The organism is Micromonospora sp. WMMD1102, from assembly GCF_029626265.1.
Classification (GTDB): Bacteria; Actinomycetota; Actinomycetes; order Mycobacteriales; family Micromonosporaceae; genus Plantactinospora.
This window is the reverse complement of sequence record NZ_JARUBN010000001.1, coordinates 4,863,355-5,094,040: the sequence shown is the minus strand read 5'-3', so window position 1 is coordinate 5,094,040 and position 230,686 is coordinate 4,863,355. Positions and strand designations below refer to the sequence as shown.

Here is a 230,686-nt window from a genome sequence, read left to right as displayed (position 1 = left end):
GGCGGCCGCGCCCGGGCCGGCGCCGAGCGGTCCCGCCCGGCCCTCGGCCCTCGCCCCGGCGATCGCCGCCCGGCTGCGCCGCACCCCCGACGGACTCTTCACCGCCGTGGTCCGGGCGCACGACAGCGGCGACGTGCTGATGGTCGCCTGGATGGACGACGAGGCGCTGCACCGCACCCTGACCACCGGCCGGGCCACCTACTGGTCGCGCAGCCGCCGGGAATACTGGGTCAAGGGCGAGACCTCCGGCCACCACCAGTACGTCCGGTCGGTGGCGCTGGACTGCGACGGCGACGCCGTACTGGTGAGCGTCGAGCAGGTCGGCGCGGCCTGCCACACCGGAAACTGGACCTGCTTCTCCGACGAACTGCCGGTCAGCGGTACGACCTCCGCCGAGCCGACGGCATGACCCTCCTTCAGGCGGTGACCCGATGACCACCGGAGCGGTGAGCCCGGACGATGCGACCTTCCGCGAGCTGGCCCGGACCCGGCGGGTGGTGCCGGTGGTCCGGCGACTCCTCGCCGACGGGGAGACCCCGGTCGGGGTCTACCGCAAGCTGGCCGGCGGGCCGGGGACCTTCCTGCTGGAGTCGGCGGAACAGGGGGCCGGAGCGGCCGGGATCGCCTGGTCGCGGTACTCCTTCGTCGGGGTACGCAGCGCAGCCACCCTGGTCGAGCGGGACGGCCGGGCGCACTGGCTCGGTACGCCCCCGGCCGGGCTGCCGACCGGCGGTGACCCGATGGCGGCGTTGCGGGCCACCGTGGCGGCGCTGACCGGTCCGGCCGCCGTCGGTCCGGTCGGCGCCGAGCGTGGCCCCCTGCCACCGCTGCTTGGCGGCATGGTCGGCTATCTCGGCTACGACGTGGTACGCCGCTTCGAGCGGCTGCCGTCGCTGACCGAGGACGACCTGAAGCTGCCCGAACTGGGCATGATGCTCGCCACCGACCTGGTCGTGCTGGACCACTTCGACGGCTCCGCGATCCTGGTGGCCAACGCCCTGCTGCCGGCACCGGAGCCGATCGGTCCGGGCGCCGGGGACCGGGCGGCGCAGGTGACGGCGGCATACCACCAGGCGGTCGGCCGGCTGGACGCAATGACGAGCGCGCTGTCCCGACCGATCCCGCCGATGATCGCCACGGTCGACCGGCCCGCGCCGGGCGAGGTGCTCAGCCGGACCGTCGAGGGGGAGTACCCGAAGGCGGTCGAGGTGGCCAAGGAGGCGATCCGGGCCGGCGAGTGTTTCCAGATCGTGCTGGCCCAGCGCTTCGAGCGGGAGACCCGGGCCGACCCGCTGGACGTCTACCGGGTGCTCCGGGCCACGAACCCGAGCCCGTACATGTACCTGCTCCGGTTCGACGACTTCGACATCGTCGGGTCGTCCCCGGAGGCGCACCTGAAGGTCACCGCCGGGGCCGACGGGCAGCGGCGGGCGATGCTGCACCCGATCGCCGGCACCCGGCCCCGGGGGAGCAGCCCGGCCGACGACGGCCGGCTGGCAACCGAGCTGATCACCGACCCCAAGGAGCGGGCCGAGCACGTCATGCTCGTCGACCTGGGCCGCAACGACCTCGGCCGGGTCTGTCGACCGGGTACGGTCGAGGTGCCGGAGTTCGCCACCATCGAGCGGTACAGCCACGTGATGCACATCGTCTCGACCGTGGTGGGGACGCTGCGGGAGGACCGGACCGCCTTCGACGCGCTGGCCGCGACCTTCCCGGCCGGCACCCTCTCCGGCGCACCGAAGGTACGCGCGATGGAGATCATCGAGGAGCTGGAGCCGACCCGACGCGGCCTGTACGGCGGCACGGTCGGCTATTTCGGCTTCGGCGGCGACCTGGACATGGCGATCGCGATCCGGACCGCGCTGATCCGGGGCGGCCGGGCGTACGTGCAGGCCGGTGCCGGGATCGTCGCCGACTCCGATCCGGCCGCCGAGGACCGGGAGACCCGGAGCAAGGCGGCTGCCGTACTCGCCGCGATCGCGGCTGCCGAGACACTGCGGCCGGCCCGGTGACGGTCGGCGGCGCACCGGCGGCCGGCACGTCGACCGACCCCTCGACCGGCACGTCGACCGTCGACCGGGCCCGGTCGGCCGGGCGGCGCGAGTTGGCGTACGCGGTGCTGCTCTGCCTGCTCGGCGCCGGCCTGGCGGTCCTCGCGGCGACCCGGACCTGGTCGGTGGAGCTGACCGCCCGCCCGGCGCCGCTGCCGCCCGACCGGACCGCCCGGACCGGTGGTGACCTGCTGCCCTGGCTGCCGGCGCTGGCCCTGGTCGGGCTGGCCGGCGCCGGGGCGCTGCTCGGTACCCGGGGGATCGGGCGCCGGCTGGTCGGCGGGCTGCTGGCGCTGCTCGGCGCCGGGCTGGTGGCCGGTGCCGGCTACGCCGGGTTCGGCACCGGTGGTGAGGTCGCCGCCGGCTGGCCGCTGCTCTGTGCGCTCGGCGGCCTGCTGGCCGGCGCGGCCGGGGTGCTCGCCGTGCTGCGCGGCGCCGGGTGGCCGGTGATGGGTGCCCGCTACGACCGGGCCCGGCCGGCCGGGGCAGGCCGGGTGGCGACCGCCCCGGACGGGCGGGTCGACGCCGGGCGGACCACGGCCGCCTGGGACGCGCTGGACCGGGGCGAGGACCCGACGGCCGAGGACACCACGGCTGGCGACCCGACGGCTGGCGACCCGAGGGCCGGCTGAGGCTGGCCGGGGGTCGGGCGGCCGGCGGCCGGGCGGCCGGGGGTCGGCAGGGTCGCGGGTACCGCCGGTGGGGCGGAGGCCAGCGCCGCCACCAGGGCGCGGATCTCGTCGCGCCGCAGCGCCCGGTCCCGGTCGGCGCAGATCGCCTCCCAGGCGTTGCCCCGGGCGGTCCGCATCCGGGCGTCACCGATCACCGCCCGCTCCACGGTGTGCACCACGCCGACGGCGGCCGAGAGTACGGCCCGGGGGATGCTGGTCAGGTCGATGCCGGAGTCAGGCTTCATGCCGGAGTCAGGCGACATGCTGGAGTCAGGCTTCATGCCGGAGTCAGGCTTCGCAACGCTCATGGTCTTCCCCGCACGGAAATCGATCCGACTGGTCGGCGGCGGCCCCGCGACCAGTGTGCCCGACTAGATGGTGCCGAGCCGGTGTTTCCGGCCGGTCACCCCCGGCTTAACGGTTCGTGGGTGTTGCGGGCCCACCATCCGGGAGAACAGCCGGGCCGCCGTCCGGCTTCCTTGACTTCCGTCACAGCCGTCCCGCCGGCCACCCCTGTCGCGGTGCCAGCCCCCGCTCACCGGCCGGCTCGGCGCGCACTTCCGATGGCGCAGCGTGATAATCCGCTCACAAGGTCGGCCATTATGCCCCAGCCCATCTCGTGAAGCACGCCATACCCCGGGAGGCGTCCGTCCCGTGGCGACGCCTAGCATCGGCCCATGACACCCGGAGAGGGGAGTCCGTTGGTGACTGCTGAGCAACCGCACGCGGCGGGAGACGAAGCCGGATCGGCGACGTCCGCCAACGTGCTCGACGAGATCCTCGCCGGAGTCCGCGAGGACGTCGCACGGCGGCAGGAACAGGTGCCGCTGGAGCAGATCAAGCAACTGGCGGCGGCCGCCGCACCACCCCGGGACGCGTACGCGGCGCTGCGCCGGCCCGGCGTCGGGGTGATCGCCGAGGTGAAGCGCTCCTCGCCGTCCAAGGGGCAGCTCGCCGAGATCGCCGACCCGGCCGACCTGGCCGGTGACTACGCCGCGGGTGGGGCGCGCTGCATCAGCGTACTCACCGAGGGGCGCTGGTTCGGCGGGTCGCTGGAGGACCTGGCGGCGGTCCGGGACGCGGTGGACATCCCGGTGCTCCGCAAGGACTTCGTGGTCTCCAGTTACCAGGTGCACGAGGCGCGGGCGCACGGCGCCGACCTGGTGCTGCTGATCGTCGCCGCGCTGGAACAGAACGTGCTGGTCGGCCTCCTGGAGCGGATCGAGTCGCTGGGCATGACCCCGCTGGTCGAGGTGCACGACGAGGAGGAGGCGGACCGCGCCATGGAGGCCGGTGCCCGGGTGATCGGCGTGAACGCCCGCAACCTGCGCACCCTGGAGGTCGACCGGTCGGTCTTCGAGCGGATCGCCCCGGGCCTGCCGAACAACGTCGTCAAGATCGCCGAGTCCGGGGTACGCGGCCCGCACGACCTGATCCGGTACGCCTCGGCCGGTGCCGACGCCGTACTGGTCGGCGAGGGCCTGGTCACCCAGAAGAGCCCCCGGGAGGCGGTGGCCGAACTGGTCAACGCCGGCAACCACCCGGCGACCCCCCGCCCGGTCCGATGAGCACGGGCACCGGACCGGCCGGCGGGACGGAGCTGCCGGACCTGGCCGGGCACTTCGGCCCGTACGGCGGTCGGTTCGTTCCCGAGGCGCTGGTCGCCGCGCTCGACGAGCTCGACAACGCCTACCAGAAGGCGCTTGCCGACGAGTCCTTCAGCACCGAGTTCAGCCGGCTGCTGCGGGAGTACGCCAACATCCCGTCGCCGCTCTACTCGGCCCAGCGGCTCTCCGAGCGGATCGGTGCGCGGGTGCTGCTCAAACGCGAGGACCTCAACCACACCGGCGCGCACAAGGTGCGCAACGTGCTCGGCCAGGCGCTGCTCACCAAGCGGATGGGCAAGCCCCGGGTGATCGCCGAGACCGGCGCCGGCCAGCACGGGGTGGCGAGCGCGACCGCTGCCGCGTACCTCGATCTCGAGTGCGTCGTCTACATGGGCGAGCTGGACACCCAGCGGCAGGCCCTGAACGTCGCCCGGATGCGGATGCTCGGCGCCACCGTCGTCCCGGTGACCGCCGGCTCGCGCACCCTCAAGGACGCGATGAACGAGGCGATGCGGGACTGGGTGGCGAACGTCGACCGGACGCACTACCTGATCGGCACCACCGCCGGCCCGCACCCGTTCCCGGCGATGGTCCGGCAGTTCGTCCGGGGCATCGGGGTGGAGGCCCGGCAGCAGTGCCTGGAGCTGACCGGCGGGCTGCCGGACGCGGTGACCGCCTGCGTCGGCGGCGGCTCCAACGCACTCGGCATCTTCCACGCCTTCGTGCCCGACGCCGACGTCCGGCTCTACGGCTTCGAGGCCGGCGGCGACGGGATCGAGACCGGGCGGCACGCGTCGAGCATCACCGGCGGCTCGTCCGGGGTGCTGCACGGCGCCCGCACCTACGTGTTGCAGGACGCCGACGGGCAGACGGTCGAGTCACACTCGATCTCGGCCGGGCTGGACTACCCGGGGGTCGGCCCCGAGCACGCCTGGCTGAACGACGCCGGGCGGGCCCGGTACGCGCCGGTCACCGACGCGGAGGCGATGGACGCGTTCCAGCTCCTCTGCCGGACCGAGGGGATCATCCCGGCGATCGAGAGCGCGCACGCGCTGGCCGGCACACTCAAGATCATCCCTGGTCTCGCCGCCGAACTGGGTCGCGAGCCGACGATCGTGGTCAACCTCTCCGGCCGGGGCGACAAGGACGTGCACACCGCCGGGGAGTACTTCGGCATCCTCGACGGAAACCAGGGGTGACCGGGATGACCGCTGATCCGGACCGGAGCATCGGGGTCGCCTTCGAGAAGGCTCGGGCCGAGGGGCGGGCCCTGCTGGTCGGCTGCATGCCGGCCGGCTTCCCGACCGTGGACGGCAGCATCGCCGCGATGCGCGCCATGGTCGACGCCGGGGTCGACGTGATCGAACTGGAGATCCCGTACTCCGACCCGGTGATGGACGGGCCGGTCATCCAGCGGGCCAGCGACATCGCCCTGGCCGGCGGGGTACGCACCCGGGACGCGCTGCGGATCGTCGAGACGGTCGCCGCGACCGGCGCCCCGGTGGTGATCATGACCTACTGGAACCCGATCGAGCGCTACGGAGTCGACGCCTTCGCCCGGGACCTCGCCGCCGCCGGTGGCACCGGCCTGATCACCCCGGACCTGATCCCGGAGGAGGCCGGCGAGTGGCTGGCCGCCTCCGACGCGTACGGGCTGGACCGGACGTTCCTGGTCGCGCCGTCGTCGACCGACCGGCGGCTGGCGATGACCGTCGAGCACTGCCGGGGCTTCGTCTACGCCACCGCCCTGATGGGGGTGACCGGGGCCCGGGAGCGGACCTCGGACGACGCACCGACCCTGGTCGGCCGGGTCCGGGCGGTCAGCTCGCTGCCGGTCGGGGTGGGCCTCGGCGTCGGCACCGGTGCCCAGGCCGCCGAGGTCGGCCGGTACGCCGACGGCGTCATCGTGGGCAGCGCCCTGATCCGCTGCCTGCTGGACGCCCCGGACGAGGCGGCCGGGCTCGCCAGGCTGGGCAGTCTCAGCGCCGAACTCGCCGAGGGCGTCCGAACCGTCCGGCGCTGATCCGAACCGTCCGGGCGCTGATCCGAACGTCCGGCGCTGGCCGGACACCGCCCGCCTGCCCGTCCCCGCCCCCGTTTCCGCGCGCTCGCCGGCTGGCTGCGAGCAGCTCAAACAGGCGACGGGGGGAGAGTGTGGGCCGTATCGGGACGAAACAGGCGGGCTTCGCCGGAAGGTAGCAACCGGACCGGGGTGCCGCGGGCAGGGGTTGCGACGGTAGCCTGTGCACCCGTGACCCTCGCCTCGCTCTCTCCTCAGGCGGCCCTGCCGAGTCCCGCCAACGCCGTGTGGCAGCTCGGGCCGGTGCCGGTTCGGGCCTACGCGCTCTGCATCGTGCTCGGAATCGTGGTCGCCTGCGCGGTGACCGAGCTGCGGCTGCGCCGCCGGGGCGCCGCGCCCTGGGCGGTGCTGGACATCGCCGTCTGGGCGGTGCCGTTCGGCATCGTCGGCGCCCGGATCTACCACGTGATCACCTCGCCCGGCTCCTACTTCGGCGAGGGTGGTGAGCCGCTCCGCGCCCTCTACATCTGGGAGGGCGGGCTCGGGATCTGGGGCGCCGTCGCGGGCGGCGCGGTCGGCGCCTGGCTGGCCGCCCGGCAGCTCGGCCTGCCGCTGACCATGGTGGCCGACGCGCTCGCTCCGGGAATGCCGCTGGCCCAGGCCGTCGGCCGGATCGGCAACTGGTTCAACAACGAGCTGTTCGGCGGGCAGACGACGCTGCCGTGGGGCCTGGAGATCCACCGGATGGACCAGGCCAACCCGGGGAAGGCCCTCCTCGACGACAGCGGCAACCCGGTCCTCGAACCCGGGCTCTTCCACCCGACCTTCCTCTACGAGGCGCTCTGGAACGTCGGCGTCGCCGGTCTGGTCCTCTTCCTCGACCGCCGGCTCAAGCTCGGCCGGGGCCGGGCGTTCGCGCTCTACGTGATGGGCTACACCGTCGGCCGGTTCTGGATCGAGATGATGCGTACCGACGAGGCGACCGAGATCCTCGGCGCCCGGCTGAACGTCTGGACCGCGGTCCTGGTCTTCCTCGGCGCGCTCGTCTACTTCGTCCGGGTCCGGGGCCCGCAGGAGTTCCTGGTCCCGGTCGGTGGCGCGCCCGCACCGCTGGCCGCGGGCGACACCGCCGCCAGCGACGTCTCCCAGGTCGACGTCTCCCGCGAGCCGGCCGCGGTCGGCGCGCCGATCGCGTACCAGGTGGTGACCGAGGAGCAGTTCCGGCGCTTCCAGGAGACCGGCGAGGTGCCGCCGGCCGAGGACCCGAGCGCACCGGCCCGAGCCGAGCGTGCCGACGCCGACGCCGACGCCGCCTACGACGACGACAGCGGCGAAGGTGACGACGACGGCCGGGACGGCAACGACGACGGTCGCGACGGCGACGGCGACGGCCGGGAAGGCGGCGAACTCGCCGAGGGCGGCGTGCGGGCCGGGAAGCCGACCGCCGCCGGGACACCGGCCGAGACCCGGGACGGCGAGCCGGCCGACGCCGGGGCCGCGCCGGGGACCGCCGACCGGGACCGTTGAGCGGGGGAGCCGGCCCGATGCGTACGGCCGTGGTGGTGGGCGCCGGGATCGGCGGACTGGCGACGGCCGGTGCGCTGGCCCGGTCCGGATGGCAGGTGACCCTGCTGGAACAGGCCGACCGGGTACGCGCCGAGCGCACCGCCCTGGTCCTCTGGCCCAACGGGATACACGCACTGCGCGCGCTCGGCCTCGGCGAAGGGCTGGCCGCGATCGCCACCCGGCTGCCCGACGTCGGGGTCCGGCGCCCCGACGGGCACTGGCTGGTGCAGCCCCGCCCCGGGCTGGGCGAGCGCGCGCCGGTGGTCGTACACCGGGAGGACCTGCACGACGCGCTTGTCGCCGGCCTCGGCGACCGGGTGGAGATCCGGACCGGGGTCGAGGTCCGGACCGTCCGGGTCGGCGAGGCCGACGGAGCCCGGCCGGCGGTCGGCGACGGGCGCGGCAGCTTCGAGGCCGACCTCGTCGTCGCCGCCGACGGGATCGACAGCGCGGTACGCCGCCGGCTCGCCCCGGAGGCCACCGTGGTCAGCTCCGGCTGCGCGGCGTGGCGGGCGGTGATTCCCTGGTACCGGGCGCCACAGCTCCCGCCCGACCGCCCGGTGGACGGCGAGACGCTCGGCGCCGGTTACCGGTTCGTCGCCGCCTCGCTCGGCGACCGGGGCGCCTCCGGCGGCTCCACCCGGGGTGGCATCTACTGGGTGGCGACCGCGGCCGGCGCCTCCCGCCCCGAGTCGCCGGCCACCCAGCTCGCCCTGCTCCGGCGCTGGTTCGCGAACTGGCCGGCGCCGATCGGCGAGCTGCTCGCCGCCACCGAGCCGGAGGACCTGGTGCAGCAGGAGGTGCGCGAGCTGCGTCCGCTGCCCCGGGCGTACGGCTTCCCGTCCGGCACCGGCGGGGTGGTGCTGCTCGGTGATGCCGCGCACGCGATGCCACACCACCTGGGTCAGGGTGCCTGTCTCGCCCTGGAGGACGCCGCGACGCTGCGTTCGGTGGTCCGGGAGGCGATCCCCGGCCCGGCGCTGCGCGAGGCGGTCGAGTCGTACCACCGGCTGCGTCGTCCCCGGACCGTCACCGTGGTCCGGCAGACCCGGCGGATGTCGGCGGTCCTGCAAACCCGGGGACGGCTGGCCCTGCGGGCCCGGGACGCGGCACTCGGCACGATCACGCCCCGGCTGCTGGGCAGCGCGGCGACCGTCGCGGCCCAGTGGCGGCCACCGGAGTAGTCGGAACCGCCCACCGTCGGCGCAGCCAAACCGCCGGGCCGGAGCAGCCAAGCCGCCGGCGCCGGAGTAGCCGGGCCGTCGGCCGCTGGAGTAGCCGGGCCGTCGGCCACCGGATGACCGGTCGGTATCCGAATCGAAGCAGACTGCTGCCCGAGCGGATCCCGCCGGACCCACCGGTTTGTCGGCCAACCGACCGGTCGGGGGGATGCCCCGCACCCGCACGGGTCACGCACACTACCCGGGAGCGAAGGTGAGGGCTCCCAGTTGCGGCACAGCGTGCCTGACCAACAGGCCAGTTCGGAGCGGCGGCACGCCACCCCGGGCGGGGTACGGCTGCTCGGGCCGGTACGCCTGATCGGGCCCCGGGGGCCGGTCGCGCTGCCGGACGGCGCCGGAGCGCTCCTCGGGCTGCTGGCGCTGCGTCCCAACGAGCCCGTCCCGGAGGCGGAACTGCTCGCCGCCCTGGCCGGCCGGGAAACGCTGGCCCGGACCGGTGCCCGTCCGCTGCGCCGGGCGGCGACCCTGCTGGCGGCCGCGCTGACCGGCTGCGGATCGCCCGGCACCCTGGAGGTCCGGCCGACCGGCTACCTGCTCCGGATGCCGAGGGACCGGATCGACGCGAGCCGGTTCACCCGGCTGTCCGACCGGGCCCGGCGCCGGATGGCCGCCGGTGAGCTGCGGGCCGCCGCCCGGCTGTTCCGGGCCGCCCTGGCCGTCTGGACCGAGCCGCTGCCGGACCGGTCCGCCGGGCCGGACCGGTCCGCCGGGGCGGCACCGGCCGGCGGCGAGGCCGGCGACCCGTACCGGCTCTGTCCGTCCGGGTGGGCCGCCGCCGAACTGGCGCGGCTGCGCCAGGCCCGGGTCGACGCCTTCGCGCAGCGCTGGGAGTGTGCGCTGCGGCTCGCCGTGGCGGCACACACCGCCGCCGGCGGGCCGGTCGCCGACCGCGCCGTGGTGGCCGCCGGGGCGACCGCCGCCCAGGTGGCCCGGGTGGCCGTCGCCGAACTGACCCGCGCGGTGGCGACCCATCCGCTGCGGGCGCGGCTGTGGGAACTGCTGCTCGTCGCGGCGTACCTGCACCGGGGGCGGCGGGCCGCCGCAGAGGTGCACCAGCGGGCCCAGCACGTCTTCCGGGAACAGCTCGGCGTCGAGCCGGCCGGGCGGGTCTGCGTACTGGCGGCGGCGGTGCGCGCCGGTGAGCTGCCCGAGGACTGGGCGACGGGGCCGGCGGCGGTGTCCGGCCCGGAGGCTGCCGTCGACCCGCCGACATACCGGGAACGTCCGGCCGCCCGGCTGCCGGTCCCGCTTACCGCCCTGCTCGGCCGGGACGAACTCCTGCACGTCGTCGCCGAGCGGCTGGACCGGCACCGCCTGGTCACCCTCACCGGAACGGGCGGGGCCGGCAAGACCCGGCTGGCGGTCGCGGCGGCCGGGGCGGTCACCGACCGGCCGGTCTGGTTCGTCGACCTGACCGCGGTGGAGAGCCCGGTACGGGTGCCGCAGGCGGTCGCCGCCGCGCTCGGCGTACCGGACGTGGGGCGGGACGTGGTCGAGGCGCTCGCCGCCGACCTCGGGCCGGACCGGGCACTGCTGGTGCTGGACAACTGCGAACACCTGGTCACCGGCTGCGCGGAGCTGGTCGACCGGCTGCTGTCCCGCTGCCCGGGGCTGCGGGTGCTGGCGACCAGCCGGATCGCGCTGCGGCTGGCCGTCGAGTCGCGGATCCGGGTGCCGGCGCTCGGCGTACCCGAGGTGGGTGCCGGGCACAGCCTCGCGGCGCTGGCCGCCCATCCGGCCACCCTGCTCTTCCTCGAACGGGCCCGGGACTGCGCCGGCCGACCCGTTCCGGAGACCAGCGCCGAGGCGGTCGTCCGACTCTGTGCCGAACTGGACGGGCTGCCGCTGGCGATCGAGCTGGCCGCGGCGCGTACCCCGATGTTGACGGTGCCCGAGATCGTCGGGCGGCTGCGGACCGGCGTACGGCTGCTGCGCAGCCCGGATCCGAGACCGGCCGACCGGCACCGGAGCGTCGCCGCCGCGGTGGAGTCCAGCCTCTGCCTGCTGGACGCCGACGCCTGCCGACTCTTCGACCGGCTGGCGATCTTCACGGGTGGGTTCGACGCCGAGGCGGCCCGGTCGATCGGCGGCCCGGCCGCGCCGGCCGCCCTGGCCGCGCTGGTCGAGGCGTCCCTGGTGGAACCGCTGCCGTCCGGCCCCGCACCACACGCCGGGGCGTCCGGGCCGGGGCAGAGCGGGCACGCCGGAGCGTCCGGGTCGGGCGACGCAACGCACCCCCGGGCAGCCGGCCCCGGGGAGGGCGGGGACGCCGGGGCAGCCGTCCCGGGGGAGGGCGGGCAGCCGCGCTACCGGATGCTGGAGCCGGTCCGGCGGCACGCACTGGACCGGCTGGTCGGCTCCGGCGCCGAGGTGGCCGCCCGGCAGGCGCTCGCCAGGTACTGCCTGGAGCTGGCCCAGCAGGCCGACGCCCGGCTGCGCGGCGCCGCCCGGGACCGGTGGCTGGCCCGGCTGCGCGCCGAGGAGCCGAACCTGCGGTCCGCGATGACCTGGCTGGCCGAGGCGGGCGCGGCCGGCCCGGCACACGGCGACCTGCGGCTGGCCGCCGCCCTCGCGATGTACTGCCGGCTGGCGGGCAACTACCGGGAGGGCCACGCCTGGCTCTCCACGGCGTTGGCCCGGCATCCGGACGCCCCGGCCGCGCTGCGCTCCCGGGCCGGGATCGGCGCCGCCATGCTGGCGATGCTGGCCTGCGACTATCCGGCCGCGACCCGGCACGCCGAGCTGGCCCGGGCCGCCTGTCGGGTCACCGGAGACCGCCGGGCCGAGGCGCAGCTGGCGCAGATCCTCGGCTCGGTCGCCCGGGAACAGGCCCGGTACGCCGAGTCCGCCGACCAGCTGGCCACCGCCGGAGCCATCTTCGCCGACTACGCCGACGAGTGGGCCGAGGCGCAGATCACCGAGCTGCGCGGCTTCACCGCCTGGCTCGCCGGCGACCTGGACCGGGCCGACTCTCGGCTGTGGGCGAGCCTGCGCCGGCACGAGCGGCTGGGCGACCGGCTGGCGGCGGCGAGCGCGCTGATGAACCTCGGCGCGGTCGCGCTGTACCGGGGCGACATCGACCGGGCGTCGGCCCTGCTGGACGTGGCACTGCGGCGGTACTCCGCGACCGGCTTCCCGGAGGGCGTCGGCTGGGCACACAACCTCTGCGGGCTGGTCGAGCTGCGCGGCGGGCGTACCCGGCGGGCCGCCCGGCACCTGCGGCTCAGCCTGGCCGCGCACCGGCAGGTCGGCGACCGGTGGCGTACCGCCAGTGTGCTGGAGGCGCTCGCCGAGGTGGCCCGGCAGGACGGCGACCCGGTACGCGGGGCCCGGCTGCTCGGCGCCGCGGACCGGATCCGGGCGGAGATCGGTGCACCGGTGCCGGCCTGTGAACGGGCTGACACCGAGGCGACCGAGCGGGCCCTGCGCGCCCAACTCGACGTCCCGGCACACCTACCCGGGCCCGGCGGAGGGTTCACCCCGGCGTACCGGTACGGGCGGGAGGCGTCGCTGGACGCCGTACTGGCCGGGGATTCCCGGGCGGGCCGGCGGCGGGCGGGTCAGTGGCCGGAGTCGGCGTTCGGGTCGTAGGTGGTGGGCAGCTTGCCGAGTACGCCGTCGACGATGTGGATCCGGCCGCCCGCGACCCGGTAGTCGGCGCAGACGCATCGCACCTGCTCGCCGATCCGGGCCATCGACCCGGCCGCACCGACCGGCAGCGTGCTGCCGTCGAGGGTGCGCAGCGTGCCGGCGGCGACCAGGTCGGCCAGCGGGTGCGCGCCGGCCACCAGGTGCGCCCGGACGAGATCCCGCAGTTCGTCCCGGCGGTGGATCATCAGGTCGTCGAGGTTCTCCTCGGAGAACTTCCTCGCGAACGCGTCGTCGGTGGGGGCCAGCACGGTCACCCCGCCCGGAGCGCGCAACTCGGCCGAGAGGCCGGCGGCGCGTACCGCCGCCTCGAACCGGGTCAGCACCGGGATCCACTGCAACGCCACGTCGCCCGGCTGGTCGGCCAGGGCGGCCGGGTTCCCCGGATCGGTGCCGGCCGGCAGCGCGGTGCAGAGCGGGCCGGTCACCCCGGAACCGGCCGTACCGCCGGCCGCCGACGTACCGGGCCGGTCCGCCGCGTCGCCGGTGCAGCCGGCAACGGCCGCCGCCAGCAGCGCGGTCGCGGCCAGCAGCGCGGCCCGGAACCGGAGCCGGCCGCCCCGGGTACGCCCGGCGGGCCCGCTCGACGGCCGGGACGACGAGACGGACGCCACGAAGCGCGCGCACGCCGCCTCGGACGCCTCGGACGTCCCGAAGGGCACGGACGTCTGGGATGGCTCGGACACGACGACCTCCACGACGACGAGGAACGTGCGACGGAAGCGACGGACGGCTGTGCCGTACCGGTGGGACGGGCGTCGGCGGCCCGGCCCACCGGTACGGCGGTCGGTGCGCGGTTATCCGTTACCCGGGCGGGTCACAGCGCCGCGCACTGGCCCGACCTCGGGCCGCGCACCGAGTTCGGCACCTCGATGTTCGTCGGTGCCGGGCTGTTGACCGCGCAGCTCAGCGGGCCGTGCACCGAGTTGCCGGCGATCAGCGCCGAGCCGCTGCCGGTGTTGTTCACCGCCACCGAGACCGGGCCGGAGACGGTGTTGCCGATCAGCGAGATCGCCCCGGTGGTGCCGGCGACCGAGACCGGACCCCGGACGGTGCTGTCGCCGAGGAAGATCCCGGCGGCGCCGGCCGCGTTGACCGGACCGCTGATCGTCGTACCGGTGGCGACCAGGATGGCGCCGGGCGCGACGGTGACCGGACCGTTCACCGTCGCGTCTTCCAGGCAGGCGAAGCCGGAGACGGTGAGCGGCCCGTTGTGCCGGCCGGTACGGGTCGGGTAGACCCGGGTGCCGGCCACCCACTCCTCGGCGCCCTGCTCGTCCAGGAGCAGCGGGATCAGGCCCCGCTCCGGCTGGGCGAGCGGCACGTAGTACCCGTCGGTGCCCTTGACGACCTTCCAGCCGTGCGCGGCGATTCGCTGCGCCACGGTGGCGCCGACGGAGTCCGGGCCGTCGGTGCGTGCCCCGTTGTACTGCTCCTCGGTCAGCCGGTACGCGCACGGCGCGTCGTCGAGGATCATCTCCGGTACCGGAAGGTCGTCCCGCGGGCCGGCCTCGCCCGGGTGCGGTGCCGGGTGCAGCGGGATCGGCCGGGAGCCCCGGAAGACGAGCCGGCCGGTGTTGGCCGCCTGGAACTCGATCGCCTCGCCGCGCGCCTTGGTGATCGCCGGCAGGTTGGCCCGGTGGTAGTCGAGGAACTGGCTGAACGTCCAGAGCGCCGAGTACGTCTTGCGGCGCCGGTTGTTCGCCGAGTTTCCCTCGTCGGGTCGGGTCTGCCCGCCGGAGCTGCGCAGTTCCAGCAGCGAGTTGACGGTGTTCTTCAGCCCGAGCGTGTTGCGCAGGATGGTCTCCTCGCTCAGCCCGACGCCGCTGCCGCCCTGGCAGCCGTACGGGCAGGCCCACCAGCCGTCCCGGGCGCCCTGGACGTACATGTGACCCTCGATCATGTCCAGTGACCCGTCGAAGATCTGCTGCGCCACGTTCTGGTGCCGGGGCGGCAGCATCGGCAGGTCACCGGCTTGCGCGTTGCCGTACTCGTGCCCGTCGTAGCCGGCCACCGGCCGGTAGTCGCGGAGCATCTCCACGTACGCCGTGGTCTCCGGCTGGCGGATCAGCGAGTAGTCGCGGTTGAGGTCCTGCCCGGTGGAGTTGCCCCGGGTGTTGGCGGCCCGACCGTCGCCGTTGATCGTCGGCACGATCAGCACGGTGGTGTGGCTGAGCAGGTCGACCGTCCGGGCGTCGGTGCCGAAGGCGAGCTTGCGGGCGAGCACCAGGCAGGCTTCCCGGTCACCGGGTTCGTTGCCGTGCACGTTGCAGTTGATCGCCAGTGGTGAGGTCGCGGCGACCGCCGCCGGGGTGGCCGGCGGTGCGGGGTGGCCGATCACGAACATGTTGATCGGCCGGTCCTGCACGGTACGACCGATCTCCACCACCCGGACCCGGTCACTGAGCCGGTCGATCTCGGCCGTGTAGGCGTACTCGTCGACGTCGCTGGTGTACTGCGCGGCCTTCGTGGTCTCCCACTGGGTGCGCAGGTTCTGCCCGGGTACCGTCGGGTCGCCCCAGGGCGCCGGGGTGCTGCCGGTGACCGGTGCCGAGTACGGCTGTTCGGCGGTGTCGATCCGGGCCCGTACCCGCCACCGGAAGCGCTGGCCGGGGTCGAAGCCGGCGTCGGCGAAGGTGGGTGAGGTGTTGTCGACCTGGCGGTTGGGTCGCCAGACGCCGACCACGACGGCCGGGCCGGTGGCGGTGTCGGAGGCGTCGACCGGGGTGCGTTCGATCTGGTAGTCGGTGGCGTCGGGTACGGGGGTCCAGGCGAGTGTGGCGTACCCGTCGGCCTGGCTGACGCGCAGCCCGGTGACCTGGTTGGGCTCCGCCGCCAGGCTGCCCGGCACCGTCGCCGCCGGCTGGCCGAGCGCCACCGAGGGGGCGGTGCCGGCGCCGAGGGTGGCCGCGAGCAATGTGGACAGTACGACCGCCGTCGGTTTCGTTGTTCGCATGTGAACTCCGAGGGGGAGGAGTCGGGGGACAGCACTGCGGGTCATCATGATCCTGCGACGTGCGACGATGCAATGATCTTGAGGATGTCTTGAGCATCCCCAGCCCAGGTGTAAGGAAGGGCCCCTTCCTATCGCTTTTTGTATAGGAAGGGGCCCTTCCTTACACCTCAGCCGACCGGGGCGGGTTCGGCGATACAGGCGGTGCCGATCCGGCGGAAGCCGACCCGCAGGTAGACCCGGGCGATCTCCTCGCTGCCGGCGGAGAGGAAGACCAGGGTCGTACCCTCGTCGAGCAGCCGGCGGGCGAGCGCGGCGGTGACGGCGGCGCCCAGCCCCCGGCGGCGCGCGGCGGGCAGCGTGGCGATGCCGGCGATCTCGGCGACGTCCTCGACCCGCAGCGCCATGCCGCTGGCCACCGCGCCCTGGCCGGGCTGTTCGACGAGCGCGGAGAGCCGGCGGCCGGCGGCCGTCCGGGTGCGCTCCTCGTCAAGCGAGTCCAGCGGCAGCTCGACCAGGGCGGTGTCCCGGGCGGCCGGTCCGGCGGTGCCGACCTCGGTGCCGGGGGTGGCGAAGCCGACGGCGGCGACCGCGCGCCGGGCCGCCACGTCCTCGGCGAAGGTCGACGCGGCCGGGTCGAGGATCCGGACCGGCGTGCCGGCGAACCGCTCGGGTGGGGGCAGCTCGGCCGGGTCGAGGACCATCAGCGGTGCCTCCAGCACCGCCAACCCCGCCGACCGGGCCACCGCGAGCAGTTCCGGGTGGTTCTCGTGTACCCACTCGAACGCCTCGGGCAGCCCGAGATCACGTTGCCGCTGGCGGACGGCTGTCACGTCGGCGGCCGACGGCGGCTCCGTGGCGTCCAGCCTCGGTCGGGCGTAGAATGGCCATCCCGCGCCATCGCGGACGAACAGCACCAGCCCCCCGAAATCCTCCGTGTGTGCCCCGTCACGCGGCACCGCATCGTAAAAGCGTTCCAACCGGTCAAACGGCTCGTCTCGTACAGATGCCACCGGGGGAGCGTACACGTACGGGATCTGGGCCATGTGATCAATTCCGCTGCCCGTGATCGGTTCGCCCCTGGTGGACCCCGCCGGCCCCTAACGTAGACTCGAGAGACCCAGCAGGGCCGACGTCGTCCCGACCTAATGATTGAACGTGAGTGACGACAGGAGCCCCGGTGGCCTTTCCGTACCCCCAGGAACCGCACCTCTCCTCGTCGGCGGGTGCCGACTCCGCGTCGACCGGGCCGGGACACCTCCCCGGCCGGGTCCCCGAGCGCGCCGCCGCCGCGGCCGTCCGGACGCCGGAGCCGCAGGGGCTCTACGACCCGGCCGCGGAGCGGGACGCCTGCGGGGTGGCCTTCGTCGCGGACCTGCACGGCCGGCGCTCCCACGGCGTCGTCGCGAACGGCCTCGCCGCGCTGTGCCGGCTCGACCACCGGGGTGCCCGGGGCGCCGAGCAGAACACCGGCGACGGCGCCGGGATCATGCTCCAGGTGCCGGACGCCTTCCTCCGCGAGGTCGTCGACTTCCCGCTCCCGCCCGCCGGGCAGTACGCCACCGGCCTGGTCTTCCTGCCCACCGACCCGGCCGACGAGGCGCGCGCCCGGACGGTGCTGGAGAAGTACGCGCTGGTCGAGGGGGCCGAGATCCTCGGCTGGCGGGACGTACCCGTCCGTGCCGACGACCTCGGCGAGACCGCGCTGGCGGCCCGGCCGGTGATCCGGCAGCTCTTCCTGGCCGCGCACCGGCTGACCGACTCGCCGGCCGGCCGGGCCGGCACCCCGCTGACCGGCCTCGACCTGGACCGGGTGGCGTTCTGCGTCCGCAAGCAGGCCGAGCGGGAGACCGCCGAGCGGGGGGTGCCGGCCTACTTCCCGTCGCTCTCGGCCCGGACCATGGTCTACAAGGGGATGCTCACCCCGGACCAGCTGCCCGAGTTCTTCCCGGACCTGACCGACCCCCGGGTGAGCAGCGCGATCGCCCTGGTGCACTCGCGCTTCTCCACCAACACCTTCCCGTCCTGGCCGCTGGCCCACCCCTACCGGTTCATCGCGCACAACGGCGAGATCAACACGATCCGCGGCAACAAGAACTGGATGCAGGCCCGGGAGGCGCTGCTGGGCAGCCCGGAGATCCCGGGGAACATCAAGCGGCTCTTCCCGATCTGCACCCCGGCCGCCTCCGACTCGGCCAACTTCGACGAGGTGCTCGAACTGCTGCACCTGGCCGGGCGGAGCCTGCCGCACGCGGTGCTGATGATGATCCCGGAAGCCTGGGAGAACGACCCGGACATGGACCCGGGCCGGAAATCGTTCTACCGCTTCCACGCCAGCCTGATGGAGCCGTGGGACGGTCCCGCCTCGGTGGCCTTCACCGACGGAACGCTCGTCGGCGCGGTGCTGGACCGCAACGGGCTGCGGCCCGGCCGCTGGTGGCTCACCGCGGACGGCCTGGTGGTGCTCGGCAGCGAGGCCGGGGTGCTCGACCTCGACCCGGCGACGGTGGTCGCCAAGGGGCGGCTCCAGCCCGGCCGGATGTTCCTGGTCGACACCGCCGCCGGCCGGATCGTGCTGGACGACGAGATCAAGTCCGAGCTGGCCGCCGAGCAGCCGTACGACGACTGGCTGCACGCCGGCCTGATCGACCTGGCCGACCTGCCGCCGCGCCGGCACATCGTCTACGCCCACCACTCGGTGCGGCGCCGACAGCAGACCTTCGGCTACACCGAGGAGGAGCTGAAGATCCTGCTCGGCCCGATGGCCCGGACCGGTGCCGAGCCGGTCGGCTCGATGGGCACCGACACGCCGATCTCGCCGCTGTCGACCCGGCCCCGGCTGCTCTACGACTACTTCCACCAGCTCTTCGCCCAGGTCACCAACCCGCCGCTGGACGCCATCCGGGAGGAGCTGGTGACCAGCCTCCAGGCGACCATCGGGCCGGAGGGGAACCTGCTGGAGCCGACCGCGGCGAGCTGCCGGCAGGTCGTGCTCCCCTACCCGGTGATCGACAACGACGAGCTGGCCAAGATCCTCTCCATCGACGAGGACGGCGACCTGCCCGGCTTCAAGGCGGTCCGGGTCTCCGGGCTCTACCGGATCCGGGACGGCGCGACCGGGCTGAAGGCCCGGCTGACCGAGATCTGCCGGCACGTCTCCGAGGCGATCGAGGACGGGGTGCGCATCCTGGTCCTCTCCGACCGGGACTCCACCGCCGACCTGGCGCCGATCCCGTCGCTGCTGCTCACCGCCGCCGTGCACCAGCACCTGGTGCGGGAGCAGACCCGGACCCAGGTGGCGCTGATCGTGGAGTCCGGGGACTGCCGGGAGGTGCACCACACCGCCCTGCTGATCGGGTACGGCGCGGCGGCGGTCAACCCCTACCTGGCCTTCGAGTCGGTCGAGGACCTGATCAACACCGGTGCGCTGACCGGGGTGGAGCCGGCCAAGGCGATCCGGAACTACGTCAAGGCGCTCGGCAAGGGCGTACTCAAGATCATGTCGAAGATGGGCATCTCGACCGTCTCGTCGTACTGCGGTGCCCAGGTCTTCGAGGCGGTCGGCCTGGACAACCGGCTCGTACAGCGGTATTTCGCCGGCACGCCCGGCAAGATCGGCGGGATCGGGCTCACCGAGATCCACGCCGAGGTCGCCGCCCGGCACTCGCGGGCGTACGCCGAGAACACCGGCCAGCTCGCCCACCGCCCGCTGGAGGTCGGCGGCGAGTACCAGTGGCGTCGCGAGGGTGAACTGCACCTGTTCAACCCCGAGACGGTCTTTCTGCTCCAGCACGCCACCCGGAGCCGGCAGTACGACGTGTTCCGGGAGTACACCGCCAAGGTCGACGCGCTGGCCGAGCAGGCCGGCTCGCTGCGCGGACTGTTCCGGCTCCGCACCGGCGTACGCGAGCCGGTGCCGATCGACGAGGTCGAGCCGGCCAGCGAGATCGTCAAGCGGTTCGCCACCGGCGCCATGTCCTACGGCTCCATCTCGGCCGAGGCGCACGAAACCCTCGCGGTCGCGATGAACGCCCTCGGCGGCAAGTCCAACACCGGCGAGGGCGGCGAGGACGTCGAACGGCTCTACGACCCGACCCGGCGCTCCGCCGTCAAGCAGGTGGCCAGCGGTCGATTCGGCGTCACGAGTGAATATCTGGTCAACGCCGACGACATCCAGATCAAGATGGCCCAGGGCGCCAAGCCCGGCGAGGGCGGGCAGCTGCCCGGCAACAAGGTCTGGCCGTGGATCGCCCGCACCCGGCACGCCACCCCGGGCGTCGGACTGATCTCCCCGCCGCCGCACCACGACATCTACTCGATCGAGGACCTGGCCCAGCTCGTGCACGACCTGAAGAGCGTGAACCCGGCGGCCCGGGTGCACGTCAAGCTGGTCAGCGAGGTCGGGGTCGGCACCGTCGCGGCCGGTGTCGCCAAGCTCAAGGCCGACGTCATCCTGATCTCCGGGCACGACGGCGGCACCGGCGCCTCCCCGATGAACTCGCTCAAGCACGCCGGCACCCCGTGGGAGCTGGGCCTGGCCGAGGCGCAGCAGACGCTGCTGCTCAACAAGCTCCGCGACCGGGTCACCGTGCAGGTCGACGGCCAGCTCAAGACCGGCCGGGACATCGTCGTCGCGGCCCTGCTCGGCGCCGAGGAGTACGGCTTCGCCACCGCACCGCTGATCGTCGCCGGCTGCGTGATGATGCGGGTCTGCCACCTGGACACCTGCCCGGTCGGCATCGCCACCCAGAACCCGGTGCTCCGGGAGCGCTACACCGGCCGCCCCGAGTTCGTGGAGAACTTCTTCCTCTTCCTCGCCGAGGAGGTCCGGGGCTACCTGGCCGAGCTGGGCTTCCGCAGCCTGGAGGAGGCGATCGGCGCAAGTGAACTGCTCGACTTCGCGCCGGCACTGGACCACTGGAAGGCGCACGGGCTCGACCTGCGGCCGGTGCTGCACGTACCCGAGCTGCCGGCCGGTGCCGTCCGGCGTGGCGTACGGGCCCAGGACCACGGGCTCGACAGGTCGCTCGACAACGAACTGCTCGCCCTGGCCGAGCCGGCGCTGGCCAACGGCACCCCGATCCGGGCCCAGGTGGCGGTACGCAACGAGCACCGCAGCGTCGGCGCGATGCTCGGCGGCGCGGTCACCCGGCGGTTCGGCGGGGCCGGCCTGCCCGCCGACACCGTCGAGTTCGACCTCACCGGCACCGCCGGCCAGTCGTTCGGCGCCTTCCTGCCCAGCGGCGTGACGCTGCGGCTGGCCGGCGACGCCAACGACTACGTCGGCAAGGGACTCTCCGGCGGCCGGATCGTGGTCCGCCCCGACCCGAGCGCACCCTTCGCCGCCAGCCTCGACGCGCCGCCGGGCCCGAACGGCCGGGCCGAGGACCAGATCATCGCCGGCAACACCATCCTGTACGGCGCCACCGGCGGTGAACTGTTCCTGCGCGGCCGGGTCGGCGAGCGGTTCGCGGTCCGCAACTCCGGCGCCGTCGCCGTGGTCGAGGGGGTGGGCGACCACGGCTGCGAGTACATGACCGGCGGCACCGTGGTGGTGCTCGGCGGCACCGGCCGGAACTTCGCCGCCGGCATGTCCGGCGGTACGGCCTTCGTCTGGCAGCTCGACACCCGGCGGGTCAACCCCGAACTGGTCGACCTGGCCCCGCTGACCGACGACGAGCGGGTCACCCTCTACGACCTGGTGCAGCGGCACTTCGCCGAGACCGACTCGTCGGTGGCGGAGGGGCTGCTCAAGCGCTGGCCGGAGGCGGTGCGGGAGTTCACCGCCGTGGTGCCCCGGGACTACAAGCGGGTCATGGAGATCATGCGGGCGGCCCGGGCCGAGGGCCGGGACGTGGACGAGGCGGTGATGGGCGGACTGTCGAGCCCGGCCGTACCCGCCCAGCCGGCCGGCACCGGCACGCCGGCCGGTTCGTCGCCGGCCCCGCCCGCGTCCCCGGCCCGACCGGTCGCCCCCGGCTCGCGCCCGTCCCAGGAGGTGGCCCGTGCCTGACCCGAGTGGATTCCTCAAGCACGACCGGAAGCTGCCGGCCCGCCGTCCGGTGCCGGTGCGGATCTCCGACTGGCGCGAGGTGTACCCCTCCGCCGACGAGGGACTGATCCGCGACCAGGCAACCCGGTGCATGGACTGCGGCATCCCGTTCTGCCACGACGGCTGCCCGCTCGGCAACCGCATCCCGGACTGGAACGACCTGGTCCGGACCGGCAACTGGGCGGCCGCCATCGAGTCGCTGCACGCCACCAACAACTTCCCGGAGTTCACCGGGCGGCTCTGCCCGGCGCCCTGCGAGGCGGCCTGCGTACTCGGGATCGGCGGCGGGGCGCCGGTGACCATCAAGCAGGTCGAGGTCGAGATCGTCAACCGGGCCTTCGACCTGGACCTGGTCGCCCCGCAGCAGGTGCCGGCACCGTCCGGCCGCTCGGTCGCGGTGGTCGGCTCCGGCCCGGCCGGACTCGCCGCCGCCCAGCAGCTCGTCCGGGCCGGGCACGCGGTGACGGTCTACGAGCGGGACGACGCGATCGGCGGCCTGCTCCGCTACGGCATCCCGGACTTCAAGCTGGAGAAGGAGCACATCGACCGGCGGGTGGCCCAGCTCACCGCCGAGGGGGTGGTGTTCCGCACCGGCGTCGACGTCGGGGCCGACGTCACCGCCGAGCAGCTCCGGGCCGAACACGACGCTGTGCTGCTCGCCTGCGGTGCACTCGCCGGCCGGGACACCCCGGCGACGCCGGGCCGGGCGCTGCGCGGCGTACACCAGGCGATGCAGCACCTGGTGGCCGCCAACCGCGCGGTCGCCTCGGCGGCCGACGGTCAGTCCAGTGTGAACGGCCGGGAGCCGGCGACGCCGATCGACGCCGCAGGCAAGCACGTGGTGATCATCGGCGGTGGCGACACCGCCGCCGACTGCCTCGGCGTGGCGCACCGGCAGGGCGCGGCCGGCGTACACCAGCTCGACCTCTACCCGCAGCCGCCGCGCGAGCGGGACGAGGCCCGCGACCCGTGGCCGACCTGGCCGTGGATCCTCCGCGAGTACCCGGCGCACGAGGAGGGCGGCGAGCGGGTCTTCGCGGTCGCGGTCCAGGAGTTCGTCGACGACGGCACCGGCCAGGTACGCGCGGTCCGGATCGCCGAGGTAACCGTCGAGAAGCGGGACGGCCAGCGGTTCCTCACCACAGTGCCGGGCACCGAACGTGAGTTGCCGGCCGACCTGGTGCTGCTGGCGATCGGCTTCGAGGGCACCGAGGAGCAGCCGCTGCTCGACCAGCTCGGCGTGGCCCGCAACCGGCGCGGTGCGATCGACTCGGACTCCGAGTGGCAGGCCGCCGGTACGCCGGGGGTCTTCGTCGCCGGTGACATGCACCGGGGTGCCTCGCTGATCGTCTGGGCGATCGCCGAGGGCCGGGCCGCCGCCGCCGCGATCCACCGCTACCTGGGTGGCGCCGGCCAGCTTCCCGCCCCGGTGGCGCCGTCCGCGCAACCCCTGGCGGTGCCGAGCCGCTGACCGGCCGCCGCCGGCCGGGTCCGGTCAGCCGGCGGGGGCCGCTCAGCCGTCCGGCTCTGGTCCGGGCCGGCTCTGGTCAGCGGGCCGGGCCGAAGAGCAGGTCGAGGTGGTGGTCGACCACGGAGAGGGCCTCGGCGGGGGTGCGGTAGCCGACCAGAACCTGCGGGACGAGGCCGTCGATGACGGTTTGCAGGGTGGCGGCCAGTCCGGCCGGGTCCAGTCGACCGTCCAACTCGCCCACCTGCTGCGCCGCGCGCAGCTCGTCGCTGATCAGGGCATGCGTGCCGGCCCACGCGTCCGCGATCAGAGCGGCGAGTTCCGGCGCGGTGACGGCGCGGGTGACGAAGGCGTACCAGACTGCGGCCCCGGCCCGGCGTTCGGGTGTCGCCGGTACCGTCTGCTCGGCCACGGCCCGGATGGTGGCGCGTGGGGACGGCGGCTCCGGGCGGGCCGCGAGACTTCGCCGCAGCTCCTCGCCGGCCAGCTCGACGAGGCGCTGGCCGGCGTACCGGAGGACCTGGTCCTTGGTCTTGAAGTAGTGCTGCACCTGGCCGAGTGAGACGCCCGCTTCGGCGGCGACGTCGCGCAGGCTCACCGCCTCCAGACCGCGTAGCGCGACGATGGCCCAGACCGCCTGCGCGATGCGGCGACGACGCTGCTCGTGATCGACCTTCCTCGGCATGTGTCGATTCTCTGCGCAATACAGTTGACTTGCAAACCCCCGGCGCCGCTGCCATGCTTGGCCATACATTTGTATTGCTACTGGGGAGGTGCGCGATGCGAGGCTTCTTCCGCCGACATCGCCGGAAACTGCTTGTGGTGCTGGCCGTGCTGGCGCTCCTGGCGGCCACACCGCCGCTCGCGGCCAAGATCTACGCCTGGCGGGACGACCGGAAGGCCCGGATGACCACCGACGGGCCGTACCAGGCGACGCGGGAATCCCTGAACGCCCATCCCGTGCCCGACTGGTTCTCCGACGCGAAGTTCGGCATCTTCATCCACTGGGGACTGTTCTCGGTGCCGGGCTTCGCCCCGACCGGCAACTTCGCCGACGTGCTGCGCACCGACTACGACCGGGCGATGCTCGTGCATCCGTACGCGGAGGACTATCACAACGCGATGCGGGTCCCGGGGACTCCGACGGCAGATCATCACCGGGCCACCTACGGAGACCTGCCGTACGAGGACTTCAAAGCCGCCTTCGACGAGGGACTGAAGCGGTGGGACCCGCAGACCTGGGCCAGGACGTTCCGCGACTCCGGCGCCCGGTACGTCGTACTTGTCGCCAAGTACCACGACGGCTACCCGCTCTGGCCGACCGAGGTCACCAACCCGCACCGCCCCGGCTGGCACAGCGAGCGTGACATCGTCGGGGAACTCGCCGCCGCCGTACGCACCCACGGCATGCGCTTCGGGCTCTACTACTCCGGCGGCGTGGACTGGACCTTCCAACGCGACGTCGTACGCACCCTCGGCGACTACACCTACGCCGGCTACGGCGACGGCTACGCCGACTACGCGGACGCCCAGGTCCGGGAACTTGTCAGCAGATACCGGCCCGACCTGCTCTGGAACGACATCTCCTGGCCGACCGGGCAGCGACGGCTGTTCAGCCTCTTCGCCGACTACTACAACACCGTGCCGGACGGCGTGCTCAACGACCGCTGGCAGACCGACTCGCTGTGGCGCTGGCTGATGGGAACCCGACTCGGCCGGGCCGGCTTCGACCAGGTGATGAAGTGGGCGATCGCCGACGATCCCGAGTTCGTCGACAACGTCAAGCCGCCGGCCGTGCCGCACAGCGACTTCACCACCCCGGAATACACCAGCTACGACACCGTGCAGGCGAAGAAGTGGGAGATGACAAGAGGCATCGGCAACTCGTACGGCTTCAACCGCAACGAGACGGACGGCGACTACGCCTCCTTCACCGGCACCCTGCTGCCGGATTTCGTCGACGCGCTGGCCAAGAACGGAAACCTGCTGCTCAACGTCGGCCCGGCCGGCGGCGAGGGCACTATACCGCCGGAACAGCTCAGCCGGCTGGACGGCTTCGGCCGGTGGCTGGACCGCAACGGCGCGGCGGTCTACGACACCCGGCCCTGGACCCGGGCCGAGACCGACGGCGCACACTTCACCGCCGCCCCGGACGGAAGCGTCAACGTCATCCTCGACGAACCGGTCCGCACCGACCGGGTCCGGCTCACCGGAGTCCAACTCTCCGGGGCCGGCCGGCTGCTCGCCGACGGCAGCACCGTCACGCTCACCGCCGAGGGCGCGGACACGGTGCTCGGCTTCACCCGGCCGCCCGGTCCGGACGATCCCTTCCCAGCGGTCCAGGTCAGCCCCACCTGACCGGCCGAGGGGCGCTCAGCGGTCGACGAAGGTGAACATCCGGCCGCCCCGGTCCAGCGGTCGGGGCGTACCCGTGAACCGGTGCGTGCCCACCCCGAAGCCGGCCTCCGGCGGGGAGAGCCAGCCCGGTTCGAAGCCCTCGGCAGCGAACCACTCGCAGACCCGGGGCACCAGGTCCGGCTCCCGACGGTGCCGGGTCCAGACCACCGTGCCGCCGGTCGCGCAGAGCTGGGCGCAGTACCCGACCGTGCGCCGGACGTCCTCGTCGGTGACGTTGCCGAAGACGCCGCAGACCAGCACGAGATCGGCCGGCACCAGCCCGGCGTACCGGTCGACGACGGCGGCGTCCCCGACCACCACCTCGACGCCGTCCAGGCCCGCCGCTCGGGCCGCGTCGGCGGCGGCCCGGGCGTTGCGCGGGTCCAGTTCGACAAGTCGCGCGGTCACGTCCGCCCGCCGGGGATGCGCGGCCAGCACGTCCAGCAGGTCCCGGCCCTGCCCCGCGCAGACGCTCACCACCCGGACCGGGCCGGGGGCGGCGGCGTCGAGAAACTCCCGGATCCGCGCCTGGACTGTCGCCAGCCGCCGACTCAGCGGCGAGGTCGGGTCGGTGTAGTCGTCGTGCCAGCGGTGCCAGTCGCGCTCGTTCGTCCCCTCAACAGCCATGCCGGCAGGGTAACGACCTGACGGCCCGGAAGGGTATGTGGCGATGTCGACCACCGGTAGCCGCCCGCCGAGGGACGGTCCGGTGTGGAGGCTGTCGAGCTGCCCCGTTCGTGCGCCCAGCTCGACAGTCTGCGCATCAGACACCGCCCCCCGGCCCCGAGAGGGCCAGGGCGCGCCGATCCGACGCCCCGACCATTCCACCGGCACAGGTCGTCGCCGCCGCCGCGTGGCACAGCACCGTTCAGGCGGCGAGGACCGTTCAGGCGGCGAGGACTGCCTGGACCTCGTGGCGGCGGCCGTCGGCCAGCTCGGTCAGCAGCGCGGGCGCCTGCTCGAACGGGACCACCGCCGAGACGAGGTGCTTGCGTACCAGGTCGCCGTACTCGCGGAGCAGGACGATCGTCTCCGCCGACAGGCGGTCGCGGTCCCAGGTGGGGGCCAGCCCGCGCGGCACCCGGCCGATCTGCGCGCAGCGCAGCGACAGCCCGTTGTGGTGGAACTCCTCACCGAGCCGCACCAGGTCGGCGCCGCCCTGGTAGAAGGCGAGGTCGACGACGGTGCCCTGCGGGCGGAGCAGCCGCAGCGCCAGATGCAGCGCCGACGCCTGCCCACGACACTGGAAGACGACGTCGGCACCCCGGTCGTCGGCCGTGTGCCGCCAGCGCGTCTTCAACACCACGGCCGGATCGTCCGCGGTCGGGTCGAGCGTCTCCAGGCCGAGCGCCTCGGCCACCGCCCGCCGCTGCGGCGTCGGATCGAGTACGACCACCGAGGCGGCACCGGCCCGCCGGGCGAAGAGGGCGGTCAGCAGCGCCACCACACCCGCCCCGGTCACCGCCACCCGGCGCCCCCGTACCCCGTCGCCGAGGTCCCGCACGCCGTTGCCGTACAGGTCGGCGGCGGCGTGCAGCAGACCGTTGGCGCAGATCGGCCCCATGTGCGCCGCGTAGATCCCGAGCAGCGGATCCAGCTCCTCCGGCACCGGCACCACCCGGTCGCGCAGCGGGTCGCCCCGGTACGCCGAACGGTGCCCGTACGTCATCGCCACGAGTCCGCCCTCGGGGACCGCCGGGGTGCGGCTCCGGACCACCCGGCCGACCTCCATGTAACCGAGCCGGGTCACCGGGTACGGCGTACCCGGTGCGCCCTCGACGAAGAGCCCGAGCGTGCCGTCCCAGCCGGCCGAGAGGTACGGGTTGGTGCCCTTGACGTAGCTCAGCTCGGTGCCGGCGGAGATCCCGCTGAACAGTGTCTCGACCCGGAACGTGCCGTCGGTCAGCGGCTCCGGCTCCTCCTCCCGGAACGCCACCTCGTGCGGGCCGGTGACCACCAGGTTGCGCTCCCGCTCAGCCACGCGCCGGCTCCGGCTCCGACTCCTGGCTCGGTTCCGGCGCCGGCGCTGGTTCCGGCTCCGGCGACGGCACCCGGACCGGCTGGCCGGTCGCGGCGGACTCGGCGACCGCCAGCGCCAGCAGGTGGGTCCGGAGCGCCTCCGGATAGGGCCCCCGGACGTCGTCGCCGATGCCCCGGACCGCGTCGACGAAGGCGCGGTCCACCGCCGTCCGGCCCTGCTCCAGGTCGCCGGGGATCCGGTGTTCGCCGTCGGTGTCCCGGACCAGCAGGCCGTCCTCGCCGACCGACAGGGCCAGGCCGTCGGCGTACACCTCCAGACCGGCCCGGTGCTTCCAGCCCAGCGTGCAGGTGGTGGTGAGCGTGCCCACCGCGCCGGTCGCGAACCGCAGCGTGGCGGCGGTCGCGCCGTCCACGTCCGCGCCGGCCACCTCCGGCGGCGTGCCGTTGCCGACCGCCCAGACCTCGGACACCTCACCGACGAGATGACGGGCCAGGTCGAGGACGTGGCTGGCCTGCTCCACGACCGGGCCGCCGGACCGGTCCCGCCGCGGCCACCAGCCGACCGGCGGCACCTTGTCCAGCCAGGCACCGGCGACCAGCCGGACCGGCCGGTCGGCGAGCAGGTGCCGGGCCTGTTCGACCGCCGCGAGGTAGCGCCAGAAGTGCCCGACCGCGGTCACGACGCCCCGCTGCCCGGCGAGCCGGTTGATCCGGGACGCGGTCTCCCGGTCGAGCGCGAGCGGCTTCTCCACGAAGAGGGCCAGCCCGGCGTCGAGTACCGCCTCCTCGGCGGCGCCGTGCGCGAACGGCGGCACGCAGACGTAGACCGCGTCCAGGTCCGCCGAGAGCAGCGCCGCGACGTCGGGAAAGACCCGAGCCCCGGTCGAGTCGGCCAGCCGGGTCGCCGCCTCCGGCAGCACGTCGGTGACCCCGACGAGCTGCACGTCGTCGAAGCCCGACAGCACCCGTGCGTGCCGCTGCGCGACACCGCCCGCACCGACCAACCCCATCCGGCAGATCCGCATCGTCCGGTCCCTCCCTCGATTCGAACCTACGCCTTCTCCGGCCGGCGCCGGCCGGAAACATCGCAGGGCAGGAACGCTGCTGCACAGCCCTGCGAACGACGCCCGAAACGAACCGTTCACCGCGACGGTGCACGTAGGCCGCCAATTGGAGATCAAGCTGTTAGCCGGCCTCGGGTTTGCCCGGACCGCCGGAGGAAAAGGTTCGGCCGGCGCTGCGGATCACGAAATTGGGGGGTGCCCGTGCGACGGCAAACAGAACCGACCGTTCCACCGGTCGTAGAAGCCTGGACTACGTACCGTACCGGAGACTCGGCCGGCTGGACGCCGCGCCGGCTGCTGAAGGTCAAGGGGGAGCAGCGGGTCAGCGTGGTGTTGCCGGCCCGCAACGAGGAGGCCACGGTCGGTGCGATCGTCGGCACGCTGCGTCGGCACCTGATGGAGAAGGCCCCGGTGATCGACGAGCTGATCGTCGTCGACTCCCGCTCCACCGACGCGACCGCGGCGCTGGCCACCGCCGCCGGGGCCCGGGTGGTGAGCCAGGACGAGATGACCCGCGGGCTGCCCCGGCTGGACGGCAAGGGCGACGCGCTCTGGTCCGGCCTGGCCGCCGCCACCGGCGACGTCGTCGCGTTCGTCGACGCCGACCTGCGCCGCTTCTCGCCCCGGTTCGTCACCGGGCTGGTCGGGCCGCTGCTCGCCGACCCGACCGTCGCGTTCGTCAAGGGCTTCTACCACCGGCCGCTGGTCGGGCCCGGGGGCGTCGAACCGGACGGCGGCGGGCGGGTGACCGAGCTGATGGCCCGGCCGCTGATCAGCATGTTCTGGCCGGAACTGGCCGGCTTCGTCCAGCCGCTCGCCGGGGAGTACGCCGGCCGCCGCGAGATCCTCGAACAGATCCCGTTCGTCTCCGGGTACGGCGTCGAGATCGCCATGCTCGTCGACCTACTGGACCTGGTCGGGCTGGACGCGCTGGCCCAGGTCGACCTCGGCGAGCGGTTCCACCGGCACCAGGACACCGAGGCGCTGGGCCGGATGTCGGCGCAGATCCTCTACACCGTCTGGTCCCGGCTGCACCGGCGCGGGCTGGTCGCCGAACCGGTGCCGCCGGCCGCCGCGCTCACCCAGTTCCGCCGGGGTGGCGACGACGCACTGCCGAACCTGGACCGGGAGATCGTCGTCACCGACGTGTCGGTCGCCGAACGGCCACCGCTGGCCAGCCTCTCCCCGCGTACCAGGATGGCCCGGAACCGGGCCCGTCGGCTGGCGCTGGCCGGTGCCGTCCCGAGCGGGGCGGTGGCCGCCGGATGAGCCTCACCGTGCTGGTGAACGCCGGCCCCTGGCTGCCGGTGCCGCCGAACGGGTACGGCGGGATCGAGAACGTGATCGCCACCCTCGTACCCGAGCTGCGCCGGCTCGGCGTACGGGTGGTGCTGGCCACCGTCGGCAGCAGTGAACTGCCGGTCGACGAGCGGCTGGCGGTCTTCGCCGACGGACAGTTCGGCAGCCTGCAACGGCCGTACAACCAGGCGTGCGGGGTGGTGCAGAGCCACCTGCACGCGGTGGTACGCACGCTGCGGCAGCGCGACGACATCGACCTGGTGCACGACCACGTCGAGGCGGCCGGCCTGGCCACCCTGGCCGCGCTCGGCCGGGACGCCCCGCCGGTGCTGCACACCCTGCACTGGGACCTGGCCAAGCATCCCGAGTTGTACGGCAGCTTCGACGGCGCCGACCGGGTCCGCGTGAACGGCGTCTCCGCCTCGCAGCTGGCCCGCGCTCCGGAGGCGCTGCGCGCACACTCGGTCGGGCACGTGCACCTGGCCACCCCGCTGGCCGTCGGCGTGGACCGGTGCCGCCCCGCCGACAAGGGCCGGCACGTCGTGGTGCTCGGCCGGATCAACCCGGGCAAGGGGCAGGATCTCGCCGCCCGGCTGGCGCACCGGGCCGGTTTCGACCTGGTCCTCGCCGGTCCGGTCGGCCCGTACCGGCAGCCGGCCGACCTGGCCGCCGCCGAGCACGATCCGGTGGCGGCGGCCAACCCGGACGTCCAGTTCTGGCGGGAGCGGGTCGCCCCGCACGTCGACGGGGTACGGGTGCGCTGGATCGGCACCGTCGCCGGCCGGGAACGCGACGACCTGGTCGCCACCGCCCGCGCCTCGCTCTTCCCGCTGCGCTGGGCCGAGCCCGGCGGTACGGCGGTGGTCGAGTCACTCGCCCTCGGCACCCCGGTCGTCGGGCTGGCCAAGGGCTGCCTGCCGGAGCTGGTCCAGCATGGTGGGACGGGTCTGCTCACCGACGACGAGGAGGAACTGGCCGGGCTCGTCCTGGACGCGGACCGGATCGACCCGCGCCGCTGCCAGACCGAGGCCGCCCGGCGGTTCACCCCGGAGGTGATGGCCCGGTCCTATCTGGCCCTCTACGACCGGGTCCGGGCACTGTCCGAGGTGGCCGTGCCGGCCTGACCGGTATGGCCGTGCCGGCCTGACCGGTGTGCCGTGAAGTGCGATTGTCCTGTCGACATTTTTTCGTGACCGGCAGCCGATCGGACGGAAAGCGGTCGCGGCGTTTGCCCCGCCAGCCCGGTTCTGCAATATTCTCTGCGACGACGTAGGGGCACGTATCAATTGCCTGCGGCAGAGGCAGGGGACACCGCCGTGGACGAGGGACAATATCAAGATCGGTTGACGCCGCCGAAGCAGCTCCTGGACGACCTCCTGTCGATCAATCGCAACCTTCCGCCCGAGGAGGTTGTCCGGGATTTGCTCGGCGTGCCCCTCGATCCGGAGAATATCTGGGAGTTGATGGCCAGAGCGGCCGTCGAGCACGATGCGTTCGAGGGTGCGTTCCGGCGGAGCCGGCAGGACGCGATCGAAACACTCCGGAGTATCTATTCCGGACTCCCTGGCCGGTCCGAGGAGAGCGTCGGGCTGATCGGTCTGCTGCTGAGTGCCCTGATCATCGCGCACGAATTCGATCGGCGCCGGGGCGGCGGTCCGGAAGCGGCGGTCGACGGCACCGCGGCAGCGGTCGAGGCCGAGGTCGCCGCATTGTTCGAGGACGCCCGGATACTCCGCGCGCTGGCGATCGTCTACGGTCTCGCGAACCGCGGCCACCGGGCCGGCGTACCCGACCCGGCCGAGGTGTGGGCAGAGATCGATTTCTCGCGGATGCGGCTGCTCCGGTTCGGCACCACCTCGTTCATCCTGCGGGGCCCGTGGAAGGACCGGCAGGGGCGCCGGGCCAGGATCGCGCTCAAGTGCGTGCTGCCGCCGTACACCCAGATCGCGGCGATCGCCGCCGCCACCGAGACGTACGTCGAGCGCTACGGATTCCGGGGCTCGGCTGACGACGCCGGGGACGAGGCGCCGGCCTCCGGGCCGGGGCCTTCCGCGCACCTGCCGGAGATCTACGCCAGCACCCGGGCCTGGGTGGCGATGGAGCTGGTCGAGGGCCGCACCCTGGAGGAGGAGATGACGGCCCGCCTCGGCCGCACCGTGCCGCAGGCGCGGTTCAACCCGCGGACCGGGAAGCGCAGACCCGCGGTGCTGCGCCTCGACGCCCTCTGCGACCTCGCGCCGCCACTGTTCCGGGCGCTCGCCGAGATCCAGAAACTGGGCCTCACCCACCAGGACCTGACCCCGTCGAACATCATCATCACCAGGGACCAGGGCTACGGCAGCGGGCTCAAGGCCGTGCTCATCGACCTCGGCCGCAACCATCTCTACAGTCGGACGATCGGCGCGCTGGAGGGCCGGGAAGCGGGTTACGTCGCCCCGGAGATGAAGCAGCGCACCGCGGTTGTCGATCCCGCTCGGGCCGACCTCTACTCGCTGGGTCGGCTGCTGATCGCCATCGGTGGAGCGGACGCGACGCACGGGTCGGCGGTGCCGGACGCCTTCTACGTCCGCACGCCGCTGCTGGCGAGGTTCGTCGAGGACCTCGTCGAGCGGGACCCCGCCCGGCGACTGCTGCTCTACGGCGACACCACCTGGACGTACGCCGAACTCGGCACCGCGTTCGCGATGGAACTCCAGGCGGTGACGGTCGCGGACCGGGCGGGGCTGCTCGGCGAGGAGCGGGTCACCCTGCGGGGGCTCTTCGACCTGGCGTCGCCGACCGCCCGGACGACCGCGCGGCAGCGGCGGATCCGCCGGGTACGGATGCAGCAGCGGCAGCTGCTCCGGCAGTGGTGCGAGGCGGAGGCGGCGGCCCGGCCGGACGGCACCGGCGAAACCGGCGCCGCGGACCCGTCGCTCGGCACCGGCGAAACCCGCGCCGGGGACCCGCCGGTCAGCACCGATCCGTCCGATCCCGGGTTCATCCGGGTCGGGCGGCTTCCGGCGTCGGCGCTCCGGCGACTGTCGCGGCGGGCGGGCCGGAACAACCGCCGGGCCGCGATGCTGCTCTACTGGTCGGCGCTGTGCGGGGCCTGCTGGGCGCTCGTCTTCCTGGTGCTGTTGGTGCAGGTCAGCCGCGACTTCGGGGTCGATCCCACTCCGGGGGTCGTCGAGCTGGCCCGGCGCGGCACCGAACTCCTCGGCTGGACCGCCGGCACCGAACTGTTGGCGGGTGGCCAGCGGTGGCTACTGGACACCCTCGGCCCGCCCGGGGTGCGCAACCTGGACGCCCGGATCGTCGCCGGAACGTTCGCCCTGGTGAACGTGCGGCACTACCAGAACATCTTCGCCGGACTCAGCGCGGCGTACGGCAGCAGCCGGCTTCCGCCGCTTCGTCGGCTGCACGCCTGGGCCGCCGAGTTCTGGATCAGGCTCTTCGCCTTCTGGTGGATCCTGGTGGTGCTGCCGCCGAACCTCGGGCACCCGCTGTGGTGGCCGATCTGCACGGCGATCGGGCTCACCATGCAACTGGGGCTCAACGCGACCGTGTCGTCGTTCGCGAACCGGACGGTGCGGGACGCCCGGGAGAGCGGCTCCTCGTCCGTCGTCCCGCCCGACTTCCGGGACATCACGGGGCTCAAGATGTTCAGCAGGTGGACCCCGTCGATGTTCGTCTTCCTGCTGATGGTCTGGCCGCTGGCCTACTTCATCTTCCAGGGCGACCTCGACGGCCGGCCGTACGCGCTGATGCTCGGGGTGTCCAACATCGGGATCTTTTACGTCGTGAAGTGCGGCATCGATGCCCCGGCGATCCGCAGCGGTCTGGCCAGGGCCTTCCTCGCCTCCGAGCGGGCGGCGGCGGGCACTGCTGGGAATGTCACTGGGACAGCCCGCTCGACGGGCCCAGCGGCACCACGTGCTCGACAGCCGTCAGCCTGGGGATGATCCGCAGCGTGTTGTCCCGGATCCGGTCCGGCGAGACGCCGTTCAGGGCGCAGTACATCACGCCGTAGGCGGTGCGGGCACCGGCGAGCAGCTTCGCGAGGTCGAGTTCGTGCCGCTGCACCTGCCGCATCCAGGGCAGCGGCGCGAGGTCCAGGATGGCCGGGTCGTCCTCCGGGTGGGTCATCTGGTGCTGTAGGTCCCGGCGGTCCTGCCAGCCCTCCCGTACGGCGCGCAGATATCCGTCGCCCAGCCCGGACCGCAGCCGGTTGATCCGAGACGCGGCGAACCGTTGGGTGATCGAGTGCCGCCGCTGCGGCAGGCTCATCGGTCGGGTGCTCAGCGAGAGGACGTGCGTGCAGCCGTCCCGGACCGCCAGCCGGAACGGGAAGGCGGTCAGCACACCGCCGTCGACCGCGCGCTGCCCGCGCCAGATCGCGGTGCCGGGCACCGCCACCGGAAGCCAGGCACTGGCCCGCAGCGCCGCCTTCAGGTCGGCACGGCTCTCGAAGTCGCTGACGTCGAGGGTGCGCAGTTCGTCGACGAGAGTCACCGAGACGTGGAAACGGATCGGTGCGGCGAGGACCGCGGAGAAGTCCAGCGGTTTGATCACCTCGACGACGTTCTCGAACGCGTACTCCATGTCGAGGATCGGTCGACCGGTGAAGACCCGGCGGAAATCGACGAACTTGCGACAGGCGAGGTCGTCGTAGTAGATGGAGAGCGGATACCACGTATTGGTCGCCAAAAAATAGGCGGAGTTGATGGCTCCAGACGACGCCGCGTAGACGTCGTCGAAAGCGTAGTGGAAGCCGAGATCCTCGATGGCGGTGAGCATCGCGGCGGAGACGATGCCGCGCATACCGCCGCCCTCGACGGCGAGCCCGATCTTCCACGGGTCTTTCCGGTCACCGGGTCTGGAGTCGGTGGCGCGGCGCTGGCGGAGCGCCTCCAGCACGGGATGATTTTCGACCCAACGCCCGGCAGGAGCCTGGTCGATCATCTGCCCGGTCGCCAATTCGTGCTCCAGGAAACTCGGAGGAGGCATTGACGTAGTCACGGTTCCACAGTCATCTTGACCCGTCAATGGACGTTCGGCAGCGTCCGCCTGTCCGTGCGGACCAGAACAGATCATGATCCCTTTCGGATCTCCATCCGGCTGCCCGGCGCCGGGGCTGTCCCGTCGGGCCGCCGGTCAGCCCCGCCTGGTACGTTCCCGCGCCCGCTTCGGTTAGTGTTCCGGTGAATACGCGTACCCGAGCGGTTGGGGGCAGGGCAGGGTGGGACTCGCAGCCACATTCGGGCGGGCGGTGGCCGCCCACCGGCAGGCCCGGGCACACCTGGACGCGGCCCGGCACGGGCTGGCCCGACTACAGCCGCCGCCGGACAGCGGCGAGACCGCCGACATCGTGGCCCGGCTGCACCGGGTCGGCGGGGCGATAAGCGCCGAACCCGAGCCGGCCCGGTTCTTCGCCGGCCCGCTGCCGATGCGGCTCGGCGTGGCGAGCACTGTGCACGGTGACTTCCCGGCCGTGGTACCACTCAGCGGCGGCACCCACCTGGCGGTCGACACCGACGCCCGGGACGGCCGGGTCGCGGCGCTGCTGCGTACCCTGGTGGTCCGGCTGCTCGCCGCCGCGCCACCCGGCTCGGTCCGGGTAGCCGGATTGGACAGTGCCGCGCTCGGCGCCACCTTCCTGCCGCTGGGGGTGCTCGTCGAGGCCGGCGCGATGCCGCCGCCGGCCACTACCGAGGCAGAGATCTCCGCCGTGCTCGACGCCGCCGAACGACACGCCCGGGCCGCCCAGCAGGCCGCCACCTCGGGTACGCCGGAACTCCTGCTCCTGGTCGCCGCCTCGCTGCCGGACGGGGGTCGGGAGCTGGGGCGACTCGCCGCGCTCACGCACGCCGGCCCGACCGCCGGGATCTGCGTACTCGCCGCCGGCTATCCGCCCCGGAGCGCCGGGCTCGCCCCGCCGCCGCTCGGCGGCACCACACAGGTCCGGCTCGACCCGCAGGGGTACGCCTGGATCGGCGACCCGCCCGGCCATCCCTTCAGCTCGGACGGCACCGGCCTGGCCGCCCCGGTACGCCTGGACGGCGAGCCGCCGGCCGGCGCGGTCGCGGCGCTGGCCGACCGGCTCGGCGAGATCTACCGCCGGGAGTCGAGTTTCGAGTTCACCGACCTGCTGCCGGCCCGCCCCTGGGCGGAGTCGTCCGGCAACGGGCTGCGCGCGATCGTCGGCCGGGCCGGGCGGGAGCCGGTGATCTGCGCCTTCGACGACCAGACCCCGCACTGGCTGGTCGGCGGCCGGACCGGCTCCGGCAAGACCGTCTTCCTGCTCGACGTCCTCTACGGACTCGCCGCCCGCTACTCGCCGGACGAGCTGTCGCTCTATCTGCTCGACTTCAAGGAGGGCGTCAGCTTCACCGAGTTCGTGCCGACCGGCCGCGATCCGAGCTGGATCCCGCACGCCCGCGCGGTAGGCATCGAGTCCGACCGGGAGTACGGCGTCGCCGTGCTGCGCGAACTGCGCCGGGAGCTGAACCGGCGGGCGTCGGCGCTGAAGCGGCACGGCGTGACGAAACTCGCCGACCTGCCCCGGGACACCGGCAGACCGGTACCCCGGATCGTGGCGGTGATCGACGAGTTCCACGTCCTCTTCGCCGGCAACGACGCGGTGGCCCGGGAGGCGGTGGCGCTGCTTGAGGAGCTGGCCCGCAAGGGTCGCTCCTACGGCATCCACCTGGTGCTGGCCAGCCAGAGCATGTCCGGGATCGAGGCGCTCTACGGAAAGAACGACTCGATCTTCGGGCAGTTCCCGCTCCGGATAGCCCTGCCTGGCGGCGGCGGAGTGCTGGACCACCTCAACGACGCTGCCGGAGCGCTGCCGATCGGCTCGGCGATCGTGAACCCGTCCGCCGGGCTGGCCGCCGCGAACACGGTGGTCGGGTTCCCGGACGCGCACGCCAGCGGCGCCGAGGTGGCCCAGCTGCGGCACGAGCTGTGGCAGGCCCGCCGGCCCGGCTCTCGGCCACCTGCGGTGTTCAAGGGGTACGAGTCGGTGCACGTCGAGGACGACCCGACATACCGGGGACTGGTCCCGGGTGGACGGCGGCCGTTGGCGCTGGTCGGGCGTACCGTCGACGTGGACCTGACCTCGGCGATGTTCGCGCTGGACGCGACGCCCGGCCGGCACCTCGGGGTGGTCGGCACCTCGCCGGTCGGGGCGAGCGTGCTGCACGCCGCCACGGTCAGCCTGGCCCGGCAGCACGCCCCGGGCAGCGCCCGGTTCCTGGTCGCCCCGCTGGTCGCGGTCGCCGACGAGATCGCCGAGCAGACGATCGCCGAACTGACCGGCGCCGGCCATCCGGTCGACCGGCTCGACGCCGCCGGGCTCCGCGAGGAGCTGCGCAAACTCGCCAGCCAGCCGGCGGACGGGCCGACCGCGCCCCGGACCTTCCTGGTCGGGTACGGCATGGACGGCGCCAGCGGCATCCTCGGCGCCCGGGACGAGCAGTTCAAGTCCGGGCTGGACGACCTCCAGGCGATGCTCCGGCAGGGCCCCGCGTACGGGGTGCACCTGCTCGGCTGGTGGCGCGGGCTGCGCCGGCTCTCCGACGACATCGGCGGGTCGAGCAACCGGGACGACATCGCCTGCCTGGTGGCGCTGAACGTGCCAGGTGGCGAGCTGGGGATGTATCTCGGCGTCACCGACCTCGCCTACACCCCGAGGTCGAACCGGGCCCTGCTCGTCGACCGCCACGACCAGCGGGTACGCCTGATCGTGCCGTTCGTCCAGGCTGGGCACGAGCACGACGACGAGGAGGGGAGCTGAGGTGGCGAGCTTCGCCGAGTACGCGGCCCTGGCCCGGCACCTGCACGAGCTGCGGCGCGGTGCCGAGCGGACCGCCGCGCAGCTCGCCGAGGCGCGGGGGAGTGCCGGGGTGGTCGCCGACCGGCTCGACCAGCGGCTCGGGGTGCAGCAGCAGCGGTTGACCGCACTCGGCCAGATGATCGGCAAGTCGATCCCGCCGGCCGCCGCCCCGCAGTCCGGGCCGCCGCTGCCAGCACCGCCTCCGCCTCCGGCGCCCGGATTTGCGCCGCCGGCCGGAGCACCCGGGCACGCTGCCGTGCCGGTCCAGTACGGCGGGCCGGACCAGGAGTCGCCGCCTCCGCCGCCCCCTCATGGATCGTCGCCCACGCCGGAAGGGCCGTCCGGGGTGCAGAGGCATGTCTACCGGCCGACCGGGCTCGACAACCCCGCCGGCCCGGGAGCCGGCGAGCAGGGGAGTGGGGCGGATCCGGCGAGCGGCGGTGCGGCGTACCCGGAACTGCCGGCCGGTCCGGCGCGGCGTGCGCTGCCGGCGACCCCGGCCTCCGGCGCGGTCCCCGGCCCCCGGCTGCCCGCCGACGCGACGCCGGCCGGCGTCGGGCCGGTCTCCGGCGCGGCGCCCGGGATGCCACCGGCCCCGCCGGTCGATCCGTTGCGCGAGCTGGACCTGGCCCGGCAGTCGGCCGACGGCGCCGACGTGATGATCGTGCAGACCGAGACGATGGCCCAGCAGGCGCCGCTCTTTCCGGCGATGTCACCGCTGGCTCGGGCGACGACTGTCTATCTGATCTGTGCCAGCGTGCTGACGGTGATCATCTGGATCCTGCTCACCGTCGCCGAGGTGACCCGGAACAAGGGCCTGGACAGCGGCACCTTCGCGCTCTTCTCGTGGAGCTGCGCCGGCCTGCCGACGATGGCCTTCTTCCTCGGCTATCTGACGCTCGGCATCTGGGGCAAGCCGAGGATGATCGTCGGCCGTCCCGCCCGGTACGCCAGGCTCGGCTTCCTGATCTGCTTCCTCGCCCCTCCGGTGGCCTTCTTCGGCTACTACCTGGTCTGAGGGTCCTGCTGGCGAGGTGTCGCCCGTGCCGGGCTCGCCTCTCGGGTCGGTGTCGGTGTCGGTGTCGGTCTGGGCCTTGGCGTCGGGGGTGCCTTCGGCGTCGGTGAGGAAGCGGTCCAGCTCGGCGCGGGAAAGGCCCTCGTCATCGAGCAGGGCGACCAGCAGGAGCGTCTGAGTGGTGTGCGTCCGGGCACGCAGCGGGTCCGGCGTCGGCTCGCCGGCCAGGGTGGCCCAGAGCAGCGACTCGGCAAGCCTCGGATCGAGGTCGTAGCCGGTGTGGTCGTAGCGCTCCCGGACGCTCGCCACGAACCGGATCACCGGGGCCCGATCCTGGCCGCCCGGCCGGAACCGCCGGTTGACGGCGAGCCGGAACGCGGTGTCGACGAGCAGGCCGTACCGCCGCCAGTCCGGCTCGTCGAACCGGTCGATCCGGTGCTGGTAGTCGCGCGGCCGGCCGACGACGAGATCGCGGAGCGGGGCGGCGTACCGGCTCAGCACAGCAGGCTCCGTCCACGGTCGAGTTGGCTGTGTTGGCGTACCCGGGCCAGGAGGCCGCGCCAGCCGGCCCACGGGTGCACCCGCAGCAGCACGGCCCCGGCCGCCCATGCCCCGGCCGCGATCGTCTCGGCGTTGGCGGCGATCGTCCCGGCGCTGGCGGCGATCGTCCCGGCGGTGGCGGCGGGAGTCGTCGTCGGCCGGCTCGTCCGTCGGGTCGCGGGGTGGGGTGGCGGCTGGGTGGCGCCGGTGAGCGCGGCGGCGTACCGGTCGACGGCCCTGGCTCCGAGCGCCAGCCGGGCGGCGACCAGGTCGAGCCGGGCGGCGGCGGTGCGCCACCGGTCGGCGGCGACCCGGGCCGGGGCGTCGGTGCTGGTCCGGCGCAGCCGGTCCTCGGCGGCGGCGAGCTGCCGCCGGACCCGTCCGACGGCGACCGTGGCCCTGTCCGCGTCCGTCCGGGCCGCCGCCAAGGCGTCCACTCGCTGTTGTGTGCTCGGCGGGACACTGCCGGGCAGTCGGCGGGCCTCGGCGATGCCGGAGTGAACCAGGCTGAGGGCGGTCCAGGCGTCGGTGAGGGCGTCGTGCCAGCGAGTCAGGGCGGCGGTAGATAGTGGATCGTCTGTCTCGGTGATCTGGCGGTCGGCCCGATCGAGCGCGGACTGGACGGCCAGGCAGGCGGTGCGCAGCTCCTCGGCCGGTGGCGGCGTGCTTACGTCCTCGGTCGGCATCGGTAGCTGGCGGTGGCCGGGGTCGCCGTAGTGGTGGGGCCGCTGGTTGACCGTCCGCTGGGAGTGGTGGGCCAGGGTCCGCCGGGCGGCGAGCAGGGTCGGGCAGGGGCCGGGCCGCCCACACCCGAGACAGACCCCGGTGTACGCGCAGACGTTGTGCCCGAGCACTGCCCGCCGCGCCTCGTCCATCCGGGTACGGGCGAAGGTCGCGTACGCCGACTGGGAGAGGGCGGTCACGGGGTCGTCTCCGGGGCTGGGGTTGGGTGCATTGCTGCCTCCCGGTGGGGGATAGCTGGCGGGTGTGCGGGGACAGGTGGGGGCACCCGGCCGACCGGGAGAGTGGGCCGGCCGGGCTCTGTGCGGGACGACCGGCCCCAAGGGTGCTGACCAGGGAACCGATCAACGAGAACTTTGTCATACTAGTCTAGTAAAGCCAACGTCAGAGTAGTCCTTACTTGTCTAGGAAAGTGCGGTGTGATCAAATGGCGGTGCTGACCAGGGAGACCGCCAATGCCCGCCAAACCGAAGTGGGAGCGCATCGCCGACGAGATTCGAGCAAAGATCGAGTCTGGCGAGCTTGCCTCCGGTGCCCAGCTGCCATCCACCGCCCAGCTCCGTAATGAGTACGGCGTGTCCGCAGGGGTCGTGCGGCAGGCGATCCTGGTGCTACAGACGCAGGGTTTGGTCGAGGGTGTGCATGGCGTCGGGGTGTTCGTCACCGAGTCCTGAGTGCTCGCCCCGTCGTCGAAGTCGATCTAGGAACCCCAAGTGGCCCCGACTTAAGCGTGAGGTTCCTAGGCGATTTTTCGGGCCTAATGGGGCATAGGTGATGGCAAATTGAGGCAGGGTCTATGCTGTGTGGCATCCTCGCAGGTCATGAGCCGCTGCACCCGGTCCTCGGACCGGGTGAGGATCGCAACTCGTCCGGGGTCGGCACGGGGGCGGCGACGCGCTTGAGCTGCACCCGGTCCTCGGACCGGGTGAGGATCGCAACCTGTGGGATGGGGATCTCCTCCGGTGGCGATGCGGACGCTGCACCCGGTCCTCGGACCGGGTGAGGATCGCAACTCCGGCAATGAGTCGCTCGCCGAGCTTGTGGACCTGGGTGCTGCACCCGGTCCTCGGACCGGGTGAGGATCGCAACTCCGGGTGGAGCGGGTGTTGCCGGACGAGCCGCGTGTGCTGCACCCGGTCCTCGGACCGGGTGAGGATCGCAACAAGGGCACCGAGGGGGCACTCGACGCGCTGTCCGCTCCGGCTGCACCCGGTCCTCGGACCGGGTGAGGATCGCAACCCCTGAACGAGGTAGGCGACGACGACGCCGACCCATGGCTGCACCCGGTCCTCGGACCGGGTGAGGATCGCAACGACACCGCGCGGGAAGCGTGGGCGTACCTGGCCGACGAGGCTGCACCCGGTCCTCGGACCGGGTGAGGATCGCAACGACGTGGGGACGGATCTCGCTGGGGATCACCGGGTCGGCGCGCTGCACCCGGTCCTCGGACCGGGTGAGGATCGCAACGGGGCGTACCGGTGCTCGGCGAGAAACTGTTGCCCCGCGCTGCACCCGGTCCTCGGACCGGGTGAGGATCGCAACCCGTCCACGAGTGAGCTGTGCAAGCAGTATGACGTCTGCTGCACCCGGTCCTCGGACCGGGTGAGGATCGCAACCTCGCCCCGCCCGGCGACCCGGCGCACACGTACATGAGCTGCACCCGGTCCTCGGACCGGGTGAGGATCGCAACCAGGACGGGGCGCACCCGTCCGGGATGCTGGTCAAGCTGCACCCGGTCCTCGGACCGGGTGAGGATCGCAACCTCACTCAAGGTGTCGCCGGTCCCGAACGGGCAACCCGCTGCACCCGGTCCTCGGACCGGGTGAGGATCGCAACGTCATCGCGCCCAACGCCAACATCTGTTCTCGCCGACTTGTTCGGGCCCCACTGCTCCATCGATTCCTGGACCCGCCACGTCGATTCCAGAAACCTGCGGCCCCACATGGGCGTCGATGGCTGGCGGCGTTATCGCGGCCCCACCGGTTCGCGTCGCTCAGCGCCGAGTTGCTGCCGCGCCGGTCTTCGACCGGCTTGCCACCGAATCGCCGCCCCAAGGCGTCGCTGGTCGGAGCGCAGCTCCACGGCGTTGGCGGGTTGGTGGCGGGTTGGTGGGGCTCCTCCGGCCGAAGTACGACCGTTCCGGCTTCTGGGACTGGTGGAGCCAACTGGAACTGGAGTTTCCATCGAGACATGGACACATTCCGTGGCTGGAGGGTCCAGAACTTGCTGGAGAGGTGGGGCCCGAAAGGCCCGGAGAGAACAAACATCTCCATCCGGCGGCTGCACCCGGTCCTCGGACAGGGTGAGGATCGCAACGCCGTCCAGCTCTGGGACAGCAACCGGGGCGGTCGCTGCACCCGGTCCTCGGACCGGGTGAGGATCGCAACAACTCGATTGGCGGCACGAACGGGTCGGCGCCGACGAGCTGCACCCGGTCCTCGGACCGGGTGAGGATCGCAACCAGACCCCCGAACTGCTGCCGCTGGTGCTCGACGGGGCTGCACCCGGTCCTCGGACCGGGTGAGGATCGCAACCAGGACGGGGCGCACCCGTCCGGGATGCTGGTCAAGCTGCACCCGGTCCTCGGACCGGGTGAGGATCGCAACTACAAGCAGGACGGAACGGACACGATCTACGACACCGCTGCACCCGGTCCTCGGACCGGATGAGGATTGCAATAGGCCGCGGCGGTCGCCGCGAGGTCGGACCCCGGCCGGGCTGCACCCGGTCCTCGGACCGGGTGAGGATTGCAACGAATTTGAGAAGAGGTAGATGCGATGACCGACAAGACCTACCGAGTAGTCGTCACCCGTGAACCCCGCGCATGGCTCGCCGACATCTCTGATCTCGCAGGTGGCCACACCTACGCCCGTAATCCGCCCGGCCTCGACGATTCTGTGCGCCAAGTTATCGCCATGATCGAGGATCTACCTGAAGGCGCTGAGCCCGATCTAGAGATCGATTATGATTATCGAACCGGCGAATATGACACAGACCCGATGGCGGTTTGGCTGCGTTTGCGGCACTAGCGGAGTCGGCGCGAGGGGTGGAGGTCAGCCGAGAACTCCCGAGAACCCTCGACCTGGTCCAGAACCTATCGATGTCTGTTTACGATGCGTCGGCGTTGGTCCGCGTAGAGGCAAAATCAGCTGAGTATGTATGTGGGTGGCTGGACGCGCACCAGACAAGCCGTGAAGACGAGACTGAGCTGGATAAACGTGAGGTGTTCTCTGGTCGTACGGCGGTTAGTGATCACTGCTCGGTCGGCCGTGGTACCGGGCCGAAGTCGGCAAGTGGCTGTCGCATCAACGCCCGATTTAGTTGGGGGTCCGCGTGGATCTCGGCGGTGTGGCGCCATTCGATGAGTAGTTGCGACATTACCGTGTCGCTCCCTGGCGCCATGTGGACGACTTCGTCAGCCATCGTGTCGATGTCGACGGCCGGCAGGGATCGGACCCATGGCAATGCGGCTGGCAACAGTTTCCGTACCAGATCAGGTCTTCGGTTAGCTATGTTGGCAACCAGTGCGGTGGTTGGGTCCATCACTCCACTACTCCGATCCGTGGCGCGCAGGCGGTACATGCTCATGCCAGGGCCTGCCGTCATTTGATCAAGTCAACCGTCAGAGATCGTGCTACAGGCTGTGCAGTGCCCAGGTGCTGGTATCCACCCGTCCCGTGTAATTAGTTGTTCTGAGGATATTGATGCCGGCGGGCAACCCGCATGCCGTGCTCTCGGCGAGTCCCAAGAGGACCGCGCTCGCCGCGCTGATCCCAATGCCCCTCAACCTCCTCTTCGCTGGGTGGCGACGAGTGAAGAGGGGCGGAAGACGTAGCTCGCCGTGATCTTGAGCGTGAGCCGGGTGATCGCATCGACCTCCACGCGGGGCTGGCAGAAATCTGACAGTTGGTCGCTTTGGCTTGACGCTACGCGTCCGGACTGGCTGACTAGCCGGGTCGTTCAGAGCAATGAGTGATCATGGTGGGACTGGTTGTGGCCAATGAGGGTCAGTGGTGGGCGCACAGCCCTGCGCCTGGGACCGGTGTCTGGCACTCGCTGGAAGATCACCTTCGGGGCACCGCCGACCTCGCGCGTCGCTTCGCGACCCCCTTCGGCGGCGGTGACCTGGCGTACTGGCTCGGCCTGCTGCACGACTGCGGCAAGGCTTCGGACGCCTGGCAGAGCCGACTGGCCAAAGTCGCCGGTACTCGGGATCGGGTCGGGATCGACCACAAGGCGCTCGGCACCCGGGTCGCGTACGCGCGTGGGCTCGGGGCCTTCGCGCTCGGGATCTTCGGGCACCACGGTGGACTGCTCGATCCGGCGACGTTCAAGCACAAGCTGACGGCGACGCTGCGCGAAACGCCGGGGAACCTGGCCTCGGCCGAGGCGGCCCTACCCAAACTGCTGCCCGACCTGCCGGCGGAGCTGGGTGCGGCGATACCGGACCTGTGGCGTCAGGACACGCTCGTCGGCGAGATGGCACTCCGGCTCTGCTTCAGCGCCCTCGTCGACGCCGACGTACTCGACACGCAGGCCCATCACCACCAGTTACCCGCGCCACGAATACGTCCGGACGCCGACTTCGCCGAGCTGTTCGCCCGGTTCGAGGAGGGCCGGGCGAAGCTGCTCGCACAGCGGTCGCCGGCTCCGATCGACGGTCTGCGCGAGCAGGTGTACGCGGACTGCCTGGCAGCGGCCGAACACAGGCCGGGGATCTTCCGGCTGCCGGCGCCGACCGGAGTAGGCAAGACGTTCGCCTCGGCCGGTTTCGCGCTGCGGCACGCCGCGCTGCATGGCCAGCGTCGCGTCGTCGTCGCCGTACCGTTCCTGACGATCACCGAGCAGAACGCCGCCGTCTATCGCACGATTCTCAATGGCGCCGAGGCCGAGCCGGTAGTGCTGGAGCACCACAGCCAGGTGAACTTCGACGATCCGGCGACCGGTGGTCCGTGGGGTCGGCAGGCGGCCGAGAACTGGGACGCGCCGTTCGTGGTGACCACGTTCGTCCGGCTCTTCGAATCGCTCTACGCACGCAAGCCCTCGGCCATGCGTCGGGTGCATCGTCTCGCCAACTCGGTGATCGTGCTGGACGAGGTCCAGGCTCTCCCGCACGACATGTTGGTGCCGATTCTCGACGGCCTCCGCTTGCTGGTCGAGCACTTCGGCGCGACCGTGCTGCTCTGCTCGGCGACTCAGCCGGACTTCTGGGCACTGTCCACCTTCGCCGACCTCGACCGGTTCGACCTCGTCTCCGACATACCGACACTGACTGAGCGGTTGCGCCGCGTCGACTACGAATGGCGGCTGGACCCGGCGCCCACCCTGGCCGAGGTTGCCGAGGAGGCGGCGTCGAGTGTCCGGTCCGCCGAGGCCGGCGCAGCGATGGTGGTGCTGAACACGACCGAGAACGCCAGGACCGTGTACGAGACCTGGCGGGCAGGCGGCCATGGCGAGCTGGCCCGGCACCTGTCCACGCGGATGTGCCCGGCGCACCGGCATCGGGTGTTGGACATCGTGACCAGGCGGCTCAAGGCGGGTGAGCCGGTGCTCCTGGCCGCGACCCAGCTCGTCGAAGCCGGCGTCGATCTGGACTTCCCGCTGGTGTTCCGGGCGATGGCGCCGGCCGACTCACTGCTCCAGGCCGGCGGCCGGGCCAACCGGGAAGGGCGGATCGAGCGGGGCCGGGTCGTCGTCTTCGCCCCTTCCGACGGCGGCCACCCCAGGTCTTATCGGCCGCTCATCGGGGTGGCGGAAGGGCTGTTCGGGCCGGACAAGGCCGACCCGGACGACCCGGAGGCGCTCATCCGGTACTACCAACAGGTCTACAAGGCCCTCAACCTTGCCGACGCCCGCCACATCGGCCAGCGCATCCAGCAGGCCCGCAGCGAGTGGAAGTTCGAGACGGTCACCGACGGGCCGCTGCGGGACGGCGGCGGTCAGCAGCGTGACCGGGACAAGGCGTTCCGACTGATCCGCGACGAGGGCGTCTCCGTCGTCACCCCGCAGGGAGCCGAAACGTCTGAGGAACGCGCCGAGATCGCGGACCTCGTCGAACGCGTCCGCACCGCGCCGGTGCCCGACCTGCGAGACCTGCGACGGCTCCAGCCGTACACCACGACCGTGCATCCCGGGGGGCTGCGCAACGCGGCGGTCACGGCCTGGATGCGTCCGATCCTCGGCGACCAGGTGCGGGTCGGTGCCCTCGTCGAGTGGTTCGGCCGCTACGACGAGGCGACCGGGATCAGCTTCGATCCGGATATCGAGGAGTTCGTTCTGTGACAACCGATGTGGTCGACGGGATCACGCTGCGGCGCAGCCGCGAGGGTGACCTGCCCGTCGTGGTGCAGGTTGCCGCTCCGGCGGCATTGTTCTCCCGCCCTGAACTGAAGGTCGAGCGGGTCACGTACCCGGTGATGACCCCGTCGGCGGCGGTCGGCGTACTGGAGTCGATCTTCTGGAAGCCGGAGATGCGGTACGACATCGTCGCCATCGAGGTGCTCAAACCGATCCGGCAGTTCACCGTACGCCGCAACGAGACCACCGACGTGGCACCGCTGTCCGAGGCGATTCGTGGTACCCGCCGGGTCAACACCGTCGAACACCGCGACCAGCGCAACGCGGTCTGCCTGCGGGACGTCGCCTACCGCATCCACGCGCACGTCGTCACCGCAGCGCACGCCGACAAGCCGGTCGCCGCCTACCGGGACCAGCTTCGCCGCCGGGTCCGCCGGGGCGCCTGCTTCCAACAGCCCTACCTGGGTACCCGCGAATTCAGTGCCGAGTTCGGCTGGCCCGACGGCAGTCCCCGGCTGCGGGATCTGAACGAAGAGATCGGCATCATGCTGCACTCCGTGCACCGTGACGGGACCGGCAGCCCACGGATGGAGTGGTTCGCCGCCCGGATCATCGACGGCGTCCTCCCGGTGCCGGAACGAGGGATGGAACTGGCCCTGCCGGCGCCCGGGGCGGCCTGATGCTGCTCCGCCGACTCGTCGAGTACGCCGACACGACCGACGAGGTGATCCCGCCGTTCTACGGGCGCAAGCCGATCCGCTTCCTGCTGCCCATCGCCGCCGACGGCACGCCGCTGCACCGGCGGATGGTGGACACCGTGAACCCGGACGCGGGGGACCGGTTCGGGCGCGAACGCCTGGTGCCCGCGGTGACCCGTACGGTCGGGATCGCACCCGCACTCGCGGCCGACAACGTCGAGTATGTGCTCGGCTGGGTGACCGACGAGGGTGGCAACGCCGGGCGGGTGGCGAAGCAGCACGCCGCATTCCAGGAACTGATCCGGGACTGGGCAGCGGCGGAACCGGACGGCCCGGCCCCGGCGGTCGCCGCCTTCTACGCGAACGGACACGACCGCACGATCGTCCTGCCCGAGAAGTGGAGCAGAGCCGACCAGGTTGCCTTCCAGGTCGACGGGGAGGTGGCGTGCGAGCACGAGTCGGCCCGCCGCTACTGGGCGACGGTGGCCGCCGGCCGGAAGGGACTCGGCCGGGCCGGGCGGTGTCTGGTCTGCGGCGAGGTCCGTGATCTGCTCAAGACGATCCCGCAGCAGATCCCACGACGCCTGCTGCCCGGCGCGACCCAGAGCGCGTCGCTGGTCAGCGTCAACGAGGCGGTGCACGGGTACGAGTTGACGAAGTTCCTGGCCCACACCCCGATCTGCGTCACCTGCGGTCTCACCTTCATGTCCTCCCTGACCGTGCTGCTCGGCAGCGAGCGGCACAGCAGTGTGCTGCCCGGCCAGAACTCCCGGCTGATCTGGTGGCTGGTCGGCGGCTCCCGGTTCGACCCCATGAAGCTGCTCGACGAGCCGGACGACGCCGACATCGGACTGATGCTTGCCGCGCCCGCGCAGGGTGCCGAGCCAACGGTCGACGACCTCTCCACCTTCTGTTCCGTGGCGGTGAGCGGCAACGTGGCCCGAGCGGTGATCCGCGACTGGGTCGAGCAGCCGCTTCCCGCGATCAAACGGAACCTGAGTCGCTGGTTCGACGACCTCCTGATCGTCGACTGGTCCGGCCAGCTCACCCGCGTCCGGTTGTCGCAGCTCGTCCGGGCCGCCGGGCGGTGGCAGCGCGGTCGAGGCGGGGCCAACGGGACCTGGATCAAACTCGGCGCGAAGGGTGAGGACCGGCCCGGCGACCTGCATCCCGGCCTGCTGCGTGCCGCCCTGCTGCACCGGCCGCTGCCGCCGAGACTGCTCGGCCACGTCATCAACCGCATCCAGGCCGACGCCCGGGTCGACCCGGCCCGAGCCGCGCTGATCCGGCTGGCCCTACGCCGCCGCCGTCCGAATCTCCCCGCCGACGAGTTAGAGAGGCTCACCCCGACCGTGAATCCGGAGAACGACGACCCGGCGTACCTGTCCGGGCGGGCCTTCGCCGTCCTCGACGACCTGCAACAGGCCGTCTACCGGGCCGCGAACCAGCCGCTGAACACCACCTTCGCCGAGCGCTACATGGGTCGGGCGATCACCAACCCCCGCGCCGTACTCGTGAACGGCCAGCGCACCGCGACCGCCTGGCTGCGGCGGCTGCGCGGCCCGCTGCGCCGGCCGAGCTGGGCGACCGCCTACGCCAACCGCCTCGACGACATCTTTGCTCGAATCGACGACAAGAAGTCGATCCCGAACAGCGGTGTGCTGGCGCAGAAGGCGCTCTTCGTCCTCGGCTACCACCAGCAGCGGGCCGCGATGCGGGCCGAGCGGATCGAGGCTGCGGCCAACAAGAAGAAGTCAGACCTTCCTCCCACCGACGACGAGCAAGCCCCCGAAGGAGACGCCGAATGAGTGCCGCCCACCTCGACCCGGCCCGCCGGCACGACGCCGTACTGCTGTTCGACGTCACCGACGGCAACCCGAACGGCGATCCGGACGGCGGCAACCAGCCGCGCACCGACGACGAGACCGGCCAGGGGCTCGTCACCGACGTGGCGATCAAGCGGAAGATCCGCGACACGGTCTCGTTGCTGCGCGGCGACGACCCCAAGTACGGGATCTTCGTCGAGGCCGGGCACGCGCTGAACACCCGAATCGAGGAGGCACTGACCGCCAACCCCGGCCGGGCCGACCAGGCACAGCGTTGGCTCTGCGAGCACTACTTCGACATCCGGATGTTCGGCGCCGTGCTGAGCACCGGAGCAAAGGGCGGCGCCGGTCAGGTCCGCGGACCGCTCCAGTTCACCTTCGCCCGCAGCATCGACCCCGTGCTGCCCACCGATCACGCGATAACCCGGGTAACCCAGACCCGGCAGGAAGACATCGACAAGGGCGAGCGGACCGAGATGGGCTCGAAGTGGACGGTGCCCTACGGCCTCTACCGCGCCCAGGCGTACTTCTCGGCATCGCGAGCCGCGAAGACCGGGGTGAGTGCCGACGACCTCGCCGTGCTGTGGAAGTCGATCACCCTGATGTTCGACCACGACCGCTCCGCCACCCGAGGCGACATGAAGCTCTGTGGCCTGTACGTCTTCAGCCACCCCGATGCGCTCGGAGTCGCGCCCGCAGCCAGCCTCACCGGCCGGATCACTGTGAAGCGGGAAGACGAGGACAAGGCCGCTCGGCAGCACCTGGACTATGCCCGCACCATCAACACCGCCGACCTGCCCGAGGGCGTGGAACTGACCAAGCTGGTCGACCTCTGGCCGTGACCGCTGTGTCGGACGACGATCCGATCCGCGAAGTTCCGCTGTCCGCCCTGGAGCACTACGCCTACTGCGATCGGCAGACTGCCCTGATCCACGTCGAGGGAGTCTGGAGCGAAAGCGCCGACACCGTACGCGGGGATTTGAGTCACCGTGTCGTCGACCTGCCGGGACTCACCCGGCGGGCCGGCGTCACGGTGGTCCGCTCGCTACCGGTCGCCAGCGAGGAGTACGGCCTGCGCGGGATATGCGACGTGGTCGAGTTCGCGGGCCAGGTCGCGGCGCCGGTGGAGTACAAGGTCGGTAAGTACCGCCCGGATGGGCCGGCGGAACTCCAGCTCACGGGCCAGGCGCTCTGCCTGATCGAAGCCGGCTTCGAGGTGCCAGTCGGATACGTCTACTCGGTTGCCGAACGGCGACGCCACGCCGTTAGCATCACGCCCGACCTGGTCACCGCACCGTTGCCGCCGCCGAGGCGGTCCGCCGGCTGCTCCAGGAGCAGCGCCTGCCGGTGGCGCGCAACGACGCCCGTTGCCGCAACTGTTCACTTCGGGACGACTGCCTGCCCGAAGTCACCGACGGCACGGCGAGGCCGGCCGACCTGTTCACCTCCCGACCCATCGGAACGTGGCGTGACTGAGCTACTCAACACCCTGTACGTGCAGACGCCGGGCACCAGTCTGCATCTGGACGGCGACACTGTCCGGGTCTACCACCCGGAGCAGACCGGCCGTCGTCTGCTGCCCCTCGTACGCCTCAACCACGTTGTCCTCTTCGCAGGCGTGACCATCACCGACGACCTCCTCCTGAGATGTGCCGAGGACGGCAGGTCGGTGAGCTGGCTCTCCGGCGCTGGTCGCTTCCGTGCGCGCGTAGCCGGCCCGACCAGCGGCAACCCGTTGCTGCGTCGGGCCCAGCACCGGGCGGCCGAGCCCGATGGTCACCGACTGACGCTCGGTGCTGCGATGGTCGCGGGGAAGATCCACAATAGTCGTCAGGTGCTGCTCCGGGCGGCACGCGACAGCAGCGGACACCGCCAGACCGCACTGCGTGGCTCGGCGGAGCTGCTCGCCAAGCGACTCCCGCTGCTTCGCGAGGCGCGATCTGCCGACGAGATCCTGGGCGTCGAGGGCATCGCCGCACGCGACTATTTCGGCGCGCTGCCGTATCTGATCAGGCAGAAGGAGTGGCAAGCGGTCGGGCGCAACAAGCGGCCTCCCACCGATCCGGTGAACTGCCTTCTTTCGTTCCTCTACGGAATGTTGCGGGTTGCCGTGCACGGTGCGCTGGAGCAGGTCGGCCTCGATCCCTACATCGGGTTCCTGCATGGCATTCGGCCTGGAAAACCGGCCCTGGCCCTCGACCTCATGGAGGAGTTCCGGCCGCTGTTGGCCGACCGGTTGGCGTTCACGCTTATTAACCGGGGCGAGGTGACCACCAACGACTTCGAGAAACTGCCCAACGGCGCCTACCGCCTCACCGAAGCCGGTCGCAAGTGCGTTCTGACGGCATGGCAGGAGAGCCGCCGACGCGCCTGGCCCCATGCCCAACTCAAGCGGGAGGTGGAGGGGGCGGTGCTTCCCCTCGTGCAGGCCCGGCTGCTGGCCCGACATCTGCGCGGTGACCTGCCCTCGTACCAGCCATGGATGGTCAACTGATGGACCTGCTGGTCACGTACGACGTCGAGACCGTCACGCCGGAGGGCGAGCGCCGTCTCCGCAAGGTGGCGAAGATCTGCGAGGCGCATGGGTACCGGGTCCAGAAGTCGGTCTTCGAAGTCGTCTGCCGGGAGACGGACAAGGTGCGGCTCGTTGCCGCCCTACAGGCCGTTATTGACCCGGAGTGTGACAGCATCCGGATCTATCATCTGCCGAGCCGGGCGCTCGACGACGTCGAGCATCTGGGCAAGCCGAGAGCCGTGGATCCACGCGGCCCTTTCGTGATCTAGGAACCCTCGGCGATCACGAACCAAGCGTGGGGTTCCGAAGCTCAAAACTAGGCCGAAATGGACACTTGGTACTCTCCCAGGTGCGACTCACCGCTTGCAGACGTCCAAACTCCCAGCTCACGAGCCGCTGCACCCGGTCTCCGGACCGGGTGAGGATCGCAACCCGGTCCTGGTGCATGATTACTCGCCGGCGACGGCTAGCTGCACCCGGTCTCCGGACCGGGTGAGGATCGCAACCGCAACTGCTGCAACGCCGCCCGCGCTGTCTTCGACGCGCTGCACCCGGTCTCCGGACCGGGTGAGGATCGCAACGCGATCCAGCTCTGGGACAGCAACCGGGGTGGTCGGCTGCACCCGGTCTCCGGACCGGGTGAGGATCGCAACACGCTGCTCTTGGCCCAGGTCCCCCGCCCCGACGGCGGCTGCACCCGGTCTCCGGACCGGGTGAGGATCGCAACGCCCACCGGCCGCGCGGGCGGTAGCCCATCTGCCCGAGCTGCACCCGGTCTCCGGATCGGGTGAGGATCGCAACCCGGTTCCCGTCGATGCCGTGGAGGATCCACGCCCGCGCTGCACCCGGTCTCCGGACCGGGTGAGGATCGCAACCGTCTCCGCCATCTCCTGGAGCCAGTCCGGGTAGCTGCTGCACCCGGTCTCCGGACCGGGTGAGGATCGCAACGTTGAGGACGTAGACCAGGACGTCCGGCAGGTCCTCCGGCTGCACCCGGTCTCCGGACCGGGTGAGGATCGCAACGTACACGGACATGGTGGCCACTGTTCACTCCCTTCCGGGCTGCACCCGGTCTCCGGACCGGGTGAGGATCGCAACTGCGGCAGGATGAACACTGGCGGGGGGTCTGGTCGCTGCACCCGGTCTCCGGACCGGGTGAGGATCGCAACCAGGTACGTCGAATCCGCGGCTGGTGCCGCGTCGACCGGGGCTGCACCCGGTCTCCGGACCGGGTGAGGATCGCAACCTCCGGGCCGCCGTCCGGCATCCCAAGGTCCGTCTCCGCTGCACCCGGTCTCCGGACCGGGTGAGGATCGCAACCTGTACGACTGCGGGGCCTGCGGCAAGGGCATCACCGGCTGCACCCGGTCTCCGGACCGGGTGAGGATCGCAACCGCGCTGTGCGCGCCGTCGTGGCCCCACGGCAGCCGGCTGCACCCGGTCTCCGGACCGGGTGAGGATCGCAACGACTTGTTGACGTTCGATCGGCACCTGGGCGTCCGGCTGCTGCACCCGGTCTCCGGACCGGGTGAGGATCGCAACATCTGCGCGAGATCTTCCGGTGGGACCGGGAAATGGCTGCACCCGGTCTCCGGACCGGGTGAGGATCGCAACACGTCTCCACCCAGGACGGGCGAGTACATATTTTGCCGGCTGCACCCGGTCTCCGGACCGGGTGAGGATCGCAACTCCCGCACCGTCGGGAGCGGGTGGGGAACGTCCGGGTGCTGCACCCGGTCTCCGGACCGGGTGAGGATCGCAACCCGCCGGAGAGCGCCGGCCCCACCCCGCTCCAGAGCTGCACCCGGTCTCCGGACCGGGTGAGGATCGCAACGACCTGCTCAGGGCGGACACTCCACGGACCTTGGTCACAGCTGCACCCGGTCTCCGGACCGGGTGAGGATCGCAACGGGAGCATGGCCTGACTCGTACCCTTCCCGGCCGCGGCGGCTGCACCCGGTCTCCGGACCGGGTGAGGATCGCAACACGACCTGCTGAACGAGCACTGGCCCGCCGAGTTTCCGGCTGCACCCGGTCTCCGGACCGGGTGAGGATCGCAACGTCGGGCGAGGACAAAGGTAGGCGCGGAAAGCGGCGCTGCACCCGGTCTCCGGACCGGGTGAGGATCGCAACTCGACAGGGGGCAGATCCATGACGCCGGGCGCAGTGAGCTGCAACCGGTCTTCGGACCGGGTGAGGATCGCAACTTCTACGGCACCAACCAGTACGGCGAGAAGATCACCTGCTGCACCCGGTCTCCGGACCGGGTGAGGATCGCGACTTAACGCCCCCTCGGGTCAATGAGGTGTGGATGCTGCACCCGGTCTCCGACTGGGCAGAGAATGCACCACAGGGGAACGGCCCCCAACGCCACACAGAGCTGTACCCGCCTCACGACACGGCGCAGATCTCCGGAGTCGGCTCTGCCTCTGCGGCGACCTGCACGATGGCGTCGAGGATCCGGCGTGCTCCGCGCAGATCCTCGATGGCGGCGTCGATCCGGTCGCGCTCGTCGGCGAGTACCGGTGCCAGCCCGGCGCAGGCCGGCACCAGTACCTCGCCGTTGTCGGTCATGCAGGGCAGCACCTCGGCGATGACGGCGCTGCCCAGCCCGGCAGCCAGCAGCATCCGGATGCTGTGCACCCGCCGGACGTCCGCCTCCGCGTACTCCCGGTAGCCGCTGGGCCGGCGTACCGGGTGCAGCAGGTGCTGTTCCTCGTAGTAGCGCAGCGCCCGCTCGCTGGACCCGGTGCGCCGGGCGAGTTCGCCGATCCGCATGTGGCCCCCATCACCAAACATTGACTCTGACGTCCACGTGAAGCTTTACCTTAGCCGCCATGACATCCGCACCCTCACCCGTGACCGACAGCTCGGTAACCCTCCTCGGCCTGGGCAGGATGGGCAGCGCGCTCGCCGGTGCCCTGCTCGACGCCGGCAGCCGTACCGTCGTCTGGAACCGCACCGCCGGTAAGGCCGACGCCCTCGCCGCCCGGGGCGCCGTCCCGGCCGGCTCGGCCGGCGAGGCGATCAGGGCGAGCCCGTTGGTCGTCGTCTGCCTGCTCGACTACGACAACGTCCGCGCCATGCTGGAGCCGAACGCTGGCACGCTGGCCGGTCGGACCCTGGTCAACCTCACCACCGGTACGCCGGAACAGGCCGCCGCCCTCGCCGACTGGGCCGGCGCGCAGGGGGCGCGCTACCTCGACGGCGCCATGATGGCGGTGCCGCAGACGGTCGCCACCCCCGACGCGTTCTTCCTCTACAGCGGCTCCTGGGAGGCATTCGACGCACACCGGTCGACGCTGGATCGGCTTGCCACGAGCCATTATCTCGGCCCGGACGCCTCCGTCGCGGAGCTTTGGGACACCGCTCTGCTCGGCAGCGGCTACGCGGCCCTGGCAGGCTTCCTGCACAGCGCGGCGCTGCTCGACAGCGCAGGGGTGGCGCCGACCCGATTCCTCCCACTGGCCCTTCGCTGGCTGAACGGCATGCTGGCCTTCATGCCGGAGCTGGCCCGGGAGATCGAGACGGGCGACTACTCCCACGGCGTCTCACCGGTAGAGATGAACCGTGCCGCCGTGCACAACCTGATCGAGGTCAGCAGCAGACATGGCGTCGATGCCGGGGTGCACGTGCCGCTGCTGGAACTGCTGGACCGCAGGATCGCCGACGGGCGCCCGGCGGACAGCTTCGCCAGCATCGTCGAGGTACTCCGGAAGCGTCGCGACTGACCGGCCAGATGTCCCCGGCGTCGACCGAGAAGCACCGGCGCAGGCAGGGCGGGCGCAGGCGGGGCGGGGGGCGGTGCAGGCGAGCTGCCGGGCGGTGAGGCGGGCTGCCGGGCGGCGAGGCGTCAGCCGCGGGCTACCGCGAAGCCGAGGATCACGGCGGCGGAGACCACGATGTGTCCCGGAGCGAGGTCCTGGGCGGTGGTGGCGGCGGCTTCGGCGTGGCTGCGGTAGCGGGAAACCCCCGGCTGCTCCGGGTCGACGTCCTCGATGTGCAGGACCGCGCCGACGCGGACGCCGGTGGCCTCGGCGTACAGGTCCGCTTTCGCACGTGCGGCGGCGACGGCCTTGCGGCGCGCCTCGGCCCGCAGTTCGCGTTTGGCCGAGACGTCGAAGTCGACACCTTCGATCTCGTTGGCGCCGGCCGCCACCACGTCGACGAGCAGGGGCTCGACGTCGTCCAGTGCGCCGTACTGGAGTGCGAAGGCGGCCTGGCACTGGTAGCCGACGAATTTTGACCTGCCGTCCACGTACTCGGTGGCGGTCTTCAGGTTGAGCCGCGAGCCGTCGATGGCCGCGTCGTCGATCCCGTGCTCCCGCAACACGGCCCGGACGGCCCGTACGGCGGCACGGGCCGCCTCGAACGCGGCGGCCGGCGCCTGCTCGATCCGTACGATTTTGAACCGGACCCGTACGAGATCCGGGACGGCCTTCACGCTCGCCGCGCCGAACGCGGTGATCCCCCATGGGCGCTCCAGCATCTGCATGGTCGCCGATCCAAGCAGACCGCTCGTCGTGCCCGCCGAGTGGGGCGCACGGTCTGCCATTGCGCGCGTCCAGTCGTTGTCCAGTCGTGCTTGGCACCGTTACTCCGGAACCGACGCCGCATCGATGAGCTTGCCTGCTCTGCGCGGCCACAGTGGAGGGGGTCTCTTGGTGAAAGCCAGATTCTTACGAGGCATCGCCGTGGCGGCGCTGGCGGTGGTGGTGGCCTTGCCCGGTACGGCGACGCCGGTGCAGGCGGTCGTCGGCGTCGACAAAATCAAAAAGGTGGGCCAGATGGCCTTCAGCCTGTTCCTGGACGCCCGCGGCGGCGAGCTGACCGAGCAGCAGCTCTTCCAGGCGCTACAGGAGTTCGTCGGGGCGGTCAACGAGGCCGAGGACGCGATCCTCTCCCACCTGGACGCGGTCGCCGCGGCCCCGTGGGTCGGTGCCGCCGAGCACGCGATCCTGGAGGTGCCGTCGCTGCCGCTGCTCAACGAGGACGCCCTGCAGGACTACGCCCTGGAGGTGGCCCTGCACGCCCGCCAGGCGAAGAGCGTCTTCGACGCCGTCCAGTCGACGGCCGAGGCCGACCACCTCGGCTTCGCCATCTACTCGCTCTATTCGGTCGGGCTGGAGGCGCGGATCGCGGCCGGGCTCGGCACGTCCACCTACATGCCGAACTACCGGGCGGCGATGCAGGCGATCGTCGACCGGCTCAAGCCGAGGTGTACGTCCCGGGAAGGCGACATGGACTGGCATCCGTCGATCTATCACGTAGTGCACGAGTGTTCGACCCCGCACGGGACCCGGACCTACCAGGACTACAAGGTCGGCGGCGACTGGCAGCAGGGACCGTGGACCCCGGCGACGCTCGAGGCGGCGGCCGGGGCCGGTACGAGCTGGGAAGTGGCCAGGGAGGCGCTGCAACGGATGACCGAGGGAGGAGTCTGACGGTGGGAACCAGGCTGAAGAAGGCGGCGACCCGGGGACTGGTCGCCACGGTGGTGGCCACCGGACTGGCGGTGCCGGCCGCGCCCCGCCCGGCGCAGGCGGTCGACCCGGGGACGATCATCCAGGTGGCACAGTTCGCCTATGCCGCGTACTCGCTCTACAACGACTCCAAGGGCGGCGGGCTGACCCTGGAGAACGCCGTCACGCTGATGATCAGCGAGGTCCGCCGCTCGGAGCAGGCGATCAAGAACCACATGGACGCGCTCACCGTCGCCGAGGTACGCGGCTGCACCGAGCACGCCATGCTGGAGTTCGTCGAGAGTCCTGACTTCCCGCTGAGTCTCAAGCAGCGGTTCGCGCAGGACGCCACCGCCTGCGTTACCGCGATAAACGTCCGCTACGACGTGGTCGGGCAGAACTTCAACTTCGAGGCCATGCGCGACCTCGGCGTACTGCTCAGCACCCTGGGACCGGTCGCGTTGGCGGCACGGGCGCAGGCCAGACTCCAGACCACGCAACTGGAGCAGTACCTGATCGCCGCCTTCACCAAGATGCAGGCCACCTTCCAGGTCTTCTGCCACGAGTACTTCGACCGGTTCCACCTGCCGATCCCGAACGAGGAGGAGGTGTGGCAGGTCTATCCCGAGCTGTACATCCCGGGCTACTTCCAGTGCGTGGAGCATGCCGGTGGGCCGATGGCGGGCCGGCATGAGTACGCGCTGTGGCGGTGGGGGAACTTCGCCGGGTATCGCGATCCGGCCAACCCCAGCCAGATGTTGAACTATTACCCGCACTATCCGGCGCTGCGCGAGGAACTCTCCCGGAGGTCGCTGTCCGGGATCCTCGCGGCGGCCCTGGCGGAACTCCGGTCCTGACCGGACGACCCGGAGCCGGCGACGGGCCTCCCACACATCACCCCGGGAGGCCCGTCGAGCGGGCCGTCGAACTGCCACCTCGGCAACGATCGACACCCACGCCGGGACCTGCCGACGGCCAGATCAGCCCGGATAGCGCCCGTCCGGCGAGATCACGCAGGACGACACGACGAGCAGGGCCACCGCGTCCGGCGGTTGGGTACTGGTCAGCGAGAGGCTGAAGCCGGCCGCGGGGTCCCGGCCGGCCAGACTCACTTTCACCCCGTCAGGTAACTCCCGGTACTCGGTGATCTCGATGGCCCTTGCCTGCCAGTCCTCCCGGAGTTGCCGGAAGGTGGCCCGGTGTCGGCCGGGCGGCAACGGGACCTGCCAGCTCCCCGACACCTGGTAGCGGCCGTCGTCGGCCAGGTCACCGCCCGGATCGTCGCAGGGCACGGGTCCGAGTCGGGTCGCGTCCGGCAGCGTCGCGAAGGTGGCCACGCTCCCGGCCGCGTATGCGCCGGTGCTGGCGCGCAGGGTCGGTAGTGCGATGTGCGTCGGTCCGGTGCTGCGTTTCGCCTCGCCACCACAGCCGATGGTGGCTATGACGAGCGCGGCCATCGTCGCCGCCATCGGGCGACGACCGATGCCGGCCTTCGCCATCATTCCGCCGGATCCATCACCACTCCAGTAACCGTTGCGCTCTGCCGCATCAGACGGGTCAGCCCGGATATTTTCCGTCGGGCGAACGGACGCACGGGGACACAATGATCAGGGCTATCCACACCCTGTCCCCGGAGGTGGCCCAGGAGAACTGGAAACCGTCCGTGGGTCGGACGAGGTCCAGTTCGGCGCCGGCGCCGTCGGGCAGTATCCGGAAGTTCTTGAGTTCGTATCCCTGTGCGATCCACTCGTCGCGGAGTCGCTCCAGCACCTCGGCGTGCTGATCCACGGGAAGGGTCACATGGCTGAAGCCGGAGACGTGGAACACCGCATCGTCACGGTATCCGTCGCAGGGTGCCGGTCCGACCGTTGGGGCCGGATCCGCGCGACCCGCACCGATCGCTTCACTCGCGGCGGCGAGATGCGTGCGAGTAGCCGACTCGACATCCGCCCGTGACAGGATTCGCACCGTCGGGTCCTCCCGGTCGTCGGGGTTGGCGCAGGCGGCGATCAACACGAGCGCTGTGCAGCCTGCGGCAACCGCCGTTCGTACCCTCATCGTGGCGCCTGCCCGTGATCGAGGCTTACCCGGCTGTGTAACTCCCGGGCCGCCTGATGGTTTCCGGCTCCGCATCGGCCAACTCCCGATCCAGGCCCGCGTGCGACTCCGCCGCCGTGCCGGCCTTCGCCTCCAGCAGTGCCGGGTCCACCCGTACTTCCGTAGCCATCGACACCCCTCCCCGTGTCGCAGAGTAGCAAAACAAAGACACTTGGTACCCGGGCAAGGTCAGATAGGTGTTTGTACCGATCCAGCCGGCGGAACCGACCGTGCCACCGGACCGGGCCGGACAGGGGTCATGCGCGTAGCGCCGTATCGGCGGCGCGGACCTCATGCAGCAGCGGCTGGCCCGCGACGAAGCGACCGACCTCGTCCGCTACCAGCCGACCGACGCGGCGCCGCTCGAGTCCGATACTGCCGGCGATGTGTGGGGTGAGCACCACGTTGGGCAGCGTGTAGAGCGGCGAGCCCGGTTCGGGTGGCTCGGGATGGGTCACGTCGAGGAGCGCGAACACGTCCGGGCGCCGGTGCAGGACCCGGATCAGCGCGGGTTCGTCCAGCACCGCACCGCGGGCGGTGTTGATGATCGTGGCACCCTCGGGCATCGAGGCGAGCAGTTCCTCGGTGACCAGCCCCGAGGTCTGTGGCAGCGACGGCGTGTGCACGGTGATCACGTCGGCGCGGTGGAACAGCTCGTCGATTCCCACGAGCTCGACGCCGAGACCGGCCGCACTCGCGGCGTCCACGTACGGGTCGGCGGCGAGCACCCGCACGTCGAGTGTGCACAGCCGCTGGGCCACCAGGCGGCCGATCAGGCCGAGTGACAGTATCCCGACCGTCGAGCCGAGCGTGCCGGGCGCCGCCGGCTGGGCTGGGAACCGGCCGAGCCGGCGTACCGCGCGTTCGAAGCGGTGGGCGTGCTTGAGCGCCAGCGTCACCTGCGCGAATGTGAACTCGGCGACCGGCACCGCGTTGGCGGCGGCGGCCGACACGAGCTGGATGCCGGTGGCCCAGAAATCGTCGGTGACGATCGGCCGCACCGATCCACCGCCGTAGAAGACCGCACGGAGCCTGGTCGCGTGGGAGAGCAGAGTGCGGTCCAGGCGGGGGCCGCCCCAACCGGTGACGAGCAGCTCGACGTCGGCCAGTAGCGCCGGTCGCGTGCCGACCTGCTCGACAGTCGCGTCCGGGCCGGCCCAGCGGACCAGGCGGTCCAGGCGGGCACGTTCCTCCGGTCCGTACACGTCGTCGACCAGGTCGCGCGGCATGACCAGCAGGGCCGACGGACGGTGCGCCGCGTCGGCGAGCACCGGGGACGAGGCTCGGGCTGATGGGGACAACGCACAGCTCCTTCGTGATCGGCCTCGCTGGGTGGGGAGAGACCCGGGTAGTACCGACGCGGGTCATCGCCGGCGTGCCGGCAGCACGGTTCGGTGCGCCGCCCCAGGTGTGGACGGCGCACCAACCCTCGTGCTTCGCGCAGAAACAGTCCCGGGCGCGCTCGGCCGGATGCGTGCGCGCTAACAGGACCGGGCGACAGTGATGTTCTCGAAGGTGCTCTGCGTGGATGCGTAGAGCCCGACGCCGCCGCTGCGGATGACGGTGTCGCGAGCCGCCAGGATCTGGACACCGTTCAGCGTCACGGTGATGCGGTCGCCGTGAATCGCCGCACCCAGTCGAACGGGACCTGTCAACGGGTTGCTGATCGGTGCCGAGCCCACCCCGACCGGACCCGACGCGTGAGCCTCGCGGATGATATTCGCGTACCGGGTTCCTTCGCTCGTCTTGCCGATGTGGATCCGGTAGCCATACGAGTCACTGGTGTCTCGCAGCGAGATTCCCGCGTTGCCGACGGAGCCGTTGATCGTGACCGTGGTCTCCGCGACGAAGTCGCACGCCTCGGAGAAGCGCGCCGGCAGTGTCGAGTCGGCCAGCACGTGCGCCCGGCCACCGGAGGGAGGCGTGAGCTGCAACTGATCCGAGGCGACGGAGACGGACCCGGTTATCGCTCGCCAGTTGGCCTGATCGATCCCTTCCCTGATCACGATGTTGTCGAAGGTCGCGGCCCGCCGATGCGTGAAGGCGGCGGCACCACCCGTCGGTAGCTGTGAGTCGTCCGCGGAGATCGACGTGTCGCCGACCTTGGCGCTCAGATGTCTCCCGATCGCGGAAACGACCAGCTTGTGCGGGATGTTGGCGCCGTCGGGCAGTGCGGTCTCCGCGAGAATCATGGTCTCCCCGTCGTATATCTTCACGAGCTGCAAAGTCGCGTCCGACGAGGAGTTGAGTACGTTGGCCCGGTAGTAGTTCCGGGCATCGTGGTAGCGGAACGCGAGACCGGTCCGGGCCGTCGTCTGGCCGCGTGTCCCAGGAACGATGTCCGCGGCCATGACCACGTCGTCCGGTACGTCGTGCAGCGCCGCGAACGACATCATGTCCGCGGTCGAGTTCTGTGCCAACTGGGTGTCCGGAGCGGCGCCGGTCAGCGCCCAGCTGCCCTGCACCGGCGTCCAGCCGTCGAAGGATCCGTTGAAGTCGTGGACGGTGCGGTCCAGGCTGGCATCGGCGAACTCGTCGTTGAGCACAGGTGTCGGGGCGAACGACGCCTGGACCGACACGGTGACGAGGTCGCCGGTGCGGGTGAACGCGGTCGGGGTGTTGTTCACCGTCACCGCGCTGACGTTCGGCGCGTGGACGGAGAGCGTGCCGGTGAACGGGTCGCCGAGCGAGATCCGGGCGGTCGCGCCGCTCAGTTCCACACTGACGTCGGAAACCGGCGCGGACGCGGCGACCACGGTGGCACCCTGGTCGACCAGGGACGACCCGCGGGTCAGCGCGTACCGGGTGAGCCCGCCGCCCGAAGCACGCTCGAGGTAGGCGGTCTCGGCGTTGGTCGTGGCGGTCCCGAACGCCCTCGACGAGGGATTCGCCTCCCGCGAGAGGTAGAAGCGTCCGGTCGCGTTCGGCAGGCCGATCTGCATCGCGGTCGCCACGGAGTGCGCCACCCCGGACATGGCGATGCGGGTCGCCGTCACAGTGGGCGCCGCGCCGGCCGGGCCGGGAACCACCACCGTGTCCAGTCCCGTCGACCCGGTGGTGCGCCAGTCGTACGACAGGTAGTCGACGTCCGTGCGTACCTGCTCGCCGACCCGCACGGCGCCGTCGTCGTGCACGCTGGGGGTGAGCGCGGTGCCGGCCGGGGCCACCGGGACGAGCCGCACGCCGGCAACCGGTGCGGCTCCGGGCACGGTGTCGAAGCCGACCGTGGCGACCTTCGTGGTCGGGTTGACGGTGACCGGATCACCGGGGAAGTGCCAGAGCTGCCGGTAGTCGTGCGCGGCAGTGGCGCCGGTGAGGTCGTCGGAGACGATCCAGTAGCCGGGCTTGACGAAGTAGACGGCGCGATCGTGCACGATCGGCCGGTAGCCCTCCGTCGTACCGCGGTAGATGTCGAGGCCCGCGTTCGAGCGCCACAGCGACGACTTGCGGGGGACGCCGGCGGTCTGCGCGTCTCCGTCGACCTCGATGGTGTTGTGCGCCGCGGTGGTGCGGCGCATCCAGTCGTTCGTCGGAGTCGCGCTGTAGTCCCCGACTCCGGAGTCGACGATCAGCGGACGCCCGTACGCCGCCATCACCAGGCTGAGGTCGTCCGGATGCCGGTGCGAGGCGGTGTAGCTGGAATTCTGGTTGTTGATCAGCATGTACCGGGCGTCGGCGTCCCACCCGGAACGCTGCACCGCGAAGCTGATCGGAAAGACCGTGGACGGCAGCGTCGGGGTGGTTCCCTGCGTTCGGCCGGAGGCGACCCAGGTGAAGTCGGGCCAGGAGTTGCGTGCACCGGTTCTGCCGATCGCGGACGCACCGGCATCGGCGTTCGGCGAGTCGCCCACCATCGCGACCTCGAGGTTCGGCTGACGGGTCGCGAACAGCGAATCCGCGATCCAGTCCGACGTCTGGGCGAGCGATTCGGGCAGGGTCCGCCCGTTGGCATCCGCCAGTCTGATGACGGTGTTGAGCAGATCCGCCACGTACGCCTGATAGTTGAACGCCGGCTCGCGGTACACACCGTCGCCCTTCACGTGCGCGCGCAGGAACCGCTCCAACGAGCGCACCCCGAACCACTCCCAGCCGGGCGATGCCGAGAACTCGGGCAGGAACACGGCCGCCGCGTAGACCGAGCGGGCCATGGACACGTACCAGTTGTTCCCGACGTGTACCTGCATCACGCCGACGAGGTACTTCGTCGTGAAGTGCACACCGGACAGGTACGCCACGAGGTCGCTCGCGTCGATGCCCGGGTCGGTCCGGAACACCGCGAACGCACTGACCAGCTGCGCGAGCCGCTTGGCGCCCGACAGGTTGCGGTTCTGTGGCCAGCTCTGGTTGTCGGCGAAGAAGTCGAGCGAGATGTCCATCCACGCCGACGCGTACGACGCACGCTTCGCCGGGTCACTCTCGAACGCGTAGGCGCTGACCAGTCTGGGCATGAACGCGAGGTCACTCATCAGGACCTGCGCGCCGCCCGGGGTGGTCTGCGTCCCACCCCAGGCGTCCTGCCAGTCGACGTCGATCCGCTGCTGGGCGTCGTCGTAGAAGTCGCGGGTCTCCGCGCCGAACCGGAAGATCCCCGCCGCGAGCTCGTCGGCGGTCGCGTCGCCGCCGCCCGCGTCCGCGCTCGGAGGGAGGTACTCGACGTCGGTGCGGCCCGCGTAGAACGCCTTGAGCTCGGCCGCGGCGCCCGCTTCGTCACCGGCGGTGAGCTCTGCCGCCACCGCGGCGAGTTCCGGGCGCGTCAGGTCGAGCAGTTCGCCGCGATCCGACATGTCGGCCGCGGCGGCCCTGCCCGGCGACAGGACCGTCGCCACCAGCGCCAGCACGAGCGCCGCAGCGGCACCCGCACGGGTCCGGCGATGCGTGTACCAGGGAAGATAGCTTCGTCTCACTATGATCTTCTCCCTTACCCGTGAGTGTTGGCTGAGTCCTTCGACCGCGCCCGGGAGCGCCGAAAACAGTCCGCGGAGTTCGCGGCCCGGCTGGTGTTGCTCGACTCGGGTGAGTGGACTGCACGGCTCGGCGGCCGAACCGGACGGGTACGCCGGACCGGCCGCCGTGTCCGGCTCGTCAGCGACCCGCCTGCTCCTCGTACTCCGCCTTGATCTTGTCGCCGACCCGGTCCATGAACTGCTTGATGGCCGGCTGCCACGCCGAGACGGGTTTGTTGCCCAGCTGGATCTCCAGCAGGACCGCGTCCAGTTCCTGCTGCTCGCTGGCCGCCTTGCTGGCGGCGGTCTCCGAGTACAGCCCGAGGGTCGGGTCCGGGACGGCCAGCGGGACTCCGGCGACCTGGTGGTCGTACTGGTCCTGCACGGCCTGGCGGTTACCGGGCTCGTAGACGACGGGCGATGCCTCGGCGAGGTACCGCACGGGCAGGAGTGTCTGGCTGCGCCCGCCCTCGGTGAGGGTCGGGTCGGAGCCGTTGCGGTTGAACGTCTGGCCCTCGACGCCGTACCGCAGGGCCGTGTACTCGCTGCTGCCGAAGGGTGCGCACAACCAGTCGAGGACCTTGAGGATCTGCTTGACCCGGTCGACGTCGTCGGTCTTGGCGATGGCGGTGAAGCTGGACAGCGTCGGACCGGGCGTGCGTACCTGCGTCCCCGTGCCGTCCCGGGTGGGCGAGAGCATGCCGGTCAGGCGGAAGCCGGGCACATCCTTGGCCTGGCCGTAGAACTTGCCCCACCCGGCGTACAGGCCGATGGTGAACGCGGTCGTGCCGGCCAGCATCCACTGGTTGCGCTTGGTGTTGGGCGCGCCCGCCTGGTCGGGATGTACCACCCCGGACTTCACCAACTCGACGGCGTCCGCAAGGGCCTGCGCGAACTGCGGTGTGGTGCCGCTGTGGGTGAAGACGCCGTCCTTGGCCTGCCAGGCGCCGACGCCACCGGGCCAGTTGCCGGTGATCCCGTTCATCTCGAGGATCGTGTTGAACGGGATCTGCCCGAACGCCCAGCGGCCGGCCCGCTCGTCGGTCAACGCGGCCGCCATCTGTTTGAACTCGTCCCACGACCTGGGTTGGAGGCTCAGTCCGGCCTTGGCCAGCAGGTCGGCCCTGGTGTACAGCACGGTGCCGATCCGTGCCCGCGGCACCGGAATGCCCCAGATCCGCTGGTCGTAGACGGTGCTGCGCCAGGCATCGGTGGGCAGGCCGGCGAGGTTCGGGTAGGCGAGGACCGCGTCCCCGGACAGGTGCTCGGTCAGGTCGGTGAAGGTCGCGTTCAGCATGGCCGGCATCTGTTGGACGACGCCCTGGATCGCGACCATGTCCGGCAGGTCGCCGCCGGCGATGGTGGTGGCGACCCTGCTCTTGTAGTCCGCCGACGCGACGTACGTGATCTTCAGTTCGGTGCCGAGTCTGTCGTTGAGGTTCTGCCAGTAGGGGTTCGAGCCGAGCGCGGGCGCGATCGGGTCGTACGTGTACGTCAGCGCCGTGACGGCCTTGCCCCGCACCGGCTGCGACGCGGCGCTGGAGGCGGTCGGGTAGCTGAAGTATCCCGGGGACACTCCGGCCGGTTCGGCCGCCAGGTCGGGCGTGGCCGAGGTTACGGGCTTGTAGGTGGGCAGCTCGACCGGCCCGGTCGAGCCGTTCGACGAGCTCGACCCGCCGTCGCCGCACGCCCCGAGCACCGGGGCGAGCCCCGCTGCCGCGCCGAGTGCCAGGACGCGACGGCGGCTGAAGGTGCGTGCCATGACGTTTCCTTCCACATTGTGTGGACGACCGGTCAACCCTTGACGGCGCCGACCATCAGTCCCTTGGCGAAGTGCTTCTGAATGAACGGATAGATGAGCAGGATGGGCAGGATGGAGATGACGAGGATTGCCATCTGGACCGAGATCTGCGGTGGCAGGTTCTCCAGGCTGGAGCTGAGCTGGTCGGACCCGATCGGGGTGTCGTTGACGACGTAGGTGCGCAGCACCAGTTGCAGCGGCCACTTCTCCGGCGACTGCAGGTACAACATCGCGGAGAAGAACGCGTTCCAGTACGCCACCGCGTAGAACAGTCCGATCACCGAAACGACCGCCTTCGACAGCGGCAGCACGATCCGCAGCAGGATGCGCAACTCCCCGGCGCCGTCCATATAGGCGCTCTCCACCAGCTCGCCGGGGATTTCCAGGAAGAACGCGCGCATGACGATGACGTTGAACGCGTTCACCAGCACCGGCAGGATCAGTGCCAGATAGTTGTCCAGTAGGCCCAGCTGCTTGACCGTGAGGTACATCGGGATGATGCCCGGGTTGAACAGCAGGGTGAACACCGTCATCAGCAGGATCGGCTTGTGCAGCAACGAAGCCGGCCGCGACAGCGCGTACGCCAGAGCGATCGTGGCGACGAGGCTGAGTGCCGTGCCGACCGCGGTGACGGCGGCGCTCACCACCAGAGCCCGGGTGACGATTCCGCCGGACAGGACGGCCTGGTAGGCGTCCAGCGTCGGTTCGCGGGTCCACAGCACGAAGCCGCCCGCCGTGCCGATCTCCTCCGGGGAGGCGATGCTGGTCATCAGCACGGCCCAGAACGGAACCACCACCGCCAGGCAGCCGAGGCCGAGCACGAGTCCCCGCGCGCCGATCCCCAGCCTGCTGGGCTCGCCCATCCAGACCGGGCGCTGGTCACGGCCCGAGCGTGGCCGCGGCGGCCCCGCGCCGTCGGCGGGGCGCGGCTCGGACACCACGGGCGCCACAGGTCCGCTCGTCACTTGGTGTACACCCCCTGCTCGCCCAGCGCGTGGGCCGCCCGGTTCGCGCCGAGCACGAGCGCGACACCGACAATGCCTTTGATCAGCCCCACGGCGGCCGCGGTGCCCCAGTCCCCGCCGACGATCCCGTGGTTGTAGACGTATGTGTCGAGCACCTCGCTGGCACCCGCACCGACCTGGGCCTGCTGCAGGATGATCTGCTCGAACCCGACGGACAGCGAGTCACCGAGCCGCAGGATCAGCAGCAGGACGATCACCGAGCGGATGGACGGCAGGGTCACGTGCCACAGGCGGCGGACCGCCGAGGCGCCGTCCACCACCGCGGCCTCCATCTGCGCCGGATCCACTCTGGACAGCGCGGCGAGGAAGATGATCGTCGACCAGCCGGTGTCCTTCCAGATCACCTGTGATGTGATCATGAGTTTGAACAGCTCGGGCACGCCGACGATGTGGAATGTCGACAGGTCGGCCGAGCGCAGCCAGCCGTTGAGCATCCCGCCGTTGCCGAACATCTGCTGGAACAGGGCGACCACGATCACCCAGGACAGGAAGTGCGGCAGGTAGAGGATCGACTGGGTGAGGCGTTTGAGTCGTTCGCTGATCGTCGCGTTCAGGATCAACGCGAGGCAGATCGGCAGCGGGAACACGAAGACGACCTGGATCAGCGTGATGATCAGCGTGTTGACCAGCGCGTTGAGGAACACCGGGTCGCCGGTGAGCACGGGCTCGAAGTTGTCCAGCCCGACGTACGGGCTGTGCCAGATCCCCAGGAACGGCTGGAAGTCCTGGAACGCGATGATGTTCCCGCCGAGCGGCAGATAGTGGAACAGCAGCAGCGCCGTGACCCCGGGAAGCGCGAGCAGCAGCAGGATCCGGTCGCGCCGCCATCGGTTGCGCAGGCTATGCATCGTCGCTCTCCGCCGGAGTACCCAAGCCGACGGGTCGGCCCGCGACGCAGGCCAGCACCGCCGCCCGCAGCGCGTCGTCGGCGTTCGCCGCGACCCTCCTGCTCCGGGCGACCGCGGGCGCCGGATCGGTGGCGATGTCGGTGACCGCCGCGACCACCGTCGCCGCGGCGCCATGGTCGAGCTCGATCACCAGGTCCGGGGCACCGAGGTCGGCGAACATCTGGGACTTGGTCGTCTCGGTCGGCTGGCGGAGGTAGACGGTCGGGATCGCGTGTCGCGCGGCCAGGATCGGCGAATGGCACTCCATGCTGACCACCAGCGACGAGACGGCGTAGACGCCGGTCGCCTCCTCCAGCGGCCAGTACCGGTCCAGGAGCCGGACCTGCTTGAGCGTCTCTGGACTGAGCAGGTTGGGAAGGTGCTCCTGCGCCAGTTCGACGGCGTAGCTCATCTCGGGCACCACGACGGCCGGCAGGCCGCTGACGCGTACCCAGGTCTCGATCGCCGCCGCCAGCACCGCCAGGTCGTGCGTCACGGTCGCCCGGTTGACCGCGTCGCGCCGCATCTGCTCGCGGGTCGGATCCGTGCCGTAGATCTTCGCGTAGGGGCTGTATCGCAGCCGCGGGACGAAGCAGGCGAACCGATTAGGTTGCAGGTCGAGATCCTCCAGCAGGCGGGCGGCCGCGACGGCGTCGGTATGGTCGAACGCGAACGTGCCATCCGGCCCGAAGGCGAGGTCGGGCCCGGTTATCTTCTGGCTGCGCAGGGTCGCGAGGGTCAACGTTTCGCGGCAGTAGAGGAAGTCGGCGGCGTCGAAGCGGTCCTTGACGTCGTCGTCGAAATAGGACGGTGGCAGCTGATCGACCATCCGGGCCAGCTCCGGCAACGTCGCCACGGTCGGTGGGCACAGCGGATCGACGGTGATCCCGAAGTACCCGTACGGGCGGCCCACGTGCCGGCGCCACCAGTCGATCTCGGTGCTCTGGAAGGCGTCGGCACCCGATCCGTGCATCAGGACGTCCGCGCCGTCGATGGCGGCGGCCAACTCCGGGGTGCTCGGCCCGTCGTCGTCGAGAGTGCCGTCGACGACGCGCAGATCGGGCAACGCGTGTCGCAGCATGGCCCGCTCGCGCTCCTCCAGCCGCACCGGCCAGAGGACGACCTCGACCTCGGGGGCGAACCGCTGGAACGCCCGCACGACACCAGGGGAGTGCGCCACGTCGCCGATGTTCACCGTCGCCCAGGACGATCGCAGGAGGACGGTGTGACGGGTCGATGTCATGCATGCTCCTTCGGTGACGTATCGTTAATTCAACGTAGGCTTGGTTAGACGTTACGTCAAGATCCAAGGAGGCTTGTTACGTGGCAACGCAACGTGACGTCGCACGAGCTGCCGGAGTGTCGCTAGCGGTGGTGTCGGCGGTGGTCAACGGCACGAGCCACACCCGGATGAGGGAATCCACCCGCAGCCGGGTGCTCCGGGCGATGCAGCAACTGGGCTACCAGCCGAACCACGCGGCGCGTTCGCTTCGACTCAACCAGACCGGCATGATCGCGATGATCCTCGACAAGCTCGACAACCCGGTCTACGGTCCCCTGCGGCAGGGCGTCTACGAGGCGGCGGCGGAGCACGGCGCGACGGTCCTGCTGGGCGATGCCGAGTCGATGCGCTCCGGCAGCCAGTTCCTGACCCGACTACTCAGCCAGGGCACGGTCGACGGCATCCTGATCCGCGGCGAAGGGCTGCTGGACGACGACGTGATGGCCGAACTCCGCTCCCACCCGAAGCCGATCCTCATCCTGGAACACGCACCGGACCATCCCTGGATCGACATCGACGATCGCCGCGCAGGCGAGATCGCGACCCGGTTCCTGGTCAACCTCAACCACCGCCACATCGTCTTCGTCGGGGGATCGGGATACATCTCCCAGCAGCGCTACCTGGGTTACCGGCAGGCGATGGACTCCGCCGGCCTGGCACCGGCCGCACACCTGGCCACCGGGTTCGGCGAGCAGGCCGGCGCCGACGGGCTGCGGCGGGCCATGCAGGCGGCAACCGCACCCACCGCGATCGTGGTCAACAACATCATGAGCGCGGTCGGGGTCCTGGCCGCCGCACACGACCTCGGCATCGCCATCCCCGACCAGCTGTCGGTGATCGGCATCCACGACGTCGACCTGGTGCAACACCTGCGCCCGGCCCTGACCGCGGTCCGGATGCCCATGTACCAACTCGGCTGGGCCGGCGTGGAGGCGCTCTACGACCTGATCGCAGGACGGCCGGGCACGCCCGGTCTGATCACCGACCCCGAGCCCGAGCTGGTGATCAGAGACTCGGCGACTGCCCTGAACCCGCCGGGCAGCTGAACCCCGCTGCCGTTGGTGCGCAGCACAGCGCAGCGGCGGTCCTGCTGTCGGCAGGCGGTGACCTGGTGCACCGGGAAAGCCTTGTCGGCTCACCACCGCTCGTCGCGGAATACGCCTCGGCGGCGGCCATGGCGGAGAGTTGACTTCAACCGTGGTTGAGGTGGTGGACTCGGGCGATGCTCCCGAACGGACCGCGGGTCGTCGTCACCGGCGCGGGCCGGGGCACCGGCCGTACCCTGGCACTGGCGTTCGCCGAGCGCGGCGCGCACGTCGTGGTCTCGGCCCGGGACCCGGCGGCGGCCGGACGCACGGCGGACCTGATCCGCCTCGGCGGGGCCGGCACCGCCGAGGCGCACGGTTGCGACCTGGCCGACCCCGCTTCGGTACGCGGCTTCGCGGCGGCGCTGGCCGACCGGAACGACCGGATCGACGTGCTGGTCAACAACGGTGCCGGCTACCTGCCCGGGGTGGGACTGGACGACGCCTCCGACGAGGAGATCGTCGAGACCGTCGCCGGAACCGCGACCGGTACCCTGCTGCTCACCCGACACCTGTTGCCGCTGCTCCGCGCCTCGGACCGGCCCGACGTCGTCAACCTCGTCTCCGCCTGCGGGGAGGTCGGCCACCACCGTTCGGAGGCGCATCCGGCCTACTATGCCGCCAAGCACGCCCAGGCCGGGTTCGCCGGCATCCTGTCGCATCGGCTGCGCGCCGAGGGTGTCCGGGTGATCTCGCTCTATCCGCCGGACTTCGTGCAGGACGGGCCGCGCGAGCCCGGCGCACCGCTCACCGCGCGGTCGGTCGTGGAGTGCGTGCTGTTCGCGGTCGGACAGCCCCGGGACTGCTTCATCCGGGAGTTCCACTTCGAACAGGTACGGTCGCCGGGGCCGTAGCCTCGGCGTCCGGGTCAGGGTGCGTCCGGCCTCGGCTTCCGGGTCAGGGTGCGTCCGGCCTCGGCTTCCGGGTCAGGGTGCGTTCGGGCCAGCGGGCGGGGCCGGGGCGTAGAACCGGGTGGTGTTGGCGACCATCGCCGCCACCGCGTCCGGGTGCTCGCCGCCGGCCACCGTCGCCGCGCCCCACGCGTTGCTGCTCAGCGTCATGAACTCCCGGGCCTCCCGGGACTCTCCCCAGGCGTCCGGGTCCCCGATCATTGTGCCGCCCAGATAGAGACCGAGGCCGAGCAGCGACAGGTCCCAGCCGACGCCGACCGCGCCGGGGCCGTACTCGGTCCACCGCTGCGGGTCGATGACGGCGACGTGTTCGAGTTCGAGGGTGGTCCGGTCCGCCCCGTCGGCGGGGGAGAGCCGGATCTCGACCTCGCTGAACCCGCCCTCGACGGGCTCGCCGAAGATCCAGGTCAGCCGGAACATCCGGGGCGGTTCACAGCGGATGATCTCGCCACCGGCGTTCCCCTGGACCTGGTACCGGCCGCCCAGCTCGAAGTCGCCGCTGACCGGGGCGAACCACCGGGGCAGCCGTTCGGGGTTGGTGACCGCGTCCCAGAGGTCGTGCACGGAGGTGTCGTAGCTGCGGCGCAGCAGGACGGTACGCCCCTCGCCGGCCGGCGTCTCGGCCCGGCCGACCCTTCGGTGGATCGCGTTGATCTCGTCGACGATGTCCACCCGTACTCCTCACGCTGCTTCGACTGTCGAACGGGTGGCAGCGTATCAAGAGCAACTTATATAAGCGAACCATGTGTCATTTCGGCGTGGCTGCCGAGGCACCCCGACAACTCAGCCGGCGGGCGGATCCGGTGCAACCGCACCCGGAGGCGTTCGATGAGTAGCGGAACTCAGGTTCCAGGAGGATCGACCGGTGATGATGCTACGCGTGAACGAGCTGATCTTCCGGCCCCGAGTGCCTGCCGGTCTCGGCCGTCGGCGCCTGCCGGCACTGCTGGCCGGGTTGGGCGGTTGCCTGTTCCTCGTGGTGTGGACCTCTCCCCGCTACGCCAACGGGCTGCCGCCGTTCATCGACACGCCACGACACGGCGAGTTCCACGGCATCGGGTGGGCGTTCCTGGTGGTGCCGATCGCGGCTACCGTCGTCGGGCTCTGCGCACTGCGGTGGTGGCCGTACCTGCTGGTCGTCGCGGGTCTGCTGGCCGTACCCGACGTGCTGTCGGCCTCGGCGGGGCTGACCTTCCCACTCGCGGTCAGCGCCCTGGCCAAGGCCGGGTACCCGCTGGCGGTCCTGGGGGTGCTGGCGTGTGCCCAGAGCCTCGTCCGCGATTCGCCCGGCTGGGGTGCGGCGGTCACCGGCCTCTCCGTCGGCGCCCAACTGTTCGGCTCCGTCCTGGTCGGTGCGGGCTGGCTGATCTCGAACAGCGGCATTCCGGCCTGGCACGCCGCCCTGGTCGTCGTCGGGTTCGTCGGCGTGCTGCCGGTGGCCTGGCAGCACGGCCGGCACGGCGACGACGCCGCGACAGGGCTGGTCGACGTCGCCGACCGGTCGAGGCGCCGGGTCCGGCTGCTGCTGGCCGGCGCGCTGGTGGCCTGCCTGGCGATCCCGCTGTCCCTGCTGACCACCGAGCGACTGGCCGACCTGCTCGGGGTCAGCTTCACAGCCCTCTACATCCGCAGCTTCGTGGAGGTCGCCATCGTCGGGGCGATCACCCTGGTGGTCACGCTCGGCATCGCCGTCGTCGCCGGCCCGTGGTCGGTCGCCGCGGCACTGGTCGTGGCGACGACGCGGGTGGCCGTGGTGGCGCCGATGATCCTCGTGGTGACCGCGCTGGTCTTCGGTGGCCCGCTGGGATGGCTGTCCGCGCTGGCCGGGGTGGTGCTCGGCGCGGTCGCGGCCGGCAGTAGGTGGCGGGTACCGCTCGCCAGCGCGCTGACGGTGGTGGCCGCCATGGCGCTGTTCATCGCCTACGCCGCGACGTCCGGGCAGCCGGAGAAGCTGGCGGAGCAGCGGAGCACCATCCCCGCGTCGCTCATCCTGGTCGTGGTCGCCGCCGCGGCGACCGCTGTCGTCGGCGCCACCGCCCCGGTGCTGGCCCCCCGTGGTGCCCTTCCGGTCATGCTGGGTCCGGTGGCCGCCGTACTGGCCAGTGGCGGACTACAGACCATCGAGGCGACCTACCTGCGGAACGGTTCACCGGTCGGGTCCTACCTCAACTCGGTGTTCCACCTGAACACCTCGGCCGGGTTGCTGCTGATGGCGGGCGCGGCGATCGGCGGGCTCGGTTTCGCGCAACAGATCGCCACCCGGCGGGCTGAGCGGAAGCACGCGGAGCAGATCCGCCGGGACGCCGCCACCGCCGAGCGGGAACGGCTGGCCCGTTCCATCCACGACGGCGTGTTGCAGGTACTGGCGCTGGTCCAGCGGCACGGTTCCGATCTCGGCGGGCAGGGTCCGCAGCTCGCCACGCTCGCCGCCGAGCAGGAGACGGCGTTGCGCAGCCTGCTCACCGGGGCGACCGCTCCGCATCCGGACGGTGCTCTGGACCTGCGGACGGTCCTGGCGGCCCTGGCGTCCGCCACGGTCGAGATAGCGGCGCCGGCCGAACCCGTGCTGCTGCCGGCCCCCACCGCCATGGAGCTGACCGCGGCGGTGCAGGCCGCCCTGGACAACGTACGCCGGCACGCCGGCCCCGCCGCCCGCACCTGGGTGCTGCTGGAGGACGAGGGGGACACGGTGCGCGTCACCGTCCGCGACAACGGGATCGGATTCACCCCGGAGCGGCTGGCCGAGGCGGCCGGGGCAGGCCGGCTCGGCGTGGTCCAGTCGATCCGCGGCCGGATCACCGACCTCGGCGGCAGCACGACGATCCACAGCACTCCGGGCGAGGGCACCGAGGTCGAGTTCTCGGTACCCCGGCAACGGCCCGCCGGACGGTGAACGCCATCCGTCTGCCAGCGCACCCCGGAACGGCATCGAGTGGGCCGGCAGCGACGCGTGCACGGCATCGAGTGGGCCGGCAGCGACGCCCGTGACGTCCTGCGTTCGATCGAGTCAGTTGGCAGCGGCGCCGGGGGTGTCGACCGGAAGGGCCTCGGCCGGCTGCTCCGACGCCGCGCCGACCAGGTCGCAGCGGCGGGCGATGTCCAGCGCGTCGGCCAGCTCGCCGTGCCGGGCCAGCAGCATCGCGGCGCGGCCGGCGACCCGCCGGGTACTCTCGGCGTCCGGTGCGGCGGCGAGCACGGCGGCGAGCAGACCGGCGTCGTCGACCCGCTCGGCGAACCGCGCGAGGACGTCGACGGCCTGCCGGCGGCGGTCGGCGGGCACCGCTGCCAGCGCCGCCGGCAGGACGGTGCGGCCCTCGGCGTCGAGTGCCGGCAGCAGATCCTCGGCGTGTGAGCGGTAGCCCTCGGCCAGCACCCCGGTCACCAGGCGGGTGAACAGCTCACGATCCCGGGCCGGCAGTCCGGTGCGACCGGCCAGCCGGACCAGCACCAGATTCAGCCGCGCCTCGGTTCGGCCGCCGGCGGCCTGCCCGAACACCGGGTCGAGCGCGGTGGCGTCGCCCGCCTCGGCGAGCGCGGCGCCGAGCCCGGCGTCGACCAGCAGCGCCCACGAGTTGTTCCGGAGCCGGGCCCGCAGCCGGGGCACGTGCACGTCGACGATCTCGGCGCGCAGCGGCTCGTCGGCGAGCGCGTGCGCCAGCGGTACGACGCTCGCGACGACGGCGGCCAGCTCCTGCGGGATGACCCACGGGGTGGCCAGTACGTCCAGCACGGCGCGCAGCCGCTCCGGGGTCGCCACGTCCGGCCGGTCGTCGAGCCGGCGCAGCACATCCAGGGCGAGCGGGGCCGGCCCGTACCCCGAGACGCGGCAGTCCCGCATCCGGTGCAGCACGGCGAGCGCGTCGTCGACCCGTTCCAGGGCCAGCAGCAGCCGGGCGAACCGGTGCTGGTAGACCATCTGCGCGTCGCGTTCGCGCCCGCCCTTCGGGCACTTGCGGAAGGCGGCCACGAGTGCCCTGGCCCGCGCCGGGGAAAGGCCGCCCGGCATCGCCAGGGTCAGCAGCGCGCGCTGCTGCTGAATCGGACCGAGCCGGGTCGCCAGGGTCAGCGCGTCGTCGAACCGGTCCGCCGCGACGAAAGCGGCCACGAGCCGCTCGCCGTCGGCCTCCCGGACGGTGCCGCAACGCCGCTCGACCTCGGCCAGTCCGACTGGCCCGCACCGGGCGGCCGCCACGGCCAGGCAGGGCCGGTCGTCCTCGTCCAGCATGGCCGACCAGCGGTCGAGCGGGGCGGGCTTCCCGGCGTACGCCTCGGCGAGCGCCGCGAGGACCTCCGAGATCCGCGCGGCCCGGCTGTGGGCCCGGGTCCGGTCCTCGTTCGGCAGGATCACGAGTACGGCCCGGAGCAGTGCCGCCTCCGCATCGGGTTCGCCGACCACGAGCGGGGCGAGCGCCGCGGCGACCGAGCCCTCGGGGCCGGCGAACCCGCTGTGGAACCACCGGTACGGGTGCTCGCCGTCGAGTGCGGCGGCCACGAACCGCAGCGCCTGCTCACGGCTCAGGATCCGGGCTGCCGCCTCGGCGAACTCCCTCGGCAGCCAGCCGTCCAGGCAGCCGAACAACTCCCCGGCGGCACCGGCCCGGTCGCCGCCGTCGAACCGGGCGACCGCCCAACCGATCCGCTCGGCCGGATCCACCTTGCACTCCGGAGGTTCCGTGTCGACCTGGCCAGCCGCGGACCGGGAAAGTGCGGACCGGGCAAGGTCGGCAAGGTCGGTGGCGATGGTCCCGGCGACTGGCACCGGGCGACGATACCCAAGCCGGGATACCCGCACGGTCGGCGGAGTGCGGGACCCTCGACATCGCCGGCCGAGGGCCCTGCTCGGGTCCGCGTACCCGAATCTACTGGGTCAGCTCGGCCACCTGCTCGGCGGTCAGCCGGCCCCGCGACCCGTCCGGCTCGGGCGCCGGCAGCGTGCCCCGGGCGGCCCGGGGGTCCGCCGCCACGGCCGGCGGGTCGGCCGGCCGGCGCCAGTGCCAGTCGGTCACCTCCTGGTACGCGGCCACCACCGACAACAACCGCTCCTCCCCGTACGGCAGGCCGCCGAGGATGGTGCCGATCGGTACCCCGGCCGGGCTGAACCCGATCGGGAAGCCGATCTCCGGCAGGCCGAGGATGTCGAACGGCACCGGTCCGGTCTGCACCACCACGTCACAGGCGTCGAAGACCTGGTCGAGTACCCGTTCCAGGAAGAGCAGCTTGGCCCGCTGTCCGGTGAGGAACTCGTTGCCGCCGAGCAGCGCCCCCTGTAGCCAGCTGGTCACCGAGACCCCGAAACCGCGCAGGTCGGTGCGGAGGTACGGCATGAACGGCTCGCTGCGCTCCGGCAGCCGGATGTTGTTGAAGCTGCCGCCGGAGAGCAGGTTCCAGTCCTCCGGCAGCGGCACGTCGACAAGGGTCGCGCCGGCGAGCTTCGCCAGCTCGGCCAGGAACGCCTGCCGGGCCAGTGCGGTAGCCGAGGTGCCGGTGGCGTAGTTGGGGAGTACCCCGATCCGGGTCTTCCAGCGCAGCTTGACCCGCCGGCCGGCGTACACCGGGGTGGCCGCCTCGATCAGCCGGGGGACCGGTGGCAGGCCCTGGCTGCGCGGGTCGGCGGGGTCCTCGCCGGCCATCGCGGTGAGCATGATCGCGGCGTCCCGGGCGTCCCGGGCCAGCGGTCCGGGGTGGTCCCGGGTGTAGCTGAGCGGGATGATCCCGGTCAACGGAACCCGGCCCATGGTCGGCTTGAGCCCGGTCAGGTTCTGCGCGTTCGACGGCGCGGTGATCGAGCCGCCGGTCTGGGTGCCGGTGCCGGCGGTGGCCAGCCGGCCGGCGACCGCGGTGGCGGTGCCGGTGGACGAGCCGCCCGGGTCGGTGCCCGGGTCGGTCGGCGTCCAGGCGTTGACCGTGGTGACGATCCCGGCCGGGGTGGTGGCCCGGGTGGTGGCCAGCGGACCCATCTGGGTCTTGCCGAGCACGATCGCCCCGTTCGCCCTGAGCCGGGCCACCGCCGTGGCGTCGGACGGCGGCACGAAGTCCCGGAAGAGGTAGGAGTTGGCGGTGGTCGGCACCCCGGCGGTGTAGTAGTTGTCCTTGATCGCCAGCGGGATGCCGTGCAGCGCACCGGAGTGCCGTTCCCGCCCGGCGGCTCGGGCGGCGGCCAGCGCCGCGTCCGCGAGTACCAGGTTGAACGCCTGGTACGTCTCCTCGTACGCCACGATCCGCGCCAGGTACGCCTCGACCAGCTCGGCAGGGCTGAGCCGGCGGGCCCGGATCAGCCAGGCCGCCTCGGCGACGGTCAGCTCGGTCGGGTCGGCCAGCGCCTCGGACCGGGGCCGCCGGTACGCCTCCGGCCGGTCCAGCGCCGGATTCGGCCGGCCGGGACCGCCGCCGTGCCCGGCCGGCCCGGTGCCGCCGGGGGTCGGGGTCCACGGGGTCTGCGCGGCGGCCACCGCGGGCAGTGCGACGGCGCCGCCGGCCGCTCCGGCGGCGGCCAGCGCGGCGGCCCGGGCCAGGAAGGCCCGGCGGTCGACGGTCCGGTCCTGGGGCACGGTCCGGTCCTGGGGTACGGAGTCCATCGTTCTCACCGCCGCCACTGCGTGCTGATCGAGGGGTAGAGCATCGGGGCGGCCTGCTGGGAGAGCGCCCTGGCCAGCTCCGGGTCGGTACCGGCCGGCGCCGGCAGCTGGTACGCGGCCAGCTCGGCCACGGTGCCCCGGACGAACGAGCGCAGCGAGGCGAGTACCGAGTCCCGGCCTGGGGAGCCGGTCTCCGGGTCGGCGGCGGTGCCGGGTGGCAGCTGGTCGAGGTCGATGCCCAGGCTGGCCAGCCGGGCCCGGATCATGGTGTCGAGTTCGGCGTCGGTGGGCGGGGTCGGTGCCATGGCGCTCCTCGCGACGGTCGGAATCCACGGGATCTTGATCAACTGCACTGCGCCCCGACTGTCCGGCCGGACGGTGTCGGCGGAATAACGACAAGATCACGTCGCGGTGAACTGGCGGGCGGCGGCGTAGACTTTCCGTCTGGGCGCCGCTGGCCGCCCGCCTACGGACCCGGACCGACCCCGGCCGGGAGCACGACGCTGGCGCGGCGGGAGTAGGCTCGGCGCCGCGCGGTCGCTGACGCCCGCCACGACGTCCCGGTGTGACGACCCGCCGGTCACCCAGTAGCCGCGTGACGTTGGTCAAGACTTCGGCATCCCGAGGGTCCGGCGGGCCGATCCGAGAGAGAGACTAGCCTGATGGCCGTGACACGCCGCGCGAAGATCGTCTGCACCCTTGGTCCCGCGACCGCCTCACCGGAGCGCATCCGCGGACTCGTCGAGGCGGGCATGGACGTAGCCCGGCTCAACTTCAGCCACGGCAGCCATGCCGACCACGAGCAGGTCTACCACCTGGTCCGGGAGGCTGCCCGGACCACCGGTCGGGCCGTCGCCGTCCTCGCCGACCTCCAGGGTCCCAAGATCCGGCTCGGCCGGTTCGCCGACGGGCCGCACGAGTGGCGCACCGGCGACTCGGTCGTGATCACCGGGGACGCGATCGTCGGCACCCGGGAGCGGGTCTCCTGCACCTACGACAAGCTGCCCTACGAGGTGAAGCCGGGTGACCGGCTGCTGATCGACGACGGCCGGGTCGCGGTCGAGGTCAGCGAGGTGGACGGCAACGACATCCGGGTGCTGGTCACCGAGGGTGGCGCCGTCTCCAACAACAAGGGCGTCTCGCTGCCCAACGTGGCGGTCAGCGTGCCGGCGATGTCGGACAAGGACACCGAGGACCTGCGCTTCGCGCTCGGGCTCGGCGTCGACATGGTGGCGATGTCCTTCGTCCGCTCGCCCGAGGACATCAAGCTGGCGCACCACATCATGCACGAGGTCGGGGTGCACCGGCCGGTGATGGCGAAGGTGGAGAAGCCCGAGGCGGTGACCCACCTGGAGTCGATCGTCAACGCCTTCGACGGGATCATGGTGGCCCGTGGCGACCTCGGCGTCGAGCTGCCGCTCGACCAGGTGCCGCTGGTGCAGAAGCGGGCCGTGCAGCTCTGCCGGGAGAACGCCAAGCCGGTCATCGTGGCCACCCAGATGCTCGACTCCATGATCGAGAACTCCCGGCCGACCCGCGCCGAGGCGTCCGACGTGGCCAACGCGGTGCTGGACGGCGCGGACGCGGTGATGCTCTCCGGCGAGACAAGCGTCGGCAAATATCCGGTGCTCACGGTCAGCACGATGGCGAAGATCGTCACGACCACCGAGTCCGGCTCGATCGGGGTGCCCCGGCTCCAGCACGACCCGCGTACCCACGGCGGGGCGCTCACCGTCGCCGCCTCGCAGATCGCCAAGGCGATCGGCGCCAAGGCGCTCGTCGCGTTCTCGCAGACCGGTGACACCGTACGCCGGCTCTCCCGGTTGCACTGCGACCTGCCGCTGCTCGCCTTCACCCCGGTCCCGGAGGTGCGCGACCAGCTCGCCCTCTCCTGGGGCGTGCAGACCTTCCTGATGCCCTTCGTGCAGCACACCGACGACATGTTCCGGCAGGTCGACCAGGCGCTGATCGGGCTCAGCCACGCCAACCCGGGCGACTACGTGGTGATCGTCGCCGGTACCCCGTCCGGCACTCCCGGCTCCACGAACACGCTGCGGGTGCACCAGCTCGGCTCGCTCGTCGACCCGGCGGTCGGCCGGTCCGGGCAGTGAGCCTGGATCCCACCGGCGAGACGCTCGTCGGGCAGGCGGCGGTCGACCTCCTGCTGGAGGTGCTCGACCTCCGCCAGCTCGACGAGCACACCTTCCGGGGGATGAGCCCGCCGGTCGGCCCGCAACGGGTGTACGGCGGCCAGGTCGCCGGTCAGGCTCTGGTCGCCGCCGGCCGGACGGTCGACCCGACCCGGTTCGTGCACTCCCTGCACGGCTACTTCGTCCGGCCCGGCGACCCGGCGGAGCCGATCGAATACCAGGTGGAGAACGTTCGGGACGGCCGCTCCTTCTCGGTACGCCGTTCCGTCGCGCTCCAGCACGACAAGCCGATCTTCTTCATGTCGGCCTCCTTCCACCGCGAGGAGAAGGGGCTCGACCACCACGCCCCGGTGCCGGCCGACGTGCCGGCGCCGGAGACCCTGCCGACCATGTCCGACCGGCTGGCCCGCTACCCGGAACGGCTCGGCATCTGGGCGATGATCCCGCGACCGATCGACGTCCGCTACGTCGGCGAGCCCGGCTGGGTACGCCCCGGCGACCGGCCCGCCGACCCACACCAGCGGGTCTGGATGCGAATCGACGGCAAGCTGCCGGACGACCCGCTGCTGCACGCCTGCGCCCTCACCTTCGCCTCCGACATGACCCTGCTCGACTCGGTCCTCTCGGTGCACGGCGAGGTGTGGGGGCCCGGCGGCCTGGTCGGGGCCAGCCTCGACCACGCGCTCTGGTTCCACCGCCGGTTCCGGGCCGACGAGTGGTTCCTCTACGACTGCTGGAGCCCCTCCGCGTCCGGCGGGCGGGGGCTGGCCACCGGCCGGATGTTCACCGTCGACGGCCGGCAGATCGCCAGCGCGGTGCAGGAAGGGCTGCTCCGCCGGGTCGGGGCCTGACCGGGCCGGATAACCTTCCGGTATGCGTCTCTCCGCCCGGGTCGACTATGCGCTGCGTGCCGCCTGCGAGATCGCCGCACGTGCCGAGGAGGTCGGGCCGGACGCGCGCCTGACCGCAGCCGCCGGCCGGACCCGGTCCACCGACCAGGCCGGTGACGGCGGCGGAACCGCCCGGCGTCCGGCGCCGCTGACCGCCGAGCAGATCGCCCGGGCCCAGAACATTCCGCCGAAGTTTCTGGAGAGCATCCTGCTGCAACTGCGCCGGGGCGGCATCGTGCACGCACAACGTGGCCCCGAGGGTGGCTACTGGCTGGCCCGGCCGGCAGCGGCGATTTCGCTGGCCGAGGTGATCCGGGTGATCGACGGCCCGCTGGCCAACATCCGGGGGCAGCGCCCGGAGGATCTCGGCTATGCGGGTGCGGCTCGGGCGCTCCAGGAGGTGTGGATCGCGCTGCGGGCCAGCGAGCGGGAGATCCTGGAACTGGTCACCATCGCCGACGTGGCGAACGGCAGGCTGCCCGACCGGGTCCGGCAGCTGACCGCCGACCCGGCTGCCTGGAGCTGACGTGACGCCGGGCTTGGCGGTCTCGGGTGGTGATCGGCGGTCACCCGGGTCGGGGTGAGCCGACCACCGGCGTTGGCCGCTCGACGGTCCGCACGCTCGCCACGGTGAGCACCAGCACCGTGCAGATGGTGAGCACCGCCGGGAGAAGCTTGACCGCGTCGGCGAGTTGGAGATAACCGGCGTCGACGAGTCCCGGGTCGATGCCGGAGAGGGCGCTGAAATACCAGTACGGTGCCGAGCCGCGTGGGGCACGGACTGGGTCCAGCGCGCTCCAGACGTAGGCGGCAGTGCTCAGCGTGAGTAGGACAAGACCTCCGGCTGTGCCGGTGAGCCATGCGGCGCCGAGCCGGCCACGTCCGACCAGTGCCCGTAACGGCGAGCAGAGCATGACGACCCCGGCATACCAGCCCAGAATGGCCAGCGCCGAGGAGCTCGGGGTCTCGCCGAGCACCACTCCTACGCCGGGCAGCGTGGTCAGCGCGAGCAGGCCGATGGCCAGCGCCGTTGGCGCCACCAGCCATGGCCCGGAGATCGGGCGGCGATGCCCCAACCGGCGACCGAGCCACCAGCCGAGCAGCCCGACCGGTATGACCGCCAGGCTATGCACCACCGACGCGGTCCGTTCGACGTTGACGCCAAGGGCGACCAGCGTGTTCAGCACCGGGCCGGCGGCAAACATCAGCACCAGCAGAGCGATGACGAAGCCGAGTGGTGCCAGCAGGAGCTTGGCCACGGCGAGTCCTCCGGTGCGGACCCCGGCCAGGGTGATCGCCCCCGCATGCCAGCCGGCCCGGTCCCGCAGCGCGCACCGGGCCACGTCGGCCAGGTCGGCCAGCGGGGTGGGCGAGTTCGCCAGCAGGTCGCCGATTTCCTTGCCGTAGCGCTCGCGGATGGCCTGCGGGTAGAGGGCCAGCGCGGCGCGAACCAGCCATCGGCGCCGCATCAGGCGATCGCCAGCCGACGCTGGCCGGCGTTGACCACCGTACGCATCCGCTTCAGTTCCACGGTGAGGGCAGCCCGCCCTGCGTCGGTCAGCCGGTACGGTCTGCGCCGTTCCTGTTCGGCTAGTGCCTCGACATACTCATGCTGCTCCAGACGCCGTATGGCGCCGTAGAGCGTGCCCGGCCCGGGGCGGTGGCCGGTCAGCCCGGCGATGTCCTCCTGCATGGCGTAGCCGTGCCGGGGACCAGCCGCGAGACTGATCAGAACTAGTAGCGCAGGTTCGGAGAACCTGCCCAGTTCGGAGAGTCCGGACACGTCGGCACCTTCCCACTCTATTACGTTCAGCGTAGTATCGCAATACATAGTAGTTAGGTCAACCGCTCGGTCGGCACCGATTTCGGCGATAATGGGCTTGAGTCTCCAGCGGCTGGAAGGTTGAGGCTCTTCCCGTGAACGACCGCACCGAGCTGTTCACGATCGGACAGCTCGCCCGACGTACCGGCCTGTCGGTCCGGACCATCCGCTTCTGGTCGGACATCGACGTGATACCGCCGACCGACCGCTCCAAGAGCGGCTACCGGCTGTACGACGCTGCGGCGGTGGCCCGGCTCGAACTGGTCCGGACCCTGCGGGATCTCGGGCTCGACCTCGGGACCGTGCAGCGGGTGTTGGCCCGGCAGAGCGCGGTGGCCGACGTGGCCCGGGCACACGTACGCGCCTTGGACACGGAAATCCGCACGCTCCAGATACGCCGGGCCGTGCTGCGGTCGGTCGCCCGACGGAACAGCACGACCGAGGAGATGAGAGTGATGAACAAGCTGGCCCGGCTCTCCGCGCAGGAACGGCAGCGGATGATCGACGACTTCGTGGACCGTGCCTTCGCCGGGATCGAGCCGTACGAGCCCGGGGCGAGGATCGCCGAGGCGATGCGGCAGCTGCCGGCCGAACTGCCCGACGATCCGAGCCCGGAACAGGTGGACGCCTGGCTGGAACTCGCCGAGCTGGTCGCCGACCCCGAGTTCGGGCAGCGGGCCCGGCAGATGGCGGTGGCCGGCGGGCAGCCGACCGGCGAGCGGGGCGGGCCGTCGGCGTACGACCCGACGGCCGTGGTCGAGCAGGTCGGCCGGGCGATGGCGGAGGGGATCGCCCCGGACTCGGCGCAGGGGCGGGCGGTGCTGGACCGGATCGTGGACCCGGGACTCTCCACCGAGGATCGTGCCCGGCTCGCCGACGAGGTGGCGACCTTCACCGACCGCCGGGTCGAGCGGTACTGGGAACTGCTCGGCGTGCTCAACGGTCGCCCGTCGTTCCCGCCGCAGGTGCCGAAGTTCGAGTGGTTCGTCGCCGCCCTGCGCGCCTGACAGATCCCGCAGGCCCCCGCCCGCCCCGGTCGCGGCGGGGGCCTGCCCGGCCCGGCCGACTGCCCGGGCGGGTCAACCGAGGGTGGCCGCGACCTCGCCGATCAGCCGCCAGGTCTGCGCCACGTGCTCCTGTAGGGTGTACGGCGACCCCGGCACCAGCCGCAGTGTGTAGCGGCCGCCGACCCGGGTGTGCGTCAGGTAGGCCCGGCCGGTCCCGTTCACCCGGGCCAGCAGTTCGGCGTTCGCCTCGTCGTCGGCGGCCCCGTCGCCGGTGCCGGCCAGCCGGAAGCAGACCAGCGCGAACGGGCCGGGCGCGACCACCTCGAAGCGCGGGTCTGCCCGCACCCGGTCGGCGAACCAGCCGGCCAGCGCGATCGTCTCCCGGATGTGTGCGCGCAGCCCCTCGGCGCCGTACCAGCGGAGCACGAACCAGAGTTTCAGCGCCCGGAACCGCCGGCCGAGCGGCACCTGCCAGTCCCGGTAGTCGAGCACCGCCCCGGACTCGGTGGCCGCGTTGCGCAGGTACTCCGGCAGCACCGTCAACGCCTCGACCAGCTCCGCCCGGTCCGCCACCCAGAACGCGTCGCAGTCGAAACCGGTGAGCAGCCACTTGTGCGGGTCGAAGCAGTACGAGTCGGCGTACTCCAACCCGGCGTGGGTGTGCCGCAGTTCCGGGCAGACCGCGGCCGCCCCGGCGTACGCGGCGTCGACGTGCAGCCACAGCCCGTACTCCCGGCACAGCTCGCCGATCGCCGGGATCGGGTCGACCGCGTTCGTGGAGGTGGTGCCGATCGTCGCCACCACCGCCGCCGGCACCAGCCCGGCCGCCAGATCCGCCTCGACGGCCTGCCGCAGCGCCGCCGGGTCCAGCGCCAGGGTCTGTGGGTCGACCCCGACGGTACGCAGTCCCGCGTCACCGAGTCCGGCGATCCGGACCGCCTTCTCGATCGCCGAGTGCCCCTGCGTCGACGTGTAGACCCGGTACGCCCGCCGCACCCCGTGCCCCCGCCACCGCCCGCCGCCGGCCCGGTGCAGCGAGGCCAGTACGGCGATCAGGATCGCCGACGAGGCCGAGTCCTGGATCACCCCGCCGCCGGTGCCGGTGGACCGGAACCGGGCCGGCAGGTCGAGCAGTTCCGCCAGCCAGTCCAGCACCACCGTCTCGACCTCGGTGCAGGCCGGGCCGGTGGACCAGAGCATCCCCTGCACGCCGAGGCCGGCGCAGACCAGGTCGCCGAGCACGCTCGGCCCGGAGGTGTTCGCCGGGAAGTACCCGAAGAACCGGGGATGCTGCCAGTGGGTGAGACCGGGTGCGATCACCGTGTCCAGGTCGGCGAGGAGGCGGTCGAACGGCTCGCCCCGCTCGGGTGGGCCGGCCGGCAGCCGGGCGGCGACGGTGCCGGGCGGTTCGGTGGCGGTGACCGGCCGCCGGTCGAGCGTCGCCCAGTAGTCGGCGATCCAGTCGACCACCTGGTGCCCGTGTCGGCGGAACTCGTCCGGGGTCATGTGTTGGGCCATGGCCACGAGTCGACCAGCCCGGCCGCCGCCGATCAAGAAGCCGGGCGGCCGGGGCGGTGTGGCCGGGGCGGTGTGGCCGGTGGATCGGGTCGTCAGGCGGCCGGGGCCGCGGTGGGCATCCGCGCCGGTCCGACCGGTGGCCGCGCCGCCGCGGTGCTGGCCCGGACGGTCAGCCGGGGTGGCAGCAGGGTGCCCTCCGGGACCGGCTCCCGCTCCAGCTTCGCCATCAGCAGCGACACCGCCTGCCGGCCGACCTCCTCGGCCGGGATCAGCACCGAGGTCAACGCCGGACTGGCCCGTTCGGCGACCTCGTCGGGGCAGATCGCCACCACCGAGACGTCCTCCGGGACCCGCCGGCCGAGCGCCGGCAGCGCGGCGAGCACCTGACCGACCGCCGCCTCGTTGTGCACCACCAGCGCCGACAGTTCCGGCTGGCGCTCCAACAACCCGGCGAGTTCCTGGGCGACCGCCTCGAAGTTCTCCTCGCAGGGCTGGGCGACCGCCGTGATCCCGTGCCGCCGCGCCGTCTCGGTGAAGCCGGCCCGGGTGCGGTGGGCGAAGCCGGTGTCCCGGTCGTAGACCACGGCCGGGGCGCCGAGCAGCGCCACCGAGCGGTGGCCGAGCCCGGCCAGGTGCTCGACGCAGGCCGCGCCGGCCCGATAGAAGTCCAGGTCGACGCAGGTCAGCCCGGTGGGGTCGGCGGGGAAGCCGATAAGCACACTGGGGCGTTCCAGGTCGCGCAGCACCGGCACCCGGGCGTCGTGCATCTCCACGTCCATCAGCACGATGCCGTCGACCATCGCGCTGGCGGCGATCCGGCGCAGCCCGGCCGGCCCCTCGTCGGCGGTCATCAGCAGCACGTCGTGGTCGAACTGCCGGGCGGTGGTCACCACCGCGGTGGCGAACTGCATGAGTACCGGCAGGTGCATGCCGGAGCGCAGCGGCAGCACCAGGGCGATCACGTTGGCCCGCCTGCTGGCCAGGGCCCGCGCCCCGGCGTTCGGGTGGTAGCCGAGGCTACGCACGCTGGCCAGTACCCGTTCCCGGGTCGAGGCCGAGATGGCGCGCTTGCCGCTGAGCACGTACGACACGGTGCTGACCGCGACCCCGGCGTGCCGGGCCACGTCGGCGATGGTCACCATGTCCGCCCGCTTCGCGGGACCACCGGTGGACTGCCGGTGCGACCGTGGCGAGGTGGGGCCCGACGACTCGGACACTAGGCGCCTCCAGTTTCCACACCGGTGCGGTCGCCGTCGACTCCGGCTGTGAAGGTCAACCAACTCAGCGTAGCGCCGGGGGTGTCGAACAGCAGATACAGATCCCGTACCCCGGTCGCCTCGCCGTGCCAGCGGCCGGTGGCGGTGGCCGGCTCGATGTCGCCGCTGCTGGCGCTGGTGCTGGTGGTCGGGGCGTCGTCGACGGTGGGTGGGACGCGGATCGTGCCGGCGACCGGGCCCCGGACCGGGTCGTCGAACCGGAGCACCAGCTCGGCGCCGTGCGGCAGCGGGCGGTCTCCACCGACCCGGGCCGCGACCCCGCGTACCCCGGTGCCGAAGTCCACCCGGGAGAACCGGATCCAGCCGCCGGCTTCCCGGGCCAGCACCGCCGCACCGTCCGGGCCGTCCGGCAGCGGCTCGATGCCGGCGTACTCGTCGTGGTCGGCCGCGCAGAGTGGACCGGCCAGCGCCGCGCGGGGGCGTACCGGCTCGCCGTGTACCGCCAGGGTGGCGGTAAGCAGCAGGTCGGCACTGGACCGGCCGACCGCGACGGTGTGCCGGGCGTCCTCCACCACGTACCGGCCCCGGGCCACGTCCCAGTGCGCCAGCTCGGCCGCCCGCAGTCGGAGTCGTACCGTCGTCGAGGTGCCCGGCGCCAGGCTCACCCGGGCGAAGCCGCGAAGCTGGCGCAGCGGCTGCTTGACCCGGGAGCGCCGCTGCCGGGTGTAGAGCTGGACCACCTCGTCGCCCGGTCGGGAACCGACGTTGGTCACCCGCACGCTGACCTCGATCTCTCCGGCCGCGTCCACCTCGTCCGCGCTCAGCCGGAGGTCAGAGTAGGCGAATTCGGCGTAGCTCAGCCCGTGGCCGAACGGGTAGAGCGGGGTGCCCCGATGGTAGAGGTACGTGGTGTCGGTGGCTATCACGTCGTAGTCGAACAGGTCGGGCAGCTCCGCCGCGTCGCGGTACCAGGTCTGGGTCAACCGGCCACCCGGGTCGGCGTCCCCGGCGAGTACGGCTGCCAGCGCGGCGCCGTACTCCTGGCCGCCGTGCGCCGACCAGACGATCGCCGGGAGGTGCTCGTCGGCCCAGTTCACCGCGTACGGATAGCTGCTGCTGAGCACCAGCACGGTACGCGGGTTGGCCGCGTACACCGCCCGGAGCAGTGCCTCCTGTCCGGCCGGCAGGGCCAGGTCGGCGCGGTCCTCGGTCTCCCGGCCGCAGACCATCGGGTGGTTGCCGAGCACCACCACGGCGACGTTGGCCTCCCGGGCCAGCGCAGCCGCCTCGGCCGCACCGTCGGAGACCAGCTCGACGGTGAACCCGGTGGCGTCGGCCGGCTCCACCGCGTCGACCCGGAGCACGCCGTCCGGGTCGACCCGGACGTACCGCCCGGTGGCCAGGTGGTGCAGCACCCGGCCGCCGCCCGGCCGGTCGACCAGCCGGAACGTCTCCCGGACGATCCAGCCACCGGGGCCGGGCCGGTCGTTGACCAGCAGTCCCTCGTCGTCGGCGCCGACGTGCCGGCCGTTCGCCAGGCTGCGCAGCGCGATGATGTCCTGTCCCCAGTCGAAGACCTCGAACCAGCCGTCCGCCGAGGCCGGCCCGGCCGACCCGACGACGTCCGCCCCGGCGGTGGTCGGGGCGTCGGCGGTGGCCGGGCTGTCGGCGGTGGCCGGGCTGTCGGTCGTGGTCGTGCCGTCGGCGGTGGCCGGGCTGTCGGTCGTGGTCGTGCCGTCGGCGGTGGCCGGGGCGTCGCCCGCCGAGGCTGCCGGGCCGATCCGGTCGAGCCGGAGGGCGGCGCCCTGCGGATCGTGGGCGGCCCGGACGTAGCCGTCGGCGGTGCGCAGCGCGATCAGGTCGGCGCCACAGTGGTACGTCGTGCTGGCCGGGGCGAACCGGGCGGCCAGGCCGTCCCGGGCGGTGATCGCGTACGGCAGGGTCCCGCAGTACCAGTCCTCGTAGAGCGTGTCGGCGAGCGGTCCGAGTACGGCCAGTCGGCCGGTCCGGCCCGGATCCAGCGGCAACAGCGCCCCGGTGCCGGGCCGGGGGACGTTGCGCAGCAGCACCAGCGACTGCCGGGCGGCCTCCCGGGCCAGCTCCTGGTGCGCCGCGCAGTTGATCACGTCCGCGGTGACCGCCGTGTACGGGTTCCGCTCCGGCGGGTCGAAGTCGCCGAGCCGGAATCGGATGGTGAGGATCCGCCGTACCGCCGTGTCCAGGTCGGACTCGTCGAGCAGCCCGCGCCGGAGCCCCTCGGTCAGCCGCTCGATGGTCGGCCCGGAGGCCTCGCTGTCCTCGGTGAAGCTGTCGACGCCGGCCCGCAGTGCGGCGGCGTACCCGCTGGGGTGGTCGGGGAGGTAGCCCTGGGCGCCGGCGATGTTGGCGACCGCACCGGCGTCGCTGACCACCAGGATCTCGTCGCTGGTCCACCGGCGCAGCTCGGCCCCGATCAGCGGGCTCAGGTGCGCCGGCCGCCCGTTGACCAGGTTGTACGACGCCATCACCGCCACCGCCGAGCCGGTGGCGATCGGTGCCCGGAAGGCGGGCAGCTCGTACTCGTAGAGCACCCGGGGCGGCAGGTTGCTGGAGGTGGTGCACCTGTCGGTCTCGTTGTTGTAGCCGAGGAAGTGTTTCAGCGTCGGCGCGGTCTTCAGGTAGTCGGGGTGGTCGCCGCGCAGTCCCCGGGCGTAGGCGGTGCCGAGCCAACTGGTGAGCCAGGGGTCCTCGGCGTAGCCCTCCTCGTTGCGGCCCCAGCGGGGGTCGCGCAGCGGGTTGACCACCGGCGCCCAGACGTTCAGCCCGACCCGGGTCGGGTCCTTGTGGTGCAGCCCCCGCACCTCGTCGCCGACCGCCGCGCCGACCGCCCGGATCAGCTCCGGGTTCCAGGTGCTGCCGAGCCCGAGCGCCTGCGGGAAGACGGTCGCCGGGCCGAGCCAGGCGAGCCCGTGCAACGCCTCGGTGCCGGTCCGGAACGCCGGCATCCCGAGCCGGGGCACCGGGGCCTGGTGCTGGTGCAGCAGCGCGACCTTCTCCGTCGGGGTGAGCCGGCCGAGCAGGTCGGCGACCCGGACGTCGAGCGGCTGGTCGGGGTCGCGGAACGTCGTGTCGGTCACGGTCGATCACCTTCCATGATTTTCGACCTGCGCTGCGGCGGTGCGACCGTTGGTGGTGGCGGCGCACTCGAAGCGCTTCGAGTAGGCGGGGGATGGCGCGGCGGGGTGTGCCCGACCGACAGCCCGGGAAGCTCGAAGCGCTTCGACGGCCGGGGAAAAAACACTCCACCGTGGATAGCGGTTTCCCGCTGGTCACGAGGGAGCATTTCGAGGCTTCCACCAGCGGCCGTACCGGTCAAGGGGTTGCGTCGAACCGATTGGTCGGCGTCTGTTTCCGGCGGGCCCGCGAGCCCGGTCGCGCGGTGTTGGGTGGCCCGGCGTTGGCCCGCCCGGCGTTGGGTGGCCCGTCCGGCGTTGGGGTGCCGTGTCCGGGGTCGGGTGGCCTGTCCGGCCGGTCAGCGTTGGGCGGCCGGCTGGCGGGTCGGGCCGGCGGACCCGGGCGTGGCGGACGTCGCCGCGTCGGCGGCGGCCGGCCCGGTGCCCGACTCCGGCTCCGGATCGCCCGGTGCGGTGCTCGACCTGGTGGGGGTCTTCCCGGAGACCCGGGCGGCGGAGCCGGGGCCCCGGGCGGTGCTCCGGTCCGGGTCGCGCAGCGGCAACCGGCCGGCGTCGACGGTCTCCAGGGTCCGGGCCGCCCCGCCGGACGCCGCCGCCCCGGTGCCGAGAGCCGAGGCGAGCAGCCGGGCACCGCCGGCCTCCGGCGCCAGCGTGTTGGCGTGCAGTTCGGCCTCGGCAGCGGGAAGCAGCCACGGCGCCAGCGTCGAGTAGTAGCCACCGAGCAGCACGACCTCGGGGTTGACCAGGTTGGCCAGCAGCGCGGCGCCCCGGCCCAGGTGCCGGCCGATCTCGGCGAGCGCGTCGAGGGTGGCGCGGTCGCCCCGGCGGGCCTTGCTCCGGATCCGGTCCACCTCCGGGGCGAAGTCGGTGACCGGGCCGTCCTCGGCCACGTCCGGCAGCGCCCGGCGGATCAGCGCCGGGATGCCGGCCACCGCCTCCAGGCAGCCGCGCCGGCCGCAGGGACAGCCGGGACCGTCCGGAACCACGGGTACGTGACCGAGTTCGCCGGCGAAGCCGCGTCCGCCACGCAGCAGCCGCCCGTCGGCCACCACACCCGCGCCGAGTCCGGCGCCGCCGGTCAGGTGCACCAGGTTGGCGGTCCCGGCGTACGGGCCGTGCCGGTATTCGGCCAGCGCGGCGAGGTTGGCGTCGTTCTCCACCACCACCTCGTAGCCCGGACCGCGCAGCGCCCGGTGCAGGTCGGCGCCGAGCGGGAGGTCTCGCCAGCCGAGCGTGCCGGCGAGCCGGACGGTGCCGCTGCCGTCCACCAGGCCGGGGACCGCGACGGTGAGGCCGAGTACCTCGCGTCCCTGGTGGCCGACCCGGTTGACGGCGCGGTTCGCCAGCGCGGCGATGGCACTGACCGCCCGGCCGGCGGAGCCGGACGAGCCGTCGAAGGCACGCCGCCAGGAGAGGAGTTCGGTGCCGGCGAGGTCGACGGCGACCACTGTCAGCTCGTCGATGCTCACCTCGATGCCGATCGCCGCGTACGGCGCGCCGTCGACCACCAGCATGGTGGCGGGGCGGCCGATCCGGTTCTCGGCCAGTCCGGTCTCCCGGACCAGACGCCGGTCGAGCAGCTCGGCGACCAGGCTGGAGACGGTCGCCTTGTTCAGCCCGGTCGAGCCGGCGATGTCGGCCCGGGAACAGGGCGCGTGGGCCCGGACGAAGCGCAGCACGACGGCGAGGTTGGTGGCCCGTACGTCGGCGAGATCGGCCGGCTGTGGCCCGGTCTGCGTCGTGAACAAGATCAGCCCCGCTCCCCGCGTCGGTCTCCGGGCCCGGTGTCGCGCCGGTTGCCGACGGTGCGCGCCCATCATGCCGCACCGCCACGCGCCGGGTCACGTCCGCCCGTCGCGCCATGGTTCCGGTGCTTGTGGCACCGGTCACCGTCGATTACTTTTGTTTAGTCAAACGACTAACTAACTCTACCCCATACCCACCCAGCAACCGAACGGGTTCGTCTCCCGCGCGCCGCGCGGGTCACCGGCCCGTTACGGCGATATCGAAGGGAGCGCACCCCGTGGAACCATCCGGCCCGGGCAGCGCCACCAACCGTCGGAACTTCCTGAGCCTGGTGGGCCTTTCAGCCGCGGCGACCGTCGGCAGTGGCCTGCTCGCCGGCTGCGGCGGCGAGGCGGCCTCCACCAGCGACGCGCAGGACCTCGACAAGCTCGCAGACCTGCTGCCGAGGCAGAAGGACCTGCCGGGTCTGCCCAAGCCGGACATGGTGGGCACCCGCCCGGTGCCCGACGGGTACACGCGGTTCCCGGCGGAACTCTTCGACGCGGTCGGCGAGAAGCCCGGCCGCAGCGGCCAGCGGATCAACGGGATGACCCCGGCCTGGGGGCCGGCGCCGCCCAGCCTGGGCCAGAGCCAGTACCTGGCGGCGGTGAACGACGAACTCGGCATCGACGTCAACTTCAGCGTCCAGGACGGCCTCAAGTACGCCGAGAAGCTGAACGCGCTGCTCGGCGCCAGAGACGTGCCGGACCTGCTCTGCGTACCGCAGTGGGAGGTCGCCAAGCTGCCGCGCTTCGCCGACGCGGTGGCCGCGCTCTTCGAGGACCTCACCGACTATCTCTCCGGGGACCGGGTCGACGCGTACCCGATGCTTGCCACCTTCCCGGCCGGGGCCTGGCGGGAGGCGTTCTGGAACGAGCGCCTGATGTCCATCCCGAACCCGACCGACGGACCGTTCCCGTGGGCGCTCTTCGGCCGCAAGGACCTGCTCGACGCCGCCGGGCTGGCCTATCCGAAGACGATGGAGGAGCTGTTCGAGGTCGGCAGGCAGGTGACCGACCCGAACAAGGGCGTCTGGGCCTTCGACGACATCTTCTCGATGGTGCAGATGTTCTACAAGGTGCCCGGCACCGACGACGGCTGGCGGCTCAAGTCGGACGGCACTCCGGAGTTCAAGTACGAGACGCCGGAGTTCAAACAGGCCGTCGAGTTCATGGCAAAGGTCTACCAGGCCGGACTGGTCCACCCGGACCTGGTGGCGAGCAAGGGCGAAGACGCCAAGCAGTTGTTGCAGAGCGGCAAGATCCTGTTCAAGCAGGACGGGCCCGGCATGTGGCAGCCGATGCAGGCCGAGCAGCAGAAGGTGACCCCGGGCTTCAACCTCCAGCCGGTGCCGGTCTTCTCGGCCAGCGGCGGCGACCCGCTGGTCTGGGGCGACGACAAGCCGATCTCGTACACCTTCGTCAAGAAGGGGCTCGGCAAGGAGCGGGTCGAGGAACTCCTCCGGGTGATCAACTGGTGTTCCGCGCCGTTCGGCACGGCGGAGTTCAACCTGCGCGAGTACGGCGTCGAGGGCAAGCACCACACCCGGAGCGCCGCCGGGCCGGCCAAGACCGAACTCGGCTTCAAGGAGATCGCCAACCAGTACTTCTTCGTCAGCGGGCGCAGTCCGGTGATCCAGCCCTTCCCGCAGACCCCGACCTACGTCCGGGACTACCTGGCGTACTCCAACGAGATGGTGAAGTTCCTGGAGAAGGACCCGTGGAACGGGCTCAAGCTGGAGATGCCGGCCCGGTACAAGGCGGGTCTGGTGCCGACCGAGGACAAGATCACGGACATCCTGCGCGGGCGCCGGCCGCTCACCGACCTGGACGCGGTGATCCAGGAGTGGCGGGGCAGCGGCGGTGGTGACGAGGCCCGGGAGTTCAGGGCCAAGGCCCTGGCCGACGCCGGGCGATGAGTACCCGAGAGGCGGCCCGGCCGGAGCGCCGGGCCGAGCCGGCCGGGTCGGAGCGGGCAGCACCGGAGCGCGCCGACGGTTCCGGTCCGGCCGGCGGCGCCCGCCCGCCCCGGGGGGGCCGGGGACGGCGGTCGGGCCGGGGCCGCCGGCCGCCGTTGCGGGCCCGGCTGCGTCGGGACTGGCCGCTGCTGGTCATGGTCGCGCCGGGCGCGCTGCTGCTGCTGGTCTTCCACTACGTGCCGACCCTGGGCAACGTGGTCGCGTTCCAGGACTACAACCCGTACGCCGGGGACAGCCCGCTGGACGCCTTCCTGTCCAGCACCTGGATCGGGTTCGGCAACTTCGAGGCGCTCTTCGGCGACCCGGCGTTCTGGGACGCGTTCTGGAACACCCTGTCGATCACCGGGTTCCAGCTGGTCTTCTTCTTCCCGCTGCCGATCGTGCTGGCGATCACGTTGCACAGCATCCTCTCCAGCCGGCTGCGGGCGTTCGTGCAGAGCGTGGTCTACCTGCCGCACTTCTTCAGTTGGGTGCTGGTTGTCACGTTCTTCGTGCAGATGCTCGGCGGGGCCGGGCTGCTCGCCCAGCAGCTGCGCGACGTGGGCCTGCAACCCTGGGACATCATGTCCAACCCGGACACCTTCATCGTGCTGGTCACCGCCGAGGCCGTCTGGAAGGACGTCGGCTGGGGCACGATCGTCTTCCTCGCCGCGCTGGCCACGATCGACCCGCAGCTCTACGAGGCGTCCGCGGTGGACGGGGCGGGCCGGTGGCGCCGGCTCTGGCACGTCACCCTGCCCGGCCTGCGGCCGGTGATCGTGCTGCTGCTCATCCTCCGGCTCGGCGACGCGCTCTCGGTCGGCTTCGAGCAGTTCCTGCTGCAACGGGACGCGGTCGGTCGGCAGGCCGCCGAGGTGCTGGACACCTTCGTCTACCACCAGGGCATCACCACGGGCAACTACGGCTTCGGCGCGGCTGCCGGGCTGTTCAAGGCGGCGGTGGGGCTGGTGCTGATCCTGGCGGCCAACCGGTTCGCCCACGCCATCGGCGAGCGGGGGGTGTACTCGCGGACATGACGGTGACCGAACGTGTGGCCAGACAGGTCCGGCAGGGCCGCCGTGCTGGCCGGCCGGCCTGGGAGGAATTGCCGAGCGTGGCCGGCCAGGCCGGCAAGGGGGCGGTACTCACCGCCGTGGTGCTGGCGGTGCTGATCCCGCTCTGGGTGGTGCTGGTGACCAGCCTCTCCTCCCGGGAGACCATCAACGCCGCCGGTGGCCTGGTGGTGGTGCCGAGGGGGATCGACTTCTCGGCGTACGTGACGATCTTCTCCGGCGGCCAGATCACCCAGGCGCTCTGGGTCAGCGCCCTGGTGACCGTCGGGGGGACCGCGGTGAGCCTGGTGCTCACCGTGCTGGCCGCGTACGGGCTCTCCCGGCCGAACTCTGTCGGGCACCGCTTCCTGCTGCTCTACTTCCTGGTGACCTTCCTGATCTATCCGGGGATGGTGCCGAGCTATCTGGTGGTGACCGGTCTCGGCCTCAAGGACAGCCTCTGGGCGCTGGTCCTGCCGACCGCGATAAGCGTCTTCAACCTGGTGGTGCTGCGGGCGTTCTTCCAGAACATCCCGGGTGAGGTGCTGGACAGTGCCCGGATGGACGGTGCGGGGGAGTTCCGGATCCTGCTGCGGATCATGTTGCCGCTCTCCCGGGCGGTGATCGCGGTGGTCGGGCTCTTCTACGCCGTCGGGTACTGGAACGTCTGGTTCACCGCGCTGCTCTACATCGACGACAACACGAAGTTCCCGAGCCAGCGGGTGTTGCAGAGCTTCATCCTGGCCGGCCAGACCCCGCAGACCTCGGGTACCGCCGTCGGGGTGTCGATGCCGCCGACGCTGGCGATCAAGATGGCCGTGGTGGTGGTGACGATGGCGCCGATCATCGCGGTCTACCCGTTCCTGCAACGGCACTTCGTGAAGGGCGTGATCATCGGCGCGGTGAAGGGTTGAACCGCGGGTGGCGGCCGGATTGACGTGACCGGGAACAGCGGCCGGGGCGACGTGACCGGGAACAGATGATCCGTTACGGGATCGGCTGGGTAACCTGGTCGGCATGACCGCGATGGCGCCGACCCGTACCGTTCCGGACGTCTCCTTCCTGCTGGACCGGACCAGCCACGTGCTGCGTACCCGGATGGCGGCGGCGCTGGCCGAGATCGGGCTCACCGCCCGGATGCACTGCGTCCTGGTGCACGCCGTGGCCGAGGAGCGGACCCAGGCCCAGCTCGCCGAGATCGGTGACATGGACAAGACCACCATGGTGGTCACGGTGGACGCGCTGGAGGCGGCCGGTCTGGCGCAGCGGCGGCCGTCGAGTACCGACCGGCGGGCCCGGGTGATCGCGGTGACCGCCGAGGGTGCCCGGGTGGCCGGGCAGAGTCAGGCGATCGTGGACCGGGTGCACGCCGAGGTGCTGGCCAGCCTCGGCGAGCGGGACCGGCAGGTCTTCCTGCGGGTGATGGAGGCCCTGGTCACCGGTCACCTGGCCGAGCCGGTCGAGACCCCCGGGCCGGTACGCCGGGCCCGGCAGCGCGAGAGCTAGATCCTAGGCAGATAGTCTGCAACAAAACTATCTGCTACGGTCCTCCTGTCGATGTCACCCGACGGGAGGACGACATGTCCGAGCTATCCGAGCTGTCCGCAGGTACCACCGCACCGGTCACCTCCCGCGCCGCACCGGCCGGCCAGGCGTCCGGCGATGCTCTGGAGCAGCCGCCGGTCGAGCCGGCCGGCGGCGGTGCCGGAGACCGGCGCCGGTGGGTGGCGCTCGGGGTGATCGCCTCGGGAACGTTGATGACCATCCTCGACGGCAGCATCGTGACCGTCGCGATGCCGGCCATCCAGCGGGACCTGGGCTTCTCCGCCGCCGGGCTGAGCTGGGTGGTGAACGCCTACCTGCTCGCCTTCGGCAGCCTGCTGCTGCTCGCCGGCCGGCTCGGTGACCTGTTCGGCCGCAAGCGGATGTTCCTGGCCGGCACCGCCGTCTTCACCGGCGCGTCCGTACTGGCCGGGCTGGCCGGCTCGCCGGAGCTGCTGATCGCCGCCCGCTTCCTCCAGGGGGTCGGCAGCGCCGCGGCCACCGCCGTCGCGCTGGGCATCCTGGTCACGCTCTTCACCGAGCCCGCCGAACGGGGCAGGGCGATAGCCGTGTTCAGCTTCACCGGCGCCGCCGGCGCGACCCTCGGCCAGGTGCTCGGCGGGATACTCACCGACCTGCTCGGCTGGCACTGGATCTTCTTCATCAACCTGCCGATCGGAGTCGCCGCGCTGGCGATCGCCCGCTCCGTACTGCCGGTGGACCGGGGACTCGGCCGGGCGGCCGGGGCCGACGTGCTCGGCGCGCTGCTGGTCACCGCCGGACTGGGGCTGGGACTGCACACCGTGGTGAACGTCGGGGCGCGCGGCTGGACCTCGCCGGCCACGCTCGGCTACGGCGGCCTCGCCGTACTGCTGCTGGCCGGCTTCGTCGCCCGGCAGGCCACCGCCGCCAGCCCGCTCTTCCCGCTGCGGATCCTGCGCTCCCGCAACGTCGCCGGGGCCAACCTGGTGCAGGTGCTGATGGTCGCGGCCTGCTTCGCCTTCCAGGTGCTCGTCGCGCTCTACCTCCAGCAGGTGCTCGGCTACGGCGCCGCCGCGACCGGGCTGGCGATGCTGCCGGCGGCGGTGATCATCGGTGCCGTCTCGCTCGGCGTCTCCGCCCGGCTCGCCGCCCGGTTCGGGGAGCGGAACGTGCTGCTTGCCGGCCTGGTGTTGCTGGTCGGGGTGCTCGGACTGCTGACCCGGGTGCCGGTCCGGGCCGACTATCTCACCGACCTGCTGCCGGTGATGCTGCTGACCGCCGGCTTCGGCCTCGCCCTGCCGGCGCTCACCAGCCTCGGCATGTCCGGGGCGCGCTCCGACGACGCCGGGGTGGCCTCCGGGCTGTTCAACACCACCCAGCAGCTCGGCATGGCGGTCGGGGTCGCGGTGCTCGCCACGCTCGCCGCCGGGCGTACCGAGGAACTGCTGGCCGCCGGCGCGAGCCAGCCGGCCGCGCTCACCGGCGGCTTCCGGCTGGCCTTCGCGGTGGCGGTCGGGCTGCTCGTCGCCGCCCTCGCCGTGGCGTTCACGGTACTGCGCCAGCCCGCCCGGCGGTGATCCGCCCGGTCACCTGAAGAAGGGCGGGGCGCCCCCCACCTGGGCACCCCGCCCCGGCCTTCAACCCCGCACGGTGGGTAGTCCGGAGAGCGGCACCGCGCTGGTCGCGGTGCCGCCGAGCAGCAGCCGACCGGGCAGCCGGGCGCCCTCGACCGGGGCGAGGGCGAGGGCGCTCACCGGCAGCGGCCCGTCCACCTCGACCCGGAACTCGTCGCCCGACCGGCTGGCCCGGATCGTGCTATGGCCGTCGACGTCGTGCACCACCGTCACGGCGTCGACGGCACCGAAACTCAGCACGGTGACGTCGGCGAACGGGCCGTCGGCGATCCGGTCCACCGGCGGCAGCACCGGGATCAGCGCGCCGTGGCGGACGAAGAGCGGGATCTGCTCCAGCGGCCGGTGCACCGTCAGGTGCCGGCCACCCGCGTGCAGCTGGCCGGTCCAGAAGTCCACCCAGTCGCCGGCCGGCAGGTAGAGATGCCGCCGGTGGTCCGGGCCGAGCATCGGCGCCACCAGCAGGTCCGGGCCGAGCCGGTACTCCAGTTCCGCCGTCCAGGCGGCCGGGTCGTCGGGGGAGTCCACCAGCAGGGCCCGCATCATCGGCGTACCGGTCCGGGCCGAGGTCACCGCCGCCGAGAAGAGGTACGGCATCAGCCGGTAGCGCAGTCGCAGCGCCTCGACCGCCAGCCGTTCCGCCTCGGCCGGGAAGTCCCAGGGCAGCCGGCTGGTGGTGCCGTGGAACCGGACCAGCGGGGAGAACGCCCCGAACTGCGCCCAGCGTACGTAGAGGTCCGGCGTCGGGGTGCCGTGGAACCCGCCGCTGTCGTGGCTCCAGAACGGCACCCCGGACAGCCCGTGGCTCAGCCCGCCGCGCAGCGTACTGGCCAGCGCCGGGTACGTCGCGTTCACGTCGCCGCTCCACTGTGCCGCGTGCCGCTGCCCGCCCAGGTAGGACGACCGGGCCCAGACCGTGGAGTGCCCGGCCACCTCCCGGGTCACCCGCACCACCACGTCGTTGAAGAGCAGCGAGTAGACGTTGTGCAGCTCGACCCCGGTCATCCCGTTGTGTGCCACCGCGTCCGCCGGAACCCCCTCGGCGAAGTCGGTCTTGAAGACGCTGACGCCCTGTTCCAGCAGCGGCCGGAGCAGCCCGGTGAACCACTCGACCGCGGCCGGGTTGGTGAAGTCGACGATCCCGCCGGCCGGGTGGCTGCCGTGCCAGGTGTCGGCGACGTAGACCGAGCCGTCGGCGCGGTGCAGGAAGTAGCCGGCCTCGGCGGCCTCGGCGTAGCGCGGGCTGCCGGTCATCACGTACGGGTTCATCCAGAGGCTGACCCGGAAGCCCTGCCCGGCCAGGGTGGCCAGCATGCCGGCCGGGTCCGGGAACTGCTCGGCGTCCCAGCGCAGGTCCGACCAGGCCCCGGCGACCTGCCAGTAGCAGTCCAGGTGCAGCACGTCGCAGGGGATGCCGCCGTCCCGGATCCGCCGGGCCCGTTCCAGCACCCGCTGCTGGCTGTCCCGGAAGAAGCCGGACGACATCCAGGCGCCGAACGCCCACTTCGGCGGCAGCGCCGGCCGGCTGGTCAGCCGGTCGTACCGGTCCAGGATCTCTGCCGAGGTCGGGCCGGCGATCAGGTAGTAGTCGATCAGGTCGTCCGGCACCAGGATCTGCACGCAGCTGTGCGTGGACTGGCACATGTCGAACTCGACAGGCATGCCGCTGTCCACGAGCACCCCGTAGCCGCGGTTCGACAGGTAGAGCGGGATGTTCTTGTGCGAGCGGTCCGACTCGCTGCCGAAGGCGTCGAAGTTCCACATCAGGGCGCGCTGGCCGCGCTTGTCCAGCGGGGTGAACTTCTCGCCGAGCCCGACGAACCGCTCGTCGCCGGGGGTCACGAAGCTCTCGTGATAGGCCGCCACCGCGCCGTCGACGAGCGACCGTCCGAAGGGGAGGGTACGCAGCCGCCCGCTGATGTCCTGCTCGCCCCGGCTCTGGCTGACCAGCTCCGCGCCGGTCGGGTCGACGAAGCGCAGGTGCCACGGGTCGAGGGTCAGCTCGGCGACGACCGCGCCGGCGTCGACGCGTACCCGGTCGCCGTCGACCCGCACGCCGGCCTGGTGGGGTTGCGGGTGCACCAGGCGCAGGGCGCGGCTGGCCCGCCCCTTCGCCAGCGGGTCCTCGCTGAGGCGTACCCGGATCACGCCCTCGGCGGCGGCGGTGATCCGCACCGCGAGCGAGCCGCCGTCGGTGGTGGCCGCCTTGAGGGTGACTCCCTGGCCGTCCGTGCCCAGCACCTCGGCCCGGGCCAGTGCGGAGAGCCCGTGTTCGCCCGGCGCCCGGACCGGCAGTTCGGGCGGGTCGGCGACGAACGTCTCGTGCGGCACCAGGGGCGGGCGGTACGGCATGCGGTCTCCTCGGCTCCCGGAACGCGTAATCCGGCGCGTTGCCGACGGTGCCGGCCCGGCGCGGTGTACTCCGATTAGTTTCTTTGGTAACCCAACAAACTGTCAACGGCCGTGGCTCGGCGGGCTCCGTTGACATCGAAGATCCACGGCGCCTACTTTGGCGGCAGCCCGAACAAAGGTCGACGGCTACGGCTACGGCAGCGGTGGCGCCGGGGAAGGCGGGGGCGGGTGCGCTGGCCGAAGGGGCTGACCGGGCTCTGCTACGGCGGCGACTACAACCCCGAGCAGTGGCCGGCCGAGGTCTGGCCGACCGACGTCGAGCTGATGCGCCGGGCCCGGGTCAACCTGGTCACCGTCGGGGTCTTCGCCTGGTCCCGACTCGAGCCGCAGCCCGGCCGGTACGACTTCGACTGGCTGGACCGGGTGCTCGACCTGCTGCACGACGGCGGCATCCGGGTGGCGCTGGCCACCCCGACCGCGTCCCCGCCGCCGTGGTTCTCGCTGCGGCACCCGGAAGCGCTGCCGGTCACCGCCGACGGGGTACGGCTGACCCACGGCAGCCGGGACACCTACTGCGCCAGCGCCCCGGCGTACCGGGCGGCGGCCCGCCGGATCGCCGCCGTGCTCGCCGACCGCTACCGGGACCATCCGGCGCTCGCACTCTGGCACGTGCACAACGAGTACGGCGGCACCTGTTACTGCGAGCACGTCGCCGTCGCGTTCCGGGCCTGGCTGCGCACCCGGTACGGCGACCTCGACCGGCTGAACGAGGCGTGGACCGGCAGCTTCTGGAGCCAGCACTACTCGGACTGGGCACAGTTGTGCCCGCCCCGGGCCACCCGGTACCTCGGCAACCCGAGCCAGCTGCTGGACTTCCGCCGGTTCGTCTCCGACGAGCTGCTGGCCGCGTACGTCGAGCAGCGGGACCTGCTCCGGGCCGCCACCCCGGACGTACCGGTGACCACCAACTACGTCCTCGGCGGCTGGGTACCGGTCGACCACGCCCGCTGGTCCGCCGAGGTGGACCTGGTGGCGATCGACCACTACCCGACGGAGGCCGGGCCGGGCGCCGAGGAGCAGACCGCGTTCGCCGCCGACCTGGCCCGCTGCTGGGCCCGCCCCACCACTCGGTCCGGTGCAAGGAAGGGCCCCTGCTTATCGGATTCTGTAGCAGCGGGGGCCCTTCCCAACATGCCGGGCGGGCCGGCCTGGCTGCTGATGGAGAGCGCGCCGAACCTGATCCTCACGCCGGGCCGGATGCACGCCAAGGAGCCGGGCCGGATGACCCGGCACAGCCTGGCGCACGTCGCCCGGGGCTCCCGGGGGGCGATGTTCTTCCAGTGGCGGGCCTCCCGGGGTGGCGCCGAGATCTTTCACTCCGCGCTGGTCCCGCACGCCGGCCCGGACAGCCGGGCGTTCCGCGAGGCGGTCTCGCTCGGCGCCGTGCTCGACAGACTTTCCGAAGTGGACGCCGGAACCGTGCGGGCACCGGTGGCGGTCGCCTGGGACGCCGAGTCGTGGTGGGCGATGCAGGCCACCGTGCTGCCCTCGGCACGGCTCGACTACGCCGCCGAGGTGTCGGCCGCACACCGGGCGCTGTTCCGGGCCGGCCACACCTGCGACCTCGTCGTCGACGGCGACGACCTCTCCGGGTACGCCCTGCTGGCGCTGCCGGCCCACTACCTGCTCTCCGACCGGTATACCGCCCGGATCCGGGACTACCTGGCGGCCGGCGGTCACCTGCTGGTCAGCTATCTCAGCGGGGTCGCCGACGAACACGCCAGGGTCCGGGTCGGCGGCTATCCGGGAGCGCTGCGCGACCTGCTCGGCATCCGGGTGGAGGAGTTCCACCCGCTCGACCCGGCGACCCGGCTGCCGCTCTCGGACGGCAGCACCGGCCGGAACTGGGCCGAGACGGTACGCCTCACCGGCGCCACCCCGGCGGTCACGTACGCCGGCGGGCTCCTCGACGGCCAGCCGGCGCTGACCCGGCACCGGTACGGCGACGGCGTGGCCTGGTATCTCTCCACCCGACTCGACGACGACCCGTACCGCGACCTGCTGGCCGGGCTGGCGCAGTCGGCCGGCGCGGCACCGACCTGCCCGGCGGCACCGGCCGGGGTGGAGGCGGTCCGCCGGTCCACCGCCGAGACGAGTTGGCTGTTCCTGTTCAACCACACCGCCACTCCGCAGAGCGTCCCGGTCTGCGGAGTGGACCTGCTCACCGGCGAGTACGCCAACTCGGTGACCCTGCCGGCCGGCGGCTGCGCGGTGCTCCGGGAGACCGCTGCCGGCAGCTAACCCGCCCCGGTCCCGCCCGACGGAAGGTACCTCGACGCCACCTTCGTGGCCAGCTCGGCGATCGCGAGCAGGGCGGTCGGATCGGTCTCGACCAGGACCCGCAGCGGTGCGGCCCAGCTACCCACGCTGAGGGCGAGCGCGAGCAGCCGCCGTCCGGTCTGCCCGGCGTGCGGATCGGATCCGGACCGGGCCAGCGCCGCCCTGGCCAGGTCGGTGAGGGCCCACGCGCGTTGCCCCCGATCGGTGATGCCGTGGGCCAGCGCCTCCGCATGGGCCTGGATCTTGGTCGCCTCGGTGGGTTCGTCGACGGCGTGCAGCGCCCGGGCCAGCTCGCCGAGGTACATCGACCGGAGGTTCGCGCCCACGTGGTCCGGGCACATCGCCTCCGCGCTCCGGACCAGTCGGCCGGCCCACTCGGTCCGACCCTGTTGGGCGGCCGTCCGAGCCACCCGGAGCAGCGCGGTTGCCCGCCGGGTCGGGTCGGTGATGCCGGCCACGGTCTCCTGGGCCCGTTCGTCGTCGCCGAGCACCACCTGTCGGAGGGCGAGCCGGGCCAGCACGATCGCCTGCCAGTGCTCGTCGCGGATGCCGGACGCGACCTTCGCGGCCCGCTCCAACTCGTCCGCGGCGACCAACGCCTTCGCGAGCTGGGCCCGGTCCACCCACTCGAACTCGCCCGACCCGGCAGTGTCGATCAGCCGGTCCGCCTTGGCGAAGAGCGCATCGGCCCGCGGCCTGTCCCGCCGGTCGAGAGCTGCCGAGGCCAGACCGGCCAGGGCCCGCAACCGCAGGCCCGGCGCGCCGATCTCGTCGGCGATCCGCTCCGCGCGCTCGGGAGCATGGTCCGCGACGCCCAGCGCGAGGTCGTGCAGGGCCTGGTGCCGCGACGCGTCGTCGCGGATCGTCCGGGCGAGATCCTCCGCCAGCTCGTGGTCCGCGCCGCGGGCGAGCACCGCGACCACCTCCGCGATCACCTGTGGCTGCCGCACCGGGTCGGCGACCTGTCGCGCCGCCGAGACGGCGGCGTCGGCCCTGCCCGCCCGGGCCAGGGCGAGAGCGATCCTGGACAGCAGCATCGACTGCGACTGCAGGTCGGTGGGCCCCCGGCTCACCGCCTCGGCGGTCCCGACGAGCGCCAACGCGGTGTCGAGCTGCCCCGCTCCGGTGAGGGCGTCGGCGAGGTCGAGCAGGGTGACCGCCTGCCGGTGTGGGTCGTAGAGGTTGCGGGCCGACTCTTCCGCGGCGTTGGCCAGCCGGCTCGCCCGGTCGTGCTCCCCGGTGTCGACCAACGTCAGGGCCACCTCGGTCAACCTGCCGGCCCGCTCCCGGCGGTCCCTTATGCCGCCCGCGATCCGCTCCGCGCTCGCGAAAAGCTCGGCCCCGTGTCCGGCCCCGTGGGTCGCCGTCACCGCGCCGGCCAGCTCCGCGAGGATCGCCGCGCGTCGGCCCGGATCGTCGACGCACCAGCTGAGCGTCTCCGCCCGAGCCGTCTCCCCGACGGCGATCATCGCCCCGGCCAGGTCGTCCAGCATCGGCGTCTGCCGCAGCTCGAAGTAGGACTCCCGGGCGATCCCGAGTGCCCGGCGGTGGTCGCCGGTCCCGGCCGCCACCCGGGCCAGCCGGGCCACCATCGCGGCCTGCGCCGCCACGTCCCGTTCCCGCCTTGCGAGGACGAGCGCCGCGTCGATGCTCTGCCACACGTCGGCGTGGTTGCCTGCGACGACCTGCGCCCGGGCCACCTCGGCAAGTGCCGACGAACGGCCGACGGGATCGGCTATCCGCTCCGCGAGTGCCGTGGTCCGGTCGAGGTCACCGGCCTCCGCCGCCGCCCGGACCAGTGCCACCGGGCTTTCCGGCAGGATGCCTGGGACGGCCACCGGCGCCTGCGTACCCGCCGGCGGTGGCTGTGTCGACGCCGCCGGCCGGTCTCCGGCCGGCGTCCCGGTCCCGCCGCCGGCCTCGACGAGCCGGCGTGCCCGCTCCAGGTCCGCGAAGACGAACTCCCGGGTACGGGTGTCGGCCGTCGCGCGTACCGTCGCCTCCGCCCGGTCCGCGAGCGTCTCCGACCAGGCCCGGTCGCCGGCCCGGGCGGCGGCCATGGCCAGTTGGGCGAGCGTCACCGCCCGGCGCCTCGGTTCGCCGACCCGGTCGGCGATCTCCTCGGCGGCGGCGTAGTCGCCCCGGGCGGCGAACCCGAGGCTGAGCCGGGCGAACGTCATGCTCCGCCAGCTGTCGCCGTCGATCGCGTTCGCCACCAGCTCGGCCCGACCGCGCTGCCCGACCGAGGCCAGGGCGAGGGCCAGATCGCCGAGTACCTCCCACGGGACGAGCCAGGGACGGCGCTCCGCGATCCCGCCGGCACGCTCCAGCAACTCCCTGGCCCGGCTCGGGTGCGTGGCCGACACGGCGCGGGACACCACCAGCCGGGCCCGCACCTGTTCGGCGGGGTCGGTGAGGCTCTCCAGGATCGCCTCGGTCCAGGCGTAGTCCGTGCCGGCCGCCTCGACCGCCATCTCGGTCAACCTCGGCGACGACGGCACGCTGCTGCGAGCCGCCGTCTCGGCCTCGACGACGAGTGCCCGGGCCCGGTGCCGGTCGCCGGTCAGCGCCGCCGCGCGCCCCAGCTGGGCCAGGGCCTGCACCCGGAGATCGGGGTCGGCGATCCGTCCAGCCGCGATGCCGGCCCGGTCGATCGCGGTCGCCGCCCCGGCCCGGTCGCCGTGCGCCCCGGCACGGGCCAGCCGGCACAGCATCAGCGCCCGAGGGTCGTCGGAGGTGATCTGCCCGGTGGCGGCGTGCGCGGCGTCGGTGCAGGCGTCCGCCTCCGCCGGCCGGCCGTGTGCGTACCAGATGATGGCCAGTTCGACGGCGGTGCCGGCGCGAAGCTCGGGATCGGTGATCGTCCGCAGCGCCGCCGCCGCCCGGCTCGCGTCACCGATCGCCGCGCAGGCCCGGGCGGCGCAGGCGCTCGCCAGCTCCTGCTGACGCGGGTCGGCGATCGTCTCGGCGACCGTCTGCACGGCGTCGACGAGGGCGGCGGCGCGGTCCCGGTCACCCTGACCGGCCAGCGTCACCGCCAGCTCCGTCAGCGCTTCGACCTGCCGGTACGCCTGGTCGATGCCGTACGCCAGCGCCTCGGCGCGGGCCGGCTGACCCAGGGCGGCCCAGAGCGCGGGCAGCCCGACGGGGATGTCGGCGTTGCGTGCGAGCAGGTCCTCGCGGCGCATGGCCAGCCGTGCCATCGCGGTCAGGTCGAGCCGGGGCTGCGCCAGGGTCAGGTCCTGGGCGGTCTTGATCTCGGCGAGCGCGGCGGCGTCGCCACCGGTCAGGTCGAGCATCCGGTCGTGCCGGGCCGGGTCGACGGCGAGCGCGAGCAGCCGGGGGCAGTCGGCCGTCTCGTGCACCAGCCGCGGATAACCGCGCAACAGGTAGGGCGGCGTGTCCGGCGGCCAACCCAGGGCCTGGTAGCTCTCCGCCCACCGGTGGATCCGGTCGCGGTACCCGCCGAGCCGCTGCGGACCGATCCGGTCCAGCGCCTTGACCCGGAGTGTCTCGTGCGCGAACAGGAAGGCCCGCTTCGGCTCCAGCGTGCTGTGGTCCAGGCGTGCCGCGATCGTCCGGCCGAAGACGCCGCTGAGCATGCCCTCGATGACGTACCGGGGCTGGTCGCACAACTCCTCCAGCTCGGGCAGGCTCAGCCCGCCCCCGCTGGCGGCGACCAGCCCGATGACGTCGCGATGGGTCTGCCCGCCGTTGAGCAGCTCGTCGAGTTCGCGCTGGGCGAGCCGGGCCGTCTCGGTGGCGTACGGCGACACCTCCAGCATCCGCCGGGCGCAGGACCGCAGCGGATGGTCGGCCGGTACGTCCGAGGGAATCTCCGGGCTGGGCCGGCTGGAGACGACCACCCGCAGCCCGTCCTCGACGAACTTCGGCAGCAGCGAGGCGATGCTGGCCAGCCCCGATCCGGGTACGCTGCCCCGGTCCTCGTCCAGCCCGTCGATCACGAGTACCAGCCGCCGGCCCGCCGCCGCGCACCGGGCGGCGGCCTCCCGCAGCAGCGCCCGGCGGTGCGCGTCCCGGGCGCGCAGCGTCGTCATCGCGGCCGGCAGGGCCTCGCCCAGCAGGGCGGACAACTGGTCGAGGATCGCGTCGACGAAGGCGGAGCTGTCCGACTGGGCGGCGAGGCGTGCGGTGACGAAGAAGGAGACGACGTCCACCCCGGCCGGCGGGTCGAGCACGAAGGTGGACATCAGGGCCGTCTTGCCCGCCCACGGCCCCGCCTGCCAGTGCACGTACGCCTCGTCGCCGGCACAGAACGCCGCGAGTTCCGCGAGTTCCGCCGTCCGCTCGTAGAGCCCGGCCACCGGTGCGATGTCCCGGACCTGTTCCAGATAGCCGGACCGGGTACGCCAGCCCGCCGGTGCCGGTGTGACGTCGGCCAGGTCGAGCGGGCCGGCGAGGCCGAGCAGCCGGCAGAGTTCGTCCCGTCGGGTGTCGTCGGCGCGACCGAGGCACCTGTCGAGGCGGGTCGCGGTGAGCCGGCCCGCGCCCTCTGGCAGGTGGTGCTCCACCACGACGCCGACCAGGTGGTTGCCGGCCCAGACAGCGGCTCCGGACATGCCCTGCCAGGGTGAGGTCGTGCGGTCGGCCGGCTCGGCGGGCGGCGCGACGGTGATCTCCGCGGTGCCGTCCCGCCGGTTGGAGAGCACCGCCAACCGGCCGGACGCGTCGTGCAGGTCGCGGTAACGGCTACCGGACGGACCGGTCCGACGCTTCCAGAGCGGGAACCCGGCCGTGTGTACGTCGACGACGGCGCTGGCGTCCCGGGCGAACCCGCCGTAGCTGACCGTCGCCGTGTCGGGGGCCTGCTCGGGTGGGGTGAAGCGGAGCAGCGCGATGTCCGACTCCGGATCGCACCAACCCGGCTCGGCGTCGACAGTCCACTGACTCTCCTGGCCGGCGTCGAACCGGAGGACGATCCGTTGCGCGTCCGCGACGGCATGCGCGGCGGTCAGCAGTGCGGTCGTCGTCACCCGGTAGCCGGAAGCGCGCCACTGGCCGCCGTCGGCCCGGGTGACGATCACCTCTGCGATAGCGGCCGGATCGCAGCCCTGCCCGGCGATCATGGGAGTCCCGCCAATCGTCGACGAGTCCGCTACTGCTCATCCGGCAGGGACCGGCCGGTGACGATGGCGGGCTGGTCGGGCGCGTCCGGGTGCACCGGTTGCAGGCGCAGGGTCAGCCGCTGTGTCGCGGTGTGTGCCCGCTGCCGGCCGGCGGAGACGTCGAGCACGAAGAACCTGATCCCGACCCGGGGGTCGGTGGACCTCTCGACACCCACGGTCAGTTCCAATTCGACGGACTCGGCCCTGAACCGAAGGTCGGAATGCTCGCCGGACCACATTGCCCTGCTGAGTTCCGAGCGGAGTTGGAAGATCATGTCGGCCAACTCGATCTGGCTGTCCACCCGCCCGGTCCTCCTCTGGCCCTTATGTCACCGCATCCATCATCCCCGAAGCACGCAATGGGAAATATGGCCGAACAGGCAGGTCCCCGCCGGAGCTTCGTGGTCGGCGGCGGACGACTTCCGCTCCGCAAGGGACATCCGGGTCGCGACACCGGTCGGCGGACCGAGGACACCGGGACGCCACGGGCTGCCGGTCCGGCGCGGGGCCGCCCGGGGCCGGGGCGCCGGACGGGCTGTGCCACGATGCGTCGATGGCATACCCCTCGGTTCCGCCGCCGGGCATGGCGCTGGCCGCCTATCCGCACCCGGTCCCACTGCCGCCGGGCTGGGGCGCACTCGTCGTCTCGGCCAACCGGGGCCCCTACCTGGTGCCGGCGCCCACCACCTGCAAACTGAAGATCGACGGGCGTGAGGTCTCCGGCATGGCCGAGGGGACCTTCCACATCGCGGTGCCGGCCGGCGAGCACGACGTCCGGTTCACCGACCTGTTCGGCATTCCGGTGATGACCACCAGGGTGACGGTGCAGCCGGGTGTCGGGCACCAGTTGTCGTTCCGGTTCGGCGGCTGGCGCAACCGGGTGCACGACGGCCGGGGCACGGACGTGACGAAGTTCGGCATGTGGTCGAACTACAGCGTCCTGGTGATCACGCTCGTGGTGGTCGGCGTGATCTGCTGCGGCGGGCTGGCGCTGATCCCGCTGCTGACCAGCTCCGGCGCCAACTGAACCGACGCCACGCACGCCCGGCTCCGTCGGGCCGTCCGGCTCCGCCGTGTCGCCCAGCGCCGCCGCGGCGGGCCGGATCCCGACCTCGGGATCCGGCCGTTCCACGACCTTCCGTGAGGACTAACCGAGCGGCTCGACCCAGATGTTCCGGTAGTAGAGGTTGGGGCCTGGGTCCCCATGGTCCTGGAGCCGGATCGGGCCCACCGAGGGTCCCTCCGCCGCCCCGCCGCCGGTCGGTCCGGTGATCTCGGCGTTGTCGTGCACGGTGACGCCGTTCCAGACGACGGTGACGCGGGCGTTCTCGGTCTTGACCCCCGACGCGTCGAACCGGGCGGCCCGGAACGTCACGTCGTACGTCTGCCAGGTCTGCGGCGCGGTCGCGGCGTTCACCCTCGGCGCCAGCTTCTCGTAGATGGCACCGCACTCGTTCGTGGCCGGGGTGGTGTCGCCGTACGAGTCGAGCACCTGTAGCTCGTACCGGTCCTGGAGGTAGATTCCGCTGTTCGCCCGCGCCTGCCCGGTGACGTCCGCCGGCAGGTTCGGCAGCCAGAACTCGACGTGCAGCCTGAAGTCGCCGAAGCTCTGCCGGCTGCGGATGTCGCCGCCGAGCACCTCCACCCCGCCGTTGCCCAGCGGCCAGGTCGGGTTGGCCCCGTTGGGCTGCTGGAAGTTGTCCATGTTGGACCCGTCGAAGAGGGTGATCCGGCCGGGGTCGCCGGCGGGTCCGTACGCCTCGAACTCGTAGATCCGGGCCGCGTTGTCGGTGGTGCCGGTCGGCGCGGTGACGGCCAGCCGGACGTACCTGGCCTGGGTGGCCGCGATGTCGTGGGTGGTGACGTTCGCGGTGTTGCCGGTGACGGTGGCGACCGTGCTCCAGGCGGTGCCGTTGGTGCTGGCCTGGATGGTGAAGTCCCGGGTGTTCCAGGCGGTGTTCTCGCCGCCGGCACCGGCGTGCCGGACCACGAACCGCTGCACACTCCGGACGGCGCCCAGGTCGACCTGCAACCACTTGGTGGTGCCGAGCGAGCACCACTTGTCGCTGTTGCCGCCGGTCACGCTGCCGTTCACCGCCTGCGCCGGTCCCTCGGTGCCGGAGCAGGAGCTGTCCGCGGTCGCCGGCCGGCCGAGGGCGAGGTTGGCCGTCGCCGGCGCGGTACCGCCGTAGGCCTCGAACTCGTAGATCCGGGCCGCGTTGTCTCCGTTGCCGCTCGGTGTGCCGACGGCGAGGCGGAGGTATCTGGCCTGGGTGGCCGCGAAGGTGTGCGTGGTGGTGTTGGCGGTGTTGCCGGTGACGGTGGCGACCGTGCTCCAGGCGGTGCCGTTGGTGCTGGCCTGGATGGTGAAGTCCCGGGTGTTCCAGGCGGAGTTCTCGCCGCCGGCACCGGCGTGCGCGACGACGACCCGGTTGACGCTCTGCGTCGAGCCGAGGTCGACCTGCAACCAGCGGTTGGTGCCGGTCGAACACCACTTGTCCAGGTTGCCGGATGTGGTGGTGCCGTTGACGGCCTTTGCCGGGTTCTCGGTCGCCGAGCAGGAACTGTCGGCCGTGGCCGGCCTGCCCAGCGCGAGGTTGACCGGCGGCACCTGGCCGGGAATCGCGTTCAGGGTGTACCAGACCTCGGTGCTCCAGAGTGACTGGCCGTCGGTCGCGCTGAACGGCCGGGGTGAGCGGACGTGCACCACCCGGCCAGCCTTGAGCCCGTTGACGACCAGGGTGACCTTCTTTCCGTCGGCCGAGAGCGTCGCCGAGGAGACCGACAGCGTCTCCTCGTCCACCTTCGGCCCGCCGTAGGCGGCGGTCGGCACGTACCGCCACTGCTTCACCCGGTATTTCGAGGCCAGCGCCGTCGCGGTCGCCGTCGAGAGCGGCTTGGTGTACTCGATCTCGAAGCCGTTCGACCGGGCCCGCATCGCCAGCATGTCGAAGTTGGTGCTGCCGTTCGTGGCGATCTTTTGTAGGCCGTGGTTGAGCTTCCCCTCCTGGCCCCAGTTCCCGCCGCCGTGCAGGCCGCCGGTGTAGAGGGCGCCGTCCGGGCCGACGCTGACCTCGGAGACGCCCGCCTCGAGTCCCTGGGTCATCCGGAACAGCGCGCCCTGGTACTCCCCGTTGACCTTCTCCAGGTACGCCCGCTGGAGGCCGCCGTAGGTGACGTCGCCGATCGCCATCTGCCCGGCGAAGGCACCCTGGGTGATCATCACCGGGGTACTCGGCGAGTTGCCGATCTCGTTCTGCGGGAACCAGAGGACCGGCTGGCTGACCGGCCTGTTGTCGAACGGCCCGGCCGGGTTGAGGTAGTGGTTGAAGAACCGGTCCTGCTTGATGTGCAGCAGCTTGGACGCCGGCTGGTAGCCGCCCTGGTTGTCGGTGACGAAGAGCCCGCCCTCCGGACCCCAGCCGATGCCGTGCGGGGTACGCAGCCCGCCGGCGAGATAGGAGACCGCGCCGGTGCTCCGGTTGACCCTGACGGTGGTGCCGCGGTTGCCGGCCGGCTGCGGGTCGGTGGTGGCGCCGCCGTAGTTGATCGACACCGAGAGGTTCAGGTAGAAGAACCCGTCGGCGTAGAGGAGGCCGAAGGCGAACTCGTGGAAGTTCTGGCCGAACGGCCAGGTCGCCACGGTGCGGTAGTTGTCGGTGACCCCGTCGCCGTTGGTGTCGTTCAACTCCGTCAGGCGGTGCTTCTCCGAGACGTACAGCTTGCCGTCGACCACCTTGATGCCCATCGGCTCCTGGAGCCCGCTGGCCACCCGGGTCCGGGTCACCTGGGCCGGGCTGGTGCTGCCGGTGACGTTGCCGAGCAGCCAGACCTCGCCGGCGGTGCTGAGCGAACCGCCCCAGGTGAGCACCGCGAGGCGCCCGTCCGGAAGCCAGTCGAAGCCGGTGACCTGCGGCTCGAATCCGCTGGGTCGCAGGTTGGTGAGCGTGTAGCCGGGATGTACGGCGGTCAGCGGCAGCCCGTCACCTGGCGAGTCACCGCTGGCCTCGCACTCCTTCTTCCCCGGTGCGGTCACCCGGACGACACCGGCGTCGGTGCTGAGCACCGAGTTGGGCACGGTCACGAACGACGTGGCGCCGGGGGTGCGCCACTGCAACGTCAACTGCTGGCCGCCGTCGCGTTCGAAGTGGTCGATCCGCAGCGAGTGGTAGCCGGTGGTGAGTTCGACGGTGCCGTCCTTCGGGTCCGGCCCGTGCAGTCCGTCGTGGTCGACGACGACAGCGTCGTCGATCAGGAGTCGGGAGCCGTCGTCGCTGACCAGCCGGAAGGTGTAGCTGCCGGCCTGAGAGATGTTGATGTTGCCCAGGGCCTGTGCCAGGAAGTAGTTCTCGAAGCCGAAGTCGGCCGCGCTCGTCCAGTCGACCACCGGCATCAGCTTGTCCACGTTGGGCGTCTGCGCGGCTTTGAGGGTGCAGAGGTTGTTCAGTGGCACCTGGAGGTCGAAGACCCGCAGTGTCACACCGGGTTCCTGTGGTGGGGGCGCGGCCGTGGCGCCGCCGGCCGGCAGCTGCACGGCCGTGAGGGCCAGCGCGGTGGCGACCGCGCCGAGGATCGGCGTACGCGCTCGTCGGGATGGTCGGAACACGTTTCCTCCCAGGGGGTGAGCGGGCCGACATCGCACCGTCACGGGCGCGGCGGACACTCGGCGACGCGCCGTGGCGACCGACGGGACGACGTCGTTACGTCCGGTGGGTGGCCCGGCACGCCGCTGCCTGGCAAGGCAGACCCTACGATTGTTACTTTTGAATGTCTAGATGTTTCGTCGCGAAAGCGCGAACTTTTGACTTCTTCAGCAAAAGAAGATTTCCCGTCGACCGATTTAGAAGTAGTCGAGCAGGTCGGCCCGGGGGCCGGCGGCCAGCAGGTCGAGGCCGATCGGGTCGGTGCCGGCGGGGCAGTGCAGCAGCCCGGCCTCGGCCACCGCGGCTCCGTCGGCGGCGCCGCTGTAGAGCAGGGCGAAGCCGCGTACCGAGAGCTTCGGGGCCGGGGCGTCGTCCGGGAGCCGGTGCAGTTCGGCGGCGCCGCCGTCCACCTCCAGCCGCCAGGTGCCGGAGTTCCACGGCGCCAGCTCGTCGGCGAGGGCGAAGTCGACCCGGCCGCGTACGTACCCCGGCCAGCCCCGGTCGCTGATCGCCCGGACCACGTCGACCGGTCGGTGCATCCAGAGCCGCTCCTCGTGCTGCCGTGCCTGTTCCAGCGGCAGTTGTGCGGCGACCGCGTCGTGGGCCAGTGGCCAGAGCCGGATCGTCGGCGTCACGCTCTGCCAACTGGCCAGCACCCCGACCAGCTCCCGGGCCGCCTCGGCGGTCTCGGCCAGTACGTCCCGCACGGTGAGTACGGCGTGCTGGTCGTAGCCGCGGCCGCGCTGCCAGCTGGCGTACCCGACAAGCCGGCCGTCCCGCTCGACCAGGCTGAGCCCGTCGACCCCGTCCGGCAGCGCCGTCGGCGGCCGGTGCCAGTCGAAGACGCCGCCCCGGCGGGTAAGCAGGCCGCGACGGTGCCGGGCGAGCCGCTGGTAGAGGTCGGCCGTCGCGTCGAGGTCGGCCGGACCACCCGGCCGGACCGTCAGCCCGGGTGCCGGCCGGTGCCGGGGCAGCGACACGGTCGGCAGGTCGACCGCGCGCAGGGCGCCGGCCACCTCCCAGCCGGCCCGCCGGTACGGCCCGGTCACCGTCGGGTAGAGGGCGCTGATCGCGGCACCCCGCTCCCTGGCTCCGGCCAGCAGTTCACGCAGCAGCGCCAGGGCGACGCCCCGGCCGCGCGCCTCGGGCAGCACCGCGACCCCGGCGACGTCGGCCGCCGCCACCCGGCGACCGGTCCACCACTGCTCGTGGTGCAGGTCGATCGCCTTGCCGACGAGCCGGCCGTCGGGGTCGAACGCGCCGTACCCGGTGACGCCCGGCCGGGGATCCCGGGACGGCGGCGCGGTGGACGGGGCGGAGCCGAAGGCGAGTCGGCTCAGTTCGTAGGCCTCGGCGAGGTCGTCGGCGTCGAGGCGCCGGATCAGGGGGACCGTCGGTCGCATCCAGCGGAGCCTAGTCAGCGGGCCGCCGGCCTGACCAGTTCGACGGGCCCGCCCGGCAGGTCGAAAAGGGATGGTGCTGCTGGTCGACGAGAGCTTCCGATGCGACTTCCTCGATGTTGTGCACCGGAAAACGCTTGCCCTAGCATTCAGGTGCGCAGGAGTCGTACCCCATTGTCGGGCTGCCGGTTGAACTGTTCCAGCCGGCCGCCCACCCGCGAACCGGATCCACGCCTACCCGCCGGGCAGGGTCGGCACGGCACCCCCGGTCCATCGGGCCGGCGGACGGGATCCGGTGTTCGCGCCCCGCCTCCAATGGAGTTGATCATGCGCAATGCACGACGACGCCACACCCTGCTCGCCGGCACCGCCGCCGCCGCGCTCGCCGCGACCGTCACCTGCACGGTGGTCGCCTCGGCCGCAGCCGCCGGTTGCCGGGTCGACTACCAGGTGACGAACGAGTGGCAGGGCGGCTTCGGCGCCAGCGTCAGCCTCACCAACCTCGGCGACCCGATCACCAGCTGGAACCTGACCTGGTCGTACGGCGCCGGACAGCAGGTCACCCAGGCCTGGAACGCCACGGTCAGCCAGAGCGGCAGCCAGGTCACCGCCAGCAACGTCGGCTACAACGGCTCGCTGGCCACCGGCGCCGCCGCCAGCTTCGGCTTCAACGGCTCGTGGACCGGCAGCAACCCGGTGCCAGCGAGTTTCGCGATGAACGGCACCACCTGCACCGGCTCGGTGGCACCGACCACGACCACCCCGGGCGGGCCACCGACCAGCACCCCACCGGCGACGACCCCACCGGCGACGACTCCACCGGTCACCCCGCCGGTGACCACCTCGCCGCCGACCAACCCGCCGGCCGGGGCCAAGCAGGTGGAGAACCTGGACCGGGGGCTGGTGAGCGTCCGCTCCGGCAGCGGCAACCTGGTCTCCTGGCGGCTGCTCGGCACCGAGACCTCCGGAGTGTCGTTCAACCTCTACCGGGGCTCCACCCGGGTCAACCCGACCCCGATCACCGGCGCCACCAACTACCTCGACCCGGGTGCCGCCGCCGGGACGGCGTACACGGTGCGGGCGGTGGTGGACGGGACCGAGCAGGCCGACTCGGCGCCGGCCCTCCAGTTCGGCAACGGCTATCTGGACGTACGGCTCCAGGTGCCGCCCGGCGGCACGACACCGGCCGGCGAGTCGTACAGCTACGCGGCGAACGACGCCTCGATCGGCGACCTGGACGGCGACGGCCGGTACGAGATCGTCCTCAAGTGGGACCCGTCCAACGCCAAGGACAACTCGCAGTCCGGCTACACCGGCAACGTCTACGTCGACGCGTACACCCTGACCGGCACCCGGCTCTGGCGCATCGACCTCGGTCGCAACATCCGGGCCGGCGCGCACTACACCCAGTTCCAGGTCTACGACTACGACGGCGACGGCCGCGCCGAGGTGGCGATGAAGACCGCCGACGGCAGCCGGTCCGGCACCGGCCAGGTGATCGGCTCCGCCTCGGCGGACCACCGCAACTCCAGCGGCTACGTGCTCGCCGGTCCGGAGTACCTGACCATGTTCGACGGGCAGACCGGCGCGGTCCGCTCGACCGTCAACTACGAGCCGGCCCGGGGCACGGTCTCGTCCTGGGGCGACAACTACGGCAACCGGGTGGACCGGTTCCTCGCCGGCACGGCGTACCTGGACGGGCAGCGGCCCTCGCTGGTCATGGCGCGCGGCTACTACACCCGCAGCGTCATCGTCGCCTGGGACTTCCGCAACGGCTCGCTGACCCGGCGCTGGACCTTCGACTCCAACTCGGCCGGCTCGCAGTACGCCGGGCAGGGCAACCACGCGCTCACCGTCGGCGACGTCGACGCCGACGGCCGGGACGAGATCCTCTACGGGGCGATGGCGGTCAACGACAACGGCTCCCCGCTCTGGAACACCGGGCACGGGCACGGCGACGCCGCCCACCTCGGCGACCTCGACCCGAGCCGCTCCGGGCTGGAGTACTTCAAGGTCAGCGAGGACTCGTCGAAGCCGTCGTCCTGGTTCGCCAACGCGCGTACCGGGCAGGTCTACTGGTCGACGGCGCCCGGCGGGGACAACGGCCGGGGGGTGGCCGGGGACGTCTACGCCGGCAGCGCCGGTGCGGAGTCCTGGTCGGCGGCGGTCGACGGGCTGCGCAGCCCGAGCGGGTCGAACGTCGGCCGCAAGCCGTCGTCGTCGAACTTCCTGGTCTGGTGGGACGGCGACCCGGTCCGGGAACTGCTCGACCAGACCTGGATCGACAAGTACGGCACCGGCTCGGACACCCGGCTGCTCACCGGCAGCGGGGTGGCGTCGAACAACGGCACCAAGGCCACCCCCGCGCTCTCGGCGGACATCCTCGGCGACTGGCGCGAGGAGGTGATCTGGCGGACCAGCGACAACAGCGCGCTGCGGATCTACAGCACCCCGACCCAGACCGGCACCCGGATACACACCCTGATGCACGACCCGATGTACCGGGTGGCGATCGCCTGGCAGAACACCGCCTACAACCAGCCGCCGCACCCGAGCTTCTTCATCGGCAACGGGATGTCCAGCCCGCCGGCCCCGGCGGTCTACCTCAGGTAGGCGGGTCGGCGACGGCGGTCGCCGGAAACGCGAAGCCGCACCGGCCCGCGGGTTCGCTCATCTCCCCACGTGCCGGTGCGGCACACACCGCGACATCACGCGACCCGTCCCGATCGCGCTTGTCGAACCACCACCGGTAAGAACATTAGGCGGCTTCCGGTGCGTGTCGATGACAGCACGGTGAAGAGTGTGTTTCGCGACATCCGAACGGCGTGACGCCGGTCACGGCCACCGCCGTGACGTCTCAACCCTCGCGTCTCAACCCTGGCGGCGCAGCCCGCCGGCGACCTTCTCCGCGATCAGCTCGTACGAGCGCACCCGGTCGGCGATGTCGTAGACCAGGGTGGTGAGCATCAGCTCGTCGGCCTCGGTCCGCTCCAGCAGGTCGGTGAGCTGGCGCCGCACCGTCTCGGGGGAGCCGAGCGCCTGCCCCTCCCGCCGTTGCAGCACGAACTGCCGCTCCGGCTCGGTGTACGGGTACGCCGCCGCCTCGTCCGGGGTGGCCAGTGGGGCGGGCCGGCCGGTGCGCAGCCGCAGGAAGGAGAGCGCGGCCGGGCCGAAGAGCCACTCCGCCCGCTCGTCGTCCTCGGCGCAGACCGCGTTCACCGCCACCATCGCGTACGGCCGGTCCAGCCAGCGCGACGGCCGGAAGCTCTGCCGGTAGAGCGCCAGCGCCGGCAGGGTGTTCGCCGCGCTGAAGTGGTGCGCGAAGCTGAACGGCAGGCCGAGCAGCCCGGCGAGCTGGGCACTGAACACGCTGGAGCCGAGCAGCCAGATCGCCGGCCGGTCCCCGTGGCCCGGGGTGGCGGTGATCGGCCCCGGCCGTTCCCCGGTGAAATAGTTGACCAGGTCGTCCAGTTCCTCCGGGAAGTTCTCCGCCGACAGCCCGGCCATGGTGCGGCGCAGGGCCAGTGCGGTCGGCTGGTCGGTGCCGGGCGCCCGTCCGATGCCCAGGTCGATCCGGCCCGGGTGCAGCGCCTCCAGCGTGCCGAACTGCTCGGCCACCACCAGCGGCGCGTGGTTGGGCAGCATTACCCCGCCGGAGCCGACCCGGATGGTCGAGGTGGCCGCCGCCACGTGGGCGATCAGCACCGCCGGGGCGGAGCTGGCGATGGCCGGCATGTTGTGGTGTTCGGCCACCCAGAACCGGTGGTAACCCAGCTCCTCGGTGCGCCGGGCGAGTTCGGTGGTGTGCCGCAGGGCCGCGCCGCTGGTGGTGCCGGCGGCGACCGGTGCGAGGTCGAGGACAGACAACGATACGTCGATCACACAACGCGGCAACCGGCGGCGGGCCGGATTTCTTCCGGATTCCGCTCCGCGGGCCGACGTGATTCCGGTCGGTCAGCGCTGCTTCGGCCGGGCCCGGACGTGCAGCCGCTCGCCCTGCGGCCCGAAGAGGGAGAGCACCTCGGTGGGCCCGGGACCCGGGTTGGAGATGCGGTGCGGAACCCGGGTGTCGAACTCGGCGACCTCGCCGGGGGCGAGCATCAGGTCGTGCTCGCCGAGCCGCAGCCGCAGCCGCCCGGAGAGCACGTAGAGCCACTCGTACCCCTCGTGGGTCTGCGGTTCCGACTCGCCCTTCGGGGTGCCCGGCGGAAGGATCTGCTTGAACGCCTGCAGACCGCCCGGCCGGCGGGTGAGCGGGAGGAAGGTGATGCCGTGCCGGACGATCGGCCGGGGGTGCACCCGGGGATCCGCGGTGGCGGGAGCGTCGACCAGCTCGTCCAGCGAGACCTGGAAGGCCCGGGCGAGCGGCAGCAACAGCTCCAGGGTCGGCTTGCGGCCGCCGGACTCCAGCCGGGAGAGGGTACTCAGCGAGATGCCGGTGAGTTCGGCGAGCTGGGTGAGGGTGCTGCCGCGCTGCTGGCGTAGCTCCCGCAGGCGGAGACCGACCGAGGTCAAGGCGAACTCCTCGTTTGCCATAGTGGCAAGGATACTTGCCGCTGTCTCGGGCCGGGCGCACCGTGGACGGGTACCTGGCGACAAGGAGAGTGCGACGTGCTGGAGACGGGCTTGGACATGACATACGACGTGGTGGTGGTCGGCGGCGGGGCCGCCGGGCTGGCCGGAGCATCGGCACTGGCCCGGGCCCGGCGCTCGGTGCTGGTGGTGGACGCCGGCGAGCCGCGCAACGCACCGGCCGACGGGGTGCACAACTACCTCGGCCGGGAGGGGACCCCGCCGGCCGAGCTGATCGCCGACGGGCGGGCCGAGCTGGCCCGGTACGGCGGCGAGGTCCGCACCGGCCGGGTCGGGACGGTGCTCCGGGACGGCGACGGGTTCCGGCTCGCCCTGGACGACGGGACCGAGCTGCGGTCCCGCCGGCTGCTGGTGGCGACCGGGCTGGTCGACGAGTTGCCCGAGCTGCCCGGCCTGGCCCAGCGGTGGGGTCGGGACGTGCTGCACTGCCCGTACTGCCACGGCTGGGAGGTGCGCGATCGGCGGATCGGCGTACTGGCCGGCGGGTCGACCGCGCTGGCGGTGCACCAGGTGAACCTGTGGCGGCAGTGGAGCCCGCAGGTGATGCTGCTGGCGCACCGGAACCTGGCGCTGGAGCCGGCCGAGGCCGAACAGCTCGCGGCGCGCGGCATCCCGGTCGTCCTCGGCGAGGTGGCCGGGCTGGAGGTCGGCGACGACACGCTGACCGGGGTACGCCTGGCCTCCGGCGAGGTCGTCGCGCTCGACGCGGTGGTGGTCGCGCCCCGGTTCACCGCCCGGGCCGGCGTGCTGGAGTCGCTCGGCGTCAAGCCGGTCGACGTGGAGATGGGCGGGCACGTCGTCGGAAGTCAGCTCCCGGCCGACCCGACCGGGCAGGCGGCACCCGGGGTCTGGGTGGCTGGCAACGCGGCGGACGTACGCGCCCAGGTGATCTCGGCGGCCGCCTCCGGCCTGCTCGCCGGGGCGGCGGTCAACGCCGACCTGGTGGCCGAGGAGACCCGCGCGGCCGTGGAGTCGTACCGGCGCCAGGTGCGCGACGCGTTCGAGCAGGAGGGCTGGGAGGAGCGTTACGGCGCCAAGCCGGCGATCTGGAGCGGGCACCCGAACGTGCAACTCGTCGCCGAGGCCGCCGGGCTGGTGCCGGGCCGGGCCCTCGACGTCGGCAGCGGCGAGGGCGCCGACGCGATCTGGCTGGCCGAGCGGGGCTGGCAGGTCACCGGGGTCGACATCTCGACCACCGCACTCGGCCGGGCCGCCGCGCACGCCGAGGCGGCCGGTGCGCAGGTCGCCGGCCGGATCGAGTGGCTGCACGCGGACCTGCGGGAGCGGCCACTGGACGAGGGCCGGTACGACCTGGTCTCCGCGCAGTACATGCACCTGCCCGGGCAGGTGCGGCGGGAGCTGTTCGGCCGGCTGGCCGCCGCGGTCGCACCGGGCGGCACACTGCTGCTGGTCGGCCACCACCCGTCGGACATGCACACCTCGGCGCACCGGATGCACTTCCCCGACATGATGTTCACCGCCGAGGAGGTCGCCGCAGCCCTCGACCCGGCCGACTGGACGGTGCTGGCCGCCGAGACCCGGCCCCGACGGCGGGTGGACCCCGAAGGGCACGAGGTCAACATCTCCGACGCCGTCCTGGTGGCCCGCCGCCGATAGCCGACCGTGGTCCGGGCCGGTGGCGGGCTACCCGGCCGGCCGGCCCGGCCCGGACGGTGATATGTACCATTCGGTACGTGACGGACGGCAGGGTCCCCTCGACCGCTCGGGAACAGTTGTTGCAGGCCCTGGTCGAGCACCTCGCCGACCACGGTGTCCGGGACCAGAGCCTGCGTACGCTGGCGGCGGCGGTGGGCACCAGCCATCGGATGCTCCTCTACCACTTCGGCTCCCGGGAGGGACTGCTCGCCGCCGTGGTCGACGCGGTGGAACGGCAACAGCGTCAGGTGCTCGACCGCCTCGCGGAATCGACCCGGGCCACGCCCCGGGAGGCGGCGCTGGAGTTCTGGTCACTCGTTCTGGCACCCGCGCTCCGCTACGGCCCACTGTTCTTCGAGTTGTCGGCGCACGCCATGCGGTCCCAGCCGCACGCGGTGGTCCTCCGCGACTCGCTCGTCGAACCGTGGCTGCACCAGCTGACCGGACTGCTGCGCAGGGCCGGTCACCGGCCGGAGACGGCCCGGGTACGGGCCCGCCTCGGCCTCGCCGTCGCCCGCGGCCTGCTCCACGACGTACTTCTCAGCGGTGACACGGCCGGCGTCGACGCCGCGATGGCGCTCTTCGTAGACCTGGTCGAACCCGGGCCGGGGTGAGCCGACCCGGAGCCCGGCGGCCGTGCGCCTCATCCCGCGACGGCGTCCCGTGGCGGGGCGAGGACGACCGGCGCCTGTGCCGCGGCGAACAGCAGCGTCGGCCCGGCCCGGCCGGCCCGGTCGTCCACGAACCGGGCCACGGCCGTCGCCAGCCGCCGGGCATCCCCGGCACGACCGACCAGCACGGCGGTGTGCATCACCATGCGCATCGCCGGGTACTCCGCCGCCAGCCAGCGCCCGGGATCGACCCGGCTGGCCCGGTGGCCGGCGTCCGCGCCCGGTCGGCCGCCGGCCGGGTCCAAAAGGCGCAGCCAGTAGGCGGTGAGCAGCGCGACGAGGACGCCTGCCGCGCCCGGCGGCGTCTCCGCCTCGGCCCGCTCCCGGGCGTAGAGGCGGAGCAGCGGCGGCAGCCAGTACCGGATCTGTCCGGTGGGCTCGTAGCGGACCACCTCCGCCAGCTGGAGGTCGACGAGCTGCTCGACGAGTTGTTCGGCGTGCCGGGGCGGCAGCCGCAGCGCCCCGGCGACGGTGGCCGGGGTGAACTCGGCGACCCGCAGCAGACCCAGGCTGTGGAAGAGGACCCGTGCCGACGCGCCGAGCTGGCGGTAGCTCGGCGCCAACCGGGTACGCAGGTCGTCGTCGGCGGTGTGCAGCTCGTCGAGGCGCCCGCGCTCGTCCGCGAGCCGGCCGGCGAAGAGGTGCAGGGGCCAGCGGGGACGCCGGGACAACCGGGCCGCGACGGCGCGCAGGGCGACCGGCAGGCCGTCGCAGTACCGCGCGATGAGGCGGGCGGCGGCCGGTTGCGCGGCCACCCGCTCCGCCCATATGACCGCGGCCAGCATCCGGCGCGACTCGTCGCCGTCGAGGGGACCCAACTCGACAAGCCGTGCGCCGGCGATCCCGGTGAGCCGACGGCGCGCGGTGACGATGACCGCCGAGGCCGGGTTGGCGGGCAGGAGCGGGCGTACCTGTTGCTCGTCGTACGCGTCGTCCAGGAGTACGACCATCCGTCGCCGGGCGGTCAGGCTCCGGTACCGCGCGGTGGCCTCGGCCAGTCCCTGTGGCAGTGCGGTCGCGGGGACGCCCAGTTGCCGGAGGAGACGATCGAGGACGGCGTGCGGCCGGGCGGGCGTGCCGGTGGTCCCGTCGAGTCGCGCGTAGAGCTGGCCGTCCGGATAGCCGGGCGAGATCAACTGCGCCACCCGCGCGGCGAACGCCGACTTGCCGACTCCGGCAGGGCCGGTGACCACCCGTACGGCCCGCTGGTGCGATGCCGTCGACAACTCGCCCGTCAGCGCCCGGATCTCCGGTTCGCGGCCGGTGAAGTCGTCAGGTGCCGGCGGAAGCGGCTGCGGCGGGCCGGCCGGTCCGGGTACCCCGGCCGTCGCGGTCGCGGCGGCGGACACCCCGTCGGCGTCCGGGACCGGCGCGGTGCCCCGCAGCACCGCCTGCTGCACCGCCCGCAACCACGGCCCCGGCTCCAACCCGAGCTGCTCGACCAGGACGTCCCGGCCGCTCCGGTAGACCTCCAGCGCCTCCGGGTGGCGCCCCAGACCGGCCAGCGCTGTCATCAACTGACCCCGGAACCGTTCCCGGAACGGATACCGGAGCACCAGATCGGTCAGCTCCGCGGTGACGGCGTCCCACGCGTGCAGGGCCAGCTCCGCGGTGATCCGGTCCTCCAGGGTGGCCAGCCGAAGTTCCTCCAACCGGGCGGCCTCGCCGGCCAGCCAGCCCGACTCGACCCCCTCCAGCGCCGGCCCCCGCCACTGTTCCAGCGCCTGCCGCAGCAGCTGGGCGGCTTCGTGCCACCGGCCGGCGGCCGTCGCCGCACGCCCCGCCGTGCCCAGCCGGACGAACTCGTCCCGATCCAGCGTCCCGTCGACCTGGATCAGGTAACCGGGGGCCCGGGTGTGGATCACGGCCGGGGCGCCGGCGGCCGCGAGGGCGGTGCGCAGCGTCGAGACGTAGGTGTGCAGCAGGGCGCGCGTCCGGCCGGGTGCGCCAGGTCCCCAGACCGCCTCGGCGAGGGCGGCCGTGGCCACCACCCGGCCGTGGTTCACCAGCAACGCGGCCAGCAACCGCCGTGGCTTGCGGCCACCCAGGCCGGTGACACCGCCGTCGCCGACGACCTCGATCGGCCCGAGGACGCGAAACTCCATCCGAACTCCCGTCGAGATCCGGACGCCCCGCTCCACGGCCGGGTTCGTTCCCGGAGCGGCGGTTCCCGCTGGTTGATCTGTACCAGATGGTACATGTACCGGCGCGAACGGCTCGCCTCGGCGACCGACCCTCAAGAAGCCCTGAAGCCGTATTGGAGACAGCGCCTTGCTTCGCACCGCGCCAGCGTGGGCCAATGACCGCGCCGCCGGATGCCGTGGCGACGGCGGTCCAGGACCATTTCGACGGAGAGCGGGTTCGACGTGAAGATTCGTACCGAGGCTCTGGTGAACGCCGGGCCGGACGTGCTGTGGAAGGTGCTGTCCCAGCCCACCCGCTGGCCGGCGCTGACCGAGTCGATCGTCGCCGTGGAGCTGCTCGACGGGTCGCTGCGGGTCGGCGACCGGGTCCGGATCGTCCAGCCGCGCCTGCGGCCGATGGTCTGGACGGTGACCGAGTGGACGGCGGGCTCGTCGTTCGCCTGGACGGCCAGTGCGGGTGGCGTGACGACCGTGGGCACCCATGTGATCAGTCCGGTCGGGTCGGGGGAGACGAGCCGCCTCGTGCTCGGTCTGGAGCAGACCGGCGTGTTGGCGCCGTTGATCGGACTGCTGGCCGGTGGGCGGATCCGCCGGTACGTCGAGTGGGAGACCGCGGGCCTGAAGGCCGGAGCCGAGGCGATCGCCGGCTCCGGCGAACTGCCCCGACGGGAGCACGGACCGGGCGGCGGGATGGTGCACCTCGACGACGAGCGATGACGAGTGGTCGGCACAGCCGTTGGGCGGTGCCGGGTCAGCGGCGCCGGGACCAGCCCGGAGCACCAGCCGGCTCCGCCGAGCCGAGGCCGCCCAACTTGGCGGGATTCCGGATCATGAGTACCTGCTCCACCCGGTCGTCGGCGAGCACGAGGTGTACGGAGACGGCGATGCCCGAATCCGCCCAGCCGACCAGCGCCGGCTGGCCGTTGGCCTCGACCATCCGCATCCGGATCCCGTGCCCCGGGCCCGTGGCGAGCGCCACCAGCAGCCGGGCCACCTTCTCGGGCCCCACCACCGGTTGCCGGGCGGCCCCGACCCGGCCACCGCCGTCGGCGAGCAGCGTGGCCTCCGCGCTCATCGCCTCGATCAGCTCGTCGACGTTGCCACTGGAACAGGCCCGCAGGAAGCGCCGGGTGATCTCGGCATGCCGGCGACGGTCGGTCTCGAAGCGCGAGCGGCGGGCGCGGACGTCCGCCCGTGCCCGGTTGGCCATCTGCCGGACGCTCGGCTCGGAACCGCCGAGATAGTCGGCGATCTCCCGGTACGAGTACCCGAACACCTCGCGGAGCACGAAGACGGCACGTTGGGTCGGGGTCAGCGTCTCCAGTACGACGAGCAGCGCCATCGACACCTCGTCCGCGCGCTCGACGTACCGCGCCGCGTCCGGGCCGGTGGCGACCGGCTCGGGCAACCAGGGACCGACGTACGTCTCGCGGCGCGCGAGATTGTCCCGGAGCCGGTTGCGCGCCAGCCGGCTGGCCATCCGGGTCAGGTAGGCGCGCGGATCGCGCACGTCGTCGACGGGCACGTTCGACCATCTGATCCAGGCGTCCTGGGCGACCTCCTCGGCATCGGTCAGGGTGCCGAGGATGCCGTAGGCGATCGCCAGGATTCTGCGGCGATTCTCGACGAACGCCCTGGTGGCGCTCTCGTCGACGTCGTCGTCGGCTCCCGTCACTGCTGGTCCGCCTCCAGTCGCCAGGACACACGGCATGGCTCGCACCAACTATCCGGCACCCGCCTCGAAACAGCCTTCAGGATGCCTGGAATCGGTGCCGGGAGCGTTGCCGGCAGGTGTGATGTCACGATCCGCCCCCCGCCGGTGTCCTTCTTCCGGAAGGTACGACAACCGTGAGGTGAGGAGCAGAGACAGATGCGCTACCCGATGCGGAGCCACCCGCCGTGCCCGGCAGGCATACCGACCGGGCGGGGGAGACGACCGCGATGAGACTGCCGGATCCGGTGTGGCCGGTCGTCGCGCTGGCCCTCGTCCAACTCGTCGACGCGTTCTTCTGCGTGCGGCCGGTCGGTTTCGTGCGCCGCTGCCTGACCAACGTCGGGTTTCCCCGCCGGTACTGGCGACTGTTGACCCCGGTGAAGCTCGCCGCCGCCGCCGGCCTGCTGCTCGGCATCGTCGTGCCGTACCTGGGGCTGGTCACGTCGTCTGCCCTGGTGGTCTATTTCGTGGTCGCCATCGCCATGCACGTCCGGCGCCGCGACCTCGGCCGGGACCTGTTCCTGAACGCCACCGGGATGCTGCTGATCTGTGTCGCGGTCACCTGGTGGTCGTTCCTGCGGTGACCCCGGCGGGCCCGCACGGCCCGCGCCGGACGTCCGCACCGCCGGTCCGTGCGGGCAGCGTCAGTTCGGTGCGGGCAGCGTCGGGCGGGGCGGCACCGGCGTGGAGACGACGATCGCGCTGGTGGTGGTGCCGTGCAGGAGGAACTCGTCGAGTACGGGCGCCAGGTCCTCGACGTCGGGCACGTGCACGCGCAGGAGGAAGCAGTCCTCACCGGTGACCCGGTGGCACTCGCTCACCTCGGGCCTGCGTCGGGCGAGTGCCACCACCCGATCGAGTTGCCCCGGACCGGGCCGCACCCGTACCCAGGCGGACACCGGAAGTCCGACGGCGGCGGGATCGATGTCCACCCGGTAGCCCCGGATCACCCCCGACTCCTCGAGCTGCCGGAGGCGGTCCCGGACGGTCGGCGTCGAGACGCCGAGGGTACGCGCCAGCGCGGTCACCGAACTGCGCGGATCGGTCGTCAGTTCGGCGAGCAGCCGCCGGCTGAGCGGATCCAGATCCGATTTTCCGCTTCGGAGGAATTCAGCTCGACCGGGCTTCCCTTTGGCCATCAGAATCCTCCGTCGGTTCACAACATGTCATGGATCCGAAGCGCGGGCCTTTCGATAATAGGTCGGTGTCCACCACCGCCCCGGCCTCCGCCGGCAGTTCGGTCCCGCCGGCCGGGCGGGCGGGCCCGGCCGATCGGGTCCCGGCCGCTGCCTACTTCGCCACCAGCGCGCTGTTCCACAATCTCGGGCCGGCCTTCGCGGTGCTCCTCTTCGCCCGGCTCGACGTACTCGGTGTCGCCTGGCTGCGGATCGCCGCCGCCGCGCTGGTGTTCGCGGTCTGGGCCCGGCCGTGGCGGGTGTTCGCCGCGTCGAGCTGGCCGCAGCGGCGCCTGCTGGTTGCCCTGGGCGTGGTCCTCGGGCTGATGAACAGCAGCTTCTACCTCGCTCTGGAGCGGTTGCCGCTGGCCACCGTCAGCGCGGTCGAGTTCCTGGGCCCGGTGCTGCTGGCCGCCGTCGGGGTCCGGACCCGGCGCAACCTGCTGGCCTTCCTGACCGCCTTCGGGGGCGTGGCCCTGCTCGCCGACGCCCGGCTCGTCGACGAGCCCCTCGGCTTCGTGTTCGCGGGCCTGAACTGCGTACTGTTCCTGCTCTACGTCGTCCTCGGGCACCGGGTGGCCGCGGCCGGCGGCACGACGGGCATCCACCGGTTGGCTGCCGCGATGCTCGTCGCGGTCGTCCTGGTCAGCCCGTTCGGGTTCGACCAGGTCGCGGCGGGGCTCGACGAGCCGGTGCTGCTCGCCGCCGGGCTCGGGGTCGGCGTCTGCTCGTCGGTGATCCCCTACGTGTGCGACCAGTTGGCGATGGCCCGACTCTCCCGAGCCACCTTCGCGCTGATGCTCACCCTGCTGCCGGCCACCGCCACGGTGGTCGGCGTCGTCGTCCTGGCGCAGGTCCCCACGGCGCTCGAAGCCCTCGGGGTGGCCCTGGTCGTCGCCGGGGTGGCGGTGCACCGACAGGAACGGCGACCCCGACCCATGTCACGTTCCGGGGGTGCCCACGGGTCCTACTCGCATGACCGAGGACAGTGCTGCACGCCATGACCCGCGACCCGGCTCGACCCGGGCCGCCGACCCGGCCCGATGGCCCGCCGTCCGGCTGGTCGAGCCCGCCGCCGCCGGCTTCGTGTTCGTGGGGATCGCGTCGGGGCGATGGCGGCGGCCCGTCGCCCTGCCGAACGCCCGACGACGACAGCTGCTGGCCCAGGTCGAGGAGGTCGCCACCGTACTGCGCGGCCGGTCGGACGTCTCCCGGGCCGACACGTTCCGTGGCCTGGTACGCCCGCCGGGCACCCGCGCCCTGCCCGGTCAACGGGTACCGGCCGCCGAGTACGACGTCGTCCTCCTCGTCGAGCTGGGGTCGGTCGCCGCCGCCGCTGGACTCCTCTCCGGTACGCCCGTGCGGGAGCTGGTCGGGACAGCGCGGCGCAGCCACGGCAACGTCCTGGCCTTCGCCGCGTCCAACGTGCGGCGGATCGGTCCGGTGGATCACGACCGTCAGGGAGTCTTCCTGTTCAACTACTTCACCGCCGACCGGGTGACCGAGAACCTGGCCGCCTGGCAGTACACGGCCGGGTGGTTCCAGGCGGAGACGGGGCTGGACAACTCGACCGTCCTGGCGCCCGTCGACGGCAGCGGAGTCGGCTTCACCCTCGTCAACCACTGTCGCTGGTCCCGGCTGACGGAGATCCTGCCGTCTCTGGTCCTCAAGCCCAGCTTCCGGAGCTACGTCCTGGCCACCTTCGCTCGTCACCGGACCGCACCCCATCCCGTCCTCTACCGTCTCCACCGCTCCTGACCGGCTCCGGCGGCGGGACGGCGCCCACCGTGCGGTGTACAACTGCGGATGGATCCGGTTGAACATCCGAGCGCGTCCGCCGCCGCGCCCGACAACGGCGCGGGCGGGTGGCCACGGGTGGTCAGAAGCTGCTCCGACGCCTTTTCCGAGCGACAAGGCGGCCCTGGTGGGGAGGCTTCGCGGCGCATTGATCCATTGCGTTCTCTTCGTGCCGGAGGGTAGGGTTGATCACGGCGCAGTTGGAGACGGTTACAACAGCGATTGCACGGGGGCCTGCCGTCGCATAAACATCATTTCCTTCCATCGGTGTGGAGTCGTGCCGACGATTCCACAACGGCGAGTTCTCGTGCGGTCCGAACTGGCTGGTGAATTGTCGGGTCGACGACCTCTGTCGCGACCTGCTGCACGGCCGGGTTGATCGAACGGAGGAAGTGAATGGCTGTCGACTTCGCAGTTGCCGAGTTATCGTCCGCCGAGGTGGACCGCGCACGGGCCGTCGCCGAAGATCCCCGAGGCATTCCGGTCGTCGAGGTGGCCGTGGCCGCGCTCCGAGCCGCCGACTCGCCGCGACTCACCGGAATCGACGCCGATCACGTGCGCGTACTCGCCGAAGTGGAAGCGGGCCTCCCGGCGATCTACGTACATCGTCAGACGATGCGTGTGATCGACGGGATGCACCGGCTGACGGCGGCTCGGCTGATGGGTCGGGACAGGATAGCCGTACAGTTCTTCGACGGTGACGAGGCGGATGCGTTCTGGTTGGCGGTGCAGGCCAACGTCACGCACGGACTGCCGTTGACCCTGGCCGAGCGCCAGGCCGCCGCGGGGCGGATCATCCAGTCCCATCCGGAACTGTCCGACCGGGCCATCGCCTCGACCGCCGGCCTCGCCGCCAGGACGGTCGCGGCGATCCGGCTGAGGTCGGCCGTACAGCCGTCACCGGTCCGGATCGGCCGGGACGGCCGGGCCAGGCCGCTGAACGCCGCCGAAGGACGCCGGCTGGCCAGCCAGGTGATCGCCGCCCGGCCCGACCTGTCACTGCGGGAGATCGCCAGGGCCGCCGGCATCTCGGTCGGAACGGCCCGGGACGTACGGGCGCGGGTGCGTGCCGGCCAGGACCCGGTGCCGCCCCGGCAACGCGGCGGATGCGACCCGGCCGGCGGCACCGCCGGCCGCCCGGAATCGCGTACCGCCGGCGGCGCCGGGCTCGATCCGGTGGACATCCGGGCGCTGCTGGAGGGTCTGCGGCGCGACCCCTCGCTCCGGTACACCGAGTCGGGCCGGCACCTGCTGCGCTGGCTGAGCACCCGCACGGTCGCGCCGGCCGAGTGGCGGCAGGCCGTGGACGACGTATCGCCGCACTGCGCCATCCTGATCGAGCGGATCGCCAGGGAGTGCGCCCGGGTGTGGATGGAGTTGGCCGACGAGCTCGACCAGCGCAGCACCGGCCGCCCCTGAACCCCGGGGCCGAGCGGCGCGACGATTCGGCCGCTGTCGTCCCGGCTCCGCAGCTGACAGGGCGGGCTCGGCTGGTGCCGAGCCCGCCCTGTTCGTCCCGGGCCCGTCGGGCGGGTCGTGGGTCAGACGGTCAGATGGTTGGTTGGTTGGTCAGCGTTGCAGGGTGAGGAGTCCGGGGCGGTAGGGCAGCAGGCCGTAGTCGCCGCCGGAGTTGGGGGAGCGGCCCTGGTAGAGGAGTTGGAGGTTGCAGGGGTCGACGGTCATGGTCTGGTCGGCGTTGGTCCGGATCAGCTCGCCGTGGCTGATGTCGTTGGTCCAGGTGGCGCCGCTGTTGGCCTTGCCGGCGAAGGGGTTGCTCTCGCTGGTGGCGTTCGGGGTCCAGGAGCCGCCGAGGCTGGTCGCGGTGAAGGAGCGGAAGTAGCGACCCTGCGAGCCGATCGCCTCGACGATCATGAGGTACCGCTGCTGGCCCTGGAGTTTGTAGACCTGGACGGCCTCGAAGAGGTTGTTCGTGCTGTCGGTCATGATCGTGGTGTAGTTGGAGCCGAAGCTGCCGGGGAAGTTCCCGATCGGCATGCTGGAGCGGTAGATACGGCCGTTGTCCCCGGCGAAGAACAGGTACATGTTCTGGTCGTCGCCGATGAGGGCCTGGTCGATCGGCCCGGTCCCGGAGTTGGAGATACTCGCCGTCGACAGGGTCTGTTGGGCCGACCAGCCGTTGGCGTTGGTCGGGTTGCTGGAGGTGCGGTAGGAGAACGCGGTCCCGCCCCACTGGTAGGCGAGCACCCAGATGTTGCGCGGGGCGAAGTAGAACAGCGACGGTGCGACGGTTCCGGACGACATCGCGTTCTGGCTGGCCGAGCCCATCTGGTTCCAGTTGGAGAACAGGCCGAAGTTCATCGACCCCCACGAGGTCCCGGTGTCGTGCGTGGTGGCGTAGACGAGGTGCTGACCGTTGTAGGGGGCGTAGGTGAAGTCCTTCAACGACACCCAACCCGACCTCGGCTGCGCCAGGGCACCGGTCGACGACCACCGGTACGACGACGGCAGGTTGCACGTACCGGTCGGCGGCGGGGTCGTGGTCGGCGGCGGGGTGGGCGGGTTGGTCGGGGGGTTGGTCGGCGGGTTGGTCGGGTTGGTGGTCGGCACGGTGCCGCCGGTGCACGTCACGCCGTTCACGGCGAAGCTCGTCGGCACCGGGTTGCTGCCGGTCCACGATCCGTTGAAGCCGAACGACACCGAGGCGTTGGTGCCGACCGAACCGTTGTAACTCACGCTCCTTGCCGTCACCGTCGAACCACTCTGCGTCAGCGTCGTGTTCCACGCCTGCGTCACCGTCTGTCCGGCGCCGAACGACCACGTCAACGTCCAGCCGTTCAGCGGGTCGCCCAGGTTCGTGATCGACACGTTGGCGCCGAATCCGCCCTGCCATTGCGAGGACACGGCATAGTTCACCGAGCAGCCGGCAGCCGCGGCACCTGCCGGCAATGCCACGACAACCGCGGACGACGCCAGTAACGCGACGGCGGCCGACGCCAGGCCGGCATTGGTCGCCCTGGACCTAGTCATAAAACATCCTCCTGACGGGACAGCGGCCTGCGGTCACATGGAGGTCGCTCCATGTGAGCGCTAACAGTGCGCCGGTATGTTACGGCCGTGTTCCGCAGTGCTCAACCTCGATGGATTACTGGAGATTGATCCTCATTCATCCGGTTCGGTTCCGCCGCTCGCGCCCGGTGGGGCGGAGCCGGGCACGCCGGACGTGGCAAGTGGATGATCGTGACAATCGGGCGAACCGCCCGTAACACTTTTTTGACCGGCGCTTCTTGCGGATGGGGCGAACCATCAACGGATCCCGATGTGCCGGTTGCCCGGATGGCGGGACGAACGGCCGGGGAAAACACTTTCCTGGCCGTACGCCGGCCGGGAAAACTCTTTCCTTGCCGGGATCACACCGGAGAATCGGCGTTGCCTCGTCCGGCGGTGCCGCTCCGGCGGCTGCGCGGGCGGCCCGCTCCCGCACCGACTTCTCGGCCCGAGGCGGTCCGGGTCTGCCGGCGGCGAGCGGGGCGATCGGGCGAGTGTCATTGTGATCATGCCTTTGAACAGGCATGACATGGATGTGTGCAGTGCCCCCGGTGGGATTCGAACCCACACTGTCGATCTTTTGAGAATCGCGCCTCTGCCGTTGGGCTACAGGGGCCTGGCGTCGATAAGACTACCCACTACGCTGAGGGCGGCGACACCCGGCTGGGCAGGTGTCGGAAACGTAGTTGGGGGTAGGGGCTCGTGGCCGACATTCAGGCTGGTACCGAGCGTAGGCGGGTGTTGATCGCCGAGGACGAGGCGCTCATCCGGCTGGACCTGGCCGAGATGCTGGTCGAGGAGGGCTACGACGTCGTGGGGGAGGCGGGCGACGGCGAGATTGCGGTGCGGCTCGCCGAGGAGCTGAAGCCCGACCTCGTCATCCTCGACATCAAGATGCCCATCATGGACGGGCTGGCCGCGGCGGAGCGGATCGCCGGTGGCCGGATCGCCCCGGTGGTCATCCTCACCGCGTTCAGCCAGCGGGACCTGGTGGAGCGGGCCCGCGCGGCCGGCGCCATGGCATACCTGGTGAAGCCGTTCCAGAAGAGCGACCTGGTGCCGGCGATCGAGATCGCGCTGTCGCGCTACTCGGAGATCGCCGCCCTGGAGGCCGAGGTGGCCGGCCTGACCGACCGCCTGGAAATCCGCAAGACGGTGGAGCGGGCCAAGGGCGCGCTGATGACGACGTACGGGATGACCGAGCCGCAGGCGTTCAAGTGGATCCAGCGCACCGCGATGGACCACCGGATGACGATGCGCGAGGTGGCCGAGCGGATCCTGGCCGAGGGGACCGGCGCGGAGCCGGCCGAGGCGGGCTGACTTCGGAGCGCGGCGCGACCTCGACCTACCCAGCCAGCGGAGTCGATCGAGGCCCCACGGCGCTGGTCGCCCGGGAATACACTCGGCCGATGTTCCCCGGTCGGCGTGGCATCGGTGCCACACTCCTCGTGGCCGTGCTGCTCGGCGCCGGATGTTCGGAGTCCGCGCCGGAACCGCCGCCCGAGCCTGTCCGGCCGCAGTGGCAACGGGTGTCCCTGCCGGCACCGCCCGGCGCACCCGGGCGACCCATGTTGCGCGACGTCACCGGCTGTGCCGGCCGGTGGTTTCTGGCCGGCGGAGTCGGCGGGGCGCCGGGAGAGACCAGGCCGGCCGCCTGGACCAGCACCGACGGGGCTTCCTGGACCGCGAAGACCCTGGAGCCGAAGGGCTACTACGGGCGGCGCAGCGTGCTCTACTCGGCCGCCTGCCGGGACGGCCGGGTGGCGCTCCTCGGCGACAAGCCGGGCGGCGCACACGGCAATCCCCGGGCCAGCAGCTGGCGGCAGCGCACGGACGGTTCCCTGGTCGAGGTCGAGGCCAGGTTCGAGCTGTACGGCGGGCCGACGGCGGTGAACGTGGCCCGGTTGGTCTCCGGCCCGCGGGGCTTCCTGATCATCGGCAACCGGTCCAGCGGGGTGGCGTCCTGGGTCTCCCCGGACGCCGCCGACTTCGAGATCATGGAAGGCGTGCCGGAACTGGCCACCGACGCCCGGGGCACGACCTGGGGCTTCGACGCCGTGCCGACTCCGCAGGGCTGGCTGATGGTCGGCGGCATCCTGCCGGCCGGCGGCCGGATCGACCGGGATCCGCTGGCCTGGACCTCGCCGGACGGCCGGACCTGGCAGCGCGACCCGGTGCCGGCGACCGAGGCGTACGAGGAGCTTCAGCGGGTCGTGCTGCTCGACGGGGCTCCGGTGGCGGTGGGTCTGCGGGGTGACCGGTTCGGGGCGTGGCGGCGCGGTCCGCAGGGTTGGGAGGCGGTCGGCGGGTTCGGTGCGCGCGGTTCGGCCGGTGCCCCGTCGGTCGGCGCGCTGACCGTGGCCGGGGACCGGCTGCTCGCCGCCGTCTCGGACGGGGCGGCGTACTCGCTCTGGTCCGGCACGGACGGGGGGCGGAGCTGGCGGCCGGTGACCGGTCCGGTGCCGATGCCGGCCGGCGCGGAGCGGGACGTCAGCGTCTTCGCCCTCGACGGTCGGGTGTTGCTGGTCACCGACGACGGCCGCGAGGCGGCGGCCTGGGCGACCCGGCTGACCTCCACGGACTGACCTCACCGAACTGACCCGGGACGGCGTGCGGCGAGGATCGGACAGCAGGTCGGATAAGGGGTGATGCCGGGCTCGGTTGTTACGGCTGTGGTCATCGGGGCGCACGTGTTCGTAACGGTTTGGCAAGCCCGCCCCCCAAACCTTTCCTGACCGAATGAGCCTCGGTACGCTCCGCCATCACGAGCCGTAACGCAGGTGGGCGACAACCGTGCGGTAACGAGGCTGTGCCGGCTACCGGCGACCCCCGTGACCAGGCAGTCGTCGCCTGCATCTTGAGGAGGTCAAGGAGCCGTGAGGCGTAAGTATGTACGGGCGCTGAGCACCACCGCCCTGGCGGCGGTTATGGTGGCCGCGGCCGGCTGCCAGGACTCGGGCGGCGGCGGCAGCACCGAGGCTGAGGCCTGTGGCGGCAAGATCGCGATCTTCGGTGCGTTCACCGGTGACAACGCGGGTCTGGTGATCCCGTCGCTGAACGGCGCCAAGCTCGCCGTCAAGCAGCACAATGCCGCGAAGCCGGACTGCCAGGTCACCCTGCAGGAGTTCGACACCCAGGGCGACCCCGCCGTCGCCACCCCGTTCGCGAGCCAGATCGCGGGCGACGCGTCGTTCCTCGGCGTCATCGGTGGGCACTTCTCCGGTGAGAGCGACGCGACGATGCCGGTCTACCAGGCTGCCGGCCTGGCCATGGTGAGCCCGTCGGCGACCCGGATCGACCTGACCCAGAAGGGCAACACCTCGTTCTTCCGGGTGGTCGGACACGACGGCACCCAGGCCGCCGCGGTGGCGACCTACCTCAAGGGCCAGAACGCGCAGAAGGTCTTCGTCGTCGACGACGGCAGCGCGTACGGCGCGGGCATCACCGCCGAACTCGGCAAGGTGCTCGGCCCGACGGTGGTGGCCACCGACAAGATCCAGGAGCGGCAGTCGCAGTTCGACGTCACCGTCTCCAAGATCAAGAGCAGTGGCGCGGACTACCTGTTCTACGGCGGCTACACCCGTGAGGCCGCTCCGCTGGTCCGGCAGATGCGCGCCGCCGGTGTGACCGCGAAGTTCATCGGGCCGGACGGTCTCTACGACACGGCCTTCCCCGAGGGTGCGGCCGGCGGTGCCGAGGGCGCCGTCATCACCTGCCCGTGCCTGCCCGCCGACAAGGCCGGCGGCACCTTCTCGGCTGACTACCAGAAGGAATACAGCATCCCGCCGGGCTCGTACGGTGCCGAGGGCTACGACGGGGCGAAGGTCTTCCTGGACGCCTTCGAGGCGGGCAAGCAGACCCGGAAGGACATCCTCGAGTTCGTCAAGACCTACGACAAGCAGGGTGTGTCGAAGTACATCAAGTTCGACGACAAGGGTGACGTCGACCCGAGCAAGGTCGTGATCTGGGCGTACCAGGTGAAGGGCAAGGAGATCACCGCGCTGCAAGAGCTCAAGATCAGCTGACCGGGTTCTTTGAGGGCGGCCGGGGGTGATCCCCCGGCCGCGCTCGATGCAAGGAGCATCTGTGAACTTCGACGAACTATTCGGCCACTTCGGCCAGCACACCGTCGACGGTCTCTCCAAGGGCGCGATCTACGCGTTGATCGCCCTCGGTTACACCTTGGTCTACGGCGTACTCCGGCTGATCAACTTCGCCCACTCCGAGGTCTTCGTGGTGGGCACCTTCGCCGTCCTCGGCGCCTGGACGGCCTTCGGGATGCAGGACCGTCCGCCCGCCGGGCAGGTCATCCTCTTCCTGATCATCGGCCTGATAGCCGCCGCGATCGCCTCCGGCGGCACCGCGCTGGTGCTGGAACGCGTCGCGTACAAACCACTTCGGAAACGCAACGCGCCGCCACTTGTCTTCCTGATCACCGCGATCGGGCTCTCGCTGGTGCTGGTGGAGGTCCTCGGCCTGCTGCTGCCGCGCATCGTCGGCGGCGTCTTCCCGACGCTGTTCGGCCGGGAGCGGCAGATCGTCGGCATGCCGACGATCATCGACCAGAAGCCGCTGATCACCATCGGCGACACGGCGATCACCAACGTGCAGGCGCTTGTCTTCTTCTCCGCGCTGGTGATGATGGCCCTGCTGGACTGGTTCATCAACCGGACCCGGTACGGCCGAGGCGTGCGGGCGGTGGCCCAGAACCCGGAGACCGCCGCCCTGATGGGGGTCAACCAGGATCGGGTCATCATGCTCATCTTCGTGCTGGGCGGGGTGATGGCCGGCGCCGCGGCACTGCTCTGGAGCGTCCGTTTCGGCTTCACCCAGAGCAGTCTCGGCTTCGTGCTGGGCCTCAAGGCATTCACCGCGGCGGTGCTCGGCGGCATCGGCAACCTGCGGGGCGCCCTGCTCGGCGGCCTCTTCCTCGGTCTGGTCGAGGTCTACGCCGCCACGCTCTACACCTCGGCCTGGGAGGACGTGGTGGCCTTCGTGGTGCTCATCGTGGTGCTGATGTTCCGGCCGACCGGTCTGCTCGGCGAGTCGCTGGGGAGGGCCCGCGCATGATGGACAAGTTCCGGGCCGCCGAGGCCCGCCGCCGTGCCACCCTCTCCGGGGTCGCCGACCGCTGGTCCGCGCTGCCGACCTGGCAACGGGTCCTCGGAGTGATCGCGTTCATCGCCGTCCTCTACTACCTGCCGTACCTGGGCATCCCCGGCCTGACCTGGCTGCGCACCGACTCCATCGACGGTGGCAACAGCTGGGCGGGTGTGCTCTTCACCTGCGCCATCTACGTCCTGGTCGCGATCGGCCTGAACGTGGTGGTCGGGCTCGCCGGCCTGCTCGACCTGGGCTACATCGGGTTCTTCGCGATCGGCGCGTACAGCGTGGCGCTGTTCGGGTCGACGAACTCGCCGGTGGTCAAGTACCTGCAGCGGACCTTCGACCTCGAACCGACCTGGGCCGTGGCGTGGGCGGTCTGCATCCCGCTGGCCATCGCGCTCAGCCTGGTCTCCGGGGTGATCCTCGGCTGGCCGACGCTGCGGCTGCGCGGTGACTACCTGGCGATCGTGACGCTCGGCTTCGGCGAGATCATCCGGATCGTCGCCCGGAACCTCACCGGGGTGACGAACGGTGCCGCCGGGATCTCCGCGATCCCCGGCCCGCAGGGTGCGCCGTCCGCGGACAACACGATCTTCGGTCTCCAGGACCTCAAGCCCTGGTACTGGCTGGCGCTGACGGTCGTCCTGCTGATGGTCCTCGCCGTCCGGATGCTGGAGAACAGCCGGGTCGGCCGCTCGTGGCTGGCGATTCGGGAGGACGAGGACGCGGCGGCGGTGATGGGCGTGAACGGCTTCAAGTTCAAGCTCTGGGCGTTCGCCATCGGTGCGGCGCTGGGTGGCCTCTCCGGGTTCCTCTTCGCCAGTCGGAACGCCTTCATCGACCCGAGTCAGTTCAACGCCACCCTCTCGATCCTCTTCGTCGCGATGGTGGTGGTCGGCGGTTCGGGCAACATGGTGGGCGTGGCGTTCGGCGCGGTGCTGCTGGCGTACCTGCCGGAGCGGTTCCGGTTCGTCAGCGACTACCGGTGGGTGGCGTTCGGCCTCGCGATGGTGGTGGTGATGGTGCTGCGTCCGCAGGGTCTGATCCCCAGCCGGCGGCGTGCCCGCGAACTCCAGGACCGCGCGAAGGAGGCGAAGGCAAGTGTCTGAGACGACCTCTACGGAGGCCCGGGAGCCGGTGATCCCGAGCCAGCCCGGCCCGCGCCGGTTGCTGCTCGAGATGGACAACGTCGTGCTCCGCTTCGGCGGCGTGGTCGCGCTCAACCAGGTCAGCTTCCAGATCCACCAGGGCGAGATCCTCGGGCTGATCGGGCCGAACGGCGCCGGCAAGACCACCTCCTTCAACGTGATGACCGGGGTGTTCAAGCCGACCTCCGGGCAGGTGCGCTTCGACGGACAGCGGGTCAGTGGCCGGAAGCCGCCGGAGATCAGCCGGATGGGCATCTCGCGTACCTTCCAGAACATCCGGCTCTTCCCGGAGATGACCGCGCTGGAGAACGTCCTGGTCGGGACGGACTCCCGGCACAAGACAAGCGTGCCGGGTGCGCTCTTCCGGCTCTACCGGATCAAGCCCAAGCCGGAGGAACTGCCGGTGGTGGACTCGGAGATCCCGCTCCAGCGGACCTGGCAGCAGATCCGGCTGACCTGCGCCAAGATCTTCGGCATCTCCCGGCACACCCTGGAGGAGCGGGCGGCGGAGAAGAAGTCGCTGGAACTGCTCCGCTTCGTCGGCATCGAGGGCCGGGCGAACGAGGTGGCCCGGAACCTCTCCTACGGCGACCAGCGCCGACTGGAGATCGCCCGGGCGCTGGCCACCGAGCCGAAGCTGATCTGCCTGGACGAGCCGGCCGCCGGCTTCAACCCGGCGGAGAAGGAGCAGCTGCGCACGCTCATCCGGCAGATCCGCGACCGGGGACACACCGTGCTGCTGATCGAGCACGACATGCGCCTGGTCATGGGCGTCACCGACCGGGTCGTGGTGCTGGAGTTCGGCACCAAGATCGCCGAGGGTACGCCGGAAGCGGTCAGCCGAGACCCGCGGGTGATCGCCGCCTACCTGGGGGAGCCCGTCGATGCTGCTTGAACTGGACAACGTCACGGTGGCGTACGGCCGGATCGAGGCCCTGCACGGGATCAGCCTGCACGTCGACGAGGGCGAGGTGGTGGCCCTCATCGGCGCCAACGGCGCCGGCAAGACCACCACGATGCGGGCGATCTCCGGGATCCGGGGGCTGTCCGGTGGGGCGATCCGGTTCGCCGGTGAGGACATCAGCCGGCTCCGGGCCGACCTGCGGGTCGGCCGTGGCCTCTGCCAGTCTCCGGAGGGTCGGCAGATCTTCCCCGGCATGACGGTGCTGGAGAACCTGGACATGGGGGCGTACACCCGGCGGGACAGCGCCGGCATCGCCGCCGACCTGGAACGGGTGTTCGGGTTGTTCCCCCGGCTGGCCGAGCGGCGCAAGCAGGCCGGTGGCACGCTCTCCGGCGGCGAGCAGCAGATGCTGGCGGTCGGCCGGGCCCTGATGAGCCGGCCGAAGCTGCTGCTGCTGGACGAGCCCTCGATGGGGCTGGCCCCGCTGGTGATCAAGCAGATCTTCGACATCATCACGGAGATCAACCAGCAGGGCACCACGGTCCTGCTGGTCGAGCAGAACGCCCAGCAGGCGCTCTCCCGGGCCCACCGGGGGTACGTGCTGGAGACCGGCCGGATCGTCAAGGAGGGCACCGGCCAGGAGCTGCTGCACGACCCGGCGGTCAAGGAGGCCTATCTCGGCGTCGCCTGATCCCGCGTGCGACGAGAGCCCCGGCCCGGTCACCCCGGCCCGGGGCTCTTCCGCGCCTGGCCCGGCGCTCTTCCGCGTCCGGCCCAGCGCTCTCCGCGTGCTCCGGCCCCGAGCGTCGCTTTCGCCCGCGGGCCGGGCGGGGCCGGGCGGTGGCCCGGCGGTGGCCGCCCTGTCGGGGGTGCGGACTAGAGTCCCTTAGCGTGACAGCCTCCACGCCGCGCCTGCTGCTGCTCGACGGTCATTCGCTCGCATACCGGGCGTTCTTCGCCCTGCCGGTGGAGAACTTCTCCACCACCACCGGGCAGCCGACAAACGCGGTCTACGGCTTCACCTCAATGCTGATCAACGTGCTCCGCGACGAGCGCCCCACGCACATCGTGGTGGCCTTCGACGTCTCCCGTCGCTCCTTCCGCACCGAGCGCTACGCGGACTACAAGGCCGGTCGCTCCGAGACGCCGGGCGAGTTCGCCGGGCAGGTCAGCCTGGTCAAGGAGGTGCTGGCCGCGCTCCGGGTGCCGACGGTGGAGATGCCGGGCTACGAGGCCGACGACGTGCTCGCCACCCTCGCCGCCCAGGGCCGGGAGGCGGGCATGGAGGTGCTGATCTGCACCGGTGACCGGGACGCGTTCCAACTCATCGACGACCGGGTGACCGTGCTCTACCCGCGCAAGGGCGTCTCCGACCTGGCCCGGATGGACCGGGCGGCGGTCACCGAGCGCTACGGCGTCGGCCCGGAGCAATACCGCGACCTGGCCGCGCTGGTCGGGGAGACCAGTGACAACCTTCCGGGCGTGCCGGGGGTGGGCCCGAAGACGGCGGCGAAGTGGATCGTCCAGTACGGCGGCGTCGAGGGTGTCATCGCCCGGGCCGACGAGATCAAGGGCAAGGCCGGCGACAACCTGCGCGAGCGGCTCGCCGACGTGATCCGGAATTACGAGATCAACTGCCTGGTCTCCGACCTGGAGCTGTCGCTGCGGGCCGAGGATGCCCGCTGGGCCGGCTGGGACCGGGAGGCGGTGCACCAGGTCTTCGACACCCTGGAGTTCCGCATCCTGCGGGACCGTCTCTACCAATACCTCGACGCGGTGGAGCCGGAGGCCGAGGCCGGGTTCGACCTGGCCGGCCGGGTGCTGCCCACCGGCGAGGTGGCCGGCTGGCTGGCCGAGCACGTCCGGCCCGGCATCCCGGTCGGGATCGCGGTCGCCGGCTCGTTCGGCCGGGGGACGGGCGCGCTGACCGGGGTCGCCCTGGCCACCGCGACCGGCACGGCGGGCTGGTTCGACCCGGCCGGGCTGACCTCGGAGGACGAGACGGCGGTGGCGGACTGGCTGGCCGACCCGGAACGGCCCAAGGTGCTGCACGACAGCAAACCGGCGCTGCTCGCCTTCGCCGCGCACGGCTGGACGCTGCACGGGGTGCACCGGGACACCGCGCTCGCCGCCTACCTGGCCCGCCCGGACCAGCGCTCCTACGACCTGACCGACCTGGCCCTGCGCTACCTGCACCGGGAGCTGAAGGTCGACGCGCCGGAGACCGGCCAGCTCACCCTCGACGGCCTCGGCGACGACGGCGAGGTCGAGCAGAACCTGATGCTCCGGGCCCGGGCCACCCTGGATCTGGCCGACGCCCTCGCCGCCGAGCTGTCCCGGGACGGTGAGCAGTCCACCCGGCTCATGGCCGAGGTGGAGCAGCCGCTGGTCGACGTGCTCGCCGCGATGGAGCGGACCGGCATCGCCGCCGACACCGACTACCTCTCCGAGCTGGAGGCGCACTTCGCCGGTGAGGTGAAGGCGGTCGCCCAGGCGGCGTACGGGGTGGTCGGGCGGGAGTTCAACCTCGGCTCGCCCAAACAGTTGCAGGAGATCCTCTTCACCGAGCTGGGCCTGCCCAAGACCAAGAAGATCAAGACCGGCTACACCACCGACGCCGACGCCCTGCAGTGGCTCTACGCGCAGCAGCCGCACCCGCTGCTGGAGCACCTGCTCCGGCACCGCGACGTGGCCCGGCTCAAGTCCACTGTCGACGGCCTGCTCAAGTCGGTCTCCGACGACGGCCGGATCCACACCACGTTCCACCAGACGGTGGCCGCCACCGGACGGCTCTCCTCCACCGACCCGAACCTGCAGAACATCCCGATCCGCACCGAGGAGGGCCGGCGGATCCGCCGCGCCTTCGTGGTCGGGCCGGGCTACGACTGCCTGCTCACCGCCGACTACAGCCAGATCGAGATGCGGATCATGGCGCACCTGTCGGTCGACACCGCCCTGATCGAGGCGTTCAACTCCGGTGCCGACTTCCACGCCGCGACCGCGTCCTCGGTCTTCGGGGTGTCGGTGGGCGAGGTCACCGCCGACCAGCGGCGCAAGATCAAGGCGATGAACTACGGCCTGGCGTACGGACTGAGCGCGTTCGGCCTCGGCCAGCAGCTCGGGATCGCCGCCGACGAGGCACGTGCCCTGATGGAGGAATACTTCAGCCGCTTCGGCGGCGTCCGGGACTACCTCCAGTCGGTGGTGCGCAAGGCGGTCAAGGACGGTTACACCGAGACCATCCTCGGCCGTCGGCGCTACCTGCCCGACCTGGTCAGCGACAACCGGCAGCGCCGGGAGATGGCCGAGCGGATGGCACTCAACGCTCCGATCCAGGGCTCGGCGGCCGACATCATCAAGGTGGCGATGCTGCACGTCGACAGCGCGCTGCGGACCGCCGGCCTGCGTTCCCGGATGCTGCTCCAGGTGCACGACGAACTCGTCTTCGAGGTGGCGCCCGGCGAGCGGACCGAGTTGGAGGCGCTGGTCCGACGGGAGATGGGCGGCGCCTACCCGCTGGCCGTACCGCTCGAGGTCTCCGTCGGCGTCGGGTCGGACTGGAACAGCGCCGACCACTGACGCCGACCACCCGGAGCCGAGCCGGGGCCGAGCCCGGAGCGCCGAAGGCCGGAGCCGGAGCCGAAGGCCGGGAGCCGGGGCCGAGGTCAGCCGCGGCGGTTCCGGCTGGAGGAGCGCTCGGCTTCCCGGTGCCGTTGCTGTGCCTTCCGGGACGGTCCGCCGACCTGCGGCAGCGGCGCCTTGAGCGGGTCGTGTCCCCAGTTCATCAGCGAGTACCGCCACCTGGTGTTGCGTACGTCGCCGGCCGGTCGTTGCGCCATGTGCCGCCGGACGTACCCGACCACCTTGCGCATGTGCGCGAAGTCGCGGTCGGTGAACTGGTTCGCCCGCTTGCGCAGCAGGTCGATGATCCGGCGGCCGGACTCGTGCCCGACGGACTCGCCGCCGCCCTTGCCACCCCTGCGCCAGCCCGCCGCCTTCGAGTCGTCGGTGTCCAGCCACTTGCCCAGCTCGCCCGGGTTCATGTTGACGGCGTCCCGGAACTCCCGGACGGTGTCCCGGCCGTCGTCGGCGCGACTACTCATCGAACAACGCCTCCGATCTGTGCACCGCGTCCCGTCCCTCGTCGGTACGGACCCGGTACTGCGGATCCTCCTGCGACGCGGCGACCGTCCGCTGCGCGGCGTACGTCCGTTCGGTGATCTCCTCCTGCACGGTGCCGTATGCCCTGGAGCCGTGGCTCCGCCAGCTCACCCGATCGCCCCTGCGCAGCTTCCTCCGCTCTGGCATACGGCGGACTACCCGGCTGCCCCGGGCGGTAACCCGCGACGGCGCGACGGGACGGGGAGCTACGGGGTGATCTCGGTGATCGGCAGTTCGACCGGGAACGGCTGGGTCAGCTCCAGCAACTCGTCGGCCTCGGCGAGAAGTTCGTATTCCCGGTTCCCGCTGCGTCCCGGCCGGTCCGCCAGCCGGTACGCGTAGACCCGGACCGGGTTCTGCTCGACCCGCCAGTAGCCGGCGATGCCGGCGCCGGCGTATTCGGCCGGCTTGCTGAACCGGTCGGTGCGCCGGGTCCCCGGCGAGACGACCTCGACCGCGAGCACCACCTCGTGCGGCAGCAGGAAGTGCCGGTCATCCGGAACCTCCGCCCGGTAGACCAGGACGTCCGGTTCCCGGGTGAAGTCCCGATCCAACGCGACGCCGACCGCCTGGGCCGCCCGCAGGTGCGCCGGTGCGTGGTCGCCCAGCCAACCCCGCAGCAGGCTGGAGACATCTTGATGGCCCAGCGTGGGGGCGGGGACCACGTGGATGACTCCGTCGACGAGTTCGACCCGGGGGGCGTCCGGCGGCAGGCGCAGCAGGTCTTCCAGCCGGTAGCCGGCCTGGCGCTGCCGGACCGGGTCCGGCTGCCACGGCCCGGGCATCCCGGCCACCCGCGCGGCGCTCATCCGGTCAACTTACCGAGCCGGACCGATGCCGGCCGGACCCGTTGTCCGGTTTGTCGCAGACGAAGATGGCGGTACCGGGGAAGAGCCGGCCGCGCAGCGGGCTCCACTGCCCCCAGACCTGCTCGTGCCCCGCCGGCCACTCCGGCTCCAGTACGTCGCGGAGCAGGAAACCGGCGCCGACGATCTCGCGTACCCGGTCGCCGAGGGTGCGGTGCTGCTCGACGTAGCTCGGTGTGCCGTCGGCGTCCTGCTCGACGTAGGGGCGGCGGTCGAAGTACGAGTGCGTGGCGACCAGCCCACCCTCGCCCGGGTCGTCGAGGAAGATCCACCGCATCGGGTGGGTGACCGAGAACACCCACCGGCCGCCGGGGCGGAGCACCCGGTGCACCTCGCGCAGCGCCGCCGCCGAGTCGGCGACGAACGGGATCGCGCCGAACGCCGTACAGACGATGTCGAAGCTGGCCGCTCGGAACGGCAGGGCGAGGGCGTCGGCCTGGACCAGCGGGACGCGTACCCCGGAGGTGGTGGCGCCGAGTGCGGCGTGCCGCAGCATGCCGGCGGAGAGGTCGAGCCCGACCGGCCGGGCACCCTCGGCGGCCAGCCAGCGGGCGGCCGAGGCGGCGCCGCAGCCGAGTTCGAGCACCCGCCGGCCGGGCAGCTCGCCGAGCAGCCGGGCGTCGGCCTCGCGCAACCCCTCCGGGCACCACACGAAGTCCGCGTCGCCCAGGAAGGCGCCGTGCTCGGCCTGGTAGGCGTCGGCGTCCGCGTCCCACCAGCGGCGGTTGGCCCACCGACTCTCCCGGTCGCTGACCGGGCGCCGGAGCACTCCGGGCGGGTCGTCCTCGGCCACGCCGGCCAGGCTGTTCTCGGACATCCCGTCACGGTAGTGCCCGGGGCGGGCGTGGACGCCCGTCGGGTACGCCGCGCACCCGGTGCTCGCCGTCCCGCGCTCGCCGGCTGGTCGGCGGGTACCGGTCGCGTGGTGCTCCGGCGAACTCTTCCCGAGCAGTGGACAGCGGATCTCATCACCTGCGGGGAGGGCTTGCATGCTGTGGTAATGCGCACGGTAAGCTGTTCGATGCGCTCGCGGATCGTGTGCCTCGGCAGGGAGAAGGTCCGCGGTCGTCGGATTCATCCCAGCGGTCGGAGCAGTGGCCGCCCGGAGACCTGACGACGGGTCCGCAGGCGTAAACGGGTCACCGCGACACAAACCTGCTGTGACATCCATCCGACCGGAGCAACCGCCCACATGACGAGCAGCATCGAGGCCCCCTCGAGCGCCACCAAGGTCACCGTCGACGACCTCGGTTCCGAGGAAGCTTTCCTCGCCGCCATCGACGAGACCATCAAGTACTTCAACGACGGCGACATTGTCGAAGGCACCGTCGTCAAGGTCGATCGGGACGAGGTCCTGCTCGACATCGGCTACAAGACCGAGGGTGTCATCCCCTCGCGCGAGTTGTCGATCAAGCACGACGTCGACCCCGCCGAGGTGGTGTCGGTCGGTGACCACATCGAGGCCCTCGTCCTCCAGAAGGAGGACAAGGAGGGGCGGCTGATCCTCTCGAAGAAGCGTGCCCAGTACGAGCGCGCCTGGGGCACGATCGAGAAGATCAAGGACGAGGACGGTGTCGTCCGCGGCTCCGTCATCGAGGTGGTCAAGGGCGGCCTCATCCTCGACATCGGGCTGCGTGGCTTCCTGCCCGCCTCCCTGGTCGAGATGCGTCGGGTGCGGGACCTCCAGCCGTACGTCGGCCGGGAGCTCGAAGCCAAGATCATCGAGCTGGACAAGAACCGCAACAACGTGGTGCTGTCCCGCCGTGCCTGGCTGGAGCAGACCCAGTCCGAGGTGCGCACCGAGTTCCTCAACAAGCTCCAGAAGGGCCAGGTCCGCAAGGGCCTCGTCTCCTCGATCGTCAACTTCGGCGCCTTCGTCGACCTTGGCGGCGTGGACGGCCTGGTGCACGTCTCCGAGCTCTCCTGGAAGCACATCGACCACCCCTCCGAGGTCGTCGAGGTGGGCCAGGAGGTCGAGGTCGAGGTGCTGGACGTCGACCTCGACCGCGAGCGGGTCTCGCTCTCGCTCAAGGCGACCCAGGAGGACCCGTGGCGGCAGTTCGCCCGTACCCACGCGATCCAGCAGATCGTGCCGGGTAAGGTCACCAAGCTGGTGCCGTTCGGTGCGTTCGTCCGGGTCGACGACGGCATCGAGGGTCTGGTGCACATCTCCGAGCTGGCCGAGCGCCACGTGGAGATCCCGGAGCAGGTCGTCCAGGTCGGCTCCGACGTCATGGTCAAGGTCATCGACATCGACCTGGAGCGTCGGCGGATCTCGCTCTCGCTCAAGCAGGCGAACGAGGGCTTCGTCGAGGGCGAGGAGCACTTCGACCCGACCCTCTACGGCATGACCGCGACCTACGACAACGAGGGCAACTACATCTACCCGGAGGGCTTCGACCCGGAGACCGGGGAGTGGCTCGAAGGCTTCGACAAGCAGCGCGAGACCTGGGAGACGCAGTACGCCGAGGCTCGTACCCGCTGGGAGGCGCACACCAAGCAGGTGCAGAACTCCCGGGCGGCCGACGCCGAGGCGGCGGCCAACCCGACCGCTCCGACCGGCGGCGGCAGTGGTGGCGGCGGCGGTGGCGGCACCTCGTCCAGCAGCCCCGCTCCCGCCCGCCAGGCGGAGGAGCCGGCCGGCACGCTGGCCACCGACGAGGCGCTCGCCGCCCTGCGGGAGAAGCTCGCCGGCGGCAAGTAGCCGACGGGCACAGCACACGCACGCGGCGAAGGCCCGCTTCCACCGACCGGCTCGTCCGGTCCGGGGGAGGCGGGCCTTCCCGCATTCTCCGGACCGGCCGGCCGACCGGGCTTGGTGGCTGGCGGCCGATCCGGTTGACTGGACCGGTGCTGAAGGTCGGACTGACCGGTGGGATCGGATCGGGAAAGAGCGTCGTCGCAGCCCGGCTCGCCGACCTCGGGGCGGTGGTGGTCGACTCGGACCGGATCGCCCGGGAGGTGGTCGAGCCGGGCACCGACGGGCTGCGCGAGGTGGTGGCCGAGTTCGGCGCCCGGGTGTGCGCGGAGGACGGCAGCCTCGACCGGGCGGCGCTCGGGGAGATCGTCTTCGCCGACCAGGCGGCGCGGGCCAGGCTGGAGGGGATCGTCCACCCCCGGGTACGCCGGCGCAGCGCCGAGCTGGTCGCCGGGGCGGCCCCGGACGCGATCGTGGTCAACGACGTACCGCTGCTGGTGGAGGGCGGGCTCGCCCCGACGTACCACCTGGTGCTTGTGGTACGGGCCGCCGAGGCGACCCGGATCGGGCGGCTGGTCCGGGACCGGGGCATGACCGTCGAGCAGGCGGTCCAGCGGATCCGGGCGCAGGTCGGGGACGAGTGGCGGGCAGCCGCTGCCGACGTACTGCTGGACAACGACGGCGAGCTGGCTGAACTGCACGCCGCGGTGGACGCGCTATGGCGGGACCGGTTGACGCCGTACGAGCGGAACGTCCGGCAGCACCGGCCGGTACGAGTCAGCCGGGTGCGACTGGTCGAGCCCGATCCGAGCTGGCCGGCCCAGTACCGGCGGCTGGCCGCCCGGATCCGGCACGTCCTGGCCTCCACCGGGGTACGCGTCGACCACGTCGGCTCGACCTCGGTGCCCGGCCTGGCGGCCAAGGACGTCCTCGACCTCCAGCTGGGCGTCGCCACGCTGGCCGAGGCCGACGCGTTGGCCGACCGGCTCGCCGACGCCGGCTTCCCGCGTTGTCCGGGCGACTGGTGGGACAACGCCCGCTCGTCCGGCGGGGCCTCCGAGGCGGCGGTGCCGGGGCGGAGCTCCCGGTGGGAGAAGCGGCTGCACGGCAGCGCGGACCCTGGCCGACCGGTCAACCTGCACGTCCGGGAGATCAACTCGCCGGGCTGGCGGTTCGCCCTGCTGATGCGCGACCACCTGCGGGCCGACCCGGGGCGCCGGGCCGAGTACCTGGCCGTCAAGCGGCGGCTGGCGGCGGCCGGCCCGGATCTGGACGCCTACGCCGAGGCGAAGGAGCCGTGGTTCGACCTGGAACACCGGTATGCCGAAGAGTGGGCGGCGACCGCCGGCTGGCAGCCGGGCCCGGCCGACGAGGAGAGCTGACCGGGGCGCGCGCAGCCGCCCCAGGTGTAAGGAAGGGCCCCCGCTTATCGTTTTCTGTTGTAGCGGGGGCCCTTCCTTACACCTGGGCGGTGCGGTGCGGTGTGGGCGGGGTGCTGGTGGGGGTGGCACGCGAAAAAGGGCGCTCGCGGCGGCCGGTCTGCGCTCTCGCGCGACCACAGCGGTGCGCTCGCCGGCCTGAGCCGGGGCTGCAACCCCTGCGCCGGATGCGACACAGCCGGTGTGGCGGCTGTTGTCGCAGACCCGGTCGGCCGCCGCGAGCGGCCTACCCTAGAACGGTAGCGCGGTGATCTTTGCCACACAATGACCATATTGAAGCCGGTCGTGTACCCACCGTGGCCCGGCGGCTTGTCACACCGTCGGCGTACGGTTGAGGTCATGGCGCTCGACATTCCGCGGCTCGACGGCCGCTTCCAGGTGGTCTCCGAGTTCCAGCCGTCGGGCGACCAGCCGGCCGCCATCGACGACCTGGAGCGCCGGGTGCGGCGGGGCGAACGGCACACCGTGCTGCTCGGCGCCACCGGCACCGGCAAGAGCGCGACCTCCGCCTGGTTGATCGAGCGGTTGCAGCGCCCCACCCTGGTGCTGGCACCCAACAAGACGCTCTGCGCCCAGCTCGCCAAGGAGTTCAGCGAGCTGCTGCCGAACAACGCCGTCGAATACTTCGTCTCGTACTACGACTACTACCAGCCCGAGGCGTACATCCCACAGACCGACACCTACATCGAGAAGGACTCCTCGATCAACGAGGAGGTCGAGCGGCTGCGGCACGCCACCACGATGTCCCTGCTGACCCGCCGGGACGTGGTGGTGGTCGCCACCGTCTCGGCGATCTACGGCCTGGGCACCCCGCAGGAATACCTGGACCGGTCGGTGCGGATCCAGGTCGGCCAGGAGGTCGAGCGGGACAAGCTGCTCCGCCGGCTGGTCGACGTGCAGTACACCCGCAACGACATGGCGTTCAACCGGGGCACCTTCCGGGTCCGGGGCGACACCCTGGAGATCATCCCGGCGTACGAGGAGCTGGCGCTCCGGATCGAGTTCTTCGGCGACGAGGTGGAGAAGCTCTACTACCTGCACCCGCTGACCGGGGAGGTGGTCCGGGAGGTCGACAACCTGCTGATCTTCCCGGCCACCCACTACACCGCCGGCCCGGAGCGGATGGAGCGGGCGCTCGCCGACATCGAGGTGGAGCTGGCCGAGCGGCTCGCGGAGCTGGAGCGGCAGGGCAAGCTGCTGGAGGCGCAGCGGCTGCGGATGCGCACCACCTACGACGTGGAGATGATGCGCCAGGTCGGTTTCTGCTCCGGCATCGAGAACTACTCGATGCACATCGACGGCCGGTCGCCGGGCAGCGCCCCGCACTGTCTGCTCGACTACTTCCCCGACGACTACCTGACCGTGATCGACGAGTCGCACGTCACCATCCCGCAGATCGGCGGCATGTACGAGGGCGACGCCTCCCGCAAGCGGATGCTCATCGACCACGGCTTCCGGCTGCCCAGCGCCGCCGACAACCGACCGCTGCGCTTCGACGAGTTCCTGGACCGGGTGGGCCAGATGGTCTTCCTCTCCGCCACCCCCGGCCCGTGGGAGCTGGAGCAGGCCCAGGGCGAGGTGGTCGAGCAGGTGATCCGGCCGACCGGCCTGGTCGACCCCGAGGTGGTGGTCAAGCCCACCAGGGGGCAGATCGACGACCTGATGCACGAGATCAAGCTGCGCACCGAGCGGGACGAGCGGGTGCTGGTCACCACGCTGACCAAGAAGATGGCCGAGGACCTCTCCGACTATCTGCTGGAGCACGGCATCCGGGTCCGCTACCTGCACTCCGAGGTCGACACGCTGCGCCGGGTGGAGCTGCTGCGCGAGCTGCGCAAGGGCGACTACGACGTACTCGTCGGGATCAACCTGCTGCGGGAGGGGCTGGACCTGCCCGAGGTGTCGCTGGTGGCGATTCTCGACGCCGACAAGGAGGGCTTCCTGCGCAGCGGCCGGTCGCTGATCCAGACCATCGGCCGGGCCGCCCGGAACGTCTCCGGCCAGGTCCACATGTACGCGGACAAGATGACCCCGTCGATGGCCGAGGCGATCGAGGAGACCAACCGGCGTCGGGCCAAGCAGGTGGCGCACAACGAGGCGAACGGGATCAGCCCGGAGCCGCTGCGTAAGAAGATCCACGACATCCTGGACGACATCTACCGGGAGGCCGAGGACACCGAGGGCGCCACCACCAGGGTCGGCGGCGCGGTCCGGCAGATGTCCCGGGGCAAGGCGCCGGTGAAGGAGACCCGCAGCCGGGGCCGGGTCGGTGCGGCGCCGGCCCGGGAGGGGATGGCCCGTGCCGAGCTGGCCCAGCTCATCCAGGAACTCAACGACCAGATGCTGGCCGCGGCCCGCGAGTTGCAGTTCGAGCTTGCCGCCCGGATCCGCGACGAGGTCTCAGAGCTGAAGAAGGAGCTGCGCGGCATGGACGCCGCCGGAGTCAGCTGACTCCGCCGCCCTCCGCTCCGGCCGGGCCGATGTGTGCCGGCCGGAGCGGGTGGAGTGGTCAGCCGTAGCGGTTGAAGCCGCCCTCGGAGTCGATCACCTGGCCGGTGACCCAGCCGCCGTCCGCCGAGCAGAGCCACTCGACGAGCCGGGCCGCGTCGTCCGGCTGGCCCCACCTGCCGCCCGGGAACAGGTGACCGCCCGCTGCCAGGTCCTCCGCCGAGGCCCATCCGGTGTCGGTGGGGCCGGGGTTGACGCAGTTCACCGTGATTCCCTGCGGCATCAGCAGGCAACCCAACTGCCGGGTCAGGTTCTCCACCCCGGCCTTGCTGGCCGCGTACGCCAGTTCGGTCGGCATCGGACCGAGTCGTTGCCCACTGGAGAAGAGGACCAGCCGGCCGCCGGAGCCGGCCCGGAACGCCGCCGCGAACGCCTCGGCCAGCAGCAGGTTGGCCCGGACGTTGACCACCAGGTGCCGGTCGACCTCGTCCGCGTCGAGCGTGCCAAGCGCGGTCCCGGTCGAGTACGTGTGCGCGGAGACGACGACGTCGAGCCGGCCGTGTGCGCGTACCGCCGTCTCGACCAGTTCGGCGGGGGCGGTCGGCGAGGTCAGGTCGGCGGCCCGGAACCGGGTCACGTCGGGATCGCCGGTCAGCTGTTCGAGTTCGGCGAGCAGTCCGGGGATGCCCTCGGGGTCACCGCCGTACGGCTGTGCCTCGTCGTAGCCGGGCAGGCCGGTGAGCTGTAGCCGGTAGCCAGTCGCGGCGAACCTGCGGGCGACCGCCGCGGCGATCCCGGCCCGACGGCTGACCCCGGTTATCAGGGCGACCCGTTCTTCCATGCCGCAGAGTCAACCCGATCCGCCGGGTCACGGCCAGTTCCGGCACGGTCCGTCGGCGAGCCGACCGGGCGACCGCCCACTGTGGACTATGTCCGGTACGCACCGGCCAGGCGTTCGCACCGGGACTGGCCACCGCACCGGCCAGGCGTTTCGTACCCGACCTGGTCGCCACAGCGGACCGGTCGTCGTGGCTGACCCGCCGGGTGGGCCGGCCGGCAGGGGGCCAGTTGCGCGGGCGACGGCGGCACCGGGCAGCATGAGAACCGCACGACGTGACCGAAAGGTGGAGAGGGCGGCAATGAGGGAGCTGATCGGCAGCCACGACCTGTTGTTCGTCACCCTGGACACACTCCGGTACGACGTCGCGGAGGAGTTGGCCGCCGCCGGGCGTACCCCGAATCTGGTGCGCGCGTTGCCGGGCGGGGTGTGGGAGCGCCGGCACAGTCCGGCCAGCTTCACGTACGCGGCGCACCAGGCGTTCTTCGCCGGCTTCCTGCCCACCCCCACCGCACCCGGCCCGCACCCCCGGCTCTTCGCGGCAGCCTCCCCGGGCAGCGGGACCACCGGTGAGCAGACCTGGATCTTCGACGCCCCGGACGTGGTCCGGGCGCTCGCCTCGGCCGGCTACCACACCGTCTGCGTCGGCGGGGTCGGCTTCTTCAGCGGCAGGTCCCCGCTCGGCGGGGTGCTGCCGGCACTGTTCGCCGAGGCGCACTGGGAGCCCGAGTTCGGCGTCTCCGCGCCGCGCTGCTTCGAGGCGCAGCTCGACCGGATCGGCACCGTGTTGCCGACGGTGCCGGCGGAGCGGCCGCTCTTCCTCTTCGTCAACGTCGCCGCGATCCACCAGCCGAACCGGCACTACCTGCCGGGTGCCGACCGGGACAGCCGGGAGAGCCACGCCGCCGCGCTGGAGTACGTCGACCGGCACGTCGGCCGGCTCTTCGCCCTGGCCACCTCCCGGGACCGGCCGTGCCTGGTGTTGATCTGCGCCGACCACGGCACCGCGTACGGCGAGGAGGGGCAGAGCGGTCACCGGCTCGGTCACGAGGTGGTGTGGACGGTCCCGTACGGGCAGTTCGTCATCGAACCGGGTGACTGGGGCAAGCCCGGCGACTGGCCGGGGTCGGACCACTCCGGATGACCGGCCCGCCGGAGCGTACCGGCCGCCGCGCCTGACCGAACCGAACCGGACCGGGCCGGGCCGGACCGAGGCGGACCGGGCCGGACCGAGGCGGGCCGGGTCGCCGGCGACCGCGGCATTGTCGGCGGTGCGGGCGTCAGGCCGTCGCCGGTACGTCGGTGAAGTGCTCGACGACCGGCGGGGCCGCGAAGTACGGGCCGATCAGCGAGCGCCAGGTGTCGAAGCGGTCGGTCGCCCGGAAGTTCTCCAGGTGTGCCTCGACCGAGTCCCACTCCACCAGCAGCACGAACCGGGACGGCGACTCGATCCCCCGGGTCATCCGGACCGACCTGCAGCCGGGGGTGCCGGCGAGCGTCGCACGACCCTTGGCGTACGCCTCGGCGAACGCCTCCTCCTGACCGGCCAGCACGTCGATAAGCGCAACCTCGAGCACCACGACCAGAGGATGACACGGATCGGGCCGGGCTGGTCGATCGGGGTATACCCGTCCCGTCCACCGGTACCTACGGTAGGAACTCCGGAGGATCTTGCGGGAGGTGCGGCATGCTCGACTGGCTGACCGGTACGGCGTTCACCGTGGCGGGTGCCCCGACCAGCCGGGCCGAACTGCTCGGCTTCGCGACCGGCGTACTCAACGTCTGGCTGCTGACCCGGCAGAAGATGTGGAACTGGCCGGTCGGCATCGCCAACGTGCTGCTGCTGATGGTGCTCTTCTGGACCGCCGGGCTGTACGCCGACGCCGGCCTCCAGATCGTCTACGTCGGGCTCGGCCTCTACGGCTGGTGGGCGTGGCTGTTCGGCGGTGCGCAGCGGAGCCGTCTGGTGGTGAGCCGGACCGGCCGTCGGGAGTGGACGGTGCTGGTCGCCGCCGGTGCGGTACTGACGCTGCTGCTCTGGCTGCTGCTGGACCGGGCGACCGACTCGACGGTGCCGTTTCCGGACGCGGTGACCACCGCGCTGTCCCTGATGGCGACGTACGGCCAGTGCCGCAAGCGGGTGGAGAGCTGGTGGATCTGGATCACCGCCGACCTCGTCTACATCCCGCTCTACGCCTACAAGGGGCTCTATCTGACCGCCGGGCTCTACCTGGTCTTCCTCGGGCTCTGCGTGCTCGGGCTGCGTAACTGGCGGGCGGACCTGCGCCGGCTCTCGGCAACCGCCGCCCGGCCGATGGCGCCCGGCCCGGCCCCGGCATGACCGCCGGGCACGACGGCAGCCCGCCGGCCGCACCGCGCTCCGGTCGGGCGGTCCGGCCGACCGCGCCGAACACCGGCAACTTCTCCGGCACCCCGGCCGTGCCCCGGCCGCGTCGGGGCGCGGAGGTTCCGGGCCCGTCGCGGGCGACGAGCGGAGCGCCGGAGTTCGGCCACGGGCTGGTGGTGGGGAAGTTCTACCCGCCGCACGCCGGGCACCACGCGCTGATCGCCGAGGCGGCCCGCCGGTGCGCCGCGGTCACCGTGCTGGTGGCGCCGTCCCGGCGGGAGTCGATCCCGCTGGAGCTGCGGCTGGACTGGCTGCGCGAGGTGCACGCCACCGACCGGCACGTCCGGTTCGTCGGCCGGTACGACGAGCATCCGGTCGACTACGCCGATCCGGCGGCCTGGGACGCGCACTGTGCGGTGTTCCGGGCGGCGCTGGGCGGCAGCCTGGTGGACGCGGTCTTCTCCTCGGAGGCGTACGGGGCGGAACTGGCCCGCCGGTTCGGCGCGGTGGACGTACCCGTCGATCCGGCCCGCAGTGCGGTGCCGGTCTCCGGCACGGCGGTCCGGGCCGACCCGGTGGCGCACTGGGGGATGCTCAGCGCGCCGGTGCGGGCCTGGTTCGTCCGCCGGGTCGTCGTGGTGGGTGCCGAGTCGACCGGTACCACCACGGTGGCGCGGGCGCTGGCCGGGCACTACCGGACCGACTGGGTGCCGGAGTACGGCCGGGAGTTGACCGCCGCCAAGCTGGACCGGCTGCGCCGGACCGATCCCGATGCGACGATCTTCGACGTGGTCTGGGACCGGGCCGACTTCGTCACGGTGGTCCGGGAGCAGCAGGCCGCCGAGGATGCCGCCGCCCGGCGCGGCGGGCCGCTGCTCTTCTGCGACACCGATGCCCGGGCCACGGCGGTCTGGGAGGAGCGGTACCTCGGTTCGACCTCGCCCCGGGTCCGGGCCGCCGCCCGCCGACCCGACCTGTATCTGCTGACCGACCACCGGGGCGTGCCGTTCGCCGACGACGGGCTGCGGGACGGCGCGCACCTGCGGGGCTGGATGACCGAGCGGTTTCGCACGGTGTTGGCCGAATCCGGGGTACCCGTGATCGAACTCACCGGTCCACTTCCGGACCGGCTCCGGACGGCGATCGGAGCCTGCGACGACTTGCTGGCGGCCGGTTGGTCCCTTGCCGACCCGATACTGCCCCGGCAGAGCAACTAGGGTCCTAGGATGGTCTACGGGAGGTGATCCGGGTACCGCCGACCGGGGGAGATGCGGAACGGGCGGGGAATGGTGAACAATGGCGCTGTAGGAGGGGAGTATTCCTTCGCGACGGTGTCGTCAACACGGTCGTCCGCCGGTAGACCGGCGCGAGGACCCGGCACCGTAGGTTGTCGCCGTGGCGTCCTGACGCGGCGATGGCGGAAGAGACCTCCGACAGTCACCACCGTCCCCACCGCCCGAGGTGCGCCCCCCAGCGTGCTGACGGCGGTGCCGCGTGCCTGCCGGAGGAGTGCCTTGAACGTGTCCACCTGGGTGTGGGTCATCTCGCTGGTCGCGCTGACAGCGATCCTGCTGCTCGATCTTGTGATCATCGGTCGGCGACCGCACGAGCCGAGCCTGAAGGAGTCCGGCCTCTGGGTCACCTTCTACGTCGGTCTCGCCATCGTCTTCGGGATCGGCCTGGCCCTGACCACCAACTTCACCGTGGCCGGGGAGTTCTACACCGGTTGGCTCACCGAGTACAGCCTCTCGGTGGACAACCTCTTCGTCTTCGTGATCATCATGTCCCGGTTCGGTGTGCCCCGGCAGTACCAGCAGAAGGTGCTGCTGATCGGCATCGTGCTGGCGCTGGTGATGCGCGGCGGCTTCATCGCCGCCGGTGCCGCCCTGATCAACCAGTTCTCCTGGGTCTTCTACATCTTCGGCGCCTTCCTCATCTACACGGCGATCAACTTCCTTCGCCAGGGTGAGCCGACCGAGGACGACTTCAAGGAGAACATTTTGATCCGCTGGACCCGGCGGGCCCTGCCGGTCTCCCGGGACTTCTCCGGCGCGCGGATCACGGTGCACGAGAACGGCCGGCGGCTCTTCACCCCGATGCTGATCGTGCTGATCGCGATCGGCACCACCGACCTGGTCTTCGCGCTCGACTCCATCCCGGCGATCTTCGGGATCACCCAGGAGCCGTACCTGGTCTTCACCGCCAACGTCTTCGCGCTGATGGGACTGCGGCAGCTCTACTTCCTGCTCGGCGGGCTGCTCGACCGGCTGGTCTACCTCAACATCGGGCTCGCCGTGGTGCTCGGCTTCATCGGTGTCAAGCTGGTGCTGGAGGCGCTGGCCGGCAACAACCTGCCGTTCCTCAACGGCGGCGAGCCGATCGGCTGGGCGCCGCACATCCCGATCTGGCTCTCCCTCACCGTCATCCTGGGCACGCTGGCGGTGGCGACCGTCGCCAGCCTGATCAAGTCCAGCCGGGACCGCAGGGCGGCCGAGAAGGTGCCGGTCGCCTGACAACCGCAGTGCCGGCTGCCTGACGACAAACGGCGCCGGTCGCCCCACCGGGCGGCTGGCGCCGTTGTCGTTCGGTCGAGGTCAGCCGACCCGGTGCGCGCCGACCAGGGTCGCCGCCCGGTCGGCGGGCATCGGTTCCTCCAGGACCCGCCGCTTGGTGTAGCAGGCGTGCAGCATCCGCCGGTCGCCGTCCGGTCCCGGCTGGGCGGTGACGATGCCGATGTGGTGCACCGGGCGGCCGGGCCGGGCGAAGAAGTAGAGGTCGCCGGGGCGTTCGGCGCCGAGCGGCACCGGCGCGGTCGCCGCCGCCTGGTCGTCGGCGTCCCTCGGCAGGCGTACGCCGAAGCGCCGCCAGGCCAGGTGCACCAGCCCGGAGCAGTCGATGCCGTACGCCGAGACGCCGCCCCAGAGATAGACGACGTCCCGCAGCCGGCTGGCCACGGCGAGCACCTCGGTCGCGGCGGGCTGCCGCCTCGGCGCCGCCGCCAGGTGGGTGTCGGGCGCCCAGAGCGGCTTCTCCCGGTCGGGGACCCAGACCGGCCGCCAGCCGGCCCGGACCGGCCCCGCCCCGGTCAGCCGGGTACCCAGGACGACGCCGGGCAGCACCACCGCGCCGGCCGGGGCGTCGTGCAGCCGGGTGACCATCGCCGCGACGACCAGGTCCGGCGGTGCGGGTGCCGGCTCGGCGGGCTCGGCGAGCTGCTGGAGCGGCAGCCAGCCCGGGTAGCCCCGGGGATCGAGCTTGGCCGCCGGCTGTTCCAGCGCGACCAGCCGGACCCAGCCGTCTGGGCGGACCTCCTCGACCAGTACCCGCTCGCCGAGCAGGAGCTGGCTGAGCACGCATTCGCCGACCCGCTGGTCGGCGGTCATCCCGGAGATCCAGCCGGCGATGTCGGTGCGGCGGGACAGGGCCGGCGCGTCCACCGGCCGGACGGCCTCGGGTCTCGCCCACAGGGTGGCGACGGCGACCCGGACAACAGCCTGCTGCCCCGAGCGCAGCACCATGCCAGTACCACCACCCGTCCTCGCCCGCCTCCGCCCGAACTTTATGAAAGTTAGCGCCGAACTGCAACAGGCGACTGAATGTTGCCTTCATGGTGCCGCTGGGTGGCCCGGGACCGGACAGCGGAGGGACCGGGAGGGGAGGCGGGGTGGCCGGGGACCACCGGGTGGCGGGTCGCCGGGGGCGGGGCCTCGTCAGGGGGTCGGTGCCGGGGTGGTGTGCAGGCCGGCGACGCCCAGGCCGGGTGCGTCGGGAAGGACGACGGTGGCCTGCTCGTACCGGATGCCGCCCTGGACCGGCGTCCAGGCCAGCCACCACGCGGCGTCCAGGTCGGCGACTGCGCTGGTGCCGTGCGCCGCCACCAGGCTGGCCGCCGCGCCGAGCCCGATCTGGCTCTCCATCATCGAGCCGACCAGCGTGCCGAGGCCGTGCTCGGCGGCGAGTTCCAGCAGGGTACGGGCCGGACCCAGGCCACCGCACTTGGCCAGCTTGACGTTCACCAGGTCGGCGGCCCGGCGCTGGATCACCTCCATCAGGTCGCGCACCCCGTAGACCGACTCGTCGGCCAGGATCGGCACGTCGACCCGGTCGGCGACCCAGGCCAGCCCACCCAGGTCCCGGGCGTGCACCGGCTGTTCCACCAGCTCCACGTCGAGTCCGGCGTCTTCGATGCTGCGGATCACCCGGACCGCCTCCCGGGGCGTCCAGCCCTGGTTGGCGTCGAGCCGGATCCGGACCTGCGGCCCGGCGGCACCTCGCACCGCCCGGACCCGGGCCAGGTCACCCGCCGCGTCGGTGCCGACCTTCACCTTGAGTACGTCGAAACCGTCGGCCACCCGCTGCTTCGCCGCCCCGGCCAACTCGACGGCGTCCCCGGCCGACAGGGTGACGTCGGTGGCGACCCGCCGGGAGGTCCCGCCGAGCAGCCGGTACAGCGGTACGCCGAGCCGCCGGGCGGCCAGGTCGTGCAGTGCGACGTCCACCGCCGCCTTCGCCGCCTCGTTGCCGACCACCGCCCGGCGTACCTCCGTGCACCGGGCCACCAGGTCGTCCGGGTCGCGCCGGGTCAGCAGCGGGGCGAACACCTCCTCGACACAGTCCCGCGCACCGCCGATCGACGACCCGGTCACCTGCCACACCTGGGGCGCCTCGCCGAACCCGGACCGCCCGTCGGCGTCGACCACCTCCACGACAAGGGTCTCTACTGTGGAGGTACGGCGCAGCGCGGTGACGAACGGGGTGTGCAGCGGAGCGGAGAGCCGGTGGGTGCGTACCGAGGCGATCGACATGCAGACACCATATCGACCGTCGGATCAGTCGACGGTCCCCAGCCGGTGCCGGGCGGCCCAGACCAGGGCCGAGACCCGGGCGATCAGCCGACGCGCCCGCCCGTCGAGGTCCTCGCCGGCCGTACCGCCGTCGGTACTGCCAGTGCTGGTCGCACCGGCGTCGGTCGCACGCTCCCCGGTCGCACGGACCTCGGTCGCACGGTCCCCGGTCGGGGGCGGGACGCTTGTGCAGACCACCACGGTGTACGGCGGAGCGTCGTCCGGGAAGACCACGCCGGCACTGTGCCGGACGCCGCGTACCCAGCCGTTCTTGTGCGCGATCCGGGTCCCCGGCGGCAGTCCGGCGGCCAGGTCCTCGGTGCGCTCCTGGGCGAGCAGCACGTCCAGCATCGCCGCACAGGCGGCCGGGGAGCCGAGCCGGGACCGGGCGATCCCGCCGAACAGTCCGGCCAGGTCGGCGGCGGTGACCCGGTTGTCGAGCCCGGCGTCCCGGGCGGCGAAGTCCTCGATTCCCCGCTCGGTACGGCTGTGCCGGGCGCCGCTGTCCGCCCAGACCTCGGCGACGGCGGGCAGCCCGACCTGCCCCAGCACCAGGTTGGTGGCGAGGTTGCTGGACCGGACGATCATCCGTTCGGCGAGCCAGCGCAGCGGTGCGGTGCCGCCGAGCCGGGCCCAGACCTGCTCGTCGTTGTCGTAGTCGGGCGCGCAGGAGAACCGGTCCGCGCCCGGCCGGGCCGAGTCGAACTCGTTGCGCACCGGCACCGGCGCGTCCAGCTCCAGCTTCCCGGCCTCGGCTGCCCGGTGCAGGGCGGCCAGTACCGCCACCTTCATGGTGCTGGCCGCGTAGTGCGGTGCGTCCGGCAGCCGGGTGTAGCCGGGCCGGCGGCCGAGCCGACCCGCGTACACCGAGACCGTGCCGGGCACCGCCGCCAGTTCGGCGTCGATTTCGTCCCAGGACACCTGAGCAGGGTACGACCGCATCCGGGCAGCCTACGACCCATCCCGGAACATCCGTGCGGCCCGCTGCCGGAGTCAGTTCGCGTGCTTGCGCCGGGCGGCGGCCCGGGCCCGCGACGGCGCGTCCAGCATCACCTTGCGCAGCCGGATCGCCACCGGGGTCACCTCGACGCACTCGTCCTCGCGGCAGAACTCCAGGGCCTGCTCCAGGGAGAGCTTGCGCGGCGGGATCAGCTTCTCGGTCTCCTCGCTCGTCGAGGAGCGCATGTTGGTGAGCTTCTTCTCCTTGGTGATGTTGACGTCCATGTCGTCGGAGCGGGAGTTCTCGCCGACCAGCATCCCCTCGTACACCTCGGTGGCCGGCTCGACGAAGAGGGTGCCGCGCTCCTGGAGGTTGAGCATCGCGAACGCCGTCGCCACCCCGGACCGGTCGGCGACAAGCGAACCGGTGTTGCGGGTGCGCAGCTCGCCGAACCACGGCTCGTAGGACTCGAAGACGTGGTGCAGGATGCCGGTGCCCCGGGTGTCGGTGAGGAACTCGGTGCGGAAGCCGATCAGCCCCCGGGCCGGCACCAGCCACTCCATCCGGATCCAGCCGGTGCCGTGGTTGACCAGCTGCTCCATCCGGCCCTTGCGGGTGGCCAGCAGCTGGGTGATCGCGCCGAGGTATTCCTCCGGGGCGTCGATGGTCAGCCGCTCCACCGGCTCGCAGGTCTTCCCGTCGATCTCCCTGGTCACCACCTGCGGCTTGCCGACGGTCAGCTCGTAGGACTCCCGGCGCATCTGCTCGACCAGGATCGCCAGGGCCAGCTCGCCCCGGCCCTGCACCTCCCAGGCGTCCGGCCGGTCGGTGGGCAGCACCCGCAGCGAGACGTTGCCGATCAGTTCCCGGTCCAGCCGCTCCTTGACCATCCGGGCGGTGACCTTGGCGCCCTTGACCCGGCCGACCAGCGGCGAGGTGTTGGTGCCGATGGTCATCGAGATCGCCGGCTCGTCCACGGTGATCAGCGGCAGCGGCCGGGGGTCCTCCGGGTCGGTGAGGGTCTCGCCGATCATGATCTCCGGGATGCCGGCGATCGCGATGATGTCGCCCGGTCCGGCCGAGGTGGCCGGCTTGCGCTCCAGTCCCTCGGTCATCAGCAGTTCGGAGACCCGGACCCGGGCCACGCTGCCGTCGGTGCGGCACCAGGCCACGGTCTCGCCCTTGGTGACGGTGCCCTGGCGGACCCGGCACAGCGCCAGCCGGCCCAGGAATGGCGAGGCGTCCAGGTTTGTCACGTGCGCCTGCAACGGCGCGTCCTCGTCGTAGGCCGGTGGCGGGATGGTGTCGAGCAGGCTGCGGAAGAGCGGCTCCAGCGAGCTGCTGTCCTCCGGCACGGTGCCGTCGGCGGGCTGGGTCAGCGAGGCGATGCCGTCCCGGGCGCAGGCGTAGATGATCGGGAAGTCGATCTGCTCGGCGTCGGCGTCCAGGTCCAGGAAGAGTTCGTACGTGTCGTCGACCACCTCCTTGATCCGGGCGTCCGGCCGGTCCACCTTGTTGATCACGAGGATGATCGGCAGCCGGGCCCGCAGCGCCTTGCGGAGCACGAACCGGGTCTGCGGCAGCGGGCCCTCGCTGGCGTCCACCAGCAGCAGTACCCCGTCGACCATGGTCAGCCCGCGCTCCACCTCGCCGCCGAAGTCGGCGTGCCCGGGGGTGTCGATGATGTTGATGGTGACCGGGTCCGAACCGTCCGCCGGCAGGTAGCGCACGGCGGTGTTCTTGGCCAGGATGGTGATGCCCTTCTCCCGCTCCAGGTCCATGGAGTCCATCACCCGGTCGGCGGGCTCGGCCCGGGCGGAGAACGCGCCGGACTGCCGCAGCATGGCGTCGACCAGGGTGGTCTTGCCGTGGTCGACGTGGGCGATGATTGCGACGTTACGAAGGTCCCCGCGGGTCTGCATGCTCTCCATCCTCCCGCCTGCGCGATCCGGGCCGGCGTCCGGGTTCCCCCTGGGGTTACCCCGGTCTCCGTGGAATCGCCGTGCCATCGCAGCACGCGGCTGGCATGCTGGCCGAAGTGTTCGGGGGGTCGGGCGTGCAGGACGTGTTGACGGTGGTGCGGGAGTTGCCGCCGGTACTGGTCTATCTGGCCGCCGCGCTGCTGGTGGCCGGTGAGACGGCGGTGATCGTCGGCCTGGTGATGCCGGCCGAGGCGACCCTGCTGCTGGTCGGCTTCCTCAGCTACACCGGGATGCTCCGGCTCGGGCCCGCGCTGGTGGTGACGATTCTCGCAGCGGTGCTCGGCGACGCGCTCGCCTTCCGCAGCGGCCGGCGGCACGGCCCCCGGCTGCGAGCCGGCCGGTGGGGCAGCCGGGTCGGGGAACGGCGCTGGGCGAAGGCCGACGCGATGCTGGAGCGGCTGGGCGGGCGCGGCGTCTTCGCGGCCCGCTGGGTGGCCTTCGCCCGGACCCTGGTGCCCCGGCTGGCCGGCAGCGCCGGGATGCCGTACCGGCGGTTCGCGCCGTGGAACCTCGCCGGGGTGACGACCTGGGTCGGCGGTTCGGTGCTGGCCGGCTTCCTGGCCGGGGAGTCCTACGAGACGGTCTCCCACCATCTCGGCCGGGCGACCGGGGCGGTACTGCTGCTCATCGTCTTCATCGTCACCATCGTGCTGGTCGGCCGCTGGCTCGGTCGCAATCCGGATCCGGTGCGGTCACTGCTGTCCCGGGCCGTCGCCCGGCCGCCGCTGCGCTGGCTCGCCCGGCGGTACGGGGTGCTCTTCTTCCTGCTCTCGATGCACATCGGGCCGGCCTGGACGCTGCTGGCGAACCTGGTCGCCGGGTTGGCGCTGCTCTTCGTGACCGGGCTGGTCCTGGCCTGGCTGCTCGACCTGGTGGTGACGCAGAGCGGGCTGTCGGTGGTCGACAGCGCGATAGCGGAGTGGTTCGCGTCCCGGCGTACCGACGGGGTGGCCGAGTTGGCGCACGGCATGATCGGGGCGCTGCGCGGGCCGGCGCTGATCCTGGTGGTGGCGCTGGTCGCCGCGGTGGTCGGCTGGCGTACCCGGCCGTGGCGGGTGGACCTGCTCAGCGTGCTCGGTACGGTCGGCGCCTTCGTACCGCTGCTGGTGCTGCTCCTGGTCACCGACGTCACCGGCCCGACCCGGAGTGCCCCGGTGGCGCTGCTGCCGGCCCAGAACGCGGTGGTCGCGGCCAGCTTCTGCACGCTGGCCTGGCTGCTGGCCCGGCAGAGCCGGTGGCCGACGGCGGTGGCGGCCTGGACGGTGGCGGCGGTCGGCGTGGTGACCGTCGGGGCGGCCCGGCTGTACGTCGGCTGGAGTTCGGCGAGCGAGACGGTCACCTCGATGCTGCTCGGTGTGCTCTGGACCGCCGTCTTCGTGGTGGCCTGGGCGACCCGGGACCGCGCGGTACGCGCCGCCGGTGCGCAGCCGTCGCAGCGACCCGGGCCACCGTCCGCCGGAGACGCCGCACAGCAGGCGACGCCGTCCGGCGGAGAGGCCGCGCAGCAGGCGACGCCGTCCGCCGGGGAGGCCGCGCAGCAGGTGACGCCGTCCGGCGGGGAGGCCGCCGCGCAGCAGGCGGGGGCGGCGGCACCGCAGAAAGCGCCGGTGGCGGGGAAGGCCGCCCAGCGGGCGGCGCCGGCTGGCCGGGTGGTCGAGGCCCCCTGATCAGGTGGCGTGCCTGTTATGGTGCGCCGGGAGATCTGGGGGCTCGAAATGGCTGAGTGGCTGCGCAGGACGCTGGTGCCCGGGGTGGTGGCCCTGGCGCTCGCCGCCGCGGTCGGCTGCGCCAACGGCGAGCCGACCGGCGGCACGACCACGGTCGCGGCCGAGGTCGACCCGTCGGACACGGCGCAGCCGGCTCCGGCCGGCGAGCCGACGACCCAGCCGCCGGCCGTGGCGGGGCTCGGCGCCCGGCCGACCCCGTCGGCGAAACCGAGCCGGACCCCGAGCCGGAAGCCGGGGCCGCGCAAGGTGCCGAAGCCGCCGACCGAGACCAGGCTGCCCCCGCCGCCGCCGAAGCCCGAGACCGGCTGCACCAAGCCCCGCTACCAGGGCGACCAGGCCAGCCGCGCCCAGGTCAAGCAGGCGCTCACCGAGGCGGCCGGCCGGACGTACTGGCCGAACTCGGCGCCGAGCATCCGGGTGCCGGTCAACCTGGTCAAGGCGACCGCCTGGCAGGAGAGCGGCTGGCAGTCGAACATCGTCGCCTGCGACGGCGGCGTCGGGCTGATGCAGGTCATGCCGGATACCGCCGCCTTCGTCAACCAGCGGTTCGACCAGTCGTACGACATCGACGACCACCGGGACAACGCCACGTTGGGCGCGAACTACCTGGCCTGGCTGATCAAGTACATCGGGGACGCGTTCTTCGACGGCGCCTACGGCGTCTCCGCCGACGACTGCACCGGCGAACTCAACTCCTGCCTGTTGAACGCGGTGATCTCGGCGTACAACTTCGGACCGGGTGCGGTGGTGACCGACGACGGGTTGAAGATCCCGAACCCGCAGTACGTCCGGAACGTCAGGGCGCTGATGACGGAGTGTGAGTGCCTGGCCTTCTGAGGCCGGCTGTGGGCTGACCGTCCCTTCCCGAGTGCCGACCGGGTTGACCATGGGTTTTGCTCAGATTGGCAGCTCTGACGACTGGACGCAGCCAGACCGCACGGATACGGTCAGTAGTGAAAGCTTGCCTCCGAGTCAGGAGGGCTGACCGATGCGACTGCTCTGGCTGGCTGACGTGCTCCGGGCCGCCGGGCTCACCGTGCACGAGGTGGGTGGTTGGCGGAGCCGCGGCTCCACGTCGTTCGATCCACACGGGATCATGTGCCACGAGACCCGCGGCTCGCTGCATTCCACCGACGCCGGCGAGATCTACGTCCTGCTGCACGGCTCGGCCACGGCGCCGCCGCCGATAGCCCAGCTCTACCTCTCCCGTACCGGGCACTGGCACGTGATCGCATCCGGCCGGTGCAACCACGTCCGGGTCGGCTGGGCCGGGCCGTTCAAGGGGGTCGGCAACTCCGGGCTGATCGGCATCGAGGCCCAGCACGCCCTCGGCGAGCCCTGGACCGACCGGCAGTACGACTCGTACGTGCGCGGGGTCCGGGCGCTGCGCGACCGTACCGGCTGGGGGATCGGCGGGCACAAGGAGCACCAGCCCGCCGGTTACGGGCATCCCAGCGTCAAGACGGATCCGAGCTTCAACATGAACCAGTTCCGGCGCGACGTCGCGGCGGCATCGTCCGGAGGGGAGAACATCATGCCGGCACTGTCCGACCAGGAGCAGGAGCAGCTGCTCAAGTTCGCCAAGGACAACAACTACCTGCTGTGGCAGGGTGCGCAGAAGCCGGACGGCAGCGGGCGTACCGACATCCGGCAGCATTTCTACAACATCGAGGGCATGCTGACCGAGGTCAAGGCGAACCAGATGGCCATGCTCGGCAAGGACTGGGTCAACGAGCAGCAGATCATCGACGGCGTGCTCAACGGGCTGGGCGAGAAGGACCTGGACACCGCGGCGACCGCACTTCGGGCGGCGTTCGGCGACCGGGTGGCCGAGCTCGCCGCGAAGCTCACCGCCGCCTGAACCGCCACCGCGCTCAGCGGTTCGGCGGCTGCGGTGGCTCAGTGGCTGCGGCGGCTCAGTGGCTGCGGCGGCGTAGCCAGGCGTCCTCGGCGAGGTAGTCGAAGTAGTCGGTGCGGTAGTTCTGGGCGAGATCGGGGAAGACGGTCCGCCAGTCCCGGCCGTGCGCGGCGTCCACAAGCCACCGTACTGTCTCCGGCAGCGAGTCGAGATAGCTGGTCACCGGCCGGTAGCCGAGCTGTCGTTGCGCCAGGCTCATGTCCAGCACCACCGGATGCCGGGTCGACCACGGTGTCATGCCCACCGGCGGTGCCGGGGAGGGGCCGTCGATCAGTACGTCCTCCGCGTCGTGGTCCAGCACCGCGTGCACGGCGGCGCCGATCTCGCGTACGGTCGGCGGCTCCGGGTCGCCCGCGTTGAGTACCCGGGCACCGGGCTCGGCGGCGCAGAGCCGGATCAGCTCGGCCAGGTTGGCCGTGCAGACCGGGTGGAAGCGGCTCTGCCCGGCGTACGCCAGTACCCGTACCGGCCGGTTGTCCAGGGCGCGCTTGACGAAGTGCCACTCGCGTGGGTGCACGGTGTGCGGCCCGTGGATCGCACCGGCCCGCAGCAGCGAGGTCGGCAGTACCGCCCCGGCGGTGAGCAGTTCCCGTTCCAGCGCCGCCTTGCCGGCCGCGTAGCTGTCCGCACCCGCCCCGGGTTCCGGGTCCGGGTCCGTGTCCAAGTCGGGATCGGGGTCGGGGTCGGGATCGGGATCGGGGTCCGGCGGTGCCACGGTGGGCTGGGTCTCGGCGATCGGCACCGGGCACCGGAACCCTTCGGCGCCGAACCCCCGGCCCTCGTCGTCGAGGTAGACCCCGGCGCTGGAGACGACCACGGCCGAACCGATCCGGTCGGCGAGCCGGAGCAGTTGGCGGGCGTGCCGGGCGTCGTACGCCAAGGTGTCGACCAGGACGTCGCAGCCGGCGCCGACCGCGACCGCCAGCCCGGCGTCGTCCTCGCGGTCCAGCGGCACCAGTTCGACGTCCCAGTCCGGCGGCCAGGGGGCGCCGGCCCGCAGGCCCCGGGCGGCGGCCCGGACGTGCCAGCCGTCGGCCACCAGGGCGCGGACCGTGGCCCGGCCGACCTGGCCGGTGGCGCCGACGACCAGGGCGATCTTCTGCATGACGTCACGTTAGATCGGCTCGGTAGGACGTGCCGAGCGCTTCCGCTATCAGCCGAACCCGGTCTCCGGTCGATATCTGCCGGTCAGCACCGCCAGAACTGTGCAACCACTGTTGTGCAACAGCTGTTGCACAACAGTGGTTGCATGTGTGAGGCTGAGCGCATGAAGCGAGAAGTCCGCCAGGTGACCGACTCCCGGGTGCTGGCCGCGATGTCCCATCCGCTACGCCGACGTCTGATGGACGTGTTGAAGGTCTACGGCCCGGCCACCGTCAGCACGCTGGCCGAACGCACCGGACAGGCGGTGGCGAACGTCAGCCACCACCTCAGGGTGCTCGCCGCCGCCGACCTGGTGGCGGAGGCGCCGGAACTGGCCCGGGACCGCCGGGAGCGCTGGTGGCGGCTGGTCTCGTCCGGCCTGCGCTGGTCCGCCGCCGACTTCGCCGACGACCCGGCCAGCGAGGCCGTGCAGCAGGCGGCCGTCTCGCTGAACCTCGACCGCCAGGTCGGCCTGGTCCGGGACTGGCATGCCAGCGGGGAGGAGCAGCGGGCCGCCTGGGCGGAGGCGCCCTTCTCCACCGACCGCTGGCTGCGGTTCACCCCGGACGAACTGGTCGAGTTCGAGACCGAGCTGCACGCCCTGCTCTCCCGCTGGGGCGATCGGGAGCTACCCGACGACGGGCAGCACCGCGGCCCCGTCTTCTTCTTCGCCTACGGCGTCCCGGCCCAACCCTGAGCCAGCCCGACCCCTGCGCCCGCCGCCCCCCGGCCGCCGGGCGCGGGTCGAGCGCGGCCAGCGGGCCATCGGACGAGGAGGAAAAATGAGTTTGCTCCGGCAACGAGACTTCCGGCTGCTCTGGATCGGCCAGGGCGGCAGCACCTTCGGGGCCAGCGTCACCAGCGTGGCGCTGCCGCTGGTGGCGGTCGCCACCCTCGGCGCCAGCACCTTCCAGGTCGCGCTGCTGACCGCCGCCGCCTGGCTGCCCTGGCTGCTGGTCGGACTGCCGGCCGGCGCCCTGGTGGACCGGCTGCGCTGCCGGCCCGTGATGGTGACCTGCGACCTGGTCGCCGCGCTGCTCTTCGCCAGTGTGCCGGTCGCCGGCTGGCTCGGCGTACTCAGCGTCGGGCACCTGCTGGCCGTCGCGCTGGCCGGCGGAACGGTGAGCGTCTTCTTCAAGACCGCGTACCAGGTCTACCTGCCCACCCTGCTCGACCGGGCCGACCTGGCCGAGGGGAACGCGAAGCTCCAGGGCACCGAGGCGGTGGCCCAGGTGGCCGGGCCGGGTGTGGCCGGACTGCTGGCCAACCTGTTCGGTGCGGCGGCCGCACTGCTGGTCAACGTGTTCGGCTTCCTCGGCTCGGCCGCCTGCCTGCTCTCGATCCGGCGCCCGGAGCCACGCCGGGCCGCCGATCTGGACGCGGGTCTCGGCCAGCAGATCGCCGAGGGGGTACGCTTCACCGCCCGCGACCCCTACCTGCGGGTACTCACCGTCTGGGGGGCCGTCAGCAACCTCGGGCTGATCGGCTACCAGGCGATCCTGGTCGTCTTCCTGGTCCGCGAGGTCGGGCTGGGCCCGGGCACGGTCGGCGCACTTGTCGCCGTGATGAGCGCGGGCGGGGTCGTCGGAGCCGCCGTCGCCACCGCGCTGTCCCGGCGCCTCGGCAGTGCCCGCGCGCTGCTGCTCTGCGCCCTCGGCGCGGAACCGTTCGGCCTGCTGATCCCGCTGACCGCCCCCGGAGCCCGGCTCGGGCTGGTGGTGCTGGCCGGGGTGGTGATCGGTGCCGGAGTGGTGGCCGGAAACGTGATCAAGGCCGGCTTCCGGCAGGCGTACGTGCCGCACCGGCTGCTCGGCCGGGTCAGCGTGACCATCCAGGTGGTCAACCTCGGCACGATGCCGCTCGGCGCGGTGCTCACCGGCGCCCTCGGTACGGCACTCGGCCTCCGCCCGGCCATGTGGGTACTCACCGGCGGGCTGGCACTGACCGGACTGATCCTGCTGTTCGGCCCCCTGCGCAAGCGCCGTGACCTGCCGGAGGAGCCGGCCGTACCGGCCCACCCGGCGCGGCCCGAGCTGGTCAGCGCGGCTGGACGTTAGCCGCCTGTGGACCCTTCTCGCCCTGCGTGACGTCGAACTCGACCTTCTGTCCCTCGTTCAGCTCCCGGTAGCCGGACGATGCGATCGCGGAGTAGTGGACGAACACGTCCGGTCCTCCGCCGTCCTGCTCGATGAAGCCGAAGCCCTTTTCCGAGTTGAACCACTTGACGGTTCCGGTTGCCATTGGTGTCTCCTTAGCGGCGCGCCTGGTGCGTGGCCCGCCCTGTACGCCACCGACAGTAGCCTCCCGGGATAGCCGGTGCGGGCGGAAGTCGGGAGTCGTACCAACCTCCGGCCGGTCGGGTCGGCCTCCGGTGGGTCGGGTCGACCTCCGGCGAGCGGGGACGTCCGTCGGCCTACGCCGGACGGCGCGGAGTCACCCCTAGATCGGCTCAGGGTCGCCCGTGCCGCCAACCAGGGCTCGCCCCGGATGTCCGGATGCCGCCACCTCCGTAACGTTCCTGACGTGGCGGACTGGCTGGTTCAGGTGGGGGAACTGCCGTCGTGGATCTTCCTGACGGTGCTCGGCGGGGTCATGTTGCTGGACGCGATACCGCTGCTCGGCGTACTCGTACCCGGTGACGTGGCGGTACTGGCCGCGGTGGGGGTGGGCAGGCCGGCCAGTCTGGGGGCGTTCCTGGCGGTGATCGCCGGCTGTCTCGGCGGCTGGTCGCTCACCTTCTTCGCCGGCCGGCGGTTCGGTGCCCGGTTGCGGCGCAGCCGTACCGGGGGGTGGATCGGGGAGGCACGCTGGGTGGCCGCCGAGCGTATTCTCGGCAGCGGCGGGGGCCGGATGGTGATGGTGGCGCCGTTCCTGCCGGTACTGAACGCGGTACTGCCGCTGGCCGCGGGTGGGCTGCGGATGTCGTACCGGCGGTTCCTGGGTTTCGCGGCGATCGGTGCGGTGCTCTGGGCCGGCCTCTACATGGTGCTGGCCATCCTGGCCCGCTCGCTCGGCGGACTGTTGCCGGGGGAGTCGTTCGCGCTGCTCGGCACGGTGGGCGTCGGGATAGTTCTCGGCGGGGTCGTCCTGCTGGGGGTACGCCGCCGACTCGGCTCGACGGTGCAGGGCTGACCGGGCCGGGCTGGCTGGGGGCGGCGAGCTGGCTGGGGGCGGCGAGCTGGCTGGGGGCGGCGAGCCGGCTGGGCCGGGAGCAGACCGCGGGGCAGGGGGCGGCGAGCTGGCTGGGTGGGGAGCAGACCGGGGGGCGCCGGAGCCGGCCGGGCGGCTTGCGGGGGGACCGGGGGGATCGGGTGGTGCCGGCCGGGTGGGGCCGCCGGCCGGCGCCACCCGGGGGCACGGGTCGCGGCTGGCATACTGGGCTGCCATGCTGTTGTCGCGGCCTTGGGCCGGCTTCCTGGTCCTGGTCGGCGATTGGACCTGGGTGATCTGGCCCCGGTTCGCCGTCGCGATCTGGAACGATGCCCGGGCGTGGTCGACCGGGGAGATCGGGCAGGGCAGCCCGACGGGTTTCCTCTGGGTGCACGCGCTGTTGATCGCGGCGTCCCTGGCGATCGGCACCACCGTCGGCGTCCTCGGCGTACGGGCCTGGCGGGCGGGTCGCACTCCGCGACCCTGACCGGTTCCCGGAGCCGAGCCGTGGCCGGGCGGTCGGGGCCGGCCGGCGTTCCCCCGTCACCACAACCATCGCCGGCCGGCGAGTCATGGGCCCCCGGTGTCGAACCGGGCACACCGCCAGAATGAGTGGCGGCCGAGCAGCCAACGCCCGCGCCCATGGCATCCACAGTGGATGGCATCGAGACCTCGCCGGGAGTCGAACCCGCATCACCCGCTTTGCAGGCGGGGCGCCCCACCGGGGACGAGACGAGGCCGGGCGTGCGGGTGGGAGGATTCGAACCTCCTGCGCGCGAGGCACCTGTTTTACAGACAGGCCCGACTCTCCGACGTCGGCGCACCCGCTCGGGCGACCGGCGGTACCTGTACGTGTTCCGAGCTGGACTCGTACGTGTTCCGAGCTGGACTCGAACCAGCGGCCTTCGCGATGTCGACGCGATGCTCTTCCGACTGAGCTACCGGAACGGGAGCGGGACCGGGAGTCGAACCCGGGACCTGCGGCTTATGAGGCCGCCGCGCTACCACTGCGCCACCCCGCGAGTACGCCGCCGGGGACTCGAACCCCGAACCCACGCATTAAGAGTGCGTTGCTCTCACCATTGAGCTAGCGGCGCCTGGACGTCCCGCCACGAGGCGGGGGCTCGTCAAGAGTTGGCGGACCCCCGGGGTATGCCCTGCCCCGGGGGCCCTCGAATTCCACCCGTTCGCACGCCAGCGGCGTTTAAGCTCCACGATCAGTCTGCGGTCGACGTGCTTTGCCATTAAGCGACCGCCGCAGGGAGAGCGGCAGACTGGACTCGAACCAGCATCTCGTCGAGATTGTCGTGGTCGGTAGGTCTGGCGATGGGTGGGGGTGCTGAGTCTGGAGCGATAGTCTCAGCCTGCTCGGCGCCGGCCTGCCTCTGCCAGTTGGGCCACCTCGGCCCGGAGTGCCGAGGGGAGGACTCGAACCTCCACTGGAACCGTCGCCTTCGATGAGTCTGACAGGTCAGCCTCAGTCTCGACGCTCGTCGCGCCACCCCCGCTCCACGGGGGTGTATGGGAGGCTACCCGAAGAGGTAGCCGAACACCTCGTCGCCGACGGTGCGGTCCTCGACGGTGCTGCTGTTCGCCTCCTCGCGGGCCACCTTCACCGCCTCCAGCAGCCTGTCGACCCGGCCGCGCAGCAGCTTGACCCGCTCCGCCGGCAGCGCGCCGGAGAGCTTCACCGTGGTCCAGGTGCCCACCGGTACGTCCTCGGTGTAGACCTCGACCTGCGCCGGGTGCTTCTCGGTCGCCTCGGCCTTGACGTGGTTGCGGTGCACCTTGCGCATCTTCTGCGTCTGGCTCGGCGTACTCGCGTAGCAGCCCCGGTCGGGGTCGAACTCCCACCGCTCCGCCGCGTCCAGGGTGGCCAGCCCGTCGACGAAGGTACGCAGGTCGACGAGCTGCTTCTCCAGGAAGAGCAGATAGGTGACCGGTGCCTCCCGGACCAGCGTCCGGCCGTCGACCACGACGTCGGCCTTGGCGGTGGCGTTTCCGGTGTCCTGGAGGAACTGGAGGTCGAAGAGCCGACCCATGGTGGTGGCGACCTCGTCGAGAACCTCCTGGACGGTGTACTGCACCCGGGTCGACTCCGGCGGCAACTGCTCCCGGATGTCGTCGGCGAACGGCTGGTAGGTCCGGGAGATCCCGGACAGCGGCGGCGCCTTCTGAGTACGCCGGTGCGCGTCGGTCAGTTCCCGCTTGGCCTGCGGCTTGAAGCCCTGCACCAGCGCGTTGACCTTGTGCAGTTCGGTGGGGTTCGGCACCATGATCCTCTCGGTCTCGTCGGGCAGACGATAGTCGTCGTCGCCGGCTGCGGCGACCCTGTCGAAGTCGGGACGGCCGGATTCGAACCGACGGCCTCCGCACCCCCAGTGCGGCGCGCTGCCAAGCTGCGCCACGTCCCGATGTCGTGCCCCTGGGAGGATTCGAACTTCCGACTCCCTGGTTCGTAGCCAGGCGCTCTGTCCACTGAGCTACAGGGGCTTGAAACGGACGTACCCGGAGCAGGAGTCGAACCTGCAACACACCGGTTCTGAGCCGGCGGCCTCTACCGTTGGGCTACCCGGGCATGCGTGGAGTGACGCGGGATCGAACCGCGCACGCGAAGCTTGCAAGGCAACGCTGTGCACCAGCACCCACCCCGAAGTGCCCTCGGCGCGACTCGAACGCGCACGTGACCAGGCCCTCGACCTGGTGCCTCTGCCAATTGGGCCACGAGGGCATCGCGCTTCCGGACGAGGATTCGAACCTCGGTCGCCTGAGCCAGAGTCAGGTGTCCTGCCGTTGGACGATCCGGAAAAGGCGGCCGGCGGGGGAGAATCCGCCGGCCGGCCGTCAGCGCCGGGTCAGCGCGGCCCAACTCGGGACCGTCGCCGCCGACCGCAGCACCATGCCCGCCTCGGCGGGGGTGCGGTCGGCCTTGCGCTGATTGCAGCCGTCGCAGGACGCGACGGTGTTGGTCCAGGTGTTCCGGCCACCGCGGGAGCGGGGCAGGATGTGGTCGACGGTGCTGGCGTGGCCCCCGCAGTAGCCGCACCGGCGGCCGTCCCGGGTGAGCACGCCCGACCGGGACCAGGCCGGCCCCGAGCTGAACCGCCACCTGGTGACGACGTACCTGACCAGCCGGACGACGGTCGGCACCGGGTACACCCCGATCAGCCGGTCCGGTACGGCCTCGTGCACCTCGGCGACCCGCCGGACCAGCATCCGTACGGCGTGCCGGAGACTGACCCGGTGGAGCGGGCCGAGGTCGGCGTTGATGACCAGGACGTCCACCGGAAACCTCCTTCTCGCGTCGACGTCACGGAACTCTGGAAAGTGTTCGGAGCGGCTACCGGGATTCGAACCCGGGACCTCCACCATGGCAAGGTGGCGCGCTGCCAGCTGCGCTACAGCCGCACGGGAAATGCTCCGGGTGCGATTCGAACGCACACTGTGCGCGTTTTGAGCGCGCTGCCTCCTGCCGTTGGGCTACCGGAGCGGATGGTTTCGTCCGGGACCCGAGAATCGAACTCGGTTTCTCCTGTACCCAAAACAGGCGGGTCAGCCGTCTCCCTCGCCCCGGATCCGCCCGGCCGGCGCGGTGGTACGGCGCCGGCCGGGCATCGGTAATGCCATCCACTGTGGAGTTCTCAAGTTGGTGCCGTGTCCGCCGGTCGAGACCGGGGAGAAGCAGGGGTGACAGGACTCGAACCTGCAACCTTCGGATTTGGAGGCCGCTGCGCTGCCAGTTGCGCCACACCCCTGTGCGGATCGTGCATGGCGGAAGAGAATGCGTGGCAAAGAGAGAATGCGTGGCAGGAAAACATGCGTGCTCAAGGAACGCGCACGGTAAGAGAAACGCCGCCCGGTCCCGGGTCCGGGAGGGCGGCGTGGACGCGATGGATTCGCGTTACGTCCGCCAGCCGCCCAGCTCGGCACATTCGCCGGCGCTGCGTAGGACGGGGTGCCCGAGCGTGGCACAACCCGCCGAGCCGGACGGCAGTCGCCGCCACGCTCGCGATGAGGTCTGCCACAACATCGGATGCTCCCTGTCGCTCGCTGTCGATTCGGTGTCGGTTTGTTGATCGCTGTGGTAACTACGGTAGGGGTGACTCCGGTAACCGGGCAACATCTTTTTCGACTTTCCCGGGCACTTTCGGATTCCGGGCCGGAATGCCTGCTCGCCGGCACCGGGCACACCGGTGCCGGCAGGCGTCCACACCGGGGTCAGGAGTCCTGCTCGACCAGCCGGTTCACGGCGGCGGCCACCGCCTCGGGGGCCTGGGCCTGCGGGAAGTGGCCCACGCCGGGCAGCATCACGACCTCGGCCCCCAGTTGCTCGCCGATCCAGTGCGCTTCGGCCGCCGGGTCCTTCCAGTCCACGTCGGCGGCACCCATCAGCACGACGGCCGGGGCGGACACCTCGGGCAGCCGCTGCCGGGCCGGCTCGTGCGAGGTGCGGGTGGTCCGGACGAAGGCCCGCCAGTGTCCGGGCCGGCGCAGGTTGTCGCGGACCCGGGCGAGGTGTTCGGCGTACCCCTCGGGCTTGGTGCCGGGCACCCACTTCGGGTAGTACCCGAGGAAGGCCGCCGGGCCCCAGGGCCGGACGAGCATGATCCGGAAGAGCAGGTTCAGTACTGCCGCGCCGGCGGGCTGCCGGACGAACGGGCCGAGCAGGACGAGGCCGCGTACCTTGGCCGGGGCGTCGGCGGCGGCGATCACGGCGGCGCCGGCTCCCATCGAGTTGCCGACCAGGTACGCCGGCCCGCCGAGTTCGTCGGCGAGCCCGAGTATGTCGCTGGCGAGCGCCACGTCGTCGTACCCGGAGAAGCTGGTGTCGCTGTCGCCGTGTCCCCGGATGTCCAGCACCGCCACCCGGTAGCCGGCCGCGACCAGTTTCGGGGCCAGCAGCCGGTACGACTGGCGCAGTTCGCCCATCCCCGGGGAGCAGATCACCAGCGGCCCGTCGCCGTCCCACAGCTCGTACGCGATGCGCCCCTCCGGGCGGCGGAGATACCGGGTATCAGTCATAGCTTAAAAGCTACACTCATTAGCCAAGCTCGCCAACGGCCGCCATCCCCGGTACCCGCCGGGGGTTCACCAGCCCCGGGCGCGCCACTCCGGTAGCGACGGCCGTTCGGTGCCGAGCGTGCTGTCCCGGCCGTGTCCCGGATAGAACCAGGTCTCGTCCGGCAGCCGGTCGAAGATCTTGTGCTCCACGTCGTCGATCAGCGAGCCGAACCGCACCGGGTCGCGGTCGGTGTTGCCGACCCCGCCGGGGAAGAGCGAGTCGCCGGTGAACAGGTGGAGGCCGTCCGTCTCGTCCCGGTAGAGCAGCGCGACGGAGCCCGGGGTGTGCCCGACGATGTGGATCACTTCGAGTTCGCGGTCACCGACCCGGACCCGGTCGCCCTCGGCGAGCGGCTCGGAGTCGATCGGCAGGCCGTCCGCGTCGGCGGCGTGCACCAGCGACCGGGCCCCGGTGCTCGCCACCACCTCCTCCAGGGCGACCCAGTGGTCCATGTGCCGGTGCGTGGTGACCACGGCGGCCAGCCCGCCCTCGCCGACGAGTTCCAGCAGCCGGGGCGCCTCGTTGGCCGCGTCGATCAGGACCTGCTCGCCGGTGGCGGTGCAGCGCAGCAGGTAGGCGTTGTTGTCCATCGGGCCGACCGAGAGCTTGCTGACCGTGAGGCCGCTCAGCTCGCGTACGTCGGGCGGGCCGTCGGCGGCGACGTTGCCGGTGTAACTCATCTTCGGTGCCTCCGGGTTGTCGGCGGATCAGGGTCGGGCGGGTCGGGTCGTTCCCGTCGAGAGGCGGGGCCGAACCAGAGGTCGGGTCGTCCCGTCGAGGGCCGGGTGCCTGGGGGTCCGGCGGGTTCAGATCCAGGGCGGAGGTGCCGGCAGCGGCCCGGCGGGCGTGACGACCAGGCCGTCGCCGCCGCTCCGGCCGGTCAGCCAGCCCGCCAGCTCGTGCGCCGGGCCGGCGACGGTGCGCAGTTCCGGGCCGCCGTCCGCCGTCGGCACGCCGACCGGCCCGCCCCGGCCGCTGTGCACGGTCAGCGGTTGCCCGGTCTCCGCCGGCACCAGCACCAGGGCGGGTGGGTCGTCCCGGTGGGCCAGGTCGTGCACCACCTCGTGCAGCAGCCGCTGGCCGAACGCGTCCGGCCAGTCGGCGGTCCGGTAACCGGCGTCGAGGTCGACGTGGTGCACCTCCACCTCGCGCAGCCGGGCCCAGACCAGGGTGGCGGCCGGGCGGAGCCCACGAATCGAGCGGACCTGGGCGGCCCACGCCGGTGCCGGCAGCTCACCGGCCGCCTCGGCGAAGCGCCGGGCGCTGTCCCGCAGGTCGGCGAGCTGGGTGCCGACCGGCCGGGCCGAGCCGGCCGCGATGTCCGCGTTCCGGGCGGCCGGGCTCGGGTACTGCGGGACGTCCTCCCCGGTACGCGCCGAGGTCAGCAGGTTGACCAGGCTGTCGGCGCTGCGGGCGAGATGGCTGAGCACGTGGCCCCGGGTCCAGCCGGGGAGCAGGGACGGTTCGCCGGTCGCCGCGTCGTCGAGCCTGTCGACGGTCCGCAACAGCCGCTCGGTCGCCCGGTCCACCTCGGGCAGCAGCGCGAGTGGGTCGAGTGTCACGACTCACGACGATAGCGGTCGCCGGTCGGCGGGGCCGGGACGCCTTCCGCCGGGAGTGGCGGAGCCGGAATTGGCTTTCGGTCCGGCCGGACCAGACCTACCGTTCGAGGGCACACCCGTGAGCGTGAGGAGGTGGGAGGCATGCGGACGACGTGCGCGTTGTCACCGTTTCCACTTCTGGATTCGACTGCTGAATCCACCTCTGACGACAAGGGTTGAGATGACCTTCGATCTGGCGTCCCTCGGTTGGGACGCGACACTGGCCGCGGCGTACCCCGAACGCGGCGACGACCTCCGACCCGGCCGGGTGGTCCGGGCCGACCGGGGAATCTGCACGGTGCTCTGCGCGAGCGGGCCGCTGCGGGCCAGTCTCGGCGGCGGCCTGCTGGTCGCGGCGGCCCGGGACGCGGCCAACCTGCCGTGTGCCGGTGACTGGGTGCTGGTCCGGCACTGGCCGGACCGGCGGCTGACGGTGCAGGCGGTGCTGCCCCGGCGTACCGCGATCGTGCGGCGGACCGCCGACAAGGACTCGACCGGTCAGGTGCTGGCGGCCAACGCGGACGGCGTGGCGGTGGTCGAGCCACTGCACCCGTCGCCGGACGTGGCCCGGATCGAGCGGCTGCTCGCGCTGGCCTGGGAGTCCGGCGCCACCCCACTGCTGGTGCTCACCAAGTGCGACCTGGTCGCCGACCCGGCGGCGATGGCCGACCAGCTCGGCCGGGCGGCCCCGGGCGTGGCGGTGCTGCCGGTAAGCGCACAGCGCGGCACCGGGTTGGCCGAGCTGCGCCCGTGGGTGGCGCCCGGCCGTACGCTGGCGCTGCTCGGGCCCTCCGGCGCCGGCAAGTCGACACTGGTGAACGCCCTGGCCGGGGCGACCGTGATGACGACACAGGGGGTACGCGGGGTGGACGGTAAGGGCCGGCACACCACCACGCACCGGCAACTCATCCCGATTTCGGGCGGGGGAGCGGTGCTGGACACCCCGGGGGTGCGGGCGGTGGGTCTGCTGGACGCGGCGGCCGGGCTGGACCGGGCCTTCGCCGATGTGGCGGAACTCGTCGCGGCCTGCCGGTTCGCTGACTGCGCGCACCGGGGCGAGCCGGGGTGCGTGGTGCAGATCGCGCTGGAGAGCGGCGAGCTGAGCCCGCGGCGCTGGGAGAGTTGGCAGAAGCTCCAGCGCGAGGTGGCGTACGAGACACGCCGACGGGACGCGCGGCTGGCCGCCGAGGAGCGGTACAAATGGAAGCGGATTCGCAAGGAGCAGCGGAGTCGGGGTCGTCCGGGGCGGTGAGTCAGGGCTCGGTCGCGGTCGGTCGATGGCGGTGCCGCGGCTGAGCTGCGGGAATTTGACGGCGCGGGAAACTGTCGTACCCCGGGGCTAGAGTTGCCGAGGCGCTTCTCTGCGCCAGCAAATCGGACAGAACATACTTTTCCTCCCCGGGAGTGCGCGGACAGTGGCCGACCGACTGATCATCCGTGGCGCGCGTGAACACAACCTGCGCGACGTCAACCTCGACCTGCCGCGCGACGCCATGATCGTCTTTACCGGGCTCTCCGGTTCCGGAAAGTCCAGCCTGGCCTTCGACACCATCTTCGCCGAGGGCCAGCGGCGTTACGTCGAGTCGCTGTCGTCGTACGCCCGGCAGTTCCTCGGCCAGATGGACAAGCCGGACGTCGACTTCATCGAGGGGCTCAGCCCGGCCGTCTCGATCGACCAGAAGTCGACCTCGCGCAACCCGCGCTCGACGGTCGGCACCATCACCGAGGTCTACGACTACCTCCGGCTGCTCTTCGCCCGGGTCGGCGAGCCGCACTGCCCGGTCTGCGGCCAGAAGATCTCCAAGCAGAGCCCGCAGCAGATCGTCGACCGGGTGCTGGCGATGGAGGAGGGCACCCGGTTCATGGTGCTCGCCCCGGTGATCCGCGGCCGCAAGGGCGAGTACGTCGACCTCTTCGCCGAACTCCAGGCCAAGGGATACGCCCGGGCCCGGGTCGACGGGGTGGTCCACCCGCTGACCGAGCCGCCGAAGCTGAAGAAGCAGGAGAAGCACACCATCGAGGTGGTGGTGGACCGGCTCACCGTCAAGGCGGGCGCCAAGCAGCGGCTCACCGACTCGGTGGAGTCCGCGCTCGGGCTCTCCGGCGGGCTGGTGCTGCTCGACTTCGTCGACCTGCCGGAGGACGACCCGGCCCGGGAGCGGCGCTACTCCGAGCACCTGGCCTGCCCCAACGACCACCCGCTGGCGATCGAGGACCTCGAACCCCGGGTCTTCTCCTTCAACGCACCGTACGGCGCCTGCCCGGAGTGCACCGGGCTGGGCACCAAGAAGGAGGTCGACGCCGAACTCGTCGTGCCCGACCCGGAGCGGACGCTGCGCGAGGGTGCCGTCGCGCCGTGGGCCGGCGGGCAGACCCAGGAATACTTCCTCCGGCTGCTGGAGGCGCTGGGCGAGGCCGAGCACTTCGACCTGGACACCCCGTGGCGGGCGCTGCCGTCCCGGGCGCAGAAGACCGTCCTGCACGGCTCCGGCGACCAGGTGCACGTGCGCTACCGCAACAAGTACGGCCGCGAGCGCTCCTACTACACCGGCTTCGAGGGCGTGGTGCAGTGGATCGAGCGGCGGCACAACGACACCGAGTCGGACTGGTCCCGGGACAAGTACGAGGGGTACATGCGGGACGTGCCCTGCCCGGTCTGCCGGGGCAGCCGGCTCAAGCCGGAGGTGCTGGCGGTCACCCTGGGCGGCCGGAACATCGCCGAGGTCTGCGCGCTCTCGGTCGGCGAGTGCGCCGAACTGCTCGGCGGGATGACCCTGACCGACCGGCAGAAGATGATCGCCGAGCGGGTGCTCAAGGAGATCAACGCCCGGCTCCGCTTCCTGGTCGACGTCGGCCTGGACTACCTCTCGCTGGACCGGCCGGCCGGCACCCTCTCCGGCGGCGAGGCGCAGCGGATCCGGCTCGCCACCCAGATCGGCTCCGGCCTGGTCGGGGTCCTCTACGTGCTGGACGAGCCGTCGATCGGGCTGCACCAGCGGGACAACCACCGGCTGATCGAGACGCTGGTCCGGCTCAAGGGGCTGGGCAACACGCTGATCGTGGTGGAGCACGACGAGGACACCATCCGGACGGCGGACTGGATCGTCGACATCGGGCCGGGGGCCGGTGAGCACGGCGGCAAGATCGTGCACAGCGGTTCGGTGCCGGAGCTGCTGGCCAACACCGAGTCGGTGACCGGGGCGTACCTCTCCGGCCGCCGGTCGATTCCGACCCCGAAGGGGCGCCGGCCGCAGACGCCGGGGCGGGAGCTGGTGGTGCAGGGCGCCCGCGAGCACAACCTGCGCAACCTCACCGTCCCGTTCCCGCTCGGGCAGTTCATCGCGGTCACCGGGGTCAGCGGCTCCGGCAAGTCGACACTTGTCAACGACATCCTCTACGCCGTACTGGCCAACCAGATCAACGGGGCCCGGCTGGTGCCGGGACGGCACACCCGGATCATCGGCATCGACAACGTCGACAAGGTGGTCGGGGTGGACCAGTCGCCGATCGGGCGGACCCCGAGGTCGAACCCGGCGACGTACACCGGGGTCTGGGACCACGTCCGCAAGCTCTTCGCCGAGACCACCGAGGCGAAGGTCCGGGGGTACGGGCCGGGCCGGTTCTCCTTCAACGTCAAGGGCGGCCGGTGCGAGGCGTGCAGCGGTGACGGCACGATCAAGATCGAGATGAACTTCCTACCGGACGTCTACGTGCCGTGCGAGGTCTGCAAGGGTGCCCGCTACAACCGGGAGACCCTGGAGGTGCACTACAAGGGGCGGACGGTCTCCGACATCCTGGAGATGCCGATCGAGGAGGCGGCCGAGTTCTTCTCGGCGATCCCGGCCATTCACCGGCACCTGAAGACCCTTGTCGACGTCGGCCTCGGCTACGTCCGGCTCGGCCAGCCGGCGCCGACCCTCTCCGGTGGCGAGGCGCAGCGGGTCAAGCTCGCCTCCGAGTTGCAGAAGCGCTCCACCGGCCGGACGGTGTACGTGCTCGACGAGCCGACCACCGGGCTGCACTTCGAGGACATCCGCAAGCTGCTCGGGGTGCTGGACAGCCTGGTCGACAAGGGCAACACGGTGATCGTCATCGAGCACAACCTCGACGTGATCAAGACCGCCGACTGGCTCGTCGACATGGGTCCGGAGGGCGGGCACCGGGGTGGCACGGTGCTGGCCGCCGGCACCCCGGAAGAGCTGGCGGAGGTGCCGGAGAGCCACACCGGCCAGTACCTCCGGCCGGTGCTCGGGCTGACCGGGCCGCCCCGGGGCGCGAGCGCGGCGACCGTCCGGGCCGCCAGGGCCAACGGCACCGCCACGAACACCGGCACCACCAGGGAGAACGGCGGTCCGACCGGAGCAGCCGACGGTACCGCGAAGGCCGGCAACGGCCGGTCCGGCGGCGGTACCGTGAAGGGCGCCGCCGCCCGCGCGGGCAGGACCGCGAAGGCCCCGGCTGCGAAGAGCACGGCGGCGGCGAAGAGTACGACGGCCGGGAAGAGCGCGGCTGCGAAGAGTGCGGCGGCGGGCGGGCGGCGTACCGGAAAGTCCTGACCCCGGTCCCGGTTGAACCGGTTGGTGGATATATCCGTGTCTTCGGACGTGGCCGCGGACGACCAGGGCGCGGCGCCGAAGAGGAAGGCTAGGCATGAGTGACGAACTGACCGGGCCGGGCACGCAGACCCGCCGGGCGCTGTTGGCGGGTGCGGGTGCGGTGGGCGTGTCGGTGGTGCTGGCCGCCTGCGGCACCGGCGACGACGACGCCCTCGACGGCACCGGAAGCAGCCCGTCCGGCGGCGCTCCGGCCCCCAGCGGTTCGGCGAGCGCTCCGGCCGAGGGCGGCGCCGCCGCCCCGCTGGCCAAGAAGAGCGAGATCCCGGTCGGCGGCGGCAAGATCTTCGCCGACCAGCAGGTCGTGGTCACCCAGCCGACCGAGGGCGAGTTCAAGGCCTTCAGCTCGATCTGCACCCACCAGCAGTGCCCGGTGACCGGGGTCGACGGGGGCACGATCAACTGTAGTTGCCACTTCAGCAAGTTCTCCGTGGCGGACGGTTCGCCCAAGGGCGGCCCGGCCAACAAGCCGCTGCCGGAGAAGAAGGTCACCGTCGACGGGGACAACATCGTGCTGGCCTGATCCTCCCCGGAACGCCCGGTGCTGCGGTGCGGCTCTCCGCCTCCGCAGCGCCGGGCGTCGTCGTCCTCGCCGGTGCCGCAGCGCGCCGGGTGTTGTCCCAGCCGGGGTTTAGGCTTGGCGCCGTGCCCGATCCCGCTACCTATCGCCCGGCACCGGGCACGATCCCCGACCTGCCCGGGGTCTACCGATTCCGCGACCCGAGCGGCCGGGTGATCTACGTCGGCAAGGCGAAGAGCCTGCGCAGCCGGCTCAACTCCTACTTCGGCGACCTGTGGAACCTGCACCAGCGCACCCAGCAGATGGTCAGCACCGCCGGCAGCGTGGACTGGGTCACCGTCGGCACCGAGGTCGAGGCGCTGCAACTCGAGTATCTCTGGATCAAGCAGTACGACCCCCGGTTCAACGTGCGGTACCGGGACGACAAGTCGTACCCCTATCTCGCCGTCACCCTCGACGAGGAGTTCCCCCGGCTCCAGGTGATGCGGGGCGCCAAGCGCAAGGGGGTGCGCTACTTCGGGCCGTACTCGCACGCCTGGGCGATCCGCGAGACGCTCGACCTGCTGCTCCGGGTCTTCCCGGCCCGGACCTGCTCGGCCGGGGTCTTCCGGCGGCAGGCCCAGATCGGCCGGCCCTGCCTGCTCGGCGACATCGGCAAGTGCTCGGCGCCCTGCGTCGGCCGGACCTCGGCGCAGGAGCACCGCGGCATCGTCGACGAGTTCTGCGACTTCATGGCTGGCCGCACCGACCAGATGGTCCGCCGGCTGGAACGCGAGATGGGCGAGGCCAGCGCCGCGCTGGAGTTCGAGCGGGCCGCCCGGCTGCGCGACGACGTCGTGGCGCTGCGCCGGGCGATGGAGAAGCAGACAGTGGTCTTCGGCGACGGCACCGACGCCGACGTGGTGGCCTTCGCCGAGGACCCGCTGGAGGCGGCAGTCCAGGTCTTCCACGTCCGGGACGGCCGGGTACGCGGCCAGCGCGGCTGGGTGGTGGAGAAGGTCGAGGACCTGACCACCGGGGATCTCGTGCACCACTTCTGCTCCCAGGTCTACGGGGAGGCAGAGGGGGAGGGCGACGTCCCCCGCGAGCTGCTGGTGCCCGCGCTGCCGGCGGACGTCGACGCGCTTGCCGAGTGGCTGTCGGCGCGCCGGGGCAGCAAGGTGGCCCTGCGGGTGCCGCAGCGCGGCGACAAGAAGGCACTGCTGGAGACGGTGGCCCGGAACGCCGCCGAGGCGCTGACCCGGCACAAGCTGCGCCGGGCCGGTGACCTGACCACCCGCAGCGAGGCGCTGGACGAGATCACCGAGGCGCTCGGGCTGCGCAGCGCGCCGCTGCGCATCGAGTGCTACGACGTGTCGCAGATCCAGGGCACCGACGTGGTGGCCAGCATGGTCGTCTTCGAGGACGGGCTGGCGCGCAAGAGTGAATACCGGCGGTTCGTGGTGCGCGGTGCCACCGACGACCTGTCGGCGCTGACCGAGGTGCTGCGGCGGCGGTTCGCCCGCTACCTCCAGGCCAGGGGCGAGACCGGCGAGATCGGCGACGAGATGGCGTCCGATCCGGACCGGCCGGGCATCGACCCGACCACCGGTCGGCCGCGCAAGTTCGCGTACCCGCCGCAGTTGGTGGTGGTGGACGGCGGGCAGCCGCAGGTCGCGGCGGCGGCCGAGGTCTTCGCCGAGCTGGGCCTGGACGACATCGCGCTCTGCGGGCTGGCCAAGCGGCTGGAGGAGGTGTGGCTGCCCGGCGACGAGTTCCCGGTCGTCCTGCCCCGCACCTCCGAGGGGCTCTATCTGCTGCAACGGGTCCGGGACGAGGCGCACCGGTTCGCCATCACGTTCCACCGGCAACGCCGTTCCAAGCGGATGACCGTCTCGGGCCTCGACCAGGTTCCCGGCCTCGGCGAGGTACGCCGCAAGGCGCTGCTGCGGCACTTCGGCTCGATGAAGCGGCTGTCGGCGGCGACGGTGGACGAGATCGCCGAGGTGCCGGGGGTGGGCCGGCGCACCGCCGAGGCGATCGTGGCGGCGCTGAACCCGGGGAGTACTCCCCAGGCGTGACGAGCACTCCCCGGTCCTGCCGGCGCGGGGCACGTGGGGCCGCTTCCTTGCCGCTGGGGGATACCTCGCGTGCGGACTGTCGAGCTGGGTGCATGGACGGGGCGCGACATTTCGGGCGTTGTCGCGGGGTGGTGGGCGCACGGGCGGGGCAGCTCGACAGTCTCCGTCCGGGGTGCCGTCTGGCCGCGCGTTGACCGCGACGAAACGGGTCGGATGTCCGGTTCGGGTTCGTGATCGAGTCGGTCCGGCGGAATGTTGGCGGGGGGTCGGTCGTTACATTACGCGTACGGCCGAGTAGTACCGCCCGTGACCTGGGCAGATAGCTGGGCTGGCGGGAATGATCCCGGCCCCCCGGTCGTTACATACGGTGTTCGGCTGAGTGCGGACCGCGCCGTGTCCCCCGCGGGTGCTGGTAACCCGGCCGAGCCAAGTCTTGAGTTCTGTTTTTCCGATGGCGCCTGCCGTCCCCCCTTTGGCGGGTGTCTCATCCCCGATTGGAAGGACGACCATCATGAACACGATGCTGTTCAGCCGGTGGCTTCCGGCCGTCGAGAAGACGTCGATCGTTCGTAAGGGTGCCCTCGGTGTTGCTGGTCTGGCGTTCGTCGGTGGCGCTGTTGCCGGCCCGGCCGTGGCCGCGCAGGCCAGCCCGGAGCATGTGGGTTCGCCGGTGTCGCAGTCGGTACTGGCCGACAAGGACCACAAGAACGACAAGGACCACAAGGGCGACAAGGGTGACAAGAAGAGCGACAAGGGTGACAGGAAGAAGGATCGTAAGGGTAAGCCGTCGCGGGACCGCCTCGTGCCGCATGGTGTGTCCGGTGAGCAGTCGCGGATTCCGCTGTCGGCCGAGCAGGCTGACAACGTGCGGGCGATTGTCAAGGCGACGAAGAAGGCGGGGATGGACGAGCGTGCCGCGGTGATCGCGGTGGGTACCTCGCTGCAGGAGTCGAAGTTGGAGAACCTGGGTCATCTGGGTGACCGCAACGACCATGACTCGCAGGGGCTGTTCCAGCAGCGTCCGTCGTCGGGTTGGGGTTCGGTGGAGCAGATCACCGATCCGGAGTATGCGACGACCGCGTTCCTGAAGGGTCTGGCGCAGGTTGATGGTTGGCGGGATCTGCCGTTGACCGTGGCGGCGCAGAAGGTACAGGTGTCGGCCTTCCCGCAGGCGTACGCGCAGTGGGAGGACCAGGCAGCCGACCTCGTCGCCGAAGCCTGGAACAACAGCTAACCAGCTACCGAGAACCACCCGCTGGCCGGGTCCCCACCACAGGGGACCCGGCCAGCGGCGTACCCGGATCGGCTTCCACCCCGACTGGCGCCGCCGGCTCCGGGCCTGCCGGCTCGGTGGATCGCTGGCCCGCTGCTGACCGGGCTCGCCGCAACCGGTGCCGGTATTCGGTCGCCAGCAACTCCAGCGCCTGGTAGATCTCCCCGCCAGCCAGGGCCCGTCGGTCCTGCACGTAGCCCCGGCACAGTTCGAAACACCGGGTCATGGTGCCGCCGCGCAGATTCAGTAGCAGTGGCACGTCCACCAGGCCGCGTACGGCGAGCACCGCCAGGAACTCGTAGTAGTCGAGCAGCGGGAGTACGTGCTGTTCGTCGTCGTCGGTCAGGTCGGCGCCGACCGGCTGGTGGGCGCTGATCCGGCGGGCCATCCAGACGTCCGCCTGGCTGAGCGTCTCCGCGCTCTGGAAGGCGGTGATCAGGCCGACCGTGTACTGCCGGCGCTGCGACTGCCGCTGCTGCAACACGGTCATCGCGCCGAAGACCACTGCGACCAGGATCGAGGCCGCGGTCTCGTTGATCTCGCTGTTGGTACTCAGGAACGTGAAGCCGGCCATCACCAGGGCGGCGAGCGCGACGGCCTGCACCACCAGCCGGATCGGTCGGCGGGCCAGCCGCCAGCGCATCTGCACCCGGCGTAGTGCGGCGGTCAGCCGCTCAGCGGCATCGCTCATCCCCGGCTCCCATCGCACGGCAACTCGGACGGTGCGTCTGGGCGCAGGGTATCGACCGCTGTCACCCGGCGGCGGAGTGGTCCGGCTCGGGCAGTTCGCGCAGCTTCGGGATCGTGGTGGGCAGTATCCAGAGCAGTCCGGCGACCGCGCCGACGGTGGCGATCCAGAGCGTCGGGCGTACCCCGATGGCCGCGCCCAGGGTGCCGCCCAGCACCGCGCCGATCGGCCGGATGCCGTAGTTGACGGTCCGCTTCGCCCCGGTGACCCGGGCCAGCAGCCGCTCCGGGGTGGCCGCGACCTGTAGCGAGCCGACGGTGATGTCCATCATCATCACGCCGAGCCCGGCGAGGAACTCGGCGGCGAAGAGCGCGCCCAGCACCACCGGGGTCGGACCGCCGGCCAGCGGCACCAGCACCAGCGGAGCCGGGAAGAGCACGAAGCTGGCCAGCGCGGCCGGGCCGATGCCGAACCGGCGGACGAGCCGGCCGGTGACCGCCGCGCCGAGCAGCGCGCCGATCGAGCCGACCCCGATGACGAGCCCGAGCAGCCCGGGGGAGAGCCCCAGTTGGGTGCTGACGTAGAGCACGAAGAGCGCGTGGAACATGTAGTTGAAGAGGTTCAGCGTGGTGGTGCCGAGCAGCAGCGAGCGCAGGATCTGCGAGCGGGCCACGAAGCGCAGGCCGTGCCCGATGCCGAGACCGGTGCCGCCGTCGGGTGCCGGCTCCGCCGGTCGGGTCGGCCGGATCCGGGCCAGGAAGAGCGCGGAGACCAGGTACGACAGTGCGTCGGCGAGCAGCGCCACCGGCGCGGTGAGGGTCTGCACCAGGATGCCGCCGGCGCTCGGCCCGGCGACGAACGACATCGCCCGGCTGCCGTTGGTGAGCGCGTTCGCGTCGACGTAGTCCCGGCGCGGCACCAGCGTGACGAAGAGGGCGCTGTGCGCCACCTCGAAGAGCACCGCCAGGGTGCCGGTCAGGAAGGCCACCGCGTAGAGCTGGTGCAGCGAGAGGACGCCGAGCAGGTACGCCAGTGGCACGGCGCCGACGAGTACCGCCCGGCCGAGGTCGGCCAGCACCATCACCCGGCGCTTGTGCGGGTAGCGGTCCACCCAGGCGCCGAGGAGCAGTGAGAAGAGCAGGTTCGGGAGAAGTGCGGCGGCGGTGAGGTAGCCCATCTCGGCCGGGCCGGCGTCGGTGCCGAGCACCGCCAGCAGGGGCAGGGCGAGCGCGGAGATCTGGTCGCCGAAGAGCGAGACGGTCTGCGCCGACCAGTACCGCCGGAACTGGGCCTGGCGCAGCAGCGCCGGCACCCCGCGCCGCTGGCGTCCGACCGCCGGTGGCGGGGTCAGGGTGCCGGTCATCGTCCCGGCTCCCCGGCCGGCGGGTCCGCCGGTGGCGGTGGCTCGGTGGGGATCAGCAGTTGGACGAGGTTGACCGCGCGGGACCCGGCGGGTCGGCTGGTCGGGTCGGTCTGGCGTTCGTCGTACTCGGCGAGCAGGGCTTCGATCCGGCGGCTCAGCTCGGCCAGTTCCGCCGGGGTGACGTGCACCAGCGCGTCGCCGAAGCCGAGCACCGCCCGCCAGTCCGCCGGCTCGTAGGCCCGCTGGGCCAGGTGGGCCCGGGCCCGGGCGACGTAGTGGTCGAGGATCGCCGCGTTGAGCTGGTTGGCCGCCGCCCGGGTCTCCGGGTCGTCGGAGAGGTCGTCCCAGGAGGTGCTGAGGGCGGTCGCCTGCCAGGGCCGCTCCCGGGCGTCGGCGGCGTCGGCCCGCTCGGCGAGGCCGTACTTGGCGAGCTGGCGCAGGTGGTAGGAGCAGTTCGGCACGCTCTCGTCGAGCCGCTCGGCGGCCTGGGTCGCGGTCAACGGCCCCTCCCGGCGGAGCAGCCCGAGCAGGGCCATCCGGAGCGGGTGCGCGTACCCCCGCAGGGCCAGCGGGTCGGTGAGTTTGATCTCGGGGCGCATATTCTAAAGATAGCTCTAGAAAGATTTCTTTAGCAAATGCCCGACGCCGGGTTACCCGGACCGCCGCCCGGCGAGATCCAGACGGCCGGGTAGATTACGTCTCCAACCTCGCCGGCCGGTCGACCCTCGCCGAACCCGCATCCGCGCGGCGTACCGTCGGTCCGGCAGGCGGGTACGGCTGGGGGGTGGAAGGTGAGCGAGACTCGGTTGGCGGCCGACGCGTCGCCGACGGGCACTGAGGAACGGGACGGGGGACACCCGCCGACGGGGCCGGCACCGGACGGCACGCAGCCGGCGCGGGTCCGGTCGGAGGTGGAGCCGACCCGATCGGACACCACCCTGGTGGTCGTCACCGGCGTCTCCGGCGGCGGGCGCAGCACCGTCGCCCGAGCCCTGGAGAACGTCGGCTTCTACGTGGTGGACAACCTGCCGCAGGCGCTGATGCTCGACATGGCCGAGCTGGCGTTCCGGGCCGGCGGGGCGGCCCGGCAGACCGCGATGGTGCTGGACGTGCGCAGCCGGGCCTTCTCCACCGACCTGGCCGGGGCGATCCGGGCGCTCAAGGAGCGCGGCTTCCAGCCCCGGGTGGTCTTCGTGGACGCCGACGACGAGGTGCTGATCAGGCGCTTCGAGAGCGTTCGCCGCTCGCACCCGCTCCAGGGGGACGGTCGGCTCGCCGACGGGATCGCGATCGAACGCGGCTTGCTGGAGGAGGCCCGCGATCAGGCCGACGTGATCATCGACACCTCGCACCTGAACGTGAACCAGCTCCGCCGCCGGGTCGAGGAGCTGTTCGGCGGCGAGGACGCCCGCAGGCTGCGGGTGACGGTGCTCTCCTTCGGCTTCAAGTACGGCCTCCCGCCGGACGCCGACTTCGTGCTGGACGCGCGCTTCCTGCCGAACCCGTACTGGGTGCCGGAGCTACGCGAGCACACCGGGCGGGAGGAGGACGTCAGCCGGTACGTGCTCGGCCAGCGCGGCGCGGTGACGTTCGTCGAGACGTACGCCCGGTTGATCAACGCGACCGCGCCCGGCTTCGAGCGGGAGGGGAAGCGCTACCTGACCGTGGCGGTCGGCTGCACCGGCGGCAAGCACCGCAGCGTGGCGATTGCCGAGGAACTGGCCGGCCGGCTCCGGCAGGCCCGGCTGGCCGCCACCGCGCACCACCGGGACCTGGGGCGCGAGTGAACCCTTCGCAACCGGCACCGCCTGGTGCCCCCGCCCCGACTCCGCCCGCCCCGGTCTCGCCCGCCCCGGCTCCGGCCGGCCCCGGGGAGCCGGCGAAGGGTCCGCTGCCGCAGCGCGTCGTCGCGTTCGGCGGCGGGCACGGCCTCGCCGCGTCGCTGCGGGCGCTGCGCCACTGCGCCCCGGAGCTGGATCTCGACATCACCGCGGTGGTGACCGTCGGCGACGACGGCGGCTCCAGCGGGCGGCTGCGGCTCGAACGCGGCGCGCTGCCCCCCGGTGACCTGCGGCAGGCGCTCGCCGCGCTCGCCGCCGACGAGCCGGACAAGCGGCTCAGCGCCGAACTGTTCCAGCACCGGTTCGCCGGCGCCGGCCCGCGCCCCGACCCGCTGGCCGGGCACGCGGTCGGCAACCTGGTGCTCTGCGGCCTGATGGAACTGCTCGGCGACCCGGTGGCCGCCCTCGACCACGCCGGCGCGATGCTCGGTGCCGTCGGCCGGGTGCTGCCGATGGCCTGCCAGCCGGTCGGCATCGAGGCCCGGGTCCGCGGCGCCGACCCGCGCCGCCCCAGCGCGGTGCAGACGGTACGCGGCCAGCACGCGGTCGCGGTCACCGACGGCCGGGTCGAGTCGGTACGGCTGAACCCGGCTGGGCCGAGCGCCTGCCCGCAGGCGGTGGCGGCGGTACGCGCGGCGGACTGGCTGATCTTCGGTCCGGGAAGCTGGTACACGAGCGTCATCCCGCACCTGCTGGTGCCGGAGCTGGCCGCCGCGATCGTGGCCAGTCCGGCCCGCCGGCTGGTCACGCTCAACCTCGCGAACGAGGCGGAGACGCTCGGCCTCTCCCTCGCCGACCACCTGGCCGCGCTCGGCTGGTATCTGCCCGGCCTCGCCCTTGACGTGGTGCTGGCGGACGGAAAGGCGGTGGGTGACCCCGAACCGGTACATCGTGCGGCAGAATCGCTGGGTGCCCGGCTGGTGCTCGCCCCGGTGGCCGTACCGGACGGGCGGCCCGAGCACGATCCGGCGGCGCTGGGCGCCGCGCTGGTGCCTCTCCTGGGCGCCGATCGTTAAGTACCTACGGATCGACAACCAAGCAGCTACGAATCACCGGCACCCGCCGGGACCGGCCAACGAGGTGACGACAAGATGGCGATGACGGCTGCGGTCAAGGACGAACTGAGCCGGGTCGACGTACCCAAGCCCTGCTGCCGGCGGGCGGAGATGGCCGCCCTGCTGCGCTTCGCGGGCGGACTGCACATCGTCTCCGGACGGGTGGTGGTCGAGGCGGAACTCGACACCGGTGCGGTGGCCCGCCGGCTGCGGCGGGAGGTCGCCGAGGTGTACGGCTATCCGAGCGAGATCCATGTTCTCGCCTCCGGCGGGCTGCGCAAGGGCAGCCACTACATCGTCCGGGTGGTCAAGGACGGCGAGGCACTGGCCCGGCAGACCGGGCTGCTCGACGTGCGCGGCCGGCCGGTACGCGGACTGCCCCCGCACGTGGTGGCGGCGAACGTCTGCTGTGCGGTCTCGGCCTGGCGGGGTGCCTTCATGGCGCACGGCTCGCTGACCGAGCCCGGCCGGTCCTGCGCGCTGGAGATCACCTGCCCCGGCCCGGAGACCGCGCTCGCCCTGGTCGGCGCGGCCCGGCGGATCGGCATCACCGCGAAGTACCGCGAGGTGCGCGGGGTGGACCGGGTGGTGGTCAAGGACGGCGACGCGATCGCCGCGCTGCTGACCCGGATCGGCGCCCACTCCAGCGTGCTCTCCTGGGAGGAACGCAGGGTACGCCGCGAGGTACGGGCCACCGCGAACCGGCTGGCCAACTTCGACGACGCCAACCTGCGCCGCTCGGCCCGGGCCGCCGTCGCCGCCGCCGCCCGGGTCACCCGGGCGCTGGAGATCCTCGCCGAGGACGCCCCGAACCACCTCACCTCGGCCGGCCAGCTGCGCCTGGAACACCGGCAGGCGTCCCTTGAGGAGCTGGGCGCGCTGGCCGACCCGCCGCTGACCAAGGACGCGATCGCCGGCCGGATCCGCCGGCTACTGGCGCTGGCCGACAAGCGCGCCCGTGACCTGGGGATTCCCGACACCGAGGCGGCGGTCACCCCGGACATGCTGGCGGTCTGAGCCACCGGTGGCGGCAGCCGGCCCGGCCGGGCCGGTACGGTGCGTACCCCGCCGGTGAAGTCGATTGGCCGGATTGTGCCCCGACGCAACGCGGAGCGGCGCGCTCGGATAAGGTCGCAGCGTACGGCGACGGGGCCGGTACCGGCCTTCTCCGCCGTGCTGACCGCCCAGAGGTCGCGGTGAGACGGCCGGGGTGACATCCAGCGGCCGGCTCCCACGTCGGCGCGCCCACCTTCGCCGCCGCACGCTGACATCGGCGGCGAACGAAACACGAGGAGATGGACCCAGTGACCATCCGGGTTGGCATCAACGGATTCGGCCGGATCGGCCGCAACTTCTTCCGCGCGGTGCTCGCGTCGGGCGCCGACGTCGAGGTGGTCGGCGCCAACGACCTGACCGACAACGCCACGCTGGCGCACCTGGTCAAGTACGACAGCATCCTCGGCCGGCTGCCGCAGGAGGTCAAGGCCAGCGCGGACGAGATCAGCGTCGGCGGGCACACCATGAAGGTCTTCGCCGAGAAGGACCCGGGCAAGCTGCCCTGGGGCGACCTCGGCGCCGACGTGGTGATCGAGTCGACCGGCTTCTTCACCGACGCCACCAAGGCGAAGGCGCACATCGACGGCGGGGCCAAGAAGGTCATCATCTCGGCGCCGGCCAAGAACGAGGACGTCACGATCGTGATGGGGGTCAACCACCAGAACTACGACCCGGCCAAGCACAACATCATCTCCAACGCCTCGTGCACCACCAACTGCCTCGCGCCGATGGCGAAGGTGTTGCAGGACACGGTGGGCATCGAAAAGGGGCTGATGACCACCATCCACGCGTACACCCAGGACCAGAACCTCCAGGACGGCCCGCACAAGGACCTCCGCCGGGCCCGCGCCGCCGCGCTGAACATCGTGCCGACCTCGACCGGCGCCGCCAAGGCGATCGGCCTGGTGCTGCCGGACCTCAAGGGCAAGCTGGACGGCTTCGCGCTGCGGGTGCCGATCCCGACCGGCTCGGCCACCGACCTGACCATCGACGCCGGCCGGGACACCTCGGTCGAGGAGGTCAACGCCGCGATGAAGGCCGCCGCCGAGGGGCCGCTGAAGGGCATCCTCACCTACACCGAGGACGAGATCGTCTCCGCCGACATCGTCACCGACCCGGCCTCGTGCATCTTCGACTCGGGGCTGACCAAGGTGATCGGCAACCAGGTCAAGGTCGTCGGCTGGTACGACAACGAGTGGGGCTACTCGAACCGCCTGGTCGACCTGGTCAAGCTGGTCGGCGCCGGGCTGTGAGCCCGAGCCGCACAGTCGTGAACGGAAAGGGAGCTCTGTGAGCGCGAGGAGTGAGCTTGCGAGCCCCGTAGTCGTGAACGGAAAGGGAGCTCTGTGAGCGCGAGGAGTGAGCTTGCGAGCCCCGCAGTCGTGAACGGAAAGGGAGCTCTGTGAGCATCCGCAACCTCGACGACCTGCTCGCCGAGGGGGTCTTGGGTCGGCGCGTGCTGGTGCGCGCCGACCTGAACGTCCCGCTCGACAAGCAGACCGGGGAGATAACCGACGACGGCCGGATCCGGGCCGTGCTGCCGACGCTCACCGCGCTGCGGGACGCCGGTGCCGCTGTCGTCGTCTGTTCCCACCTGGGCCGGCCCAAGGGCTCCCCGGACCCGAAGTACAGTCTCGCCCCGGTCGCCGCCCGGCTCGGTGAGCTGCTCGACGCCGAGGTGGCCTTCGCCACCGACACGGTCGGCGAGTCGGCCCGCAAGGCGGTCGAGGGGCTCGGCGACGGCCGGGTCGCACTGCTGGAGAACCTGCGCTTCAACCCGGGCGAGACCAGCAAGGACGAGAGCGAGCGGGGCGTCTTCGCCGACCAGCTCGCCGGCTTCGCCGAGGCGTACGTCGACGACGCGTTCGGGGCCGTGCACCGCAGGCACGCGAGCGTCCACGACGTACCGGCCCGGCTGCCGCACTTCGCCGGCCGGCTGGTGCTGCGCGAGGTGGAGGTGCTGGCCCGGCTGCGGCACGAGCCCGACCGCCCGTACGTGGTGGTGCTCGGCGGCTCCAAGGTCTCCGACAAGCTCGCCGTGATCGAGGCGCTGCTGCCCACCGTCGACCAGCTGCTGATCGGCGGCGGCATGTGTTTCACCTTCCTGCGTGCCCAGGGGCACGAGGTGGGCAGGTCGCTGCTCGAAGAGGAGATGCTCGACACCTGCCGGGACCTGCTGGAGCGGGGCGGCGGCAAGATCGTGCTCCCGGTCGACGTGGTGGCGGCGACCGAGTTCAGCGCCGACGCCGGGCACGACACCGTGCCGGTGCACGAGATCCCGGCCGACCGGCTCGGCCTGGACATCGGCCCCCGGACGGTCGCCGAGTTCGCCGAGCTGGTGGGGACGGCCCGGACGGTCTTCTGGAACGGGCCGATGGGCGTCTTCGAGCTGGCCCCGTTCGCCGCCGGCACCCGGGGGGTGGCCGAGGCGATCAGTTCGGTCAAGGGCTTCACGGTGGTCGGCGGCGGCGACTCCGCAGCCGCGGTCCGCGCGCTGGGCCTGGACGAGTCGTCGTTCGGGCACATCTCGACCGGCGGGGGAGCCTCGCTGGAATACCTGGAGGGCAAGGCTCTCCCCGGCATCGTCGCACTGGAGCAGTAGTGGCCACCCCCGCACCCGCCCGCCGTCCGCTGATGGCCGGCAACTGGAAGATGAACCTCAACCACAGGGAAGCGAACCTGCTGATCCAGAAGCTCGCCGCGAGCCTCGACGAGAAGCGGTTGACCGAGGTGGAGACGGTGGTGCTGCCGCCGTACACCGACCTGCGGACCGTGCAGACGGCGGTCGACGGCGACAAGCTGCTGATCGGGTACGGCGCACAGGACCTCTCGCCGCACAAGGGCGGGGCGTACACCGGGGACATCTCGGGTGCGCTGCTGACCGCGCTCGGCTGCACCTACGTGGTGGTCGGGCACTCCGAGCGGCGGACGTACCACAACGAGGACGACGCGCTTGTCAATGCCAAGACGAAGGCGGCACTGGCAAACGAGTTGACCCCGATCGTCTGCGTCGGCGAGGGCCTGGACGTCCGCGAGCAGGACGGGCAGGTGGCGTACGTCCGCGGCCAGCTCGACGGCTCGCTGGCCGGGCTGACCGCCGAGCAGGTCGTCAAGGTGGTCGTCGCGTACGAGCCGGTCTGGGCGATCGGCACCGGCAAGACCGCGACGCCGGAGAACGCCCAGGAGGTCTGCGGGGCGATCCGGCAGCGGCTCGCCGAGGTGCACGGCCAGGAGGCGGCCGACCAGGTCCGGATCCTCTACGGCGGCTCGGTCAAGGCGGCCAACATCGCCGCGATCATGGCGCAGCCGGACGTGGACGGCGCCCTGGTCGGCGGGGCGAGCCTGGACGCCGAGGAGTTCGCGCAGATCTGCCGGTTCCCGGAGCACATCTCCCGCTGACGGTCGCTATCCTTGACGGGCCCCGCGTAGCTGAGAGGACTGACCCCTACCATGCCGATCTGGTTCGCATACACGTTGATCGTGTTGCTGGTGATCACGAGCGTGCTGCTCACCTTGCTGATCCTGCTGCACCGGGGCAAGGGCGGCGGGATGTCGAGCATGTTCGGCGGAGGGGTCAGCTCCAGCCTGGCCGGCTCCTCGGTGGCCGAGAAGAACCTCGACCGATACACCGTTCTGGTGGGTCTTGTCTGGTTCGCCTGCATCGTCGGGCTGGGTCTCTGGCTGCGTCTCGCCGAGACCACCTGACAAACCAGGGCGTACAAACCGCGCGCGGTCCGCTAACGTGGGCCGCGCGCAGTTTGTCATACCCCCTGGGGATCCCCTCCTCTGACGAACGGAGCGATAGCCGTGCCCAGTGGCAGTGCTATCCGTGGCAGCCGAGTCGGTGCCGGCCCAGCCCGACCGACCGAGCGATACGAACCCGCCCCCCGCCGTCCGGTCACCTACTGGTGCGGCAACGGGCACATGCTGGAGATCCTGCTGGCGGCCGAGGCCGAGATCCCGGAGACCTGGGACTGTCCGCACTGCGGGCAGCCGGCCGGGCAGGACGTACACAACCCGCCGGGGCGGCCGAGGTCGGAGCCGTACAAGTCGCACCTGGCGTACGTGAAGGAGCGGCGCAGCGAGGCGGACGCGGAGGCGATCCTCGCCGAGGCGCTGGCCGCGCTGCGGGCCCGCCGGGGCCGGGCCTGAGCTGACTCCGGGCGGCTCCTCCCGGAGCCGCCCGGCTGGCACTTCTCGTCGGGGCGGATCAGCGCAGGCCGGGCTTCACCTCGGCCGCCGCAGCCCCGTCCAGCAGCCAACGGGTCCGCCGCACCCCGGCGACCCCGGCCGCCGGCACCCGCACCGGGCCGGCGTCGCCGCCGAGCGCCAGGCCGACCGCCTCGGCCTTGCCGCTGCCGCTGGCGATCAGCCAGACGTCCTCGGCGGTGTTGATGGCCTCCCGGGTCAGGGTGATCCGCACCGGTGGCGGCTTCGGGCTGTCCCGGACCGCACTCACCGGCCCGTTCTCGTCGTCGACCGGATGTCCCGGGAAGAGCGAGGCGACGTGGCCGTCCTCGCCGACCCCGAGCATCAGCACGTCGAAGTGCGGCAGGACGGCCCCAGCCGGGCCGGCGGCGGCGAGTTCGGCCGCGTACCGGGCCGCCGCCGCCACCGGATCGGCACCGTCCGGGCCGTCCGAGGCGGGCATCGCATGCACCCGCAGCTGCGGCAGCGCGTCCAGCAGCGCCTCCCGGGCCTGGGTCTCGTTGCGTTCCGGGTCCCCGGCCGGCAGGAAGCGTTCGTCACCCCACCAGACGTCGACCCGGGACCAGTCGACCGCGTCCCGGGCCGGCAGCTCGCGTACCGCCCGGTGCACCGCCGCCGCGATCCGGCCGCCGGTCAGCACCACGCTCGCCTCGCCGCGTTCGATCTGGGCGTCGATGATCCGGACCAGCAGCCGGGTCGCGACCGCCTGGGCGAGCAGCTCGGGACCGGCGTGCACCTCCACCGTCGTGCCGGTCACGCCACGCCCTGCGGCTGCTTGGTCGGGTCCTTCCAGACGTGCACCCGCTGGGCCGGCCGGCTCTCCAGCCCGGCCACCCCGGCGGCGGCACCCAACGCCTCGGCGTAGATCTGGTCCGGGTCGAGCCGGCGCAGCTCCTCGGCGAGTTCGTCGCCGAGCGGGCGGCGAACCAGCGGCAGCCGCCGGACGGCCTGCCCGGTACGGGTGAACGTCGCCTGGTTGTCGTCCCGGGTCAGCACCAGCTCGTCGCCGTTGGCGCAGTGCAGCTCCACCGACCGCATCCGGGGGAACTCGCTGGTGTGCTCCCAGTGCGGGTGCAGCCCCAGCCGGGCCTTCAGCCAGCCGATCATCAGCGCGGCCGTCGGGTCGGTGTGCGGGGCGACCACGGTGGCCGAGGTGACCCGGTTGCCCTCGGTGGTGTCGAAGGCCCCGGCGACCAGGGTGCGCCACGGGGTGATCCGGGTCCACGCCAGGTCGGTGTCACCGGGTGCGTAGTCCCGGGCCCGCTGCCGCAGCGCCTCCACCGGGTCGGCGGCCTGGGCCGAGTCGGTGATCCGGCGGTCCGCCACCACCCCGAGGAAGTCGTTGGCGATCTCGGCCGGCGGCTCGCCGTGCCACCAGGTCACCACCGGCACGTCCGGGACCAGCAGCGGCATCACCACCGACTCGGCGTGCAGGGCGAGCCGGCCGTACATCCGGGTCACCACCGCCTCGCCGGGGCCGAGCCGGCCGCCGACGACGATCTCGGCGTCGAGCCGGTTGCGGTCCCGTTCGATGTCGGAGCGGACCACCACCACCATCCGGCACGGGTGCGCGGCCGAGGCGATGGTGACCGCCGCCTCGGCCTCCCGGACCCGGGGCTCGTCGACGACGACGATCAGGGTCAGCGCCATGCCGCTGGCCACTCCGCCGGCACTGCGCCGCTCGGCGGCCAGCGCCTTCACCACCTCGTTTCCGGTGGTGTCCCACAGGCCGATCAACGCTGCCTCCTGGTTGCTGTCGTTGTTGCCGTCCGGAGGGTCACGCCCGCCGCCAGGCCCGGCCCTCCCGGGCCAGCATCTCGTCGGCGGCCCGCGGACCCCACTCGCCGGCCCGGTACGGCTCCGGTCGGGTGCCCTCCCAGGCATCCTCCAGCGGGTCGATTACCTGCCAGCTCTGCTCGACCTCGGCGGCGTCCGGGAAGAGGGTCCGGTCACCGATCAGCACGTCCAGCACCAGCCGCTCGTACGCCTCGGGGCTGGACTCGGTGAACGCCTCGCCGTACTGGAAGTCCATCGCGATGTCCCGGACCTCCATCGTGGTGCCGGGGACCTTGGAGCCGAACTTCAGCACCACGCCCTCGTCCGGCTGCACCCGGATGACGAGCTGGTTGTTGCCGAGCATCTCCATGTCGGCGGGGTTGAACGGCAGGTGCGGCGCCTTCTTGAACATGATGGCGACCTCGGTCACCCGGCGCGGCAACCGCTTGGCGGCGCGGATGTAGAACGGCACCCCGGCCCAGCGCCGGTTCTGGATGCCCAGCCGCACCGCGACGTACGTCTCGGTGGTCGACTCCGGCGGCACGCCCTCCTCGTCGAGGTAGCCGACCGCCCGCTTGCCGGCCACCCAGCCGGGCAGGTACTGCCCGCGTACCGTGCCGGTGCGCACGTCCTCGGGCAGGGTGATCGCGCGCAGCACCTTCAGCTTCTCGGCCCGGATCTCGCTGGCGTCGAAGCTTGTCGGCTCCTCCATCGCCACCAGGGCGAGCAGTTGCAGGAGGTGGTTCTGCAACACGTCCCGGGCGGTGCCGGTGGCGTCGTAGAAGCCGGCCCGGGTGCCGATCCCGACGTCCTCGGCCATGGTGATCTGCACCGAGTCGACGTACTTGGAGTTCCACAGCGGCTCGAAGAGGCTGTTGGCGAACCGCAGCGCGAGGATGTTCTGGACGGTCTCCTTGCCCAGGTAGTGGTCGATCCGGAACACGTCGTCCCGGGTGAAGACGTCGTCGACCAGGTCGTTGAGCGCCTTCGCCGAGCCGAGGTCGTGCCCGAACGGCTTCTCCACCACCACCCGGCGCCAGCCGCCGCACTTGTCGTTGTCGGCCATGCCGGTCCGGGCCAGCTGCTTGAGCACGGTCGGGAACGCTGCCGGCGGGATGGAGAAGTAGAAGGCGGCGTTGCCGCCGATGCCGTGGCTGTCCCGCAGCTCGTCCAGGCAGTTCGCCAACTTGTCGAAGGCGGCGTCGTCGTCGAACGCGCCGCCGACGAACTTGATGTTGCCGGCCAGCCGGCCCCATACCTCTTCCCGCCATGGTGTCCGGGCGTGTGCCTGTGCCGCGTCCCGGGCCATCGACTCGAAGTCGCCGTCGCCCCAGTCGCGCCGGGCGAACCCGAGCACCACGAAGCCGGGCGGCAGCAGGCCCCGGTTGGCCAGGTCGTAGACGGCCGGCAGCAGCTTCTTGCGGGCCAGGTCCCCGGTGACACCGAAGATCACCAGCGCGCACGGCTCCGGGATCCGCGGCAACCGCCGGTCCTGCGGGTCGCGCAGCGGATTCACGGCACCCCCTCCTCGGTCGGTAGGTTCCTGTCAGCATGCCCGGTCACCGTCAACTCCGCAGGCCCCGTACCGCGTCGAGGAGGTGCGGAATTCCGGCGCCCCGGTCGGTCAGGTGCAGCCGGAGCACCGGCCGGCCCCGCTGGGCGAGAGCTTCCCGGTCGCCCGCGGCCTGCGCGGCCTGCAACTGCCCGAACGAGTACGCCCTGCCGGGCACCGGCAGGTCCTCGGCCACGTCACCGGTGATCTGCAGGTACGACCCGAGCTGCGGACCGCCCTTGTGGTACTGCCCGGTGGAGTGCAGGAACCGGGGTCCCCAGCCGAAGGTGACCGGCCGGCCCGACGCGGCGGCCAGCCCGGGGCGCACCTGTGCGGTCTTGGCGTCGGCGAACCGGTCCAGGTAGGCCATCACGGCAAGGTAGCCGTCGTTGCCGAGCCCGGCCACCAGCAGGCGCAGCGCCCCGGCCAGGTCGCCGGGGAGCGGGTCGGACCGCTGCGGCTCGCCCGGGAACCAGTACCCCTCGACCCCGCTGTCGACAAAGGTCGGCGTCTCGACCGGCAGCCCGGTGCCGAGCAGCCGGTTGGTGTTCTCCTTGGACTCGGTCACGTTCGGCTGGTTGAACGGGTCGATCCCGAGCACCACCCCGGCGACGGCGCATGCGTACTCCCAGGCCAGGAACTGCGCGCCGAGCGGGCCGTTCACGGCCAGGTCGGGCCGGATCCCGCCGCCCGGCACCGCACCGGCGGCGAGCCCGCCGCCGTAGGTGACGGTCAACACGTCCGGTCCGGTCGCACCGGGGCTGCCCGGGTCCTCGACCACCACCGGCAGGATGCCGACGCCGTTCTTGCCGGTCGACTCGGCGATCAGCTGCTCGGCCCAGTCGCCGAAGCCGTCGATGCCGGTGCCGTCGGAGACCAGCGCGACCTTGTCCCGGCCGGTGGTGGCGGCGGCGCCGAGCGCGGCGCCGAGCGCCAGCCCGGGGTTGTCCTGCGGGCCGCCGAGCGCGCCGGCCAGCTCCTCGGCCTGGTCCAGCAGTTCGGCCACCTCGACCCCGGCCAGTGCCGACGGGACCAGTCCGAACGCGGTGAGCGCCGAGTAGCGACCGCCGACGTCCGGGTCGGCGAGCACCACGAAGGCGCCCATCTCGGCGGCGGTGTCGGCAAGCGGCGAACCCGGGTCGGTGACGATCACGAAACGCCGCCCGGCCTCCGCCTCGGTCAGGCCGGAGTCCAGGAACGCCTGCCAGTACGCCCGCCGGTGGCTGTCGGTCTCCACGGTCGAGCCGGACTTGCTGGCCACCACCACCACGGTCCGGTCCAGCCGGTCGGCGATCGCCGCGCGCACCTGCCCCGGGTCGGTGGTGTCCAGCACGGTAAGCGATTTGCCGAGGGTACGGGTGATCACCTCGGGGGCCAGCGACGAGCCGCCCATCCCGGCGAGTACCACGTGGTCCAGGTCGGCCAGTTCCGTCTTCAGCTCGGCGAGTTGGGGGAGGAGTTCCCGGCTGCGCCGGAAGGTGTCCACCCAGCCGAGCCGGATCGCCGCCTCGGCCTGCGCCTCCGGCCCCCACAGTGTCGCGTCCTTGCCGGCCAGCCGGGCCGGTACGTCCTCGGCCAGCAGCGCGGCCCGGGCCGAGGCCGGCGCGGCGGCGTCGACCGCCTCCGCGCCGTAGACGGCCAGCCCGGCCGCACCCTCGCAGCCGCCGTCCAGCAGATCGCTTGCGGTCACGCGTTGCCTCCCGCCCGGGCGGCCGCCTCGGCGTTCTCGCTGGCGGCCTGGTTCGGCTCGCCGGCACCCTCGGCGGCGGCCTCCAGCGACTTGCGGACGCCGTCCAGCAGCTCCTGCCAGCTCGCCTCGAACTTCTCCACGCCCTCCTGTTCCAGGGTGGCGATCACGTCGTCGAAGTCGACACCGGCGTCGGCCAGCCCGGCGAAGACCTCCCGGGCCTGGTCGTAGGAGCCGGTGACGGTGTCCGGGCGGGTCTCGCCGTGCTCGGCGTAGGCGTCGATCACCGGCTCCGGCATGGTGTTGACGGTGCCGGGCGCGATCAGCTCCTCGACGTAGATCACGTCCCGGTACTCCGGGTTCTTCGTGGAGGTGGAGGCCCAGAGCGGGCGCTGTGGATGCGCACCGGCGTCGGCCAGCGCCTGCCAGCGGTCCGAGGAGAAGACCTCGGCGTACCGCTCGTACGCGAGCTGCGCGTTGGCGACCGCCGCCCTGCCCTTCAGCGCCGCGATCTCCGGCCGGCCGGCGCCGTCGAGCTTGTCCAGCCGCTTGTCGACCTCGCTGTCGACCCGGGAGACGAAGAACGACGCCACCGAGGCGATCCTGGAAAGGTCGTGCCCGTTCGCCTTCGCCTGCTCCAGCCCGGCCAGGAACGCCTCCATCACCTGCGAGTAGCGCTCCAGCCCGAAGATCAGCGTCACGTTCACGCTGATCCCCTCGGCCAGGGTCGCGGTGATGGCCGGCAGCCCGGCCTCGGTCGCCGGGATCTTGATGAACAGGTTGGGCCGGTCGATGAGCCACCACAGCGCCTTCGCCTCGGCCACCGTCGGCTCGGTCCGGTACGCCAGCCGCGGGTCCACCTCGATCGAGACCCGACCGTCCACCCCGGCACTGCTGTCGTACGCCGGGCGCATGACGTCGCAGGCCCACCGCACGTCGTACGTGGTGAGCGCGCGTACCGCCTCCTCGACGCTGACCCCGCGCACCGCCAGGTCCCGCAGCTGCCAGTTGTACTCGTCGGCGTCGCTCAGTGCCTTGGCGAAGATGGTCGGGTTGGTGGTCACCCCGACCAGGTGCTTCTGCCGCCGCAGCTCGTCCAGGTTGCCGGAACTCAGCCGTACTCTCGAAAGATCGTCGAGCCAGACCGCCACTCCCGCGGCGGTGAGCTCACCCAACCGGTCAGTCATGTCTGCAACGCTCCCTCAGTTGCCGGTGGTGTCACCGGTGATCTGGCCCACCCGGGTCAGCGACGCGTGCGCGGCCGCGACGATCCGGTCGGGAGTGAATCCGAACTGCTCGAAGAGCACGCTGTACGGCGCGCTGGCGCCGTAGTGCTCCAGGCTGACCGCCTCGCCGCTGTCGCCGATCAGGTCCCGCCAGGACATCGCGATGCCTGCCTCCACGCTGACCCGGGCCCGCACGTCGCGGGGGAGTACCGAGTCCTGGTAGGCCGAGTCCTGCTCCCGGAACCACTCCTGGCAGGGCATCGAGACCACCCGGGTCGGGGTCCCCTCGGCCTCCAGCCGGTCCCGGGCCGTCAGGCAGAGCTGGAGTTCGGAGCCGGTGCCGATCAGGATCACCTTCGGCTGCGCGTTCGACGCCTCGGCGAGGACGTAGCCGCCCTTGACGGTCTGGTCCGCGCCGGCCAGCTCGCCGCGGTCCAGCGTCGGCAGCGTCTGCCGGCTCAGCGCCAGCGCGGCGGGCCGGTCGGTGTTCTCCAGTGCCCGCCGCCAGGCCCAGGCGGTCTCGTTGGCGTCGGCCGGGCGGATCACGTCCAGCCCGGGGATGGCGCGCAGCGCGGTCAGGTGCTCGACCGGCTGGTGCGTCGGGCCGTCCTCGCCGAGGCCGATCGAGTCGTGCGTCCAGACGTAGACCACCGGCAGCTTCATCAGCGCGGCGAGCCGGACCGCCGGGCGCATGTAGTCGCTGAAGACCAGGAAGGTGCCGCCGTAGGGGCGGGTGCCGCCGTGCAGCGCGATGCCGTTCAGGATCGCACCCATCGCGTGCTCGCGGATGCCGAAGTGCAGGGTGCGGCCGAACTCGTTGCCCGGGAACGCCTTGGTGGCGTAGTCGCTGGGGATGAAGGAGGGCTCGCCCTCCATGGTGGTGTTGTTGCTCTCGGCCAGGTCGGCCGAGCCGCCCCAGAGTTCCGGCAGCACCGGGGCGAGGGCGTTGAGCACCTTGCCGGAGGCGGCCCGGGTGGCGATCCCCTTGGCGTCCGCGGGGAACTCGGGCAGCGCGTCGGTCCAGCCGGTCGGCAGCGTACGGGTGGCCAGCCGGTCGTGCAGCGCCTTGCCCTCTGGGTTGGCGTCGGCCCACGCCTGGTAGGCGGTCTCCCACTCGGCGCGGGCGGCCCGGCCCCGCTCCAGCACCTGACGGGCGTGCGCCAGCACCTCGTCGTCGACCATGAAGTGCTGGGCCGGGTCGAACCCGAGCAGCTTCTTGGTCTCGGCGACCTCGTCGGCACCGAGCGCCGAACCGTGGATCTTGCCGGTGTTCTGCTTGGTCGGCGCCGGCCAGCCGATGATGGTGCGCAGCGCGATGAACGACGGCCGGTTCGTCTCCGCCCTGGCCGCCAGCAGCGCGTCGTACAGCGCCGCCACGTCCTCGTGGTAGTGGCCGTCGTCGGTCTCCCCGCTGCGCCAGTCCACGGTCTGCACGTGCCAGCCGTACGCCTCGTAGCGGGCGGCGACGTCCTCGCTCTTGGCGATCCGGGTGTCGTCCTCGATCGAGATCTCGTTGTCGTCGTAGATGAGGATCAGGTTGCCGAGCCGCTGGTGCCCGGCGAGCGCGCTGGCCTCGTGGCTGATCCCCTCCTCGATGTCGCCGTCGGAGGCGATGCACCAGATGTGGTGGTCGAACGGGGATGTGCCGGGCGCGGCGTCCGGGTCGAGCAGGCCCCGCTCGCGGCGGGCGGCCATCGCCATCCCGACCGCGTTGCCGAGCCCCTGCCCGAGCGGGCCGGTGGTGGTCTCGACGCCCCGGGTGTGCCCGTGCTCGGGGTGGCCGGGGGTGAGCGAACCCCACTGGCGCAGCGACTTGAGGTCGCTCAGGCCGAGACCGTAGCCGCTGAGGTAGAGCTGGACGTAGAGGGTGAGGCTGCTGTGCCCGGCCGACAGCACGAACCGGTCCCGGCCGGTCCAGTCGGGGTGCGACGGGTCGTGCCGCATGACCCGGTTGAACAGCAGGTAGGCGGCCGGTGCCAGGCTCATCGCCGTGCCCGGGTGGCCGTTGCCGGATTTCTCGACGGCGTCGACGGCCAGCACTCGGACGGTGTCCACGGCACGCTGGTCGAGATCGGACCAGTCCAGCGAGGTTTGCTCGGGTCGATTGTCAGCCACGATCGTGTGTGCTCCTCGGCGTGATGGGCGGAACCCTCACTCATGACCCTAGCGACCGGTTCGGAAACCCATCCCCCGGATCTCGCCACCGGCAGTGCGGTTCGTCGGAAGTGTGATCGTTCGCACCGAAGAAGGGTCGCCCGGGCAGCGAAAACGACGACGCGTAGGCTGTCGGTCGGCGTACCGGCCCTCGCCTCGTCCGCCACCCCCGCTGTCTCCGCGCAGCGAATCAACCGTGTGCCCGACGCCGGAAGGTGGCAATCCGTGAGCATGATCACCGAGCGCCCCGTGACCGGCGGTGCCCCGGGCGCGGGCACGCCGGCCGAGGCGACCCGGCGACGTGACGTCGCCGCCCTGCTCCGGGCGTACGTCGCGCTGACCAAGCCACGGATCGTCGAGCTGCTGCTGATCTCCACGGTGCCGACGATGATGCTTGCCGACGGCGGGATCCCGCCGCTCTGGCTGGTCGCGGTGGTGCTGGTCGGCGGTTCGCTGGCGGCGGGTGCGGCGAACGCGCTGAACTGCTACATCGACCGCGACATCGACCAGGTGATGAAGCGGACCAAGCGTCGGCCGCTGCCGACGCACACCGTGGCGCCGCGCAACGCGCTGCTCTTCGGGCTGGTGCTGGCGGCGGTCTCGGTGACCGTGATGGCGGTCTTCACCAACTGGCTGGCCACCGCGCTGACCCTGGCCGCCATCGCCTACTACGACCTCGTCTACACGCTGTGGCTGAAGCGGACCACCTGGCAGAACACCTTCTGGGGCGGGATCTGCGGCTCGGCGCCGGTGCTCATCGGCTGGGTGGCGGTGACCGGTTCGCTGGCGCCGCAGGCCTGGGGGCTGTTCGCGGTGGTCTTCTTCTGGCAGTTGCCGCACTTCTACGCCCTGGCCATCAAGTTCAAGGACGACTACGCCCGGGCCGGCATCCCGATGCTGCCGGTGGTGGCCTCGATCCGCCGGGTCACCGCCGAGATCGTGGTCTACACCTGGTTGACCGTGCTGGCGTCGGTGCTGGTCTGGCCGCTGGGCATGGGCCCGGTCTACGGGGTGACGGTGCTGGCCGCCGGCGGGATGTTCATCGCCGAGGCGCACCGGCTCCGCCGACGGGGGGCCCGGGGCGAGTCGGTCAAGCCGATGCGGCTGTTCCACTGGTCGATCACGTACCTGACCATCGTCTTCGCCGCGGTGGCGGTCGACGCGCTGCTCTGAGGCTTTGGGGCTGTTCGTGCCCGATCGTCCCATTCGGCAGTGTAAGAACGTGAATGATGTCGGTGAATTAGTCGCGTATAAGCCGAAAAATCGGCCGAATCAGACGTGTCACTCCGGTAAACCCCAGGGTAATCGGCATCACAAATTATCGGTAGCTGCCCCTCGCGGCGGTCGAAGCCTGCTTAGGCTTCGCGTTATGGCAGATGGTTCCGATACGACGCCGACGGCCGAGCAGACCGTCGCGGGGCAGACCCCCGAAGGTCTGGTCGCCGGCATCCAGTCGTTTGCCGCCGGCCACGGTGGCGCGAAGGCGGTCATCGAGTACGTCGGCAAGCGGGGCGCACGCATTGTCCTGGTGGGGGAGGACGGCGTGTGGGCTGACCAGTTCGCGGACAGCACCGACGTCGCGCGACTGGCCTGCGCCAGGGCGGGGGTCGCCGTGGAGAACGAATGGGAGCGGGAACTGATGGACCAGATGCGTCCGAGTAACGACCTTTGGCGGTCTATGTCTCGGCGTGTCCTGGCCCGTTGATAATTTTGTCCGACAACATCCGCGCGACCCGGGGCGAACAGCCCCGGGTCGCTCTCGTTACCTGTGCCGAACTTCCCGAGCTCGACCCCGACGACCGGCTGTTGCTCGGCCCGCTCGCCGAACGCGGCCTCCGGGTCGAGGCGGCGGTCTGGGACGACCCGGCGGTGGACTGGACCGGCTACGCCCTGGCGGTGCTCCGCTCGGCCTGGGACTACCCGACCCGGCGGGCCGAGTTCGTCGCCTGGGCCGAGACCGTGCCCCGGCTGGCGAATCCCGCCGGCCTGGTGCGCTGGAACACCGACAAGCGCTACCTGCGGGAACTCGCCGAGGCCGGCGTGCCGACCGTTCCGACGGACTGGCTCGCCCCGGACACCGCCTGGTCCCTGCCGGCCGAGCCCGGCGAGTACGTGCTCAAGCCCGTCGTCGGCGCAGGCAGCCTGGACACCGGCCGGTACGACCTGACCGGCGCCGAGCACCGCGAACTGGCCGTCGCACACGTCAAGCGGCTCCAGGCGGCCGGGCGGTGGGTGATGGTGCAGCCGTACCTGGCCGCCGTGGACACCGCCGGGGAGACCAGCCTGCTCTTCGTCGGCGGCCCGGCCGGGCTGCGGTTCAGTCACGCGGTCCGGAAGGGCCCGATGCTGGTCGGCCCGGACCACGGCGTCGACGGGCTGTTCCGGCCGGAGCGGATCGATCCGCGTACCCCGGCCGGGGTCGAGCTGGCCCTCGCCGAGCGGGTACTCGCGGCGCTGCCGACCGGATGGGGCACGCCGCTCTACGCCCGGGTGGACCTGATTCCCGGTCCGGACGGCGCGCCGGTGCTGGTCGAGGTGGAACTCACCGAGCCGTCGCTCTTCCTGGCCCACTCCCCGGGCGCGCCCGACCGGCTGGCCGACGCCATCGCCGCCCGCCTCACCTGAGGTGTAAGGAAGGGCCCCCGCTACAACAGAAAACGATAAGCGGGGGCCCTTCCTTACACCCTGTCCTCACACCCGTTCGAGTAGCCGGGCTTCGGTGCTGGGCGGTGCGGTGGTGCCGGGTTCGGTGCGTTCCCGGGTCGACCAGAGCACCGCCAGGGTTGCCAGCCAGACCAGGCAGGAGCCGAGCATGTGTGCCCCGACCAGCACCACCGGCAGCCCGGTCAGGTACTGCACGAAACCGATCAGCCCCTGGCCGAGTTCGGCGAGCAGCAGCAGGCCGACGGCCCTGGTCGCGGCGGGCGGCGCGCCGACCGCGCGGAACGCGAACCATGCCGCGACGGAGAGGCCGAGCAGCAGGAAGACCGTGTCGGCGTGCACCTGGGAGATGGTCTCCGGATCGAGTCCGTTGCGGGCCGCCCCCGAGTCGCCGGAGTGCGGGCCGCTGCCGGTCACCCAGGTGCCGACCACGAGTACGCCGACGGTGACGACCGCGATCACCCGGCCGAGGGTACGCAGCGGGCCCGGTACGGTCGGCCGGGCCGGCCCGTCCGGTTCGAGGGTGTGGCGCCAGAACGCGTACGCGGCGGCGATCACCGCCATCGAGGCGAGGAAGTGCAGCCCGACCACCCACGGGTTCAGGTCGGTGAGCACGGTGATCCCGCCGATCACCGCCTGTGCCGGGATGCCGAACGCGGCGCCGACGCTGAGCCAGCGGAGCCGACGGCGGGCCGGGCGCTGCTGCCAGGCGGCCAGCACCCCGGCGATCACCACGGCGGCGAGCACGAAGGTGAGCAGCCGGTTGCCGAACTCGATCACCCCGTGCACGCCCATCTCGGCGGTCGCGACGTACGAGTCGTCGGTGCAGCGGGGCCAGGTGGGGCAGCCGAGCCCGGATTTGGTCAGCCGGACCGCGCCGCCCGTCCCGACGATCAGCACGTTCCCCACCACGGAGGCGAGGGCCAGTCGCGATAGGGTGGATTTGCTCGAGAATTCGCCGAATCGGCTCACGCCGGCCATCGTACGTGCAAATGTGATCATGCTGGACGGCGCGTCCGCCCTCCGGTGGCCCGGATCACCGGATCTCGGGTTTGCGGACCTTGGACGAAATACGTAACGTTGGCGTAGTGAAAAACCTGGCGGCGTGCTCGGAGCGGGAACGGGTGACCGATCCGGTCGCCGATTCCGGCCTGCCCGTCGCCGCGGTCGCCGGTCCGGACGGCCGCCCCACCCGCAACCGGGTCACCCAGCTGCTGCTGGAGCACGGCGCGGCCACCGCCGCCCAGCTCGGCGCGGAGCTGGGGCTCAGCCCGGCGGCGATCCGCCGGCATCTGGACGCGATGCTCGCCGACGGCGACGTGGTCGCCCGTGACCAGGTCGTGCGCGGCCAGCGCGGTCGCGGCCGGCCCGCCAGGATCTTCCGGCTCACCGACTCCGGCCGGCGGCGCTGCGGCACCCACACCTACGACGGGATGGCCACCGCCGCACTGCGGTGGATCTTCCGGCACGGTGGGCCGCACGCCGTCGACGCCTTCGCCGCCGAGCAGGTGGCGGCACTGGAGGCCCGCTGCCGGGCCGCCATGGAGGGCGCCGGAGAGGACCCGCTGGCCAGGGCCGAGGCACTCGCCGGGGCGCTGACCGCGGAGGGCTACGCTGCCAACGCGTCCACGATCGCCTCCGGCGGGCAGCTCTGCCAGCACCACTGCCCGGTGGCCCACGTGGCCGTGGAGTTTCCCCAGCTGTGCGAGGCCGAGACGGCGGTCATCTCCCGCCTGGTCGGCACCCACGTGCAGCGCCTGGCCACCATCGCCCACGGCGACGGGGTGTGCACCACACACATCCCGACCCAGCCCAAACCTTCCGTCAGCAGTGTGAGGACAGACAGATGACCGAGCAGATCGTCCAGCCCATGACGCAGGAGGAGCAGCTCGCCGCCCTGGGGCGCTACGAGTACGGGTGGGCCGACTCCGACACCGCCGGTGCCGTGGCCCAGCGTGGTCTGAACGAGGCCGTGGTCCGGGACATCTCCGCGAAGAAGAACGAGCCCGCCTGGATGCTCGACCTCCGGCTCAAGGGGCTGCGGCTGTTCGGCCGCAAGCCGATGCCGAACTGGGGTGCCGACCTCGGCGGGATTGACTTCGACAACATCAAGTACTTCGTCCGCTCCACCGAGAAGCAGGCCGCGAGCTGGGAGGACCTGCCGGAGGACATCAAGAACACCTACGACAAGCTGGGCATCCCGGAGGCCGAGAAGCAGCGGCTGGTCGCCGGTGTCGCCGCCCAGTACGAGTCCGAGGTGGTCTACCACAAGATCCGTGAGGACCTTGAGGAGCAGGGCGTCGTCTTCCTGGACACCGACACCGCGCTCAAGCAGCACGAGGACCTCTTCAAGGAGTACTTCGGCACGGTGATCCCGGTCGGCGACAACAAGTTCGCCGCGCTGAACACCTCGGTCTGGTCCGGCGGCTCGTTCATCTACGTGCCGAAGGGCGTGCACGTGGAGATCCCGCTCCAGGCGTACTTCCGGATCAACACCGAGAACATGGGCCAGTTCGAGCGGACCCTGATCATCGTCGACGAGGGCGCGTACGTGCACTACGTCGAGGGCTGCACCGCGCCGATCTACTCCTCCGACTCGCTGCACAGCGCGGTCGTCGAGATCGTCGTCAAGAAGAACGCGCGCTGCCGCTACACCACCATCCAGAACTGGTCGAACAACGTCTACAACCTGGTCACCAAGCGGGCGGTCTGCCACGAGGGTGCGACCATGGAGTGGATCGACGGCAACATCGGCTCCAAGGTGACCATGAAGTACCCGGCGGTCTGGATGACCGGTGAGCACGCCAAGGGCGAGGTGCTCTCGGTGGCGATGGCCGGCGAGGGGCAGCACCAGGACGCCGGCGCCAAGATGGTGCACGCCGCGCCGCACACCTCCAGCACGATCGTCTCCAAGTCGATCGCCCGGGGCGGCGGCCGGACCTCCTACCGCGGCCTGGTGCAGGTGCTGGAGGGCTCGCACCACAGCAAGAGCACCGTCAAGTGCGACGCGCTGCTCGTCGACACCATCTCCCGCTCGGACACCTACCCGTACGTCGACATCCGCGAGGACGACGTGGCGATGGGGCACGAGGCGACCGTCTCCAAGGTCAGCGAGGACCAGCTCTTCTACCTGATGAGCCGGGGGCTGAGCGAGGACGAGGCGATGGCGATGATCGTGCGCGGCTTCATCGAGCCGATCGCCAAGGAACTTCCGATGGAGTACGCGCTGGAACTCAACCGGCTGATCGAACTCCAGATGGAGGGCGCGGTCGGCTGACGCCGGTCGCGACCGTTCCGCAACCCGCACCCACCGCAGCCGGCCTCGGACCTCGTCGAGAACAGACCAAGGAAGAGATGACTACCGAAGCATTCGCGCCCGAAGCGCCCGACGCGCGGCAGGCGACCGACGCGCAGCATGCGTCCGGCGCGTCGGTCGCGCAGACCAAGGCGCAGACGCTCCGCTCGTACGACGTCCGCGACTTCCCGGCCCTGACCGGCCTGGAGGAGGAGTGGCGGTTCACCCCGCTGAAGCGGCTCGCCGGCCTCGCCGACGACACGTTCAGCCCGGTCGACGGCCGGCTGCGCTACGAGGTCGCCGCGCTGCCGGACGGGGTGACCTTCGGCGGCGTGCACGAGGGCGACGCCCGGATCGGCAGCGTGCTGACCCCGTTCGACCGGATCAGCGCGCTGGCGCACGGCCGGGCCGGCGAGGCGGTGCTGCTCGCGGTGGCCCCGGAGATCCGGCCGGCCGAACCGGTCACCGTCAAGCTGGTCGGCCAGGGCGCCGACGGCGCCTCGTTCGGGCACACCTTCGTCGACGTCGGCCGGTTCGCCGAGGTGACAGTGGTGCTGGAGCAGACCGGTTCGGTGACCCTGGCCGACAACGTCGAGGTCGTGGTCGCCGAGGGTGCGAAGCTGACCCTGGTCACCGTCGCCGACTGGGCGCCGGACGCCGTGCAGGCCCAGCACCTCAAGGTGCGGCTGGGCCGGGACGCCAAGGTGACGCACGTGCAGGTGAGTCTCGGCGGCGACCTGGTCCGGCAGTACACCAGCGTGGAGTACACCGGCCGGGGCGGCGAGGCCGAGCTGTACGGCCTCTACTTCGCCGACGCCGGGCAGCACCTGGAGCACCGGCAGCTGGTCGACCACAGCGTGCCGGACTGCCGCAGCTACGTCGGCTACCGGGGTGCGTTGCAGGGCGAGAGCGCACACACCGTCTGGGTCGGCGACGTGCTGATCCGGGCCGCCGCCACCGGCACCGACACCTACGAGATCAACCGGAATCTGGTGCTCACCGACGGCGCCCGCGCCGACTCGGTACCCAACCTGGAGATCGAGACCGGCGAGGTGGCCGGGGCCGGGCACGCCAGCGCGACCGGGCGCTTCGACGACGAGCAGCTCTTCTACCTGATGGCCCGGGGCATCCCCGAGGGGGAGGCCCGCAAGCTGGTGGTCCGGGGCTTCTTCGCCGAACTGCTGCACAAGATCCCGGCCGAGGAGCTGCGGGATCGGCTCGGCACCCAGATCGAGACCAGACTGGCCAAGGCGAGGAGTGAGCTTGCGAGCCCCGCAGCCGCAGGCGAAGACACCGCAGTGAAGGTCGGGGTCTGATGATCCGGATCTGTTCTGCCGAGGACGTGCCGAAGGGCGGCGTCGTCTCCGCCGACGTGGACGGCACCGAGGTCGCCGTCGTGCACGCCGAGGACGGCAACTTCTACGCCGTACGCGACGAGTGCTCGCACGCCGCCGTGGCGCTGTCGGAGGGCGAGGTGGACGGCTGCACTCTGGAGTGCTGGCTGCACGGCTCCCGCTTCGACCTGCGTACCGGTGAGCCGACCGGACTGCCGGCCACCGAACCCGTACCCGTCTACCCCGTCGAGATCCGCGACGGCGACATCTACCTGAGTCTCACACCGAGCAATGGAGTTACCGCACCATGAGCGTTCTGGAGATCCGTGACCTGCAGGTGTCGGTCCGGCTGCCCGAGGGCGAGCTGAAGCCGATCCTGGCCGGGGTCGACCTCACCGTGCGGGCGGGCGAGACCCACGCCATCATGGGCCCGAACGGGTCCGGCAAGTCCACCCTGGCGTACTCGATCGCCGGCCACCCGAAGTACGAGATCACCGGCGGCGAGGTGCTGCTGGACGGCCAGGACGTGCTCTCGATGGCCGTGGACGAGCGGGCCCGCGCCGGCCTCTTCCTGGCCATGCAGTACCCGGTCGAGGTGCCCGGGGTGTCGGTGGCGAACTTCCTGCGTACCGCGAAGACGGCGATCGACGGCGAGGCGCCGAAGTTGCGCACCTGGGCCGGCGAGCTGCGCGGTGCGATGGAGCGGCTCCAGATGGACCCGGCGTTCGCCCAGCGCAACGTCAACGAGGGCTTCTCCGGCGGCGAGAAGAAGCGGCACGAGATCGTCCAGCTGGAGCTGCTCAAGCCGAAGGTGGCGATCCTGGACGAGACCGACTCCGGGCTCGACATCGACGCGCTGCGGGTGGTCAGCGAGGGCGTCAACCGGGTCCGCGAGACCGGCGAGACCGGGCTGCTGCTGATCACCCACTACACCCGGATCCTCCGCTACATCAGGCCGGACTTCGTACACGTCTTCGTGGCCGGCCGGATCGTCGAGGAGGGCGGCCCGGAGCTGGCCGAGAAGCTCGAGGCCGAGGGCTACGAGCGGTACGTCGCCGGCGCCGGCGCGGCCCGCGCCTGAGAGCCGGAAAGCGCGCCTGAGAGCCGGAAAGGCAGTGTCGAGATGACCACGATCGCGATCCCACCGGGGATGCCACAGTACGACGACGTGCCGCGCTACGACGTCGAGGCGGTACGCGCCGACTTCCCGATCCTGGGGCGCGAGGTCAACGGCCACCCGATGGTCTACCTCGACAGCGCGAACACCTCGCAGAAGCCCCGGCAGGTGCTGGACGTGCTGCGTGGGCACTACGAGCGGCACAACGGCAACGTCTCCCGCTCGGTGCACACGCTCGGCACAGAGGCGACCGAGGCGTACGAGGGCGCCCGGGCCAAGGTGGCGGCGTTCGTCAACGCGCCGAGCGCCGACGAGGTGGTCTTCACCAAGAACTCCACCGAGGCGATCAACCTGGTCGCGTACGCCTTTTCGAACGCCTCGCTCGGCGGCCCGGCCGGCGACCCCCGGTTCCGGCTCGGCCCCGGCGACGAGATCGTGATCTCCGAGATGGAGCACCACTCGAACATCGTGCCGTGGCAGCTGCTCTGCGAGCGGACCGGCGCCACGCTGCGCTGGTTCCCGGTCACGGACGGCGGCCGGCTCGACGAGTCGGGGCTGGACGAGCTGGTCAACGAGCGGACCAGACTGGTCTCGATCGTGCACATGTCCAACATCCTCGGCACGGTCAACGCCACCGCCCGGATCACCGAGCGGGTCCGCCAGGTCGGCGCGCTGCTGCTGCTCGACTGCTCGCAGTCGGTGCCGCACCTGCCGGTCGACGTGGTCGACCTGGACGCCGACTTCATCGCCTTCACCGGGCACAAGATGTGCGGGCCGAGCGGGATCGGGGTGCTCTGGGGCCGGGCCGAGCTGCTGGCCGCGATGCCGCCGGTCTTCGGCGGCGGTTCGATGATCGAGACGGTGAGCATGGCCGGCTCGACGTACGCGGCGCCGCCGGCCCGGTTCGAGGCGGGTACCCCGCCGATCGCCGAGGCGGTGGCGCTGGGGGCGGCGGTGGACTACCTGACCGGGATCGGCATGAAGGCGATCGAGTGGCACGAGCGGGAGCTGACCGCGTACGCGCTGGACGCGCTGGGGACCGTTCCCGGGCTGCGGATCTTCGGGCCGGAGCTGCCGGTCGGGCGGGGCGGGACGATCTCGTTCGATCTGGACGGCGTACACCCGCACGACGTGGGGCAGATCCTGGACGCCCAGGGTGTCGAGGTGCGGGTCGGCCATCACTGTGCGCGACCGGTCTGCGTGCGGTTCGGCGTACCGGCGACCACCCGCGCGTCGTTCTACCTGTACACCACGACCAGCGAGGTCGACGCCCTGGTGCGCGGGCTGGAACAGGTACGGAAGGTGTTCGGTTGATGCAGGTCGACCAGCTCTACCAGGAGATCATCCTGGATCACTACAAGCATCCGCACGGGCGCGGGCTGCGCGAGCCGTACGCCGCCGAGGCGCACCACGTCAACCCGACCTGCGGGGACGAGGTGACCGTCCGGGTGGCGCTCGACGACGACACGCTCAGTGACGTCTCCTACGACGGGCTGGGTTGTTCGATAAGCCAGGCGTCGGCGAGCGTGCTGCACGAGCTGCTCACCGGCAGCAGCACCGGGGAGGCGTTCGCGGTGCACGCCGCGTTCGTCGAGCTGATGTCCGGGCGCGGGCAGGTGACCCCGGACGAGGAACTGCTCGGCGACGCGGTGGCGTTCGCCGGGGTGGCCCGCTATCCGGCCCGGGTGAAGTGCGCGCTGCTGCCCTGGATGGCGTTCAAGGACGCCGCGGCCCGGGCCGGTGTGCCCGCGGCGGGCGAGGACAACGACGAGCGTAGCGAGGTGACGACGGCATGACCGATCAGGACACGACGACGGCGTCGGCGGCCGAGTCGGCGGAGACGACCGGGCCGACCGGCGTGAACGGCTCGGCAGGTGCGGCCGGGTCGCCCGGTGCGAGCGGGCCGACGGATGTGAACGGCTCGGCGGATGTGAACGGCTCGGCGGCAGTCGCGGGCTCGGCCGGCAAGGCGGTGATCGCCGACATCGAAGAGGCGATGAAGGATGTCGTCGACCCCGAGCTGGGCATCAACGTGGTCGACCTCGGCCTGGTCTACGGGGTGCACGTCGACGACGAGAACGTGGCGACGCTGGACATGACCCTCACCTCGGCGGCCTGCCCGCTTACCGACGTGATCGAGGACCAGGCCCGGCAGGCGCTCACCACCGGCCCCGGCGGCGGCTTGGTGAACGACATCCGGATCAACTGGGTCTGGCTTCCCCCGTGGGGCCCGGACAAGATCACCGACGAGGGCCGCGACCAGCTCCGCTCCCTCGGCTTCAACGTCTGACCCACCCCACCCCACCCCACCCCACCCCACGCCGCTCCGCGCACGGCTCCGCGTGCGCCGCTCCGCGCCGCACGCGGACTGTCGTGAATCTTGACGAGTTGTTGTCGCGCGAACGACAACAACTCGTCAACATCTCCGCTGGGCTTTCCCGATGCGGATGCCGGGGGAGCGGGATGGCGAGTGGGAGTGGTTGTTGTTCGACCAGTCGCAGGTGACCTGGGGGCAGGCCAGCCGGGCACTGACGCCGGGAAAGGTGCGCCATCTGCTGGCGGTCGGGCGCTGGCGGCGGTGGTGCCGGGGTGTACTGGTGGCGCATCCGGGTGAGCTGACCCGTGCCCAGCAGCTCTGGGTCGCGGTGCTGTCGGTCGGCTCCGACGCGGTGCTCGCCGGGCTGACCGCCGCCCGGTCCCTTGTCGACGCGGCCGGTTGGGCGTGTACCGACGACCGTCTCCGGGTTGTTCTCCATCCGGAACGCGGTCCACACCCGGTCGCCCTCGACCGGCCCGTACTTCGCCCGGGCGGCGATCCGGACCAGTGCGGACTGCATCTCGTGCCCGCCTCCGCCGCCGAACAGCCCGCCGACCACCCCGGAGATCGCGATCAGGTCGGTCATCTCGAACGGCTCCGGGCCGCCCGCGTTGGTGATCGCGTCCAGGTGGCCGGTCAGCACGTACTCGCCGGGGCAGTTCCGGTTCGCCATGCAGTGCCGGATGTAGGCGTTGATCCCGGCGATGTACTCCCGCACGTCGGCGTGCAGCTGCTCGCCCCGGGGACCCCGTTCGCGCAGTGCGGCGACCTGGGCGGCGAGATCGGCCTCGGTGTACGGCGAGTTGCGCCACACGCTCTGTTCGAGGGCCCGGTTGCCGGGCGCCCCACCGGCGAACGGGGTGAGGGTGCCCCGCCCGACGTGCCGGAGCAGGTCCATGGTGAAGAGCCGGTCCTCCGCGCCGACGTATCCGGCGCCGAACATCGTGCCGCCCCGGGTGGTGCCGGTGACGTGCGGGACGCCGGTCGCCCGGTCCCGCCGCACGGTGACGTCGGCGCGCGGCGAGTAGCTTCGCTCGACCTGGCCCGGCGGCACCCCGAACGACGCGTCGTTGAAGAACGCCCCGAGCTGGTCCTCGCGCAGCCCGGCGTACCCGTAGACCAGGCTCGCGTACCGGTCGAGCTGGTCACCGGCGTGCCGGGGAAGTACCCCGAGGGTCTGGTTGGCGAGCACCTCGACCAGGGTGGCGTTGCCGTTCTGGCCGGGCGGCAGGATGTCGGCACATTCACCCAGGCAGTAGTCGCCGGCCGCGAACGCGCCGCTTGCCGGCGCCGCAGCGGATGCTGCGGCGGATCCGGCGACGGGTCCGGCGGCGGGGCTGGCAGCGGGTGCGCCGGCCGGCAGGGCGGCGTGACGGTCGGCGGGGACCGTGCCGGCGGCCGTCGCGGCCGGGGCGGGGGCGGCGGTGAAGCCGAGCACGGCGGCGCTGAACACCGCGATCCCGGCGGTGGTCCGGCGGCGGGGGCGGTGGGCCATCGGCGGTCCTTCCGACGGTACGAGCGAATGTGAGCAACATTCGGCTACCGGATGGTAACGAGTTCACCGGCCCGATAGATAGTCCTGGATCACACCCCGTGCGGTGCCGATAATCCGTCGCGGGACGGGCCGGGGACCGGCCAGAATCGTCAGGTGATCGTGCCTGTCTCGTGGACCTCCGCTTCCGCCGCCGCGCCCGACCGGGCCACCCGGCGACAGCGGAAGCCTCCGCGACCGGCGTCGATCACGCCGGCACCGTCATGACCGACGCCCTTGTCGCCGGCCTGCTCGCCGGCTACGGCGTCGCCGTGCCGGTCGGCGCGATCGCCATCCTCGTGATCGGACTGACCGCCCGTACCTCCATCTGGGTCGGGGCCGCCGCCGCGCTCGGGGTCGCCACCGCCGACGGGCTCTACGCGGCGGTCGCGGTGCTCGGCGGTGCCGCGCTGGCCGGCCTGGTCGAGCCGGTCGCCGAGCCGCTGCGCTGGCTCGCCGTCGGGGTACTGCTGCTGCTGGCGGTCACCGGTGCCTGGGGTGCGATCCGGCACCGCGCCGACCCCGGCCGGGCCGCCCGCACCGACCGGAGCCTGGGTACGCCGCCGCGGGCGTACGCCGGCCTGCTGGCGTTGACCCTGCTGAACCCGATGACGGTGCTCTACTTCGCCGCCCTGGTGCTCGGCCGCCGGGCCGGCGCCGAGTGGTCGGCCGGTGCGGAGGCGGTCTTCGTGCTCGCCGCATTCGCCGCCTCGGCGAGCTGGCAGTTGCTCGTCGCCTCCGGCGGTTCGCTGATCGGGCGGGCGCTGGCCGGACCGCGGGGCCGGCTCGGCACCGCCCTGGTCTCCAGCACCCTCGTCGCGGTGCTCGCGGTCAACGTGCTGCTGAGCTGACCCGGTCGCCCGAGACCGTCTCCGCCCGGACCGCGGCCGGGTCGGCCCCGCGCCGGACCACGGCAGGTCGGCCCCGCGCCGGACCACGGCAGGTCGACCCCGGGCCGGACCACGGCCGGGGCGGACCCGGCGGTCGGGTGCCGGCGGCGGACGTCGTACCGTTCGGGGGTGAACAGCCGACCCGCTGCCGGCGGCGGCCGGTGGGTGGACGTGCCACCGGCCCGGCTCGCCCGCTGGCTGGACGGCTTCGCGCAGCGGCACGGCGGGCCGCCGGAGGTCGCCGCCGGGCCGGACGGGCCACGGCTGACCGCCCCCGACGGCACGCTCGCGGTGCTGCATCCGCCGCCCGGCGTGCCCGGACCGACCGACGACCTGACTGCCTTCCTGGCGGCGGTCGCGGCGCCCCGGCGGCTGGGCCTGCTACTGGCCCGCAAGGGTGCGGTGGCGGTCGGCGTCGCCGACGGCGACCGGCTTGTCGTCTCCAAGGTGGACAGCCGGTACGTGCAGGGCCGCACCGCGGCCGGTGGCTGGTCGCAGCAGCGCTTCGCCCGGCGTCGGGACAACCAGGCGAAGGCCGCCGCCGCCGACGGGGCTGACCTGGCGGTCCGGCTGCTGCTCCCCGCGGCCGGCCGGCTCGCCGCCGTGGTGGCCGGCGGCGACCGGCGGGCGGTGGAGAGCATCCTGGCCGACCGGCGGCTCGCCCCGCTGGCGGCGCTGCGGGCCGAACGCCTGCTCGACGTTCCGGAGCCCCGGCACACCGTACTCGTCGACGCCATCCCCGCCGCCCGGGCGGTACGCGTCCTGCTCCGCGACCCGTAGCCTGCACCCGGCCCGACCCGGCCCGACCCGACGGCGACCGGCGACCGGTGGTCTGCGCCCGGTCCGCTAGCCGGCAGTTCCCGGCCGCCGTGCCGGGTCGGTCCGGGTCAGCGAGCGGTGCCGAAGGTGTCGCAGGAGCTGGGGTCGCCGCTGGAGTAGCCGGCGCCGAACCACTTCTGCCGGTCGGCCGAGCTGCCGTGGGTGAACTGCGACTCGTCGATCCGGCCGCCGGACTTGCCCTGGATCGCGTCGTCGCCGATCGCCGCCGCCGTGTCCAGCCCTTCCTGGATGTCCTGCTCGGTCAGGCTGGTGAAAATTTTCACCCCCTGCTCGTCGGCGGTACCGGTGGCGTTGCGGGCCCAGGCGCCGGCGTAGCAGTCCGCCTGGAGTTCCAGCAGCACCGAGAGGCGGTTCGCCTCGCCGGGATCAGCTTGCCGCTGGTCGCGTACCCGCTGCTCGGTGCCGAGCAGGTCCTGCACGTGGTGGCCGTACTCGTGCGCCAGCACGTACGGCTGGGCGAACTCGCCGGGGGCGCCGAGCTGCTCGGCGAGTACCCGGTAGAAGCTCAGGTCGATGTAGACCTTGTCGTCGAGCGGGCAGTAGAACGGCCCGACGCCGGAGTCCGCCTGACCGCAGCCGCTGCTCACCGCCTGCTCGAAGAAGACGGTGTCGGATTCCTGGTACGGCTGGTCGAAGTGCCGGGGCATCGCCTGCTGCCAGTACGCCTGGATGGAGTTGATGTAGAGCGTGTTGCGGCAGTCGAGCTGCTGCAACGCGTCCTCGGCCTCGCAGCGCTGCTCCAGCGCGGTGTTGTCGCCCTGCTCCTCGCCGCCGGAGCCGGTGAGCTGGCTGACGCCGAAGCCGCCACCGACCAGGGTGACCAGCACGGCGATGATCAGGCCGACGATCCCGCCCCGACCGCCGCCGATCGGGATGGGAATCCCGGCCCGCCCGCCGCCGGACCCGCGCCGGTCCTCCACCTGACTGGTGTCGATCCGTGCGTTCTCGTTGAGTTCCATTCCGTTCCCCGATCGCCCTGATCGCCGATGCCTGGTCCGTCGTCGGGTGGCTCGCCCGGTTGTCGCGCGGATACCTCGCCCGATGTCGCGGTTGGTCGATACCCCGTGATCTTGATCGGTAATCCGGCACCGGCCCGGCCCGCTCGCCCGGTACACTCGACACGTGCTGCTCTGCGAAGGCTGAACGCCCCGAGCCGACGGATCCGAGGTCCGCCGGCTCGTCCGTGTGCCCTGAGTCAGCCTTCGATCCCGAGAGCGAGTTCTCCGACATGATCACTGCGAACGGCCTGGAACTGCGAGCCGGCGCCCGGATCCTGCTGTCCGACACCACGCTGCGGGTGCAGCCCGGCGACCGGATCGGCCTGGTCGGCCGCAACGGCGCCGGCAAGACCACCACCCTCAAGGTGCTGGCCGGCGAGGGCCAGCCCTACGCCGGCCAGATCGACCGGCGCAGCCAGGTCGGCTACCTGCCGCAGGACCCGCGTACCGGCGACCTGGGGGTCACCGCCCGGGACCGGGTGCTCTCGGCCCGGGGCCTGGACGTGCTGATGGCCCGGATGAAGGAGATCGAGGAGCAGCTCGCCGACGGGACCGACGACGAGCGCCTGGTCCGCCGGTACGGTGCCCTGGAGGACCAGTTCGCCTCGCTCGGCGGGTACGCCGCCGAGGCGGAGGCGGCCCGGATCTGCGCCAACCTCGGCCTGCCGGACCGGATCCTCGCCCAGACCATCGGCACCCTCTCCGGCGGCCAGCGTCGCCGGGTCGAACTGGCCCGGATCCTCTTCCGGGACGCGGCCGAGAACGGCGGCGGGATCCTGCTGCTCGACGAGCCGACAAACCACCTGGACGCCGACTCGATCACCTGGCTGCGCGGCTTCCTCGCCGCGCACAAGGGCGGACTGATCGTGATCAGCCACGACGCCTCGCTGCTGGAGGCGGTGGTCAACAAGGTCTGGTTCCTGGACGCCACCCGCTCGGTGGTGGACGTCTACAACGTCGGCTGGCAGAAATACCTCGAGCAGCGGGAGACCGACGAGCGGCGCCGCCGCCGGGAGCGGGCCAACGCCGAGAAGAAGGCCGGCGCGCTGATGGCCCAGGCCGACAAGATGCGGGCCAAGGCGACCAAGACGGTGGCCGCGCAGAACATGGCCCGCCGGGCCGAGAAGCTGCTCTCCGGGCTGGAGGAGGCCCGGGTCGCCGACCGGGTGGCCAAGGTGCGGTTCCCCAGCCCGGCACCGTGCGGCAAGACGCCGCTGACCGCCGGCGGCCTGTCGAAGTCGTACGGCTCGCTGGAGATCTTCACCGACGTGAACGTCGCCGTCGACCGGGGCTCCCGGGTGGCGATCCTCGGGCTGAACGGTGCCGGCAAGACCACCCTGCTGCGGATCCTCGGCGGCCTGCTGGAGCCGGACACCGGCGAGGTGCGGCCGGGGCACGGACTGCGGCTGGGCTACTACGCGCAGGAGCACGAGACCCTCGACGTGGACCGCAGCGTACTGGACCACATGCGCAGCGCCGCCAGCGAGCAGTCCGACACCGACCTGCGCAAGATCCTCGGGGCGTTCCTCTTCTCCGGCGACGACGTGGACAAGCCGGCCGGGGTGCTCTCCGGCGGTGAGAAGACCCGGCTGGCGCTGGCCACCCTGGTCTGCTCGGGCGCGAACGTGCTGCTGCTGGACGAGCCGACGAACAACCTCGACCCGGTCAGCCGGGAGCAGGTGCTCGACGCCATCGCCCGCTATCCCGGTGCGATCGTGCTGGTCACCCACGACCCGGGCGCGGTGCTGGCACTCAAGCCGGACCGGGCGATCCTGCTGCCCGACGGCGACGAGGACGCCTGGAGCGACGACCTCCTCGAACTGGTCGAGCTGGCCTAGCCCGGGCCCAAGCCCCGGTGGCGGCGGCGGCTCGATTTCGCCTACTGACCGACGACGATCTGCCGGGTGACCGACGGGGATCCGCCGGGATCGGTGCATCCCGAGCCTCGCCGAGGTGCCGATGGGGACGGCAGGTACGACAATGTCTCGTGGATGGCCACCGGTGCTCGCGGACGGTACTGCGCGGACGGAACACCATTCTGCGGAATCCGGCAGCGCGGAATCCTGGCCGGGGACGAAACCCCCTACCGGGTGAGCCGAAACTTGACGTCGCCGGAACGAAACTCGCCGGATGATGAAGCAAAACTCGGGTGGGGTGGAAGGAAAGTCGACCGGAAGACGGGAAAACCGCGTACCGGGCGGCTCCCGTGCGGACGGCCGCGGCTCGAAATACCCGCTGAGCTGCGGTGCGAGCCCGGGTGGTCGGAGTGCATCGCGCCGATGGCGCAATCACTCAATCGGGAAACTGACACTGCTGTGCGTGTCGGTTGGCGAAGAGTTGATATCTAGCGCATGATCGTTCGAGGCGGTCTAATAGGTGGGACCGTATCGAACCGCACAGTCTGGGACGTGAGGAATCAACATGGCAGCCACTGGCACAGCCACCAGCACTGAGAAGGGTCGCCGGATCGTCGGAGCCGAGCGCCAGACGCTCGCCAAGGACCTGGTCAAGCGGTATACCTCCGGCGAAAGCATCCGCGCCCTGGCGGCCTCGACCGGCCGTTCCTACGGGTTCATCCACCGGGTGCTCACCGAGTCTGGTGTACAGCTTCGTCAGCGTGGCGGTGCACGTCGTCGGAAGAAGGCGTGACCCGCACAGCAGCCTGGTCCGGACCCGCACGCCAGCGGACCTCTGTATGACCGTCGGCGTACGGCTCAACTGCGACGGGCCGGTAGCGACAGTGACGTTGTGCCGGCCCGACGTACTCAACGCACAGACACCGCAGATGTGGCGGGCGATGCACGACTTCGCCCGGGATCTCCCGGGCGACGTCCGCATCGTGGTGGTACGGGGCGAGGGTCGAGCCTTTTCGGCAGGGCTCGACCTCTCGGTGGCGGCCGGCCGGCCCGGCCCGGGGGAGTCCCCGGAGAACCCGGGGGAGTCCCCGGGGACGTCGCTTGCCGAGCTGGCCGCCCTGCCGCCCGAGGAGTGTGCCGAGCGCATCGCCGGTTTCCAGGCCGGTTTCACCTGGCTGCACCGCCCCGACCTGATCTCGATCGCGGCCGTCCAGGGGCACGCCATCGGCGCCGGCTTCCAGCTCGCGCTCGCCTGTGACCTGCGGGTGCTGACCACCGACGCCACCTTCGCGATGGCCGAGGTCACCCTCGGCCTGGTCCCCGATCTGGCCGGCACCAAGCGGCTTGTGGAGCTGGTCGGCTACGCCCGGGCCCTGGAGGTCTGCGTGACCGGCCGGCGGATCGACGCGGCCGAGGCCGAGCGGCTCGGCCTGGCCACCGTGGTGGTGCCGCCGGAGCAGCTGGACGGCGCCGTCGGAGACCTGACGGCGGCGATCCTGAGCGGCAACCGGGACGCGGTGGTGGAGATCAAGGCGCTGCTGGCCGGCGCGGCCGGGCGCTCCCCGGCGGAGCAGCAGCGGGCCGAGCGCGAGGCGCAGACCCGCCGAATGCGTGATCTTGTCGGAGCCGGCGAATAGGCTGGACGCCGACGGCGTTCGCGCGCAACCGGTGGTGAGCGCGCCGCGGCCGACGGCGGGGCTGCTCAGGACCACGACGGTGCGACGGATCGTTCGGGAAGCATCGGGCCGCCATTCCGGTTGTCGTAGTCGTCGAGGACGACTGGGAGGTCGCGTGTGGTGAACCCGATGGGTGGCGGTGCCAGCATGGGCGGTTGGAACATGCTGCGTTCGTTGCGCAACCGGGACGAGGTGACCGCGCACCGGGTGACCCGGCGCAGCGTGCGCCGGGTGGTCGAGTTCGCCCGGCCCTACCGGAGCGACATCGCGGTGTTCCTGGTCACGGTGGTGCTCGCCGCGATCATCGGGGTGGCCACCCCGGTCCTCGCCGGAGACGTGATCAACGCCATCTCCCGGGGCGGCTCGGACGCGGCCGGTCTGGTGATCCGGCTGGCCGTGGTGATCGCCGGCCTGGCGGTGGCCGACGCGCTGCTCTCGCTGGCCCAGCGCTGGTATTCGGCCCGGATCGGCGAGGGGATCATCCTCAACCTGCGGACCCGGGTCTACGACCACGTCCAGCGGATGCCGTTGCAGTTCTTCACCCGGACCCAGACCGGGGCCCTGGTCAGCCGGATCAACAACGACGTGACCGGCGCGCAGCGGGCCTTCACCAGCACCCTCTCCGGGGTGGTCAGCAACATCATCCAGCTGGTGCTCACCGCCGCCGTCATGTTCACGCTCTCCTGGCAGATCACCGCGCTCTCCCTGGTACTGCTGCCGATCTTCATCATCCCGGCCCGCCGGGTCGGCCGCCGGCTGGCCGAGATCACCCGGGAGTCCTACGACCTCGACGCCAAGATGAACGCCACCATGACCGAGCGGTTCGGGGTGGCCGGGGCACTGCTGGTCAAGCTCTTCGGCCGGCCCGAGGTCGAGGCGCGGCGCTTCGGCGACCGGGCCGAACGGGTCCGCGACATCGGCATCCAGTCCGCGATGTACTCCCGCACCTTCTTCGTGGCGATGCTGCTGGTCGCCTCGCTGGCCCAGGCGCTCACCTACGGCCTCGGCGGCTGGCTCGCGGTGCAGGGCAACGTCAGCGCCGGCACCGTGGTCACGCTCGCCCTGCTGCTCACCCGCCTCTACGGCCCGCTGACCGCGCTCTCCAACGTCCGGGTGGACGTGATGAGCGCGCTGGTCTCCTTCGACCGGGTCTTCGAGGTGCTCGACCTGACCCCGTCGATCGCCGAGAAGCCGGACGCGGCGCCGATCCCGCGCGGCGCCGGCCGGCTGGAGTTCGACGACGTGCGGTTCCGCTACCCGAGCGCCGCCGAGGTGTCGCTGGCCTCGCTGGAGGAGGTCGCCACCCTGGAGCGTACGGTCAACGAGCCGGTGCTGCGCGGCGTCTCGTTCACCGTCGAACCCGGTCGGATGGTGGCGCTGGTCGGCCCCTCCGGAGCCGGCAAGTCCACCACCTCGATGCTGGTCTCAAGGATCTACGACGTCACCGACGGGGCGGTCCGGGTCGGCGGCGTCGACGTCCGGGACGCCACCCTCGACTCGCTGCGCGACACCATCGGCGTGGTCACCCAGGACTCGCACCTGTTCCACGAGACGATCGCCGAGAACCTGCGCTACGCCAAGCCGGACGCGACCGACGACGAACTCTGGGAGGCACTGCGCGGCGCCCAGGTGGCGGAGCTGGTCCGCTCGCTGCCGGACGGGCTCGACACCATGGTCGGCGAGCGCGGCTACCGGTTCTCCGGGGGCGAGAAGCAGCGCATCGCCATCGCCCGGCTGCTGCTCAAGGCCCCGTCGATCGTGATCCTCGACGAGGCGACCGCACACCTCGACTCCGAGTCGGAGGCGGCGGTGCAGCGGGCGCTCTCGGTGGCACTGAGCGGGCGTACGGCGCTGGTCATCGCGCACCGGCTCTCGACCGTACGCGAGGCCGACCAGATCCTGGTGCTGGACGGCGGACGGATCGTGGAGCGGGGCCGGCACGACGAGCTGGTCGCCGTCGGCGGTCTCTACGCCGAGCTGTACCGGACGCAGTTCGCCGTCGTCGACTCCCCGAAGCCGTACGTCGACGCGGTCGGCCCCGAGCCGGTGATCACGATGCCGCGTCCCGACTACGACCCGGTCTGACCGACTCCGCCAGGGTCGCCGCCCGCAACGCCGCGAACTCGGCGGCCAGCCCGGCAGCGGTGAAGTGCGCGTTCAGCCCGCTCGGATTCGGCAGTACCCACAACCGGGCCCCGCCGAGCGTCTCCGGTTGCCGGCCGATCCGGGCCGTACGCCGCTCGAACGCCGTCCGGTAGGCGGTGACGCCGAGTACCGCCACCCAGCGCGGCCGGTAGCGGCGGACCTTGCCGACCAGCAGCCGGCCGCCCTCGACGAGTTCGTCCCGGCCCAACTCGTCGGCCCGCGCGCTGGCCCGGGCCGCCAGGTTGGTGATGCCGAGCCGGTAACCGAGCAGTTCGGCCTGGTCGGCCGGGTCGACCAGGTGCGGGGTGAAGCCGCCATGGTGCAGCGCCGGCCAGAACCGGTTGCCGGGCCGGGCGAAGTGCCAGCCGGTGGCGGCCGAGTAGAGGCCCGGGTTGATCCCGCAGAAGAGTACGTCCAGGTCCGGGGCGATCAGGTCGGGGAGCTGCCGGTCGGTCGCCGCCGCCACCTCGGCCGGGGTCGGTCGGGGCGGCCGCGCCCGCCGGGCCGGCGTCAGGGCCCGCGGTTCTTCCGGGCCGCCCATACCACTCCCATCACCACCGCGGTCACCGCCATCAGGCAGCAGAGCCCACCGACGGCGAGTACCACCACGCTGACGCTTGCGATGACGCTCACCTCCGAGGACAACGGCTGGCAACTCTATCCGGCCGGCAGCGGTCCGGAACGAGTCGGCCCGGACGAGTCGGCCCGGAGCGGCGCGGCGTCGGGTGCGGCGGGCGAGGGCAGGGTGCGCGCTGGGAGCAGGTCAGGTCAGAGACCGCGTAGCGCGCCACCGTCGACCGGGATGGTGACCCCGGTCAGATAGCTGGCGGCGGGGGAGAGCACGAACGCGGCCACCCGGCCGAACTCGTCCGGGTCACCGATCCGGCGTAGCGGAATCGCCGCCTCCGCGTCGGCGCGGGCACGTTCCGGGTCTCCGCCGGCAGCGAAGAGTTCCCGGTTGCGGTCGGTGAGGATCCGGCCCGGCAACAGGCTGACCACCCGTACGCCGCGCGGGCCGTACTCGTCGGACATGTCCTTGGCCACCCCGGCCAGTCCCGGCCGCAGCCCGTTGGAGATGCCGAGTCCCGGGATCGGCGACCGGGCCGAGTTGGAGAGCACCAGGGCCAGCGCGCCACCGGGGGGCAGGGCCGCCACGATCGTCCGGGCTGCCCGGACGGTGCCGAGAAAGATGGTCTCGAAGGAGTCCCGCCACTGCGCGTCGGTGGCCCGGGCGGCGCTGCCCGGCGGCGGCCCGCCGACCGAGACGAGCGCACCGTCGAGCCGGCCGAACCGCTCCAGGGCGGTCTCCACCAGCCGGGCCGGGGTGTCCGGGTCGGCCAGGTCGGCGGGAAGTCCCAGCACCCGGTCGTCCGGGCCGAGCTGTCCGGCCGCCGTGGCCACCTGCTCCGGGTCCCGGGCCGAGAGCACCACCCGGGCGCCGTCGGCCACCAGGGCGCGTGCGGTGGCGAGGCCGAGTCCCTTCGATGCGCCGGTCAACACGTACACCCGGTCGGCGAGTCCGAGATCCATGGAACGGATCCTATGACCCGGACGGCGACCAGTCGATCTTCGGGTCGCGGCGGCCGGGTACCGGCCACACCCGTACCCGGCCGGCGACCTGCACCACGAGCACGTTTCCGGCCCGGCGCAGCGCCGGCAGCCGGCGGCGCCGGGGCGGGGTGCGGCCGTCGTACCGCCAGCCGGCCTCCCGGACCGCGAGTTCCTCGGCGGCCGGTGCCGGCAGCGTCCGCCCGGCGGCCAACAGGCGGGCCAGGTCCCAGCCGTCCCGGACCGAGCCCGAGGTCGGCCGGTCCGCCGCCCAGGCCGCGAAGACGCTCCGCCAGTTCCGGCCGTGCCCGGCGGCGAGCAGCGGCCACTGCCGGGCCACCTCGGTCGAGCGCTTGTGCAGCAGCGCCGACCGGGCCACCCCGACCCGCCGGGCGTCGAAGCCCGGCGGCAGCGGTGCCCCGGCGACCAGCGAGGCGACCAGCGCGGCCTGCCGGTCGGCAAGCGTCCCGGCCGCCTGCGGTGGCAGACCGAGCGTACCGCTGCTCCGATCGGTCAACTCAGGTCACCGCCGGGTAGCCGGCGGCGGTGGCGATCGCGTCGAGTTCGGCGCGCAGCGCGGCGGCCGGCGGGTAGTGGCCGTCCCGTTCCAGCAGCAGTGCCGGTGGCCGGTGCCGGGCGCAGAGTTCGGTGACCAGCTCCAGCACCTCCGGCGGGACCGGGTCGGTGTGCGTGTCGTGGTAGATCCCGTCGCTGGCCGCCCCGCCCGCGACGTGTACGTAGCCGACCCGGTCCAGCGGCAGCCGGTCGAGCAGGTCGAGTGGGTCGGCGCCCCGGTTGCGGGCGTTCGCGTAGACGTTGGCGATGTCGAGCAGCAGCAGCGCGCCGCTGCGGTCCAGGATCTCGGTGAGGAAGTCCGCCTCGTCCAGCTCGTCGTCCGGCCAGTCGAAGATGGCGGCGATCGGTTCGAGGGCCAGCGGCACGGGCAGTTCGGCGCGTACCCGGGCCACGTTTGCGACCACCGCGTCGACCGCCTCCCGGGTACGCGGCAACGGCAGCAGGTGCCCCGCCTCGATCCCGCCGGCCCGGACGAAGGCGATGTGTTCACTGGCCAGCGGCGCGTCGAGCAGTTCGGCGGCGCGGGCGAACTGGCGTACCCGGGCCGGCTCGACCGGCTCGGCGCCGCCGAGGGAGAGCCGTACTCCGTGCGGCACCACCGTCACGCCTCGGCCGCGCAGCTCGGCGAGGCCCGGTGGCGGCCCGGTGGCGGAGATCGACTCGGCGATCACCTCGACGAAGCGCAGTCCGGGCAGGTCGGCGACGAAGCCGGCGATCTCGGGCCGCCAGCCGATCCCGACGCCGTAACCCCCCTCCGGCGCCGGAATGCCGCGCCGGCCCTCTGGTGTCGGGGCGCCAATCGTGCGCCCCCCGCCCGGGCCGCTTCCTCCGGTCGTCATCGGCGGTCTCCTCCGGTCGTCGTCATCCGCCGCAGCCACAGCCGCCGCAGCCGCCCCCGCAGCCGCCCCCACCGTCACCGGAGCTGTCGCCGGATCCGCCGCCGGTGCTTGCGGTCGTCCAGCCGCCGCTGCTCGTCGCCGACGCGGTCATCGCGCGCTGCACCTCCGCCTCGACCGCGAACCCCGGGTCGAACGCGACGAGGGCGGCCGTGCCGAACAGCGCGACGCCGAGCGCGGCGCCGGCCGGGCCGTAGGTGGCGTAGGCCGGCGAGTGCCGGGGCGCGAGGTGCTGGTGCTGCCGCCGCAGGTCGCGCAACAGGGCCTTCGCCGCCCGGGTCCGGCGGGGAACCGCGCAGAGCAGCACCACACCGGTCGGAGCCAGCACCAGCAGGCTCAGCACGAGATAGCCGACCGGCCGGTCGGCGGCCAGCCCGGCGACCAGCCGGGCCAGGCCGACCGCGACCAGCCCGAGCAGCAGCACCGGCCCGACCCGGGCGGCCGGTCGGGCGGAGTCGGGCAGGGCGAGCCCGCTGCGCACCAGGTCGGCCCGGAGGTCGGCGAGGGCGGTACGGACCTGCGGGTCGTTGCCGAGCGCCCGTCCGGGTACGCCCTGGCCGGCCGCCCGGTGCACGGCGGCGTCCAGCCGGGTGGCCCGGAACGGCAACGGCCCGGTCTGGGCCAGCCGGTGCCGCTCCGCCGTGCCGACCGCACCGGCGGCGCGCAGCCCGCCGAGCGTGGCGTGCAGGGCGAGCTGGTCGCCGCCGGCGAGCCAGGCGAGTTCGACGGGGTGGCGCTGCTCGGCGCCGGGCGGTCGGCGTCCGGCGAACGCGACCAGCCGGTGCGCCAGGGTGCCGAGCAGGATCAGCCCGGCGGTCGTGAGATAGAGGGTCAGGAAGACCGGCCCGGGGACGCCCCAGGTCTCGGCCCGTACCGCTAGCAGTTCGTCCATGGGGGTGACTCCAGGCGTACGGAGGTCTCGGACTGTCACCATTGTGGATCCGGTACGCCAGTCGCTCCGGTCGCGGTTGCGTAAACCTCCCGACAGACCGGCCCGGTCCGCATCGGGCGGCCCGGCCCGGCCCGGCTCCGCCCGGCCCGGATCGCGTCGGATCGGGCGATCGGGCTCAGCGGCCCGGCCGGCGGACCGCCTCCTCCACCAGGTCCAGCACCGGGCCGAGGTCGCCGGCCGGCCGGGCCATCGCCAGTTGCAGCACCAGCCCGTCGTAGGCCAGCTCCAGGAAGCGGGCCAGCGTCTCGATCGGTATGTCGTCGCGGAGCACTCCGGCGTCCCGCTGCCGGGCCAGCCGCTCCCGGGTGGCCTCGGCGAGACTCGCCGAGCGTTCGGCCCAGCGCTTCGCGAACTCGGGATCGGTGCGCAGCCGCCGGGACACCTCCAGTTGACTGCCCAGCCAGCCGGTGGTGTCCGGCGAGGTAGCGCCGGCCAGCAGGTCGCGCATGACCTGCACCAGGCCGTTGCGGGCCACCGTGGTCACCATGGCGGCGGCGTCGTCTTCGGCGACGGCGAGGAAGAGGGAGTCCTTGTCCCGGAAGTGGTGGAAGATCGCTCCCCGGGAGAGCCCGGTCGCCTCTTCGAGCCGGCGCACCGTGGCGCCCTCGTAGCCGTGCCGGGCGAAGCAGGCCCGCGCCGCACCGAGGATTTCCTGGCGGCGGGCGTCGAGCTGGTTCTGGCTTACCCTGGGCACCATCCGATGGTGCCAGGCGACGACCCGGCATGCAATCCGTACGTACGTCTTGGGTTGCCTGGCTCCCCCCGGCCCACGCCGGACCGGCGGCCTCAGCCTGAATCCACCGGGGTGTGGTCGGGGTGAGGCGTGTTGAACGAGTGAGGGTGCTTCCTGGGCAGGGAAAATCGTGGTTACCACACCAATGATTCACCTACCCAAGGAGCACCCTCGTGGTGTCAGCATCGCACAGCTTGGATCGGCTTGTTGTCAGCGCGGATGACGGTAATGCCGTGTCGGATGCGGGTCTGCTGGTGGCGGCGTCGTTGGGGCAGCGGCTGGGTCTGCCTGGGCTGTTGCGGGAGCATGTGACGGTGCCGGGCAGTCTGGGCGCGCATCCGGACGACAAGTGCCTGACGGTGATCCACTCGCTGCTGGCCGGTGGGGACTGCATCGATGATGTGGCCGCGTTGCGGGCCGGGTCGACCCAGGCGGTGCTGGGTCACCGGGTGGCGGCGCCCTCGACGGTCGGGTCGTTTCTGCGGGCGTTCGGGTTCAACCACGCCCGGCAACTCGATGTGGTCGCCCGCCGGCTGCTGGCCCGGGCGGTCGCCGCCGGGGCGTCACCCGGCCTGACCGAGTCGGTGACGGTGGACATCGACTCCACGCTGTGTGAGACGTACGGGCTGGGCAAAGCCGGCGCGCGGGAGGTGATGCGCACCGGACGGCGGGGCTATCACCCCCTGCTCGCGGTGATCGCCGGCACCGGCGACGTCGCGCACGCCCGACTGCGGCGGGGCCGGTCCAACGACGCCACCGCCGCGCCGGTGTTCATCAAGGAGACCATCGGCCGTGTGCGGGCCGCCGGCGCAGCCGGGAACCTCGTGTTCCGGATGGATTCCGGGTTCTACCTGCACGACGTGGTCGCCGCCTGCCGGGCCGCCGGAGTGCGGTTCTCCATCGGCGCCCGCATGATCGGCAACCTGAAACACGTCATCCCCGCCATCGACGACACCGCCTGGACTCCGATCGACTACTTCCTACCCGGCGCCGCCGTCACCGAGATCACCTGGACCCCGTTCACCCAGGACACCCACGGCCACGACCGGCCCAACCCGGCCCCGGTCCGGCTGATCGTGCGCCGCACCCCCTGCACCGACGCGTTGGCCCGCAACACCGGCCGCGCCGCCCAACAGGCTCTGTTCCCCGTCTACGACTACCACCCGTTCATCACCGACCGCGACGGGCCGATGCTCGACCTGGAAGCCGACCACCGCCGCCACGCCGAGGTCGAACTAGCCATCCGCGACCTCAAACACGGCATGGGCCTGGCCCACCTACCCACCAAAAGCTTCGGCGGCAACGCCGCCTGGCTGGTCCTGAACACCATCGCCCACAACCTGACCCGCTGGACCGCCCGCCTCGGCCTCAGCCTGCCCCGCGTCACCGCCAAGACCGTCCGCCGCAAGATCTACACCGTCGGCGCACGCCTCACCCGCACCGCCCGCCGCCTGCACCTACACCTACCCCGCGCCTGGCCCTGGGCCGACGCGCTCCTCACCGCCCTGCACCGCATCCGCGCCCTGCCCCCACCCGCCGGCTAACCACACCAACACCGACCACCACGACCAGGACCACGGAGCAAGCCGGACAGACCGGCAGACCCGACCTGCCCAGCACCCCCACCCATCAGCGGCGGTCAATCCCCACACACCGGCACGCCCACCTCACCAACCACCGGTGGATCCAGGCTCAGCCGGACCGGCGGCCGACCATCAGGGCCTGGGCGCCCCGGCCCAGCGGCCCGGCGGCGTCGGAGAGCACCGTCTCGGCCAGTCCGGACCCCTGCGGGTCCAGGGTGGTGGCGGCCGAGACGTGCAGCCAGTCGTCGCTCGGCTGCCGGTGCAGGTGCACGGTCAGCTCGGTGTTGATGAACCACCACCGCTCCATCTCCAGCAGCCGGCTGAGCCCGTTGCCGGAGTCGGCGAGCAGGGCGACCCGTTGCAGCGGGCTCGGCTCCTCGCCGGCCACCAGCGGGATCCGCTGCCGCGCCCAGGCCGACGCCGGGCCGGGGCGCTCGAAGTGTCCCTCGACGAACCGCCAGTCGATCGCCCGCAGGTAGCCGACCTGCCAGCGCGGCTCGGTGAACCGGGACGGCTCGGCCGGCCGGGGCGGCGGCGGCACGGCGGTGCCGAACACCTCGGCGGGCAGCTCCACCGGGGTACGCCGGATCCGCCACACCCGGGCCCGCAACACCACCCGCCCGGCGGCGTGCAGTTCGGCCTCGACCAGTTCGACCGAGCGCCCCGGCCGGGCCACGGCGGCCCGTACGGTGACCTCGTCGACCGGCACCGCGCCGAGGAAGTCGACGGTGATCCGGCTGACCTGGGCCGGCCCGTCCAGCGAACTCGGCGTCCGTTCCACGGCCCGGGTCAGCAGCGCGCACGGCGGCCCGCCGTGTTGCAGGCCACTGCTCCACGGTCCCTCGGTCGCCGGGGTGGACAGGTGCCGCTCGGGGTCGTCGGTGGGCAGGTAGAAGGCGTCGGGCACGGGCCGATTCTCCTCCCCGACGGCAGGTTCGCAAGATCGGATCGGGTGTTCCGGTCGGCTACCATCGCGACCGTGACGCAGACCACCCCCACCGCTCCGCCGGATGCGGCCCTGCCGGATGCGGCTCTGCCGGTCGCCGCGGTCCAGGCCGAACCCGAACCCGGGAACGTGGCCGGCAACGCCGCCTGCGCCGCTCGGCTGGTCGCGCGGGCCGCCGACGGCGGCGCCCGGGTCGTCGTGCTACCCGAGCTGTTCCTGCCGGCGTACCACCCGCCGACGCTGGCCGGCGATCCGGCCGGTACCGACGTGCCGGCCGGGCCCGACGGCGAGGTGGCCGATCCCCGGCTCGATCCGCTGCGCGAGGTGGCCCGGGACCGCCGGGTCGTGGTCGTGGTCGGCGCGGCGGTCCGGCACCCGGACGGCCGGCGGACCTGCTCGGCGCTGCTGGTGGACGGCGCGGGCCGGGTCGACGCCGGCTACGCCAAGCAGCACCTGTGGGGCCCGGACGAGAACGCCCTGTTCACCCCCGGAAGCCGCGGCGCCACCCTGCTGGTCGACGGCTGGCGGCTCGGCCTCGGGGTCTGCTACGACGGCTGCTTCCCCGAGCACGGCAGGGCCGCGGCGCAGGACGGGGCACACGGCTACCTCTGCCCGAGCGGCTACCTGGTCGGCTCCGAACACCGCCGTGACCTCTACTACCGGGCCCGCGCGCTGGACAACACCATGTACGTGGTCTTCGCCAACGCGGTCGGCGGCCCGGCGCCGTGGCGGTTCAACGGCGGTGCGGCGATCCACGACCCGGAGGGCCGGACGCTGGACCGGGGCCCGGACACCGGCGTCGCCGTCGTCGTCGCCCGGTTCGACCCGGCCGAGCTGCACCGGGTACGCGACGCGCACCGGATGCTCGCCGAACGGCTGCCCGGCCAGGGTGGGAAACGGCACCTGTTGACCGGCTGACCGCCTGTCGTCAGCTCGGACAACCCGGTCTGTTTACATGCTGGGACTGTTGTCCGACCGGGTGCGTCCCGTACTGTGCGCAAGTGCCGCTGTTGCTCCTCGATCTGGACAACACTCTGCTGGACCGGGCGGGTCCGTTCCGGACCTGGGCGCAGGGGTTCCTGGCCGAGATCGGGGCGCCCGAGAGCGACATCGACTGGCTTCTTTCGGTCGACGCCGACGGCCTGACGAACCGCTGGGACGTGGCCGACGCGATCCGGGACCGCTACCGCCTCCGGATCCCCTCGATCGACCTGGTCGAGGCGCTGCACGAGGGCGTGGTGGAGTACACCCGGCTCGATCCGCTGGTCGCCTGCGCGCTGCGGATCGCCGACGAGGCCGGCTGGGTGCCGGTGGCGGTCACCAACGGCACCGAGCGGCTCCAGGAGATGAAGATCCGGCGTACCGGCCTGGACCGTTATCTGGCCGACTGGGTGATCTCCGAGGAGGTCGGGGTCAGCAAGCCGAATCCCCGGATCTTCACCCTGGCCGCCGAGCGGGCCCGGATGCGGCTGCGCGGTGCCTGGATGGTCGGGGACAGCCCGGAGGCGGACATCG

At 72.0% G+C, this 230,686-nt stretch carries 181 protein-coding genes, 14 tRNA genes, 4 pseudogenes and 3 CRISPR repeat arrays (2 of these 202 running past the window's edge); of the genes and pseudogenes, 105 read left to right on the top strand and 94 right to left on the bottom strand.

The window, feature by feature from the left end; genetic code table 11:
- From hisI to O7626_RS22735, 3 genes are all read left to right on the top strand, one after another.
- On the top strand, positions 1-409 hold the 3' portion of the coding sequence (gene hisI / locus O7626_RS22745; protein ID WP_278066269.1) for a phosphoribosyl-AMP cyclohydrolase. The gene continues 26 nt to the left of window position 1, outside the view; the window shows 409 of its 435 coding nt (coding positions 27-435); its start codon lies off the left edge, out of view; it ends in the stop codon at positions 407-409.
- A gap of 22 nt (positions 410-431) precedes the next feature.
- A complete protein-coding gene (locus tag O7626_RS22740; protein ID WP_278063135.1) occupies positions 432-2,015 on the top strand; it encodes an anthranilate synthase component I in 1,584 nt (527 codons plus the stop codon).
- A gap of 92 nt (positions 2,016-2,107) precedes the next feature.
- Entirely contained in the window at positions 2,108-2,686 is a 579-nt protein-coding gene (locus O7626_RS22735; protein ID WP_278066268.1) for a Trp biosynthesis-associated membrane protein, read from the top strand.
- A gap of 80 nt (positions 2,687-2,766) precedes the next feature.
- On the opposite strand, the pseudogene O7626_RS22730 reads toward O7626_RS22735, so the two are convergent.
- Positions 2,767-2,970: pseudogene (locus O7626_RS22730) on the bottom strand (hypothetical protein); the annotation flags it as partial.
- A 519-nt stretch (positions 2,971-3,489) separates the two neighbouring features.
- On the opposite strand from O7626_RS22730, the gene trpC reads away from it, so the two are divergent.
- The 6 genes from trpC to O7626_RS22700 all read left to right on the top strand — a co-directional run bounded on the left by trpC (position 3,490) and on the right by O7626_RS22700 (position 12,750).
- Complete coding sequence (gene trpC / locus O7626_RS22725; protein WP_278066267.1) at positions 3,490-4,293, top strand: indole-3-glycerol phosphate synthase TrpC; 804 nt, start codon at positions 3,490-3,492, stop codon at positions 4,291-4,293.
- Complete coding sequence (gene trpB / locus O7626_RS22720) at positions 4,290-5,531, top strand: tryptophan synthase subunit beta (RefSeq protein ID WP_278063134.1); 1,242 nt, start codon at positions 4,290-4,292, stop codon at positions 5,529-5,531. Before trpC ends, trpB begins: the two co-directional genes overlap by 4 nt.
- Before the next feature lie 5 nt (positions 5,532-5,536).
- Positions 5,537-6,355: a tryptophan synthase subunit alpha gene (trpA, locus tag O7626_RS22715; protein ID WP_278063133.1), complete on the top strand. Its 819-nt coding sequence runs from the start codon at positions 5,537-5,539 to the stop codon at positions 6,353-6,355.
- A 228-nt stretch (positions 6,356-6,583) separates the two neighbouring features.
- Entirely contained in the window at positions 6,584-7,879 is a 1,296-nt protein-coding gene (gene lgt / locus O7626_RS22710; RefSeq protein WP_278063132.1) for a prolipoprotein diacylglyceryl transferase, read from the top strand.
- Between the two features lie 17 nt (positions 7,880-7,896).
- Positions 7,897-9,102, top strand: a complete 1,206-nt coding sequence (locus O7626_RS22705) for an FAD-dependent monooxygenase (RefSeq protein WP_278063131.1) — start codon at positions 7,897-7,899, stop codon at positions 9,100-9,102.
- Between the two features lie 276 nt (positions 9,103-9,378).
- On the top strand, positions 9,379-12,750 hold the full coding sequence (locus O7626_RS22700) for a BTAD domain-containing putative transcriptional regulator (RefSeq protein WP_278063130.1): 3,372 nt from the start codon (positions 9,379-9,381) through the stop codon (positions 12,748-12,750).
- Here O7626_RS22700 and O7626_RS22695 read toward each other — a convergent pair.
- The 3 genes from O7626_RS22695 to O7626_RS22685 form a co-directional block, all read right to left on the bottom strand.
- Positions 12,720-13,493, bottom strand: a complete 774-nt coding sequence (locus tag O7626_RS22695; RefSeq protein ID WP_278063129.1) for a fasciclin domain-containing protein — start codon at positions 13,491-13,493, stop codon at positions 12,720-12,722. The genes O7626_RS22700 and O7626_RS22695 overlap by 31 nt on opposite strands.
- Before the next feature lie 131 nt (positions 13,494-13,624).
- Positions 13,625-15,763 (bottom strand): M14 family zinc carboxypeptidase, encoded by a 2,139-nt coding sequence (locus tag O7626_RS22690; protein WP_278063128.1) that lies wholly within the window; start codon positions 15,761-15,763, stop codon positions 13,625-13,627.
- Positions 15,764-15,930: 167 nt separating this feature from the next.
- Entirely contained in the window at positions 15,931-16,806 is an 876-nt protein-coding gene (locus O7626_RS22685) for a GNAT family N-acetyltransferase (RefSeq protein ID WP_278063127.1), read from the bottom strand.
- 134 nt (positions 16,807-16,940) lie between these two features.
- On the opposite strand from O7626_RS22685, the gene gltB reads away from it, so the two are divergent.
- Together gltB and O7626_RS22675 are read left to right on the top strand one after the other, a co-directional pair.
- A complete protein-coding gene (gene gltB / locus O7626_RS22680; RefSeq protein WP_278063126.1) occupies positions 16,941-21,773 on the top strand; it encodes a glutamate synthase large subunit in 4,833 nt (1,610 codons plus the stop codon).
- The gene (locus O7626_RS22675; RefSeq protein WP_278063125.1) at positions 21,766-23,283 is read left to right on the top strand and encodes a glutamate synthase subunit beta; all 1,518 of its coding nucleotides are present in this window, start codon (positions 21,766-21,768) and stop codon (positions 23,281-23,283) included. Before gltB ends, O7626_RS22675 begins: the two co-directional genes overlap by 8 nt.
- A 76-nt stretch (positions 23,284-23,359) precedes the next feature.
- On the opposite strand, the gene O7626_RS22670 is transcribed toward O7626_RS22675, so the two are convergent.
- Positions 23,360-23,965, bottom strand: a complete 606-nt coding sequence (locus tag O7626_RS22670) for a TetR/AcrR family transcriptional regulator (RefSeq protein WP_278063124.1) — start codon at positions 23,963-23,965, stop codon at positions 23,360-23,362.
- A 95-nt stretch (positions 23,966-24,060) separates the two neighbouring features.
- Between O7626_RS22670 and O7626_RS22665 the strand changes: the two genes are divergently transcribed.
- Positions 24,061-25,638, top strand: coding sequence for an alpha-L-fucosidase (locus O7626_RS22665; RefSeq protein ID WP_278063123.1), 1,578 nt, complete (start codon positions 24,061-24,063; stop codon positions 25,636-25,638).
- Between the two features lie 15 nt (positions 25,639-25,653).
- Here the strand turns inward: O7626_RS22665 and O7626_RS22660 are convergent, their stop codons facing one another.
- From O7626_RS22660 to O7626_RS22650, 3 genes are all read right to left on the bottom strand, one after another.
- Complete coding sequence (locus tag O7626_RS22660) at positions 25,654-26,304, bottom strand: class I SAM-dependent methyltransferase family protein (RefSeq protein WP_278063122.1); 651 nt, start codon at positions 26,302-26,304, stop codon at positions 25,654-25,656.
- 259 nt (positions 26,305-26,563) lie between these two features.
- Positions 26,564-27,658, bottom strand: coding sequence for a zinc-binding alcohol dehydrogenase (locus tag O7626_RS22655; RefSeq protein WP_278063121.1), 1,095 nt, complete (start codon positions 27,656-27,658; stop codon positions 26,564-26,566).
- Positions 27,651-28,682, bottom strand: coding sequence for a Gfo/Idh/MocA family oxidoreductase (locus O7626_RS22650; RefSeq protein WP_278063120.1), 1,032 nt, complete (start codon positions 28,680-28,682; stop codon positions 27,651-27,653). Before O7626_RS22650 ends, O7626_RS22655 begins: the two co-directional genes overlap by 8 nt.
- A 336-nt stretch (positions 28,683-29,018) precedes the next feature.
- On the opposite strand from O7626_RS22650, the gene O7626_RS22645 reads away from it, so the two are divergent.
- The 3 genes from O7626_RS22645 to O7626_RS22635 all read left to right on the top strand — a co-directional run bounded on the left by O7626_RS22645 (position 29,019) and on the right by O7626_RS22635 (position 33,964).
- A complete protein-coding gene (locus tag O7626_RS22645) occupies positions 29,019-29,990 on the top strand; it encodes a glucosyl-3-phosphoglycerate synthase (protein ID WP_278066266.1) in 972 nt (323 codons plus the stop codon).
- Entirely contained in the window at positions 29,987-31,144 is a 1,158-nt protein-coding gene (locus O7626_RS22640; RefSeq protein WP_278063119.1) for a glycosyltransferase, read from the top strand. Before O7626_RS22645 ends, O7626_RS22640 begins: the two co-directional genes overlap by 4 nt.
- Before the next feature lie 219 nt (positions 31,145-31,363).
- Positions 31,364-33,964 carry a hypothetical protein gene (locus tag O7626_RS22635; RefSeq protein WP_278063118.1) on the top strand — a complete coding sequence of 867 codons (2,601 nt, stop codon included), beginning with the start codon at positions 31,364-31,366 and terminating at the stop codon, positions 33,962-33,964.
- Here the strand turns inward: O7626_RS22635 and O7626_RS22630 are convergent.
- The gene (locus O7626_RS22630; protein WP_278063117.1) at positions 33,897-34,919 is read right to left on the bottom strand and encodes a patatin-like phospholipase family protein; all 1,023 of its coding nucleotides are present in this window, start codon (positions 34,917-34,919) and stop codon (positions 33,897-33,899) included. The two genes, O7626_RS22635 and O7626_RS22630, sit on opposite strands and share 68 nt — an antisense overlap.
- A 322-nt stretch (positions 34,920-35,241) precedes the next feature.
- Between O7626_RS22630 and O7626_RS22625 the strand changes: the two genes are divergently transcribed.
- Positions 35,242-37,800 carry an FtsK/SpoIIIE domain-containing protein gene (locus O7626_RS22625; protein ID WP_278063116.1) on the top strand — a complete coding sequence of 853 codons (2,559 nt, stop codon included), beginning with the start codon at positions 35,242-35,244 and terminating at the stop codon, positions 37,798-37,800.
- Position 37,801: 1 nt separating this feature from the next.
- Entirely contained in the window at positions 37,802-38,857 is a 1,056-nt protein-coding gene (locus O7626_RS22620; protein ID WP_278063115.1) for a hypothetical protein, read from the top strand.
- Positions 38,858-39,348: 491 nt separating this feature from the next.
- Here the strand turns inward: O7626_RS22620 and O7626_RS22615 are convergent, their stop codons facing one another.
- Complete coding sequence (locus tag O7626_RS22615; RefSeq protein WP_278063114.1) at positions 39,349-40,317, bottom strand: hypothetical protein; 969 nt, start codon at positions 40,315-40,317, stop codon at positions 39,349-39,351.
- 273 nt (positions 40,318-40,590) lie between these two features.
- Here O7626_RS22615 and O7626_RS22610 point away from each other — a divergent pair, with 273 nt between their 5' ends.
- From O7626_RS22610 to cas2, 8 genes are all read left to right on the top strand, one after another.
- Positions 40,591-40,809 (top strand): winged helix-turn-helix domain-containing protein, encoded by a 219-nt coding sequence (locus O7626_RS22610; protein WP_278063113.1) that lies wholly within the window; start codon positions 40,591-40,593, stop codon positions 40,807-40,809.
- Between the two features lie 154 nt (positions 40,810-40,963).
- Positions 40,964-41,971: direct repeats of the CRISPR family, unit length 37 nt; unit sequence GCTGCACCCGGTCCTCGGACCGGGTGAGGATCGCAAC.
- A 443-nt stretch (positions 41,972-42,414) separates the two neighbouring features.
- Positions 42,415-42,889: direct repeats of the CRISPR family, unit length 31 nt; unit sequence GCTGCACCCGGTCCTCGGACCGGGTGAGGAT.
- 23 nt (positions 42,890-42,912) lie between these two features.
- Positions 42,913-43,164, top strand: coding sequence for a hypothetical protein (locus tag O7626_RS22605; RefSeq protein ID WP_278063112.1), 252 nt, complete (start codon positions 42,913-42,915; stop codon positions 43,162-43,164).
- Positions 43,165-44,113: 949 nt separating this feature from the next.
- Positions 44,114-46,417 carry a CRISPR-associated helicase Cas3' gene (gene cas3, locus O7626_RS22600; RefSeq protein ID WP_278063111.1) on the top strand — a complete coding sequence of 768 codons (2,304 nt, stop codon included), beginning with the start codon at positions 44,114-44,116 and terminating at the stop codon, positions 46,415-46,417.
- An 8-nt stretch (positions 46,418-46,425) separates the two neighbouring features.
- Positions 46,426-47,112: a type I-C CRISPR-associated protein Cas5c gene (gene cas5c, locus O7626_RS22595; protein WP_278066265.1), complete on the top strand. Its 687-nt coding sequence runs from the start codon at positions 46,426-46,428 to the stop codon at positions 47,110-47,112.
- On the top strand, positions 47,112-48,938 hold the full coding sequence (gene cas8c, locus O7626_RS22590; protein WP_278063110.1) for a type I-C CRISPR-associated protein Cas8c/Csd1: 1,827 nt from the start codon (positions 47,112-47,114) through the stop codon (positions 48,936-48,938). The genes cas5c and cas8c overlap by 1 nt, the downstream gene beginning before the upstream one ends.
- Positions 48,935-49,798 (top strand): type I-C CRISPR-associated protein Cas7/Csd2, encoded by an 864-nt coding sequence (gene cas7c / locus O7626_RS22585; RefSeq protein ID WP_278063109.1) that lies wholly within the window; start codon positions 48,935-48,937, stop codon positions 49,796-49,798. Before cas8c ends, cas7c begins: the two co-directional genes overlap by 4 nt.
- Positions 49,795-51,450 (top strand): type I-C CRISPR-associated endonuclease Cas1c, encoded by a 1,656-nt coding sequence (gene cas1c, locus O7626_RS22580; protein WP_278063108.1) that lies wholly within the window; start codon positions 49,795-49,797, stop codon positions 51,448-51,450. The genes cas7c and cas1c overlap by 4 nt, the downstream gene beginning before the upstream one ends.
- Complete coding sequence (cas2, locus tag O7626_RS22575) at positions 51,450-51,740, top strand: CRISPR-associated endonuclease Cas2 (protein WP_278063107.1); 291 nt, start codon at positions 51,450-51,452, stop codon at positions 51,738-51,740. Before cas1c ends, cas2 begins: the two co-directional genes overlap by 1 nt.
- Before the next feature lie 126 nt (positions 51,741-51,866).
- Positions 51,867-53,821: a CRISPR direct-repeat array (repeat unit 37 nt; unit sequence GCTGCACCCGGTCTCCGGACCGGGTGAGGATCGCAAC).
- 41 nt (positions 53,822-53,862) lie between these two features.
- Here cas2 and O7626_RS22570 read toward each other — a convergent pair.
- The gene (locus O7626_RS22570) at positions 53,863-54,249 is read right to left on the bottom strand and encodes a MerR family transcriptional regulator (protein ID WP_278063106.1); all 387 of its coding nucleotides are present in this window, start codon (positions 54,247-54,249) and stop codon (positions 53,863-53,865) included.
- 59 nt (positions 54,250-54,308) lie between these two features.
- Between O7626_RS22570 and O7626_RS22565 the strand changes: the two genes are divergently transcribed.
- Positions 54,309-55,202: an NAD(P)-binding domain-containing protein gene (locus O7626_RS22565; protein WP_278063105.1), complete on the top strand. Its 894-nt coding sequence runs from the start codon at positions 54,309-54,311 to the stop codon at positions 55,200-55,202.
- 122 nt (positions 55,203-55,324) lie between these two features.
- On the opposite strand, the gene O7626_RS22560 is transcribed toward O7626_RS22565, so the two are convergent.
- Positions 55,325-55,966 (bottom strand): SIMPL domain-containing protein, encoded by a 642-nt coding sequence (locus O7626_RS22560; protein WP_278063104.1) that lies wholly within the window; start codon positions 55,964-55,966, stop codon positions 55,325-55,327.
- A 169-nt stretch (positions 55,967-56,135) separates the two neighbouring features.
- Between O7626_RS22560 and O7626_RS22555 the strand changes: the two genes are divergently transcribed.
- Complete coding sequence (locus O7626_RS22555; RefSeq protein WP_278063103.1) at positions 56,136-56,915, top strand: hypothetical protein; 780 nt, start codon at positions 56,136-56,138, stop codon at positions 56,913-56,915.
- Between the two features lie 2 nt (positions 56,916-56,917).
- Positions 56,918-57,790, top strand: coding sequence for a hypothetical protein (locus O7626_RS22550; RefSeq protein ID WP_278063102.1), 873 nt, complete (start codon positions 56,918-56,920; stop codon positions 57,788-57,790).
- 123 nt (positions 57,791-57,913) lie between these two features.
- Here O7626_RS22550 and O7626_RS22545 read toward each other — a convergent pair whose 3' ends face one another.
- From O7626_RS22545 to O7626_RS22505, 9 genes are all read right to left on the bottom strand, one after another.
- Positions 57,914-58,435, bottom strand: a complete 522-nt coding sequence (locus tag O7626_RS22545; protein ID WP_278063101.1) for a hypothetical protein — start codon at positions 58,433-58,435, stop codon at positions 57,914-57,916.
- Positions 58,436-58,490: 55 nt separating this feature from the next.
- Complete coding sequence (locus O7626_RS22540; RefSeq protein WP_278063100.1) at positions 58,491-58,949, bottom strand: hypothetical protein; 459 nt, start codon at positions 58,947-58,949, stop codon at positions 58,491-58,493.
- A 67-nt stretch (positions 58,950-59,016) separates the two neighbouring features.
- A complete protein-coding gene (locus tag O7626_RS22535; protein ID WP_278063099.1) occupies positions 59,017-59,160 on the bottom strand; it encodes a hypothetical protein in 144 nt (47 codons plus the stop codon).
- 127 nt (positions 59,161-59,287) lie between these two features.
- Positions 59,288-60,331, bottom strand: a complete 1,044-nt coding sequence (locus O7626_RS22530) for a hydroxyacid dehydrogenase (protein WP_278063098.1) — start codon at positions 60,329-60,331, stop codon at positions 59,288-59,290.
- A gap of 180 nt (positions 60,332-60,511) precedes the next feature.
- Positions 60,512-63,934, bottom strand: a complete 3,423-nt coding sequence (locus tag O7626_RS22525; protein ID WP_278063097.1) for an alginate lyase family protein — start codon at positions 63,932-63,934, stop codon at positions 60,512-60,514.
- 178 nt (positions 63,935-64,112) lie between these two features.
- Positions 64,113-65,735 (bottom strand): extracellular solute-binding protein, encoded by a 1,623-nt coding sequence (locus tag O7626_RS22520; RefSeq protein ID WP_278063096.1) that lies wholly within the window; start codon positions 65,733-65,735, stop codon positions 64,113-64,115.
- Between the two features lie 32 nt (positions 65,736-65,767).
- A complete protein-coding gene (locus O7626_RS22515; protein ID WP_278063095.1) occupies positions 65,768-66,724 on the bottom strand; it encodes a carbohydrate ABC transporter permease in 957 nt (318 codons plus the stop codon).
- 11 nt (positions 66,725-66,735) lie between these two features.
- A complete protein-coding gene (locus O7626_RS22510; RefSeq protein ID WP_278063094.1) occupies positions 66,736-67,647 on the bottom strand; it encodes an ABC transporter permease subunit in 912 nt (303 codons plus the stop codon).
- Positions 67,640-68,929, bottom strand: a complete 1,290-nt coding sequence (locus O7626_RS22505; protein ID WP_278063093.1) for a polysaccharide pyruvyl transferase family protein — start codon at positions 68,927-68,929, stop codon at positions 67,640-67,642. The genes O7626_RS22510 and O7626_RS22505 overlap by 8 nt, the downstream gene beginning before the upstream one ends.
- An 80-nt stretch (positions 68,930-69,009) precedes the next feature.
- Here O7626_RS22505 and O7626_RS22500 point away from each other — a divergent pair, with 80 nt between their 5' ends.
- Positions 69,010-70,014 carry a LacI family DNA-binding transcriptional regulator gene (locus O7626_RS22500; protein ID WP_278063092.1) on the top strand — a complete coding sequence of 335 codons (1,005 nt, stop codon included), beginning with the start codon at positions 69,010-69,012 and terminating at the stop codon, positions 70,012-70,014.
- A 176-nt stretch (positions 70,015-70,190) separates the two neighbouring features.
- A complete protein-coding gene (locus O7626_RS22495) occupies positions 70,191-70,907 on the top strand; it encodes an SDR family oxidoreductase (RefSeq protein ID WP_278063091.1) in 717 nt (238 codons plus the stop codon).
- 72 nt (positions 70,908-70,979) lie between these two features.
- Here the strand turns inward: O7626_RS22495 and O7626_RS22490 are convergent, their stop codons facing one another.
- Positions 70,980-71,636, bottom strand: a complete 657-nt coding sequence (locus O7626_RS22490; RefSeq protein WP_278063090.1) for an SRPBCC family protein — start codon at positions 71,634-71,636, stop codon at positions 70,980-70,982.
- Between the two features lie 196 nt (positions 71,637-71,832).
- On the opposite strand from O7626_RS22490, the gene O7626_RS22485 reads away from it, so the two are divergent.
- Entirely contained in the window at positions 71,833-73,857 is a 2,025-nt protein-coding gene (locus O7626_RS22485; RefSeq protein ID WP_278066264.1) for an ATP-binding protein, read from the top strand.
- A gap of 114 nt (positions 73,858-73,971) precedes the next feature.
- Here the strand turns inward: O7626_RS22485 and O7626_RS22480 are convergent, their stop codons facing one another.
- The 3 genes from O7626_RS22480 to O7626_RS22470 all read right to left on the bottom strand — a co-directional run bounded on the left by O7626_RS22480 (position 73,972) and on the right by O7626_RS22470 (position 77,844).
- Positions 73,972-75,723: a hypothetical protein gene (locus tag O7626_RS22480; protein ID WP_278063089.1), complete on the bottom strand. Its 1,752-nt coding sequence runs from the start codon at positions 75,721-75,723 to the stop codon at positions 73,972-73,974.
- A gap of 100 nt (positions 75,724-75,823) precedes the next feature.
- Positions 75,824-77,539 (bottom strand): amidase, encoded by a 1,716-nt coding sequence (locus O7626_RS22475; protein ID WP_278063088.1) that lies wholly within the window; start codon positions 77,537-77,539, stop codon positions 75,824-75,826.
- Positions 77,540-77,544: 5 nt separating this feature from the next.
- Positions 77,545-77,844, bottom strand: coding sequence for a hypothetical protein (locus O7626_RS22470; RefSeq protein ID WP_278063087.1), 300 nt, complete (start codon positions 77,842-77,844; stop codon positions 77,545-77,547).
- Positions 77,845-78,201: 357 nt separating this feature from the next.
- On the opposite strand from O7626_RS22470, the gene pyk reads away from it, so the two are divergent.
- The 3 genes from pyk to O7626_RS22455 are packed head-to-tail and all read left to right on the top strand — an operon-like array spanning position 78,202 to position 81,105.
- Positions 78,202-79,650, top strand: coding sequence for a pyruvate kinase (pyk, locus tag O7626_RS22465; protein WP_278063086.1), 1,449 nt, complete (start codon positions 78,202-78,204; stop codon positions 79,648-79,650).
- Positions 79,651-79,652: 2 nt separating this feature from the next.
- The gene (locus O7626_RS22460; RefSeq protein ID WP_278066263.1) at positions 79,653-80,540 is read left to right on the top strand and encodes an acyl-CoA thioesterase II; all 888 of its coding nucleotides are present in this window, start codon (positions 79,653-79,655) and stop codon (positions 80,538-80,540) included.
- Positions 80,541-80,562: 22 nt separating this feature from the next.
- On the top strand, positions 80,563-81,105 hold the full coding sequence (locus O7626_RS22455) for an Rrf2 family transcriptional regulator (protein ID WP_278063085.1): 543 nt from the start codon (positions 80,563-80,565) through the stop codon (positions 81,103-81,105).
- Between the two features lie 40 nt (positions 81,106-81,145).
- Here the strand turns inward: O7626_RS22455 and O7626_RS22450 are convergent, their stop codons facing one another.
- Positions 81,146-82,048, bottom strand: a complete 903-nt coding sequence (locus O7626_RS22450) for a hypothetical protein (protein WP_278063084.1) — start codon at positions 82,046-82,048, stop codon at positions 81,146-81,148.
- Complete coding sequence (locus tag O7626_RS22445) at positions 82,048-82,362, bottom strand: PadR family transcriptional regulator (protein WP_278063083.1); 315 nt, start codon at positions 82,360-82,362, stop codon at positions 82,048-82,050. The genes O7626_RS22450 and O7626_RS22445 overlap by 1 nt, the downstream gene beginning before the upstream one ends.
- 134 nt (positions 82,363-82,496) lie before the next feature.
- Between O7626_RS22445 and O7626_RS22440 the strand changes: the two genes are divergently transcribed.
- Positions 82,497-83,408 (top strand): MerR family transcriptional regulator, encoded by a 912-nt coding sequence (locus O7626_RS22440; RefSeq protein ID WP_278063082.1) that lies wholly within the window; start codon positions 82,497-82,499, stop codon positions 83,406-83,408.
- 72 nt (positions 83,409-83,480) lie between these two features.
- Here O7626_RS22440 and O7626_RS22435 read toward each other — a convergent pair whose 3' ends face one another.
- The 4 genes from O7626_RS22435 to O7626_RS22420 form a co-directional block, all read right to left on the bottom strand.
- Positions 83,481-84,926 carry a pyridoxal-dependent decarboxylase gene (locus tag O7626_RS22435; RefSeq protein WP_278063081.1) on the bottom strand — a complete coding sequence of 482 codons (1,446 nt, stop codon included), beginning with the start codon at positions 84,924-84,926 and terminating at the stop codon, positions 83,481-83,483.
- 92 nt (positions 84,927-85,018) lie between these two features.
- Positions 85,019-86,143, bottom strand: coding sequence for a LacI family DNA-binding transcriptional regulator (locus O7626_RS22430; RefSeq protein WP_278063080.1), 1,125 nt, complete (start codon positions 86,141-86,143; stop codon positions 85,019-85,021).
- Positions 86,143-89,259, bottom strand: coding sequence for a glycoside hydrolase family 3 protein (locus O7626_RS22425; RefSeq protein WP_278063079.1), 3,117 nt, complete (start codon positions 89,257-89,259; stop codon positions 86,143-86,145). The genes O7626_RS22430 and O7626_RS22425 overlap by 1 nt, the downstream gene beginning before the upstream one ends.
- Positions 89,260-89,654: 395 nt before the next feature.
- Positions 89,655-91,064 (bottom strand): ROK family transcriptional regulator, encoded by a 1,410-nt coding sequence (locus O7626_RS22420; RefSeq protein ID WP_278063078.1) that lies wholly within the window; start codon positions 91,062-91,064, stop codon positions 89,655-89,657.
- Positions 91,065-91,339: 275 nt separating this feature from the next.
- On the opposite strand from O7626_RS22420, the gene O7626_RS22415 reads away from it, so the two are divergent.
- The 5 genes from O7626_RS22415 to O7626_RS22395 all read left to right on the top strand — a co-directional run bounded on the left by O7626_RS22415 (position 91,340) and on the right by O7626_RS22395 (position 97,211).
- A complete protein-coding gene (locus O7626_RS22415; RefSeq protein ID WP_278063077.1) occupies positions 91,340-93,019 on the top strand; it encodes an extracellular solute-binding protein in 1,680 nt (559 codons plus the stop codon).
- Positions 93,016-94,095, top strand: a complete 1,080-nt coding sequence (locus tag O7626_RS22410; RefSeq protein WP_278063076.1) for an ABC transporter permease subunit — start codon at positions 93,016-93,018, stop codon at positions 94,093-94,095. Before O7626_RS22415 ends, O7626_RS22410 begins: the two co-directional genes overlap by 4 nt.
- A 2-nt stretch (positions 94,096-94,097) precedes the next feature.
- Entirely contained in the window at positions 94,098-95,024 is a 927-nt protein-coding gene (locus O7626_RS22405; RefSeq protein WP_278063075.1) for a carbohydrate ABC transporter permease, read from the top strand.
- Between the two features lie 103 nt (positions 95,025-95,127).
- Positions 95,128-95,616: a MarR family winged helix-turn-helix transcriptional regulator gene (locus O7626_RS22400; RefSeq protein ID WP_278063074.1), complete on the top strand. Its 489-nt coding sequence runs from the start codon at positions 95,128-95,130 to the stop codon at positions 95,614-95,616.
- Positions 95,617-95,690: 74 nt separating this feature from the next.
- Positions 95,691-97,211, top strand: a complete 1,521-nt coding sequence (locus O7626_RS22395) for a DHA2 family efflux MFS transporter permease subunit (RefSeq protein ID WP_278063073.1) — start codon at positions 95,691-95,693, stop codon at positions 97,209-97,211.
- 60 nt (positions 97,212-97,271) lie between these two features.
- Here O7626_RS22395 and O7626_RS22390 read toward each other — a convergent pair whose 3' ends face one another.
- Positions 97,272-99,617, bottom strand: a complete 2,346-nt coding sequence (locus O7626_RS22390) for a TIM-barrel domain-containing protein (protein WP_278063072.1) — start codon at positions 99,615-99,617, stop codon at positions 97,272-97,274.
- Between the two features lie 228 nt (positions 99,618-99,845).
- On the opposite strand from O7626_RS22390, the gene O7626_RS22385 reads away from it, so the two are divergent.
- On the top strand, positions 99,846-101,918 hold the full coding sequence (locus tag O7626_RS22385) for a beta-galactosidase (protein WP_278063071.1): 2,073 nt from the start codon (positions 99,846-99,848) through the stop codon (positions 101,916-101,918).
- On the opposite strand, the gene O7626_RS22380 is transcribed toward O7626_RS22385, so the two are convergent.
- Positions 101,915-107,044: a trypsin-like peptidase domain-containing protein gene (locus O7626_RS22380; protein WP_278063070.1), complete on the bottom strand. Its 5,130-nt coding sequence runs from the start codon at positions 107,042-107,044 to the stop codon at positions 101,915-101,917. The two genes, O7626_RS22385 and O7626_RS22380, sit on opposite strands and share 4 nt — an antisense overlap.
- A gap of 29 nt (positions 107,045-107,073) precedes the next feature.
- Positions 107,074-107,385, bottom strand: a complete 312-nt coding sequence (locus O7626_RS22375) for a trypco2 family protein (protein WP_278063069.1) — start codon at positions 107,383-107,385, stop codon at positions 107,074-107,076.
- 251 nt (positions 107,386-107,636) lie between these two features.
- On the opposite strand from O7626_RS22375, the gene O7626_RS22370 reads away from it, so the two are divergent.
- On the top strand, positions 107,637-108,110 hold the full coding sequence (locus tag O7626_RS22370) for a hypothetical protein (RefSeq protein WP_278063068.1): 474 nt from the start codon (positions 107,637-107,639) through the stop codon (positions 108,108-108,110).
- Between the two features lie 120 nt (positions 108,111-108,230).
- Here O7626_RS22370 and O7626_RS22365 read toward each other — a convergent pair whose 3' ends face one another.
- On the bottom strand, positions 108,231-111,689 hold the full coding sequence (locus O7626_RS22365) for a discoidin domain-containing protein (protein ID WP_278063067.1): 3,459 nt from the start codon (positions 111,687-111,689) through the stop codon (positions 108,231-108,233).
- A 234-nt stretch (positions 111,690-111,923) separates the two neighbouring features.
- Complete coding sequence (locus O7626_RS22360) at positions 111,924-113,129, bottom strand: GNAT family N-acetyltransferase (protein ID WP_278063066.1); 1,206 nt, start codon at positions 113,127-113,129, stop codon at positions 111,924-111,926.
- Between the two features lie 324 nt (positions 113,130-113,453).
- Between O7626_RS22360 and O7626_RS22355 the strand changes: the two genes are divergently transcribed.
- Positions 113,454-115,739, top strand: a complete 2,286-nt coding sequence (locus O7626_RS22355; RefSeq protein WP_278063065.1) for a cellulose binding domain-containing protein — start codon at positions 113,454-113,456, stop codon at positions 115,737-115,739.
- 258 nt (positions 115,740-115,997) lie between these two features.
- Here the strand turns inward: O7626_RS22355 and O7626_RS22350 are convergent, their stop codons facing one another.
- On the bottom strand, positions 115,998-117,008 hold the full coding sequence (locus O7626_RS22350) for an LLM class flavin-dependent oxidoreductase (protein ID WP_278063064.1): 1,011 nt from the start codon (positions 117,006-117,008) through the stop codon (positions 115,998-116,000).
- A 72-nt stretch (positions 117,009-117,080) separates the two neighbouring features.
- Positions 117,081-117,662, bottom strand: a complete 582-nt coding sequence (locus O7626_RS22345; RefSeq protein ID WP_278063063.1) for an XRE family transcriptional regulator — start codon at positions 117,660-117,662, stop codon at positions 117,081-117,083.
- 75 nt (positions 117,663-117,737) lie between these two features.
- On the opposite strand from O7626_RS22345, the gene O7626_RS22340 reads away from it, so the two are divergent.
- Together O7626_RS22340 and O7626_RS22335 are read left to right on the top strand one after the other, a co-directional pair.
- A complete protein-coding gene (locus O7626_RS22340) occupies positions 117,738-119,336 on the top strand; it encodes a bifunctional NAD(P)/FAD-dependent oxidoreductase/class I SAM-dependent methyltransferase (protein WP_347404806.1) in 1,599 nt (532 codons plus the stop codon).
- A 77-nt stretch (positions 119,337-119,413) separates the two neighbouring features.
- Complete coding sequence (locus O7626_RS22335) at positions 119,414-119,989, top strand: TetR family transcriptional regulator (RefSeq protein WP_278063062.1); 576 nt, start codon at positions 119,414-119,416, stop codon at positions 119,987-119,989.
- A 29-nt stretch (positions 119,990-120,018) separates the two neighbouring features.
- On the opposite strand, the gene O7626_RS22330 is transcribed toward O7626_RS22335, so the two are convergent.
- Entirely contained in the window at positions 120,019-122,151 is a 2,133-nt protein-coding gene (locus O7626_RS22330) for a BTAD domain-containing putative transcriptional regulator (RefSeq protein WP_278063061.1), read from the bottom strand.
- Between the two features lie 261 nt (positions 122,152-122,412).
- On the opposite strand from O7626_RS22330, the gene O7626_RS22325 reads away from it, so the two are divergent.
- Positions 122,413-122,907 carry an SRPBCC family protein gene (locus O7626_RS22325; RefSeq protein WP_278063060.1) on the top strand — a complete coding sequence of 165 codons (495 nt, stop codon included), beginning with the start codon at positions 122,413-122,415 and terminating at the stop codon, positions 122,905-122,907.
- A 34-nt stretch (positions 122,908-122,941) separates the two neighbouring features.
- Here O7626_RS22325 and sigJ read toward each other — a convergent pair whose 3' ends face one another.
- Positions 122,942-123,865 carry an RNA polymerase sigma factor SigJ gene (gene sigJ / locus O7626_RS22320; RefSeq protein ID WP_278063059.1) on the bottom strand — a complete coding sequence of 308 codons (924 nt, stop codon included), beginning with the start codon at positions 123,863-123,865 and terminating at the stop codon, positions 122,942-122,944.
- Positions 123,866-124,131: 266 nt separating this feature from the next.
- On the opposite strand from sigJ, the gene O7626_RS22315 reads away from it, so the two are divergent.
- Positions 124,132-124,488 (top strand): DoxX family protein, encoded by a 357-nt coding sequence (locus tag O7626_RS22315; protein ID WP_278063058.1) that lies wholly within the window; start codon positions 124,132-124,134, stop codon positions 124,486-124,488.
- Positions 124,489-124,548: 60 nt separating this feature from the next.
- Here the strand turns inward: O7626_RS22315 and O7626_RS22310 are convergent, their stop codons facing one another.
- Positions 124,549-125,043 (bottom strand): Lrp/AsnC family transcriptional regulator, encoded by a 495-nt coding sequence (locus tag O7626_RS22310; protein ID WP_278063057.1) that lies wholly within the window; start codon positions 125,041-125,043, stop codon positions 124,549-124,551.
- A gap of 170 nt (positions 125,044-125,213) precedes the next feature.
- On the opposite strand from O7626_RS22310, the gene O7626_RS22305 reads away from it, so the two are divergent.
- Complete coding sequence (locus O7626_RS22305; protein WP_278066261.1) at positions 125,214-126,083, top strand: EamA family transporter; 870 nt, start codon at positions 125,214-125,216, stop codon at positions 126,081-126,083.
- A complete protein-coding gene (locus O7626_RS22300) occupies positions 126,055-126,837 on the top strand; it encodes a hypothetical protein (RefSeq protein ID WP_278063056.1) in 783 nt (260 codons plus the stop codon). Before O7626_RS22305 ends, O7626_RS22300 begins: the two co-directional genes overlap by 29 nt.
- A 462-nt stretch (positions 126,838-127,299) precedes the next feature.
- Here the strand turns inward: O7626_RS22300 and O7626_RS22295 are convergent, their stop codons facing one another.
- Positions 127,300-127,482, bottom strand: a complete 183-nt coding sequence (locus tag O7626_RS22295) for a hypothetical protein (protein WP_278063055.1) — start codon at positions 127,480-127,482, stop codon at positions 127,300-127,302.
- Between the two features lie 9 nt (positions 127,483-127,491).
- Here O7626_RS22295 and O7626_RS22290 point away from each other — a divergent pair, with 9 nt between their 5' ends.
- Entirely contained in the window at positions 127,492-128,295 is an 804-nt protein-coding gene (locus O7626_RS22290; RefSeq protein WP_278063054.1) for a transcriptional regulator, read from the top strand.
- Between the two features lie 150 nt (positions 128,296-128,445).
- Here O7626_RS22290 and O7626_RS22285 read toward each other — a convergent pair whose 3' ends face one another.
- Positions 128,446-129,864: a non-reducing end alpha-L-arabinofuranosidase family hydrolase gene (locus O7626_RS22285; RefSeq protein WP_278063053.1), complete on the bottom strand. Its 1,419-nt coding sequence runs from the start codon at positions 129,862-129,864 to the stop codon at positions 128,446-128,448.
- Positions 129,865-130,425: 561 nt separating this feature from the next.
- A tRNA-Leu gene (locus O7626_RS22280) sits at positions 130,426-130,498 on the bottom strand.
- 86 nt (positions 130,499-130,584) lie between these two features.
- Between O7626_RS22280 and O7626_RS22275 the strand changes: the two genes are divergently transcribed.
- The 8 genes from O7626_RS22275 (at position 130,585) to polA (ending at position 140,619) form a co-directional block, all read left to right on the top strand.
- Positions 130,585-131,202 (top strand): response regulator, encoded by a 618-nt coding sequence (locus O7626_RS22275; protein WP_278063052.1) that lies wholly within the window; start codon positions 130,585-130,587, stop codon positions 131,200-131,202.
- An 89-nt stretch (positions 131,203-131,291) separates the two neighbouring features.
- Positions 131,292-132,467 (top strand): hypothetical protein, encoded by a 1,176-nt coding sequence (locus O7626_RS22270; protein WP_278063051.1) that lies wholly within the window; start codon positions 131,292-131,294, stop codon positions 132,465-132,467.
- Between the two features lie 291 nt (positions 132,468-132,758).
- Positions 132,759-133,907 carry a branched-chain amino acid ABC transporter substrate-binding protein gene (locus O7626_RS22265; protein ID WP_278063050.1) on the top strand — a complete coding sequence of 383 codons (1,149 nt, stop codon included), beginning with the start codon at positions 132,759-132,761 and terminating at the stop codon, positions 133,905-133,907.
- A 61-nt stretch (positions 133,908-133,968) separates the two neighbouring features.
- Positions 133,969-134,952 (top strand): branched-chain amino acid ABC transporter permease, encoded by a 984-nt coding sequence (locus O7626_RS22260; RefSeq protein ID WP_278063049.1) that lies wholly within the window; start codon positions 133,969-133,971, stop codon positions 134,950-134,952.
- Complete coding sequence (locus tag O7626_RS22255) at positions 134,949-136,097, top strand: branched-chain amino acid ABC transporter permease (protein WP_278063048.1); 1,149 nt, start codon at positions 134,949-134,951, stop codon at positions 136,095-136,097. Before O7626_RS22260 ends, O7626_RS22255 begins: the two co-directional genes overlap by 4 nt.
- 70 nt (positions 136,098-136,167) lie before the next feature.
- Positions 136,168-137,031: an ABC transporter ATP-binding protein gene (locus O7626_RS22250; protein WP_278066260.1), complete on the top strand. Its 864-nt coding sequence runs from the start codon at positions 136,168-136,170 to the stop codon at positions 137,029-137,031.
- On the top strand, positions 137,021-137,731 hold the full coding sequence (locus O7626_RS22245; RefSeq protein WP_278063047.1) for an ABC transporter ATP-binding protein: 711 nt from the start codon (positions 137,021-137,023) through the stop codon (positions 137,729-137,731). The genes O7626_RS22250 and O7626_RS22245 overlap by 11 nt, the downstream gene beginning before the upstream one ends.
- A gap of 200 nt (positions 137,732-137,931) precedes the next feature.
- Positions 137,932-140,619, top strand: a complete 2,688-nt coding sequence (gene polA, locus O7626_RS22240; protein ID WP_278063046.1) for a DNA polymerase I — start codon at positions 137,932-137,934, stop codon at positions 140,617-140,619.
- Between the two features lie 86 nt (positions 140,620-140,705).
- Here the strand turns inward: polA and O7626_RS22235 are convergent, their stop codons facing one another.
- The 4 genes from O7626_RS22235 to O7626_RS22220 form a co-directional block, all read right to left on the bottom strand.
- Positions 140,706-141,143, bottom strand: coding sequence for a DUF3140 domain-containing protein (locus O7626_RS22235; protein ID WP_278063045.1), 438 nt, complete (start codon positions 141,141-141,143; stop codon positions 140,706-140,708).
- Entirely contained in the window at positions 141,136-141,312 is a 177-nt protein-coding gene (locus O7626_RS22230; protein ID WP_347404805.1) for a DUF2945 domain-containing protein, read from the bottom strand. The genes O7626_RS22235 and O7626_RS22230 overlap by 8 nt, the downstream gene beginning before the upstream one ends.
- A 95-nt stretch (positions 141,313-141,407) precedes the next feature.
- Positions 141,408-142,010 (bottom strand): Uma2 family endonuclease, encoded by a 603-nt coding sequence (locus tag O7626_RS22225; protein ID WP_278063043.1) that lies wholly within the window; start codon positions 142,008-142,010, stop codon positions 141,408-141,410.
- A gap of 4 nt (positions 142,011-142,014) precedes the next feature.
- Complete coding sequence (locus O7626_RS22220) at positions 142,015-142,884, bottom strand: class I SAM-dependent methyltransferase (RefSeq protein WP_278063042.1); 870 nt, start codon at positions 142,882-142,884, stop codon at positions 142,015-142,017.
- A gap of 375 nt (positions 142,885-143,259) precedes the next feature.
- Here O7626_RS22220 and rpsA point away from each other — a divergent pair, with 375 nt between their 5' ends.
- From rpsA to uvrB, 3 genes are all read left to right on the top strand, one after another.
- A complete protein-coding gene (rpsA, locus tag O7626_RS22215; protein WP_278063041.1) occupies positions 143,260-144,771 on the top strand; it encodes a 30S ribosomal protein S1 in 1,512 nt (503 codons plus the stop codon).
- A gap of 146 nt (positions 144,772-144,917) precedes the next feature.
- On the top strand, positions 144,918-146,147 hold the full coding sequence (coaE, locus tag O7626_RS22210) for a dephospho-CoA kinase (RefSeq protein ID WP_278063040.1): 1,230 nt from the start codon (positions 144,918-144,920) through the stop codon (positions 146,145-146,147).
- 396 nt (positions 146,148-146,543) lie between these two features.
- Positions 146,544-148,655: an excinuclease ABC subunit UvrB gene (gene uvrB / locus O7626_RS22205; RefSeq protein WP_278063039.1), complete on the top strand. Its 2,112-nt coding sequence runs from the start codon at positions 146,544-146,546 to the stop codon at positions 148,653-148,655.
- A 58-nt stretch (positions 148,656-148,713) separates the two neighbouring features.
- Here the strand turns inward: uvrB and O7626_RS22200 are convergent, their stop codons facing one another.
- Positions 148,714-149,493, bottom strand: a complete 780-nt coding sequence (locus O7626_RS22200; protein ID WP_278063038.1) for an SDR family oxidoreductase — start codon at positions 149,491-149,493, stop codon at positions 148,714-148,716.
- Positions 149,494-149,791: 298 nt separating this feature from the next.
- On the opposite strand from O7626_RS22200, the gene O7626_RS22195 reads away from it, so the two are divergent.
- Positions 149,792-150,634, top strand: coding sequence for an STM4013/SEN3800 family hydrolase (locus O7626_RS22195; RefSeq protein ID WP_278063037.1), 843 nt, complete (start codon positions 149,792-149,794; stop codon positions 150,632-150,634).
- Positions 150,635-150,770: 136 nt separating this feature from the next.
- Here the strand turns inward: O7626_RS22195 and O7626_RS22190 are convergent, their stop codons facing one another.
- The gene (locus O7626_RS22190) at positions 150,771-151,070 is read right to left on the bottom strand and encodes an antibiotic biosynthesis monooxygenase family protein (RefSeq protein ID WP_278063036.1); all 300 of its coding nucleotides are present in this window, start codon (positions 151,068-151,070) and stop codon (positions 150,771-150,773) included.
- Positions 151,071-151,177: 107 nt separating this feature from the next.
- Here O7626_RS22190 and pnuC point away from each other — a divergent pair, with 107 nt between their 5' ends.
- The 3 genes from pnuC to O7626_RS22175 all read left to right on the top strand — a co-directional run bounded on the left by pnuC (position 151,178) and on the right by O7626_RS22175 (position 154,350).
- On the top strand, positions 151,178-151,831 hold the full coding sequence (gene pnuC, locus O7626_RS22185; RefSeq protein WP_278063035.1) for a nicotinamide riboside transporter PnuC: 654 nt from the start codon (positions 151,178-151,180) through the stop codon (positions 151,829-151,831).
- Complete coding sequence (locus O7626_RS22180) at positions 151,828-153,054, top strand: AAA family ATPase (RefSeq protein ID WP_278063034.1); 1,227 nt, start codon at positions 151,828-151,830, stop codon at positions 153,052-153,054. Before pnuC ends, O7626_RS22180 begins: the two co-directional genes overlap by 4 nt.
- A gap of 297 nt (positions 153,055-153,351) precedes the next feature.
- Positions 153,352-154,350 carry a TerC family protein gene (locus O7626_RS22175; RefSeq protein WP_278063033.1) on the top strand — a complete coding sequence of 333 codons (999 nt, stop codon included), beginning with the start codon at positions 153,352-153,354 and terminating at the stop codon, positions 154,348-154,350.
- Between the two features lie 81 nt (positions 154,351-154,431).
- Here O7626_RS22175 and O7626_RS22170 read toward each other — a convergent pair whose 3' ends face one another.
- The 4 genes from O7626_RS22170 to typA form a co-directional block, all read right to left on the bottom strand.
- Positions 154,432-155,355 (bottom strand): NlpC/P60 family protein, encoded by a 924-nt coding sequence (locus tag O7626_RS22170; protein WP_278063032.1) that lies wholly within the window; start codon positions 155,353-155,355, stop codon positions 154,432-154,434.
- Between the two features lie 192 nt (positions 155,356-155,547).
- Positions 155,548-156,642, bottom strand: a complete 1,095-nt coding sequence (locus O7626_RS22165) for a dipeptide epimerase (RefSeq protein ID WP_278063031.1) — start codon at positions 156,640-156,642, stop codon at positions 155,548-155,550.
- 24 nt (positions 156,643-156,666) lie between these two features.
- On the bottom strand, positions 156,667-157,602 hold the full coding sequence (locus O7626_RS22160; protein WP_278063030.1) for a serine hydrolase: 936 nt from the start codon (positions 157,600-157,602) through the stop codon (positions 156,667-156,669).
- 72 nt (positions 157,603-157,674) lie between these two features.
- Positions 157,675-159,543: a translational GTPase TypA gene (gene typA, locus O7626_RS22155; protein ID WP_278063029.1), complete on the bottom strand. Its 1,869-nt coding sequence runs from the start codon at positions 159,541-159,543 to the stop codon at positions 157,675-157,677.
- Between the two features lie 134 nt (positions 159,544-159,677).
- Here typA and O7626_RS22150 point away from each other — a divergent pair.
- The 3 genes and pseudogenes from O7626_RS22150 to O7626_RS22140 form a co-directional block, all read left to right on the top strand.
- Positions 159,678-161,012: pseudogene (locus O7626_RS22150) on the top strand (DedA family protein); the annotation flags it as partial.
- A gap of 306 nt (positions 161,013-161,318) precedes the next feature.
- A complete protein-coding gene (locus tag O7626_RS22145; protein WP_278063028.1) occupies positions 161,319-162,167 on the top strand; it encodes a transglycosylase SLT domain-containing protein in 849 nt (282 codons plus the stop codon).
- 151 nt (positions 162,168-162,318) lie between these two features.
- The gene (locus tag O7626_RS22140; protein WP_278063027.1) at positions 162,319-163,191 is read left to right on the top strand and encodes an N-acetylmuramoyl-L-alanine amidase; all 873 of its coding nucleotides are present in this window, start codon (positions 162,319-162,321) and stop codon (positions 163,189-163,191) included.
- 55 nt (positions 163,192-163,246) lie between these two features.
- Here the strand turns inward: O7626_RS22140 and O7626_RS22135 are convergent, their stop codons facing one another.
- The gene (locus tag O7626_RS22135) at positions 163,247-164,353 is read right to left on the bottom strand and encodes an NAD(P)H-binding protein (protein WP_278063026.1); all 1,107 of its coding nucleotides are present in this window, start codon (positions 164,351-164,353) and stop codon (positions 163,247-163,249) included.
- Between the two features lie 162 nt (positions 164,354-164,515).
- Between O7626_RS22135 and O7626_RS22130 the strand changes: the two genes are divergently transcribed.
- The gene (locus O7626_RS22130) at positions 164,516-165,088 is read left to right on the top strand and encodes a metalloregulator ArsR/SmtB family transcription factor (RefSeq protein WP_278063025.1); all 573 of its coding nucleotides are present in this window, start codon (positions 164,516-164,518) and stop codon (positions 165,086-165,088) included.
- 85 nt (positions 165,089-165,173) lie between these two features.
- Complete coding sequence (locus O7626_RS22125; protein ID WP_278063024.1) at positions 165,174-166,448, top strand: MFS transporter; 1,275 nt, start codon at positions 165,174-165,176, stop codon at positions 166,446-166,448.
- Here the strand turns inward: O7626_RS22125 and O7626_RS22120 are convergent.
- A complete protein-coding gene (locus tag O7626_RS22120) occupies positions 166,429-166,632 on the bottom strand; it encodes a cold-shock protein (RefSeq protein WP_278063023.1) in 204 nt (67 codons plus the stop codon). The genes O7626_RS22125 and O7626_RS22120 overlap by 20 nt on opposite strands.
- Positions 166,633-166,914: 282 nt before the next feature.
- Here O7626_RS22120 and O7626_RS22115 point away from each other — a divergent pair, with 282 nt between their 5' ends.
- Positions 166,915-167,523 carry a VTT domain-containing protein gene (locus O7626_RS22115; protein WP_278063022.1) on the top strand — a complete coding sequence of 203 codons (609 nt, stop codon included), beginning with the start codon at positions 166,915-166,917 and terminating at the stop codon, positions 167,521-167,523.
- Positions 167,524-167,776: 253 nt separating this feature from the next.
- Positions 167,777-168,028 carry a hypothetical protein gene (locus O7626_RS22110; protein WP_278063021.1) on the top strand — a complete coding sequence of 84 codons (252 nt, stop codon included), beginning with the start codon at positions 167,777-167,779 and terminating at the stop codon, positions 168,026-168,028.
- A 180-nt stretch (positions 168,029-168,208) separates the two neighbouring features.
- Here O7626_RS22110 and O7626_RS22105 read toward each other — a convergent pair.
- The 18 genes from O7626_RS22105 to O7626_RS22020 all read right to left on the bottom strand — a co-directional run bounded on the left by O7626_RS22105 (position 168,209) and on the right by O7626_RS22020 (position 174,165).
- Positions 168,209-168,281, bottom strand: a tRNA-Cys gene (locus tag O7626_RS22105).
- A 5-nt stretch (positions 168,282-168,286) separates the two neighbouring features.
- Positions 168,287-168,369, bottom strand: a tRNA-Tyr gene (locus O7626_RS22100).
- 47 nt (positions 168,370-168,416) lie between these two features.
- A tRNA-Val gene (locus tag O7626_RS22095) sits at positions 168,417-168,489 on the bottom strand.
- A gap of 2 nt (positions 168,490-168,491) precedes the next feature.
- A tRNA-Met gene (locus O7626_RS22090) sits at positions 168,492-168,563 on the bottom strand.
- A 2-nt stretch (positions 168,564-168,565) separates the two neighbouring features.
- A tRNA-Lys gene (locus O7626_RS22085) sits at positions 168,566-168,638 on the bottom strand.
- Positions 168,639-169,070: 432 nt separating this feature from the next.
- Complete coding sequence (locus tag O7626_RS22080) at positions 169,071-169,817, bottom strand: hypothetical protein (protein ID WP_278063020.1); 747 nt, start codon at positions 169,815-169,817, stop codon at positions 169,071-169,073.
- A 64-nt stretch (positions 169,818-169,881) separates the two neighbouring features.
- Positions 169,882-169,955 (bottom strand) — tRNA-Pro (locus O7626_RS22075).
- Between the two features lie 6 nt (positions 169,956-169,961).
- Positions 169,962-170,034, bottom strand: a tRNA-Arg gene (locus O7626_RS22070).
- Positions 170,035-170,046: 12 nt separating this feature from the next.
- Positions 170,047-170,119, bottom strand: a tRNA-Leu gene (locus tag O7626_RS22065).
- Positions 170,120-170,197: 78 nt separating this feature from the next.
- Positions 170,198-170,272 (bottom strand) — tRNA-Leu (locus O7626_RS22060).
- A 6-nt stretch (positions 170,273-170,278) separates the two neighbouring features.
- Positions 170,279-170,349, bottom strand: a tRNA-Gln gene (locus O7626_RS22055).
- A gap of 36 nt (positions 170,350-170,385) precedes the next feature.
- The gene (locus O7626_RS22050; RefSeq protein ID WP_278063019.1) at positions 170,386-170,826 is read right to left on the bottom strand and encodes an HNH endonuclease; all 441 of its coding nucleotides are present in this window, start codon (positions 170,824-170,826) and stop codon (positions 170,386-170,388) included.
- Positions 170,827-170,876: 50 nt separating this feature from the next.
- Positions 170,877-170,949: transfer RNA gene (locus O7626_RS22045), tRNA-Gly, on the bottom strand.
- 8 nt (positions 170,950-170,957) lie between these two features.
- Positions 170,958-171,031: transfer RNA gene (locus O7626_RS22040), tRNA-Leu, on the bottom strand.
- Positions 171,032-171,223: 192 nt separating this feature from the next.
- Positions 171,224-171,296 (bottom strand) — tRNA-Trp (locus tag O7626_RS22035).
- A 463-nt stretch (positions 171,297-171,759) separates the two neighbouring features.
- Entirely contained in the window at positions 171,760-172,563 is an 804-nt protein-coding gene (locus O7626_RS22030) for an alpha/beta hydrolase (RefSeq protein WP_278063018.1), read from the bottom strand.
- Between the two features lie 66 nt (positions 172,564-172,629).
- Positions 172,630-173,283: an MBL fold metallo-hydrolase gene (locus tag O7626_RS22025; RefSeq protein WP_278063017.1), complete on the bottom strand. Its 654-nt coding sequence runs from the start codon at positions 173,281-173,283 to the stop codon at positions 172,630-172,632.
- A gap of 126 nt (positions 173,284-173,409) precedes the next feature.
- Positions 173,410-174,165: a maleylpyruvate isomerase family mycothiol-dependent enzyme gene (locus O7626_RS22020; RefSeq protein ID WP_278063016.1), complete on the bottom strand. Its 756-nt coding sequence runs from the start codon at positions 174,163-174,165 to the stop codon at positions 173,410-173,412.
- Between the two features lie 220 nt (positions 174,166-174,385).
- On the opposite strand from O7626_RS22020, the gene rsgA reads away from it, so the two are divergent.
- The 5 genes and pseudogenes from rsgA (at position 174,386) to O7626_RS21995 (ending at position 182,631) form a co-directional block, all read left to right on the top strand.
- Positions 174,386-175,456, top strand: coding sequence for a ribosome small subunit-dependent GTPase A (gene rsgA / locus O7626_RS22015; RefSeq protein WP_278063015.1), 1,071 nt, complete (start codon positions 174,386-174,388; stop codon positions 175,454-175,456).
- A 163-nt stretch (positions 175,457-175,619) separates the two neighbouring features.
- Positions 175,620-178,517, top strand: a pseudogene (uvrA, locus tag O7626_RS22010) (excinuclease ABC subunit UvrA); the annotation flags it as partial.
- A 337-nt stretch (positions 178,518-178,854) separates the two neighbouring features.
- The gene (locus O7626_RS22005) at positions 178,855-179,340 is read left to right on the top strand and encodes a Rieske (2Fe-2S) protein (RefSeq protein ID WP_278063014.1); all 486 of its coding nucleotides are present in this window, start codon (positions 178,855-178,857) and stop codon (positions 179,338-179,340) included.
- Between the two features lie 122 nt (positions 179,341-179,462).
- Entirely contained in the window at positions 179,463-181,397 is a 1,935-nt protein-coding gene (gene uvrC, locus O7626_RS22000; RefSeq protein WP_278063013.1) for an excinuclease ABC subunit UvrC, read from the top strand.
- A gap of 511 nt (positions 181,398-181,908) precedes the next feature.
- Positions 181,909-182,631 carry a hypothetical protein gene (locus O7626_RS21995; protein WP_278061562.1) on the top strand — a complete coding sequence of 241 codons (723 nt, stop codon included), beginning with the start codon at positions 181,909-181,911 and terminating at the stop codon, positions 182,629-182,631.
- Between the two features lie 4 nt (positions 182,632-182,635).
- On the opposite strand, the gene O7626_RS21990 is transcribed toward O7626_RS21995, so the two are convergent.
- The 3 genes from O7626_RS21990 to O7626_RS21980 form a co-directional block, all read right to left on the bottom strand.
- Positions 182,636-183,361, bottom strand: coding sequence for a hypothetical protein (locus O7626_RS21990; RefSeq protein ID WP_278063012.1), 726 nt, complete (start codon positions 183,359-183,361; stop codon positions 182,636-182,638).
- A gap of 61 nt (positions 183,362-183,422) precedes the next feature.
- Positions 183,423-184,721 (bottom strand): MFS transporter, encoded by a 1,299-nt coding sequence (locus O7626_RS21985; RefSeq protein WP_278063011.1) that lies wholly within the window; start codon positions 184,719-184,721, stop codon positions 183,423-183,425.
- Complete coding sequence (locus O7626_RS21980) at positions 184,718-185,320, bottom strand: helix-turn-helix domain-containing protein (protein WP_278063010.1); 603 nt, start codon at positions 185,318-185,320, stop codon at positions 184,718-184,720. Before O7626_RS21980 ends, O7626_RS21985 begins: the two co-directional genes overlap by 4 nt.
- A gap of 312 nt (positions 185,321-185,632) precedes the next feature.
- On the opposite strand from O7626_RS21980, the gene rapZ reads away from it, so the two are divergent.
- The 8 genes from rapZ (at position 185,633) to O7626_RS21940 (ending at position 192,825) form a co-directional block, all read left to right on the top strand.
- A complete protein-coding gene (gene rapZ / locus O7626_RS21975) occupies positions 185,633-186,508 on the top strand; it encodes an RNase adapter RapZ (RefSeq protein ID WP_278066259.1) in 876 nt (291 codons plus the stop codon).
- Between the two features lie 104 nt (positions 186,509-186,612).
- Entirely contained in the window at positions 186,613-187,578 is a 966-nt protein-coding gene (yvcK, locus tag O7626_RS21970; protein WP_278066258.1) for a uridine diphosphate-N-acetylglucosamine-binding protein YvcK, read from the top strand.
- A gap of 75 nt (positions 187,579-187,653) precedes the next feature.
- Entirely contained in the window at positions 187,654-188,634 is a 981-nt protein-coding gene (gene whiA, locus O7626_RS21965; protein WP_278063009.1) for a DNA-binding protein WhiA, read from the top strand.
- 287 nt (positions 188,635-188,921) lie between these two features.
- Positions 188,922-189,926, top strand: a complete 1,005-nt coding sequence (gene gap / locus O7626_RS21960) for a type I glyceraldehyde-3-phosphate dehydrogenase (protein WP_278063008.1) — start codon at positions 188,922-188,924, stop codon at positions 189,924-189,926.
- A 149-nt stretch (positions 189,927-190,075) separates the two neighbouring features.
- Positions 190,076-191,275, top strand: coding sequence for a phosphoglycerate kinase (locus tag O7626_RS21955; RefSeq protein WP_278063007.1), 1,200 nt, complete (start codon positions 190,076-190,078; stop codon positions 191,273-191,275).
- 32 nt (positions 191,276-191,307) lie between these two features.
- Positions 191,308-192,072 carry a triose-phosphate isomerase gene (tpiA, locus tag O7626_RS21950; RefSeq protein ID WP_278066257.1) on the top strand — a complete coding sequence of 255 codons (765 nt, stop codon included), beginning with the start codon at positions 191,308-191,310 and terminating at the stop codon, positions 192,070-192,072.
- A gap of 51 nt (positions 192,073-192,123) precedes the next feature.
- Positions 192,124-192,378 carry a preprotein translocase subunit SecG gene (gene secG / locus O7626_RS21945; RefSeq protein ID WP_101367013.1) on the top strand — a complete coding sequence of 85 codons (255 nt, stop codon included), beginning with the start codon at positions 192,124-192,126 and terminating at the stop codon, positions 192,376-192,378.
- Between the two features lie 102 nt (positions 192,379-192,480).
- Positions 192,481-192,825, top strand: a complete 345-nt coding sequence (locus tag O7626_RS21940; RefSeq protein WP_278063006.1) for an RNA polymerase-binding protein RbpA — start codon at positions 192,481-192,483, stop codon at positions 192,823-192,825.
- Between the two features lie 58 nt (positions 192,826-192,883).
- Here the strand turns inward: O7626_RS21940 and pgl are convergent, their stop codons facing one another.
- The 6 genes from pgl to tkt are packed head-to-tail and all read right to left on the bottom strand — an operon-like array spanning position 192,884 to position 201,238.
- Positions 192,884-193,639 carry a 6-phosphogluconolactonase gene (gene pgl / locus O7626_RS21935; RefSeq protein ID WP_278063005.1) on the bottom strand — a complete coding sequence of 252 codons (756 nt, stop codon included), beginning with the start codon at positions 193,637-193,639 and terminating at the stop codon, positions 192,884-192,886.
- The gene (locus O7626_RS21930) at positions 193,636-194,619 is read right to left on the bottom strand and encodes a glucose-6-phosphate dehydrogenase assembly protein OpcA (RefSeq protein WP_278063004.1); all 984 of its coding nucleotides are present in this window, start codon (positions 194,617-194,619) and stop codon (positions 193,636-193,638) included. The genes pgl and O7626_RS21930 overlap by 4 nt, the downstream gene beginning before the upstream one ends.
- Before the next feature lie 40 nt (positions 194,620-194,659).
- Positions 194,660-196,174: a glucose-6-phosphate dehydrogenase gene (gene zwf, locus O7626_RS21925; protein WP_278063003.1), complete on the bottom strand. Its 1,515-nt coding sequence runs from the start codon at positions 196,172-196,174 to the stop codon at positions 194,660-194,662.
- Positions 196,175-196,223: 49 nt separating this feature from the next.
- Positions 196,224-197,900 carry a glucose-6-phosphate isomerase gene (locus O7626_RS21920; protein WP_278063002.1) on the bottom strand — a complete coding sequence of 559 codons (1,677 nt, stop codon included), beginning with the start codon at positions 197,898-197,900 and terminating at the stop codon, positions 196,224-196,226.
- On the bottom strand, positions 197,897-199,084 hold the full coding sequence (tal, locus tag O7626_RS21915) for a transaldolase (protein ID WP_278063001.1): 1,188 nt from the start codon (positions 199,082-199,084) through the stop codon (positions 197,897-197,899). The genes O7626_RS21920 and tal overlap by 4 nt, the downstream gene beginning before the upstream one ends.
- A 15-nt stretch (positions 199,085-199,099) precedes the next feature.
- Positions 199,100-201,238 (bottom strand): transketolase, encoded by a 2,139-nt coding sequence (gene tkt / locus O7626_RS21910; RefSeq protein WP_278063000.1) that lies wholly within the window; start codon positions 201,236-201,238, stop codon positions 199,100-199,102.
- A 264-nt stretch (positions 201,239-201,502) separates the two neighbouring features.
- Between tkt and O7626_RS21905 the strand changes: the two genes are divergently transcribed.
- The 3 genes from O7626_RS21905 to O7626_RS21895 all read left to right on the top strand — a co-directional run bounded on the left by O7626_RS21905 (position 201,503) and on the right by O7626_RS21895 (position 203,902).
- Positions 201,503-202,450, top strand: a complete 948-nt coding sequence (locus O7626_RS21905) for a heme o synthase (protein ID WP_278062999.1) — start codon at positions 201,503-201,505, stop codon at positions 202,448-202,450.
- 196 nt (positions 202,451-202,646) lie between these two features.
- Complete coding sequence (locus tag O7626_RS21900; protein ID WP_278062998.1) at positions 202,647-202,982, top strand: hypothetical protein; 336 nt, start codon at positions 202,647-202,649, stop codon at positions 202,980-202,982.
- A gap of 5 nt (positions 202,983-202,987) precedes the next feature.
- Positions 202,988-203,902, top strand: coding sequence for a hypothetical protein (locus O7626_RS21895; protein WP_278066256.1), 915 nt, complete (start codon positions 202,988-202,990; stop codon positions 203,900-203,902).
- A gap of 66 nt (positions 203,903-203,968) precedes the next feature.
- Here the strand turns inward: O7626_RS21895 and O7626_RS21890 are convergent, their stop codons facing one another.
- Positions 203,969-204,910, bottom strand: a complete 942-nt coding sequence (locus tag O7626_RS21890; RefSeq protein ID WP_278062997.1) for a COX15/CtaA family protein — start codon at positions 204,908-204,910, stop codon at positions 203,969-203,971.
- A 179-nt stretch (positions 204,911-205,089) separates the two neighbouring features.
- Between O7626_RS21890 and O7626_RS21885 the strand changes: the two genes are divergently transcribed.
- The 8 genes from O7626_RS21885 (at position 205,090) to O7626_RS21850 (ending at position 211,974) form a co-directional block, all read left to right on the top strand.
- Positions 205,090-205,788: a metalloregulator ArsR/SmtB family transcription factor gene (locus O7626_RS21885; RefSeq protein ID WP_278066255.1), complete on the top strand. Its 699-nt coding sequence runs from the start codon at positions 205,090-205,092 to the stop codon at positions 205,786-205,788.
- Positions 205,785-207,215 (top strand): Fe-S cluster assembly protein SufB, encoded by a 1,431-nt coding sequence (gene sufB / locus O7626_RS21880; RefSeq protein ID WP_278062996.1) that lies wholly within the window; start codon positions 205,785-205,787, stop codon positions 207,213-207,215. Before O7626_RS21885 ends, sufB begins: the two co-directional genes overlap by 4 nt.
- Positions 207,216-207,292: 77 nt before the next feature.
- Complete coding sequence (gene sufD, locus O7626_RS21875; RefSeq protein WP_278062995.1) at positions 207,293-208,549, top strand: Fe-S cluster assembly protein SufD; 1,257 nt, start codon at positions 207,293-207,295, stop codon at positions 208,547-208,549.
- Positions 208,549-208,878, top strand: a complete 330-nt coding sequence (locus O7626_RS21870) for a non-heme iron oxygenase ferredoxin subunit (RefSeq protein ID WP_278062994.1) — start codon at positions 208,549-208,551, stop codon at positions 208,876-208,878. Before sufD ends, O7626_RS21870 begins: the two co-directional genes overlap by 1 nt.
- Entirely contained in the window at positions 208,875-209,648 is a 774-nt protein-coding gene (gene sufC, locus O7626_RS21865) for a Fe-S cluster assembly ATPase SufC (protein WP_278062993.1), read from the top strand. The genes O7626_RS21870 and sufC overlap by 4 nt, the downstream gene beginning before the upstream one ends.
- Positions 209,649-209,690: 42 nt before the next feature.
- Positions 209,691-210,998: a cysteine desulfurase gene (locus O7626_RS21860; protein ID WP_278062992.1), complete on the top strand. Its 1,308-nt coding sequence runs from the start codon at positions 209,691-209,693 to the stop codon at positions 210,996-210,998.
- Positions 210,998-211,480, top strand: coding sequence for a Fe-S cluster assembly sulfur transfer protein SufU (gene sufU / locus O7626_RS21855; RefSeq protein ID WP_278062991.1), 483 nt, complete (start codon positions 210,998-211,000; stop codon positions 211,478-211,480). Before O7626_RS21860 ends, sufU begins: the two co-directional genes overlap by 1 nt.
- Positions 211,477-211,974, top strand: a complete 498-nt coding sequence (locus O7626_RS21850) for a metal-sulfur cluster assembly factor (RefSeq protein WP_278062990.1) — start codon at positions 211,477-211,479, stop codon at positions 211,972-211,974. The genes sufU and O7626_RS21850 overlap by 4 nt, the downstream gene beginning before the upstream one ends.
- Positions 211,975-212,413: 439 nt before the next feature.
- On the opposite strand, the pseudogene O7626_RS21845 reads toward O7626_RS21850, so the two are convergent.
- Positions 212,414-213,364: pseudogene (locus O7626_RS21845) on the bottom strand (penicillin acylase family protein); the annotation flags it as partial.
- 392 nt (positions 213,365-213,756) lie between these two features.
- Here O7626_RS21845 and O7626_RS21840 point away from each other — a divergent pair.
- Both O7626_RS21840 and O7626_RS21835 read left to right on the top strand, forming a co-directional pair.
- Entirely contained in the window at positions 213,757-214,383 is a 627-nt protein-coding gene (locus O7626_RS21840; protein ID WP_278062989.1) for a LysE family transporter, read from the top strand.
- A gap of 168 nt (positions 214,384-214,551) precedes the next feature.
- Entirely contained in the window at positions 214,552-215,202 is a 651-nt protein-coding gene (locus O7626_RS21835) for an acVLRF1 family peptidyl-tRNA hydrolase (protein ID WP_278062988.1), read from the top strand.
- 107 nt (positions 215,203-215,309) lie between these two features.
- Here O7626_RS21835 and O7626_RS21830 read toward each other — a convergent pair whose 3' ends face one another.
- Positions 215,310-216,221, bottom strand: coding sequence for a neutral zinc metallopeptidase (locus tag O7626_RS21830; protein ID WP_278062987.1), 912 nt, complete (start codon positions 216,219-216,221; stop codon positions 215,310-215,312).
- Between the two features lie 269 nt (positions 216,222-216,490).
- Here O7626_RS21830 and O7626_RS21825 point away from each other — a divergent pair, with 269 nt between their 5' ends.
- The 4 genes from O7626_RS21825 (at position 216,491) to O7626_RS21810 (ending at position 221,877) form a co-directional block, all read left to right on the top strand.
- Positions 216,491-218,098 carry an ABC-F family ATP-binding cassette domain-containing protein gene (locus O7626_RS21825; protein ID WP_278062986.1) on the top strand — a complete coding sequence of 536 codons (1,608 nt, stop codon included), beginning with the start codon at positions 216,491-216,493 and terminating at the stop codon, positions 218,096-218,098.
- Between the two features lie 583 nt (positions 218,099-218,681).
- Positions 218,682-218,909 (top strand): helix-turn-helix domain-containing protein, encoded by a 228-nt coding sequence (locus O7626_RS21820; RefSeq protein WP_007462679.1) that lies wholly within the window; start codon positions 218,682-218,684, stop codon positions 218,907-218,909.
- A 46-nt stretch (positions 218,910-218,955) separates the two neighbouring features.
- Positions 218,956-219,753, top strand: coding sequence for an enoyl-CoA hydratase/isomerase family protein (locus tag O7626_RS21815; RefSeq protein ID WP_278062985.1), 798 nt, complete (start codon positions 218,956-218,958; stop codon positions 219,751-219,753).
- Between the two features lie 168 nt (positions 219,754-219,921).
- Positions 219,922-221,877, top strand: a complete 1,956-nt coding sequence (locus O7626_RS21810; RefSeq protein ID WP_278066254.1) for an ABC transporter ATP-binding protein — start codon at positions 219,922-219,924, stop codon at positions 221,875-221,877.
- Here O7626_RS21810 and mug read toward each other — a convergent pair.
- From mug to O7626_RS21775, 7 genes are all read right to left on the bottom strand, one after another.
- On the bottom strand, positions 221,843-222,478 hold the full coding sequence (gene mug, locus O7626_RS21805; RefSeq protein WP_278062984.1) for a G/U mismatch-specific DNA glycosylase: 636 nt from the start codon (positions 222,476-222,478) through the stop codon (positions 221,843-221,845). The genes O7626_RS21810 and mug overlap by 35 nt on opposite strands.
- On the bottom strand, positions 222,448-222,570 hold the full coding sequence (locus tag O7626_RS21800) for a hypothetical protein (protein ID WP_278062983.1): 123 nt from the start codon (positions 222,568-222,570) through the stop codon (positions 222,448-222,450). The genes mug and O7626_RS21800 overlap by 31 nt, the downstream gene beginning before the upstream one ends.
- Positions 222,571-222,705: 135 nt before the next feature.
- Positions 222,706-223,467, bottom strand: coding sequence for an SDR family oxidoreductase (locus O7626_RS21795; RefSeq protein ID WP_278062982.1), 762 nt, complete (start codon positions 223,465-223,467; stop codon positions 222,706-222,708).
- Positions 223,468-223,477: 10 nt separating this feature from the next.
- Positions 223,478-224,002 carry a hypothetical protein gene (locus O7626_RS21790; RefSeq protein WP_278062981.1) on the bottom strand — a complete coding sequence of 175 codons (525 nt, stop codon included), beginning with the start codon at positions 224,000-224,002 and terminating at the stop codon, positions 223,478-223,480.
- A 1-nt stretch (position 224,003) separates the two neighbouring features.
- Complete coding sequence (locus O7626_RS21785) at positions 224,004-224,900, bottom strand: DUF692 domain-containing protein (RefSeq protein WP_278062980.1); 897 nt, start codon at positions 224,898-224,900, stop codon at positions 224,004-224,006.
- 22 nt (positions 224,901-224,922) lie between these two features.
- On the bottom strand, positions 224,923-225,849 hold the full coding sequence (locus O7626_RS21780; protein WP_278062979.1) for a TIGR04222 domain-containing membrane protein: 927 nt from the start codon (positions 225,847-225,849) through the stop codon (positions 224,923-224,925).
- 175 nt (positions 225,850-226,024) lie between these two features.
- The gene (locus O7626_RS21775; protein ID WP_278062978.1) at positions 226,025-226,603 is read right to left on the bottom strand and encodes a TetR/AcrR family transcriptional regulator; all 579 of its coding nucleotides are present in this window, start codon (positions 226,601-226,603) and stop codon (positions 226,025-226,027) included.
- 215 nt (positions 226,604-226,818) lie between these two features.
- Between O7626_RS21775 and O7626_RS21770 the strand changes: the two genes are divergently transcribed.
- The gene (locus tag O7626_RS21770) at positions 226,819-228,186 is read left to right on the top strand and encodes an IS1380 family transposase (protein ID WP_278062977.1); all 1,368 of its coding nucleotides are present in this window, start codon (positions 226,819-226,821) and stop codon (positions 228,184-228,186) included.
- Between the two features lie 148 nt (positions 228,187-228,334).
- Here O7626_RS21770 and O7626_RS21765 read toward each other — a convergent pair whose 3' ends face one another.
- Complete coding sequence (locus O7626_RS21765) at positions 228,335-229,132, bottom strand: thioesterase family protein (protein WP_278062976.1); 798 nt, start codon at positions 229,130-229,132, stop codon at positions 228,335-228,337.
- Between the two features lie 72 nt (positions 229,133-229,204).
- On the opposite strand from O7626_RS21765, the gene O7626_RS21760 reads away from it, so the two are divergent.
- Both O7626_RS21760 and O7626_RS21755 read left to right on the top strand, forming a co-directional pair.
- Positions 229,205-230,089 carry a carbon-nitrogen hydrolase family protein gene (locus tag O7626_RS21760; RefSeq protein ID WP_278062975.1) on the top strand — a complete coding sequence of 295 codons (885 nt, stop codon included), beginning with the start codon at positions 229,205-229,207 and terminating at the stop codon, positions 230,087-230,089.
- 83 nt (positions 230,090-230,172) lie between these two features.
- Positions 230,173-230,686, top strand: partial view of an HAD family hydrolase gene (locus O7626_RS21755; protein ID WP_278062974.1) — the 5' portion only. It continues 131 nt past the right edge of the window; only the first 514 of its 645 coding nucleotides appear in the window; the start codon lies at positions 230,173-230,175; the stop codon falls past the right edge of the window.

Excerpts from the sequence above, each read along its gene's own strand:
- O7626_RS22400 (WP_278063074.1), top strand. The coding sequence starts at position 95,128 with ATGACCGCGATGGCGCCGACCCGTACCGTTCCGGACGTCTCCTTCCTG.
- O7626_RS22245 (WP_278063047.1), top strand. The coding sequence starts at position 137,021 with ATGCTGCTTGAACTGGACAACGTCACGGTGGCGTACGGCCGGATCGAG.
- O7626_RS22110 (WP_278063021.1), top strand. The coding sequence starts at position 167,777 with ATGCTGTTGTCGCGGCCTTGGGCCGGCTTCCTGGTCCTGGTCGGCGAT.
- O7626_RS22200 (WP_278063038.1), bottom strand. The coding sequence starts at position 149,493 with ATGGAAGAACGGGTCGCCCTGATAACCGGGGTCAGCCGTCGGGCCGGG.
- O7626_RS22295 (WP_278063055.1), bottom strand. The coding sequence starts at position 127,482 with ATGTACGTAGATCGCCGGGAGGCCCGCTTCCACTTCGGCGAGTACGCG.
- cas8c (WP_278063110.1), top strand. The coding sequence starts at position 47,112 with ATGCTGCTCCGCCGACTCGTCGAGTACGCCGACACGACCGACGAGGTG.
- O7626_RS22170 (WP_278063032.1), bottom strand. The coding sequence starts at position 155,355 with ATGGTGCTGCGCTCGGGGCAGCAGGCTGTTGTCCGGGTCGCCGTCGCC.
- O7626_RS22470 (WP_278063087.1), bottom strand. The coding sequence starts at position 77,844 with ATGGCACCGACCCCGCCCACCGACGCCGAACTCGACACCATGATCCGG.
- O7626_RS22450 (WP_278063084.1), bottom strand. The coding sequence starts at position 82,048 with ATGCGGCGCCGATGGCTGGTTCGCGCCGCGCTGGCCCTCTACCCGCAG.
- O7626_RS22255 (WP_278063048.1), top strand. The coding sequence starts at position 134,949 with ATGATGGACAAGTTCCGGGCCGCCGAGGCCCGCCGCCGTGCCACCCTC.
- O7626_RS21995 (WP_278061562.1), top strand. The coding sequence starts at position 181,909 with ATGAACACGATGCTGTTCAGCCGGTGGCTTCCGGCCGTCGAGAAGACG.
- O7626_RS22505 (WP_278063093.1), bottom strand. The coding sequence starts at position 68,929 with ATGACATCGACCCGTCACACCGTCCTCCTGCGATCGTCCTGGGCGACG.
- O7626_RS22740 (WP_278063135.1), top strand. The coding sequence starts at position 432 with ATGACCACCGGAGCGGTGAGCCCGGACGATGCGACCTTCCGCGAGCTG.
- O7626_RS22235 (WP_278063045.1), bottom strand. The coding sequence starts at position 141,143 with ATGAGTAGTCGCGCCGACGACGGCCGGGACACCGTCCGGGAGTTCCGG.
- O7626_RS22685 (WP_278063127.1), bottom strand. The coding sequence starts at position 16,806 with ATGGCCCAGATCCCGTACGTGTACGCTCCCCCGGTGGCATCTGTACGA.
- O7626_RS22560 (WP_278063104.1), bottom strand. The coding sequence starts at position 55,966 with ATGCAGATGCTGGAGCGCCCATGGGGGATCACCGCGTTCGGCGCGGCG.
- O7626_RS22180 (WP_278063034.1), top strand. The coding sequence starts at position 151,828 with ATGACCGCCGGGCACGACGGCAGCCCGCCGGCCGCACCGCGCTCCGGT.
- O7626_RS21785 (WP_278062980.1), bottom strand. The coding sequence starts at position 224,900 with ATGACGACCGGAGGAAGCGGCCCGGGCGGGGGGCGCACGATTGGCGCC.
- O7626_RS22130 (WP_278063025.1), top strand. The coding sequence starts at position 164,516 with ATGAAGCGAGAAGTCCGCCAGGTGACCGACTCCCGGGTGCTGGCCGCG.
- O7626_RS22285 (WP_278063053.1), bottom strand. The coding sequence starts at position 129,864 with ATGACTAGGTCCAGGGCGACCAATGCCGGCCTGGCGTCGGCCGCCGTC.
- O7626_RS22520 (WP_278063096.1), bottom strand. The coding sequence starts at position 65,735 with ATGGCACGCACCTTCAGCCGCCGTCGCGTCCTGGCACTCGGCGCGGCA.
- O7626_RS22025 (WP_278063017.1), bottom strand. The coding sequence starts at position 173,283 with ATGAGTTACACCGGCAACGTCGCCGCCGACGGCCCGCCCGACGTACGC.
- O7626_RS22225 (WP_278063043.1), bottom strand. The coding sequence starts at position 142,010 with ATGAGCGCCGCGCGGGTGGCCGGGATGCCCGGGCCGTGGCAGCCGGAC.
- O7626_RS22120 (WP_278063023.1), bottom strand. The coding sequence starts at position 166,632 with ATGGCAACCGGAACCGTCAAGTGGTTCAACTCGGAAAAGGGCTTCGGC.
- O7626_RS22605 (WP_278063112.1), top strand. The coding sequence starts at position 42,913 with ATGACCGACAAGACCTACCGAGTAGTCGTCACCCGTGAACCCCGCGCA.
- O7626_RS22030 (WP_278063018.1), bottom strand. The coding sequence starts at position 172,563 with ATGACTGATACCCGGTATCTCCGCCGCCCGGAGGGGCGCATCGCGTAC.
- O7626_RS22360 (WP_278063066.1), bottom strand. The coding sequence starts at position 113,129 with ATGCGACCGACGGTCCCCCTGATCCGGCGCCTCGACGCCGACGACCTC.
- typA (WP_278063029.1), bottom strand. The coding sequence starts at position 159,543 with ATGCAGACCCGCGGGGACCTTCGTAACGTCGCAATCATCGCCCACGTC.
- O7626_RS21985 (WP_278063011.1), bottom strand. The coding sequence starts at position 184,721 with ATGACCGGCACCCTGACCCCGCCACCGGCGGTCGGACGCCAGCGGCGC.
- O7626_RS21850 (WP_278062990.1), top strand. The coding sequence starts at position 211,477 with ATGACCGATCAGGACACGACGACGGCGTCGGCGGCCGAGTCGGCGGAG.
- O7626_RS22345 (WP_278063063.1), bottom strand. The coding sequence starts at position 117,662 with ATGGCAAACGAGGAGTTCGCCTTGACCTCGGTCGGTCTCCGCCTGCGG.
- O7626_RS22310 (WP_278063057.1), bottom strand. The coding sequence starts at position 125,043 with ATGGCCAAAGGGAAGCCCGGTCGAGCTGAATTCCTCCGAAGCGGAAAA.
- O7626_RS22510 (WP_278063094.1), bottom strand. The coding sequence starts at position 67,647 with ATGCATAGCCTGCGCAACCGATGGCGGCGCGACCGGATCCTGCTGCTG.
- O7626_RS22705 (WP_278063131.1), top strand. The coding sequence starts at position 7,897 with ATGCGTACGGCCGTGGTGGTGGGCGCCGGGATCGGCGGACTGGCGACG.
- O7626_RS22545 (WP_278063101.1), bottom strand. The coding sequence starts at position 58,435 with ATGATGGCGAAGGCCGGCATCGGTCGTCGCCCGATGGCGGCGACGATG.
- O7626_RS22270 (WP_278063051.1), top strand. The coding sequence starts at position 131,292 with ATGTTCCCCGGTCGGCGTGGCATCGGTGCCACACTCCTCGTGGCCGTG.
- O7626_RS21830 (WP_278062987.1), bottom strand. The coding sequence starts at position 216,221 with ATGGAACTCAACGAGAACGCACGGATCGACACCAGTCAGGTGGAGGAC.
- cas2 (WP_278063107.1), top strand. The coding sequence starts at position 51,450 with ATGGACCTGCTGGTCACGTACGACGTCGAGACCGTCACGCCGGAGGGC.
- O7626_RS22455 (WP_278063085.1), top strand. The coding sequence starts at position 80,563 with ATGCGTCTCTCCGCCCGGGTCGACTATGCGCTGCGTGCCGCCTGCGAG.
- O7626_RS22080 (WP_278063020.1), bottom strand. The coding sequence starts at position 169,817 with ATGGTGCCGAACCCCACCGAACTGCACAAGGTCAACGCGCTGGTGCAG.
- O7626_RS22290 (WP_278063054.1), top strand. The coding sequence starts at position 127,492 with ATGCGTGTGATCGACGGGATGCACCGGCTGACGGCGGCTCGGCTGATG.
- O7626_RS22650 (WP_278063120.1), bottom strand. The coding sequence starts at position 28,682 with ATGCGGATCTGCCGGATGGGGTTGGTCGGTGCGGGCGGTGTCGCGCAG.
- O7626_RS22610 (WP_278063113.1), top strand. The coding sequence starts at position 40,591 with ATGCCCGCCAAACCGAAGTGGGAGCGCATCGCCGACGAGATTCGAGCA.
- O7626_RS22670 (WP_278063124.1), bottom strand. The coding sequence starts at position 23,965 with ATGCCGAGGAAGGTCGATCACGAGCAGCGTCGTCGCCGCATCGCGCAG.
- O7626_RS22390 (WP_278063072.1), bottom strand. The coding sequence starts at position 99,617 with ATGCCGTACCGCCCGCCCCTGGTGCCGCACGAGACGTTCGTCGCCGAC.
- O7626_RS22315 (WP_278063058.1), top strand. The coding sequence starts at position 124,132 with ATGAGACTGCCGGATCCGGTGTGGCCGGTCGTCGCGCTGGCCCTCGTC.
- O7626_RS22370 (WP_278063068.1), top strand. The coding sequence starts at position 107,637 with ATGGCATACCCCTCGGTTCCGCCGCCGGGCATGGCGCTGGCCGCCTAT.
- trpA (WP_278063133.1), top strand. The coding sequence starts at position 5,537 with ATGACCGCTGATCCGGACCGGAGCATCGGGGTCGCCTTCGAGAAGGCT.
- O7626_RS21990 (WP_278063012.1), bottom strand. The coding sequence starts at position 183,361 with ATGAGCGATGCCGCTGAGCGGCTGACCGCCGCACTACGCCGGGTGCAG.
- mug (WP_278062984.1), bottom strand. The coding sequence starts at position 222,478 with ATGGGCGGCCCGGAAGAACCGCGGGCCCTGACGCCGGCCCGGCGGGCG.
- O7626_RS22380 (WP_278063070.1), bottom strand. The coding sequence starts at position 107,044 with ATGATCGCCGGGCAGGGCTGCGATCCGGCCGCTATCGCAGAGGTGATC.
- secG (WP_101367013.1), top strand. The coding sequence starts at position 192,124 with ATGCCGATCTGGTTCGCATACACGTTGATCGTGTTGCTGGTGATCACG.
- O7626_RS22495 (WP_278063091.1), top strand. The coding sequence starts at position 70,191 with ATGCTCCCGAACGGACCGCGGGTCGTCGTCACCGGCGCGGGCCGGGGC.
- tpiA (WP_278066257.1), top strand. The coding sequence starts at position 191,308 with ATGGCCGGCAACTGGAAGATGAACCTCAACCACAGGGAAGCGAACCTG.
- O7626_RS21860 (WP_278062992.1), top strand. The coding sequence starts at position 209,691 with ATGACCACGATCGCGATCCCACCGGGGATGCCACAGTACGACGACGTG.
- pnuC (WP_278063035.1), top strand. The coding sequence starts at position 151,178 with ATGCTCGACTGGCTGACCGGTACGGCGTTCACCGTGGCGGGTGCCCCG.
- O7626_RS22535 (WP_278063099.1), bottom strand. The coding sequence starts at position 59,160 with ATGGCTACGGAAGTACGGGTGGACCCGGCACTGCTGGAGGCGAAGGCC.
- O7626_RS22665 (WP_278063123.1), top strand. The coding sequence starts at position 24,061 with ATGCGAGGCTTCTTCCGCCGACATCGCCGGAAACTGCTTGTGGTGCTG.
- O7626_RS22140 (WP_278063027.1), top strand. The coding sequence starts at position 162,319 with ATGCGACTGCTCTGGCTGGCTGACGTGCTCCGGGCCGCCGGGCTCACC.
- O7626_RS22195 (WP_278063037.1), top strand. The coding sequence starts at position 149,792 with ATGAGGGAGCTGATCGGCAGCCACGACCTGTTGTTCGTCACCCTGGAC.
- O7626_RS22565 (WP_278063105.1), top strand. The coding sequence starts at position 54,309 with ATGACATCCGCACCCTCACCCGTGACCGACAGCTCGGTAACCCTCCTC.
- cas7c (WP_278063109.1), top strand. The coding sequence starts at position 48,935 with ATGAGTGCCGCCCACCTCGACCCGGCCCGCCGGCACGACGCCGTACTG.
- O7626_RS22250 (WP_278066260.1), top strand. The coding sequence starts at position 136,168 with ATGGACAACGTCGTGCTCCGCTTCGGCGGCGTGGTCGCGCTCAACCAG.
- O7626_RS21795 (WP_278062982.1), bottom strand. The coding sequence starts at position 223,467 with ATGGATCTCGGACTCGCCGACCGGGTGTACGTGTTGACCGGCGCATCG.
- rsgA (WP_278063015.1), top strand. The coding sequence starts at position 174,386 with ATGACCTTCGATCTGGCGTCCCTCGGTTGGGACGCGACACTGGCCGCG.
- O7626_RS22485 (WP_278066264.1), top strand. The coding sequence starts at position 71,833 with ATGATGCTACGCGTGAACGAGCTGATCTTCCGGCCCCGAGTGCCTGCC.
- O7626_RS21820 (WP_007462679.1), top strand. The coding sequence starts at position 218,682 with ATGGCAGCCACTGGCACAGCCACCAGCACTGAGAAGGGTCGCCGGATC.
- O7626_RS21980 (WP_278063010.1), bottom strand. The coding sequence starts at position 185,320 with ATGCGCCCCGAGATCAAACTCACCGACCCGCTGGCCCTGCGGGGGTAC.
- O7626_RS22690 (WP_278063128.1), bottom strand. The coding sequence starts at position 15,763 with ATGCGAACAACGAAACCGACGGCGGTCGTACTGTCCACATTGCTCGCG.
- O7626_RS22330 (WP_278063061.1), bottom strand. The coding sequence starts at position 122,151 with ATGGAGTTTCGCGTCCTCGGGCCGATCGAGGTCGTCGGCGACGGCGGT.
- uvrB (WP_278063039.1), top strand. The coding sequence starts at position 146,544 with ATGGCGCTCGACATTCCGCGGCTCGACGGCCGCTTCCAGGTGGTCTCC.
- O7626_RS22570 (WP_278063106.1), bottom strand. The coding sequence starts at position 54,249 with ATGCGGATCGGCGAACTCGCCCGGCGCACCGGGTCCAGCGAGCGGGCG.
- O7626_RS22145 (WP_278063028.1), top strand. The coding sequence starts at position 161,319 with ATGGCTGAGTGGCTGCGCAGGACGCTGGTGCCCGGGGTGGTGGCCCTG.
- O7626_RS22300 (WP_278063056.1), top strand. The coding sequence starts at position 126,055 with ATGACCGAGGACAGTGCTGCACGCCATGACCCGCGACCCGGCTCGACC.
- O7626_RS21900 (WP_278062998.1), top strand. The coding sequence starts at position 202,647 with ATGGCAGATGGTTCCGATACGACGCCGACGGCCGAGCAGACCGTCGCG.
- O7626_RS22475 (WP_278063088.1), bottom strand. The coding sequence starts at position 77,539 with ATGGACTCCGTACCCCAGGACCGGACCGTGCCCCAGGACCGGACCGTC.
- tal (WP_278063001.1), bottom strand. The coding sequence starts at position 199,084 with ATGACTGACCGGTTGGGTGAGCTCACCGCCGCGGGAGTGGCGGTCTGG.
- sufU (WP_278062991.1), top strand. The coding sequence starts at position 210,998 with ATGCAGGTCGACCAGCTCTACCAGGAGATCATCCTGGATCACTACAAG.
- O7626_RS22660 (WP_278063122.1), bottom strand. The coding sequence starts at position 26,304 with ATGGCTGTTGAGGGGACGAACGAGCGCGACTGGCACCGCTGGCACGAC.
- O7626_RS21825 (WP_278062986.1), top strand. The coding sequence starts at position 216,491 with ATGATCACTGCGAACGGCCTGGAACTGCGAGCCGGCGCCCGGATCCTG.
- O7626_RS21815 (WP_278062985.1), top strand. The coding sequence starts at position 218,956 with ATGACCGTCGGCGTACGGCTCAACTGCGACGGGCCGGTAGCGACAGTG.
- O7626_RS22640 (WP_278063119.1), top strand. The coding sequence starts at position 29,987 with ATGAGCCTCACCGTGCTGGTGAACGCCGGCCCCTGGCTGCCGGTGCCG.
- rpsA (WP_278063041.1), top strand. The coding sequence starts at position 143,260 with ATGACGAGCAGCATCGAGGCCCCCTCGAGCGCCACCAAGGTCACCGTC.
- sufC (WP_278062993.1), top strand. The coding sequence starts at position 208,875 with ATGAGCGTTCTGGAGATCCGTGACCTGCAGGTGTCGGTCCGGCTGCCC.
- pyk (WP_278063086.1), top strand. The coding sequence starts at position 78,202 with ATGGCCGTGACACGCCGCGCGAAGATCGTCTGCACCCTTGGTCCCGCG.
- trpB (WP_278063134.1), top strand. The coding sequence starts at position 4,290 with ATGAGCACGGGCACCGGACCGGCCGGCGGGACGGAGCTGCCGGACCTG.
- O7626_RS22135 (WP_278063026.1), bottom strand. The coding sequence starts at position 164,353 with ATGCAGAAGATCGCCCTGGTCGTCGGCGCCACCGGCCAGGTCGGCCGG.
- O7626_RS22005 (WP_278063014.1), top strand. The coding sequence starts at position 178,855 with ATGAGTGACGAACTGACCGGGCCGGGCACGCAGACCCGCCGGGCGCTG.
- O7626_RS21840 (WP_278062989.1), top strand. The coding sequence starts at position 213,757 with ATGACCGACGCCCTTGTCGCCGGCCTGCTCGCCGGCTACGGCGTCGCC.
- O7626_RS22395 (WP_278063073.1), top strand. The coding sequence starts at position 95,691 with ATGTCCGAGCTATCCGAGCTGTCCGCAGGTACCACCGCACCGGTCACC.
- sufB (WP_278062996.1), top strand. The coding sequence starts at position 205,785 with ATGACCGAGCAGATCGTCCAGCCCATGACGCAGGAGGAGCAGCTCGCC.
- O7626_RS22435 (WP_278063081.1), bottom strand. The coding sequence starts at position 84,926 with ATGGCCCAACACATGACCCCGGACGAGTTCCGCCGACACGGGCACCAG.
- cas3 (WP_278063111.1), top strand. The coding sequence starts at position 44,114 with ATGGTGGGACTGGTTGTGGCCAATGAGGGTCAGTGGTGGGCGCACAGC.
- O7626_RS21870 (WP_278062994.1), top strand. The coding sequence starts at position 208,549 with ATGATCCGGATCTGTTCTGCCGAGGACGTGCCGAAGGGCGGCGTCGTC.
- O7626_RS22165 (WP_278063031.1), bottom strand. The coding sequence starts at position 156,642 with ATGTCGATCGCCTCGGTACGCACCCACCGGCTCTCCGCTCCGCTGCAC.
- sufD (WP_278062995.1), top strand. The coding sequence starts at position 207,293 with ATGACTACCGAAGCATTCGCGCCCGAAGCGCCCGACGCGCGGCAGGCG.
- O7626_RS22355 (WP_278063065.1), top strand. The coding sequence starts at position 113,454 with ATGCGCAATGCACGACGACGCCACACCCTGCTCGCCGGCACCGCCGCC.
- O7626_RS21780 (WP_278062979.1), bottom strand. The coding sequence starts at position 225,849 with ATGGACGAACTGCTAGCGGTACGGGCCGAGACCTGGGGCGTCCCCGGG.
- O7626_RS22410 (WP_278063076.1), top strand. The coding sequence starts at position 93,016 with ATGAGTACCCGAGAGGCGGCCCGGCCGGAGCGCCGGGCCGAGCCGGCC.
- whiA (WP_278063009.1), top strand. The coding sequence starts at position 187,654 with ATGGCGATGACGGCTGCGGTCAAGGACGAACTGAGCCGGGTCGACGTA.
- O7626_RS22220 (WP_278063042.1), bottom strand. The coding sequence starts at position 142,884 with ATGTCCGAGAACAGCCTGGCCGGCGTGGCCGAGGACGACCCGCCCGGA.
- O7626_RS21810 (WP_278066254.1), top strand. The coding sequence starts at position 219,922 with ATGGGTGGCGGTGCCAGCATGGGCGGTTGGAACATGCTGCGTTCGTTG.
- O7626_RS22125 (WP_278063024.1), top strand. The coding sequence starts at position 165,174 with ATGAGTTTGCTCCGGCAACGAGACTTCCGGCTGCTCTGGATCGGCCAG.